The organism is Stenotrophomonas maltophilia, from assembly GCF_023518235.1.
Classification (GTDB): domain Bacteria; phylum Pseudomonadota; class Gammaproteobacteria; order Xanthomonadales; family Xanthomonadaceae; genus Stenotrophomonas.
The window spans coordinates 1371254-1601283 of record NZ_CP090423.1 but is presented as its reverse complement, the minus strand read 5'-3'; the positions used below and the strand labels follow the sequence as shown (position 1 = coordinate 1601283).

Sequence of the window (230030 nt, the reverse complement as noted above, 5' to 3'; positions counted from 1 at the left end):
GCGGTGATCCTGATCGTGCCGATGACCCTGCTGTCCGCGCTGTTCGGTGTGTGGCTGACCGGTGGCGACAACAACGTGTTCGTGCAGGTCGGTCTGGTGGTGCTGATGGGCCTGGCGTGCAAGAACGCGATCCTGATCGTCGAGTTCGCCAGAGAGCTGGAGATGGGCGGCAAGGGCATCGTCGAAGCCGCGCTGGAAGCCTGCCGCCTGCGTCTGCGCCCGATCGTGATGACCTCCATCGCGTTCATCGCCGGCACCGTGCCGCTGGTGCTGTCGCACGGTGCAGGCGCCGAAGTGCGCTCGGTGACCGGTATCACCGTGTTCGCCGGCATGCTGGGCGTGACCCTGTTCGGCCTGTTCCTCACCCCGGTGTTCTACGTGGCCCTGCGCAAGTTCGTCACCCGCAACGGCGGTGGCCAGCTGGTGCAGCACGGCGAGCCGACCATCCACCACTGACATGGAACCCCGTCGCCGCCGGTCACTGGCCGGCGGCGGCCTCCCCCTCACAAGGCATGAATCCATGAATACCCATCAGAACAAGATCGCGCTGGTCACCGGCGCCACCCGCGGTATCGGTGCCGAGACCGTGCGCCAGCTGGCCCAGGCCGGCGTGCACACGCTGCTGGCCGGCCGCAAGCGCGAGACCGCCGTGGAGCAGGCGCTGAAGCTGCAGGCTGAAGGCCTGCCGGTGGAAGCCATCCAGCTGGACGTGACCGATGCGGCCAGCATCGCCGAAGCGGTCGAGCAGGTGCGCCAGCGCCATGGCCGCCTCGACATCCTGGTCAACAACGCCGGCATCATGATCGAGAACCCGGCGCAGGCGCCGTCGGAACAGTCGCTCGATACCTGGAAGCGCACCTTCGACACCAACGTGTATGCGCTGGTGGCGGTCACCCAGGCCTTCCTGCCGCTGGTCAAGCAGGCCAAGTCCGGCCGCATCGTCAACGTCTCGAGCATGCTCGGCTCGCAGACCCTGCATGCCGACCCGGCCTCGGGCATCTACGATTTCAAGGTCCCGGCCTACAACGCCTCCAAGGCGGCGGTGAACAGCTGGACCCTGAGCCTGGCCTACGAACTGCGCAACACCCCGATCAAGGTCAACACCGTGCATCCCGGGTACGTGAAGACCGACATGAACGGTGGCAACGGGGAGATCGAGATCAGCGAAGGCGCACGTTCCAGCGTGGAAATGGCGCTGATCGGTGAATCCGGCGCCAGCGGCAGCTTCACCTACCTGGGCGAGGTGCTGCCATGGTGATCCGCACGTTGGCGATGGCCGTCTCCAGCCTGGTGCTGGCAGGCTGTGTCAGCGTCGGCCCGAACTACAAGGCGCCGGTGCAGGAACCGGTGGTTCTGCAGGGTGCCCAGCAGCCGGTGTTCAGCACCGCCTCGCCGGTGGCCAGCTGGTGGGCGCAGTTCGATGATCCGGTGCTGGAGCAGCTGGTGCACGGTGCGCTGTCGGACAACCTCGACCTGCGCGTGGCCGTGGCCCGCGTCAGCCAGGCCCGCGCGGTGTTCGTCGAAAGCCGTTTCGACCAGGCCCCGCACGTCACCGCAGGCGGCAGCTACGACCGCCGCAAGCAACCCGATCCGCAGCTGGGTGGGCAGCGGGTGTTCAGTGAAAGCTACCAGCTCGGCTTCGACGCCGGCTGGGAGCTGGATCTGTTCGGCCGCAAGCGCCGTGCTGCCGAAGCCGCGCGCGCCGACCTCGACGCCGAGCAGGCCAATCTGGCCGACGCGCAGGTGCTGGTCGCCGCCGAAGTGGCACGCAACTACTTCGAGCTGCGCGGTACGCAGAAGCGCATCGCCGTGGCCCAGCACACCCTGGTAAACCTGCGCGATACGCAGAAGCTGACCGAGGCACGCTGGGAACTGGGTGCCGGCAGCGAGCTGGATGTGCAGAGCAGCCGTGCCCGCTTGAAGGCGATCGAGGCCGACATCCCGCTGCTGGAAGTGGCCGAGACGCAGTCGCGCAACCGCCTGGCCGTGCTGCTGGGCCAACGCCCGGAAGTGCTGGCCGACATGCTGGCACCGCATGAGGTGCCCGCTTTCGCCAAGGCACTGCCGTTGGGTGATACCCGCGAACTGCTGCGCCAGCGTGCCGACGTGCGTGTGGCCGAGCGTCGCCTGGCCGCTGCCACGGCACGCGTAGGTGTGGCCACCGCCGATCTGTTCCCGCGGCTGTCGCTGTCCGGTTTTGTCGGCTTCCTCGGCGGTGATGCCAGCGGCCTGGTCAACGGCAACAACAAGGCGTGGTCGCTGACGCCGTCGCTGAGCTGGGCGGCATTCGATTTCGGCACCGTGCGCGCACGCCTGCGGGCCAGCAAGGCCGAGGCCGAAGGCGTTGCCGCCCAGTACGAGCAGGCGGTGCTGCTGGCCCTGGAAGACACCGAGAATGCACTGACCCGCTATTCCAAGCAGCAGGCGCGGTTGGGCATCGTGGTCGAACAGGCGCAGGCGGCGCGGCGGGCCGAGTCGCTGGCGCAGATCCGCTACCGCGAGGGTTCGGAAGATTTCCTGACCCTGCTGGATGCGCAGCGCACGCAGTTGGCCGCTGACGATGCGTTGGCGGCGGCCGAAGCCGAAGTCAACGTCAGCGTGGTGGGCGTGTACAAGGCGCTGGGCGGCTGGGGGCAGTCGCCGCAGCCGCCCCGCGTGGCGCAGGCGCAGTAAGCCGGAAGGGGCGATGGCCCAGGCCGTCGCCCCTTTCGTGCCCGACCCGATGTCTCAGGTCGTGGTGCAGTTCACAGTCATGTCGCTTCTGACTCTGCCGGAATGCCGCCGCCCCGTGTAACTAGTGGGGTGGCCCTTGGGAGGAACGGCAATGACAGACGAAAAGCGAGACACCCAGCGCATGTTGTTCGGCGATCCCGGGCTACCCGGCGCCGGGCTGTCGGTGGCGGTCGTGGCGTTGATGGTGCTGGCGACGTTGGCCGCAGCAGTCGGTTTCCTGCGGCTGGTCGATTCGATGCTGGGCCTGGGGCTGATCGGGATCGCGGTGTTCCTGGCCATCGGCGCCCGGATCTGCCAGGCACGCGATCAGCACCAGGCACTGTACCGGCTCTTGTCGCGGCGGGCATCGCTGTAGCCGCCGCGACAGCTGGTTCAACGCTTCGGCCAGTCCAGTTCCACCACCAGCGGGAAGTGGTCCGAAGGCAGCACGCCCTTGATGCGGCGATCATCGGTGAGGAAGCTGCGTGCGTGGAATCCGCGCACCAGTACCCAGTCAAGCTGCACGGTGGGTGTGCCGGTGAAATCATGGAAGGTCAGGCGCGGACCCTGTGGCGCTGCCACCTGGGGCCGCGTGTCCTGCAGCACGCGGGTAAACGCCTTGTAGGTCTCACCTCCCGGTTCGCTGTTGAAGTCGCCGGTCAGTACCACCGGCAGATCGGGCGGCAGCGTCGCCAGACGCGTGGCGATCAGCTCGGCCCCCTTCACCCGGCGGGGCTCGTCCTCGTCGCGGTAGGGCAGGTGGGTATTCATGAAGTAGAAGCGGCGACCGTCGTCAAGGCGACGGAACACCGCCCAGGTGACCATGCGCGGATACAGGTTGCCCCAGGTGATGCTGCCGGCAACCTCGGGTGTATCGGACAGCCAGAAATCGCCTGACGATTCCACGCTCAGGCGCGTGCTGTCGTAGAACACGCCCATGTGTTCATCGCCATTGCCGCCGCGGCGACCTTCGCCGAACCAGCGATAGCCCGGCAGATGCTGGACAAGGTAGTCGGCCTGTTCCTGCACCAGTTCCTGGGTACCGATCACTGCAGGATGGGCATCGAGAATGACCTTGACCATCGCATCGCGGCGGTCCGGCCAGCGCTTGCCCGGCTCGGTATCGGCCGGCGTGCGGACGTTGAACGACATCACCTTCAGCGGCGCCGCGGCTGCGGCCCAGCTGACGGCAGGTAGAGCAATGGCCAGCAACGCGACCAGTGCCGGGCAACGGAAACGCGACAACATCGTGGAATCCCTCCATTCCATGAAAACGGTTTCATGCAGCATCGCACGAATCGAGCGGGGCCGGATGTGCCTGCGCTGGCGGTAACGGCAGCGATGCCTCCTGCGTATTCAGGCCGTTCTTCATCGTGCCTTGACCCGGGCGCGCGCGGCTGCGTGCTAGAACGGCGGTGCCCAGGCCTTCGCCCGGGCAGTTGCAACCGTCAACCCATGATGGAACCACAAGGAGCTGTGCCATGACACGACTGATTCGTGCGTTGCAGGTGTCACTGAACCTGCGTTCGGACAATTCGACGCAGTGCATCCGTTCCAGGTATCGCTATTGGAATCTGTTCTGAGCAGCAGGACGCGACGTATTCGATGACATCGCCAGGGAGGGCCGATGCCCTCCCTGGCGTCAGGAGCTGGGCATGGATGAGCGTGCAGCGGATGCGGAGGTGATGTCCATCGACGACCTGCTTGAGCGGGTACGTCGTGAAGGGCCGGTGCTGCGGTTCCAGAATGATGTGGTGGGTATTTTCGATCCGGCGCTGGCGGTCAGGATCGACAAGGCCAACACCGACCGGCATACGGTGCCCGACTCGTTGATCGATTTTCTGGGCCTGCGTGGCAAGCAGGACCCGGTGGCGTGGCGCGAGGTACGCACACTGTTGAGCGAGCAGGCTGGGCGCCTGGCCGCGCCCGCGCAGATGCGCGCGCTGTATGAACGCATGCATGCGTTTCTTCTGCAGCGTGCGGCGCGTCCGCAGGATCTGGGTGGGTTGAGCTGGTGGGCGATATCGCAGTCGTTGTTGCCGCTGCTGATCGACGGGCTGAGTCGTGCCGATGTTGCAGCGCTCATCGGCGAGCAGAAGACCCGCTACAACGCCATCGTGCTGCAGAACTTCTCGTGGTGGCGCCGGATCATCGATTTCCATCTCTCCCGCCGTGCCGCACGCACCGTCTCGCGGCACATCCGGCGCCGGGCGCGCGAGCCGCAGCCGCGCGAGGATTTCCTGCACTCCCTGCTGCCCCTGGTGCCACGGGTGGGGGCGGATCGGGTCGCCTACCTGGTATCGATGGTGCTGGCCGGCATGTCGGGCCTGCCGGGCATCACTGCGGCCAGTCTGCTGTACGCCATGCATCGTTTCCCGCAGTGGCACGCCCGCATCCGCGAGGAAACCTCGGCGCTCAGCCTGGATGAACTGTACGCGCTGCCGATCAGATCGCTGCCGTGCACCTCGCGCTTCGTCAAGGAAACGCTCAGGCTCTGGCCGGGTCTGTTCGCCCTGCATCGTCCGGCGTCGCATGACATCGATATCGAGGGCGTCTGCATCCGCAAGGGCGGTGCGTACGAGTTGTCGTCCTACTTCCAGCATCACTCCCCCGACTTCTGGGAGGCGCCGGACAGCTTCGACCCGGACCGCTGGTTGCCGGAGCGTCGCCAGTCCAACAAGGGCGCCTATGTCCCGTTCGGATTCTCCTCCCGCGCCTGCATCGGAAGCGCGGTCGGGCACGCCCAGCTGCTGCTGTTCTGCGCGCTGGTCACGCGTGATTTCGAGTTGCAGGTGCAGGCACAGCCCACGCCGTGGATGCAGCTGGAAGGCTTTGCGTATCCGGTCGATTTCGTCGGCCGGTTGATCCCGCGCGGCTGAGCCGCGCCCACCGCGTGCAGCACGTCGGTGGGCGCCGGCGTGCGCAGCGTGGGCGGCCGTGCTCAGCGTCCGGCCAATGTGTCCAGCAGCGTACGTGCGGCCAGTTTGCCCAGTGCATTGCCGGCCAGCGGGCTGTCACCGGTCAGCAGCAGACGGTCCTGCAACACACTGCCATCGATGCCAGCGTTGACGATCTGCACCCCCTGCTGCGCCAGGCGCTCGCCGAAGAACCAGCGCAGCTGGCCCGGCATGTAGCCGATCTCCGGTGTCTGCCGGTCCATGGCGTCGGGGAAGGCACAGATGCGATAGCCACGGAACAGTGAACCGCCGTCGGCCTCGTCGACGCCTGCCGCCAGCAGCGCGGCGGGGCCATGACACAGCGTGATGATGTGCCGCTGCTGGGCCATCGCCCAGTGCAGGGTGGCTTTCACTGCGCGGCTGTCGGGCAGACCGAGCAGCGCGCCATGGCCGCCGGGAATGAACACCGCGGCATAGTCCGAGTCCGCGCCGAGGGCCGCCACCACGTCATCCAGGCGCAGCGGTTGGCGGAACCGTGTCTGGTAGCGTTCGTACAGCCCGCCGATCTCGCGGTCCTCGCGCGGAAACGCCCACCACTCGAACTTGACGGGGTTGCCGGACAGCGTCGCCACATCGATGTCCAGCCCGGCCTTGTCCAGGTGGTACATGGGCAGCAGGGTTTCCACCGGATGATTGCCGGTGGAGAACAGGTGACCATCGGCCGTGGGCAGGTAGCGCTCATCGGCGCCGATCATCAGCACTTTCCAGCGGCCATCGCGGCGCGCGTCGGGATAATCGGCGCCGGACAGATCGCTCAGTGCCGAGGTGAACTGCGACAGCGAATAGGGCGAGGGGAAAAAGGCATCGCGCTCGGCCGGATCGGGACGGGGCTGGCGGCTGGAATCGTGCGTATTCATGGCAATCTCCGCGGGGGAATGTGCGGCCAGCATAGAGGCGTGCCTGCGCACGCAGGATGAGGGTTTACCCGCGACATTCACGCCACGGCATGCTGCACTGCGCCACCCGCATGGATTGGACAGCGCGATTATGTCGTGTTATCTAACCGGGGCCGGATAATCCCGGCATAACCACACAGCAAGCACAATCAAAGGAGTGATCATGAAAAGATTCGCCCGAGCATTGCGCGTCAGCCTCAACATCCATCCGACCGAAAAGAGCAGTGTGTGGACGGTCTGGCAGATCTGGGTAGAGTTCTGATTCCCCGGGTTTCGGCCCGGATCTGATCTGCAGCAGGACGAAGGGACTCGTCTTCGAGTCCCTTCTTGCCGGAGGCGTACTTCATGCAAGGGACGTCGAACGAAGGCAGCACCGTCGCTGCCGAGCGCCTGGCCGCACGCGTGGAGCGCGAGGGACCGGTGCTGAAGCTGGACACGGGCGGGGTCGGGGTGTTCTGCCCGGAGTTGGCCGGAAAGATCGACAAGGAAAATTCCGAGCATCTGTTCGTGATCGAATCGCTGGCGGACCTGTTCCGGCGGCATGAGCGCGTGCGCTGGACCGAAGTGCGCAGCCTGATCGCCACGCGCAGTGCCGAACTCACCGGCGCGGAGACATTGAAGGTGCTGCAGTCGCGCATGCGGCGGGCGCTGGACGCGCTCTGTGATGTCGAACAGGACGCAACGCCGGCCATCTGGAAGGTGATGGCTCATCCGTTGATTCCACTGGTTATCGATGGATTGGACGCGCGGGGCGTGGCCGCCATCGAACGCGCGCTGCATCTTCGCTACAGCATCCAGGTTGAGCAGGTCATCCATCGTCGCGACCTGTTGCGCAATTTCCTCATCAACCGCGCCGAGTCGCGCGTGATCCACGCCGAACTGAAACGACGCGTGCGTGCGGGTCATTCCCATCTGGATTACGCACAGTCGCTGCTGTCGCTGCACGAACGCATCGGCCTGGACAAGGTCACCTATCTGGTCACCGTGCAGCTGATCGCCATCTCCGGCGTGCCGGGCATGATGGCCGCCTGCCTGTTGCTGGCGTTGCAGATGCATCCGCAATGGCAGCAGCGCATCGAAGAGGAGTTCGCGGCGCTGTCCGATGCTGAGATCCACGCATTGCCGATGGGGCGCATTCCGGCCACCATGCGCTTCCTGAAAGAGGTGATGCGGCTGTACTCCACGCCATTCAACAACCGCCGGGTGGCCGCCTGTGATCTTGAAGTGGAAGGGCAGGCGATCGCCGAAGGCACCGTGTTCGAACTGAGCTCGTTCATCCAGCACCGTTCGGCCAAGTACTGGGATGATCCGCTACGGTTCGACCCGGACCGCTGGCTCCCCGAACGGCGCAAGCGCACCGCCGGCATCTACGTGCCCTACGGGTTTCCCACCCGTTCGTGTGTGGGTTCGGCGGTGGGCAATGCGCAGCTGGTGCTGCTGTGCGCGTTGTTGGCGCGCGAGTACCGCTTCACGCCAGGCAGTGGCTACCGGCCGGAGGTGCGCATGGAGGGCTTTGCGATTCCCGCTGCATTGCACGGCACGTTCTCGCGACGCGCACCGGCCGCCTGAGCGCAGGGGCAGGGGGCGGCTAGTTGCTGCCCCGCCCATGCGCCTGCATGTCCTCATGCAGGATGCGGCGCAGCTCGACGATGGCCGGCGTGGCTTCCTGCACGCTGTGGCCGGACACGATCACCTTTTCCGAATCCGCACGCGGCAGGTGCGAGCTCCAGTACGGCACCAGCCCATCATCGGTTTTCTCCAGCGGGCCCTCGGCCTTGGCGCGGGCGATGATGGAGTGGTAGCGCACCTTCGGTGACATCTGCAGATCGGCCACCGCGCGCACGAACGGGTCATCCTTGTCCAGGTTCTGGATGCTGTTCATCTGGTAGCCGTGCTTGCCATCGTTGCGATCGATCTGGCCATCGTTGGCCAGCGTGGTGACGTCCTCCAGCACGGTCAACGGCAGCCGGACCAGACGCCCGATCCAGCGCCCGAGGCGGGTGCCGGCCACGTCGGTGCCACGATGCGGAGTGGCGATGAACACCACCCGCGATACTTCCGGCTCCGGCACGAACGTCAGCACCGGAGCGCCCTTGGTGCGCAGCAGTTCGCGCTGGGCCGGCGTCATCTGTGCAGTGGCAAGCAGGGTATCGACCAGATGGTCGCCGGAGGAAGAAACCATCAGCCGCGCGATCACCCCGCCCATGCTGTGGCCGACCAGCACCATGTCGTGGGACGCCTGCGCCTTGGCACCCGGGTCGAAGTGCTGGAACACTTCGGCCAACGTGTGGCGCATCGCATCGTGGCTCATCGCGATGGGCATGTTGGTCGGGTAGTAGAACTGCCAGACCTGGAAGTCGCGGCGGATCTCATCATCGCGCATCAGTTCGTTGGCAACGTTCACCCAGGCTTCCGGGCTGCTGGCCAGGCCATGGATCATCAACAGCACGCGGCGGTTCGGGTCGTACGGCTGCATCATGTACAGATGCGGCGTGTCGATGCCGCCCTTGCCGCCGAACAGCGAGCGCAGCGACTGGTGGCTGAAGTTCGAGCGCGCCAGCCACAGTGCGTAGCCTGCGGTGAAGTTGGCTGCCAGCGGCACCTGCTGGCCGTGCAGGGTGACTTCGGAGACCTGGTAAGGATCGTGGATCTCCAGTTCCGGCGAATCATCATGCAGCACTTCCCAGAGATTCTTCCCCGAGAAGCGCAGCAGCACGCTCATCGATGGCGAGGGCATCTCGCTCCAGCTGCGCAGTGCCGGCGCCGTTGAAGCCCCGGCGGCGGCAGGCGCGATGCTGGCATCGGAATCGTCCATCACCGCCACCAGCTCGGCACCGAAGCCGTCGCGGCGGTGCACGCTGCGCAGGGTGCCGGTGAAAGACAGCGACGCGGCCGGTACCAGCTCTGTCGGGGTGCGGGTATCCAGCGGTGAGGCTTCATCGGCCGGCGCCAGTACGAAGGTCCAGCGGCCCAGCTGGAAATGGCTAGTATCGTTGCGCACGCGTCCGGTGGCGTAGGCGTTGTACAACTGCACCGAGGCTTCCTGCACGGCCAGATTGTAGTAGTCGCGTACCTGGGTCTGGCGGTCTTCGAAGCCGCGCTGGTTGGCGGTGCGCTCGGTGAAGAACAGGTACGCGTAGGCCTGCCGCGCAACCTGCATCCAGGCATCCAGGCGCGGCTGGAATTCAGCATCCAGTTCAGTGACGGCAGTCTTGGCGCGGCCTGAGGCCGAGTATTCGCGCTTCGGCGCCGGCAGGGTCATGGCGTACTGCAGCCACAGCTCGGCCAGGCTGGAGCGCTTGTCTTCCTCGCGCACCACGATGCTGCCTTCCATCGCCTCGATGCAGGGCAGGCCAGGCTTGGCACAGACACCTTCGTCGAGCCCGGCCACGCGCAGCGTTTCCATCGTTGCCGAGCTGAGCTTGCCGGTGGTGAGGATGTCGCCGCGCTTGAGCGCGATGTACTGGCCCGGCGTGACCGAGGCGACCTGCACCGATGGCCCGAACTGGCGCAGCGTCGCGCAACCGCCCAGGCCGAGCAGCACGGTAATGATGAGGGTCGTGCGGCCGATGAAGCCCAAGCCCGTGGTAGCCATACGATCCTCCTGCGCGGTGGCGCCACTTTAGCGGCCGGCCTGTCAAAGCGGAATATCCCGGGCGGTCGGTTTGGGGCACGAGACTGTCGCCAGAAGGGCGATTCAGGTGCTTCCGTGTGACACTGGGTGAATGGGGGGCTCTGCCGTGGTCGTCACACCGGGGCCACGCGACGATTCCGCGGAGCTGTCTGCCCTGATAATGTGCTCCACCGTTAGGGGGATATCCATGCGCAGCATCTTGCTCACCATCGCCATCGCCGCTGCGTTCACGTGCTCTGCGGCCGACAACAGATCGCGGGAAACATGTGACCTGCAGCTCGAGGGTGTTGGTTCGATACGGTTACGGGGAAATGTCCTGTCTGTCACCGATATGCTTGCAGCGTCACTGGGGCCCAAGGATGAGTTCGAGAGCAGTGCCGCCTACCAGCAGCGCGCGGACAAGGTGCTGCAGGCGAGCCCGATTGCCAACGGCATGATCTGTTTCAGGCAGGATTCGGCGGTCACCACGTTATACGATGCGGACCGGCAGCGCCTGACCGTGTATCTCATCAACAAGTCGTTGAATCTCACTGGTGCCAAAAACGACAGCAAGATCTACTATGCAATGCCGCTTACTCGGAAAATTCTGAAGCGCGAGAAGTATCGGGCCGAAAACGCATTCGGGGCCGGGGCGATGGTGGATAAAACGGTACTCCAGACGGTGAACGTCGCGTTCTCCAAGAAGGATATAGACGCATTAGCCTCCAGTGAAGAAGTCATCAATACTGGCGTCGCGTTACGGTTGGAGCTCGATGCCAGCCCGGAGCTGGCGCGATCGCTTAATAACAACACCTCGTTGGTCTACCAGATCGAGCTGATCGAACCTTTCGTGCTTGCCTCCCGCCGCTGGACACCGCCCTTGCTCAGCAGCCCATTCGAAAGTGTAGATCAACAGACGCTGTTCCCTGCGCGGTTGATTGCTGTTTCGGTGCAGAACGAGAAGACTGGTGCCATCGTAGCCACCGTGCCGATGGCTCACTAGAGTCAGCGTTGCTGGCTGTAGTTCAGGTCACCCCATTACCGGCTGAACTGGCACTTCACCGCAGCCGAATAGCCCTCGTAGTCGTCGCCTGCGATCACGCGCAGAGTGTGGTGCTTGTCGATGTGCTCCACGTGCCAAGGCTCTTCGGTGTTGGCATGCTCGTTGTCCTCGGTCACCGACCAAGCCTTGGCCAGGCGCTTGGAATCGACACCGTTCAAGTACACGAAGAGGCTCGAACGTGCCGCCTGGCTTCTTGGCCGGGTTGGCCGCCTGCAGCGCATCGATGGCTTCGGCCGCACTGAAATTCGTCCCGGCCTTCTGATGGGAGCAGGAATCAGAACGCCGGTTCGATTACCGGGAACTCTTCAGCGGAGGAGTAGAGGCGATACGCCTGCGTGGCGCCGGCGCGGACGTTGATTTCGGTCGATCGCCGGCGGGTATTGTTGGTCTTCTCCGATTGCAGCACGCCACACAGGCCCCGCCCCTGGACAGGCGTGGCGGTCAGTACGTGGCGCCCCTCGGCCAGAGCCAGGGACAGGCGCTCAGCGGGGTCGAGATGTGCGGCCATCTTCCCGTCGACCATGACGCCCAAGTAGCAGCCGCTGCCCACGAATCCGACGTCGCGGGTGACCGTGACGGTACCCGTGGGTTCACCCTGGGCATCGATCGGGAAAATGCGCGCGGCCGGTGCGTCCTTGATCTGCTCAGGCGACGCCTGCTTGGTGGGCATGCAGCCGGATAGTGCGGCAATCAGCAGGGCAGGGACGAGCAGTGGCTTCATCACAGTTCTTCCTTGGCGGAGATCGGGGTCTCGATGGCCGGAATGATGCAATGAAAAGGGCCTGGAGTTAAAGCTTCCAGGCGTGCAGGCACAAAAAAGCCGAAGCCCCTGATTGAAGAGGAGATCCGGCTTCTTGCGGCCTCGACAGGCCATACAGATGGTGGAGGTGGGCGGAATTGAACCGCCGTCCGAAGGCACTCCATCCCCAGCACTACATGCTTAGCTCGCCGTTGGATCTCGTCCCCGAACAGCACGGCGCGCAAAGCGCATCCGGGAACCAGCCTGTTGTGTTCTAGTGCCGGACTGACAGGCAGCCGTCCAGCGCGATTCCATGATAGTGACTCTACACCGCGAGCATGGACACAAGCGGTTTCGAGGCTTAGGCCTTAAGCGGCCAGAGCGTAGTTGTCGTCGTTGGCAACTAGAGTTTTGCAGCTGGATTTACGAGGAAAGCTACCCCCTCGGCATGCGCCAGGCGACTTCACAACCCCCGTCGAAACCAATGCACCCCCGGTTTCTACAGTGCTGCAAGGTACAGGGCCGATTCCGTGTCGCCACGGGCAGGGCCTGCCCAACGCTGCGAATGTTACGGCAATCTTGCTGAACAGTCACGTGCGGGCGTCGGGCTTGGGCCTGGCAGGGCCGGCTTGCGGAAATGGGGGCCAGCGCCACGCGCCTCCGCCCCTGCCGCTTGGCACGTTGTGGAAGCACCGGTGGCGTGATCGAATCGGCCAACGCCCTTTGCCGCTGAACCCTTCCATGCGCTTCAGCTTCCGCACTCTGCGATTCCGTGGCGCGCTCGCCGTGCTCGCCTGCCTGCTGGCGATGCCGTGGTGCGCGCTCCAGGCTGCCGAACGCCCTTACTCGGTGGAGGTCGGTTACAGCCCGGCGCTGGATCTGTTCAATCTGCTGGACAACCTGCCGGACTGGCTGCCCGGATACACCTCGTCGGTGTACCAGAAGGAGTGGCAGCGACGCTTCGGGCTGGATGATCAGGATCGGGCGCTGCTGGCCGGCTATGCAGCCTTCCGGTTGCGTACCTCGCCGCTCGCGCGCGATGAGGTGAAATCGGCTACACCGGCTGACCGCCTGTTCGCGGGGGCCGACACCCGCACCGGCGATCCCTATTCGCGCCATTTCCTTGCCGCTCGGACCTTCGATGCCGGCGTAGTCGCGGCCCTTGCCGGGCTGGACGGGAAAGACCAGCGGCTGCTGCGGCAGTACTACGCGCACTTCGCACCGCGTGCGGCACAGCTGCTGGCGGCGCAGGCACCCTTCGCGGCGCAGCAGGCCGCGCTGGTCCGGCAACTGGCCGCGCCTGCGGTCGTGGACCTGGCCGAACAGATGAAGGCGTTCTTCCACGTGGATGACTCGCCTGCCTTCCAGGTCCGCTTCGTCTGGTGGCCGGAGGCGGGGCGGACCCAGGCCAAGCTGCGCGGCGGCTACATCCTGCTGTTTTCGACCTTCGAGACCGAAGACGACTGGGCACCCATCGTGATGCACGAGTACAGCCACTACCTTTCGGCAGGACAGCCGCTGACGCAGCGGCGGGCGCTGGCCGACGCATTCGTTGCGGCATGTCCGGCTGCGCTGGCGTTGCCCAATCCGCTCAATGCACTGGAGGAGCCGTTGGCCATCTACTGGGGCCAGTACCGGTTCGAGCAGCAGGTGCGGGGACAGGCGCTGCCAGTGGCGTCGGCCTGGTACGTGCAGCCACACGCCGATCGCGCCGCCAAGGCGCTGGCCGCAGCCTTTCCCGCCACCGAATCCGCCCCGTCGCTGAAGGCCGGGCGCCTGTTGCAGGCGGCGGCGTCTGCCTGCGGCGCGAGCAAGGACGGGGCGCCTTGAGTGGCGGGTCCGACATGGGTATCCGCAGGCCGGATGGCTTTTGACAATCCGCAACTCGTTGTAGAGCCACGGTCATAGCGGATTGCTAACCTCCCTGGCACGAATTTGCGACACACTGGCCATCACCATCCAGGCTAGGACAGACACGGAGAGTGTGGGTGATCGAGGCAAGCCAACAACGCAGCCTGCGACAGCTGGTCGGCCCGGTCGGCGCTGACTACCAGCGGCGGGCGCTGCCCCCCGGCTGGGTGTGGGCCGTGCTGGGCGTGCTGCTGGCGGCCACCGCGTTGACCGAATTGCCGGCAACGGCGGCGGCGGCCCTGGTGGCCAGCGCGGTGGTGGTGCATTGGCCGCAGCGAGGCCGCACGCACTGGCTGGGCTGGCGCCTGCCGGCACTGGCGGTGATGGCCGCACTGTTGTGGGGGCCGGAGGTGCTGGCGCAGTGGTTCGAACACGGGCTGGCCGTGGTCCTGATGTCGTTGGCCAGCCTCAGCATCGGCGTGCACGTGCTGCAATCGCGCCAGTTGGCGCGGCAGCTGCAGGGCGCTGCCGATGCGCTGGATGACGCCCAGTTGCTGGCGCTGTTGCCGGCCGACGCAGCGCACCTGGCACAGCAGTGGCGGTCCGGCGATGACCGCCATGCGCCGGAGCTGGCGGTGGTCATGCACCTGGCGGTGATGCATGCCGCGCTGGCGCCGCGCCTGCGCGGGCAGGGCATGCTGGCGGGGTGACCGGCCCGTAGAGTCGAGCTTGCTCGACTGCTGCTTCGCCGAAGCCGAGCATGGCTCGGCTCTACAGAAGGCCAGGGCAGCCGAGCATCGCTCGGCTCTACAGAAGGCCAGGGCAGTCGAGCGAGCTCGACTCCACCGGGGGGATGCGAAGCTGCTTACGCGTCGCGGTTGCCGCGACGCATCACGCGCTGCTTCTCGATCGCCCAGTCGCGGTCCTTGGCGGCATCGCGCTTGTCGTGGTTCTGCTTGCCCTTGGCCAGCGCGATCTCGAGCTTGATCTTGTTCTTGCTCCAGTACATCGCGGTGGGCACGATCGTGTAGCCATCGCGCTCGACCTTGCCGATCAGCTTGTCGATCTCGTTCCGGTGCAGCAGCAGCTTGCGCTCGCGGCGGTCTTCGGCCACCACGTGGGTGGAGGCCTGGATCAACGGGGTGATCTGGGCGCCGATCAGGTAGATCTCGCCGCGCTTCACGTAGGCGTAGGCGTCGATGATGTTGCCGCGGCCGGCACGGATCGATTTCACCTCCCAGCCCTGCAGGGCCAGGCCGGCCTCGAACCGCTCTTCGATGTGGTACTCGTGGCGGGCACGCTTGTTCAACGCGATGGTCTTGGTGGCCGTCGCGCTCTTTGCTTTATCCTTGCCGCTGTTCTTGCTCATTTCCGTATTGTCTCCGATTCGGGCCCGCCCGGTCGATTGCCGAAACGTCCTGTATTCATGCCTACTATCCGCCGCAGCGCCCTGGTCGAACATTCGGCCGCGCGCATGTTCGACCTGGTCAACGACGTCCAGGCCTATCCGCACCGCTTCCGCTGGTGCTCGGCTGCCCAGATCCTGGAGCAGGGCGAGGACCGGCTGGTGGCGCGCCTGGACCTGGGCCTGGGCTCGTTCAGTACCTGGTTCCAGACCGAAAACACCCTGCAGCGCCCGCACAGCATCGATATGCAGCTGCGCGATGGCCCGTTCAAGCAGCTGCACGGCCGCTGGGAATTCCATGCTCTGGCCGAAGATGCCTGCAAGGTCACCCTGACCCTGGAGTTCGAACCCAGCTCACGGCTGCTGGGGCCGGCGCTGGCGATCGGTTTCCAGGGGCTGGCCGATCGCATGGTCAACGATTTCGTCCGCGTCGCCGACGAAGGCTGAGCGATGATCGAGGTCGAGGTGGTGCTGGCGTGGCCAACCCAGGTGCTGTCGCGCCGTCTGCAGCTGGGTGAGGGCGCGACCGTGGCCGATGCCATTGCGGCGGCTGGGCTGGAAGGCAGTGCCGATTGCCCGGCGGTGGCTGTACATGGCGTGCTGGCACGTCCGCAGCAGCCGCTGCTGGATGGTGATCGCATCGAGCTGCTGCGCCCGTTGCTGGCCGATCCCAAGGACAACCGCCGGCGTCGCGCGCTCGGCGGTTGATTGGCGCAGCCCGTCCTTGCCGACGGACAGGGGCCTCAGCGGCCCTTCTTCTTCTTGTCTTTCGGCAGGTTGCGGCCGAACTGGCGCACGGTCTGCCCGGCCAGGGCCTTGTCGTTGCCCGGGAAGTAGTCACCTTCCCAGCGGGTGACGCTGTCGTTCTCGAAGAACACCACGAAGTTCTTCACTTCGGTACGGCCCAGGCGGTTCACGCGCTGGCTGGCGGTGTAGTCCCAGCGCTGGGCGTGGAACGGATCGGGAATGGACGGGGTACCCAGCAGCGCGGTGACCTGCTGCTTGCTCTGCCCGACCTGCAGCTTGGCCACGGCATCTTCCCGGATCAGGTTGCCCTGATAGATGGGTTGCTTGTAGATGATGCCGCACCCGGTGGTGGACAGGGCGACGGCGGCGACCAGCAGAAGATTGCGCATCGGGAATGGCGGTTGGGGAAATCGAACCGATGATACACTCCCGGCGTGCCACCGCGACCCAATCCGAGGCAGCTGGCGCTAAATCGCCAATGAACGGAGACCTATGGAAACCCACGACCTGCGCAAAGTCGGCCTGAAGGTGACCCATCCGCGGATGCGGATCCTGGCGCTGCTCGAGCAGCGCAATGCCCAGCACCACATGACCGCCGAAGACATCTACCGCCAGCTGCTGGAGCACGGCGACGAGATCGGGCTGGCGACGGTCTACCGCGTGCTGACCCAGTTCGAGGCCGCCGGCCTCGTGCTCAAGCACAACTTCGAAGGCGGTCAGGCCGTCTATGAGCTGGACCGCGGCGGCCACCACGACCACATGGTCGACGTCGACAGCGGCAAGATCATCGAGTTCGAAAGCCACGAGATCGAGGAGCTGCAGCGCAAGATCGCCGCAGATCACGGCTACGAGCTGGAAGAACACTCGCTGGTGCTGTACGTGCGCAAGAAGCGCAAGTAGGCCGTTCCGGCCAGCCAGATGCGACGAAACCCCGGGCTTGCCCGGGGTTTTTGTTGGTGGGGTCAGAGCTCTTTGCTGGCGCAAAGGGATCTGACCCCGGCCGACCCCTGACCTCCAAGCAGGGCGTCCAGATCCACCGCCTCGGCCATCGCCCGGTTGCCGGCGTCGCCTGGGTGCAGGTGGTCGCCGGCGTCATGGGCGGCGGCCATCCGCGATGGATCGGCCGGGTCGTGCAGGGCAGCGTCGAGGTCGATCACCGCATCGAACGGGCTGCTCGCGCGCAGCCAGGCATTGAGCTGCCGGCGCAGCGCGTCCTTGTCCGGGTGGTAGTAGTCGTCCAGCGGCGTGCCGGGCAGGGCGCCGGCGAACGGTGGCAGGGTCGCCCCCAGAATGCGCAGGCCCCGTCGATGTGCCTGCGCGGCGAGGGCACGGTAGCCGGCCTGCAGCTGCGCCAGCGTGGGCCGGGCCTGCCGCCGGGCGAAGGCCGTGCCAGGCCAGCTGATGTCGTTGATGCCGATCAGCACGATCACGCTGGCCACCCCGCGCTGATCCAGCACATCGCGCTGGAAGCGGGCCCGTGCGGATTCCCCCATGCCGTCGCTCAGCAGGCGGCCGCCGGAGATTCCGGCATTGACCACCGCCACGCCACGCGGCGCCAGCCGTACGGCCAGGTGGTCGGTCCAGCGCTGGTCCTGGTCCAGGCTGGCGGTCGCGCCGTCGGTGATCGAATCGCCGATGACCACGACGCTGCGTGCGCTGGCCGGCGCTTCGACATCGATGCCGGTCAGGAACAGCCGGGCCGTGGTGGCGGTGGCATCGCTGAGGTCGCGTGCCCGGCTCTGGTCGCCGGGGGCGATCCAACTGGTCTGGCGGCCGTCCCAGTGGAAGGTGCGAACCGCTGTCGGCCCAGGCACAAAGACGCTCACCTGCAATGCCTGGCGGTTGTCCGTGACCAGTGCCAGCGGGTCGCTCAACCGTTCCTGGCCGGGGCCGATCAACGCCCCGGGCTGGCCGTCGAAACTGAGCGGCTGCGGTGTTGCACCTGGCTGCGACGCCACGCTGGCGCCACCGATTCGCAGCGGCTGCGTGCCATAGGCATTGCTCAGCCGGATGCGTAGGCGCGTGCCGCCCAGGCTGATGCGCGCGGTCTGGCGGAAGGTCTGGTCCTGCAGTGTCTCCGGCACCAGGGTCGGGAACAGGAAATCGGCGTCCCACACCGGTTGCGGGCTGGCCTGCCAGCTGGCGACCCAGTGTGGGGCGGGGGCGGCGCTGGTGGCGCCGGACAGGGGGAGCAGGGTGGTGGCAGTGAACTGGCGGAGGCGGTTCATTGGGCGATCCCGTGTGGAATGGCGGCATGGTGATTCCAGACTCATCTGTGAACTAGACTGCGCAGGGATAATCATCTGTGAATTTATTTCATCGCCATGGCACGCTCCGACATCAACCGATCCGGCGAACTGGAAGTGTTCGTGCGGGTGATCGAGACCGGTGGCTTCTCCGCCGCCGCCCGAACGCTGGACATGACACCGTCGGCGGTCAGCAAGCTGGTGGCGCGGCTGGAGCAGCGGCTGGGTACGCGCCTGCTGCAGCGGTCCACCCGGCAACTGCAGCTGACCCCGGAAGGCTGCGCGTTCTACGAGCGCGGCCTGCGCGTGCTGGCCGACCTGGACGAGGCCGAGCGCTGCGCCAGCGCCCATGCCGAGCCGCGTGGGCGGCTGCGGGTCAATTCCAACGTGCCGTTTGGCCAGCATTTTCTGCTGCCGCTGCTACCGCGCTTCCTTGACGGCAACCCGCAGGTGGGCGTGGACCTGACCCTCAATGACGAGGTGATCGATCTGCTGGAGCAGCGTACCGACGTGGCGGTGCGGGCCGGGCCGCTGAAGAGCTCCAGCCTGGTGGCGCGGCGGCTTGGGGCGACGCGGATGATGATCGTGGCCGCACCGGCCTATGCGCAGCGCCACGGCCTGCCGGCCGACGTCGAGGCGCTGCAGTCGCACAACCGGCTGGATATCGGCCATGCGCGCGCGATGCAGGGCTGGCCGCTGCTGCAGGACGGTCGCGAGAGGATGCTGCTGCCCAGTGGCAACGCCCGCGCCAGCAATGGCGATGCGCTGCGCCAGCTGGTGCTGGGCGGTCTGGGGCTGGCACGGCTGGCGGCGTTCCAGGTGCAGGCCGACATCGCTGCCGGGCGCCTGCTGCCGGTGTTGGAAGCGGCCAACCCCGGCGACCTGGAAGAGGTGCACGCGGTGTTCCTGGGGCAGGGCGGCTATCTGCCGCTGCGGGTGCGCGCGTTCCTGGATTTCCTGGTGGAGCACGTCGACCTGGCGCGGCCGTTGGGGTGATATGCGCCGCGCCGGTGCGCGTAGCCGAGCGTGGGCTCGGCTCTACATGTCGGTTTCGTTTGGGGGGGGGCGGTTGTAGAGCCGAGCCTATGCTCGGCTCGGCCGGCGTTACACCTGCAGCAGCTTGCGGGCGGCGGCGCGTGCTTCCTTGCTCACTTCCACCCCGCCGAGCATGCGCGCCAGTTCTTCCTCGCGGGCCTTGTTGTCCAGCTTCTCCACCGCGCTCTGGGTCATGCCTTCCACCGGCGCCTTGCTGACCCGGTAATGTGCATGGCCCTTGGAGGCGACCTGCGGCAGGTGGGTCACGCACAGTACCTGGCGCTTCTCGCCCAGTGCGCGCAGCTTCTGGCCGACGATGTCGGCCACCGCGCCACCGATGCCCGAATCCACTTCGTCAAACACCATGGTCGGTACCGCATCCAGATCCAGCGCGGCCACTTCGATGGCCAGCGAAATGCGTGACAGCTCACCGCCCGAGGCCACCTTGCGCAGGGCGCGCGGCGGCTGGCCGGCGTTGGCAGCGACCAGAAACTCCACGCGCTCCGCACCCTGTGGATCGGGCTTGCCAGAATCCTGCGGCTCCAGTTCGATCAGGAACTGGCCGCCGCCCATGCCCAGCTCGGCAATGATGCCGGTGGTGGTGGCAGACAGCTCGGCGGCGGCCTTGCGCCGGCTGGTGGTCAGCAGCTCGGCCTGCACCCGCCAGGCGGCCACGGCCTTGTCGATCTCGCCGGCCAGCCGCTGCAGGCGCTCATCGGCGCCGCGCAGCTGTTCCACTTCGGCGTGCATGCGTTCGCGCTGCGCGCACAGCTCGTCCATCGGCACGCGGTGCTTGCGGGCCAGGTCGTGCAGGCGACCGAGGCGGCGCTCGTTCTCCTCGAACTGCTCCGGGTCGGCGTCGAGGTCGTCGTGCACCCGGTCCAGCAGCGACAGGGCTTCGTGCAGCTGGATCGAGGCGTTCTCGATCAGGCCGTCCACCTCGCCCAGGCGCGGGTCGTGTTCGATCAGCCGCGACAGCTCGTGGCGCACCTGCTGCAGCAGGTCCAGCGCGGAGTTGCCGTCGTCGCCGTTGAGCTGGTTGCTGGCTGCCTGGCAGGCGCTCAGCAGGGCGCTGGCATGCGCCTGGCGGCGATGGCTGGCGCCCAGCGCGGCAATCGACTCCGGTTCCAGGTCCTCGCGGTCCAGCTCACGCAGCTGATGCTCCAGGAAGCCGATCCGGTCACTGACGTCGCCCTGTTGCGACAGCGCCAGCGATTCGTCGACCAGCGCCTGCCAGGCCGCGGCGGCACGGCGTACCTGACGGCGATCCGCCTCGTTGCCGGCATAGGCGTCGAGCAGGGCCAGCTGCGACGGACGGGTCAGCAGTGCCTGTTGCTCATGCTGGCCGTGGATTTCCACCAGCAACCCGGCCAGGTCGGCCAGCTGTGCGAGGGTGACCGGACGGCCGTTGATCCAGGACCGCGAGCCGCCGTCGGCGTGGATCACCCGGCGCAGCTGGCATTGCTCCTCATCGTCCAGCTCGTTGTCGGCCAACCACTGGCGCGCGCCCTGCAGCTGGTCCAGCGCGAACTCGGCCGAGAGCTCGGCACGGGCCGCGCCGTGGCGGACCACGCCGCTGTCGGCGCGCAGGCCGGACAGGAAGCCCAGTGCGTCGACCATCAGCGACTTGCCGGCGCCGGTCTCGCCTGAAACGACGGTCATGCCGGGCCCGAACTCCAGTTCGGTGGCGCGGACGACGGCGAAATCCTTGATCGAAAGATGTCTGAGCATGGGTAAGGGGGTATCAGCAGCCGCGCAACGCTAGCACGCGGGCGAGGGAGGTCCAATGACTTGCCAAGGTGAGGCGCCGCCATTATCTAGTGTCCGTGTCTCACAGGTTGATTCCATGCACGGTTCTCCCGACCAGCTTGCCCCGCGTGCGCGCCATCTGCTGCGCACGCTGATCGCGCGCTACATCCAGGACGGTGAGCCGGTCGGCTCGCAGACGCTGGCGCGCGTGGCCGGGCTGGAGGTCAGCCCGGCCACCATCCGCAACATCCTCGGCGACCTGGAGGACCTGGGCCTGCTGGCCTCGCCGCACACCTCCGCCGGGCGCGTCCCGACCGCGCATGGCTACCGGGTGTTCGTCGACAGCCTGCTGCAGATGCAGCCGCCGGGCGAGGGCGAACTGGCCCGGTTGCGCCAGGAGCTGGCCGGCGGCGGCAGCACCCAGGCCCTGCTCGGCAGCGCCTCGGAGCTGCTGTCGGCGATGAGCCACTTCGTCGGCGTGGTCAGCGCGCCGCGACGCGAGCAGTTCGCCTTCCGCCAGATCGATTTCGTGGCGCTGGACGGGCGCCGGGTGCTGGCGATCCTGGTGTTCGCCGACAACGAGGTGCAGAACCGGGTCATCGAGACCCGCCAGGAGTTCGCGCCGGGCCAGCTGGAGCAGGTCGCCAACTACCTCAATGCCCATTTCGCCGGCCTGCCGATGGCCGAGATCCGCACCCGCCTGCTGCTGGAGCTGCGCGATGCCCGTTCCGAGCTGGAACAGCTGCTGGCGCACAGCATCGAGCTGGCCGAGCAGGCCCTGCAGCCGCCGGCCGACGACATGCTGGTGGCTGGGCAGACCCGGCTGATGGGGGTGCAGGACCTGTCCGACCTGGAGCGCCTGCGCGAGCTGTTCGAACTGTTCTCCAGCAAGCGCGAGATCCTGCAGCTGCTGGAGCGGACCATCCAGGCGCCGGGCGTGCGCATCTTCATCGGCGAGGAGACCGGGATGATGCCGCTGCAGGGGGTCTCGCTGGTCACCGCGCCGTACACCGCCAACGGCCAGGTGCTGGGCGTGCTGGGGGTGATCGGCCCCAAGCGCATGGCCTACGACCGCGTGATCCCGCTGGTCCAGGCCACCGCCGATGTGCTCGGCGCGGCCTTTTCGCCGGCCGGGCGCACTCCCGGAACTTCCGACGCTTGAAACGCAGTATCCCGCCCATACTAGGGTGGGTGGAGGCGGAGATTGACCGCCAGGGACCCAGACATGAACCACGAACATCCAGATATCGAATCCCAGCAGAGTGCCGCCGATGCGGCCGCCGCCACTGGCGTCAATGACGAAGTGGAGCGCCTGCGCGCCGAAGTCGAGCAGATCAAGGCCGATGCGCTGCGTGAGCGCGCCGACCTGGAGAACCAGCGCAAGCGCGTGGCCCGTGACATCGAGCAGGCCCGCAAGTTCGCCAACGAGAAGCTGCTGGGCGAGCTGCTGCCGGTGTTCGACAGCCTGGATGCCGGCCTGAAGGCCGCCGGTGATGACCCGCACCCGCTGCGCGAGGGCCTGGAGCTGACCTACAAGCAGCTGCTGAAGGTCGCCGCCGACAATGGGCTGGTCCTGCTCGACCCGACCGGCCAGCCGTTCAACCCGGAACACCACCAGGCGATCAGCCAGGTGCCGGCCCCGGGCGCCGCCCCCGGCACCGTGGTGACCGTGTTCCAGAAGGGCTACCTGCTCAACGAGCGCCTGCTGCGGCCGGCGCTGGTGGTGGTGGCCGCCGACTGACCCCCGCCGGGCCGGGCGGCGGGAAGAACCCGCGACCCGGCCCGACGCTGAACGCGCCGGGCGACCGGAAACACAGCGTTCGGGAGATGGCTTGAATGTTCCACGAACCTCCCCCACATCGTATTCATCCACCGGCCGAACGGCCGGACTGACCCCAACAAGCATCCTCAGGAGTCTCCCCCCATGGGCAAGATCATTGGTATCGACCTCGGCACCACCAACTCGTGCGTGGCGATCATGGACGGCGGCAAGGCCCGCGTCATCGAGAATTCGGAAGGCGATCGCACCACCCCGTCGATCGTCGCCTACACCAAGGACGGCGAAGTCCTGGTCGGCGCCTCGGCCAAGCGCCAGGCCGTGACCAACCCGAAGAACACCTTCTACGCGGTGAAGCGCCTGATCGGCCGCAAGTTCACCGACGCCGAAGTGCAGAAGGACATCGCACACGTCCCGTACAGCATCCTGGCCCATGACAATGGCGACGCCTGGGTGGCCACCAGCGACGGCAAGAAGATGGCGCCGCAGGAAATCTCGGCCAAGGTGCTGGAGAAGATGAAGAAGACCGCCGAGGACTTCCTCGGTGAGAAGGTCACCGAAGCGGTCATCACCGTGCCGGCCTACTTCAACGACAGCCAGCGCCAGGCCACCAAGGACGCCGGCCGCATCGCCGGCCTGGACGTCAAGCGCATCATCAACGAGCCGACCGCGGCCGCGCTGGCCTATGGCCTGGACAAGGGTGACAACAAGGATCGCAAGATCGTGGTGTACGACCTGGGCGGCGGCACCTTCGACGTCTCGGTGATCGAGATCGCCAACGTCGATGGTGAGAAGCAGTTCGAAGTGCTGGCCACCAACGGCGACACCTTCCTGGGCGGCGAAGACTTCGACAACCGCGTCATCGAGTACCTGGTTGAAGAGTTCAACAAGGACCAGGGCATCGACCTGCGCAAGGATCCGCTGGCCCTGCAGCGCCTGAAGGATGCTGCCGAGCGTGCCAAGATCGAGCTGTCCAGCGCCCAGCAGACCGAAGTGAACCTGCCGTACGTCACCGCTGACGCTTCCGGTCCGAAGCACCTGAACATCAAGCTGACCCGCGCCAAGCTGGAAGCGCTGGTGGAAGACCTGATCAAGAAGTCGATCGAGCCGTGCCGCGTGGCCCTGAACGATGCCGGCCTGCGTTCGAGCGACATCAGCGAAGTGATCCTGGTCGGTGGCCAGACCCGCATGCCGAAGGTGCAGCAGGCGGTGACCGAGTTCTTCGGCAAGGAACCGCGCAAGGACGTCAATCCGGACGAAGCGGTGGCACTGGGTGCGGCGATCCAGGGCGGCGTGCTGGGCGGCGACGTCAAGGACGTGCTGCTGCTGGACGTGACCCCGCTGTCGCTGGGTATCGAAACCATGGGCGGCGTGTTCACCAAGATCATCGAAAAGAACACCACCATCCCGACCAAGGCTTCGCAGGTGTTCTCCACCGCCGAAGACAACCAGTCGGCCGTGACCGTGCACGTGCTGCAGGGTGAGCGCGAACAGGCCCGCTTCAACAAGTCGCTGGCCAAGTTCGACCTGTCCGGCATCGAGCCGGCCCCGCGCGGCCTGCCGCAGGTGGAAGTGTCCTTCGACATCGACGCCAACGGCATCCTGCACGTGTCGGCCAAGGACAAGAAGACCAACAAGGAACAGAAGGTCGAGATCAAGGCCGGTTCGGGTCTGTCCGAGGAAGAAATCGCGCGCATGGTGGCGGACGCCGAAGCCAACCGCGAAGAAGACAAGAAGTTCCAGGAACTGGTGCAGGCCCGCAACCAGGCCGACGCCCTGATCCACGGCACCCGCAGCGCCATCACCGAGCACGGCAGCAAGGTCGGCGGCGATGTCATCGGCAAGGTCGAAGCGGCGCTGGCCGATCTGGAAACCGCGATGAAGGGTGACGACAAGGCACAGATCGAAGCCAAGTCGAAGGTGCTGGAAGAAGCCGGCCAGTCGCTGTTCGCTGCCGCCTCGGCCGACCAGGGCGGTGCCCCGGGCGCCGACGCCGGCAACGCTGGCAAGGGCAACGACGACGTGGTGGATGCCGAGTTCACCGAAGTCAAGGACGACAAGAAGTCCTGATCCGGACCGACACGGGACGCTGCCTGGCAGCGTCCCGTTGTCGCATCAGGGTCCTGACCGCCACCCGGCGTGTCGGGGCGCCCGACGCAAGAGCGGACCTGGTTCCGCTCTTCCGCTTTGACGAATCCCGACTTTCCGGAATGCGATCCACGATATGAGCAAGCGCGATTACTACGAAGTGCTGGGCGTTGCCCGCACCGCCAACGATGAAGAACTGAAGAAGGCCTACCGTCGCTGCGCGATGAAGTTCCACCCGGACCGCAACCCGGGCGATACGGCTGCCGAAGCCTCCTTCAAGGAGTGCAAGGAAGCCTACGAAGTACTGTCCGACGGCAACAAGCGCCGCATGTACGACAGCCATGGCCACGCCGCGTTCGAGCACGGCATGGGCGGTGGTGGTCCGGGCGGCCCGGACATGAACGATATCTTCGGCGATATCTTCGGCAACATCTTTGGCGGTGCCGGCGGCGGTCCGCGCCAGGCGCGCCGTGGTGCCGACATCGGCTACGTGATGGAGCTGGACCTGGAAGAAGCGGTGCGTGGCGTCGAGCGCCGCATCGAGATTCCGACCCTGGCCGAGTGCGGCGACTGCGATGGCAGTGGCTCGGAAGACGGCAAGGTCGAAACCTGCAACGTGTGCCATGGCCGTGGCCAGGTGCGCATCCAGCGTGGCATCTTCGCCATGCAGCAGGCCTGCCACAACTGCGGCGGCCGTGGCCAGATCATCGCCAAGCCCTGCAAGACCTGCCACGGCAATGGCCGTGTCGAGGAAGACAAGGTGCTGTCGGTGAAGGTGCCGGCCGGCGTCGATACCGGCGACCGCATCCGCCTGCAGGGCGAGGGCGAGGCCGGTCCGGCCGGTACCCCGCCGGGTGACCTGTACGTGGAAGTGCGCGTGCGCGAGCATGCCATCTTCCAGCGCGATGGCGACGACCTGCACTGCGAAGTGCCGATCCGCATCTCGCAGGCCGCGCTGGGCGACACCGTGCGCGTGGCGACCCTCGGCGGCGAAGCGGAGATCCGCATCCCGGCCGAGACCCAGACCGGCAAGCTGTTCCGCCTGCGCGGCAAGGGTGTGCGCTCGGTGCGCAGCCGCAGCGAAGGCGACCTGTACTGCCGCGTCGTGGTGGAGACCCCGGTCAACCTCACCAACGAGCAGCGCAAGCTGCTGGAACAGTTCGAAGCCACCTTCGTCGGCGAGGAAGCGCGCAAGCATTCGCCGAAGTCGGCCACCTTCATGGATGGCGTGAAGGGCTTCTGGGACCGGATGACGTCCTGAGTTTTCAACGCAAGCGTTGAACGGTAGCGCCGGGCCATGCCCGGCGTTTTCGTATGCGGGCGCGGCTGCATTCCGCCGGGCATGGCCCGGCGCTACCGGGTAATGCTCACCGGAAAAACGCCGCCGGCGTCTGCCCCAGCTGCCGCTTGAACATGCTGGTGAACGCGCTAGGGCTGTCATAACCCATCGCCAACGCGACATCGATGACCTTGTCGCCGACCGCCAGCCGTTCCAGCGCGGCCAGCAACCGTGCCTGCTGCCGCCACTGCCCGAAGGTCATGCCCAGTTCGCTGCCGAAATGCCGCTGGATGGTCTTCACGTCCACCTCCAGTGCCTGCGCCCAGTCCTGCAGCGTGGCGTCATCGCCAGGGTGCTTCTGGATGTGCTGGCAGATCCGCTGCAGGCGCGGGTCGGTCGCGGCAGGCAGATGCAACGGCAGCACATCCATGCGATGCAGCTCGTCCAGCAGCAGCCGCACCACGCGGCCATCGCGGCTGTCTTCGATGTGCTCGCCCTTGATCAGCGTGGCCGCCTGCAGCAGCTCGCGCAGCAAGGGGGCCACCTGCACCGCGAACGGCTCGGCCGGCAACTGCGGCGCGAACAACGGATCGATGTACAGGCTGCGCATGTGCACGGCGGCGATGCAGTCCACCGCGTGCACCATGCCGGCCGGCATCCAGATTGCACGGGTCGAGGGCACCACCCAGCGCCCGACTTCCGAGCGCACCACCATCAGCCCCGAGATGGCATAGACCAGTTGGTGGCGCTGATGCTTGTGGCCTGCGATGTGGGTGCCGGCCGGGTATTGGGTAACCCGGTAGGTGACCGGGCGGTGCAGCGGCACCTCCCGCCACGGTGCGGCCGGGTCGACATCGCTGGCAATGTCCTTTTTGCGATAGGCCATGACCCGAACGCGGCAGAAGGGAGGGGAGGGCAACCGTAGCATGCGGGGCTCGCCCCCAACCTGACTGCGTCCATGTCCGCCCTGGCTTCTCCCGCAACGACCTCGCGCCCGGTGGCTCCCGGCGTGCTGGCTGCCATTTCCACCTCGCACGTGGTCAACGACATGATGCAGTCGTTGATCCTGGCCATCTATCCGGTGATCAAGGGTGGCTTCAATCTCAGCTTCACCCAGATCGGCCTGATCACGCTGACCTACCAGCTCACCGCCTCGATCTTCCAGCCGTTGGTCGGCATGGCAACCGACCGGCGCCCGGCGCCGTATTCGCTGCCGATCGGCATGGCTTCGACCCTGTGCGGCATGCTGTTGCTCGGCTTCGCGTCGAGTTATGCCGTGGTGCTTCTGGCCGCAGCGATGGTCGGCATTGGTTCGGCGATCTTCCACCCGGAGGCCTCGCGCATCGCGCGGCTGGCCTCGGGTGGCCGTCATGGCTTCGCGCAGTCGGTGTTCCAGGTCGGCGGCAACTTCGGTACCGCGCTCGGCCCGCTGATTGCTGCGGCGGTGATCGTGCCGTATGGCCAGCATGCCGCGTCATGGTTCGCCGGTGCCGCCCTGATCGGCATCGCGTTGCTGACCTATGTCGGTCGCTGGTATGCGCTGCACCTGGGTGCGCCGCGTCCGGCCGGCACCGCGTCGATGGCGCCGCGCCATCCGCCGCGCACCGTCGCCAAGGTACTGGCGATCCTGCTGGTGCTGATCTTCAGCAAGTACTTCTACATGGCCAGCATCGGCAGCTACTTCACCTTCTACCTGATCCACCACTTTGGCATTCCGGTGGCGCAGGCGCAGCTGCACCTGTTCGCGTTCCTGGTGGCGTCCGCTGCCGGCGGCTTCCTGGGTGGCCCGTTGGGCGATCGCATCGGCCGCAAGCCGATCATCTGGACTTCGATCCTGGGTGTGGCGCCATTCGCGCTGATGCTGCCGCATGCCGATCTGCTGTGGACCACGGTGCTGGCGGTGCTGATCGGCTTCGTGTTGTCCTCGGCGTTCTCGGCCATCGTGGTGTATGCGCAGGAAATGATGCCGCACCGCATCGGCATGGTCTCCGGTCTGTTCTTCGGCTTTGCCTTCGGCATGGGCGGGTTGGGTGCAGTCGTGCTCGGCCTGCTGGCGGACAAGACCAGCATCGAATACGTCTACCAGCTGACCGCGTTCCTGCCGTTGCTGGGCATCGTGGCGGCGTGGCTGCCGCCGTCGCGGCCTGCGCACTGAGGGTGTGGGTTTGCAGGGCTTGCAGCCCTGCACCTGCTGCAAGCCAGAGCCGAAGCAACAGCGGAAGCTGGCTATCCGTGAGTGGGCGAGGTGGGTCCGGTTGCGGGGGACGCCGTGAATACGTCCCTGTAGGCTCGGTCGCGCCATCCATGGCGCTCACGCCCCCGCAACCGGACCCACCTCGCCTTCGACAGTTTTCGCGATCTGTTGGAACAACTCGTGGGATCAGATCGGTTTTCCGAAGGAAAACGGATCTGACCCCCTTTTGTGTATCGATATCTGACAGATGTGTCGACCAAGGTCGACACCTACCAACAGCTGAGTGAACCTGTCGAAGGTGGGGCGGTGTCGGAGTGCGGGGTGTCAGCGGCATGGATGCCGCTGCCAAGCCTACAGGGACGTACTTGCGGCGTCCCCGCACTCCGACACCGCCCCGCCATCCCACGGGATGCCGCTCCGGCTTTGGCTTTTGCCGTTGCATTGAGCAGGTGCAGGGCTGCAAGCCCTGCCGAAAACCCCCTTGGGCGTAGAATGCGGCCATGAGCGAATCCCTTGATAACCACCTGGTCCACGGCCGCCGCCAGCGGCCGGATGGCCCATCGCCGATCGATGTCATTTCGGTCCAGTCGCAACTGGTCTACGGCCACGCCGGCAACAGCGCCGCCGTGCCGCCGATGCGCGCGCTCGGCGTGCGCGTGGCGGAAGTTCCGACCGTCCTGCTCAGCAACGCGCCGTTCTACGACACCACTCGCGGCCGCGTGCTGCCCGCAGACTGGTTCGCCGACCTGCTGCTCGGCACCCGCGAACGTGGCCTGCCGCAGCGGGCGAAGATGCTGGTGTCCGGCTATTTCGGCAGTACCGCCAACGGTGCCGCCTTCGCCGACTGGCTGGACGGGATCCTGCCGGCCTGCCCGCAGCTGCGTTATTGCCTGGACCCGGTGATCGGCGATACCCATACCGGCCCCTACGTGGAGCCGGGCCTGGAAGCGATCTTTGCGCAGCGCCTGCTGCCGCATGCGTGGCTGGTCACGCCGAACGCCTTCGAACTCAATCGCCTCACCGGCATGCCGGCGTTGGCTGAAGCCGATGCCATTGCCGCCGCACGCACGCTGCTCGATCGTGGCCCGCACTGGGTGATCGCGCACAGCGTCGGCGGCAATCCGGGCGAACTGGTGACGCTGGCGGTCGGTCGCGAGGAAACCTGGCGCTGGACCTCGCCGCTGCTGCCGGTGGACGTGGCCGGTACCGGCGATGTGCTGATGTCGCTGGTGGTGTCGTTCCTGCTGCGCGGCGAATCGATGCAGCAAGCGATCTCGCGCGCCATTGCCGGCACCCATGCGGCCCTGGAGGCGACCCTGGAAAGCGGCTTCGAGGAATTTGATGTGATCGCCGCCGCGCCCGCTGCGCTGGCCGAGGGGACGCGCTTCCGCGCCGAACGCGTGGCATGACCGGCCTCAACGCACGCACGCCGCGCACGGTCGGCATCGTCGGTAGTGCCGGCGCCTATGGGCGTTGGCTGACCCGCTTCTTCCAGCAGCACATGCAGCTGCAGGTGATCGGTCACGATCCGGCGGATCCGGAATCGCATACGCCGGAACAGCTGCTGGCGCAGGCCGACGTGCTGGTGTTCTCGGCACCGATCCGGCACACGCCGGCGCTGATTGCCGGGTACGTACGGCAGTCGGCTGGCCGTGAACGCGACCGGCTGTGGCTGGACGTGACCTCGGTGAAGGAGGCGCCGGTGCACGCCATGCTGGACTCGCAGGCCGAGGTGGTCGGCCTGCACCCGATGACCGCACCGCCGAAGGCACCCACGCTGAAGGGCCGGGTGATGGTGGTCTGCGAAGCGCGACTGCAGCACTGGCAGCCGTGGGTCGATACGCTGTGCACGACGTTACAGGCCGAATGCGTGCGGGCCACGCCGCAGCACCACGACCAGATGATGGCGCTGGTGCAGGCGATGGTGCACGCCACCCATCTGGCCCAGGCCGGCGTGCTGCGCCAGTACCAGCCACACCTGGGGGATCTGGCCGCGATGATGCCGTACCGCTCGGCGTCGTTCGAGCTGGACACCGCGATCATCTCGCGCATCCTGTCGCTGAACCCGGCGATCTACGAGGACATCCAGTTCGGCAACCCGTATGTGGCACCGATGCTGGAGCGTCTGGTCGGCCAGCTGCAGGCGTTGCAGGCCCAGGTCGGGCAGGGCGACGACAGCGCGCGCGACGCATTCCGTGAGCAGCTGTTGTCGGCCAACCGCAGAGCCTTCGGCGAACAGGCACTGGCCGAAGGCAACTACACCTTCGAGCGGGTGGGGTACCTGCTGGCCGACCTGACCGAGCGCAACGCGTTGTCGGTGCATCTGCCGGAAGACCGGCCGGGTTCGCTACGCGAGCTGCTGAACGTGTTCGAGCAGCATCGCATCAGCCTGGCCTCGATCCATTCTTCGCGCACGCCGGGCGGCGAAGTGCATTTCCGTATCGGTTTCGTCGCCGGCAGCGACCGGGCAGCGATTGCGCTGGCGGCGGCCGAGGTCGATGCCAGCGGCATCGGGCGTGTGCTTGGCTGAGAACATTCATCCACAGGTGGTGTGGATGGCTTCTGCGCAAACATGTGGATAACCGCGCGCAGGCCTTGGCAGCCAAGGCTGTCAAGATGGTTGGTCAAAAATTGGCCACACCTTTTTTGTAGAGCCGAGCCATGCTCGGCTGCTTTCGGCCAAAGCGTGTGTCGACCAAGGTCGACACCAGACAGAGCGGGGCGATAAGCGATCCGGTAGCGCCGGGGCATGCCCGGCAAGCCTCAGATCGTCAGCCTCAGTTCGCCACCGCTGGTGGTGAACTCGCGGCCATTGCGCACCAGCAGGCGCCCATCGTCCAGCTCGTAGCGCGGGGTGGCTTCGGAATGATGCCCGCTGCCATTCGCCTCGGGCTTGAACTCGATGATGATGTGGCTTTCGCCCTGACTGTCGACGGCGGGGAACTGACGGAACGACATCGTGCACCTCCTCCAATGGATGCTGTTGATGCGCCGCCAGCTTCGCCCCACCGATGTTAGGTGGCCGTCATCAATCGATGAACTGCAGTCGTGCCAGTTCAGCGTACAGACCGCCTTCGGCCAGCAGCTGCGCATGCGTGCCTTCGGCGACGATGCGGCCCTGGTCCATCACCACGATACGGTCGGCCTTGAGCACGGTGGCCAAGCGGTGGGCGATGACCAGCGTGGTGCGGCCGGCCATCAGCCGCTCCAGCGCCTGCTGCACGCCGTATTCGCTCTGCGCATCCAGGGCACTGGTGGCTTCGTCCAGCAGCAGGATCGGAGCGTCCTTCAGCAGGGCACGGGCAATCGCTACGCGCTGCTGCTGGCCGCCGGACAGGCGCGCGCCGCGTTCGCCCAGTTCGCTGTCATAGCCGTGCGGCAACGCGCGCAGGAAGCCATCGGCCTCGGCCGCGCGCGCGGCGTCCTCGACCTCGGCGTCGCTGGCCTGCAGGCGGCCGTAGCGAATGTTGTCGCGTGCACTGGCCGCGAACAGCGTCGGCTGCTGTGGCACCAGCGCCAGCTGCGCGCGCAGTTCGGCCGGATCGACCTGGCGCACGTCGATACCATCCACGCAGATGCGGCCGGCGGCCGGGTCATGGAAGCGCAGCAGCATCGACAGCACCGTGCTCTTGCCAGCGCCCGACGGTCCGACCAGGGCCACGGTCTCGCCCGGGCGCACGTGCAGGTTGAAGTGGTCCAGTGCGGCCTGGTCCGGCCGCTGTGGATAGTGGAACACCACATCCTCGAACTGGATCTGCCCACGCAGCGGCTGCGGCAGCACGTGTGGCTGCGCCGGAGCGCGGATCTCGATGTCTTCCTGCAGCAGTTCGCCGATACGGCCCATGCCGCCGGCCGCGCGCTGCAGTTCGTTCCAGACCTCGGCCAGTGCACCGACCGAGCCGCCGCCGATGAGCGCGTACAGCACGAACTGGCCCAGGGTGCCGGCGCTGAGGCGGCCATCGATGACATCGTGCGCGCCCAGCCACAGCACGCCGACGATGGCGCCGAACACCAGCAGGATGGCGCTGGCGGTGACCAGCGACTGCGCGCCGATGCGGCGGCGGGCGGCCTTGATCGCATCGCCCAGCGCGTGGTCGAAGCGGCCACGCTCGTAGGGCTCGCGTGCGTGGGCCTGCACCGTGCGCACCGCGCCCAGGGTCTCGCTGGCCAGGCTGTTGGCGTCGGCGATGCGGTCCTGGCTGCTGCGCGCAACGGTGCGCAGCTTGCGTGCGCCGATGATGATCGGCAGCACCGCAAGCGGAATGCCCAGCAGTGACCACGCGGCCAGGCGCGGACTGGTGACGAACAGCATCGCCAGGCTGCCGACCACGGTGACGCTGCTGCGCAGCGCAACCGACATGGTGGAGCCGACCACGCTGCGCAGCAGCTCGCTGTCGGCGGTCAGGCGCGAGACCAGCTCGCCGCTGCGGCTGCGGTCATGAAAGCCGGCACCCAGCTGGATCAGGTGCGCGTACAGGCGGCTGCGCAGGTCGGCCACGACCTTCTCGCCCAGCAGCGACACGAAGTAGAAGCGCGCGGCGGTGGCCAGCGCCAGCACCACGGCGACCAGCATCAACAGGGCAAAGGCACGGTTGATCTGGCCGCCGCTGCTGAAGCCGTGATCGATCATCTGCTTCACCGCCGGCGGCAGGCTCAGCGTGGCTGCCGAAGACACCGCCAGGGCCAGCAGCCAGGCACTGAACAGGCCGCTGTGGCGGCGCACGAACGGCCACAACGTGCGCAGGCTGCCGAGGCGGCGCAATGGCGGGGTCGAGGCGGGGGCGCCGTCCTTGTCAGTCATCCTGGTCGTCGTCTTGTATGCGGATACGGTCACGGGTGGCGTCGCGCAGACGGATTTTCAATGCGTCGGCCTGATCGGCGGGCAATTCGACCCGCAGGCACACGCCGTTGGCATCGAACTGTTCATCGCGTTTTTCGGCGCCGAAGGCGGGCAGGGCGGCATGCAGGGTGCCCAGGTCCTCGAAACCGGCCAGCAGCTGCAATCGGGTCATGGCCACCAGCGGCAGCCGCGGCGCGGTACGCAGGCACTCGGCGGCGGCGCCCCCATAGGCGCGCACCAGGCCGCCGGCACCGAGCTTGATGCCGCCGTACCAGCGCGTCACCACCACCATCACCCGGTCGAAGCCCTGGCCGTCGATCGCGGCCAGGATCGGCCGCCCGGCGGTGCCCGCAGGCTCGCCGTCATCGCTGGAGCGATAGTCCTGGCCGTGCCGGTAGGCCCAGCAGTTGTGCGTGGCATCGGCCACTGCCACCTGCTGCAGGAACGCCAGTGCCGCCGTGGCACCGTCGATTGCCGTGGCGTGGGCGATGAAGCGGCTGTGCTTGACGTCCAGTGTGTGGCTGGCCGGCTGGGCGAGAGTATCGGGCATCCCGCTCATTCTACGGGGTTGCCGGCCGTGGCCGCTGCTTTCACTCGTCCAGCAGCGGGCGCAGGTCACGCGGCAGGCGTGCTTCCGGATACTGCTGCACGTAGCGCTCCAGGCTGGCGCGGGCAAGATCGCGCTGGCCCTGGTCGCGGCGTTCGCGGATCTTCTGCAGCCATTGCCGGCGCGGCAGGCGGGCGTCGGCGTTCACTTCAGCCTGTACTGCGTCCGCGCTGAGGCTCGCATTGCCGCTGCGGCGCATGACGCCGGGCGCCGAACGGGGGGGGGCCACGTGCTTGCTCGCAGTGACCTCGACGCGATCCAGTGCCGGCGCCTGTTCGGCGCTCGCCGCGCTGGCCATGGGTGCCGCATCGTTGTCTGCCTTCATGGCCGCGGCCGCAGCCGGTGCGGAGGCCGGCACCGGCGCCGAATAGGCAACAGGTGCAGGAGGCGCGGGCGACGCCGGCGGCGGCAGCGCTGCGAAAGACGTGTCGGCGGCCGGTTCCGCGATGCGTGCGCGGGCGGCCTCTGCCTTCGCCGGTGCCGGTGGTGGCGCTGGCCTGGCTGTGCGGGCGATGGCAGGGGCCGGAGCCGCCATGGGCGCCGCCTGCGGGGCTGCCGGTGCTGCAGCGGCCGGTTCGGGGGGCGCCATCGCTGCGTCCGCCGCACGGTTTTCAGTGGCCTGATCGGTGGTAGCCGGTGCCGCCGCCACTGCGGCTTCGCTGGCCGGGATCGGCGGTGGCTCGGGACGCAGCTGCCAGGCGATGCCGATGGCAAAGACCATCGAGGCGGCAATGCCGAACACCGCTGGCCAGCGTGGCCGCCTGCGCGGCGCGCGTGGCGCCGCAGCGGTATCGACGACCGGCGCGTCCACCGCTGCACGGGCAGCGGCCAGGATGGCGGCATCCAGCGCGGCCGGCGGTGCCTGCTCAGCACGACGGCCGAGCAGGCGTGCCAGTTCGCGTTCTTCCGGCGTCAGCGGTTCGTCTCGGTTCATGCGTTCAATCCCGCACGCAGCTTGTCCATCGCATAGCGCAGCCGCGATTTCACGGTTTCCCGGCCCACGCCGGTGATCTGGCCGATCTCCTCCAGGCTCAGTTCCTGATCCAGCCGCAGCTGCAGCACTTCGCGCTGCTCGGGCGGCAGTTCTTCCATCGCCCGTTGGATGCGGCGACGCTGTTCGAATTCGGACAGTTCAGCTTCCGGGGTCTGCCCGTCTTCGAGCGCGGCCAGGCGCAGGTCGGCGTCGGCCGGTGCTGCCGGGCGATGGCGGGCGGCGCGCCAGTGGTCGTTCAGGCGGTTGTGCGCGATACGGAACAGCCAGGTGCTGAACGCGGCCTCAGGTTGCCAGCCGGCGCGGGCACTGATGACCCGTTGCCACACATCCTGGAAGATCTCCTCGGCCAGCGCGTTGTCGCGCAGGTGCCGCAGCAGGAAGCCGAACAGGCGTTTGCGGTGGCGCGCATACAGGCTCTCGAACGCACGCAGATCGCCACCGGCCCAGGCCAGCATCAAGGCTTCATCGGTTGGCAGTGCGCTGGCTTCCACGGCATACAGGGTAAGGCCTGGAGGCGATGGCGCATAGCCGTTGGGGAGGGCGGCAAGAGCGAGGGTCATGGCGGCGAAGGGGAGATGGGCAACAGGAAAAACGTACGGGCGCACGATTCGGGGTTCGCGGGCTTCCATTGCCCCCCCGGTGGCGCGCTATGCTCGTCGGCTCAGGGGAGGTGCCGCTCAGACGGTGCCAAGAGATTGTCATTTGTCCACGCATGTTGAACCGGCGGAAGAGCCACCACACGAGGCCGTGCTGAGCACGGCGCTGGTGCGCGCATTGCATGGGCTGCTGCCCGATCCGGCCGTGGTCCGCGTGGGCTGGGACGATCCGCAGCTGGGCAGCGGCCAAGCCGGCTGGCCGCCCGTTGCCGTAACCGCAGGCGCCGCGATCCAGGGCGGCGACGACGGCAGCCACGGCTGGGTGCACGATGGCGCGCGCCTGCGTTTGTCGGTGGAGGGCGCGGTACCCTCCGCGGCATGGTGGGGGCTGGCCCGGCAGGCCATGGAGCTGGCCCTGCAGCGCGGCCGCCAGGCCGGCCAGATCAAGGCGCTGGAAGAAGCCGAGCGGCTGCAGCAGGCACTGTTCCAGATCGCCGACCTGGCCGGCGCCGACCTGGAAATGGCCGAGATGCTGCGCCATGTGCACGGCGTGCTGGGCACGCTGATGTACGCGGAGAACTGCTACATCGTCGAGTACGACGATGTACGCGACCAGATCCGCTTCCTGTATTTCGCAGACCAGGTGGATGACTTCGTAGCTGATCCATCGCAGAGCCACGACGCCAGCGAGATGCCGCGCAGCCTGACCGTGGCACTGTTGCGCCATGGCAAGCCGCTCAGTGGCCCCTCGCGAGAGCTCCTGGCGCGCGTGGTCGAGCAGGAGCACGATCCGCAGCGGGGGCCGGAAAGCCTGGACTGGCTGGGCGTACCGATGCTGCGCGATGGCCGGGTGTGCGGCGCCATCGTGGTGCAGAGCTATGAACGGGCGGCCCGCTATGGTGAAGCCGAGCGTGCCCTGCTGGGCTTCGTTGCCCAGCACGTGCAGACCGCGATGGACCGGCGCCAGGCCCAGGTGCGGCTGGAGCAGCAGGTGGAGCGGCGCACGCAGGAGCTGCAGCGCGCCAACCGCAGCCTGCAGGACGAAGTGGCCGAGCGGCGTCGCGCCGAGCAGCTGCAGACCGCGCTGTACAACATCGCCGAAATGGCGATGTCGGCCGACAGCCTGGCCCAATTCTACGGCCAGGTGCATGGCGTGGTCGGGCGCCTGCTCGACGCCCGCAACTTCTACATCGCGCTGGTCAATGCCGCCGGCAATGGGCTGGACTTCGTCTACTCGGTGGATGAACACAACGCCAGCCGCGCACCCCGGCCGTTCAGTCGCGGGCTGACCGAGTACGTGGTGCGCAACCGGCGGCCGTTGCTGGCCTCGCGTGCGCAGATCGATGCGCTGCTGGCCGCCGGCGAGGTGCGTGAACACGGCGCCCGCTCGCACTGCTGGCTGGGCGTGCCGCTGCTGCGCGACGACGAGGTGGTGGGTGCGATCGTGGTGCAGAGCTACAGCCAGAACAGCACGTTCAGCGTGCATGACCAGCGCCTGCTGACATTCGTCGCGCAGAACATTGGTACCGGTCTGGCCCGCCAGCGCGACCAGCAGCGGCTGCGTTCTGCGCACGCCGAACTTGAAAAGCGCGTGGAAGAGCGCACCCGCGAGCTGGCCGAGGTCAACGAGAAGCTGCTCGGCCAGATTGGCGAGCGCCTGCGCGCCGAACAGCGCTTGACCCACCAGGCGATGCATGACGCGTTGACCGGCCTGCCCAATCGCCTGCATCTGCTTGATCGGCTGCAGGACGCGCTGGCGCTGGCCCGGCGCGAGGGCGGCCCGGTGTTCGCCGTGCTGTTCCTCGACCTGGATCGGTTCAAGCTGGTCAACGACAGCATCGGCCACGCTGCGGGCGACCGCATGCTGGTGGAGGTGGCCAAGCGCATCGTATCGATGGCCGGCTCCGATGATGTGGTGGCGCGGCTGGGCGGCGACGAGTTCGCGGTGCTGCTGCAATGCCCGCAGGGGCTGGCACAGGCACTGGACTTCGGCCAGCGGTTGCTGCTGGCCCTGCAGGAATCGATGTGGATCGCCGGGCGCGAGCTGTTCCCGTCCGGAAGCCTGGGCATTGCCTTGTGGAACCCGCGCTATCGCACCGGCGAAGAGCTGCTGCGCGATGCGGACGCGGCCATGTACCGGGCCAAGGCGCAGGGCCATGATCGTTGCGCGATCTTCGATGAGGACATGCGCGAGCAGGCCATGCGCAGCCTCGATCTGGAGGCCGATCTGCGCCGTGCCATCAATAACCGCGACTTCGTGCCGTTCTACCAGCCGATCGTGCGCCTGTGCAATGGCGAGGTGGTCGGCCACGAAGCGCTGCTGCGCTGGCAGCATGAGCGCCGCGGCCTGCTGCTGCCCGGCGCATTCCTCGAGCTGGGCGAGGAGAGTGGCCTGATCGAGCAGGTTGACTGGCTGATCTACGAACAGGTCATCGCTGGCCTGGCCGAGGGCGGGCAGGGCTACGTCTCGGTGAACGTATCGCCGCGCCATTTCCGCTCGGCCGGCTTCAGCACCCGCCTGTTCGGCCTGCTCGATGCCTGCGGCGCCGACCCGCGCCGGCTGCGGCTGGAGATCACCGAGGTGGCGCTGCTGGACGATGGCCCGCACACGCTGCGCATCCTGCAAGGCCTGCGCGAGCGTGGCATCCAGGTGCAGCTGGACGATTTCGGTACCGGCTTCTCGGCGCTGTCCTACCTGCACCGTTTCCCGATCAGCACGTTGAAGATCGACCAGAGCTTCATTGCCGGGCTGCACGGTCCGGAAGTGCACAGCACGCGCGCGCTGGTGGAAGGTGTGCTGTCACTGGCGCGCACGCTGGGCATTGAAACCATCGGTGAAGGCATCGAAACCGAGGCGCAGCGGCAGACCCTGCGCGAACTCGGCTGTGACTACGGGCAGGGCTACCTGTTGGGCCGGCCCGCACCGTGGGCGCACGCGGCAGCCTGAGCGGCCGCGTGTTGCCGTCTCAACGCAGGGCGGCGCGGCGCTTCTCGTCGATCCACTTCGACGCCTGGGCCGGCTGGTAATTGCGCATCCAGGCCAGCATCGCGTCGATGTCCGAGCCGTACCACAGATCCTGGCGCTGGTCCGGGTGCAGGAAACGCTCTTCCACCATGCGATCGATCATGCCGATCAGCGGCGCGTAGAAGCCGTCCACATCGAGGAAGGCGCATGGCTTGTTGCCGATGCCCAGCTGGCGCCAGGTCAGCATCTCGAAGATCTCTTCCAGGGTGCCGAAGCCGCCGGGCAGGGCGACGAAGCCATCGGCCAGATCGAACATGCGCGACTTGCGCTCATGCATCGAGCCGACGATCTCCAGTTCGGTCAGGCCGCGATGGGCCACTTCCCAGTCGGCCAGCTGGCGCGGAATCACGCCGGTCACTTCGCCGCCGGCAGCCAGCACGGCATTGGCCACGGTGCCCATCAGGCCGACGTTGCCGCCGCCGTACACCAGGCGCAGGCCATCGCGGGCGATGCGGTCACCCAGCGCGATGGCGCGTTCGGTATAGGCCGGCTTGCTGCCGGCGTTGGAGCCACAGTAGACGCAGATGGACTTCATGGGGGTTCCTGTCTCTTGGTGCGGAAACGAAAACGCCCCGCCAGCGACCGGGTCAGCGGTCGCGGGCGGGGTGCTGGTGGAGTATGAGGCTTTCCGTAGCGTCGAGCTTGCTCGACTGCCCTTCATTCAGATCCCGGCAACGGCCCGGTCGAGCAAGCTCAACTCTACAAAGGCCGGCCCAGTCGAGCATGGGCTATGCCGGTCGTCCTGCCCGGCACCCTCCGGGCCGTCGCCAGCGACGTTGGCAGCGGCTCCTGCCGCTTCCTTCGGCGCTACGGAGGCGGGGGCTTACGCTGCTGCGGCCTGCTCCCGGCGCGGGCCTTCACGCAGGGCGCGGCCGACCATGCCCACCAGCAGGTCCAGCTCCTCGCTGTCCATGCCGAAGTGCGGGGTGAAGCGCAGCGAGTTCTCGCCACCGTGGATCACGTTGATGCCGTGCTGGCGCAGCCATTCCTCGGTGGAGTGGGTGCCGTAGCACTTGAACTGCGGGGCCAGCTCACAGGAGAACAGCAGGCCGGTGCCCTGCACCTTGGTGATCAGCCCGCCCAGCTCGCCCTTGAGCTGCTCCAGCTTGCGCACCGCTTCGGCGCCGCGCTCGGCGATGTTGGCGCGCACCTGAGGGGTCAGCTGCGCCAGCGTGGCGCAGGCCACGTCCAGCGCGCGCGGGTTGCTGGTCATGGTGTTGCCGTAGATGCCCTTGCGGTACAGCTGCGCGGCATGGTCGGTCACCGCCAGCACCGACAGCGGGAACTGCGCGGCGTTGAGTGCCTTGGAGTAGGTCTCCATGTCCGGCGGGTCCAGGTCTTCAAAGCCCGGATAGTCGACCACCGACAGCACGCCATGCGCACGCAGGCCGGCCTGGATCGAGTCGAGCAGCAGCAGGCTGCCGTGCGCACGGGTCAGCTCGCGGGCAACGGCATAGAACGACGGCGGCACCGAACGGCCCGGGTCGCCTTCGCCCATCACTGGCTCCAGGAACACCGCTTCGATGAACCACTGGTTGCGCGCGGCATCCTCGAACACCTTGCGCAGGCCGGCCTCGTCGTACGGCGCCACGGTGATCACCGAGTCCTCGCCACGGTAGCTGGCCAGGTGCTGCAGGTAGCTCTTGCGGCTGGAATCGGAGTACAGCGCCGGCCGATCGGTGCGGCCATGGAAGCTGCCCTTGACCACCACGCGCTTGATCGCGGCGCCGGCGTGGCGTGCGCCCGGGTCGGTCTGCAGCTTGGCGTTGACGTCGGCGATGCGCGCGGCCAGGCCGACCGCCTCGGAGCCGGAGTTCAGGCACATGAAGCGGGTGAACGGGCAGCCGCCACGGCGGTGGCCGATCTCCGCGCGCAGGGCACTGATGAAGCGCTGCTGCGACAGGCTGGGGGTCATGATGTTGGCCATCACCTGCGGACGCGCCATCGCCTCCAGCACCACGTCCGGAGTGTGCCCGAAGCCGAGCATGCCGTAGCCACCGGCGTCGTACAGCACCGCGCCCTTCAAGGTGACCACCCACGGGCCGCGCGCGGCCAGCGCCACGTACGGGGTCACCGCGTCATCGGCATAGAAGTTGACGAAGCCGTCCTGCATGGCATCGATCTGCGCCTGTTCGTCCTGCGCCAGCAGCGGCCCCAGGTCGGCCTGCACGCGCGCGAATTCCTCGGCGGCGGCGTCCACGGCGGCGATCAGCTGCGGGTGGTTGGCGGACAGGGCGGTCAGGGTCGCGTCGTCCAGGCCGGTGGTGAGACGAGTGCCGGGCTGGCTGCGCAGGGGGGCGAGGCGTTCGATGAAGCTCATTGCAGATCTCCTGAAACGTTGGGTCGCACGGGCCTTCAAAAGCAAAACGCGCGTCATCACGCGCGCTTCGGGGCAGGCTCGTGCAGCGGACTTCCAACTCGATGCTAGCACTTGTTTTTTTGCGCGATAACCCCGCAGAAACCTGCTGCATAGCAGCATTTTGCGCGACGTTCGCCGCGAAGCGCGCCGGCTCGCAGACGCTGGCCGTACAATGCGCGCCATTGTCGACCTGTTGCCGCCCACTGCCTTGAAGAAGTCCGATTTCCATTACGACCTGCCGGCTGAACTGATTGCGCAGGCGCCCCTGGCCGAACGCTCGGCCAGCCGTCTGATGCTGGTGCCCGCAGCGCCGGCCGCCTTCACCGACCTGCAGGTGCGCGACCTGCCGTCGCTGCTGCAGCCGGGCGACCTGCTGGTGTTCAACGATACCCGGGTGATCCCGGCGCGCCTGTTCGGGCAGAAGGCCAGTGGTGGCCGCGTGGAGATCCTGATCGAGCGCCTGCTCGGCGGCCAGCAGGCGCGTGCGCAGGTCGGGGCCAGCAAGTCGCCGAAGGCCGGCAGCCGTATCGCGCTGGACGCGGGCGGCGAGGCCGAGGTGCTGGGCCGCGACGGCGAGTTCTACGTGCTGCAGTTCCACGTGCCCGAAGCGCTGGAGCAGTGGCTGTTGCATGCCGGGCGCCTGCCGCTGCCGCCCTACATCCAGCGCGAGCCGGGCGTGGACGACCGCGAGCGCTACCAGACCGTGTTCGCGCGCGAAGTGGGCGCGGTGGCCGCGCCAACGGCCGGCCTGCACTTCGACGAACCGCTGCTGGCCGCGCTGAAGGACAAGGGCGTGGAGTTCGGCCATGTCACCCTGCATGTGGGTGCGGGTACCTTCCAGCCGGTGCGCGCAGATGACCTGAAGGACCACGTGATGCACCGCGAGTGGCTGAACGTCGGCGCTGAACTGGTCCAGCAGGTGCGGCGCACGCGCGCGGCCGGCGGCCGGGTGATCGGCGTGGGCACCACCGTGGTGCGCGCGCTGGAAAGTGCGATGCGTGGCGGTGAGCTGCTGCCGTTCGCCGGCGAGACCCAGATCTTCATCACCCCGGGCTACCGCATCCGCAGCGTCGACGCGATGGTGACCAACTTCCACCTGCCGGAAAGCACGCTGCTGATGATGATCTCCGCGTTTGCCGGCAAGGAGCGCGTGTTCGAGGCCTACCAGCACGCGATCGAGCAGCGCTACCGCTTCTTCAGCTACGGCGACGCGATGCTGCTGTTCCCGCAGGAACAGTAACGGTAGCGCCGGGCCATGCCCGGCGGGGAGGGAGGGCCCAAGGGGCGCCGGGCATGGCCCGGCGCTACCGGCATCGGCCGCTTTGGGAGACAATAGGCGACTATTTGCCTGAACGACCGCTCCATGTCCCGACTGCAGTTCCAGCTCAAGACCCGCGATGGCCGTGCCCGTCGTGGCCGCCTGACCTTCCCGCGTGGCACGGTGGAAACGCCGGCTTTCATGCCGGTGGGAACGTATGGCTCGGTCAAGGGCATCCTGCCGGACCAGGTGCGTGCGCTGGGCGCCGAGATCATCCTCGGCAACACCTTCCACCTGTACCTGCGCCCGGGCCTGGACATCATCGCCGACCACGGTGGCCTGCATGGCTTCTGCCGCTGGGACGGCCCGATCCTGACCGACTCCGGCGGTTTCCAGGTGTTCTCGCTGGCCCACCGCCGCAAGATCACCGAGCAGGGCGTGACCTTTGCCTCGCCCACCGACGGTGCCCGCGTGTTCCTGGGCCCGGAGGAGAGCATGAAGATCCAGAAGGTGCTCGATTCGGACGTGGTGATGATCTTCGACGAGTGCACCCCGTACCCGGCCACCGAGGATGTTGCCCGCCGTTCGATGGAGCTGAGCCTGCGCTGGGCCCAGCGAAGCCGCAACGCGCATGACGAGCTGGGCAACGACGCAGCCCTGTTCGGCATCGTGCAGGGCGGGGTGCATACCGACCTGCGCAGCCGCTCGGCCGAGGCCCTGCAGGCGATCGGCTTCGATGGCTATGCCATCGGCGGCCTGGCCGTGGGCGAGCCGGAGCACGAGCGCAACGCCATGCTCGACCACCTGGACCCGGAGCTGCCCGGCGACCGCCCGCGCTACCTGATGGGCGTGGGCCGGCCGGAAGACCTGGTGGAAGGCGTGGCCCGCGGCGTGGATATGTTCGATTGCGTGATGCCGACCCGCAATGCGCGCAACGGCCACTATTTCACCTCGTTCGGCACCGTTCGCATCCGCAATTCCCAGTACGCGCGCGACATGGATCCGATCGAGCCGGGCTGCGGCTGCGTGGCCTGCACCGGCGGCTATACCCGCTCCTACCTGCGTCACCTGGACCGCTGCAACGAGATGCTGGCGCCGATGCTGGGCACCCTGCACAACCTGTTCTATTACGAAAAACTGATGGCCGACATCCGGGCCGCGATCGAGGCGGGAACCTTCCTGGCCTTCCGCGAGTCCTTCTACGCGGCACGTGGGGCGGTGGCCCCGCCCCTGTAACTCCGGATGCCCCCTGCCGAACGGCCCAAGGACGAACGCCTGGGGCCGTGGCATACTTCAAGGCTGACCCAGATCCGCGGTCGACACCCCCGCCCCTGAAGGGACGGGAGCGCCGCCCAACCAAAGGACCAACGATGAACCTGCTTGCCTTCCTGATTCCCGCCGCCCACGCCCAGGCCGCCGGCGGCCAACCGCAGGGCATGGGCCTGACCACGCTGCTGTTCCCGATCATCCTGATCGCCATCATGTACTTCCTGATGATCCGCCCGCAGATGAAGCGGCAGAAGGAGCACAAGGCCATGCTGGAGAAGATCAAGCGTGGCGACGAAGTGCTGACCAACGGTGGCATCGCCGGCATCGTCACCGACATCGGCGACAACTTCATCACCATCGAAGTGGCCGACAACGTGCGCATCCGCGTGCAGAAGGGCGCCGTCGGCAACGTGCTGCCGGCCGGCACCCTGAAGTCGGCCCAGTAAGCCACTCCCTTTCCGATGCACAACCGCGGCGCCGGGGATGGCGCCGCGCGGGACCCAAGCAATGCTCGAATTTCCACGCTGGAAGTACGTCGTCATCCTGATCGTACTGGCGCTCAGCGCGCTGTACGCGCTGCCCAACATCTACCAGAAGGACCCGGCCATCCAGATCACCGCCAACCGTGGCGGGCAGATCGACGATGCGCTGCGCGACCGTGTGCTGGCCGACCTGAAGACGGCCGGTGTCACCACCCTCGGTGCCGAGAAGGAAGGGGAAAGCCTGATCGTCCGCCTGCCGGACCTGAAGGCGCAGTCCGCGGCCAGCGATGCGCTGCGTGACACCGTCGGTGAAAAGTACACCGTGGCCCTGAACCTGGCCTCGACCGTGCCGGACTGGCTGTCCAAGCTCGGCGGCCGCCCGATGGTGCTGGGCCTGGACCTGCAGGGTGGCGTGCACTTCGTGCTGCAGGTCGACCAGAAGGCTGCGCTGGACAAGCGCCTGGATGCCTATACCGAAGACGTGCGCAGCACCCTGCGTGACGCCCGCATCGCCTACCAGTCGGTGGAGCGCCGTGCGGACAACAGCATCGTGGCCAACCTGAGCCCGTCCGCCGGCGATGACGCCGCGCAGCGTGCCCGCGCCGCCCTGGTCAAGGCGCAGCCGACCCTCGGCTATGACGTCAGTGGCAGCCGCATCACGGTGACCGTGCCGGAAGCCGAGATCGCACAGATCGCCAACGGTGCCATCGAGCAGAACATCAATACCCTGCGCAACCGCGTCAACCAGCTCGGCGTGGCCGAGCCGATCATCCAGCGCCAGGGTGCCGACCGCGTGGTCGTGCAGCTGCCGGGCGTGCAGGACACCGCCGAAGCCAAGCGCATGATCGGCGCCACCGCCACCCTGGAATATCGCGCGGTGGTGGAAGGCAACGCACAGGACGCGATCAGCTCCGGCCGCATCCCGCCGGAAGCCAAGGTCTACCAGCGCCGTGACGGCGGCGGTCCGATCCTGCTGAACAAGCGCGTGATCGTCACCGGCGACCAGATGGTCGGCGCGCAGGCGGTGACCGACTCCAACAGCGGCTCGCCGGCGGTCAGCGTGACGCTGAACAATGTCGGCGGCCAGCGCATGTTCGACTTCACCAGCGCCAACGTGAACAAGCCGATGGCGGTGGTCTACACCGAACGCGTGCCGACCGTGACCGTCGTTGACGGCCAGGAAGTGCGTGGCTTCAAGGTCAACGAGGAAGTGATCTCGGTGGCCAACATCAACGGCGTGTTCGGCAAGAACTTCCAGACCACCGGCCTGCAGAAGAAGGAAGCCGAAGACCTGGCCAAGCTGCTGAAGTCCGGTTCGCTGGCCGCGCCGATGGACTTCGTCGAAGAGCGTGTGGTCGGCCCGAGCCTCGGTGCCGAGAATGTCAAGAACGGCATGCGCGCGGTGGTGTTCGCATTCCTGTTCACTCTGGTGTTTTTCAGCGTGTACTACCGCATGTTCGGCGTGATCACCTCGGCGGCGATGCTGTTCAACCTGCTGATCGTGGTGGCGGTGATGTCGCTGTTCGGCGCGACCATGACCCTGCCGGGCTTCGCCGGCCTGGCGTTGTCGGTTGGCCTGTCGGTGGACGCCAACGTGCTGATCAACGAGCGTATCCGTGAAGAGCTGCGTGCCGGCGTGCCGGGCAAGACCGCGATCGTGACCGGTTACGAGCGAGCCTCGGGCACCATCCTCGACGCCAACCTGACCGGCCTGATCGTCGGTGTGGCGTTGTTCGCATTCGGTACCGGTCCGCTGAAGGGCTTCGCGCTGACCATGATCATCGGTATTTTCGCCTCCATGTTCACCGCGATCACCGTGTCGCGTGCGCTGGCGACGCTGATCTACGGCCGCCGCAAGAAGCTCCAGAACGTGGCCATCTGACGGGAGGACACGCACAATGAAACTGTTTCCGCTGCATATCCTCCCGAACGACACCAAGATCGACTTCATGCGTTGGCGCCATGTCGCCATGGCAGTCACCATCGTGGTGTTCCTGGCGTCGATCAGCATCATCGCGTTCAAGGGTTTCAACTACGCGCTGGACTTCACCGGCGGCACCCTGATCGAAGCCCGCTTCGACAAGCCGGTGGACGTCGAGCAGGTCCGTACCAAGCTCGAGCAGAATGGCTTTGATGGCGCCCAGGTGCAGAGTGTCGGTGGCAACACCGACCTGCTGATCCGCCTGGCTCCGCACGGCGAGCACGCCCCGGGTACCGGCGCTGCCGCCACCGAAGACAAGGCGACCGCTGCGGCTGTGGTGAAGGCGCTGTCGTCGGCCGACAACCAGGCCACGGTGTTGCGTAACGAGTTCGTGGGTCCGCAGATCGGCAAGGACCTGGCGATGAATGGCCTGTATGCCACCATCTTCATGCTGGCCGGCTTCCTGATCTACATCGCGGTGCGCTTCGAATGGAAGTTCGCGGTCACCGCCAGCATCGTGGCGATGTTCGACCTGATCGTGACGGTGGCTTACGTGTCCCTGCTGGGCCGTGAGTTCGACCTGACCGTGCTGGCCGGCCTGCTGTCGGTGATGGGCTTTGCGATCAACGACATCATCGTGGTCTTCGACCGCGTCCGCGAGAACTTCCGCAGCCTGCGCGTGGACTCGATGGAAGTGCTGAACCGTTCGATCAACCAGACGCTGTCGCGTACGGTGATCACCGCGGTGATGTTCTTCCTGTCGGCGCTGGCCCTGTACCTGTACGGCGGCAGCTCGATGGAAGGCCTGGCCGAGACGCACATGATTGGTGCGGTGATCGTGGTGCTGTCCTCGATCCTGGTGGCGGTGCCGATGCTGACGATCGGTTTCCTGCGCGTCAGCAAGCAGGACCTGCTGCCCAAGGCAAAGGACGTCGAGGCCCTGGCCCGTCGCCCGTAATCACCTGCGGCATGCAACACACAGAGAACCCCGCGCAAGCGGGGTTTTTTGTGTTGCAGGGCTGGTACGCGTCATCGCATGCGCGCTGTCGCTCCCACGCTTCGCTGCGCGAACCGTGGGCCCCACTTACCAGCTCCCAGACCCCCGCCGCTTCGCGGCCGCCCCCTGACTCAGGGGGCTCTGCCCCAGATCATTCCTGCGGCTGTTGGTAGGTGTCGACCAAGGTCGACACCCACCAGAGCAGAATGCGGTTCCGACAGATCGCAGAGAACTGTCGAAGGCGGGGTGGGTCCGGTTGCGGGGGTGTCCGCGGCATGGATGCCGCGGCCAAGCCCCCAAGGATGGGTTTACGGTGTCCCCCGCAACCGGACCCGCCCCGCCATCCCACAGGTAGCTCGCTTTTGACGTTGACGTTGACGTTGACGTTGATTCGGCGGGTGCAGGGTGCAACCCTGCAGAACAAACCCCACCCTACGCCAGCGTCGGTTGTGCAATCGGCCCCCGCGCACTACGATCCTGCGGTTCGCGCGCGCAGGCGCCCGCCCGTACTCCTGCTGAGCGCCCCGCGCGCCGCATCTGCCAACCCGAGGTATCCATGGTCATCAAACCGCGCGTCCGCGGCTTCATCTGCGTCACCACCCACCCGACCGGCTGCGAGGCCGCGGTCAAGCAGCAGATCGATTACATCCGCGCGCGTCCGCCGATCCAGAATGGCCCCAAGCGCGTGCTGGTGATCGGCGCCTCCACCGGCTACGGCCTGGCCGCGCGCATCACCGCTGCCTTCGGCAGTGGCGCGGCGACCCTGGGCATCTTCTTCGAGCGCCCGGGCAGCGAGACCAAGCCGGGCACGGCGGGCTGGTACAACTCGGCGGCGTTCCACAAGTACGCCGACGAAGCCGGCCTGTACGCCAAGAGCATCAATGGCGATGCCTTCTCCGATGAAGTGAAGGCCAGGACCATCGAGATGATCAAGGCCGATCTCGGCCAGGTCGACCAGGTCGTCTACAGCCTGGCCGCGCCGCGCCGCAAGCATCCCAAGACCGGCGAGGTCATCAGCTCCACGCTGAAGCCGATCGGCGAGCCGATCACGCTGCGTGGCCTGGATACCGACAAGGAAGTGCTGACCGAGACCCACCTGCAGCCGGCCACCCCGGAAGAAATCGCCGGTACCGTTGCGGTGATGGGCGGTGAAGACTGGCAGATGTGGATCGACGCGCTGGCCGATGCCGGCGTGCTGGCCAACGGCTGCACCACCACCGCCTTCACCTACGTGGGCGAGGAGATCACCCAGGCCATCTACTGGAACGGTTCGATCGGCGCTGCCAAGAAGGACCTGGACAACAAGGTGCTGGGCCTGCGCGAGAAGCTGGCGAAAATCGGCGGCGATGCGCGTGTATCGGTGCTCAAGGCCGTGGTCACCCAGGCCAGCTCGGCCATTCCGACCATGCCGCTGTACCTGTCGCTGCTGTTCAAGGTGATGAAGGAAAAGGGCACCCACGAAGGCTGCATCGAGCAGCTGGACGTGCTCTACGACATCCTCTACGGCGGCAAGGCCGACGGCGTGGCGATCGATCGCCTGCGCCACGCCCTGGTCGATGGCGACGGCCATAGCGTCGCGTTGATCGATGAGGAAGGCCGCCTGCGCGCCGACTACAAGGAGATGGCCGCCGATGTGCAGGGCAAGGTCGTCGCGCTGTGGCCGCAGGTGACCAACGAGAATCTGTACGAGATCAGCGATCTGGCCGGCTACAAGGCCGACTTCCTGCGCCTGTTCGGCTTTGGCGTGGAGGGCGTGGACTACGAGGCCGACGTCAATCCGGACGTGAAGATCGACAACCTGGTCGACATGACCTGATCAACGAAAAGGCCGGCGAACGCCGGCCTTTTTTTTGTTTCTGTAGAGCCGAGCCATGCTCGGCTACGTTTTGCCTGGGCCTGGCAGCCGAGCATGGCTCGGCTCTACAGGCAGGGATCACCCGAATTCGAAGCCCATCTCCGGCAGCGCCGGGCCGACAAAATCGCCCTGCACGTAATCCACGCCGGCACTGAACAGCAGCGTCATGGAATTGGCATCGCTGACGAACTCGGCGATGGTGCGGATGCCGGCTTCCTGCGCGCGCGCGGTGATCTGGCTGATGCGGTCGATGTTCTCGCGGGTAGCCGCCAGATCACTGGTGAAGCCGCGGTCCAGCTTCAGGAACTGCGGCTGGAAGTGCGCCAGCAGCTGGAACGAATCCAGTCCCGAACCGAACTGCTCCAGGCCGATGCGGCAGCCCAGCGGCGCTACGTCGGCCAGGAACTGCTGGGCGCTGCGCAGGTGGGTGAACACCTTGGCTTCCGGCGCATGCAGCCACAGCCGTTCGCCGGGCACGCCGCGTGCCTGCAGTTCACGGCGCAGGGTGGCCACCATCTGCGGGTCGTCAAACGACTCCGGCGTCACCTTCACCAGGACCTGGGTGGCATGGCCCTCGGCTGCGCGCTGGCCCAGTACCGAAATGGCCTGGGAGACCACCCAGCGATTGATGTCGGCCAGCAGCCCATGCTCCTCGGCAATGCCAAGGAAAGCGGTCGGACTCAACAGCTCGCCGTTGTGTTCCAGACGCAGATAGGCCTCGTACAGTTCCAGCGGCTCGCCCTGCAGGTTCAGCACCGGCTGGTAGTGCAGCTGGAAGCCGTCGCCGGCCAGCGCCTCGCGGATGCGCGCTACCCAGCGCAGCACGCGCTCCTGCTCGACACGGTCGACCGCGGCCGGATCGAAGATGCGGCAGGTGTTGCCCAGTTCGGCCGCGGCCTGTGTGCACTCGCTGGCACGTGCCAGCACCTGGCCGATGCTGGCGATCTTCTCGCCCACCTGCACGCCGCCGATGCTGACGGTAACTGTGGCCGAGCGCGCGCCGATGCTGAACACATGCGCGGCATAGGCCTCGCGGATACGCTCGGCCAGTGCGACGGTCTGCGCGTATGGGCCGGCCTGCAGCACGGCGAAGCTGTGCTCGCCAAAGCGCGCCAGCTGTGCCTGTTCGCCCACCACCTCGGTGAGCAGGGCGGCCAGGGCGCCAATCAGCGTGTCGGCCGAGGCCAGGCCGATGTCCGGCAGCAGGCGTGCGTAATGGTCCGGCTCGATCAGCAGCAGGCCGAACTGGCCTTCGCTGCGGCCGGCCTGGGCCACCGCGCTTTCCAGCTGCAGCATGAAGGTGGGACGGTTGAGCAGGCCGGTGACCTGGTCGCGCTGGCGCAGGTCCTCGACCTCGCGCGCCAGCTCCGGATCGAACTCCATGCGGCGGCGGAGCACGACCTGGAGGCAGGATTCACCTTCGTAGGTGGCGGCGGTGAACTCCATCGTCGCCGGGAACGCGCTGCCGTCCTCGTGGCGCGCGTCGAGCTGGTACTGCGGCGGCGGCGCCTCGCCACGGCTCAGGCCCTTCAGCAGCTGCTTGAAGCCCTCCACATGCTGGGCCGCGACCATGTCCAGCAGCGAGATGCCTTCGATGTCGTCGAACTGCTCATAGCCGAACATCTCCAGGTAGGCGTCGTTGGCGCGGATGTGCATGCCTTCATGCACATAGGCGATGGGGTCGCGCGAGGAGGCGATCAGTGCATCGCAGCGGCGCTCGGTCTCGCGCATCTGTGCCTCGATCCGGCGCAGGCCGCGGCGGGCCTGCAGATCGACCCACTGGTCGCGGACCACGGCCAGCAGGTGCTCGGCACGCTGGCGCAGGGCGAGGGCGCGGATGCCGTGGCTGCTGGCCTGCACCAGTTCGTCCTCGTCGATGCGTTCGGCCAGCAGCACCAGCGGGATGTCCTTGCCGCTGGCGGCAATGTGCTGGGCGACCAAGGGCAGCGGAATACCCTGCGACGGCGAGGCCAGGACCAGATCGATGGCCTGGCTGGCCAGCACCTGGGCCAGCTCGGCGGCATCCTGCGGGCGCCAGGGGCGCACCGCGATGCCGCTGTTGCGCAGGGTGCTGACGATGGCTTCGGCATTCTCGCCGCTGTCATCGATGATCAGCAGGCGGATGGTGATGTCGTTCGCGTTCTGCATGCACTGCTCCCCAATCTGCGAACCTAGATACACGATGCGCGGCGAACCGTCCATGCGCGGCCCCCTTGCGCGCGCCGAACGGCGAAGTGGTTCACACCACGCCGCCGGCCGCGTGGCCGCTGGCCCAGGCCCACTGGAAGTTGTATCCGCCCAGCCAGCCGGTCACATCCAGCACCTCGCCGACAAAATGCAGGCCGGGCACGCGCTTGGACTCCATCGTCGAGGACGACACTTCTGCAGTATCGACGCCGCCCAGGGTAACCTCGGCGGTGCGATAGCCTTCGGTTCCGCTGGCCACCAGCGGGAACGCGCCCAGCAGCTGCGCGGCCTGGCGCAGCACCGGCTCATCCAGCTGGCGCACCGGGCGGTCGGGCAACCAGTGTTCGCACAGGCGCTGTGCAAAGCGCTTGGGCAGCACCTCGCCCAGTACCGTGCGCAGCTCGGCAGCGGGGCGCTCGCGCTTCATCTGGCGCAGCCACTCGCCGGCATCCTGACCGGGCAGCAGGTCCAGCTCCAGCGCGTCGCCGGGTTGCCAGAACGAAGAGATCTGCAGGATCGCCGGGCCACTCACGCCACGGTGGGTCAGCAGCATGAAGTTCTGGAAACGCTTGCCGTTGCAACGCGCCTCGATCGGCAGCGCCACGCCGCTGAGGTCGGCCAACCGCTCCTGGTGCGTGCCGCTGAGCGTGAGCGGCACCAGGCCGGCACGGGTCGGCAGCACCTGGTGGCCGAACTGGCGCGCGATCTCGTAGCCGAAGCCGGTGGCGCCCATGCTCGGAATCGACAGGCCGCCGGTGGCCACCACCAGCGAAGCACAATGGAACAGCCCCTGAGTGGTGTGTACGCGGAAGCCGTCACTGCCGTGCTCGATGCGCTGCACGCTGCACCCGGTGCGGATCTGCGCCCCGACGGCCTGGCACTCATCCACCAGCATCTTCACGATCTGCTTGGACGACTCGTCGCAGAACAGCTGGCCCAGCTCTTTTTCGTGATACGCGATGCCATGCTTGTGCACCAGCTCGATGAAGTGCCAGGGCGTGTAGCGCGCCAGTGCCGATTTGCAGAAGTGCGGGTTGGCCGACAGGAAGTTGGCCGGGGTGGTGCCGGTGTTGGTGAAGTTGCAGCGGCCGCCGCCGGACATCAGGATCTTCTTGCCGACCTTGTTGGCATGGTCGATCACCTGCACCTGGCGGCCGCGCTGGCCGGCGGTGATTGCGGTCATCAGCCCGGCCGCGCCGGCGCCGATGACCACCACGTCGCAACGGATGGTGCTCATGCCTTGGCGCGCTTGCGCCAGTTCGGGATCACGTCGAGCTGCATCTGATCGTTGAGCAGCTGTACCTCGCCGTCCTGGATCAGCACGCTCCAGCGCATGGCGCGCTGGATCTGCTGGCCCCACTGTTCAACGAAGGCACCGTCCAGATCGATCACCGACAGGTTGTCGAAGCGCGCCAGGCCCTTGCCCTGCTTGCTCCACCAGATCTCCGAGGCGTTGCCACCGTAGTTGATCACCTGCACCTGGCGGCTGCGGTTGCTGGCCTTGCGGATGCGCGATTCGTCCGGGTGGCCCAGGTCGATCCACTGCAGGATGTCGCCGGTGTAATCGTGTTCCCACAGGTCCGGCTCGTCATCGGTGCTCAGGCCGCGGCCGAACTCGAGGCGGTCGCCGGCATTGAGGGCGAAGGCCAGCAGGCGCACCATCAGGCGCTCGTCGGTCTCGGACGGGTGCTGGGCCAGCGTCAGGTTGTGGGTCGCGTAGTAGCCGCGATCCATGTCGCTGATCTGCAATTCGGCCTTGCGTATGGTGGCGGTGAGGGCCATGGAGGATCCGTCGACTAAAGACGACAATGATAGAGGTTTGCTTGAGGGGTGTCCGTGGCCGTGCTGTGTGCGTGCCGTCGACGATGCTCCCCTTGTGCTCATTTCCAGCAGCGGAGCCGATGCGATGACGATGCCCAGCCGATTGCAGCTGCCGCCGGGGCGCTGGCCCAGCCTGCTTGACGGCCTGTGCGCGCGCTTTCCGCGCATCGACCGCGCGCAGTGGCTGGACCGCTTCGCCCGTGGCCGCGTGCAGGATGCGCAGGGCAGGGCGCTGGCGCCGGACCAGCCGTGGCAGGTCGGGCTGGAAATCCGCTACTTCCGCGAAGTGGCCGACGAAGCGGTGATTCCGCATGCCGAGCACATCCTGCATCTGGATGACGATCTGCTGGTGGCCGACAAGCCGCACTTCCTGCCGGTGACCCCGGCCGGCGGGCATGTGCGGCAGACCCTGCTGGCGCGGCTGGTGGCGCGCACCGGCAATAGGGAACTGGTGCCGCTGCACCGGCTGGATCGGCTCACCGCCGGGCTGGTGCTGTTTTCGACCCGGCCGGCCACCCGCGATGCCTATCAGCGGCTGTTTCGCGAGCGTCGTATCGAAAAGACCTATGAGGCGCTGGCACCAGCACTGCCGGGCGTGGCCTTCCCCCTGCAGCGACACAGCCGCCTGGTGCCGGGCGAGCCGTTCTTCCGCATGGCTGAAGTGCCCGGTGAGCCCAATGCGCGCAGCCGCATCGAACTGATCGAAGCCGGCGGGCCGGTCTGGCGCTATCGGCTGCTGCCGGACACCGGGCGCAAGCACCAGTTGCGCGTACATATGGCAATGCTGGGGGCGCCGATCATCGGCGATGACCTGTACCCGCAGTTGCAGGCGCGGAGACAGGGGGCGGTTGAGCCCTCGCTGCAGCTGCTGGCGCAGGGGTTGGCCTTCGACGATCCGTTGAGCGGGGAGCCGCGGCGGTTCAGCAGCCAGCGCGGCCTGTGCCTGCCCGGCCAGGGCGGATAAGGCCGTTCAGCGAACCGGGCGCCGCGCCAGCCAGCGGTCCAGCTCGGCGGCGAACAGTTGCCGGTCGCGCGGCCCAAGCGGCGGCGGGCCACCGGTCTGGACCCCGGCACCGCGCAGCTCTTCCATGAAATTGCGCATCGACAGCCGCTCGGCCATGTTGTTGGGGGTGTACAGCTGGCCGCGCGGGTTCAGCGCCACCGCCTTCTTTTCCAGCACCAGGGCCGCCAGCGGGATGTCCTGGGTCACCACCAGGTCGCCGGCCGCGACCCGCTCGACGATCGCACTGTCGGCCACGTCCAGCCCCTGGGGTACCTGGATCGAGCGCAGCCAGCGCGAGGGCGGGGTGCGGATCCACTGGTTGGCGACCAGGGTCAGCTCGATCCCGACCCGTTCGGCGGCGCGGAACAGGATGTCGCGGATGACGGTGGGGCAGGCGTCCGCATCCACCCAGATACGGGGGAGGGCCGGTTCAGCGTGGGTTTCAGCTTCAGTCATTTACCCAGTGTAGGGTAGGAAAAACCTGAATGGGGACTCGGAGTTAGCCCCGACGAGCTGCCAGCCCTTGTCACGCCTAGGGGCCGGCCTGTTGTCATGAACGTGCGGGCTATCGCTTTTTGCAGAAAACACGCGTATCGTGCGACCCACTGTGTTTGCTAGGGTCACCGTGAATCGTGGCCTGGTGCAGTTGATCTCACGATCCGCTCATCGATCCGCTTTACCAACGCCTGCAACTCAGTCTCGGCCCCGATACCCGGCGGCTGCGATTTTTTTCAACATGTGTTTCAGGAGTTAGTAAAATGTCGGAACGTCAGACCGGTACCGTCAAGTGGTTCAACGATGCCAAGGGCTTCGGCTTCATCACCCCGGAAAGCGGCCCGGACCTGTTCGTGCACTTCCGTGCCATCCAGGGCACCGGCTTCAAGACCCTGCAGGAAGGCCAGAAGGTTACCTTCATCGCCGTCCAGGGTCAGAAGGGCATGCAGGCTGATCAGGTGCAGGCGGTCTAATCCGTCTGCTACCGCTTGGTAGCCAGAACGCCGGAAGCGAAAGCTTCCGGCGTTTTTTATTGCCCGCTGTTCTGTGGAGTCGAGCCATGCTCGACTGCTCTCAAAGGCAGTCGAGCATGGCTCGACTCTACAAAGGGCATGCAGCGGGCACGGTACGATGTGGGCCTCCCCGAGGATCATCCCCATGCGCATCGTCCACCACCTGGAAAACTCCCGCTCACTGCGTGTGCTGTGGATGCTGGAGGAGCTGGGCCTGGACTACGAGCTTCGCCGCTACCCGCGCGATCCGAAGACGTTGCTGGCGCCGCCAGCGCTGCGCACGGTGCATCCGCTGGGCAAGTCGCCGGTGTTGCAGGACGGTGTACAGGTGCTGGCGGAATCCGGTGCGATTCTTGATTACCTGGCCGACCGCTACGACACCCAGCGCCAGTTGTCGCCGCCGCCGATGCCGGCCGACGGGGCCGAACGCATGGCCTACCGTTACTGGCTGCACTACGCCGAAGGCTCGGCGATGCCGCCGTTGCTGCTGACCCTGGTGATGGGGCGCATCCGCAGCGCGCCGATGCCGTTCTTCGCACGCCCGATCGCACGCAGCATCGCCGACAAGGCCGAGCGCGGCTTCATCGGCCCGCAGCGCCGCCTGCACCTGGACTGGATGGAGCGGCGCCTGGCTGAAAGCCCGTGGTTTGCCGGCGAGCGCTTCAGCGCTGCCGATATCCAGATGAGTTTCCCGATCCAGGCCGCGGCTGCACGTGGCGGTGGCCTGGACGACAAGCCTGCATTGCGTGGTTTCCTCAAGCGCATCGGCGAGCGCCCGGCGTACCAGCGCGCCGAGGCCCACGGTGGCCACCTGCAGGCGCTCAGCGGCAATTGAGGCGTGCGGCAGTCGCCCCCATTTCAAGCCCATGGATACCGACAGCCCCCGTTTCGACAACCGCCTGCTGAGCGTACTGCCGGGCGACCCTGAATCCGGACCGCGCCGCCGTGAGGTCCGCGGTGCCGCGTGGTCGCCGGTCATGCCGACCCCGGTGGCCACGCCAACGCTGCTGGCCTGGTCGCCGGAGCTGGCCGCGATGCTCGGCTTCGATGCCGATGAGGTGGCAAGCGAAGGCTTCGCCGATGTGTTCGGCGGCAATGCGCTGTACGCCGGCATGCAGCCGTGGGCGGCCAACTACGGGGGGCATCAGTTCGGCCATTGGGCCGGGCAGTTGGGCGATGGCCGCGCGATCTCGCTGGGTGAACTGCTGGCCCCGGATGGCCGTCACTGGGAACTGCAGCTGAAGGGCGCCGGCCCGACCCCGTACTCGCGTGGCGCCGATGGGCGCGCAGTGCTGCGTTCGTCGATCCGTGAGTTCCTGTGCAGCGAGGCGATGCATCACCTGGGTGTGCCGACCACGCGTGCGCTGTCGCTGGTCGGGACCGGCGAAGAGGTGGTGCGCGACATGTTCTATGACGGCCATCCGCGCGCCGAGCCTGGCGCCATCGTGTGCCGGGTGTCGCCCTCGTTCCTGCGTTTCGGCTCGTTCGAGCTGCCGGCATCGCGGGGTGAAACCGCCCTGCTGCAGCAACTGGTGGACGCCTGTATCGCTCGTGATTTTCCCCAACTCGAAGGGCAGGGCGAGGCGCTGTATGGCGACTGGTTCGCGCAGATCGCGGTGCGCACCGCCGAGATGATCGCGCACTGGATGCGTGTCGGCTTCGTGCACGGGGTGATGAACACCGACAACCTGTCCGTGCTTGGCCTCACGCTGGATTACGGCCCCTACGGCTGGGTCGAGGACTTCGATCCAGACTGGACACCGAACACCACCGACGCGCAGGGGCGGCGCTACCGCTTCGGTACCCAGCCGCAGGTGGCGTACTGGAACCTGGGGCGGCTGGCACAGGCGCTGTCACCGCTGTTCGCCGATGTGGCACCGTTGCAGGCGGGGCTGGCGGCATACCAGTCCACCTTCGTGGCCTGCACACGTCGCGATGCCGCCGCCAAGCTGGGCCTGGCCGCCGCCGACGATGGCGACCTGCAGCTCTACCAGCGTTGGCAGCAGCTGATGCAGGAGGGCGCGATGGACATGACCCTGGCCTGGCGCGCGTTGATGCGCATCGATCCGGCCGCGCCGGATCTGGCCGTGCTGGACGCGGTGTACTACGACGACGCACGCAGGCAGGCGGTGCAGGCGCCGCTGCAGCAGTGGCTGCAGGACTACGCTACGCGGCTGCGCGCCGACCCGCTGTCGGCCAGCGAACGCACCGCGAAGATGGCGGCGGCCAACCCGCTGTACGTGCTGCGCAACTGGCTGGCACAGGAGGCCATCGACCGCGCCGAGCAGGGCGACCTCGGCGGTGTTCATGCATTGCAGGACGTACTGCGCGACCCGTACACCGAGCGCCCGGGGCTGGAGCATTACGCCGGTAAGCGCCCGGCCTGGGCCGACAACCGCGCCGGCTGCTCGATGCTGTCCTGCAGTTCCTGAGGGTGGGGTTCGGCAGGGCTGCGCTCTGCACCCGCAGAGGCCAGGTCAACAGCCAGAGCAAAAGCTGGATTCCGTGGTTTGGCGGGGCGGTGTCGGAGTGCGGGGACGCCGCAAGTACGTCCGTGTAGGCTTGGCAGCCGCATCCATGCGGCTGACACCCCGCACTCCGACACCGCCCCACCTCCGACAGACTCCCGCTGCTGTGGGTAGGTGTCGACCTTGGTCGACACGGTAGATCCACGCCATGCGTGGATGCTCTTCGTTCAATTCTCGAAATATTCGATTTCGATGGAGATTCATCCACGCATGGCGTGGATCTACGACAGATCGCAGGAAACTGTCGAAGGCGGGGTGGGTCCGGTGGCGGGAGTGTCCGCGGCATGGATGCCGCGGCCAAGCCCCCATGGACGGGTTTACGGCGTCTCCCGCCATCGGACCCACCCCGCCATCCCACAGGAAACCAGCTTCTGCCGTTGCCGTTGCCGTTGCTTGAAGCCTCAGCAGGTGCCGGGCGCAGCCCGGCCGAACACCCCCAACAGGCAGGCGGCGCCCGGAACGGGTACCCTATGCCGCCATCAGATAGCCAACCTGACATGACCGACGCCATCGTCGCTCCGCAGTGGGCCTCGCGCCTGCGCGACATCGCCGACTTCCCCAAGCCCGGCATCCTGTTCAAGGACATCATGCCGCTGCTCGCTCACGGCGAGGACTTCCGCGGCGCGATCAGCGCGATGGCCGACCGTTGGCGCGACCAGAAGCTGGACGCGGTGGTGGGCATCGAATCGCGCGGTTTCATCCTCGGTGCCGCAATGGCACTGGAACTGGGCGTGGGCTTCGTGCCGGTGCGCAAGCCGGGCAAACTGCCGGGCCAGGTGCTGCGCGAGGAATACACGCTGGAATACCGCAGCGACTGCATCGAAGTGCACGCCGATGCGCTGCCGGCCGGTGCGCGCGTGGCGATCATCGACGACGTGCTGGCCACCGGCGGCACGCTGGGCGCCGCGCTGTCGCTGGTGCGCCGCCTGGGCGTTGAGGTGGTCGGCGCCGGTGTACTGGTCGAGCTGGATGGCCTGGGTGGCCGTGCGCGCTGGGAAGCGGGCCTGCCGCTGCACACCGAACTGGTGTTCTGAGTCTGTCGCCGGGCGTGGCCCGGCGCTACACACCGCATGCAGGTAGCGCCGGGCCATGCCCGGCGACCACCTTGCCGATCACATCATCCTCACGCGGAAGCGACGGCCCTTGATCTTGCCGGCTTCCAGCTTGGCCACGGCCTTGTTGGCCTGCTCGCGGGCGATTGCCACGTAGGATCGAGTCGGGAAGATCGCGATCTTGCCGATGAACTTGCTCGACAGGCCGGCGTCGCCGGTCAGTGCGCCGAGGATGTCACCCGGGCGCAGCTTGTCGGTCTTGCCACCGTCGATGCGAAGCGTACGCATCGCCGCCTGCGGCAGCTCGGCCGGACGCGAGGTCGCCAGCGGCGTCTTCTGCCAGTCCAGCGGCTGCCCCATCTGCGCTTCGATCGCTTCGGCACGGGTCTTTTCGCGGCCGGCCACCAGGCTGATCGCCAGGCCGCTGGCGCCGGCACGGCCGGTGCGGCCCACGCGGTGCTGGTAGCTCTCCACGTCGGTCGGCAGCTCGTAGTTGATCACCGCCGCCAGTTCTTCCACGTCAAGGCCACGCGCGGCCACGTCGCTGGCCACCAGCACGTTGCAGCTGCGGTTGGCCAGCAGCAGCAACACTTCCTCGCGGTCGCGCTGCTCCATGTCGCCATGCAGGGCCAGCGCCGAGAAGCCAAACTGCTGCAGCGAATTGGCAACCTCGTCCACGTCCTTGCGGGTATTGCAGAACACCACCGCCGATTCCGGCGTGTACTTCAGCAGCAGGCCGGCCAGCGCCTTCTGCCGGTGTGCCGGTTCCACCTCGCAGAACATATGGCGGATCGCCGGTGCCTGGTCGGCGCCCTCCACGGTCACTTCCACCGCCTCGCGCAGCAGGTCACGCGCCATGGAGCGGATGCTGTCGGGGAAGGTGGCCGAGAACAGCAGGCTCTGGCGGTCCTTGTGGGTGCGGCCGGCAATCTCGCGGATCGGCTCCTCGAAGCCCATGTCGAGCATGCGGTCGGCTTCGTCCAGCACCAGCGTGCGCACCGCGCCCAGGTTCAGCGCGCGCTTGCGCGCCAGTTCCTGCACGCGGCCGGGCGTGCCCACCACCACATGCGGGTCGTGGCCTTCCAGCGAGGCCAGCTGCGGACCCAGCGGCACGCCACCGACCAGCAGCAACAGCTTCAGGTTCGGAATGCCGGTAGCCAGCTTGCGGATCTGCTTGCCGACCTGGTCGGCCAGCTCACGGGTCGGGCACAGCACCAGCGCCTGCACGCGGATCAGGCTGGGGTCGATGGACTGCAGCAGGCCCAGGCCGAAGGCGGCGGTCTTGCCGCTGCCGGTGGGGGCCTGTGCGATCACATCGCGGCCATCGAGGATGGCCGGCAGGCTCTGCGCCTGCACAGGGGTGAGGGTGGTGTAGCCGAGGGCATCCAGGCCGGGCTGCAGGGCCGGGCTCAGCGGCAGGGTCGAGAAGTCAGTCATGGCGCATTGTACCTGCCCGCGCGGCCGGTCCCGTCCAATGGGGCGGGGTCGGAGCCCTTTCCGCAGGAAAGGGCTCCGACCCCCAATGGGAGCCGCCATCCACTGGTGGGTGCCGGCCGTTGGTCGGCACTGCCCTCAGCCCAGCACCGCCAGCACGCCCTGATGAATCGCCAGGCCACCGAACAACAGCCAGGCAAACAGGATCGACGCCAGCAGCAGCGGCTTCAGGCCGGCCTGGCGCAGCGCCGAGACATGGGTGGTCAGGCCCAGCGCGGCCATCGCCATCGCCAGCAGCACCGTGTCCAGCTGCACCAGCCCGGCCTGCAGGCCAGCCGGCAGCAGATGCAGCGAGTTGAAACCGGCCACCGCCACGAAACCGAACGCGAACCACGGCACCACGATGCGTGCCTTGCCGCCGTCGGCGCTGGGCTTGCCGCCCCGCGCCAGCCACAGCGACAGCGCGACCAGGAACGGTGCCAGCAGCATCACCCGCACCATCTTGGTGATCACTGCGGTATCAGCCGCCGCTTCGTTGACCGCACGGCCGGCCGCCACCACCTGCGCCACTTCATGCACCGTCGCACCGGTGAACAGGCCGTACTGCCGTGCGTCCATCGCCAGCCAGCCGTGCGATTGCACCAGCGCATACAGCGCCGGGTACAGGAACATCGCCAGCGTGCCGAACACCACCACCGTCGACACGGCCACCGTGACCTGTGCCGCGCGGCCGCGCACCACTGGTTCAGCGGCCATCACCGCCGCCGCGCCGCAGATCGCGCTGCCGGCACCGATCAGCATCGCGGCCTCGCGTTCCATCCGGAACACGCGTACGCCCAGCCAACAGGCCAGGCCGAAGGTGCTGGCGACCACCAGCACGTCCATCAGCACACCGGCCACGCCGACATGGCCGATGTCCTGGAAGGTCAGGCGCAGGCCGTACAGCACGATGCCGGCGCGCAGCAGCCAATGCTTGGAGAACCCGACGCCGGCCGCACTGCTTGGCGCCAACCGCGGATAGACGGTATTGCCAACCACGATGCCGGCCACGATCGCCACGGTCAGCGCGCTCAGGCCATGTGCCTGCAACCAGGGCAGCTCGGCCAGGTACAGCGACGCGGCCGCCACCAGGCCGACCAGCAGCAGGCCGGGCAGGCGCAACTGCCAGCGTTGGCGCAGGGCGGGCAGGGACCAGGGTGACAAGGCAGGGGCGTTCATGGCGAGGGCAGGGCTGAAGTGAGGGTGCAAGCGTGCGCCCGCACCATTGACCTGTAAAACGAATAATATGGGTGAAACCTACCTATCAAGCGGGTAATTACCATGCGCCTGACCTTGCGCCAGCTGCAGGTGTTCGTCGCCATCGCTGACCACGGCAGCACCACCGCTGCGGGCCAGGCCATCGCGCTCTCGCAGTCGGCCAGCAGCGCTGCCCTGCAGGAACTGGAGGCACACTTCGGCACGCCGCTGTTCGACCGCATCGGCCGTCGCCTGGCCCTGAACGGGCACGGCCGCGCGCTGCTGGAGCCGGCGCGTACGCTGCTGGTCAACGCTGCCGACCTCGAACGGCAGCTGGCTGCGGGCGGCGACCCGGCCCAGGGCGCCCCCCTGCGGCTGGTACTGGCCGCCAGTACCACCATCGGCAACTACCTGTTGCCGCCGCGCATCGCCGAGCTGCTGCGCCAGGCACCGCAGGCCGAGGTCGATCTGCGCATCGACAACAGCGCCGGCGTGGTCGCGGCCGTGCAGCGCCTGGATGTGGACGCCGGGCTGATCGAAGGCCCCTGCCACGAGCGCGGCCTGCAGGTGACCGCCTGGCAGCAGGACCCGCTGGTGATCGTGGCTGCCGCCGATGCCGCGGCGCGCTGGTCGCTGGAGCAGCTGCGCGGCGCACGTTGGCTGCTGCGTGAGCCCGGCTCGGGCACCCGCGAGGCGGTGGAGCAGGCGTTGCTGCCGCATCTGCGTGGCTTCGCCCAGACGCTGCAGCTGGGCAATACCGAAGCGATCAAGCAGGCCGCCATCGCCGGCCTCGGCCTGGCCTGCCTCTCGCGCCATGCGCTGGAAGAGCCGCTGGCCCTGGGCCGCCTGCGCGTGCTCGAGACCCCGCTGCCCGCCCTGCAGCGCACCTTGTGGCTGGTACGCCACCCGGGCAAACAATGGCTGCCGGGTTTGCAGGCGTTGTTGGGGGACGTGGGGTAATCCATCAGATTCCCATGTGTCGACCAAGGTCGACACCCACCAGAGCAGAATGCCGTTCCGACAGATCGCGGGAAACTGTCAGGGGCGGGGCGGTGTGGGTCTGCAGGACCGTTGGCGCCATGGATGGCGCCATCGAGCCCCCATGGATGGGTTTACGGCGTGTCCTGCAGACCCACACCGCCTCGCCATCCCACACGGAACCTGCGTTTGACGTTGCCGTTGAGGTTGCCGGCCAGCGGCCGGCACTACTGCGGGTGCCGGGTGCAACCCGGCCGACGCCCCCAACCCGTACAATATCCGGATGCCTCTGATTACCCTACAGAACGTCGACTTCAGCGTTGGCGGCCCGTTGTTGCTGGAAAAGGCCGAACTGTCGATCGAGCCGGGCGAACGCATCGCCCTGATCGGCCGCAACGGCGCCGGCAAATCCACCCTGCTCAAGCTGCTGTCCGGCGACCACAAGCCCGATGACGGCGAAGTGCGCGTGCAGCAGGGCGTGCGCGTCACCCGCCTGGAGCAGGAGGTGCCGCACGGCGCCGCCGGTACGGTGTTCGACGTCGTCGCCGACGGCCTGGGCGAACTGGGCCAGTGGCTGGCCGAATTCCATCACCTCAGCCACGCCGAGGAATTCGACGGCGAAGCGCTGGGCAACGTGCAGGCCAAGATCGACGCCGCCAACGGCTGGGGCCTGGACCAGCGCGTCAGCGAAACCCTGACCAAGCTCGACCTGGACGGCGAGGCCGAGTTCGGCCGCCTGTCCGGCGGCATGAAGCGCCGCGTGCTGCTGGCCCGCGCGCTGGTATCCAGCCCGGACGTGTTGCTGCTGGACGAGCCGACCAACCACCTCGACATCGAAGCCATCGACTGGCTCGAAGCGTTCCTGAAGGGCTGGAGCGGCAGCGTGGTGTTCGTCACCCATGACCGCCGCTTCCTGCGTGCGCTGGCCACCCGCATCGTTGAGATCGATCGCGGCCAGGTCACCAGCTGGCCGGGCGACTGGGCCAACTACGAGCGCCGCCGCGAGGAACGCCTGAACGCGCAGGCGCAGGAAAACGCACGCTTCGACAAGCTGCTTGCGCAGGAAGAAGTCTGGATCCGGCAGGGCATCAAGGCGCGCCGCACCCGCGACGAGGGCCGCGTGCGCCGACTGAAGGCGATGCGCGTGGAGCGGTCGCAGCGCCGCGACCTCAGCGGCAACGTCAAGATGGAAGCCGCGCAGGGCGTCAGCTCCGGCAAGAAAGTCATCGACGTCAAGGACATTTCGTTCGCCTTCGGCGAGCGCACCATGGTCCGCGACTTCACCACCACCATCCTGCGTGGCGACCGCATCGGCCTGATCGGCCCCAATGGCAGTGGCAAGACCACGCTGCTGAAGCTGCTGCTGGGCGAACTGCAGCCGGCCAAGGGCGAAGTCAACGCCGGCACCAATCTGCAGATCGCCTATTTCGATCAGTATCGTGCGGTGCTGCGCGAGGACTGGAGCGCGATCGAGAATGTGGCCGAAGGCCGCGATTTCCTCGAGTTCAACGGCAAGCGCAAGCACGTGCATGCCTACCTGCAGGACTTCATGTTCACCCCGGAACGCGCGCGCGCGCCGATCACCCGCCTGTCCGGTGGTGAGCGCAACCGACTGCTGCTGGCCAAGCTGTTCGCACAGCCGTCCAACCTGCTGGTGATGGACGAACCGACCAACGATCTGGACGTGGAAACCCTGGAGCTGCTGGAAGAGCTGCTGGGCGAATACACCGGCACGCTGCTGCTGGTCAGCCATGACCGTGACTTCATCGACAACGTGGTGACCTCCACGCTGGTGATGGAAGGCGACGGCGTGATCGGCGAGTACGTGGGCGGTTACAGCGACTGGCAGCGCTATGCGGCCAGTGTGGTGCCGGCGCCGACGGTAGTGGCTGCTGCCAAGCCGGCGGCGGCCGCACCGGTTGCTGCAGGGGCCGCGCCTGCCGCGCCCAAGCGCAAGCTGGCCTACAAGGAAGCGCGCGAGCTGGAGCAGCTGCCGAAGACCATCGAGAAGCTGGAAGGTGATGTCGAAGCATTGACCTCGGCGATGAACGACCCATCGTTCTACACCCGCAGCAGCGCCGAAGTGACCGCGCACACCCAGCAGCTGGCCAAGGTGCAGGCCGAGCTGGATGCCGCCTACGCGCGCTGGGAAGAGCTGGAAGGCTGAGCGCTGGTCGGCGCCAGCGGCGAGCCTATTGATGTAGAGCCGAGCCCATGCTCGGCTCATCGTGACCTGGCCGGAGAGCAGCCAAGCGTAGGCTCGGCTCTACCGAGGTTGCCAGCAGGCGCGGTAGAGCCGAGCCCATGCTCGGCTGGTAGATCCACGCCATGCGTGGATATCCGGATCCGTGCGGACCAACGGTCCGCACCCACCCATCAACGGTCCGCACCCACCGGGGGCGTCATTTGACCCCGTGCAGATCCCGCAGCTGGCTCGGCCGGCTGCCGAAATACGCGGCCAGATCGGCGATGTCCTGATCACTCAGGTCCTTCGCCTGTGGCGTCATCAGCATGTGCTGGCGGTCACCGGCGCGGTAGGCCTGCAGGGCGTGCGCCAGGTAGTCACCGTACTGCCCACCCAGCTTGGGGTAGGTCGGGTCGATCGGCGCGTTGCCGTCGGCGCCGTGGCAATCGATGCAGCTCTGGTTGGTGGCCTTGCCCTTCACCTTGGCGCGGGCTTCGCCGGCGGCCTCGCGGCCGGCAGGCAGGCCGGCCGATGAAGAAGAGCCATGTTCGCCGCTGGCATGGCCCGGGTCGGCGGCGGATTTCTCGCTGTCTTCCACCTGCGACTGCGAACAGGCGGCCAGCAGCAGGGCAACGGACAGGGCGATGGCATGACGCATCGGATGCGCGGCTTTCGACATGGGCGGGCCTTACTTGACGGTGGACAGGTAAACAGAGAGATCGGCGATCTCCTGTTCGCTGAAACTCATCGACTGCGCCTGCATCGTCGGATGCCGGCGCTTGCCCTGGCGGTACTCGGTCAGGGCCTGGGCCAGGTACTGCTGGGTCTGGCCGCCGATCTTCGGCACCCGGTAACTGGGGTAGGCGTTCTTGTAGCCGGTGATGCCGTGGCACCCCTGGCAGGTGTAAGCCAGCACGCGGCCATTGTCGAAATTGCCGGTGGGGGCGGTGGCCGGTGGCGCAGCGGCGGGAGCCGCGGCCGGGGCCGGTGTGGCAGGAGCAGAAGCGGGCTGTGCGGCGGCCCCAAGGGGCAGGAGGACGGCCAGAGCGAGACAAGCGGCGAGCGGCTGCGGGCGCATGGTGTCGTTTCCGGGGATTCGGGTCTGGTCGTTCCGGCGTGGGGTACGGAACGACCCGAGTATAGCCTCAGGTTTCATCTAGCTGAAATGGGGTCGCGCCGACCAGCGGCGTGAAGACACCATGACCTTTGGGATATGGTGTTGCCGTGAAGTGGTGCATTACTTTGCTACCACACCTGCCCACGCATCCTCCAGGGATCTGACGATGTCGCACCCAACCTTCCTGTCCGGCCGCCGCAGCGGAATCTGCGCTGCCGCACTGCTGATCTCCACCTCCCTGCTGCTGGGCGGTTGCGCCGCAGGGCCCAATTCCGAAGCCAAGGCCGCCGAAAGCAAAGACGAGAAGAAGGTCGATGCGGTGCCGGTGGAAGTGGCCGTGGCCAGCCATCGCGCGGTTGCGGCCAGCTACACCGGTACCGCCGCACTGGAGCCGCGCGCCGAATCGCAGGTGGTCGCCAAGACCTCCGGCGTGGCGCTGGCGGTGCTGGTAGAGGAGGGCCAGCGGGTCAGCGCCGGCCAGCCGCTGGTGCGCCTGGACCCGGACCGCGCACGCCTGGCCGTGGCGCAGAGCGAGGCGCAGATGCGCAAGCTGGAAAACGACTATCAGCGTGCACAGAAACTGGTTGTGCAGCAGCTGGTCAGTGCGGCCAGCGTCGACCAGCTGCGCTACGACCTGGAAAACGTCCGCGCGCAGTACCGCCTGGCCACGCTGGAACTGTCCTACACCACGGTGGTGGCGCCGATTTCCGGCGTGATCGCGTCGCGTTCGATCAAGACCGGCAACTTCGTGCAGATCAACACGCCAATCTTCCGCATCGTCGACAACTCGCGGCTGGAAGCCACGCTCAACGTGCCCGAGCGCGAACTGGCCACCCTGCGCGCCGGCCAGCCGGTGACGCTGGCGGCCGACGCGCTGCCCGGGCAGAGCTTCACCGGCACCGTCGATCGCATCGCACCGGTGGTCGATTCGGGCAGCGGCACGTTTCGCGTGGTCAGCGCCTTCGACGGCGCTGCGCATGCGTTGCAGCCGGGCATGTTCGGGCGCATCCGCATTGATTACGACCAGCGCGCAGATGCCCTGGTGGTGCCACGCCTGGCACTGCTCGACGACGGCGAACCTGCCGTGTTCCGGGTGCGCGCAGGCAAGGTCGCACGCGTGGCGGTCAAGCTGGGTTACGCCGAAGGGCCGTGGGTGGAGATCCGTGAGGGCCTGGCGGCCGGTGATCAGGTGGTCACCGCCGGCAAGGTCGCGCTGCGCGATGGCACCACGGTGCAGGTGATCGCTGATCCGAAGGCGAAGACGGTGGCAGCGGCAGGTGCGCCGGCGGCCAAGCAGGCAGACAAGGCCGGGAGCACGGAATGACCACCCCGGGCCACGACCACGGTGCCTCGCCGGCGAGCGAGCGCGCCGCCTCCGGCATGCGCGGCGGCCTGGTGGAGTTCGCCACCCGCCGCCGCGTCACCATCGCCATGTGCACCGTCACGCTGCTGCTGTTCGGCTTGATTGCGCTGGGCAACCTCAAGGTCAATCTGCTGCCGGACCTGAGCTATCCGACGCTGACCGTGCGTACCGAATACACCGGTGCCGCACCAACCGAAATCGAAACCCTGATCAGCCAGCCGGTGGAAGAAGCGGTGGGCGTGGTCAAGAACCTGCGCAAGCTGAAGTCGGTCTCGCGTACCGGCCAGAGCGACGTGGTGCTGGAGTTTGCCTGGGGCACCAACATGGACCAGGCCAGCCTGGAGGTGCGCGACAAGATGGAGGCGCTGAACCTGCCGCTGGAGGCCAAGGCGCCGGTGCTGCTGCGCTTCAATCCGTCCACCGAGCCGATCATGCGCCTGGTGCTGTCGAACAAGACCGCGGCGGCCACCGACGCCGATGCGATCCGCGAGCTGACCGGCCTGCGCCGCTACGCCGATGAAGACCTGAAGAAGAAGCTCGAGCCGGTCACCGGCGTGGCTGCGGTCAAGGTCGGCGGCGGCCTGGAAGACGAAATCCAGGTCGACATCGACCAGCAGAAGCTGGCGCAGCTGAACCTGCCGATCGATACCATCATCAAGCGCCTGAAGGACGAGAACATCAACATCTCCGGCGGCCGCCTGGAGGAAGGTTCGCAGCGCTTCCTGGTACGCACCGTCAACCAGTTTGCCGACCTGGAGGAGATCCGCAACCTGCTGGTCACCACCCAGTCGTCCAACGGCAGTGCAGCCGATTCGGCCCTGCAGCAGATGTTCACCATTGCCGCGTCCACCGGTTCGGCCGCTGCGGTTGCCGCTGCGTCGGCGGCGCAGAGCGCGTCGTCCGGCAACTCCAGCGTGGTCGCCAACGGTGTGCCGGTGCGCCTGAAGGACGTGGCCAGCGTGCGCCAGGGCTACAAGGAACGCGAAGCGATCATCCGCCTGGGCGGCAAGGAATCGGTCGAGCTGGCCATCTACAAGGAAGGCGACGCCAACACGGTTGCCACCGCCGAGGCATTGCGCAAGCGGCTGGAGCAGATCAAGACCACCTTCCCCTCCGATGTCGAGCTGACCACCATCGAGGACCAGTCACGCTTCATCGAGCACGCCATCGCCGACGTCAAGAAGGATGCAGTGATCGGCGGCCTGCTGGCGATCCTGATCATCTTCCTGTTCCTGCGGGATGGCTGGAGCACGTTCGTGATCAGCCTGTCGCTGCCGGTCTCGATCATCGCCACGTTCTTCTTCATGGGCCAGCTCGGCCTGAGCTTGAACGTGATGTCGCTGGGCGGCCTGGCGCTGGCCACCGGCCTGGTGGTGGACGACTCGATCGTGGTGCTGGAAAGCATTGCCAAGGCCCGCGAGCGAGGGCTGGGGATTCTGCAGGCAGCCATTGCCGGCACCCGCGAGGTCAGCATGGCGGTGGTTGCCTCCACGTTGACCACCATCGCGGTGTTCCTGCCGCTGGTGTTCGTCGACGGCATCGCCGGCCAGCTGTTCCGCGACCAGGCACTGACCGTGGCGATCGCCATCGCGATCTCGCTGCTGGTGTCGATGACGCTGATCCCGATGCTGAGCTCGCTGAAAGGACAGCCGCCGCTGGCGTTCCCCGAGGAAGCGCCGAATGCAGCGTGGCAGCCGCAGAACCGCTGGCAGAAGCCGGTCGCGCTGGGCCGTCGTGGCGTGGTCGCGACCGCGCGCTGGGGGTTCTACGCGCTGGCCTGGCTGGTGGTGCGGCTGTGGCGCGGCGTGGTGGCGGTGATCGGCCCGGTAATGCGCAAGGCCAGCGACCTGGCGATGAAGCCCTATGCCGGCGCCGAGCGCGGTTACCTGCGCCTGCTGCCGAGCGCGCTGGCGCATCCGGGCAAGGTGCTGGGCGTGGCCACCGTGATCTTCGTGGCGACCATGGCGCTGGTGCCGATGCTCGGTGCCGACCTGATTCCGCAGCTGGCGCAGGATCGCTTCGAGATGACCGTGAAGCTGCCGGCCGGCACCCCGCTGAAGCAGACCGACGCGCTGGTGCGTGAGCTGCAGCTGGCGCATGGCAAGGGCGAAGGCGTGGCCTCGCTGTACGGTGTCAGCGGCAGTGGCACCCGCCTGGATGCCAGTCCGACCGAAAGCGGCGAGAACATCGGCAAGCTGACCGTGGTGATGGAAGGTGGCGGCAACCCGCGTACCGAGGCGGCGATCACCGAGCGCCTGCGCGACACCATGGCCCAGCATCCCGGTGCTCAGGTCGACTTCGCCCGGCCGGCACTGTTCAGCTTCTCTACGCCGCTGGAAATCGAACTGCGCGGGCAGGACATGGCCACCCTGGAAGTGGCCGGCCAGCGCCTGGCGGCGATGCTGCGTGGCAACGCGCACTACGCCGACGTCAAGTCGACGGTGGAAGAAGGCTTCCCGGAAATCCAGATCCGTTTCGATCAGGAGCGCGCCGGCGCGCTGGGCCTGACCACGCGCCAGATCGCCGATGTGGTGGTGAAGAAGGTGCGTGGCGATGTGGCCACCCGCTACAGCTTCCGTGACCGCAAGATCGACGTGCTGGTGCGGGCGCAGGAAGGCGACCGCGCCAGCGTGGAGAGCATCCGCCGGCTGATCGTCAATCCGGGCAGCAGCCGCCCGGTCACCCTGGACGCGGTGGCCGATGTGGTCGCCACCACCGGCCCCAGCGAGATCCATCGTGCAGACCAGACCCGCGTGGCGGTGGTGTCGGCCAACCTGCGCGACATCGATCTGGGCGCGGCCATGCGCGAAGTCCAGCAGATGGTGGCCGAGCAGCCGCTGGGCGCGGGCGTCGGCCTGCACATCGGCGGCCAGGGCGAGGAACTGGCGCAGGCCGCCAAGTCACTGATCTTCGCCTTCGGCCTGGCGATCTTCCTGGTCTACCTGGTGATGGCTTCGCAGTTCGAATCGCTGCTGCACCCGTTCGTGATCCTGTTCACCATCCCGCTGGCGCTGGTCGGTGCGATCCTGGCGCTGATGCTGACCGGCAAACCCATTTCGGTGGTGGTGTTCATCGGCCTGATCCTGCTGGTCGGCCTGGTCACCAAGAACGCGATCATCCTGATCGACAAGGTCAACCAGCTGCGCGAAGCCGGCGTGGCCAAGCATGAGGCGCTGGTGGAAGGTGCGCGCTCGCGCCTGCGGCCGATCATCATGACCACCCTGTGCACGCTGTTCGGCTTCCTGCCGCTGGCGGTGGCGATGGGCGAGGGCGCCGAAGTGCGCGCGCCGATGGCGATCACCGTGATCGGCGGCCTGCTGGTGTCGACCCTGCTGACCCTGCTGGTGATCCCGGTGGTGTACGACCTGATGGACCGCCGCGGCGATGCCTACTACCGCGAGCGCGGCCGCAAGCACGCCGGAGAGATCGAGCCGGGTGCGGCGGGCAGTGCGGCGGGCGCGGAGGAACCGGCATGAGTGTTGCCGAGTTCTCCATCCGTCGTCCGGTCACCACCATCATGTGTTTCGTGTCACTGGTGGTGATCGGCCTGATCGCCTCGTTCCGGCTGCCGCTGGAGGCGCTGCCGGACATTTCCGCGCCGTTCCTGTTCGTGCAGATTCCCTATACCGGTTCGACCCCGGAAGAAGTGGAGCGCACCATCATCCGACCGGTCGAGGAATCGCTGGCGACGATGACCGGCATCAAGCGCATGCGCTCGTCGGCCACCTCCGAGGCGGCGCTGATCTATATCGAGTTCAGCGACTGGGATCGCGATATCGCCATCGCCGCCTCCGATGCGCGCGAACGCATCGACGCAATCCGCAGCGACCTGCCTGACGACCTGCAGCGCTACAACGTGTTCAAGTGGTCCAGCAGCGACCAGCCGGTGCTGAAGGTGCGCCTGGCCAGCACCACCGACCTGACCACCGCCTATGACATGCTCGACCGCGAGTTCAAGCGCCGGATCGAGCGCATTCCCGGCGTGGCACGGGTCGACATCACTGGCGCGCCGCCGAACGAGGTGGAGATCGCCATCGATCCCAACCGCCTCAACGCGCACGGGCTGAGCATCAACGAGCTCAGCGAACGCCTGCGCACGCTGAACTTCTCGATCTCGGCCGGGCAGATCGACGACAACGGCCAGCGCGTGCGCGTGCAGCCGGTGGGCGAGATCACCGACCTGCAGGAGATGCGCGACCTGGTGATCAACGCCAAAGGGCTGCGCCTGGGCGACATCGCCGACGTGCGCCTGAAGCCGGCACGCATGAACTATGGGCGCCGCCTGGACGGCAACCCGGCCGTCGGCCTGGACATCTTCAAGGAGCGCAGCGCCAACCTGGTGGACGTCTCGCGCGCGGCGCTGGCCGAAGTCGAAGCGATCCGTGCGCAGCCGTCGATGCGCGACGTGCAGATCAAGGTCATCGACAACCAGGGCAAGGCAGTGACCTCCTCGCTGCTGGAACTGGCCGAGGCCGGCGCGGTCGGCCTGATCCTGTCGGTGACAGTGCTGTTCTTCTTCCTGCGCCACTGGCCATCGACGCTGATGGTGACCCTGGCCATTCCGATCTGCTTCACCATCACCCTGGGCTTCATGTACTTCGTCGGGGTGACGCTGAACATCCTGACCATGATGGGCCTGCTGCTTGCGGTGGGCATGCTGGTGGACAACGCCGTGGTGGTGGTGGAGAGCATCTACCAGGAACGCGAACGCATGCCGGATCAGCCGCGCCTGGCCTCGATCATCGGCACCCGCAATGTGGCCATCGCCCTCAGTGCGGGCACCCTGTGCCACTGCATCGTGTTCGTGCCTAACCTGTTCGGCGAGACCAACAACATCAGCATCTTCATGGCGCAGATCGCCATCACCATCTCAGTCTCGCTGCTGGCATCCTGGCTGGTGGCGGTCAGCCTGATTCCGATGCTGTCCGCACGCATGGCCACGCCCAAGCTGGTGCACTCGCAGACCGGCGTGATCGCACGGTTGCAGCGCCGCTATGCCCACCTGCTGGACTGGTCGCTGCGCCATCGTGGCTGGAGCCTTCTGGGCATCGTGCTGGTGGTGCTGGTCAGCCTGGTGCCGATGAAGCTGACCAAGGTCGATATGTTCGGCGGTGAGGGCGGCAAGGACATCTTCATCGGCTACATGTGGAAGGGCGCCTACACCTACCGGCAGATGTCGGAGGAAGTGGCGCGGGTGGAGAACTGGATCGATGCCAATCGCGAGCGCCTGCACGTCAAGCAGGTGTACTCCTGGTACAGCGAGCAGGAAGGCAGCTCGACCGTGGTCACCCTGGACGAGAAGTACGCCAAGGACATCAAGGCGCTGCAGGAGGAACTGCGCAAGGGCCTGCCGAAGTCGGCGCGTACCGACTACTTCGTCGGCAACCAGGGCGGTGACGGCGGCGGTGGCGGCAACCAGGGTGTGCAGGTGCAGCTGGTCGGCGACTCCAGCAGCATGCTGCAGGAGATCGGCCAGGAGGTGGTGCCGCTGCTGGCGCAGCGCACCGAGCTGCGCGATGTGCGCATCGACAACGGTGAAAAGGGCGGCGAGCTGAAGGTGCGCGTCGACCGCGAGCGTGCTGCGGCGTTCGGCTTCAACGCCGAACAGGTCGCCAGCTTCGTCGGCCTGGCCCTGCGCGGTGCACCAATGCGCGAGTTCCGCCGTGGTGACAACGAGGTGCCGGTGTGGGTGCGCTTCGCCGGTGCCGAGCAGAGCAGTCCGGAAGACCTGGCCGGCTTCAGCGTGCGCACCGGCGATGGCCGCAGCGTGCCGCTGCTGAGCCTGGTCACCGTGGACGTCGGCTCGTCGGCCACCCAGATCGGCCGCACCAACCGCCAGACCACGCTGACCATCAAGGCCAACCTGGCCGAGAAGATCACCGCGCCGGATGGCCGCAAGGCGATCGAGGCGGTGCTCAAGCCGATGAACTTCCCGGCCGGCTATGGCTACACCTTTGATGGCGGCGATTACGGCAACGACGACGAGGCCATGCAGCAGATGGTGTTCAACCTGCTGATCGCGCTGGTGATGATCTACGTGGTGATGGCCGCGGTGTTCGAGTCGCTGCTGTTCCCGGCAGCGATCATGAGCGGTGTGCTGTTCTCGATCTTCGGCGTGTTCTGGCTGTTCTGGATCACCGGCACCTCGTTCGGGATCATGTCCTTCATCGGCATCCTGGTGCTGATGGGCGTGGTGGTGAACAACGGCATCGTGATGATCGAGCACATCAACAACCTGCGGCGCAGCGGCATGGGCCGCACCCAGGCACTGGTGGAAGGCTCACGCGAACGCCTGCGCCCGATCATGATGACCATGGGCACGGCGATCCTGGCGATGGTGCCGATCTCGCTGACCAACACGCAGATGTTCGGCGATGGCCCGGAGTACGCACCGATGGCGCGCGCCATTGCCGGTGGCCTGGCGTTCTCCACCGTGGTCAGCCTGCTGTTCCTGCCGACCATCTATGCGGTGCTGGATGACCTGCGCAATGCCGTGACGCGGCTGATCCGCCGTGCGCGCGGCCTGGAGATGGTAGAGCCGGGCGCTGCCCGGCTGTAAGGATCGAGCCTGCTCGACTGACGGGAACGACAACGTGTTGTGGTGTGGGGGAGGCCGGTCGTAGTGGGGCGGCCTCCCCCTTTTTTCAGGCGCGCCGCAGGAACCAGGTACGCCGTGTGTATTCATGACCAAAATCGACCTGGCCGAAGCGGGCGATCTCGCGCTCGCCGCGCCGGTAGTAGCGCCAGGGGGCCTTGCTCTGTGCGGGCTTGGCGCCGTAGAACACGTCCATGTGCCCGACCGGCATCGATTTCGGAGTGACGTGCATGACCACGCTGCGACGGGTGCCGGCAGAAGGATGCGGCGCACCGCCATGGAACAGCTGCGGGTGCCACACGATCACATCGCCTGGCTGCACATGTACCGGCTGCGCCTGCAGCCCGGCCTCCTCGCATTGGCGCGCGACCGCATCCTGGTAAGCGGCCCAGCCTTCGCCGGACATCGGGCTGACCGGCCCATCACCGAACACCTGCTGGCGCAGCGCCTGGACGTCGATGGCGGGCAGCAGATGGCTGCCCGGCACCACACGCAACGGGCCGTTGCTGTCGTCCACCGTATCCAGCGCGGTCCAGACGCCCAGGTAGCGTTCGCCGGGCGAGGTGCAGAACACCGGTGTGTCACGGTGCAGCGGCTGTTCCGAGCCGCGTTCGTAGTAGAGGCTGGTGTAGAGCGTGGTGGGCTCGCCGAGGAAACGGTCGCAGACATCGATGGCTGCGTTGTCGGTCAGCAGGCCGCTGATCGCATCGACCACCAGATGCAGATTGACCACCCGGTACAAGCGCTGGTGCGCATCGAGATTGCGGCTGACCGCCTTCGGATTGCGCTGCTTGAAGCGATCGATGCGCTGGTTGATGTCCTGCACCAGGGCCGGTGCAATGGCCTGGCGGACCACCACGAAACCGTCGCGCATCAGCGCGTCATATGCATCCATTGCAGGCATCCATCAGGGGAAGGACCGCAGTATAGCGAGGGCGCCGCCGGGCTGAACCGGGCGGCGCCGTGGGTCGGCTGCAGCCGGCTCAGCCGGCGACCTTGCCCCACACGCGGCCGGCGGTCAGCCACAGGCCCAGCATGCTGCCCAGGTTGGTCAGCATGAAGGTCAGCACCACGCGCGTGACCCGGTTGCGGTACCAGCCCTTCAGGCTCTGCGCATCGTCACGCAGCTTGAGGAAGTCTTCGTAGGCCGGCTTGCGCAGGCGAGCTTCGACCAGCGCCGAGAACGCACCGGTGGGAATGCTCAGGCGGAACGGCTTGAACGGTGCCACCGCAATCGCGGTGAGGATGCTCAGCGGATGGCTGCCGGCCAGCAGGCAACCGAGGCCGGCCAGGCCGCCGGTGTACATCGCCCAGGTCGCCAGCAGTTCGGTGCCCACACCCAGCCCGCCGCGGTAGAAGCCGACCGCGATGCCGGTGATCACGATGGCCAGGATGCCCAGCGTGAACCAGGGAATGTTGCGCTTCTTCGGCACCGCTTCCAGCTCGGCGCGCAGCGGCGCCGGGGCGTCGGTGTCGGTTTCCAGGTAGCGCGCCAGCCCGGCCAGGTGGCCGGCACCGACCACGGCCAGCACTTCGCGCTGGTCCGGATCCTGCGCTTCGCGCAGGCGCGTGGCCATGTAGCGGTCGCGTTCGCCGATGATGGTTTCGTACAGCGCCGGGCTTTCACTGGCGAACTCACCAAAGCTCGACTCCAGCATGTCGCCCTGCTTGAGCTTCTCGATCTCGTTCTCGCCCACTTCTTCGGAGGAGAACAGGCCGGCGCCGAGCCCGGCCACCAGCTTCAGCTTGCCGAAGAAGCCCAGCCGCTGAGAGGCGCGGCGGAAGGTCAGGCCCACTTCGCGGTCGATCAGGTGCACCGGCAGGTTGCGCTCGCGGGCCAGTTCCACCGCGCGCTTGAGCTCGGCACCCGGCTCGATGCCCAGCTGCTCGGCCAGGCGGCGCTGGTAGGCCGACAATGCCAGGTTGGCGGCGAACAGGGCGACGCGGCCCTTGCGGATCACCTCGACCAGATCGAGTTTGGCCAACGTGTCCGGATCGCTCAGTGCCTGCAGGCGCTGCGGGTCCAGTTCCACCGCCACCGCATCGAAGCGGCCGCTGTCGATGGCCTTTTCCACGGCTTCCACGCTGGCGTGTGAGACGTGGGCGGTGCCCAGCAGGGTGTAGCGCACACCGTCGCGTTCAACGACGCGCACCGGCTGCCCGGCGAACAGGTCGTCGTTGGTTTCGGGAAGGTTTTCGGTCATGGGTTCATTCATTGGAAGGTGCGGTGTCGGCGCCATCGCCGAGCGCGCGCTGCATCTGCACGGTATCCAGCCAGCGGCCATGCTTGCGGCCCAGGCCCTGGAACACGCCCACCAGGTGGAAGCCGAAGCGTTCGTGCAGCTTGATGGAGGCGGTGTTGGTGGGCTCGCCGATCACCGCCACCATCTGCCGGTAGCCGCGTGCGGTGCAGGCGTCGATCAATGCCTGCAGCAGGGCCGTACCCACGCCCTTGCCCTGGAACGTGGCATCGACATAGACCGAGTTCTCCACGGTCCACTGGTAGGCGATGCGGGTGCGGTAGGTGTTGGCGTAGGCATAGCCGGCCACCTGGCCATCGATCTCGGCGACCAGGTAGGGGAAGCCACGGTCGATGATGTCGCGCATGCGGCGCAGCATCTCGGTCGCGTCCGGGATGTCGTACTCGTAGGTGTTGACGAAGTCGGTCACTTCCACCGCATAGATCGCGGTGATCGCGTCGATGTCGGCCGGGCCGGCATCACGGATGAGGACGGCCATGCGCGGGCTCCGGCTCAGTCGATGTAGCGCTTGAGCAGGTCGCCGTAGGCATCGATGCGGCGATCACGCAGGAACGGCCAGATCCGGCGCACGTGCTCGCTGCGCTGCAGGTCCACGTCGCACAGCAGCACGGTGGCATCGGTACCGGCTTCGGCCAGGAATTCGCCCTGCGGGCCGAGCACGTGGCTGTTGCCCCAGAACTGGATGCCCGACGCGCCCAGCGGCGAGGCTTCGTGGCCGACGCGGTTGCAGCTCAGCACCGGCAGACCGTTGGCCACCGCATGGCCACGGTGGCTCAGTACCCACGCGTCGCGCTGGCGGGTCTTCTCGTCCTGCACGTCGTCCGGGTCCCAGCCGATCGCGGTCGGGTAGAGCAGCAGTTCGGCACCGGCCAGCGCCATCAGGCGCGCCGCTTCCGGATACCACTGGTCCCAGCACACCAGCACGCCCAGACGGCCCACCGAAGTATCGATCGGCGTGAAGCCGATGTCGCCCGGGGTAAAGTAGAACTTCTCGTAGAAGCCCGGGTCATCGGGGATGTGCATCTTGCGGTACTTGCCGAGCAGGGTGCCGTCCTTTTCGAACACCACCGCGGTGTTGTGGTACAGGCCGGCGGCGCGGCGTTCGAACAGCGAGCCGACCAGCACCACGCCATGCTTCCTGGCCAGTGCGCCCAGGCGCTCGGTACTCGGGCCCGGAATCGGCTCGGCCAGGTCGAACTCGTCCACCGATTCGTGCTGGCAGAAGTACGGACCGTTGTGCAGTTCCTGCAACAGCACCAGCTTGGCACCCTGGGCAGCCGCCTCGGCCACGCGTGCTTCGATCACCGCCAGGTTGGCGGCGGCATCACCGTGGTTGCGCTCCTGGATCAGGGCGACGGTAAGGGGGCTGCGCGAGTTCATGCGGGGCGTTCCTGCGGGGGAAAACCAGCATGTTAGCGCGGATGACGGGCGCCAGCGTGTCGCGCGCTGAATGGGCCCGCTGCGTGCGCCTTGCGAACGGCCGTCGGGCAAGCTCGACTCTGCCAGGGAGGGGCCGGGCGCGGGGCCCGGCGATGTTGCATTCAAGGCGGTGCCGGGCGGAGCCCGGCGCCAGGCCCTCAGGCCTTCAACAGCCCTGCCGGCAGCTGCATGGTGATGCAGTGCAGGCTGCCGTTCTGCCAGATCAGCGAGCGGCAAGGCACCTGCACGATCTCGCGGCCCGGGTGGGCCTTCGCCAGCACGTCGCGGGCCAGGTCATCGGCCGGGTCGCCATAGGCCGGCATCAGCACCGCGCCGTTGACGATCAGGTAATTGGCGTACGACGCGGCCAGGCGGCGGCCTTCGTCGATCACCGGCTGCGCCCACGGCAGCGGGAACAGGCGGTACGGCTTGCCGTCCCTGGTGCGCAGCGCGGCCAGCTCGTTGCCCATCGCCTGCAGTTCGGCGTAGTGCGAATCGCTCTGGTCGTCGCAGGCCTGGTAGACGATGCTGTCGGGCGAGGCGAAGCGGGCCAGGGTGTCGATGTGGGCGTCGGTGTCGTCGCCTTCCAGGTAACCGTGGTCCAGCCACAGCACGCGGTCCTGCTGCAGCCAGTCGGCCAGGTCGGCGCTCAGGCTGGCGCGGTCGCGGTCCGGGTGGCGCTCGTGCAGGCACTTCCAGGTGGTCAGCAGGGTGCCTTCGCCGTCGGTCTCGATGCCGCCGCCTTCCAGTGCGAACGGGATGCTGCGCACCGGCGCGTCGTTGAACACGCCGGCCTGGTCGAGCACGCCCACCAGCTGGTCATCCAGGGTGGCCTCGAACTTGCCGCCCCAGCCGGTGAAGCGGAAGTCCAGCAGCTGGAAACCGCCGTCGGCGCGGCGCAGGGTGATCGGGCCCGAATCGCGCAGCCAGGTATCGTCGTAGGCGGCCGTGGTGAAGTGCACCTTGTCCATGTCGATGCGGTTGGAGCGCAGCCGCATTTCGGCATAGGTCTCCACATCGTCGTCGGCCACGCAGATCAGCACCGGCTGGAAGCGGGTGATGGCCGCAACCAGGGCGATGTAGGTCTCTTCCACCTGGCCCAGGCGGTCGGCCCAGTCGGTGTCGGCGGTGGGCCAGGCAATCAGGACGCCGCTCTGGGCTTCCCATTCGGCAGGAAAACGAAGGGTCTGGTTCATGGTCTCGCTACACAGGCCCGCCCAGGGCGGGTAAGGGGATCAACGGATCGGCGGCTTCGGGCCGATTTCGTTCGGGTCCGCCTGGTTGGCCACCACGTCGATCACCTTCTGCTTCTCGAAGTAGACGGTGAACTGCGGGTACACCCAGCGGTTGATGGTCGGCCATTGCCGCTTCTGCCCGCCGCGCGGCTGCAGCTGTTCGCTCGGCGCGCCGAACTGTGCCTGCACCTGCTGCATGCTCTGGCCGCGCACGGGCAGGGCACCGGCCGGCTTTTCGCGGGCGCGGTCGACAAGCAGGGTATCGGCCAGCGCCGGCGTGGCGGTGGCCAGGGTGGCCAGGACGGCCAATGCAGACAGGTAACGCTTCATCTCGATCTACTCCCCAGTGGTCAAGAAAGGCGATTACAGCAAAAACGGCAGGAAAAAGCCGCATAAACAAAAAACCGCCCGAAGGCGGTTTCTTGCATCGGGTCGGCCCCGCGCAGGGCCAGCCGCAGCCGGAAGGCTGTGAGGCTTAGCGCTGACGCGCCTTGAAACGCGGGTTCGACTTGCAGATGACGAAGATCTTGCCACGACGACGCACGACCTTGCAGTCACGGTGACGGGCCTTCGCCGACTTCAGGGAGGACAGGACTTTCATGGCATACCTCGGCGTAAACAGTAGTTGTTCGGGTGGAGCGTGGCCGCGATATGCGAAAGACAATCGGCAGTTGACGCTCGTTCAAGCCCGCCATTCTACCGGGCTTTTCCTCGTGGTTTCAAGTGGTTGCACAAAAGATCCCGCTGGGGGCGTCTGGCAGGGGCTAGAATGACCCCTTCACACGCTCTGGGACCCCCATGAATCCACTCGCTCCCGTCCTGACCATCGACGGCCCATCCGGGGCCGGCAAGGGTACCATCAGCCGCATCGTCGCGCGCCGGATGGGCTGGCATTACCTGGATTCGGGCGCGCTGTACCGGGCGGTGGGCGTGGCCGCCAGCTGGGCCGACATCGATACCTCCGACGCCTCGGCGCTGGTCCGCTGCACCTTCGACACCCACGTTCAGTTTGTCGAGCAGGGCGAGGCCATGCGGGTCATGGTCAACGGCTCCGATGCCACCGACGAACTGCGCCTGGAGACCACCGGCGCCCTGGCCTCGGCCATTGCCGCCATTCCGGAGGTCCGGGCCGCCCTGAAAGAGCGCCAGCGCGTATTCAGGGAGATGCCGGGCCTGGTCGCCGACGGCCGTGACATGGGTACGGTGATCTTCCCGGACGCCCCCTACAAGGTGTTCCTGACCGCCAGTGCCGAGGAGCGCGCCGAGCGCCGGCATAAGCAGTTGAAAGACAAGGGGGTTTCTGTTAACTTTGATGACCTCCTGCGCGAGATCATGGCCCGCGACGCCCGTGATGCTCAGCGTACCGTGGCGCCCCTGAAGCCGGCAGACGATGCTGTCCTCATCGACACCACAGGCATCGGCATCGCAGATGTCGTTGCCAGAGTGATGGATCTGCTTCCGGTTCCGGCTGCCTGATCCGTTCGCGCAGGAGCACTGCCAGCAACACCGGTGGTGGTCGCGCACTGCAGTGCTGTACAAGCTCCGTCGCGCAATGATGCGTGGCGGTTTTCCTACTACACACGACCTGCGTTTCCGGGGTCGACCAACAGGCGGGCGGTCGCCATTCCCCTGAAGGGGACGCCACCGACCCATGTGTCCAACAGAGTAAATCTAATGACCGAATCATTTGCCGAACTGTTTGAAGCCAGCCAGGCCAATCTGGCCAAGCTGAAGCCGGGCGCCATCGTCAGCGGTACCGTTGTTGAAGTCCGCGGCGACGTCGTGGTGATCAACGCTGGCCTGAAGTCCGAAGGCATCGTGCCGATCGAACAGTTCCGTAACGACGCTGGCGAAATCGACGTCGCCGAAGGCGACATCGTCAAGGTCGCCCTCGACTCGATCGAGAACGGCTTCGGCGAAACCGTCCTGTCGCGCGAGAAGGCCAAGCGCGCGATGGTGTGGGACGAGCTGGAAGAAGCGTTGGAAAAGAACGAAACCATCACCGGCCGCATCAGCGGCAAGGTCAAGGGTGGTTTCACCGTGGACATCAAGGATGTCCGCGCCTTCCTGCCGGGTTCCCTGGTCGATGTGCGCCCGGTGCGCGATCCGGCCTACCTGGAAGGCAAGGAGCTCGAGTTCAAGCTCATCAAGCTGGACCGCAAGCGTAACAACGTCGTGGTCTCGCGCCGCGCTGTCGTCGAAAGCGAGCACTCGGAAGAGCGCGAGCAGCTGATGGACAAGCTGCAGGAAGGCGCGATCCTGAAGGGTGTCGTCAAGAACCTGACCGACTACGGCGCGTTCGTGGACCTGGGCGGTATCGACGGCCTGCTGCACATCACCGACATGGCATGGAAGCGCGTGCGCCATCCGTCCGAAGTCGTCAACGTCGGCGACGAGCTGGACGTGCGCGTGCTGAAGTTCGACCGCGAGCGCAACCGCGTTTCGCTGGGTCTGAAGCAGCTGGGCGAAGATCCGTGGGATAACATCGCCCGTCGTTACCCGGCCAACAGCCGCGTCTTCGGCAAGGTCTCCAACGTCACCGATTACGGCGCGTTCGTTGAGATCGAGCCGGGCGTCGAAGGCCTGGTGCACGTCTCCGAGATGGATTGGACCAACAAGAACGTCAACCCGTCCAAGGTTGTGCAGGTGGGTGACGAAGTCGAAGTGATGGTGCTGGACGTCGATGAAGAGCGTCGCCGTATCTCGCTGGGCATGAAGCAGGTTGCCGCCAATCCGTGGGAAACCTTCGCTGCCACCCACAAGAAGGGTGACAAGGTGTCGGGCCAGATCAAGTCGATCACCGACTTCGGCATCTTCATCGGCCTGGACGGCGGCATCGACGGCCTGGTCCACCTGTCCGACATCAGCTGGAACACCACCGGCGAAGACGTCGTTCGCAACTTCAAGAAGGGCGACACCCTGGACGCCGTTGTCCTGGCCGTCGATCCGGAACGCGAGCGCATCTCCCTGGGCGTGAAGCAGCTGGAGCAGGATCCGTTCGGCCAGTACATGGCTGCCAATCCGAAGGGCTCCAAGGTCGAAGGCGTGGTGAAGGAAGTCGACGCCAAGGGCGCGATCATCGAGCTGGCTGACGGCATCGAAGGTTACGTCTCGGCACGCGACATCGCCAACGAGCGCGTTGACGACGCCACCCAGCACCTGAAGGTCGGCGACAAGGTCGAAGCCAAGTTCGTGGGCATGGACCGCAAGGGCCGCACCCTGCAGCTGTCGATCAAGGCCAAGGACGACGCTGAAATGCGCGAAGTGCTGGAGGAATACCAGTCCTCTTCGGCTTCCAGCGGCACCACCCAGCTGGGCGCGCTGCTGCGTGCACAGCTGAACGGCAACAAGTCCGAGTAATATCGGCCTGTAGCTGTTCGTTGTTTCCTGGACGGCCCGGGCATTGCCCGGGCCGTTTCAGGCTGAGTGACCCCTGATGTGAGCCGGCGATGACCAAATCCGAACTGATCGAAATCCTCGCGCGCCGCCAGGCGCACCTGAAGGCCGATGATGTCGATCTGGCGGTAAAGTCGTTGCTGGAAATGATGGGCGGTTCGCTGTCCGCCGGGGATCGCATCGAAATCCGTGGTTTTGGCAGCTTCTCGCTGCACTACCGGCCGCCGCGCCTGGGTCGCAACCCGAAGACCGGCGAATCGGTCGCCCTGCCGGGCAAGCACGTTCCCCATTTCAAGCCGGGCAAGGAACTGCGCGAGCGGGTCAGCAGCGTGCTCCCGCTGGACGCCGATCCGGCCTGAGCCCCGTCGCGCCACCGCGTGCGAATCCAGCCGCGAGTCGGATAAGCTACGGACTCCTGCCACTGGAGCTCTCGCATGAAGGTCTTTCGTCTGCTGGTCCTGCTGGCGGTGCTGATCCTTGGATTGATCATCGGTGCGGTCAACATGACCGCGATGTCGATCAACCTGCTGTTTACCCAATTGAATACCTCCGTTGGTGTGGCGCTGATTGCGGCCCTGCTGATCGGTGTCATCGTCGGTGCCGGCCTGGTGCTGGTGAGCGTGGTCATTCCGCTGTACAGCCAGCTGCGCCGCGCCAACAAGTCCGCTGCCGCCTCGCCGGCACCGGTTGCCTCCCCCCAATCCTTTGATGGACGCTGATCGAAGATGGATTTCGTCACCGAGTGGTTCTGGTTCTTCCTGTTCGTCCCGCTGGCCGCTCTGGCCGGATGGGTGATCGGACGGCGTGGCGGTCAGCGCCACGGTGACAACCAGGTCAGCCGCCTGTCCAGCACCTACTTCCGCGGCCTGAACTACCTGCTCAACGAGCAACCGGACAAGGCCATCGAGCTGTTCCTGCATATCGCCGAGCTGGACAAGGAAACCTTCGAGACCCAGGTCGCGCTGGGCCATCTGTTCCGCCGCCGCGGCGAAGTCGATCGTGCCATCCGCCTGCACCAGGGCCTGGTCAACCGCAGCGACCTCAGTGACGCGCAGCGTGTGCAGGCCCTGCTGGCGCTGGGCGAGGACTACATGAAGTCCGGTCTGCTGGATCGGGCCGAGACGGTCTTCACCGAACTGGCCCAGCTCGACCAGCGCGCACCGCAGGCGCTCAAGCATCTGATCGGCATCTACCAGGCCGAGCGTGACTGGGAAAAGGCGATCGACAACGCCACCCGTTTCGAAGACGTCACCGGCGAGCCGATGGGCAAGCTGATCGGGCAGTTCGAGTGCGAGCTGGCCGAGCGCTTCCGTGGCGCCGGCAAGCTGGAAGAGGCGAGGGCGGCCATCGCCCGCGCCTACCAGGCCGATGCGATGTCGGTGCGTGCCGGCATCATCGAAGGCCGCCTGGAAACCGATGCCGGTAATTCCGAAGCGGCCGTGCGCGCGTTCGAGCGTGCCGCCCGCAACGACCCTGAATACCTGCCCGAGCTGCTGCCGGCGCTGATGCAGAACTACCGCAAGGTGGGCGACCTGGCGGGCGCGCGTGCGTTCCTGTCGGAAATGACCGAGCACTACCGTGGCATCGCCCCGGTGCTGGCACTCACCCGCCTGATGGAAGAGCAGGAGGGCGTGGCGCCGGCACGGGCCTATCTCGGCCGCCAGTTGAAGGACCGCCCCTCGGTGCGCGGCGAGTCGGCGCTGATCGACCTGACCCTGGCCGAAGGTGCCGATTCCACGGCCACCCTGCACGACCTCAAGCACATCACCGACCAGCTGCTGGTACGCAACCCGGCTTACCGTTGCACGCGCTGCGGCTTCGGTGCGCGCACCCATCACTGGCAGTGCCCAAGCTGCAAGGAATGGGGTACGGTCAAGCCGCTGCTGAACTACGCGGTGCTCTGATCCATGCCGTGGCTTGTGATGGCGGCGCTGCTGGCGCTTGCGCTGCTCAGCGCGGCGCTGACCTGGGCGGCGCGCGGTTACGCCCTGCGCCGACAGTTGCTGGACCAGCCCGGCGAGCGCCGCAGCCATAGCGTTGCCACGCCCCGCGGTGGCGGCATTGCCATTGTCATCAGCCTGCTGGTGGCCGCGGGCGCGGCCATGTGGGCCTGGCCGCAGGCCACGCCCAGCCTGCTGGTGGCCAGCCTCGGGCTGGTGCTGGTGGCCGGCATTGGTTGGTGGGACGACCACAGGCCGCTGCCGGCGATGCGCCGGCTGATGGTGCACTTCATCGCCGCCGCGCTGCTGGCGGGGCTGGTCAAGGTGCACGGCGGCAGCTGGCTGCTGGCGGTGCTGGTGCTGCTGTTCACCGCCTCGCTGATCAACATCTGGAACTTCATGGATGGCATCAACGGTATCGCCGCCAGCCAGGCCGTGGTGGCCGCGCTGGGGCTGGCGCCGGTGCTGCCGTGGCCGTACTCGCTGGCGGCCATCGCTCTGGGCCTGGCCTGCCTGGGTTTCCTGCCGTTCAACTTCCCCCGGGCCCGGATCTTCATGGGCGATGTCGGTAGTGGCGCGCTCGGCTATGCGGTCGCCGTGGTGCTGGCCATCGCCAGCGTGCGTACCGACATCCACTGGATCCTGCTGCTGGTGCCCATTTCGCCGTTCCTCGTGGACGCAGGCTTCACACTGCTGGCGCGCATCATTTCCGGACAACGCTGGATGGAACCCCATACCCAGCACGTCTACCAGCGCGCGGTGCAGGCAGGAGCCAGTCACCCCCAGGTGACAGGGATGTACTTTGCTTTGGGCCTATTCAGTATTACAGTGTTCAATGTCTGCTCGAATCTGCAGCCGAGGTGGGAGGCTGTCGTGGCGGTCGCGTGGTTCATCGCGCTGACTGTCCTTTGGCTCCTCCTGCGCAATGGAATGCGCCATCGACAAGGAACTACCTGACTTATGGCTTCACCCTGGCGGGACAGAATTCTCGGCCTGATGCCGCGTTCGGCCATCGTCTGCCATGACCTGTTCATGGTCTGGGCATGCTGGCAGTTGCTCCATGCAGGTCGCTACTCGATCCTGCCCAACGCGCCTGCGTTGCCGCTCTGGAATGTCGATACCACCCTGGTGCTGCTGCTGCAGGGCCTGGTGTTCTGGCGGGTGGGCCTGTATCGCGGGCTGTGGCGTTTCGCCAGCGTCAGCGACCTGCTGAACATCTTCAAGGCCAGCTTCATCGGCATGGTCGCCATCGTCCTGGTGCTGATGTGGAAGCGCTTCGACGGCGTGCCGATGTCGGTGCTGGTGATCTATCCGTTCGCGCTGTCGGCGCTGCTGGGCGCACCGCGCCTGTTGTACCGGGCCTGGAAGGATTACCAGGCACTGCAGTCCGATTCCAGCGCGCGCCGGGTACTGATCCTGGGCGCCGGCCAGGCGGCCGAGACCCTGGTACGCGACCTGCGCCGCTCCGGCAATTTCGAGCCGGTCGGCCTGCTCGACGACGCCCCGCACCTGCGTGGGGCCAAGCTGCAGGGTCTGCCGATCCTGGGCACGCTGGACGATGCGCCGACCGTGGTGCGCGAAACCGCGGCCAAGCTGCTGGTCATCGCCATTCCATCGCTGGATGCCGCTGGCATGCAGCGGGTGGTCGCCATCTGTGAAAGCACCGGCGTGCCGTTCCGCACCGTGCCCAAGCTCAGCGACATCCTGCAGGGCCAGTCGTTGCCGGGCCAGCTGAAGGAAGTGGCGATCGAAGACCTGCTGGGGCGCAAGCCGATCATGCCGGACTGGAACCTGATCCGGGGCTGGCTGGGCGGACGCACCGTGATGGTGACCGGCGCCGGTGGCTCGATCGGCTCCGAGCTGTGCCGGCAGTGCGCACGACATGGTGCCGGCCGCATCATCCTGCTGGAAATCAGCGAGCTGCTGCTGTTGACCATCGAAGGCGAGCTGCGCCGCAGCTTTCCCGATGTCGAGATCGAGGCCGTACTCGGCGATTGCGGCGACCCGGCGGTGATCCGCCACGCGTTGTCGCTGCATCCGGTCGATACCGCCTTCCACGCCGCCGCCTACAAGCACGTGCCCGTGCTGGAGCGGCAGCTGCGCGAAGCGGTGCGCAACAACATCCTGGCGACCGAGAACGTGGCCCGCGCGTGCCTGGAGGCACGGGTGGAGCATTTCGTGTTCATCTCCACCGACAAGGCGGTCGATCCGGTCAATGCGCTGGGTGCGAGCAAGCGCTACGCCGAGATGATCTGCCAGAGCCTGGACCAGAAGTCCACGCACACCCGTTTCGTCACGGTCCGCTTCGGCAACGTGCTGGCCTCGGCCGGCAGCGTGGTGCCGCTGTTCCGCGAACAGATCCTGCGGGGTGGTCCGATCACCGTCACCGACCCGGAAGTCAGCCGGTACTTCATGACCATCCCCGAGGCCTGCCAGCTGATCCTGCAGGCAGCCGCCTCGGCGTCGCATGGCGCCATCTATACGCTGGACATGGGCGAGCCGGTGCCGATCCGCGTGCTGGCCGAGCAGATGATCCGCCTGACCGGCAAGCAGCCTTACAAGGACATCCAGATCATCTACACCGGCCTGCGCCCCGGCGAGAAGCTGCACGAGACGCTGTTCTATTCGGACGAGGATTATCGTTCGACCGCGCATCCGAAGATTCTCGAGGCCGGCGTGCGCGCGTTCTCGCGCGACCTGGTGCTGGGCAACGTGCCGCGTCTGCGCGAGGCGATCGCCAGCTACGACACCGCCAGCATCCAGGAAATTCTGTTCACGACGATGCCGGAATTCTCGCCGATCGAACAGGACGCTTACATTTCATCCGCTAAAGTCGTGCCTTTCCCGGCACGTGAGGCCAACAGGCACCAATGAGCAAGCGAATTCGCAAGGCGGTATTTCCCGTGGCAGGGCTGGGCACGCGTTTTCTGCCCGCAACCAAGACCGTGCCGAAGGAGATGCTGCCCATCATTGATCGTCCGCTGATCCAGTACGCGGTGGACGAAGCGATTGAAGCGGGCTGCGACACGCTGGTGTTCATCACCAACCGCTACAAGCACGCGGTGGCCGACTATTTCGACAAGGCCTACGAGCTGGAGCAGAAGCTCGAGCGCGCTGGCAAGCAGGAACAGCTGGAGATGATCCGCCACGTGCTGCCCAACGGCGTGCGCGCGATCTTCGTCACCCAGGCCGAAGCCCTGGGCCTGGGCCATGCGGTGCTCTGCGCCAAGGCGGTCATCGGCGACGAGCCCTTTGCCGTGCTGCTGCCGGACGACCTGATCTGGAACCGTGGCGACGGCGCGTTGAAGCAGATGGCCGATCTCAACGAAGCCAGTGGCGCCAGCGTGATCGCGGTGGAAGACGTGCCGCATGACAAGACCGCCAGCTATGGCATCGTCGCCACCGAGGCGTTCGATGGCCGCAAGGGACGTATCTCGCAGATCGTGGAGAAGCCCAAGCCGGAGGACGCGCCGAGTGATCTGGCCGTGGTCGGCCGCTATGTGCTGAGCCCGAAGATCTTCGAACTGCTGGAGCAGACCGGCAGCGGTGCCGGTGGCGAGATTCAGCTGACCGATGCGATCGCGCAGCTGCTGAAGACCGAACAGGTCGACGCCTATCGGTTCGAGGGCACCCGTTTCGACTGCGGTACGCACCTGGGTCTGGTCGAAGCGACGATCCGCTTCGCGCTGGACAACCCGAAGCTGGCCGGTCCGGCGCGGGAGAAGCTGGCGGCGATGCTGGCGGAATAAGGGTTCTATCAAGCGCTCCGTGCAGCGCCTTGATTGATACGTGATGGGCGGGACGGGTGGGCCTTTGCAGGACACGCCGTAAACCCGTCCATGGGGGCTCGATGGCGCCATCCATGGCGCCAACGGTCCTGCAAAGGCCCACCCGTCCCGCCTGTCAGATTTCCCGTGGGCGCGGACGGGAAGGGCGGAATCAAGGGCAGAAGCAAAAGCAAAAAAGGCAGCCATTGGCTGCCTTTTTCGTGGATCGGGGTCAGATCTCTTTGCGCAGCAAAGGGCTCTGACCCCAGCGTTTGACCCTGCCTTTGCTCATCCCTCCGCCGCGCGGAATGTTGGGTGGCGCGGGCGGGTGAGGCTGACCGGGACTGTCAGCGGCATGGGCCAGGCGCATGCGCCTGGCGGGTTGGGCAGGACGCCCAACCCCGGCCTTGCTGCGTGCGCAGGATTGCGCACGCTAGCAAGCCGCTGCCAAGCCCCCAAGGACGGGTTTACGGCGTGTCCCGGGCAGCCTCACCCACCCGGGCCCCACAGCAAACCGATATCCCGACCGGCAGCGCTTTGAACCTTACAGCGCCTCGAAAATACCCGCCGCGCCCATGCCGGTGCCGATGCACATGGTCACCATGCCGTACTTCTGCTGGCGACGACGCAGGCCGTGCAGCAGGGTGGCGGTACGGATCGCGCCGGTCGCACCCAGCGGGTGGCCCAGGGCGATCGCGCCGCCCAGCGGGTTGACCTTGCTCGGGTCCAGGCCGCAATCGCGGATCACCGCCAGCGACTGCGCGGCGAACGCTTCGTTCAATTCAATCCAGTCCAGCTGATCCTGAGTCAGGCCGGCCTGCTTCAGGGCCTTCGGAATGGCGGCGATCGGGCCGATGCCCATCACTTCCGGACGCACGCCGGCCACCGAGAAGCTGACGAAACGGGCCAGCGGGGTCAGGCCGTAATCCTTGATCGCCTGTTCCGAGGCCAGCAGCACCGCACCGGCACCATCGCTCATCTGCGAGGAGTTGCCGGCGGTGACGGTGCCGCCGAACTGGCCGTTGCGGAACACCGGGCGCAGCTTGGCCAGGCCTTCAGCCGAAGAATCCGGGCGCGGGCCTTCGTCGGTGTCGGCGATCTTGTTGCGGGTGATGATGCGCTGGCCATCGGCCAGGTCCGGCAGGTGCGAGACGATTTCGTACGGGCTGATCTCGTCCTTGAACTCGCCGTTCTGGATCGCGGCCATGGCCTTCTGGTGCGAGGCGAGGGCAAAGGCGTCCTGGTCTTCGCGCGAGACCTTCCACTCTTCGGCCACCTTCTCGGCGGTGATGCCCATGCCGTAGGCGATGGCCACGTGGTCGTTGTCGAACACGCTCGGTGCCATCGCGATCTTGTTGCCCATCATCGGCACCATCGACATCGACTCGGTGCCGCCGGCCAGCATCAGGTCGGCGTTGCCCAGGCGGATCGCATCGGCAGCCTGCGCCACCGCCTGCAGGCCGGAGGAGCAGAAGCGGTTCACGGTCTGTGCGGCGATGGTGTTGGGCAGGCCGGCCAGCAGCACGCCGATGCGCGCCACGTTCATGCCCTGCTCGGCTTCCGGCATGGCGCAGCCGATGATCGCGTCATCGATGCGGTTGACGTCCACGCCCGGCGCCTGTGCGACGACGCTGCGCAGCACGTGCGCAAGCATGTCGTCGGGGCGGGTGTTGCGGAACATGCCCTTGGGCGCCTTGCCAACCGGGGTACGGGTGGCGGCGACGATGTAGGCGTCCTGGATTTGCTTGGTCATTGCAGTGATCTCTTGAATAGGGTTTGGAAGAGGTTGCCGGCCAGCGGCCGGCACTACCGATGTCTTCCGTCAGTTCCGCAGCGGCTTGCCGGTCTTGAGCATGTGCGCGATGCGGGCCTGGGTCTTTTCCTGCTGGGCCAGTTCAACGAAATGCTTGCGCTCCAGGGTCAGCAGCCACTCTTCGTCCACCAGAGTGCCGCGATCGACCTTGCCGCCGCACAGCACGGTGGCGATGCGCTCGGCGATCTCGTAGTCGTACGGGCTGATGAAACGGCCTTCCAGCATGTTGACCAGCATCATCTTGAAGGTGGCGATACCCACGTCACCGGCCACCTGGATGCGGCGTGCCGGCAGCGGCGGGCGGTAACCGGCTTCGGCCAGTGCACGCGCTTCGGCCTTGGCGATGTACAGCGCCTCGTAGCTGTTGAACACCACCTTGTCGGTGCTGCGCAGCAGGCCCAGTTCCTGGGCATTGACTGCCGAGTTGGACACCTTGGCCATGGCCACGGTCTCGAAGGTCTTCTTCAGTTCGGCAAACACATCACCGCCCGGACCGGCCGCCTGCGAGGCACGCACGGCCAGTTCCTTCAGGCCACCACCGGCCGGCAGCAGGCCGACGCCGGCCTCGACCAGGCCGATGTAGCTTTCCAGGAAGGCCACGGTCTTGGCGCTGTGCATCTGGAACTCGCAGCCGCCACCCAGGGCCAGGCCACGCACCGCGGCCACCACCGGCACCAGCGAGTACTTGATGCGCTGGCTGGTGCGCTGGAAGTTGGCGACCATTTCTTCGAACTGGTCGACCTTGCCGGCCTGCAGCAGGCCCAGCGCACCGGCCAGGTCGGCACCAGCGGAGAAGGGTTCCTTCTGTTGCCAGATCACCAGGCCCTGGAAGTCCTTCTCGGCGCGGCTGACGCATTCCTGCAGGCCGTCCAGCACCTGGTCGGACACAGTGTTCATCTTGGTCTTGAAGCTGACCACGGCGATGCCATCGCCGTCATGCCACATGCGCAGGCCGTCGTTCTCGAACACCGTCTCGCCCGGCGCGAACTTCTCGCCCAGCAGCGGATCGGGGAAACGCTGGCGCTGGTACACCGGCAGCGACGAGCGCGGCAGCTTGGCGTTGCGCGACGGGCTGTAGCTGCCCTCGGCGGCGTGCACGCCGTCGCGGCCATCGAACACCCAGTCCGGCAGCGGGGCGTTGCTCATGCTCTTGCCGGCGACGATGTCATCGGCAATCCACTGCGCGACCTGCTTCCAGCCGGCAGCCTGCCAGGTTTCGAACGGGCCCAGCGACCAGCCGTAGCCCCAGCGGATGGCCAGGTCGACGTCACGCGCGGTCTCGGCGATATCGGCCAGGTGGTAGGCGCTGTAGTGGAACAGGTCGCGGAAGGTCGCCCACAGGAACTGCGCCTGCGGGTGCTGGCTCTCGCGCAGCTTGGCGAACTTCTCGGCCGGGTTCCTGATCTTCAGGATCTCGACCACTTCCGGTGCAGCGGTGCGGTCAGCCGGACGGTAGTCCTGCTTCTCCAGGTCCAGCACCACGATGTCCTTGCCGACCTTGCGGAAGATGCCGGCGCCGGTCTTCTGGCCCAGCGCGCCCTTGGCGATCAGCGCGTCCAGCCACTTCGGCGACTTGAAGAACTCGTGCCACGGGTCGTTCGGCAGGGTGTCGCCCATGGTCTTGATGACGTGGGCCATGGTGTCCAGGCCGACCACATCGGAGGTCCGGTAGGTGGCCGACTTCGGGCGACCGACCAGCGGGCCGGTCAGGCCGTCCACTTCATCAAAGCCCAGGCCGAACTGCTGGGTGTGATGGATGGTGGACAGGATCGAGAACACGCCGATGCGGTTGCCGATGAAGTTCGGGGTGTCCTTGGCGTACACCACGCCCTTGCCCAGGGTGGTGACCAGGAACGCTTCCAGGCCTTCCAGCACGGCCTTGTCGGTGGTGGTGGCCGGAATCAGTTCGGCCAGGTGCATGTAGCGCGGCGGGTTGAAGAAGTGCACGCCGCAGAAGCGGTGGCGCAGCTGCTCGGGCAGCACGTCGGCCAGCTTGTTGATGCCCAGGCCGGAGGTGTTGGAGGCCAGCACCGCGTGATCGGCCACGAACGGGGCGATCTTCTTGTACAGGTCCTGCTTCCAGTCCATGCGCTCGGCGATGGCCTCGATGATCAGGTCGCAGTCCTTCAGCTGCTCCAGGCCGGACTCGTAGTTGGCCGGGGTGATGGCTTCGGCCAGCGACTTGCTGGCCAGCGGCGCCGGGCTCAGCTTGCCCAGGTTGGCGATCGCCTTCAGCACGATGCCGTCGGCCGGACCTTCCTTGGCGGGCAGGTCGAACAGCACGGTGTCGACGCCAGCGTTGGTGAGGTGGGCGGCGATCTGGGCACCCATGACGCCGGCACCCAGCACGGCGGCGCGGCGGACTAGCAGGGAATTGGACATGGTGTAGGGCCTTTGTTGGTCAGCAGTTACGGGGTGGGTCGCACCCGATGGAATTACGGAGAAGCGGGCAGGGCGCTGGCGCGTGCGGCGGCGCGGAACCCGGCTTCGGCGAAATGGATCAGTTCGTGGGCGGCATGGGCACGATGCGCCGCTTCGGTGACACCGGCGGGACGCTTGATCAGCCCGAAGTCGGCCATCGCATAGGTCAGCGAGCCGGCCAGGAAGTCCAGGCGCCAGTACAGCTCTTCCTTGCTCAGGTCGGGAATGCACTCGCCGATGGCCTTGCCGAACGCACGCAGCACATGGCCGTAGTGGTCGGACAGGAACTTGCGCAGGTTGTCGTTCTTCTCGGCGTAGGCGCGGGCGATCACGCGCACGAAGGCGCCGCCGTTCTGGCGGTCCTGGGCCAGTGCCAGCGCCGGCTCGACGAAGGCGGCCAGCACCGGGCGCAGCTGGCCGGGGTGTTCGGCACGGGCGCGCTCGAGCTGTGACAGGCGGGCACCGGTCATCTCGTCCATGCGACGGCGGAACACCTCGTTGACCAGGTTTTCCTTGGAGCCGAAGTGGTAGTTGACCGCCGCGATGTTGACGTCGGCCTGGCTGGTGACCTGGCGCAGCGAGGTGCCGGCGAAGCCGTGCTGGGCGAACAGCTCCTCGGCGGCACCGAGGATCCGGTCCTTGGTCGAGAAGTGGGCGGGCTTGGCCATCGGCGGGCGGACCTTAATCAAACGATTGTTTGATACTAGAACCAGACGGTAGCGTATGGCATTTTGCAGTGCAGCAAAAATGCCCGGGGCGGTCAGAATCCGCTCAGGTGGGTGAATGGGCGCGGTGGGGTCGGATCCGCGCAGGGGCTCCGCCCCCCTGGCGGCCACGGGTTGCCGGCCAGCGGCCGGCACTACCACGGCGCCGCTTTATCTTTTACAATTCGCCTACGTTTATCAGGCTAAGCCCGCGTCCCGACGCGGGTTTTTTTCATGTTACCCTTCGGGCCATCAGCGGCCCGATTCCATTGGAGACATCCCATGGCGCTGGAGCGCACCCTTTCGATCATCAAGCCGGACGCCGTTGCCAAGAACGTCATCGGCGAAATCTACGCCCGCTTCGAGAAGGCCGGCCTGAAGGTCGTGGCCGCCAAGTACAAGCAGCTGTCGCGCCGCGAAGCCGAAGGCTTCTACGCCGTGCACCGCGAGCGTCCGTTCTTCAACGCGCTGGTCGAGTTCATGATCTCCGGCCCGGTGATGATCCAGGCCCTGGAAGGCGAGAACGCCGTCCTGGCCCACCGCGACCTGCTGGGCGCCACCAACCCGAAGGAAGCCGCCGCCGGTACCATCCGCGCCGACTTCGCCGAATCCATCGATGCCAACGCCGCCCACGGCTCGGACTCGGTCGAGAATGCAGCGATTGAAATCGCCTACTTCTTCGCCGCCACCGAAGTCGTTTCGCGCTGAGAGTAATGCCGTGAACGAGGTCGTACAGTCCCCCGCCATCCAGCCGCTGCCCAAGTCGGCACCCACGGCTGGCAAGCAGAACCTGCTCGACCTCGATCGCGCGGGCCTGGAACAGTTTTTCGTCGAAAAACTCGGCGAAAAGAAGTTCCGTGCCCATCAGGTGATGAAGTGGATCCACCATCGCTACGTCACCGATTTCGATGAAATGACCGATCTCGGCAAGGTCCTGCGCGCCAAGCTGCAGGCCCATGCCGAGGTCGTTGTCCCCAACATCGTGTTCGACAAGCCCTCCGCCGACGGCACCCACAAGTGGCTGCTGGCGATGGGCGTGGATGGCAAGAACGCCATCGAGACCGTGTACATCCCGGACAAGACCCGCGGCACGCTGTGCGTGTCCTCGCAGGTCGGCTGCGGCCTGAACTGCACGTTCTGCTCCACCGCCACCCAGGGCTTCAACCGCAACCTGACCACCGCCGAGATCATCGGCCAGGTGTGGGTCGCGGCGCGCCACCTGGGCAACGTGCCGCACCAGATGCGCCGCCTCACCAACGTGGTGATGATGGGCATGGGCGAGCCGCTGATGAATTTCGACAACGTCGTGCGCGCCATGAGCGTGATGCGCGACGATCTGGGCTACGGCCTGGCCAACAAGCGCGTGACCCTGTCGACCTCCGGCCTGGTGCCGCAGATCGATCGCCTGTCCGCCGAAAGCGACGTGTCGCTGGCCGTTTCCCTGCATGCGCCGAATGACGCGCTGCGCGAAACGCTGGTGCCGTTGAACAAGAAGTACCCGATCGCCGAGCTGATGGCCTCGTGCGCACGCTACCTGCGCGCCAACAAGCGCCGCGAATCGGTCACCTTCGAGTACACCCTGATGAAGGGCATCAACGACAAGCCCGAGCATGCCCGCGAGCTGGCCCGGCTGATGCACCAGTTCGACAACGCGGTACAGGCCAGGGACTCGGGCAAGGTCAACCTGATTCCGTTCAACCCGTTCCCGGGCACCCGCTACGAGCGCTCCGAAGAGGCGCATATCCGCGCCTTCCAGAAGATCCTGCTGGACAGCAACGTGCTGACCATGGTCCGCCGCACCCGTGGCGACGACATCGACGCCGCCTGTGGCCAGCTCAAGGGCCAGGTGATGGACCGCACCCGCCGCCAGGCCGAGTTCAACAAGACGCTGCAGGCGGGGAAGGGGAGCGATGCCGCGGCCTGACCGCCTCTGGCTGGTCCTGTTCGCAGGCACGCTGGCCCTCGCGGTCGGCGGCTGCAAATCCCATCCCAAGGCCAGGCTCGGACCGAGCGAGGCGCCGGTGTATTCGGTGCGCGACCCGGACGGGGTGCGCCGCCAGGTGCGCCTGAACGACCTGCTCACGCTGGCGGCCCGCGACATGCAGGTCGGCAATCTCGACGGTGCCGAACGCAAGGCACGCGAAGCCATGAAACTGGCCCCGGGCGAACCGGACGCGCTGGTGCTGCTGGCCGGCATCGATGAGCGTCGTGGCCGTACCCTGCAGGCCGGCGAGGGCTTCCGTCGGGCCGCCGAGCTGGCCCCGACCCGGGGTGACGTGCTCAACAACTATGGCGCCTGGCTTTGCCAGCAGGGACGCCCGGCCGAATCGCTGGCGTGGTTCGACCGCGCCCTGCAGGCACCGGGCTATCCCACGCCGGCCGAAGCCCAGGCCAACGCCGGGGGCTGTGCGCTGGATGCCGGGCAGTTCGAGCGTGCCGAACGCGACCTGCGCGCCGCGCTGGCGACGGTGCCCGGCAACCCGGTTGCACTGGAGGCGATGGCGCAACTGAGCTTCCGCCAGGGCCGCTACATGGAGGCTCGCGCCTTCGCCGAGCGCCGTATGGCGGCTGCACCGGCAACACGTTCCGTGTTACAACTTGCCTCTCAAATCGAAGCGCGGCTGGGCGATCGGGCGGCATCTGATCGCTATCTGCAGCGGATTCGACAGGAATTTCCGCAGGATGCGGGCTCCTAACTCCAGGGTTGATGCATTGTGATTGATGACCAGACTGTGAGCGCTCTCGAGACTGCGGCCGGCTGTGGCACCCGCCTTCGCCAGGCCCGTGAGGCGGCCGGACTGACCCTTGAAGACGTTGGCTCGCGCCTGCGCATGCCCGTCCAGGTGGTGAAGTCCCTGGAAGAAGAACAATGGCAGAAGCTGGGGGCGCCGGTGTTCGTGCGCGGCCAGCTGCGCAGCTATGCGCGCCTGCTGAACGTGGATATCAGCCAGCTGCTCGAGCAGGCCCAGGTCGGGCCGGTAGTGCCGCCGACGCTGGTCAGCCATACCCATACCCCGCGCGCGCGCCGCATTGCCGAGAATCTTGGCCGGCGCGTGCTGTATGTCGGCATCACCGCGGTGCTGGCGGTGCCGGTGTGGTTCGCCACCCGCGGCCATTTCGATGGCAGTGCCAGCTCCTCGCCGAGCACCGCATCGCTGGATGCGATTCCGGCGGCGGTGCCAGTGGCCCCGTCCGCGGCCGGTGTCGAGCCTGCCGCGCCGGCCGATGCCGGCAGCGCGCCGGCCAGCAAGCCGGCAGCCACCCCGTACGTGGCCTCGCTGGCGCCGGTGCCGCGTCCTGCGCCGGCCCCGGCGGCAGCCGGCAACACGCTGGAGATGCAGTTCAGCGGCGACAGCTGGGTCGATATCGGTGGCCCGGACGGTGGCACCGTCGAGAAGGCACTGATCAAGTCCGGCGAGAGCCGCAGCTTCACCCCCGGCCAGGTGGCCCGGGTGACCCTGGGCAATGCCTCGGCGGTCCAGGTTCAGCAGAATGGCGCTATCGTCGATCTGACCCCCTACCAGCGAGCCAACGTGGCACGCTTTCAGGTATCCTCTGAAGGCTCCGTAGTCCCGGTTTCGCACTGAGGCGCGGTTTCACCACCTTCGATTAAACCCAATGGTCCCTCCCGATGGGCGGGGCGAGAGTACGCATGGCGATCGACGATCTGCTCGACGAGCACGAACAAAGTGAACGCGTCCGCAGCTGGCTGCGGAAGAATGGCGCCAGCATCCTCGGTGGCGTGGTCATCGCCATCGGTGCCATTGCCGGCTGGCAGTGGTACCAGAAGGATCAGGGCGGCAAGCTGGCCTCGGCCAATGTCGAGTACCAGAAGGCGCTCGAAGGCCTGCAGCAGAACAAGCTCGACGATGCCGCCAAGGCGGTCAAGGCGCTTGAGGCCGGCCCGTCCAGCATCTACGGCGACCTCGCGGCGCTGCAGCTGGCCAAGGCCCAGGTCGATGCCGGCAAGAACGAAGAAGCCCTGGCGACCCTGCGCGCGGTGAAGGTTGAAGGCGACCTGCAGCGCGTGGTCGACCAGCGCGTGGCGCGCCTGCTGGTGGCCACCGGCAAGAGCGACGAGGCGATCAAGCTGCTGGGCAGCGCCACCGACAGCAGCAGCCTGGAAATCCATGGCGATGCGCTGCTGGCGCAGGGCAAGCGTGATGACGCCCGTGCACAGTACGAAAAGGCGCTGAAGTCGCTGGACGTGGCAGCGCCGCAGCGGCGTCTGCTGGAAACCAAGGTTATGGACGCCGGCGGCACCGTCGCCGCCCCTGCGGAGTCGGTTTGATGAGTCAGAAGGTCATGATCACCCGCGTCGCCACCGTGCTCCTGATGGGCATGGCCCTGACCGGCTGCAGCACCATGAAGGGCTGGTTCGCCGGCAAGGACGCGGCAGCGAAGAAGGCGCAGGAGCCGGCTGAACTGGTCAAGTTCGAGCCGACCGTGAAGGTCAACAAGATCTGGTCGGTCAACCTGGGCAAGGGCGAGCGCCGTATCGGCGTGCGCCAGGGCCCGGCGGTGGCCAACGGCCACGTGTTCGCTGCGGCGATCACCGGTGGCGTGCATGCCATCGACCTGGAGACCGGCAAGAAGGCCTGGACCTGGGAGCCGAAGAAGGAAAAGAAGAAGGCCAAGCTGCGCCTGTCCGGCGGCCCGGGTGTCGGTGAGAACCTGGTCGTGGTCGGTACCCTCGATGGCCAGGTCATCGCCCTGGACATCAACGACGGCAGCGAGAAGTGGCGCGCCCGTGTTCCGGGTGAAGTCATTGCCGCACCGGCCGTGGCCCAGGGCTTGGTCTACGTGCGCAGCAACGATGGCCGCGTGACTGCCTTCGACGCCGGCAACGGCACCCAGAAGTGGTTCAACCCCAGCGAGCTGCCGGCGCTGACCGTGCGTGGCAACGCGCCGGTGGTGACCGGCCCGGGCGTGCTGTTCATCGGCAAGGACGAGGGTTCGGTTGCAGCCCTGGCCCAACAGGATGGGCGTACCCTGTGGGAGCAGAACCTCGGCAACGGCGAAGGCCGTACCGAGCTGGAGCGCATGGCCGACGTCGACGGCGCGCCGGTGCTCGAGGGCAACACCCTGTATGTGAGCAGCTTCAAGAACCAGACCATGGCCATCGAAGGCCCGACCGGTCGCCCGCTGTGGGCGCGCGACCATGGCGGTGCCGGTGGTGTGGCGGTGTCGTCGGGCAATGTGTTCGTCACCGACAACAAGGGCGGCGTGTTCGGCCTAGACAAGGCGAGCGGCGCGGCCATGTGGTCGCAGACCGAGCTGGCGCGTCGTTCGCTGACCGGTCCGGCGCTGCACGGTGACTACGTGGTGGTCGGCGACTACAAGGGATACGTGCACTGGCTGCGCACCTCCGATGGTGCCATGGCGGCACGGGCCAAGAGCGGTGGCGATGCCCTGCTGGCCCAGCCGGTCGTGGCGGATGGGGTGCTGCTGGTGCAGAACGTGGATGGCAAGCTGACCGCCTTCCGGTTGGCAAATTAAAAATTGGAGTAATCGCGATGCTGCCTTTGGTCGCCCTGGTTGGACGGCCGAATGTCGGCAAGTCGACTATTTTCAATGCGCTTACGCGCACCCGTGACGCGCTGGTCCATGACCAGCCCGGCGTCACCCGTGACCGCAACTACGGCGTCTGCCGCCTCGACGAGGACAACCATTTCCTCGTCGTGGATACCGGCGGTATTGCCGGTGAGGACGAAGGCCTGGCGGGTGCCACCACGCGCCAGGCGCGGGCGGCTGCCGCCGAAGCCGATCTGATCCTGTTCGTCGTCGATGCCCGTGAGGGCACCTCGGCGCTGGACGACGAGATCCTGGCCTGGCTGCGCAAGCTGTCGCGCCCGACGCTGCTGCTGATCAACAAGATCGACGGCACCGACGAGGACAGCGTGCGTTCGGAGTTTGCCCGTTACGGCTTCGGCGAAATGCTGACCGTCTCGGCCGCGCATCGCCAGGGCCTGGACGACCTGCTGGACGAGGTGATCCAGCGCCTGCCGGAAGAAGGCAGCGGCGAAGAGCTGGACAACGATCCGAACCGCATCCGCATCGCCTTCGTCGGCCGCCCGAACGTGGGCAAGTCGACGCTGGTCAACCGCATCCTCGGCGAGGAGCGCATGATCGCCTCCGACGTGCCGGGCACCACCCGCGACTCGATCGCGGTGGACCTGGAGCGCGACGGCCGCGAGTACCGCCTGATCGATACCGCCGGCCTGCGCCGCCGTTCGCGCGTGGACGAGGTCGTCGAGAAGTTCTCGGTGGTCAAGACCATGCAGTCGATCGAGCAGTGCCAGGTGGCCGTGCTGATGCTGGACGCCACCGAAGGCGTGACCGACCAGGACGCCACCGTGCTCGGTGCCGTGCTCGACGCCGGCCGCGCGCTGGTGATCGCCATCAACAAGTGGGATGGCCTGACCGAGTACCAGCGCGAGCAGGCCGAAACCATGCTGTCGCTGAAGCTCGGCTTCGTGCCGTGGGCCGAATCGGTGCGCATCTCGGCCAAGCATGGCTCGGGCCTGCGTGAGCTGTTCCGTGCCGTGCACCGCGCGCACGAATCGGCGAACAAGACCTTCACCACCAGCGAAGTGAACAAGGCGCTGGAAGTGGCGTACGAGACCAACCCGCCGCCGACCATCCGCGGCCATGTCTCCAAGCTGCGTTACGTGCACCCGGCCGGCGCCAACCCGCCGACCTTCATCGTGCACGGCACGCGCCTGAAGGAGCTGCAGGAATCGTACAAGCGCTACCTGGAGAACTTCTTCCGCAAGCGCTTCAAGCTGATCGGCACGCCGGTAAGCTTCATCTTCCGCGAGGGTGCCAACCCGTACGAGGGCAAGAAGAACGTCCTCACCGAGCGGCAGGTCAAGGCCAAGCGGCGCTTGATGAAGCACGTCAAGGGCAAGTGATTCACGAAACGGCGGCCGCAGGGCCGCCTTTTTCGTTTGTGGTAGTGCCGGCCGCTGGCCGGCAACCTCGCATCGTCTGATGTGTTGATGGCGTTGCCGGCCAGCGGCCGGCACTACCCCTCGGAAACCCCGGGGCGGTCCCGCGCACAGCGTCTGCGCGATAATGCGGCCCATGAGCATCCAAGAGCTTTCCCCCGCGCGGGCACGCGAGCGCCTGGCCCACGGCGCGGTGCTGATCGATGTGCGCGAGGCGCACGAGCGGGCCGGTGGCATGGCCGAGGGCGCGCGCGGCGTGGCCAAGGGCGAACTGCAGGCCGACCCGGCCGCGCATCTGCCGCGGCACGACCAGGAAATCCTGCTGATCTGCCAGAGCGGCAAGCGCTCGGCCGATGCCGCGCAGTTCCTGCTGGAGGCCGGCTACACAAACGTCGCTTCCGTGACGGGCGGTACCGTGGCCTGGCGCGAGCAGTCGCTGCCCTTGGTGCAGCCGCTGGCCAGCGCCGCCGACCGCGATTTCTTTGATCGCTATTCGCGGCATCTGCTGCTGCCACAGGTGGGCGAGGCCGGCCAGCGCCGGCTGCAGCAATCACGCGTGCTGGTGCTGGGCGCGGGCGGGTTGGGCGCACCGGCTGGCTTCTATCTGGCGGCCGCTGGGGTAGGGCACCTGCGCTTTGCCGACCATGACCGCGTCGAGCGGAGCAACCTGCACCGGCAGATCGTGCATACCGAGGCCAGCGTCGGCCAGCTCAAGGTCGATTCCGCGCGTGAGCGGTTGCTGGCGCTGAACCCCTCCATCGACGTCGAGGCGGTGCCCGAGCGGGTCACTTCCGAGAACGTGGATGCGCTGCTTGAGGGCGTGGACGTGGTGCTGGATGGCTCGGACAACTTCCCGCTGCGCTACCTGCTCAACGACGCCTGCATCAAGCACGCCAAGCCGCTGGTGTATGCCGCCATCGAGCGCTTTGACGGCCAGGTAAGCGTGTTTGACGCTGGCCGCCAGCGTGGCGTGGCGCCGTGCTACCGCTGCCTGTTCCCCGAGCCGCCGCCGCCGGAGTTCGCGCCGAACTGTTCCGAAGCGGGCGTGCTGGGGGTGCTGCCCGGGTTGGCCGGGGTGCTGCAGGCCACCGAGGTGCTGAAGCTGCTGCTGGGCATCGGTGAGCCGCTGGTGGGGCGTCTGCTGCGCTTCGATGCGCTGGGCATGCGCTTCCGCGAGACCGGCATCCGGCCCGACCCGCAGTGTCCGGTGTGCGCGCCGGGCGTGCCGTTCCCGGGGTATATCGATTACGCCGCGTTTTGCCGGGGCGGGTGAACCCGATCGGGGTGCGCATTGGTAGATGCCGAGCTTGGTCGGCGCTCTTGTGCCAACCAAGGTTGGCGCCTACCGGGGCGGGTGCATGGTTGGAACCCGCCGAAGCGGATGCATGGTTTCGGGATGATGCTCGGGGTCACTACGGGCATCGTTCCACTTCCAAGACAATCCGGCGCAACATGCGTGCTATTGCCGTCATCGGCATTGCTCTATTGTTGAACCCGATTCTGGATCTTGGGGAAAACACCGCATGGCGGTAGAAGCAGCGACCAGCGAGCTGGTCAAGGTCGTGGCCCTGCTGGGCGCGGCGGTGGTGATGGTGCCCCTGTTCCGCCGGGCCGGCCTGGGCTCGGTGCTGGGCTACTTCGCCGCCGGCCTGGCGATCGGGCCGTTCGGGCTGGGCTGGTTCTCCGACCCGCAGGCGATCCTGCATACCGCCGAGCTCGGCGTGGTGATGTTCCTGTTCGTGATCGGCCTGGAAATGCGGCCCTCGCACCTGTGGAGCCTGCGCAAGGAAATCTTCGGGCTGGGCACGCTGCAGATCGTCACCTGTGCGCTGGTGCTGACCAGCATCGCCAAGCTGTTCGGCCTGCCATGGCAGGTGGCCTTCATCGGCGCCACCGGTTTCGTGCTCACCTCCACTGCGGTGGTGATGCAGCTGCTGGCCGAGCGCGGCGACATCGCGCTGCCGTCGGGGCAGAAGATCGTCTCCATCCTGCTGTTTGAAGACCTGCTGATCGTGCCGTTGCTGGCGCTGGTGGCGTGGATGGGCCCGAGCGCGGGCAGCGCTGATGGCGAGGGCTCGCGCTGGCTGTCGGTGGCAATCGGCGTGGGTGCCATCGTCGGCCTGGTGCTGGTCGGCCGCTTCCTGCTCAATCCGTTGTTCCGCGTGCTGGCCGAATCGAAGGCGCGCGAAGTGATGACCGCCGCCGCACTGCTGGTGGTGCTGGGCGCGGCGCTGCTGATGCAGCTGTCCGGCCTGTCGATGGCGATGGGCGCGTTCCTGGCCGGCGTGCTGCTGAGCGAATCGACCTTCCGCCACCAGATCGAAGCGGACATCGAACCGTTCCGCGGCATCCTGCTCGGCCTGTTCTTCCTCAGCGTGGGCATGGCGCTGGACCTGGGCGTGGTGGCCGGCAACTGGCAGCTGATCCTCGGCCTGGTGCTGGCGCTGATGGCGGCCAAGGCGCTGTGCATCTACGTGGTCGCGCGCATCATGGGCAGCGACCACGCGCAGGCGCTGGATCGCGGTGTGCTGATGGCGCAGGGCGGCGAGTTCGCCTTCGTACTGTTCTCCGCTGCGGCATCGGCCGGCGTGATCAACCTGGAGATCAATGCCAACTTCACCGCGGTGGTGGTGCTGTCGATGGCGCTGACCCCGCTGGTGGTGCTGCTCTACAAGCGCGTGGCACCGAAGCCGACGGTGAACATGGACGGCGTGGACGAGGCCGATGGACTGTCCGGCAGCGTGCTGCTGATCGGCTTCGGCCGCTTCGGCCAGGTTGCCAGCCAGTCGCTGCTGGCGCGCGACGTGGACGTGACCATCATCGACAACGATGTGGAGATGATCCAGAGCGCGGCGCGGTTCGGTTTCAAGATCTACTACGGCGACGGCACGCGGTTGGATGTGCTGCATGCCTCCGGCGCAGCCACTGCGCGCGCGATTGCGGTGTGCGTGGACAAGGCCGAGGCCGCCGACCGCATCGTTGAACTGGTGGCGCACGAGTTCCCGCAGGCCAAGCTGATGGTGCGTTCGTTCGACCGTGAGCATTCGCTGCGGTTGATCCATGCCGGCGTCGATTTCCAGATCCGCGAGACGTTTGAATCGGCAGTGCTGTTCGGTCAGGCCGCGCTGGTGGAGCTGGGTGCTGATGAGGATGACGCGGTGGAGATTGCCGAGCAGATCCGTCGTCGCGATGCCGAGCGCTTCGAGCTGGAGATTGCCGGTGGGGGTTTGAATGCCGGCGCGCGGATGATTTACGGCAACAGCCCGCAGGGGGTACCGACGCCGACGCCGTTCACCGCGCCGAAGCGGGAGAGCAAGACGCTGAACCCGCAGGATGTGCCGGAAGAGGAATAGCGCCCGGTAGTGCCGGCCGCTGGCCGGCAGATACGGAAACGTTCCGACGTCATGAGGTTGCCGGCCAGCGGCCGGCACTACCGTGTGGGGAATTACCGAAGCCGGCGGTTGGTAGTGCCGGCCGCTGGCCGGCAGATACGGAAACGCTCCGACGTCATGAGGTTGCCGGCCAGCGGCCGGCACTACCGGGTGAAGTTGGCGGTGGGCGAGGGCGCGTGAATCGGGGACAATAGCGTCCCCGCCGCCCCACGCCTGCCCCCGATGACCGATTCCGCCCCCCAGCATCCTGCCCGCATCCTTGATGGCCGCCGTATCGCCGAGGACCTGCTCGACAGCCTGAAGGTGCGCGTCGACGCCCGCGTGGCCGCCGGCGGCAGCCGTCCGGGCCTGGCCGTGGTGCTGGTCGGCGGCGACCCGGCCTCGACCGTGTACGTGCGCAACAAGCGCCGTGCCGCCGAGAAGGTCGGCATCGAGGCGCACGACTACGATCTGCCGGCCGGTACCACCGAGGCCGAGCTGCTTGACCTGATCGACCAGCTCAATGCCGACCCCAAGATCAACGGCATCCTGATCCAGCTGCCGCTGCCGGGCATTCCGGATGCTCGCCGGCTGATCCAGCGCATCGACCCGCGCAAGGACGTGGACGGCTTCCATCCGGAAAACGTCGGCCACCTGGCCCTGCGCGAGTTCGGCCTGCGCCCGTGCACCCCGCGCGGCATCACCACGCTGCTGGGCCACACCGACCAGCCGGTGCGTGGCCGCAACGCCACCATCGTGGGCGTCAGCAACCACGTCGGCCGCCCGATGGGCCTGGAGCTGCTGATTGCCGGCTGCACCGTGACCAGCTGCCACAAGTTCACCCCCAAGGACGTGCTGGAACAGGCCGTGCGCAACGCCGACATCCTGGTGGTGGCGGTTGGCCGCCCGGGCATCGTGCCGGGCGAATGGGTGAAGCCGGGCGCGGTGGTGATCGACGTGGGTATCAACCGCTTGGATGACGGCCGGCTGGTGGGCGATGTTGGGTTTGAGGCCGCCGCCCAGCGGGCGAGCTGGATCACCCCGGTGCCGGGTGGCGTGGGCCCGATGACCGTGGCCACGTTGATGCAGAACACCCTGGAAGCGGCGGAAGCGCTGAGCTGACCTATTGGGGTGGGTGCCGACCGTTGGCCTGCTCCTGGTAGGTGCCAACCTTGGTTGGCACGATCCGTCCGGCACCGGTACCCCAGATGGGCCGATGGCCCTGATGGATGCGTGCCAACCAAGGTTGGCACCTACCAAAGGCGGTTCCGTGGTGGTTCCATGTCCGTGGGGGTTCCGTGGCGGTGCGGCGGCCCCGGTCCATCGCCCTGAACCAATCACCGCCCGCGCGACACTGCGTCGCATTTACCCCCTGCCACGCGGCGCGAAAACAGGGTAAAATGTCGCGCTTCCCCACATCTCGGGTATGCCGATGCTGCGCATCCAGGCTGAAGCACTCACTTACGACGACGTCTCGCTCGTCCCCGCCCACTCGACCATCCTGCCCAAGGACGTCAACCTCGAAACGCGGTTGACGCGCGACCTGAAGCTGAAGCTTCCGATCCTGTCCGCAGCCATGGATACCGTCACCGAAGCCCGCCTGGCCATCGCCATGGCCCAGCTCGGCGGCATGGGCATCATCCACAAGAATCTCAGCCTGGAACAGCAGGCCGCGGAAGTGGCCAAGGTCAAGAAGTTCGAGGCCGGTGTCATCCGCGACCCGATCACCGTCGGCCCGGAAACCACCATCCGCGACGTGCTGGCCCTGACCCAGGCGCACAACATCTCCGGCGTGCCGGTGGTGGGCAGCGACGGCCAGCTGGCCGGCATCGTGACCCACCGCGACATGCGCTTCGAGACCGAGCTGGACGATCCGGTCCGCCACATCATGACCAAGAAGGATCGCCTGATCACGGTCAAGGAAGGCGCCGCCTCCGACGAAGTGCTGCAGCTGCTGCACCGCAACCGCATCGAGAAGGTGCTGGTGGTCAACGACTCGTTCGAACTGCGTGGCCTGATCACCGTCAAGGACATCCAGAAGAACACCGACTTCCCGAATGCTGCCAAGGATCTGTCGACCCGCCTGCTGGTCGGCGCTGCCGTCGGCGTGGGTGGCGATACCGATCGCCGCGTGGAAGCGCTGGTCGCCGCCGGCGTGGACGTGATCGTGGTCGATACCGCGCACGGCCACTCGCAGGGCGTGCTGGACCGCGTCAGCTGGGTCAAGAAGAACTTCCCGAACGTGCAGGTCATCGGTGGCAACATCTGCACCGGCGAAGCCGCACTGGCGCTGCTGGACAGCGGCGCGGACGCAGTGAAGGTCGGCATCGGCCCGGGCTCGATCTGCACCACCCGCGTCGTCGCTGGCGTCGGCGTGCCGCAGGTGACCGCAATCGACCTGGTGGCCGAAGCGCTGCAGGACCGCATCCCGCTGATCGCCGACGGTGGCATCCGCTACTCGGGCGACATCGGCAAGGCGCTGGCCGCCGGTGCCTCGACCATCATGGTCGGCGGCCTGCTGGCCGGTACCGAGGAATCGCCGGGCGAGACCGAGCTGTACCAGGGCCGCTCGTACAAGAGCTACCGCGGCATGGGTTCGCTGGCTGCGATGGAGAAGGGGTCGAAGGATCGCTACTTCCAGGACGCCGCCACCGCCGACAAGCTGGTGCCGGAAGGCATCGAAGGCCGCGTGCCGTACCGCGGCCCGGTGGGCGGCATCATCCACCAGCTGATGGGCGGCCTGCGCGCCACCATGGGCTACGTGGGCTGCGCCACCATCGAAGACATGCGCAGCAAGCCCAAGTTCGTGAAGATCAGCGGCGCCGGCCAGCGTGAGAGCCACGTCCACGACGTGACCATCACCAAAGAGCCGCCGAACTACCGCGCCTGATGCGCTTTCGAACTGCTCTTGCGATTACGGGCAGCCTGCTGATGGCAGGCTGTTCGTTGTCCGAACCGCCGCCGCGCTCCGGGTCTCCGGGCGCGGCGGTTTCGCAAGTGAAGGACGTGCAGGCGTGCCAGAACGCGTTCTCGCTGCCGAAGGGCTGGCAGATGCAGGCCGCTGGCGAGCAGCGCTGGCTGCTGAAGGGAACCGGCGAGCGCCCGCTGCAGGTCACGCTGCAATGCATCACCGAGCTGCTGCACGGGCCGGATGATCCGGTGCTGACGCCGGTACTGGGCGCGCTCGAGCCCGCACGGATGAGCGTGCGCTGGGCGTCCTGGGGCGCTGCGGAGTCGGGCTTCTCGATGGCGGCGCTGCAACGGCGCATCATGCCTGGCACCGAAGTGCAGGAAATCGCCGAGCTGCCGCGCGCCGACCGCGCCAACCCCAACGCACCGCACGGCCTGCTGATGCTGCGCTGGGATGAGGAAGACCCCTCACATATTCAACAACGCGAGGCGTTCATCGCCACGCTGACGCAGAGCCTTGAAGCGCCGGGCGCTGCGAAAAACACCACTGGAACGGCACCATGACCAATATCCATAACGACAAGATCCTCATCCTCGATTTCGGCGCGCAGTACACGCAGCTGATCGCCCGCCGCATCCGCGAGCTGGGCGTCTACTGCGAAATCTGGGCCTGGGACCACAACCCGGCCGAGATCGCAGCGTTCGGCGCCAAGGGCATCATCCTGTCCGGTGGCCCGGAATCGACCACGCTGCCGGGTGCGCCGGCCGCGCCGCAGGAAGTGTTCGACAGCGGTCTGCCGATCTTCGGCATCTGCTACGGCATGCAGACCCTGGCCGCGCAGCTGGGCGGTGCCACCGAAGCGGCTGACCAGCGCGAGTTCGGCCACGCCGAAGTGAACGTCATCAACCCCGATGCACTGTTCAAGGGCCTGAGCGACCACGGCGGCGAGCCGAAGCTGAATGTCTGGATGAGCCACGGCGACCACGTCTCCGTTGCGCCGCCGGGCTTCACCATCACCGCCACCACCGACCGCATTCCGGTGGCCGCCATGGCCAACGAAGAAAAGCGCTGGTACGGCGTGCAGTTCCACCCGGAAGTGACCCACACCCTGCAGGGCCAGGCGCTGCTGCGCCGCTTCGTGGTGGACGTGTGCGGCTGCCAGACCCTGTGGACCGCCGCCAACATCATCGACGACCAGATCGCCCGCGTGCGCGAACAGGTGGGCGATGACGAGGTGATCCTGGGCCTGTCCGGCGGCGTCGATTCGTCGGTTGTGGCCGCGCTGCTGCACAAGGCCATCGGCGAGAAGCTGACCTGCGTGTTCGTGGATACCGGCCTGCTGCGCTGGCAGGAAGGCGACCAGGTGATGGCGATGTTCGCCGAGCACATGGGCGTGAAGGTCGTGCGCGTGAATGCCGCCGACCGTTACTTCGCCGCGCTGGAAGGCGTGAGCGACCCGGAAGCCAAGCGCAAGATCATCGGCAACCTGTTCGTTGAGATCTTCGACGAAGAGTCGAACAAGCTGAAGAACGCCAAGTGGCTGGCGCAGGGCACCATCTACCCGGACGTGATCGAGTCGGCCGGCAGCAAGACCGGCAAGGCGCATGTGATCAAGAGCCACCACAACGTGGGCGGCCTGCCGGAGCACATGAAGCTGGGCCTGGTGGAGCCGCTGCGCGAACTGTTCAAGGACGAAGTGCGCCGCCTGGGCGTTGAGCTGGGCCTGCCGCGCACCATGGTTTACCGCCATCCGTTCCCGGGCCCGGGCCTGGGCGTGCGTATCCTGGGTGAAGTGAAGCGCGAATACGCCGAACTGCTGGCCAAGGCCGATGCCATCTTCATTGATGAGCTGCGCAAGGCGGATCTGTACGACAAGACCAGCCAGGCGTTTGCCGTGTTCCTGCCGGTGAAGTCGGTGGGCGTGGTGGGGGATGCGCGCGCTTATGAGTGGGTGATTGCGCTAAGGGCCGTGGAGACGATCGACTTCATGACGGCGCATTGGGCGCACCTGCCGTATGAGTTCCTGGGTACGGTGAGCAACCGGATCATCAATGAGTTGCGGGGGGTGTCGCGGGTTGTTTATGACATCTCGGGGAAGCCTCCGGCTACTATTGAGTGGGAGTGAAATTGCGGGTGTGATGCAGTTAGAGAAAAGGCGCTGCGGCGCCTTTTCTCTTTGCAGCAGTGATATCTTCGTGTCCGCAGAATTCATAGCATTGGGCGGGTGTCGGGCTCCGAACGACTTAGCCAGCCTGAGGCTGAATTCCTTAAGTTTCCACCCGGGCGGGAAGGGGGCAGGGTATTGCGCAGTTGAGGTAAAGCTTGGCAGGCGCATGGAATAGGATGCGGGATTGATTGCTGGGCGGCGGGCGATGGGTAGAAGCAACGGGCAATGCCGACATGGAAGGAGCAACATCCTATGAATAAGCAGGCGCTCAGCGAACGTGACATCTGCACCAAGTTCATCACGCCAGCGCTAGAAGGGGCTGGATGGGACGTCCTGACCCAGGTACGCGAAGAGTTTCTGCTGACCAAGGGGCGCATTATCGTGCGCGGCAAACTGCACACACGTGGTCAGCACAAGCGCGCCGACTACGTGCTGTTCCACAAGCCCAACCTGCCCATTGCCGTCATCGAAGCCAAGGACAACAAGCATGCCATCGGCTCGGGTATGCAACAGGCCCTCGGCTATGCCGAAATGCTGCAAGTGCCTTTCGTATTCAGCAGCAATGGAGATGGCTTCCTGTTCCACAACAAGATCGCCAAGGACGGTGTGATCGAGCGCGAACTGAGCCTGGATGAGTTCCCCAGTGCCGATACGCTGTGGCAATGGTGGGCAGAGCATCAAGGGCTGAGCACACAGCAACAGGCCCTGGTAGCCCAGGACTACTACAGCGACGGTAGCAACAAGACGCCCCGTTACTACCAATTGCTCGCCATCAACAAGACCATCGAGGCGATTGCCAAAGAGCAGAAGCGCATTCTGCTGGTGATGGCCACGGGCACAGGCAAGACCTATACCGCCTTCCAGATCATCTGGCGGTTGTGGAAGTCGCGTGCCAAGAAACGCATCCTGTTCCTGGCTGACCGCAACATCCTGGTCGATCAGACCATGACCAACGACTTCAAGCCGTTCGGCGCAGCGATGACAAAGATCCAGAAGCGGCAGGCCAAAAAGTCGTATGAGATCTACCTGTCGCTTTACCAGGCCGTTACCGGTAACGAAGAAGAACGGAACATCTACAAGCAGTTCAGCCCGGAATTCTTCGATCTGATCGTGATCGACGAATGCCACCGAGGCAGCGCCGCCGAAGATTCGGCCTGGCGCGAGATCCTGACGTATTTCCATTCCGCCACACAGATTGGCCTGACCGCTACGCCCAAGGAAACCAAGGACGTATCCAACATCGACTACTTCGGTGAGCCCATCTATACCTACTCGCTACGCCAGGGCATCGACGATGGCTTTCTCGCGCCCTACAAGGTGGTGCGCATCGACCTGGACAAAGACCTGACCGGCTGGCGTCCCGACAAGGGCATGCTCGACAAGCACGGCAACGAGATCGAAGACCGAATCTATAACCAGCGTGATTTTGACAAGACGCTTGTGCTGGAACAGCGCACGCACGTGGTGGCGCGCAAGATCAGCGAATACCTGAAAGCCAGCAACCGCTTCGACAAGACCATCGTCTTCTGCGACAACATCGACCATGCCGAACGCATGCGCCAGGCGCTGGTCAACGAAAACGCCGACCTTGTGGCGCAGAACCACCGCTATGTCGTGCGCATCACCGGCGACAACGAAGAAGGCAAGATGGAGTTGGACAACTTCATCTTCCCGGAAAGCAAATACCCCGTCATCGCGACCACTTCTAAGCTGATGACCACGGGCGTCGATGCTCAGACCTGCAAGCTCATCGTGCTGGATCAGCGCATCCAGTCGATGACCGAATTCAAGCAGATCATCGGTCGCGGAACGCGTATCAACGAGGACTTCGACAAGTACTGGTTCACCATCCTTGATTTCAAGAAGGCGACCGAGCTGTTCGCCGATCCGGCTTTCGATGGCGATCCCGTGCAGATTTATGAGCCAGGCCCAGGCGAGTCACCACTTCCTCCAGATGAAGAAGATGGGGAGGCGTCGCCTGACGATGAATTCACCTATCCCACGCCGGATGATAACCCCACGTACCCCGGGGGCGTAGCCGAACCGCTGCCAGGTGAGGAAGGCAGCAACGTGCGCCGTTACGTTGTCGCCAACGTCGAGGTCAAGGTGGTGGCCGAGCGGGTGCAGTATTTCGACGCCAACGGCAAACTGATCACCGAGTCCCTGAAGGATTACACCCGCAATGCCCTGGCCAAGGAGTTCGCGTCGCTCGACGATTTCCTGCGCCATTGGAGCAAGGCCGAGAAGAAGCAGGCCATCATCGATGAGCTGGCTCATCAGGGCATCTTCTTCGAGGCTTTGGCCGAGGAGGTAGACAAGCAATCAGGCAAGGATTTCGACCCTTTCGATCTGCTATGCCACGTGGCCTGGGATCAACCCCCTCTCACGCGCAAGGAGCGGGCTGAGCAGGTCAAGAAGCGCCATTACTTCGCCAAGTACGGCGAGCAAGCGCAGAAGGTACTCGAAGCCCTGCTCGACAAGTATGCCGACGAAGGCGTGGCCGCCATCGAGGAAACGCAGATCCTCGCCATCGCCCCCTTCAACCGCCTGGGCACACCGATCGAACTGGTGCGTGCCTTTGGTGGCAAGACCCAATACCAGCAGGCCGTTGGCGAGCTCGAGCGTGAGCTCTACCGCGCCTGATCAGAACTAGACCCAGGAAGTATTCATGTCACTTGCAACTCTCATCAAAGCTATCCAGGACATCATGCGCAAGGATGTCGGCGTCGATGGCGATGCCCAGCGCATCAGCCAGATCTGCTGGTTGTTGTTCCTGAAGATCTTTGACGACAAGGAACAGGAGTGGGAACTCACCCAGTCCAGCTACCGCTCACCGCTACAAAGCCGCTTTCGCTGGAGCAACTGGGCCAAGGATCCGGAAGGTATGACCGGTGAAGAGCTGATCGACTTCGTCAACAACGATCTCTTCCCGTCCTTGAAACAGCTTGCCACCAAGGCGGGCGTGTCCGCGCAAGGCCGGGTGATCGGCTCGGTGTTCGAGGATGCCTACAACTACATGAAGTCCGGCACGCTGCTGCGCCAGGTGATCAACACCATCGAAGACGACGTGGATTTCAACTCGTCCAGCGACCGGCACTTGTTCAACGACATCTACGAGAAAATCCTCGCCGACCTGCAGTCGGCTGGCAACGCGGGCGAATACTACACCCCGCGTGCGGTCACGCAGTTCATGGTCGATATCCTCGACCCGAAACTCGGCGAAAGCATCCTCGACCCGGCCTGCGGCACGGGCGGCTTCCTGACCTGCGCCATCGAACACCTCAAGAAGCAGGTCAAGACGCCAGATGACAACCGGCTGCTGCAAGAGAACATCCATGGCGTCGAGAAGAAACCCCTGCCGCACATGCTGGCCATGACCAACATGATGCTGCATGGCATCGACGTGCCTACCCGTATCCGCCACGACAACACACTCTCTCGCCCCTTCAAGGACTATAGCCCACGCGATCGGGTGGACATCATCATCACCAACCCACCATTCGGTGGCATGGAAGAGGATGGTATTGAGAAGAACTTCCTCGCCAAGCACCAGACCCGCGAGACCGCCGACCTTTTCATGGCGCTGATCATGCACCTGCTCAAGCACGACACGGGCCGCGCTGCGGTGGTGTTGCCGGATGGCTTCCTGTTCGGCGAGGGGGTGAAAACCACGCTCAAGCGCGAATTGCTGGAAGAGTTCAACCTGCACACCGTCGTGCGCTTGCCCAAGGGCGTGTTCGCCCCTTACACCAGCATCGCTACCAACATCCTGTTCTTCGAGAAGGGCGGTCCCACAAAGGACGTATGGTTCTTCGAGCACCCCTACCCGGCAGGCTACAAGAGCTATTCCCGCTCCAAGCCGTTGACGATTGAGGAGTTCGACCTTGAGAAGTCCTGGTGGGGCGGCCCGCAGCGTAAGGGACGCAAGATTACCGAGCATGCCTGGAAGGTACCTGCCAAGGATCTGGCTGCTCGCAGCTACAACCTGGCCTGCAAGAACCCGCATGAGGTGGCCGTCGAACTGGTGGATCCGGACGAGCTGATGGCCGAATACCAGGACATCACCCGCCAGTTGCACGCTGCCCAGCAAGCGCTGAAAACCGAACTGCTGGCCGCGCTCAAGGCCACCAGCGGAGAGGCGGAATGAGCGACAAGCCCGTGTCTCTCGTGTCGGCCCCGGAAGGCTACGCCAACTGGTTGGGCGAGCTGAAGAACCGCATCCACAGTGCCCAGCAGCGGGCCGCGCTGGCCGTTAACCGCGAGCTGGTACATCTCTACTGGCAGATCGGTCGTGACATCCTGCAACGGCAGGCCGAGCAGGGCTGGGGAGCCAAGGTCATCGAGCGGCTTGCGCACGACCTCAGGACAGCCTTTCCCGAGATGAAGGGCTTTTCCCGCGCCAACCTGATGTACATGCGTTCCTTCGCCGACGCCTGGCCGGACGCGGCAGTTGTCCAACAGGCTGTTGGACAATTGCCCTGGGGCCACAACCTGGTGTTGCTGGCCAGACTGAAGCAACCCGAACAGCGCCTGGCCTATGCCCAGCGCGCCGTGGAACAGGGCTGGTCACGCGCCACATTGGAAATTCATATCGAATCCCATTTGCTGGAGCGGGAAGGCCAGGCGATCACCAACTTCGCCGAGCGTCTCCCCGCGCAGGGAACCGATCTGGCCCGGCAAGTCCTCAAAGATCCCTACCTGTTCGACTTCCTGCACGTTGGCCAGGAAGCGAACGAACGGGATATCGAGTCAGCGCTGATCAAACACATAACCCAGTTCTTGCTGGAGCTGGGTGCGGGCTTCGCTTTCGTCGGCCGCCAGGTTCATCTGGAAGTAGGCGGTGACGACTTCTTTATCGACCTGTTGTTCTACCACCTAAAGCTGCGCTGCTACGTGGTCATCGAGCTGAAAGCCGAGAAGTTCAAACCGCAGCACCTTGGCCATTTGAGCTTTTACCTCACCGCCGTGGATATGCAGGTAAAGGCCGAACAGGACAACCCCACCATCGGCTTATTGCTGTGCAAGAGCAAGAACACCGTGGTGGCCGAATACGCATTGCGCGACAAGACCCAGCCTATAGGCGGGGCGGAATACCAATTGATTGAATCCCTTCCTGAAGAACTGAAAACCAGCCTGCCCAGCATCGAACAGATCGAACGTGAACTGGGAGGCGATCATGAATAAGCACACGGCCGAATTGCTGGAAAAGCACTTCGATACCGCCTTTTCCGCACCAGATGGCATCAAGAAACTGCGCGAGCTGATCCTGACGCTGGCCATGCAGGGCAAGCTGGTGCCGCAGGATCCGAACGATCAGCCTGCCAATGAACTGTTGGAGCGCAGCCGTGCTCGAATGGTAGAAGCAATGAATGGAGGAGGTGTCAAGAGAGAAAAGGCCGCCGCTTCTATCGAAGAAAGTGAGAAACGCTTTCACCCACCAAGTACGTGGGCGTGGTGCAGGCTTGTTGATTTAGGGCAGTTCATCAATGGCGCGGCATTTAAACAAAGTGACTGGGATAAGACTGGCCGGCCTATCATTAGAATTCAGAATCTTTCGGGTCGAAGTTCAGTATTTAATCGAACCCGAAAAGATTTTGATCAATCCATTTTGGTGAAAAAAGGCGATATTCTCGTTTCCTGGTCGGCAACACTTGATGCCTACATTTGGCATGGAGAAGAAGGTGTACTTAATCAACATATTTTCCGAGTGCTGCCAGCTTCGCTTGTAAACAAAAAGTATTTGTTCTGGCTTCTGAAATGGGTAATACGCCAATTGGCTGAAAGTGATCATGCGCATGGACTAGTTATGACGCATATCAATAGAGGTCCTTTCTTGGCGTATCCGATTGCTATTCCTCCTATGGAAGAGCAAGCCCGTATCGTTAATAAATTTGATGAACTGATTGCACGCTGTGACGAACTAGAAAGGATCCGCAATGCACAGCAGGAAAAACGCCTGATCGTCCATAACGCGGCCATCAAGCAACTGCTGAACATCGCCGAACCCGACCAGCACCAGCGCGCTCTGGCCTTCCTCGCCGAAAACTTCGGCGAGCTCTACACCGTCAAGGAAAACGTCGCCGAACTCCGCAAGGCCATCCTGCAACTGGCGGTGATGGGCAAACTCGTCCCGCAAAACTCGGACGAGCAGCCCGCCAGCGAATTGTTGAAAGAGATCGAGGTTGAGAAACAGCGTCTGGTGAAGGAAGGTAAGATCAAAAAGCCCAAGCCTTTGCCACCAGTGACAGAGGAAGAAAAACCGTATACGTTGCCGCGGGGGTGGGAGTGGGTGCGTGTTATCGATATAGTTGATGTTGGAACTGGTTCAACTCCTGCTACAACAAATAGAGATTATTATGGTGGGGACGTGCCCTGGTACACTAGCTCTGCAACGAATAAGTCGTTTGCTGGCAAGCCAGAAACCTTTATTACAGAAAAGGCAATAAAAGAAACCAACTGCAAGGTTTTTCCTTCGGGCTCTTTAATTATTGCACTATATGGTCAAGGAAAAACAAGGGGCCAAATAAGCGAATTGACAATTGCTGGGGCCACAAACCAGGCGATTGCCGCCATGGTATTTTTTGACTCTTCCATCGGCGTGAAGAAGTACCTGAAGTATTTCTTTATAAAGATCTATGAGGAAATACGAAAAATGGCGGAAGGGGCTGCGCAGCCTAATCTGAATGTTCGTAAGGTGAAGGAAACATTAGTCCCACTCCCGCCACTTTCCGAACAGCACCGCATCGTTGAGAAAATAGACGCAATTATGGCTCTATGTGACTCGCTAGAGCAGCAGATCGACGCCAACACCAGCAAGCAGACAGAATTGCTGAGTGCTCTGGTTCGTGCGCAATCGCAAGGTGGCGCAGTTGAAGATACCCAGCGATCATCACGTTCAACAGCCCAAGTTATTGACCTCGCCACCTACCGCGCGTGCATCGGCTGCTATACGATCAACAAGCTCGCCACTGCCCAATACTTCGGTCGCACTGCCGCCGCCAAGGTAATGTACTTGGCGCAAGCGCACGTCGGCTTGGAACTGAATCTGAAACCCGAACGTGAAGCTGCTGGGCCACTGGATACCTGGATTTATGATTTCGAGCGGCAAGGTCAAGACAAGCGCTGGTTCGAAGTCAATGAAAAGACCTTGGCTAACGGCGGGAAAAAGACGGAATACCGCTGTTTGTCGGCGTTGTCGGAGCCAGCAGCGAAAGCCGAAGCACTGATGTCGCCCGGCCAGAAGACTGAATTTGACCGTCTGATCTACGCCCTGGCAGACAAGAAGACCGAAGAAGTCGAGATCATCGCCACACTTTTCGCGGTATGGAACGATTTTCTGATCGATGGTGTTCAACCGACGGATGCGCAGATCATCTCCGATGTTCGCGAAAACTGGCACGAGCGCAAAGCACGCTTCACACCGGCCGAACTTGGGCGATGGCTTGATTGGCTACGCAGAGAGAACATCATTCCTCTCGGACTGCCACCGAGAACCGTGCAGCAATCAAGATTGGGCTTTGATTAACGGTGAAATTTGCATGGCAGCGAGAGGCACGTTCGCAGGACTGGGAGGTGCCAGAAGAGGACTAGAGCTAGTAATGAGATAATAAAATGACCAACCTGCAAGATCTGGGCCTCGCCTATCGCAAGGCGAAAGTTGATCTCTATTATTCGTCCCATGCCTCTCTGGATGATATTGCAAACTATGAAGAAAATTTGCATTCCAACCTTTCCTTGCTGCAGGAAAAGATCAATGGCGAAGACGAAGCCTGGGTGACATCACCGGAATTCATAGGCACTTGGACACTGGTCACCAAGTCCGTCGAGATGGATTGCTGGGCGAAGTACAAGAAAGAGAATGGCGGTGGATTGATTTTCTCCTCGCCCATTGATGAGTGGCAGCATGCGTTGAAAGCCTTGGCTGAGAAGGAAGTGCCAGAAAAGCCAAAAGCCGAATTCCGAATAATGGCCCGATGCAGCCTGGACTTTCATGTGCTCTCCACCTTATGGATGCTGGAAGTCGGGCAGTTATTCGATGCAAGATTGAGCGAGTGCGCATATGGCAACCGCTTGCGCCGCACTCAAGATGGAAAAGGCATCAATAAGCTGTCGCTTGGTTCGTTCCAGCCTTATCTGAAGCCCTTTCGCGACTGGCGTGACAAGGGTATTGCCGCCATGCGTGCCGCGCTGGATGCCGACAAAAAGATTGTGGCATTAACTGCGGATGTCAGCTCTTTCTATCACGAGCTGAATCCTGGCTTCATGTTGAATCCAAGTTTTAGAAAGGAAATACTTGGCATAAAGCTGAATAGGAGAAAGAAAAAACTACACCGCTTGTTCATTCATGCATTGCAGGCCTGGGCAGCAGCAACCCCGTTGAAGAAAGGCTTACCCGTGGGGCTGCCGGCATCGGCTATTGTCGCCAACATGGCGCTGGTCGAGCTGGATCGCTGCATCGAACATCAGGTTGCTCCCATCTATTACGGGCGATACGTCGATGACATTTTGCTAGTCATGGAGAACGGGGCTGGCTTCGATTCGACGCTGGATTTATGGGAATGGCTGTTTGACCGGTCAAACGAAATGCTGGGCTGGGTGGATCAAAGTAAAAAGCAAGTTCGCTTCAGGCCCGCTTACCTTAGCAAAGGTAGGAGTAAAAGCCGGGTGCGTTTTGCCAATGGCAAGAACAAGGTATTCATTCTGGCCGGTGAGCCGGGCAAGACCTTGGCGGACGCCATTGCTCATCAGATTTACGAACGCGCCAGCGAGTGGCGAGCCATGCCGCGGTTGCCTCGATCCGCTACGCATGTTGGCACCGATCTGTTGGCCGCCACACAAAGCGACGGCGAGGCCGCCGACAACCTGCGCAATGCGGATGCGCTGACCATGCGTCGGGCAGGCTTCGCCATAAAACTTCGCGACTTCGAAGCCTATGAACGCGATCTTTTGCCCGAAGCCTGGGCAGCACATCGTCGCGCGTTCTTCCGCGCCTTCACCCAGCACGTGTTGGTGTTACCGCAGTTTTTCGACTTGGCTGTCTATCTGCCCCGAGTCATTCGCCTCGCCACGGCCTGTGAAGACTTTGCCGATCTACGCCGAATTATCGAAGCGCTGCAAAGACTCTGCCAGCAGGTACAGGAGCAATGCGACATCAGTGTCAAAGCGTGGCATGAGAAAAAGAGTAAGCCGAACGCTACGGAGATGCTGGATCGCTGGAAAGGGCAGCTTTTTTCCAGTGTTCGGGAAAGCATAACGGCCGCATTTCCTCCCCGCTTGTCCAAAGCAGGCAAACAGGCGTGGAAGACCTATATGGCCGACTGTCATCCCGTCATTGACCTTGATGCTTTTCTGTCCTGGCCGTTATCCGTAAAAAGCTTTCAAGCACAGCAGGCCCGCCTGTTCTCGCTTGACCTTGCACATCTGCCATTCCGCTTCATCGGGCTGCCGAAGGAAATGGTGGCGCAGCGCGGTATCCCCGCCAAAAAGACCATTGTAGGCTGCGACAAAGCTGCCGAGTTGTTGTCTAGCGCTGTATTCGAGGGCGCGCAGACAGTTACCCAGTGGATCGGCTTCAAGCAATTGCCGCAGGGGCTGCCGTTCGCGACTCGGCCCTTCAATCTGCCGGAGCTATTTATTCTTAATCGCCATGCTTATTTAGAGGCGACGCAGGACGATATGCGGGCGGTAGTATTGTCTGTGCGTGGCTTTGAGTTGGGAGAGAAAACGCCTCTCTTCGATAAAAACAACGTACTGCAAGTACCAGATGGTGTAACTCCAAGGAAATGCAGTATTGCCGTATCCAGTTGGCAAACAAGTCTGGATAGCTGGACAGCTAGTGTGATGCGCATGCCGGATCCCGACGCCGAACGCTATGTGCGCCTTTGTCGCCTGCTGGATGGCGTAATCGCCCAGCCCAGGGACAGCCGCTATCTGATCTTGCCGGAATTGGCACTGCCCGCGCACTGGTTCATTCGTATCGCTCGAAAGCTGCAAGGCCGGGGAATTTCGCTAGTTACGGGCATCGAATATCTGCACGCCAGCAAGTCGCGGGTCCGCAATCAGGTTTGGGCAGCGCTCTCCCATGACGGTCTGGGCTTTCCCTCGCTTATGATCTACCGTCAGGACAAGCAGCGGCCCGCCCTCCATGAAGAGCAAGAATTGCAGCGGCTGGCCGGATTGGAGATGAAGCCGGACAAGGCCTGGAAAACACCGCCCATCATTCAGCACGGCGACTTTCGCTTCACCATGTTGATCTGCAGCGAACTGACCAACATTCGCTATCGCGCTGATCTGCGTGGCAAAGTGGATGCGCTGTTCGTTCCGGAATGGAATCCAGATACCGAAACCTTCAATGCATTGGTTGAGTCCGCAGCATTGGATATCCATGCCTACATCATCCAATGCAATGATAGGCAGTACGGCGACAGCCGCATCCGCGCCCCTTACAAGGACAGTTGGAAGCGTGATGTGCTGCGGGTCAAAGGCGGGGTCACCGATTACTGCGTGATTGGCGAAATCGATGTGCAAGCGTTGCGTCAATTCCAAAGCAGCCACCGCTCACCAGCAAAACCATTCAAGCCGGTGCCGGATGGGTTCAATGATGCGATGGATCATCGGCGAAAGATATTGCCTTTGGGGGAGTGATATGTGAGTCCTGCTTCATCTGGTGCCCCGCGCTAGTTTGCACGAACTCGACTCTGTAGCGTCAAATGCAGTCGTTCAGAGCGACTTCAACTCGCGATCCTGTCGCGAAACGATGCGTGCTTCTGGCGGTGGAAGTGACGGGGATGTCTCATTTTCGATCACTCAACATAACGTTCAAGCTGATGGCCGGTTGACCTTGATTTGAGAATTGAGGGCACTTAGAGGTGCCCTCGGTATCTATAGAAGACCGGTGGATATCACTCCGGCCTGACCTCCCGACAAGCCCACTCAACCAACCCACGGCAAGCCAGAAACAACCCATCAACCACCCCCTCATCAAGATGCCGCTCCGGGTCCGCTGCCACCCGGCAGCGGTCTGCCGCGTGCAGCAGCTCCAGCACAGTCAGCGCCCCGACCATCGCGCGCTCACTCCTGGCCAGACTCACGCGGCGGCCGGGCGACACATCGGTTTCCGGCCACGGGTGCCCATCTGCCCCTTCGCAGCCGCGCATGCGCTTGAGGATGCCCAAGAGGTAGTTCAAGTCGGGCAGGGAGGCGTCGTCGTTGATGGGTTCAACAACGGTGTACGAGGAGAAGGTGTCGGATTCGTTCATGGCGTCGGCTTCCGTGGCTGTGCTTAACAGCGCCACCGTGAAGAGGTGGCGGACGATGCATGGCTGCAAACCGGGATGATGTAGCGTCATAGAACCGGTGGATCCGAAGATCCCCACGCACCGCCCGCCAGAAAGGCCGACGGATTGCCCGCCGGCACCGGTTAAGGACGGTGCCGACGGGCAAGCGCAAACTACAGACGCGTACATCAATGCGGGTTTGCAGACCCGGCCACCCCTTGTCGGTGGCGCGCCATGTTGTTTATGCGCTCGCTCCGAATGCCAATAGAAATTCGCGAAGGAATCGCGGAATTCGAGAGCGAAGAACTATTGTGGCACGCACCATGCGTGCAGCACGCGACACCGCCAGACGCATTCGCGCAGCTGCTCTGTTGATTGCGATTCTGAATGACGCAATCGCCCGCGCCATAAGCGAATAGCGCGACGGCCTTCTTTGCAACAGTTCTTAGTCCGCCTCGCCAAGCAACGGCGTCGAATCAGCCGCAGACCCCGAAAAGCGGTTCAAACCCGACACCGTTAACAAGCCCCCGGCTTCAACCGGCGCCACTCTCACCCGCATTCCCCACCAGCAACTCAATCATTGCCCGCGCCGCCGCCGACTGCCGCCGATGCGGCGCATAGATCACCGAGAACGGCCGCGACCGTCCCCGCAGCTGCGGCAACACTTCCACCAGTTCCCCACGCATCAACCGCTCGCGCACGATGAACGCATAGCTCTGGCAGATGCCGATGCCCTGTTCGGCCAGTGACACCACGCCCAGCACATCGTCGGAGGTCTCGATGGACGAACGCGGCAGCCAGTCCACGTCGCGCCCGCCGTCGCGGAAGATCCACGGGGCAAGTCGCCCGGTGCGCGGCATCACGAAGGGCAGGCACAGGTGCTGCTGCAGATCCTCCAGCGTCTGCGGCGTGCCCCGACGCTGCAGGTACTCCGGCGAAGCCACCAGCACCAAAGGCGCATCCTCCAGCTTCCGCCCCACCAGCCCGCTGTCCGGCAGCTGCCCCAATCGGATGGCCAGGTCGAAGCCTTCGGCCACCAGGTCCACGTTGCGGTTGGTGATGTTCAGTTCCACCTGCACCTGCGGGTACTGCTGCGCAAAGCGCGCCAGCACGGGCGGCAGCCGGTAGTGGCCATAGGTGGTGGGCACGCTCAGGCGCACGCGGCCGGCCAGCGCACCGTCCTGGGCCAGCACGTCGCGCTCGGCGTCGTCCAGCAGGCTGAAGGCGGTGCGCACCTGTTCCAGATAGAGCCGCCCGGCGTCGGTCAGGCCCACGCGGCGGGTGGTCCGCTGCAGCAGCTGTCGGCCCAGCCGCGCTTCCAGGCGGGTGACCGCGCGGCTCAGCACCGAGGGCGTGGTGGACAGCGCCACCGCGCCAGCGGTGAACGAGCCGTGCTCGACCACTGCCAGGAACACCTCCACATCGCCCAGGTAGTCGAACTTGCGGCTCATTTGGCTCTCCGGCGAACAAATGTTTTGCGAGGGGGCCAATTTATCGCCGCTGGGGCGATGAATAAAGTGGCGGCCATTCCCCGATAGGAGCTCCCCATGAACCTGATGACCCGACTGGCCGCAGCGCTGGCCCTGACCCTGGCCGCCAGCGGCGCGCAGGCCGCTAACGTGCTGGTGGTGCTGTCCGACGAAGACCACCTGGACCTGAAGGACGGCAAGGTGCTGTCCACCGGCTTCTATCTCAACGAGCTGATGCAGCCGGTCAAGCTGCTGCTGGACGCGGGCCACGAGGTGACCTTCGCCACGCCGCAGGGGCGGGCACCGACGGTGGATGCGTCCTCGGTGACGCCGGCGTACTTCGGCAACGATGCCGCGCAGCTGACGCTGCACAAGGACCTGCTGGAGAAACTGGCGCTGACCTCGCCGACGGCCTCGCCGGTGGTCAGCTTGGCGCGCATCGAGCAGCAGGGCTACGCGCGTTTCGATGCGGTCTACATTCCCGGTGGCCACGCGCCGATGCAGGACCTGCTGAAGAGCCCGGCGCTGGGCCGGCTGCTGGCTGACTTCCACCAGCGCAACAAGACCACCGCGCTGGTCTGCCACGGGCCGATCGCGCTGCTGTCCACGCTGCCGGATGCGGCGGGTTTCGTGGCGAAGCTGGAAGCGGGTGCGACGCCGGCCATGCCGAAGTGGATCTACAGCGGCTACCAGATGACGGTGATCAGCAACCAGGAAGAAGAGCAGGCCAAGCCGCTGCTGGGCGGCGGTGAGATGAAGTTCTACCCGCAGACGGCGTTGCAGCGGGCGGGTGCGAAGTTCAGTAGCAACGCCACGCCGTGGACGGGGCATGTGGTGGTGGATCGTGAGCTGATTACCGGGCAGAACCCGGCGTCGGCGCTGGAGGTGGGGCAGCGGTTGGTGGAGCGGTTGAAGTAAGGCAGGCTCTGCATCGCATGCAGTGCCGTGGCACCATGGCGGACTGGCCTCGACCTTATGGGCGGGGCCGGTTTTCCAGGGAAGCCCTTCACTACGACATGCGAACGTCCATCTTCTTCATTCTCTCCGCACTGTGCCTTGGCCTGCTGTCTGGTTGCGCCAGTGGTCCGGACTACCACCATTCCAATCGCGAGATCACCGGCGCGTTCGTGGCCGACGACGGCAAGCTGTACCTGTTGCCGGTCTATGACGAACCGATGCGCTTCGACGCCGCGCCGTTCCGTGATTACCGCGCCCTGATGGACAGCCCGCTGCGCGAGGCTGTGGTCTGCGCGCAGCTGTACTTCCGTGAGGACTGGCGCGTGCCGGCCGACAGGACCAAGGTGCATGGCAGCTACGCGCTGCTGCTGCGGCCGGAGCAGGTGACACCGGAGCAGGCGGCGCAGTTCAAGCTGGAGCGGTTGGAGATCAGCCCGCGGGTGGCCAAGGCCATCGCTGCGTTGACGCGCCAGCCGTACATCCTTGAAGCCCGGAGCCGCTACGAGCTGGCGGCCAACCCGGACTGCAATCTTTCCAGGCAGGGCGGCAGCTACTACAGCGCGCTGTTCGAGAGTGATGGCGAGCGGGTGAAACTGCCTGACGCTGCTTCGTTGGCCGCGAAGGCGAAGCTGGCGCAGCCGATTACCGCGCGGGCTGAGCGGATCCGGCCGGACGATACGGACAAGCCGGGTGCTGGGACGGCGGCAGGCAAAGTGCTGGGCGCGGCGTTGGCGCCTGTGGCGGTTCCGGTGTTTGTGTTGAGCCTGCCGTTCCTGGGGCCGGATCATTGGAAGTGAAAGGGCGTTGAGGGAGAGTCATCCACGCATGGCGTGGATCTACTCGGGCATCGCCTGAAAGTTCATCCTGGAGATCTGTGTGCCAAGCACGCTGGAAACTGTTTTGAAGACCGTAGGTTTCATTGTCCTTGCCGCACTTCCGTTGGTGATCCTCTGGTTTACCCTTCGGCGAATGTCGGCAACTGCTCGCTCGTCCGTGAAATCGGGGCTGCGTTTGGATCCTCCTCGCCGGATCTCCGGTACATCCATGACCTTGGTGATGGTGGATGGCAAAGAGGATCGCGAGCACTATTTCTTTGATACAGAATCCTTCTACCTGCGGCGGGGCCCGGTACCCACGGCGGTTCCGCTTTCGCAGATCACCTCAGTCACGCGAACGTCCGACAGGATCTACGGACGCTATGTCTGGCAGGTGTGCTTCAGCAAAGCTTCGGGCAGAAAGTGCGTGACGTTTACCAACAACCTGACCCTGTTAAACCGCGATTTCCTGCTGTTCCTGGAGGCGGTACGGAAGGCCAATCGGCTCGCGACCGTTGAGCGAGCGGGTCTGTTCTTCTGATTGTGCGGCGATATCAGCGGCGCTGATTGGCAAATAGAGGGGCTAGGAGGGCGGGTTGCCTTGGACACAGTGCTGGATGATTCAGATATGCGGATGTTGAGGCAGTGAATCCACGCATGGCGTGGATCTACTGGCATCTCTGCCTGCCGTCAGCCACACAGCTTGCCCGCCAATGCTCCAAGGCCTTGGCATCGATGCCAGCCTTCAGTGCGACGGCCTGCAGCTCCGCCCAGCTCTTCGGCGAAGGCGCAGCCAGCAGCCCGCGCATGAAGGCCTGCATCTTCGCCTCACCCACCTGCTTTTCCAGCGAGAGCAGCAGCAACGGGCCATAGACGTAGCGATACATCTCACCCAGGTCCGCGCTGCCGTCGACGGCATCGAATGGCGGCAGCGGCGTGCTCTGCTTGTCGACGGCCGCCTGTAACCCGGCGATATAGCGGTCGGCCGCCGCATCGCCACTGATCTCGCGCAGGGCTTTGATCGACAGGAACTCGGCGCTGGATTCCAGCAGCACCCAGAAGTAGGGGCCCTGCGGACGGTTCAGCGTACCGAAGTAGTAGTGGCCCATTTCGTGCGCGATGTACTGCACGCGGCGGTCGGCGTTCTCGCCACCGGCCAGCAGTGAATCGGCCACGTTGCCGATGCTGCCGCTCATGGCGATGGTCGGCCAGGTAGCAAAGCCCCATTCGCTGCCTTCGCGGTCGCGCTCGATCTGGTTGAGCGTGACCATGCGCAGGAAAGTGGGGCGGTCGGCCAGCGGCACGCCCATGTAGCGGCTGTGCACGTCGGCCACTTTCTGCACCGTATTGGACAGTGCATCGACCTTGGCGGCGGGCAGGGTCTCACTGAGGATGGTGACCTGCGCGGTGCGGGTGATCGGGCCGCTGCCGCCGAACAGCAGGATGGGCCGCGCGTTGTCGCTGCGGAATCGCCCCTGCGCGCCTTCGATGGCCGGGCTGCCGTTGAGATACAGGAAGCGGCAGCCGGCGCAATCCACCTGCAGGTCGTAGCGGCTTTGGTTGCTGCGCACGCGGGCCTTGGGATCGAACGCCTGCGGCAGCCACGCGGACTGCTCGGTGAAGCGCGCGCTGTCGCCGTTGAAGGCCATCATGCCTTTGAAGTCGCCCAGGGCATCGTGCTTCGGGTACAGCGGGAACGCGCCGACGTACTGCACGCAGATCTTGGTGGTGGGTTCGGCCAGGGTGTAGACGCGCGCTTCGCCATCCACGCCCGGGTCGTACCAGCCATCGAACCCGACCGGCCTGCCTTCGCCATCGGTGACCCGAGCGACGTTCAGGCCGGCGTTGAGCACGAAGTGGGCTTGGGCGTTGGCGGGGGCATTGGATACGCACACATCGCCCTCTACGCGGCCGGTCGCGATATCCACGCGCACGCTACCGGTGGTGAGCGGTGTGGCTGGCTGCGCGGGCAAGGCGGCCTGGCTGATGGCAGGGGCGAGCAGTGCGGCGACAACGGCGGGCAGCAGGGCCTTGCAGGGGTTCATCGAGCCATCCTTGGGTGGATGGTGGTGACTATAGGGGGAATGTGGATTTATGCCGAGGGGGAGCATCCACGCGTGGCGTGGAGGCACGGGGCTACACTGGTGGCCCATGCCCGATGGAAGCTCACCCATGTTCTCTGGAAAGGTTGCGGTGGTTACCGGTTCCACCAGCGGTATTGGTCTTGGTATTGCCACCGCGCTGGCGCGGCAAGGTGCCGATATCGTGCTGAACGGCTTCGGCGATGCGGCGGAGATCGAACGCATCCGTACCGGACTGGAAGCCGAGTTCGGGGTGCGGGTGGCGCATGACGGCGCGGACCTGTCGCGCGGCGAGGCGGTGCGCGGACTGATCGACCACGCCGTGGCGAAGATGGGCCGCATCGACATCCTGGTGAACAACGCCGGCATCCAGCACATCGCATCGATCGAGGAATTCCCGGTCGAAAAATGGGATGCGATCCTGGCGCTGAACCTGTCGGCGGTGTTCCATGCAACGGCGGCCGCCTTGCCGCACATGAAGCAGCAGGGCGCCGGCCGCATCATCAACATCGCGTCGGTACACGGACTGGTGGGCTCGGTGAACAAGTCCGCCTATGTGGCGGCCAAGCATGGCGTGGTGGGCTTCACCAAGGTGACCGCTCTGGAGAATGCAGGTACGGGCATCACCGCCAACGCCATCTGCCCGGGCTGGGTGCGAACCGCGCTGGTCGAGCAACAGATCACCGCGTTGGCGGAGAAGGACGGCACGGATCAGGAAACCGCCGCCCGCGCGCTGCTGGCCGAAAAGCAGCCTTCGTTGCAGTTCGTGACGCCCGAGCAGCTGGGCGAGATGGTGGTGTTCCTGGCCTCGGACGCCGCGGCGCAGATCACCGGTACGGCGCTGCCGGTGGATGGGGGCTGGACGGCCCGTTAGTGTGCCGGTTGCGTGCGCCGCTGCAGCATCGGCAGTGCCACCAGCGTTACCAGGATGGTGAACAGCACCAGCGACGAGCCGACCGTGCCGAAGCCCAGCCCGCCCTTTTCCAGCGGCTTGGTGAGCAGGTCGCCGAAGGTGGCGCCGAACGGGCGGGTGAGTACAAAGGCGATCCAGAACAGGATGACCCGGTTGATGCCCTTGATGCGGCTGGCCAGCGCGGTGAGCGCGATGAGGCTGCCGATCAGCAGCGCGCCGCCGGTGAAGCCGAGCCCGGAATCGTCGGCGAGGAAATCACCCAGCGCGGTGCCGAGCGTGTTGGAGACCAACACGGCGGTCCAGTAGAAGCCTTCGGCGCGGCGCGATGCGATGTTGCTGACCGAGATCGACTTTTCCGACACCCGCCAGACCAGCAGCACCAGCGCCAGGCAACCGGCCAGCAGGCTGGCACCGGTGGCGTAACCCAGGCCGAGCGTGCGGTCGAGCAGGTCGGACATCGTCGTGCCGGCGGTGCTGGTGGCCAGCACCACCGACCAGAACAGCACCGGGTGGAAGCGCCGTGCCGACAACTGCATGCCCAGCAGGCCGGCGAAGATGGTCAGCAGAATGGCCGAGCTGGCCACGTAACCCAGGTTGAGCGTCATCGACAGCAGGTCGCCGGCGGTCTCGCCGAGGGTGGTGGCGGCGATCTTCATCACCCAGAAGCCGAGGGTGACCGCGGCCACTTTGCTGTGCAGGGAGTCTGCGTCTGAAGCACTCATCGAACGTCGCCTGGGGAGCCTGCCGGTGATGCTGTGGCGGGCGGCGTCGGAGTGCAGTCGGAACCGGGTTCGGTGAGGGTGGGCGTGGGGTTGGCGTTCAGCCCGCGCTGGCGGGGGCCGAAAGGCGAGCCAGCAGGGCATCCCAGTCGGCAACGAAGCAGCCGTTGTGGCCGTGGTTGCACTCAATGATCCACGCGTCCAGCGATTCGCTCTGTGCGCGGTAGTCGCTGACATCGCCCAGCACGGCGAAGTGCAGGCGGTAGTTCACCAGCATCTGCAGCCACTGACCGGCCATGCCGGAGCGCAGCTCGAAGAAGTCTGCCGAAAGGCGCTGCACCGGCACGGCAATCCACTCGGCCTGATGCCCAAGGGCGTCGCCGACCAGATCGCGCAGGCCGTTGGCATCGAGTGCGGGGCCCTGCGGCGCGATGCGCAGGAGGCGGGTGGTGCCGATGTGTTCAATGGAATCATTCATGCTGGAGGTTCTGCAGTTGACGCAGCCGGGCGAGGATGTCTTCGCGCAGGCCGGGGATGTAGTTATAGGTGTCTGCGAGCAGGGTGACGTCCGCCGTCGGGACGAGCCGTTTCATGCGTTCGGCGGCGGCAGGGGTGTCGATGAGGGCATCACGCGCGCCCATGACAAGAGCTACCGGCGGATGCAACGCAGCCAGCCGCTCGTCGCTGATGGGGGGAATGCGCAGCGGACGTGGCCGAACCTCGGTACGGATCAATGCCAACAGGTCGAGCAGCGGCTGCGCACGTGCAGGTGCATGTAGTGGCGCGGGACCCATGACCGCACGGCGAAGGCGCTCGCGTCCCCATCGGCCAAGCAGCAACAGTGGCAGCGCCTTGAGCAGGAATGCACGCTGGCGCCCGATACCCGAGGGGCTGACCAGGACCAGTGCGTTGACCCGGGCAGGCCTTCGCAGCGCGTAGTCCAGTGCCAGGAAGCCGCCGAACGACAGGCCCACGAATGCTGCACTTTCCATGCCGAGTGCGTCGAAGACATCATCAAGCCATTGCGCATGCGCATCGCTGTCCAGCGCAGGTTGCGTGCCTTCGCTGAGGCCCGGTTCGCCAATGATGTCGACGGCATGCACGCGGTAGTGCTCGCTCCAACGTTCGGCATCGAACATCCAGCTGGCGGCATTGCTGAGGGTGCCATGCAACAGCACCAGGGCAGGGCCGTGTTCCGGGCCGCAGCTGACCACAAATGTCGAACCGGCGCGGGTGGCGAGATGCTGCGATTCGTGTGGTACCGGCCAGTCCGAAAGCACCTGGCGGTAGGCGGCAAGTACGTGCTGCGTGGGAATGCCGGGGCGCTGCCGCTTCATGCGCTGCGGTCCTGCAGCAGACGCTGCAGGCTGACCAGCAGCGCCGTGGAACCTGCCAGGCCACCGATCACGATCAGCTTGAGCACATCGTGCTCAGGCGAATAGATCGTCTCCATGCGCAGCGGCTCATCCTCGGCCTCGCGGCCGGTGACGCGCGCATGCAGGGCACGGGCCAGGTCGGCGGCACGTGTCGCACCGCATCCGGGAATGTCCACCACGGTGGTGAGCTGTGGGCGCGCAGCGGAGGGCTCACGCACGGTGCCGGTGAACATGTCGAGGTCTTCAGCGGTGATGCGATAGGACTTGCCGATGCGTGTCGCGCGCAGTTGGCCGTTACGGATATGCCGCAGGACGGTTTTGGGGTGCAGGCTGAGCTGCTGGGCAGCCTGATCGACGGTTAGCAACGCGGGAGACATATCGGAACTCGAGAAGCATGTGCTCCCTATTGTTCCATGAAATACAATTATTGGGAGCGATTTGGTGTTTAGCAGAGGCGGCGACAAGGGGAGGCTCTCCTCCCCCCCTGTGCCGCTCGCGCGGGCCAACCCTCCCGACGACTACGCCGGCTTCGCAAACACATCCAGCCCTTTGCCCGTCTCCAACAAGGACTTCAGGCTCGACAGCACGATCGGCCAGCCCTGGCGGATGCCGGTATCCATGCCGCTGCCGGGTTCCAGCTCGTCGTGGGTAACGGTCAGCCGCACCATGTCCTGGTAGGGCACGATTTCGAAGGTCACCCGGCTGTAGGCATCCGGGTTGTCGGCCTGCGAGGCGGCGGCCCAGGTGATGACCAGACGCGAGGGCGGGGCGCTTTCCACCACTTCGCCGACCAGCTCGACCGAGCGGGTTTCGTTGGCGCGCACATGCTGCCAGCGTGAGCCGGGCTTCCAGTCCGAGACGTTCTCATGGCCCCAGTAGCGGCTGGCGATCTCGGGGCGGGTGATGGCCTCGAACACCTTCTGTGGCGTGGAGGCGATGTAGATCACGTGGATGAAGCGGGTGGTCTCTGCGGACATCGTCATTCTCCTTCCAGTTCTCGTTTCAGGTCATGCAGCAGGCTCAGGCGCTGCTGCTCGAACTTGCGTACCCAGCGCTCGTAGACTTCATGCAGCGGCACCGGGTTGATGAAGTGCAGCTTCTCGCGGCCACGGCGCACGGTGCTGATCAGGTTGGCGTCTTCCAGCAGGCCCAGATGCTGGGTGACCGATTGCCGGGCCATGTCCAGGTGCTCGCAGAGCTGGCCCAGGGTCTGGCCGTTGTCCGCGCAGAGCAGGTCCAGCAGGGTTCTGCGCGTGGGGTCGGCCAGGGCCTTGAACACCTTGTCTGCATTCATGCGGGGCGTCTTCAGTTCCAGTTGTCGATCCTGATGTCGTGCGGGTTGGGCTGGCCCTTGCCGGTTTCCAGCAGGGCCTTGAGGCTCAACAGGAACACCGCCCACTTGGTGCTGCAGTGGGAGGTGAACTCGACGCGTTCCTTCCAGCCTTCGTGGGTGAACAGCACGATGCAGTAGTCGCCTTCCTGTTTCAGCACGAAGCGCGCATGCGTGCCGATCCATTCGGCGGGGCCGGCCAGGAACTGCCAGAGCACGAGTTCGTCAGGAACCAGTTGTTCCAGCTTCATCTGCATGGCGCCGATTTCCTGGCCGTTGTTGGTGAAACGGACCTTGACCGTGCCGCCGACGTTACGGTCGCCGTGGGTGTCTTCTGCCCACCAGGCGGCGACGCCTTCGGGGGTGGCCAATGCCTGATACACCTGGATTGCGGGGGCCTTGATGCCGACCCGATGTGCGATATCCACCATTGCAGGTTCCTCGCGATGGGCGGGCAGGTGCCGTCCTTGGGGGTGACTATATGCAGGTAAATGCCTACATGTCAAACTCCGCTACGAACCCCCGGGCGTGGTAGTGTCGGCCGCTGGCCGGCTTCCCGGTGGCCTTGGGTGCGTGCAGTTGCCGGCCAGCGGCCGGCACTACCAGATGCTGCCCACCCGGCAGCGGGGAGTTGACAGGGGGTCAACCTACTAGTAGGTTGGCAGCATGAAAGAGTCGCTCTCGCCCAAGGCCCAGGAGATCCTGGCCCACGCCCGTTCGCTGTTGGAGGCCGGTGGCTACAACGGTTTCAGCTACGCCGACGTGTCGGCGCGGGTGAACATCAGCAAGGCCAGCATCCACCACCACTTCCCCAGCAAGGCGGACCTGGTGCGCACGGTGGTGGTGCTGTACCGGGCCGAGGCGCGTGAGGGACTGGCGCTGCTGGATCGGCAGCTGGACGATCCGCTGCGCGAACTCCAGGCCTATGTGGACTACTGGTCCAGCTGCATTGCCGGTGGCACCTCGTCGTTCTGCATCTGCGCGATGCTGGCGGCCGAGGCGCCGATGATTCCGCCGGAAATCGCCGAGGAAGTGCGCGGGCATTTCGAGGACCTGAGCGGCTGGCTGGCGCTCACCCTGGAAAAGGGCGCGGCGGCCGGCCAGCTGCGGTTGCAGGGTTCGGCGGCCGATGAGGCCAAGGCGTTCATGTCCGCGGTCCACGGGGCGATGCTGGCTGCGCGGGGGCTGGGCGATGCGGCGACGTTCGCGGCATTGGCGCGGTTGGCGATCGCGCGGGTGGCCGTGGCTGCCTGAGCGGTGATGTGTGGGGCCTGCCCGAGCGCAGGCCTTTTCTTTGTCCTTTAGATCTACCTACTAGTAGGTTTAATTATCCAATGGAGATCTCCATGTCGCACCCACTTTCGACCCTCGGCGTTGTGCATACCGCCGTCAGCTTGGTTCCAGTGCTCGCCGGGGCGTATGGCTTCATCCGCCATCGCGCGATCGATCCTGCCACGCGCTCAGGCAAGCTCTACCTGTGGGGCCTGCTGTTGTCGGTGGCCACATCGTTCACGGTCTCCAGTACGGGCGGGTTGAACCCCGGCCATGCGTTCGGGGTGATCGTGCTGCTGGTGGCGTTCGGCGGTGTGGTACTGGCACGGCTGCGCTGGCTTGGGCGTGCGGCGCGCTATCTGTCCACATTCGCGCTGTCTTTCAGCTTCCTGCTGTCGCTGGTGCCGGGCGTGAATGAAACGCTGACGCGGCTGCCGGTGGGCCATCCTGTTGCTGCTGCGCCGCTGGCGCCGGTGATCCAGCAGACGCTGCTCGGGTGCTTGGCCGTGTTCGTGATTGGGTTTGCCGCGCAGTGCTGGCGGATTCATCGACGCGTCCCCCGTTCCTGATCGCTGCCGGCCGGCGGCCGGCACTACCGCAGGAATTCAGCAGCCGACCAGGCGGTCGGCACCGATGCCATTGCGATGCTGGCTGCGGTATTCGGTTGGGCTGGCCTCGGCCTGGCTGCGGAAATGGCGGCGGAACGATTCCTGCGAACCGAAGCCGGCCTGCTCGGCGATCCACTGCAGCGGACGGTCGGTGGTTTCCAGCAGTTCGCGGGCGTAGGCCACGCGCTCGCGGATCAGCCAATCGATGGGCGACAGGCCGGTGGCTTCCAGAAACTGCCGCTGTAACGTGCGCTGGCTCAAGGCCGCCTGCTCGGCGAGGCTGCCCAGCGAGTGCGGTTCACGCAGGTTGCGGCGCATCCACTCCATCAGCTTCGCCAACCGCGTGGGCTCGCCATTGGGGATGGCCCGGCTGACGCGTTGGCTGCGGCCGGCATCACGCCACGGTGCCAGCACCAGCCGTTCGGCCACCAGATTGGCCACGCGCGCGCCGTAATCCTTGCGCACCATGTGCAGCATCATGTCCATGCCGGTGGCCGAGCCGGCCGAGGTGATGATGCTGCCGGAATCCACATACAGCACATCCTCGCGCACATCGATGCGCGGGAACGCATGCGCCAGCGCTTCGGTGAGGCGCCAGTGGGTGGTGGCCTGGCGGCCATCGAGCAGGCCGGCCCAGGCCAGCACGAAGGCACCGGAGCAGATTGAAGCAATGCGCGCGCCACGTGCGTGGGCGCGGATGAGGGCATCGAGCAGCGCCTGCGGCGGACGCTCGCTGGGTTCGCGCCAGCCGGGGATGACGATGATGTCGGCGTCTTCGAGGGCATCGAGCGCGTAGGGCAGTTGTACCTGCGTGCCGCCGAGCATGCGCAATGCGCCGGGCTCGCCTGCGCAGAGCTGGGTGCGGTACCAGGCCACGCCAAGTTCCGGCCGCACGGGCGCGAACAGGCCGACCGCACAGCCGAACTCGAACAGCCCCTGGCCGTGGCAGGCGACGATGGCGACGAGCGGCGCGGCGGGATCGGCGGATGGGCTGGTCATGGATTGATGCTACGGGCGGCGGTGCACCGCGCGCAGTGGTGTACGGGCATGAGGTGATGCCGGTGAAGCATGTGCGGCCCCGGGGGCGGATCCCTTCCTGTAGAGCCGAGCCCACGCTCGGCTCAAAAATGGCAGGAGTGGATGCATCTGACGCCGTCGCGAAGAGCAGCCGAGCGTGGGCTCGGCTCTACAGACAGCAGTGCACCGGCGCGGGCTGCCTAACCTCATTACCAGCAGTCATGTGAGTGGCCGGATGTTACGGCTGGGTGACGCGATTCCGCCTGTCGCGGTGCGTGAACAGGCCCTTGAATGGAAGCGTGTCTCCGGCCCATCCCCACGAGCCCCCATGCCTGCCGCCCACACTCCTGTCCTGAGCTCTCTTGCCGTCCTGATTGCAGCCACGCTTGCTGCGTCGCCCAGCCATGCTGCTGAAGCCGATGCGGATCCTGCCAGCACTGCGGCCACCGCCAGTGTTGCCGCCTCTACGCTGGATGCGGTGGTGGTGACCGGGTCGCGCACCAGTACGCGCACGGTGAAAAACAGCTCCACGCCGATCGATGTGATCTCTGCGGAAGACCTCACCGCCACCGGCCAGGCCAACCTGCTCGAAGCGCTGCAGCGTGCGCTGCCCTCGCTCAGCCAGATTGGCGGCTACCAGAGTGATCAGGAGAGCCTGATCCGTGGTTACCAGCTGCGCAACCTGTCGCCCGGCTACACGCTGGTGCTGGTGAACGGCAAGCGCCGCAATGCCAGCGCCTACGTGAGTGGGGCAAACGGCGGTGGCTTCCCCGGCCATGCCTGGGCCGACCTGGCGCTGATTCCGGTCTCGGCCATCGACCATGTGGAAGTGCTGCGTGATGGTGCATCGGCCATCTATGGCTCGGATGCGATCACTGGTGTGGTCAATGTGATCTTGAAGTCGCAGGCGCACGGCGGCGAGTTCGCCGTGGAAAGCGGGCAGAGCGTGGATGGCGATGGTTCGCGCACCAGCGTGCGAGCGAATGTGGGCCTGCCGTGGGGCGCTGATGGCTTCGTCAATCTGTCCGGCGAGACCACGCGTCAGCATCATGCGATCCGCACTCGGCGCTATGTCGATGGCTACCTGAGCTATCCAGCGGTGGATGCCAGCGGCAACCGGGTGGCCTTGCGCCCGAACAACCGGCTGCCGGCCGGCGCGTCGCCGAACCCGGCCGAGGCCACGCGTGATGCTGAGGCCAACACCATCCTCAGCTCGCCCTCGTATGCGCTGAAGGCGTTCGCGGTGAATGTCGGCCATGGCCTGGGTGAGAGTGCGCAGTTCTACGCCAATGCCACGGCCAGCGACCGCACCGCGCAGGCGATCCAGAACTTCCGCCTGCCGGCGACCATCTTCACCACCTACAGGGCTGCCGGCGTACTGAGTGTGTTCCCCGATGGCTTCCTGCCGGTGCTGGAAACCAAGGAGAAACAGTACACCGGTACCGCGGGGGTGAAAGGCCAGATCGCGGGCTGGGATTACGACGCCAGCCTGACCGGTAACCGCAGCACGGTGCGCACCTACACGCGCAACTCGGTGAACTACTCGCTGCCGTATCCCGGTTCGCCCACCGATTTCTACGACGGCAAGCTGGACTACCAGCAGGGCATCGCCAATCTGGATCTGCACCGTGGTTTCGAGGTGGCCGCGTTCGCCTCGCCGCTGGAAGTGAGCGCCGGTGCGGAATACCAGCATGAACAATACGAGCGCGGGGCCGGGCAGTGGGAGTCGTATACCGGATTCGGTGCGGCCGCCTTCGTGGGCTACTCCACCGCCGATGCGGTGAAGGCCACCCGCAACAGCAAGGCGGTCTATGCGGGCGCGGCTACCAACATCACCTCGCGCTGGTACCTGGATGCGGCCGCGCGCTGGGAAGACCATTCCGACTTCGGCAGCGTGTCCACCGGCCGCCTGACCACGCGCTTGGACTTCACCGATGCGCTGGGTTTGCGCGCCACGGTCAGCAACGGTTTCCACGCACCGAGCCTGGGCGCGCAGTTCTACCAGGCCACCGGTAGCTGCCCCTGCGGTACTACGCTGGTGGCGCAGGTGTCTTCACCGGCGGCGATCGCGCTGGGGGCAACACCACTGAAGCCCGAGAAAGCCACCAACTACAGCCTGGGCGTGACCTGGGACCCCAGCCCGGCCTTCCACCTGGCGGTGGACGCGTACCAGATCGACATCCGAGGCCAGCTTGGCCAGTCCAGCCAGATCGGCTACAACGCGCAGGACCCGGCGCGCATCACCGACAACAGTGGCACCGTGCTGAGCGCGGCGCAGAAGAACACCATCGATGCGCTGCTGGGCTCGGCCGGCATCAGCATCCTGCCCGGTGATGCGTTCTACGCCAGCTACTTCACCAACGTGGGCAATACCCGCACGCGCGGGGTCGAGCTGACCCTGGAAGCGAACCAGGAAACGGCGTGGGGCAAGCTGCGCTGGAGCTATGCGGCCAACGTCGGTCGCACCACCATCCAGAAGGTCAGCGACATTCCGGCGGCGCTGCAGGGGCTGCCGAACATCAACCTGTTGACCAAGAGCAGCGAGTACGCGCTGCGCTTCCGCACACCGAGCTACACGCAGGTGGCCGGGCTGGGCTGGCAGAACGGGCGTTGGCGTTCGAACATCGATTTCACCTATTACGGCCCGATCAAACGCCTGAACAACGGCGTGGAGTACAAGCAGCCGCCGGTGCTGGTGACCAACCTTTCAGGTGCGGTGGAACTGGGAGCGGGCTGGAGCGCTGCGCTGGGCATCAACAACGTGTTCGACAAGCGCACGCGCAAGGTGCCGCAGTACGCGCGCAGCGCCACCGATGTGGCCAGCATCGAGACTACCTGGGATTCGGGCGATGTGCTGAGCCGGATCGGGGCGTTCTGGTATGGGCGGGTCAATTACCGGTTTTGAGGTTCAGGCCAACGGCAGCCGAGCATGGCTCGGCTCTACAGAGGAGCAGGTCAATGTCAGGTGCATTGAAGGTGGTTGCGCTGGTGGGGTCGCCGACCAGTTCGGCGACGTCGCGCACGCTGTTGCTGGTGCGGCATCTGCTGGAGTCGCTGCAGCAGCGGGTGCACGCCAGCGTGGAGCTGGTGGAGCTGGCGCCGATCGCGCGCTCGCTGGGGCAGGCGCTGTCGCGCGATGAGGCGGAGCCTGCGGTGGAGCAGGCGCTGCAGACGATCGAGGCGGCCGAGCTGCTGGTAGTGGCCGCGCCTGTGTATCGCGGCTCCTATCCCGGCCTGTTCAAGCATCTGGTCGATTTCATCGGGCTGGAGGCGCTGGTGGATACGCCGGTACTGCTGGCGGCAACTGGCGGCAGCGAACGCCACGCGCTGGTGATCGATCACCAGTTGCGGCCGTTGTTCAGCTTCCTGCAGGCGCACACGCTGCCAATCGGGGTGTATGCAACGCCAACGGACTTCGAAGGCGAGCGTATCCACAGCGTGGCCTTGCAGGCGCGGATTGCGCTGGCGACCGAGCGCGCGGTCGGGCATCTGGCCACGCAGGCACGGGCGCTGCCGGTGCCGCTGCGACGCATTGCCTGACGCCATAACCGGCGGCGCTTTGCTTATGGCCAAGGCGCATCTGCATGGCCGGATATGACCGCCGATTGTCGCCTGGAATCGCTGCCGCAGCCGCTGGCATCTCTAGCATCGAAGTTGAAGCGGCATCGCATTGCCGACCCTTGTGAGGAGATCCCCGTGGCGTTGGACGCAGCAAGCAAACCCATCCTGTTCCTGCTCGACCGTGAGTTCGAGGACGGCCAGATTCCCGGCCAGCGCTTCTTCTGCCGGCACAGTCTGCTGCTGGAAGGCGCGCTGTCGAGTATCGAGGGCTTGGACACTCAGCTGGACGTGCGCCGCATCGGCTTCGCGCGGCCACGCCACGAGGTGATCGCCGAGATCGGCGAGCAGGACCAGTCGCTGCCGAAGCTGGTGTTGCCGCAGGGCGTGCGCAGCGAATTGGCCAGTGGTGCCCACCAGGACCGCCAGTACATCTCCGGTGCCGAGCCGATCCTGGCCGCGCTGAACGGCCTGCTTGGCATTCCCGTGGCCCATCCCTGAGCGAGGACGCGAGCATGAGCTATCTGATCAGCGTATTGGACAAGAGCCCGGTGCCCGAGGGTGCGTCAGCGGAGCAGGCGCTGCGCAACAGCCTGCAGCTGGCGCAGCGTGCCGAGCAGCTGGGTTACCACCGCTACTGGTTTGCCGAGCACCACGCGGCGCCGGCCCTGGCCAGTCCCGCACCGGAGGTGCTGGCGGCCTGGGTGCTGGCGCAGACCCGACGGATCCGCATCGGTAGTGGCGGGGTGATGCTGCGCCACTACGCGCCCTACAAGGTGGCGGAGAACTTCAACCTGCTGGCCGCGCTGGCACCGGGCCGCGTTGATCTGGGCGTGGGCAAGGCCCCCGGTGGGTTGCCGGCCTCGACGGCCGCGCTGGCGGCAGGGCGACCGGCGTTCGCTGACTTCGATCAGCAACTGCGGGACCTGGAAGGCTATTTGACGGGCGCTGACACCGAGGCGCTGGCGCGCCCGATTCCGCAGCAGGCCCCGGAGCGCTTCCTGCTCGGGGCCAGCCCGCAGAGTGCGCGGCTGGCGGCCGAGCTGGGCTGGCGTTTCGTCTACGCCGCGCACTTCGACGGCGATCCGAAGCACATCGAGGCGGCGTTCGACGCCTACCGTAGTGTCTCCACGCAGGCACCGCTGCTGGCCACGGTGGCGTTCGCCGCACCTACCGCCGAAGCGGCCGCACGCCATATCGGCGCACTTCGGGTTTACAAGCTGCACCTCGGTCCCGGGCAGACGGTGAACCTGCCCAGCCCCGAGGCTGCTGCCGAGTACGCACGGCAGGTGGGTGTGGCCGACTTCCGCATTGAGGAAACACGCCCGAGTGTGCTCTCCGGCGATGCACAGCACGTGCGTGACGAGCTGGACGCGCTGCACCGGCGCTTCGGCGTGGGTGAATTCGTTCTCGACGCGCCGGTGGCCGACCTCGACGCACGCCTGACATCCCTTGAACTGCTGTCGCCCGCGCCGCGCGCGGCGGTGGCCTGACCTGCAGGAGCGATTCCCATGAGCACGACCCCGCGCCACATCCCGTTCGGCATCATGCTGCAGGGCCCCGGCAGCCATATGCATGCCTGGAAGCACCCGTCGAACCCGGCCGATGCCAGCGTCAACCTGCAGTTCTACATCGACATCGCGCGCATCGCCGAGGACAACGGCATCGCCTTTGGCTTCGTGGCCGATGGCCTGTACATCAACGAGAAGTCGATCCCGCACTTCCTCAACCGCTTCGAGCCGATCTCGCTGCTGTCGGCGCTTGCCACGGCAACCAGGAAGATCGGCCTGGCCGGCACGCTGTCGACCTCCTACAGCGACCCGTTCACCGTGGCCCGCCAGTTCGCTTCACTGGACCTGCTCAGTGGCGGCCGGGCCGGCTGGAACGTGGTGACTTCACCGCTGGAAGGCTCCGGCCGCAACTATGGCCGGCCGCATCCGGAACACGCGCTGCGCTACCAGATCGCCGACGAGTACCTGGACGTCGTGCAGGGGTTGTGGGATTCGTGGGATGACGATGCCTTCGTGCGTGAGCGCGACAGCGGCACCTTCTTCGCGCCGGAGAAGTTCCGCCGCCTCGACCACAAGGGTCGCTTCTTCCAGGTGGAAGGGCCGCTCAACATCCAGCGTTCGCCGCAGGGCCAGCCGGTGATCTTCCAGGCCGGTTCATCTGACGATGGCATCGCGCTGGCCGGCAAGTACGCCGATGCGGTGTTTACCCATTCGCCGTCGCTGGAAGAAACCCGCGCGTTCACCCAGAAGGTGAAGAACTCGGCAATCGCGCACGGCCGCAGCGGCAACGACGTGAAGATCTTCCCGGGCATCGGCCCGATTGTCGGCCGCACTGCCGAGGAGGCCGAAGCCAAATACCAGGCGATTGCCGCGTTGGCGACGCTGGAAGATGCGCTGGCGTACCTGGGGCGGTTCTTCGATCACCACGACTTCAGCCAGTACGACCCGGATGCACCCTTCCCGGAGCTGGGCGACATCGGCAGCAATTCGTTCCGTTCCACCACCGACCGCATCAAGCAGGACGCGCGCGAGAAGGGCCTGAACCTGCGCCAGGTGGCACTGGAAGCGGTGAGCCCGCGGCCCAACTTCATCGGCACACCGGAGCATGTGGCCGATGAGCTGATCCGCTGGTTCGATGCCGGTGCCAGCGATGGCTTCATCCTCGGCTTCGCCGCGCAGCGCGAAGGCCTGGACGATTTCGTGACCCAGGTGCTGCCGATCCTGCGGGCGCGCGGCTACCACCAGCGCGAGCTGACAGGGCAGACCCTGCGCGAGCATCTGGGCCTGCCGTACAAGGCCAGCCGCTATGCGGCCGATGCCGAACCGGCGCGGAAGGTGGGGTAAGGCGATGAGCGGAGAAACCGCGCTAGCACCGGGCGACGTCCGGCAGAATCACCCAACAACCGGCGTGCTGGCCGAAATCGCCGCGCGTGCCGAGGCGGCCATCGCGATCCGCCATGATCTGCACCGGCACCCGGAACTGGCCTTCGAAGAGCATCGCACCAGCGCCCGCGTGGCCGAACTGCTGCAGCAGTGGGGCTATGAGGTGACCACTGGCCTCGGCGGCACCGGCGTGGTCGGCACGCTGCAACGCGGGCAGGGCAGCCGTCGCCTGGGCCTGCGTGCGGACATCGATGCGTTGCCGATCCAGGAAGACTCCGGGCTGGCCTACGCCAGCCAGACCGATGGCCTGATGCACGCCTGCGGCCACGATGGCCATACCGCGATCCTGCTGTCGGCGGCGCACTACCTGGCCCATCACGGGCGCATCGATGGCACCCTGCAGTTGGTGTTCCAGCCCGCAGAGGAAACCGGTTCGGGTGCGTCGAAGATGATTGCCGATGGCCTGTTCGAGCGCTTCCCGGTGGATGCGATCTATGGGCTGCACAACTGGCCGGGCGTGCCGGTGGGCCATTTCGGTTTCGTCGACGGGCCGGCGATGGCCTCGGTGGACTGGGCGCGACTGAAGGTGATCGGCAAGGGCGGCCATGGCGCCGAGCCGCAGGGCAGTGTCGACCCGATTTTGGTGGCGGCACACATCATCACCGCGCTGCAGAGCGTGGTCTCGCGCAATGTCGATCCGCGGCAGATGGGCGTGGTCACTGTCGGCTCGATCCATGGCGGGCAGGCGGCCAATGTGATTCCGGACGTGGTGGAGCTGAAGCTGACGGTGCGCGCCTACCTGCCCCAAGTGCGCGATACGCTGCGGCGCCGGGTTACCGAACTTGCCGAGCAGACCGCTGCTGCGTTCGGTGCGCGTGCCGAGATCGAGTTTCCGCGCGGCTTCCCCAGCGTGATCAACCACCCACAGCAGACCGCCTATATCCGCGAAGTCGCCGAGCGCGGATTCGGCGCTGGACAGGTGGTGCCCGATTTCGCGCCGCGCACGGCCAGCGAGGACTTTGCGTTCCTGCTGCAGGCGCGGCCCGGCAGCTTCGTGTTCGTCGGCAACGGCGACAGCGCGCCGCTGCACAGCCCGCGCTATGTGTTCAATGACGCGGCGATCGCACCCGCGGCCAGCCTGTGGGCGCGGCTGGCCGAAGACTATCTGGTGAAGGACGTAGCATGAGCAGCAACGAACGCTTCCTCTACACCTCGGTGGATGACCCGTTGGCGCGTCCGCTGTTTGACGGCCTGGAGCAGGAGTACGACAGCCGCTATGCCGACGTGCGCCGTCGCATCGGCGGCAGCGCCCGCGAAGAACTGCAACGCTATCCAGCGCAGGCCTTTGCCGCGCCGGTGGGGGCGTTCGTGCTGCTGCTGCGCGATGGTCTTGCCATCTCCGGTGGCGCCTTCATGCCACACCGGGACCCGGATACCGCCGAGTTCAAGCGCATCTGGACACTGCCCGGACTGCGCCGCCAAGGCATCGCGCGGCGCGTGCTGCAGGAACTGGAAGACCAGGCGCTGCGCCAGGGGTACCGCCGCGTGTTCCTGACCACCGGCTTCCGCCAGCCCGAAGCGGTGGGCCTGTACCTCAGCCATGGCTACACCGCGTTGTTCGACCTCCAGGCCGATCCGGAAACCGTCGCGCATCTGCCCTTCGAGAAGCACCTGCTCGCGCCGGCGGCGGTGATCGCACCTGCACCCGCCGCGGTGCACGGAGCCCACGCATGAGTACGCCCTCGACGGCACTGGGGGGCATCGCTGCACGGCCGGCACCGGCACCTGCGCTGAAGATCGTGCCGGCCCGGCATCCATTGCAGGTGTTCGGCACCGTGTTGGCGCTGGCCTTGATCCTGATCGGGCTGCAATCGGTGCTGGGCAACCCGCGTTGGGGTTGGGGCACCTTCGCCGAATGGTTCTTCGCGCGCCCGGTGCTGGAAGGGCTGGGCCGTACGCTGCTGCTGACCGCACTTGGCACTGGGCTGGGGTTTGCGCTGGGCACGCTGCTTGCGCTGGCGCGCGTGTCCGGTTCGCCGTTGCTGTCGGCGGTGTCCTGGGGCTATGTGTGGTTGTTCCGCTCGATTCCGCTGCTGGTGCTGTTGCTGCTGCTGAACAACCTGGGCTATCTGTACAGCACCATCGAGCTGGGCGTGCCGTTCACCGGCATCAGCCTGTTCTCGTACCCGACCACGCAACTGATCGGCGTGTTCACCGCGGCCGTACTGGGCCTGACCCTGAACCAGGCCGCGTTCTCGGCCGAGGTGATCCGTGGCGGCATCCTCTCGGTAGACCACGGCCAGTATGAAGCAGCGGCCGCGCTGGGCCTGCCGCGTGGCCGCCAGGTGCGCCGCATCATCCTGCCGCAGGCGATGCGCTCGATCCTGCCGGCCGCGTTCAACGATGTGATCGGCCTGGCCAAGAGCACCTCGGTGGTCTACGTGCTGGCGTTGCCGGAGCTTTTCTACACCGTGCAGGTGATCTACCGCCGCAATCTGGAGGTGGTGCCGCTGCTGATGGTGGCCACGGTCTGGTACCTGGTGATCCTGACCGTGCTGTCGCTGTTGCAGCGACGCGTGGAGCAGCGCTTCGCGCGCGGCCAGCTGCAGCGCGAGCGCTCGGTGTCGCGCGTGTCATCGTCCCCGCGCGTGCAGAGCGATGCCGCACCGCGCGAGGCCAACCGCCCGCGCATCGCCACCCAGGTCGAAGCGGGCGAGGGTGCGGCGGTATCGCTGCATGACGTGGGCAAGGCATTCGGCGAGCAGCCGGTGCTGGAAGACGTGAATCTGGACCTGCGCGCCGGCAGCGTGACCGTGCTGATCGGCCCCTCGGGTGCAGGGAAGTCCACGCTGCTGCGGCTGATCAACCACCTGGAACGTGCCGACAGCGGGTACGTGACCGTGGGCGGCCAGCTGATCGGCTACCGCCGCGACGGTGACACCCTGTACGAACGCCCCGAGCGCGAGATCCGCCGCCGTCGTGCCGAGGTGGGCATGGTGTTCCAGGGCTTCAACCTGTTCCCGCACCTGACCGCGCTGGAGAACATCATCGAGGCGCCGATCGCGGTGCGTGGCGTGCCACGCGCGCAGGCCGAGCAGCAGGCACGCACGCTGCTGGAACGTGTCGGCCTAGCCGACAAGGCCGATGCATTCCCGCGCCAGTTGTCCGGCGGCCAGCAACAGCGCATCGCGATCGCCCGTGCGCTGGCGCTGCAGCCGAAGGTGCTGCTGTTTGACGAACCCACCTCGGCGCTGGACCCGGAACTGGTGGCCGAAGTGCTCAGCGTGATTGAAGAGCTGGCCCGCTCCGGCACCACGCTGGTGATCGTCACCCATGAACTGGGCTTTGCCCGCCGCGTGGCCGACCACGTGGTGATGATGGACCAGGGCCGGGTGATCGAGCAGGGCACGCCCGACGCCGTGTTCGAGCGACCGCGCCAGCAACGTACCGCCGACTTCCTGGCCAAGACTCTGTAACCCTCAAGGAATGCCATGAGCCCTGCAGCCCCCCGTCGCCCCTGGCGCAGCACCCTGTTGATCGTGGGCGTGCTGGTTATCGGCACCGCCGGTATTGTCTATTCGCGCGTGCGCCAGGCCCCGGAGCCTGCAGCCGTGGCCGCGACCAGCCTGGCCGGCGCCAACACCGCCGTGCTGAAAGGCACGCTCGATCCCAAGGCGCAGGCCTTGATTCCTGCGGGCTACCGCTTCGTCACGCCAGGCGCGCTCACCGTCGCCACCCACCCGGGGCAGCTGCCGCTGGCCGACTATGGTGCCGACAGCAGGGAGGTGGTCGGCATCGAGCCGGATATCGCCCGCCTGATCGCCGATGGCCTGGGCCTGAAGCTGGTGATCGTGCCGGTGGCCTGGGCCGACTGGCCACTGGGGCTGGAATCGGGCAAGTACGATGCGGTGCTGTCGAACGTGACGGTCACTGAAGAACGCAAGAAGAAGTTCGATTTCTCCAGTTACCGTTACGACCTGCTGGGCATCTACACGCGCAGCGATGGGCCGATCCAGAAGATCGAAAAGCCCGCCGATGTGGCCGGGCTGAAGGTGGTGGTCGGTGCCAGCACCAACCAGGACCAGATCCTGCGCCAGTGGGACCAGCAGAACATCGCCGCCGGCCTGAAGCCGGTGGAGTACCAGTACTTCGATGACGCGGTGGTTGGTCGGTTGGCGGTGATCACCGGGCGTGCCGATGTTTCATTCGAGCCCAATGCCACCGGCGCCTATTCGGCGCGCGACGGCAAGGTACGGCGCGTGGGCCTGTTCCCGGGTGGCTGGCCGAATGCCGCGGCGATCTCGGTGACCACACGCAAGGGCAGTGGCCTGGCTGATGCAGTCACGCAGGCACTGAACACGCAAATTGGCAGTGGCACCTATGCGCAGGCGTTGGCGCGCTGGAACGTGGCAGAGGAAGCCGTGCCGCAGTCGCAGACCAACCCACCGGGGTTGCCGACGCTGCAATGACGCCGGGCGTGGCCTGGCGCTACCTCCGCTTCTGTAGAGCCGAGCCATGCTCGGCTGCTCTACCAACGTGCCTCCAGCTTCTTGAATGGCTTTGCCAGGCGCACACCCTCGGCATCGAAGTTGGAAACGCTACGTCCATCCACACGCACCGTCTTCGGCATCGTGCGCGCCGGCCACCAGACCTTCACCGCTGTCCCGTTGCGCAGCCCCTCGCCAAGCGCCACCGTCAACACGCCGTCGCGCTGCCGCGCCTGCATCTGCAACGTGCCATACGCAGTGGGCAAGCGTTCCACTGCCAACCCATCCTCCGCCACCCACGACGGCGGCGTACCCGGCAGCAGCGACAGCGCATCATCGTCTTCACGCATCAGCATGCCGAACAGCGTGCGGCCGTACTCGGCGCCGATCCAGGTGTGCGGCATGTCGCCGAGATAGCGCGGGAACCGCAGCCGCGAATGCACCACTTCGGCCAGCACCTGCCACTCAAGCGGGCGCCGATCATGCAGCAGGCCCTGCAGCAGCTCGTCGGCCACCTGTGGTTGACCGAGGTGCACATAGCTCAGCACGTTGCGGATTTCGTACGGTGTGTACGCGTACAACGCGCCAGGCTGGCCGCGCTTGCGCACATCGTCCAGGTAACGGGCGAAGGTGGTCTTCAACGCCTCGGCAGGCAGCACGCTCTGCGCCCCGGTCGGGTCCAGCGCGATCGATACTCCGGTGGGGTCACCATCGCCCAGATCGGCAGAGGAGGGGATGAAGTCGATGCCCTTCCACGCCATCGTCGCCCGGATCGATGCATGCAGCGCGTCGTACAACGCCTTGTACTGTTGGCGCGCCCACGCCGCAGTCTCGTGGTCGCCCAGTGACTCGGCCAGCCACGCGCCGTCGTGCCAGCCCTTCAGGCCCCAGTAGTCATCCCAGTAGCTGTGGGTGGGCGAGGGGTAGCCTTCGTGGCTTATCGACGGCGCGAGAATGCCGGCGAAGCGTTCCGGTGCTGGCTGGTCGGCCTTGTAACCTTTCACCAGCGTGCGCTCGCGCAGTTCCTGCAGGAAGCGCAGGGCCGCTTTCACCTTCGGCAGATACGCGCGTACCGATTCGGGCCCGCCATCGAGGCGCGCCACATCGGCCACCAGTGCGACGTACTGGCCCTGGCTGTCGTACTCGATGTCCGAACCGAAGCCGGTGTTGACGCTGCCATCGTCGTTGAGGATGGGTGAGACCAGGCCGTTGGCGTGCACGCCGTGCTCGCTGTACCAGGCCAGGTAGTCGCGCGCGACCTTCGCCTCACCCATGCGCAGCAGCACCGCCGAGGTGGCCATGCCGTCGCGGATGAAGGAACGGTTGTAGTTGCGCGGGCCGGGCTGCATGGCTGGGCCGGTCTGGTTGATCAGCATGTAGGCGGCCTGTGCGCGCAGCATGTCCACCAGTGAGGGATCGGGCAGGCGCAGGCCAACCTGGCCGAGTCGTGCCTGCCAGTCCGCCGAGGCCTGCGTGGCCAGTGTGTCGAAGGCGCTGCTGGCGTCGTCTGGCAGCGAGGCCAGATCGAGCGGTGGCGCTTCGGGCAAGCTGCCGTCGGTGTCTGCCGCGGCGGTGCCCAGCGGGAAGGCGACCACGACCGATTGGCTGGCACCTGGCGCCAGCGAGATGGGATAGTCCAGCGCCGCTGCTGCAAGACCCTGGTCGTCGCGCGCCTGCTGTGCGGAAGGCAGTTGTCCGGCGGCAATGCCGGCGGTGATTTCCTTTGCACCGTCCTGGCCGAACGGCGCCGCGCCGGACGCAGCCACCGGCGTGAGTGACTGCAGCAGCGTGCGACCGTTGATGCGCACAGCCTGTCCGTTGATGACCACCTCGCGGATCGGCGACAGCCCGCCGTTCTGCCACGGTGGATTCATCTGCATCGGGCGCACGACAAGGCTGAGCGTGCCTTCGATCCTGGTGCTGCCGGTGTTGTGCAGGCGGTGGCGCAGGAAGGTCACCGGCTGGCCATCACGTTCGATGGCGAACACTTCGCTGCGCAGTTCCAGCCCGGGCTGCGGCGACCAGGTGGCGGAGGGCATCGGCTTCCAGCCATCACGCAATGCATGCTGCACGTTCTGCCCGGCGGCACCTGCAGTGCCCCCATTGGCGCTGCGCCAGATCGGCTGCACCAGCGGCGCGCCCTTGAACGCTTCCAGGTTGCCGTACTCGTCGAAGATCGATTTTTGTCGCCCGGCATGCACACCAACAGCGGTCCAGTAGGTCTGCTGCATCTGCAGCGAGGCCGGGAACAACGCGCGTTGCGCACCGCTGGCGGCAATCTGGTACTGCTTCATCGGCGTCATCACCGCCTTCGGCCCGAGCAGGCGCAGGCGCGCGATCTGTGGGGCGCTGCCGTCCACACTCAGACGAAACGCACGCAGCGGCTGCGCGGTATCGGCGGCGAGCCAGCTCTGTCGATGAGTGGCCGCCTGCGCATCATGCGCGAGCGCGTGCCATCGGCCCTGTGCATCCTGCGCCTGCAGGCGGGCCGCGCCACGCGCGCCATTGGCCCAGTCCACTACCAGGCCGGCGGTCGGCTGGGCCCGGGGCAGGGTGAGCTCAAGCGTATGGGCACCCCCTTCTGCGTGCGGAATCGCGACAGCGCTCCCGCCTTGCCAGAGCGAGGCCGCCTGCGCTGCATCGAGACCCTTCACGCGTGCGCTGAGCGCGCTGTCCAACGGCTCCATTTCGAAGATCGATACCCCCCAGTCGGAGGTGCGCTGCGGGCTGGCCAGCCGCAGGTAGCGCGCCTGGCGCGGTGCGAAGTACAGCGTTTCCACATCGCCCAGCGAATCAGCCATGGTGTAGGCGGTCTGCCACTGCGTTCCGTCCAGCGAGGTCTGCAGCGAATAGCCTTCCGGATTGGAGACGTCCCAGGTGAGGCGGGCGCCGGCCAGCTCTGCCGGTGCGCCCAGATCGATCTGGAACCAGTGGCCGGGACTGAAGGCGCCGCCGGTGACGGTTTTCGCATCGCCGTCGATCAGGCGGCTGATCGCCATGGCCGGCACCTGCTGCGAGGAACTGCTGGCCTGCCACTGGCTGCGCGGGGGAAGGGTCTGTGCGTGCGCGGTGACGGCCAGGGCGGTGAGCAGCAGGGCCGCAGCAGGCCGCATCGGAGGGGAGAGGGGAGTGAGCCTGGAACGTTCAGCGCGCAACGTCATTACGGACAGCCTCGCAGGTTCGGCCGGAATCTGGCGAGCGCTACGCTAGCAAGGGATGTAATCGTTTACATGACGCACTGCAGTAACGTCGATGCCGTTGCGGGCACGAACCGGGCCGGCCGGCTGACGGGTATGGCTCTGGACGCGTTGGCACGATCGGCTAGGTTCGACGCACGCCACGGAGCTCGGGCTGGTTGTCATTTGACAATGTACCCGAACAGGTACAGACTTCGGAGAACAGCGGATGTCTCGAGTGCGTCACCCTGACAAGGACATAGAAGCCGCGTTGCGTTTTGCCGAAACGCGGGGCTGGAGATTGCGCGTCGGCGGGAGCCATGCCTGGGGCCGGATGTACTGCCCCTACAACGACAGCGAATGCCGGTGCGGGGAGTTCTGCGTTGTGAGCATCTGGAGCACGCCACGTAGTGGACGTAATCACGCCCGGGCGCTGCGTCGCGTTGTCGAGAACTGCAGCCGCGAGCAATAAGTAGCGGTCGAAGCCGAAACGAGGTGGGCAATGACGGAATTCAATTTCACCCTGAAGTACCGCGTGCCGGACGTGTACGACGATACCGATATCCTGGAGCAGCGCCTGGCGGCATCGGGCTGCGACGATGCGCTGTTGGGCATCGGGCGTCCGGGCAGGATGGCGCTGGCGTTCTGCCGTGAGGCGTCGCGTGCCGATCAAGCGCTGCAGTCGGCGCTGGAGGACGTGCAGCAGGCGGTGCCGGGCGCCGAACTGGTTGAAGTAAGCCCCGATCTGGTGGGGTTGACCGATGTGGCCGACCTGCTGGGGATGTCGCGGCAGAACATGCGCCAGCTGATGCTGGCCCACCCGCAGTCGTTTCCATCGCCGGTGCACGAAGGCAGTACGTCAATCTGGCACCTGGCCGACATCCTCGGCTGGTTGCAGGCGCGTGGCAGCGGCAAGGTCAGCTCGGAACTGGCCGAGCTGGCCGCCGTTGCATTGCAGCTGAATCTGGCCCGCGAAGGGCGCAGGCTGCAGCCCAAGGCATAGTGCCGGGCAGGACCGGCACCCCCCGCAGCGGGCTGCGTTACAGCTGCACCTTTTCCCACCAGCGTGTGCCGGCCTGCGGCGCCTGCATGTCCAGGACCTCGCCCATCATCGGCGTCGCTACCGGCACGTTGCTGGCGGCGGCCAGCGCGGTGATGCGCTCAAACGGCTGCTGCCATTCGTGCAGGGCCAGATCGAAGGTGCCGTTGTGGATCGGCAGCAGCCACTTGCCGCGCAGGTCCAGATGCGCCTGCAGGGTCTGTTCGGGCTGCATGTGCACGAAGGCCCAACGCGGGTCGTAGGCACCGGTTTCGATCATGGTCAGGTCGAACGGGCCGTACTTCTCGCCGATGGCCTTGAAGCCGTCGAAGTAGCCGGTGTCTCCGCTGAAGAAGATGCGGAAGTCACCGTCCTGGATCACCCACGACGCCCACAGGCTGCGGTCACTGTCGCCCAGCCCGCGGCCGGAGAAGTGCTGGCCTGGCGTGGCGGTCAGGCGCAGGCCGTTGGCCTCGGTCGATTGCCACCAGTCCAGCTGTTCCACCTTGCCCGCGTCGATGCCCCAGGCGATCAACTGGTCACCCACGCCAAGCGGGGCGATGAAGCGCGCGGTCTTGCGATCCAGCTGCATCACTGCCGCGTGGTCGAGGTGGTCGTAATGGTTGTGCGAGAGAATCACGCCGGCGATCGGCGGCAATTCATCGATGCTGATCGGCGGGGCATGGAAGCGCGCCGGGCCCATCCACTGCACCGGCGAGGCGCGCTCGGAGAACACCGGGTCGGTCAGCCAGTACTGGCCGCGCAGCTTCAGCAGGATCGTGGAATGGCCGATGCGGAACAGGCTACGGTCGGGCGCGGCATCCAGCGTGGCGCGGTCCAGAGGCTGCACCGGGATGGGGTGGGCGGGCACGGTGCCCTTGGGCTTGTTGAACAGGAACGTCCACCAGATCTCCAGGCCGTCGCGCAGGCCCATCGCCGGCTTCGGCAGGGCATTGCGGAACTTGCCGTCGCGGTACTGCGGCGAGGCCGGGAAGTCGGGGAGGGACCAGGACTTGCAGAAGGTGTAGGCGGTCACGGCAAGGATTCCAAGCAGGAGGACAAGGAGCAGGCGCTTCATGGGTGACGTCCGCTGAGTACACTGCACAGTGTAGTTTCCTGTTTTTCAAAAGTACACTGCCGGGTGTAAAATGTGGGCATCCGTTCAGATTCCTGGTGCTCTGCCATGCCCCGTGCCCCGCAACGCCTGACCGACCGCAAACGCGAGGCCATCGTGCGCGCGGCGGTCGAGGAGTTCCGTGCAGCGGGCTACGAGGCCACCAGCATGGATCGCATTGCCGAAGTGGCGGGGGTGTCCAAGCGCACCGTCTACAACCACTTCCCGAGCAAGGAAGCGCTGTTCTCGATGATCCTGGAGGAGTTGTGGGAGCGCAGCGTTGCCAGCGACACACTGCCGTACCGCGCCGACCAGCCATTGGAGGCGCAGTTGCTGCAACTGCTGGGCCAGAAGCTGGAGCTGCTCAGCGACGCCAACTTCATCGACCTGGCGCGGGTGGCAATGGCCGAGATCATCCATTCCCCCGAGCGCGCGCAGGCCATCGTCTGCCGCATGGGCGAGAAGGAGAGCGGCGAGAGTGCCTGGATCCGCGCCGCGATGGCCGATGGCCGGCTGCGCGCGGTCGATCCGGAGTTTGCCGGCCACCAGCTGCACGGGCTGGTGAAGAGCTTTGCGTTCTGGCCGCAGGTGACGATGGGGCAGGCGCCGTTGAGTGCGGCCGAACGCACGCGCGTGGCCGAGTCGGCGGTGGCGATGTTCCTGGGCTTCTACGCGATCTGAACCCTGCCGGCTAGCGTGCCGCAAGCTGGCGGAACTCGGCGGCCGGCAGCGCCGCCGAGTACAGGTAGCCCTGTCCGACATCCACCCCCAACGCACGCAGCTGCTGTTCCTGCGCCAGTGTTTCGGTGCCCTCGGCCACCACGATCGCGCCGCAGCGATGAGCAACCTCGACGATGAAGCGGACAATGGACTGCGATTTCGCATCGGCCAGTGTGGCGATCAGCGACTGCTCGATCTTGACCTCGGCGATGGCCAGCTGCGAAAGCAGGATGAGCGTGGAGTAGCCGGCACCGAAATCATCCAGCGACAACGTCACGCCGGCAGCGAGCAACTGGGCGATGTTGGCGTCGACGACGTCGCGCTCGACGATCTCCGTCCACTCGACGATCTCCAGGCGCAGCCTCGCACCGGCCACGGCATGCAGCTGCAGCAGCTCCTGCAGGCGCAGGCCGAAGTCGGGCAGGCGCAGTGATTCGGCCGAGACGTTGACGGCGATGGTCAGCGCGGCGACGTCCTGCTGGCTGTGCTGCAGGAAACGCACCGCCGAACGCAGCGTGGCCCACTCCAGGTCCGCCAGCCGGCCGTGCCGACGCACCAGCGCGATTACCCGCATCGGTGCGATGGCGCGCCCTTCACCATCGCGCATGCGCAGCAGCGCCTCGGCACCCACCAGCTGCCGATCATGCAGGCGATGCTTGGGCTGGTAGCACAGCGGGGCGTCACCCTGCTGCAGCCAATGATCGAGCGCGCTCTCGATCAGGGCGTCGATCTCGCTGTCGCGCTGGATCGGATCATCGAAAAACACCACGCCTGATTCGATCGCACTCAGTGCCAGGGTGATCGCGCGGAACGGCAGATGGCCATCGTCGGCATCACCTGGAGGCTTCAGTTCCACCACCGCGCAACGGAACAGCGGCCGGAAGCCCGGCCAGTCCTGCGCAACCCGGTCGGCCAGGTTGGAGGCCAGTTCGGCAATCTGCGGCTGCACGCGCAGTTCGGGCAGCGACAGGCCATGGATCAGGATCGCCAGCGCGGCGTCGCCAAACTGGTAGATCTCCACCCGCTCTGCGGGTAGCGGCGGCAGCAGCCGACGCACGTCGTCGCTGCTGTCGCGTCGCCACAGCCCGTTGTCCTGCAAGGGCCCATAGCGAAGGCGCAGGTCGCGCAGGTTGCCCATCTCGGCCACGATCAGGCAGGCCTTGCCGACGCCGTCGTTGTCGCGCCAGACCTGCTGCAGGCGTTCGCCCAGTGCACGCATGTTCGGCAGCCCACTGATCGGATCGACGCGCAGCCAGGCCTGTTCGCGCTGACGCTGCGCATCGATCTGCGCGTCGTTGTAGACCAGCGCGAACACCGCGCCGAGCATCAGCAGCGAAAGCGGCAACGCCAGCAAACGCTGGATTGCCAGTTCTTCCACCGGCAGGTGGGCGGCGCCGATGATCGCCACGCCCAGCGCCAGGCCGAGGGCGGTGACCACGATGCGCACCCCCCACGCCTGCAGGAGGATGCGCAGCGAGAGTTCGCCGAGCATGCGCGGGTGCAGGCGACGACGCAGCCAGATGCCGGCCAGCATCTGCAGGGTGGACTCGAGGCTGGCAGGCAGGAAGAACTGCGTACCCGAAAACTGGTAGCGCGCCATCAGGCTGCCGGCGAGACAGGCCAGGCCGCCGCGCCAGCCGCCGAGCAGACCACTGATCAACAGGATATCGAAGCCGAGGTGGAGCTTGACCACCCCCTGGGTATAGCGGGCCACGAACCAGGAATTGAACAGGTAGATCAGGCCCAGCGCCACGCCCACGTACAGCCGGCGGCCTTCGATGGCATGGCCGGCACGGCGGGTGGCGATCAGCAGCACGCCGATCATGCCGATCACCGCGGTGGCCTGCAGCAGGTACAGCGGCAGGCTGGGCAGGGCGCTGTCCAGGACCTGGGCCGCAACCCGTGAAAGCGCATCCATAGCAGGTTCCCGCCTGTGACCGACGGCCAGTGAGGAGCAGGGTAAACCACGGCCGCGCGCGCGGCCACTGAGGCCGCACGGCGCTGGCTGTCATGGTCAGTAGCGAGGGTCGGCGATGGCCGGCAGCACCAGTTCGCGTACGAAGCCGGACGGCGACAGCTGCAGCAGTGCACGCACCATGGCCACCACGTCGTGCACCGGCACCAGTTCACCTTGGCCACGTGCCGCCGCGTCGGCCACCGGTACCGACAGCGCATCGTCGGTATTGAGATAACCCAGCTGCAGGCTGGTCACCGCCAGGCGTCGATCACGGAAGCCTTCGCGCAATGCGTCGGCGATGCCATTGAGTGCGAATTTCGAGGCGCCGAACGCTACTTCCGGACGGCCGCTGCGCGGCAATGCCGAGGTCGAGCCGGTCAGCACCAGCTGCGGTCGCGGCGCGTTCAGTACGCGCGGCAACAGGCGCTGCAGCAGCACCAGCGTGGCGGTGATGTTGACGTCGACCAGCTGCGTGAGCGCCGCATCGCTTTCATCGAGGAAGGCGTACTCTTCGCTGAAAGCCTTCTCTTCCCAGATGCCCAGGTTGTGGATCAGCACGTCCAGATCGGCCGGTGCCTGCGCGGCAATGTGGTCGGCGGCAGTGGAGGGCTGGGCCAGGTCGGCCTCGATCCATTGCAGGGTGATTCCATCCGGGCATTGCAGGTCGCGCGGGCGGCTGCGGGAAACGCCGATAACCGTATCGCCGGGGCAGCACAGGCCTTCCACGAACGCCCGACCGAGGCCCCTGCTGGCGCCGATGACCATCAACTTCATGTTGCTTCCTTGTATGGGAGAGTTGCAGCGAACGCCACTGCACACCGCCTGCGCGGCGCTGGCCACTGTGGACGTCAAGCCGGATCTCGTCCATCTCCCGGCGCCCCGACGTACGGATCCGGTTCAGCGCGGCCGAGCGCCTGCTGGAAGTGCGCGACAATCGCCCGCGTCACCGACTGAGGCAGGACTTCGCATGCGCATGGATGAAACCGGACCCACCCCGAGCGGGATGCCGTTGCCGCAGGCGTGGCGGCAGACTCTGGCCGAGGCCCGCATCGAACGGCAATCGATCGGCGCTTCGCGCGCGGAGGTTGCCCGCGTGCATCGGCACGGGCAGGCCGATGCTTTCCTGAAATCGGAAGTGATCGACGCCTTCAGCGAACTTGGCGATGAGATCGCACGCCTGCGCTGGTTGCAGGCACAGGGGCAGCCCGCGCCGACGGTGATCGCCACCATCGAGGAAGCAGGGCGCCGCTGGTTGCTGATGAGCGCGTTGCCTGGGCGAGATCTGGCGTCGTCGCCGGAGCTCGCGCCGCAGGCGTTGGTTGAGGTGCTGGCCGATGCCCTGCGTGGCCTGCACGCGCTGCCGGTTGCCGCCTGTCCCTTCGACCAGCGCATTGCTTTGCGTCTGCAGGCTGCGGCAGCGCGGGTGCAGGGTGGCCTGGTCGACGCCGACGATTTCGATGACGAACGCCTCGGCCAGAGCCCGCAGCAGGTGTTCGCCGACCTTCAGGCCACCCGGCCGGAACACGAAGACCTGGTGGTGAGCCATGGCGACGCCTGCCTGCCCAATCTGATGGCGGTCAATGGTCGCTTCAGCGGGTTCATCGACTGCGGGCGGCTCGGCGTGGCGGATCGTTACCAGGACCTGGCGTTGGCCGCGCGCAGTCTGGTCGACAATTTCGAAGGCACCCGTTGGGTGGCGCCCTTGTTCCAGCGCTATGGCCTGGTTGCCGATGAGCGGCGGCTGGCGTTCTACCGGTTGCTTGATGAGTTCTTCTGAGGCGGCAGGGGGCTGAACAATGGCCTGCCGGCGTGCGCTGGATCCCTTGCAATGTACGAACGTTCGTTCAGTATCTGCGCCATGAACCGCATCGACCGCAACCAGCAACGCATCGCCCAGATCCTGCAGGCGGCCCTGCAGTGCTTTCTGACCAAGGGCTTCCACCAGACCAGCATGCGTGACATCGCGCAGGCGGCCGGGGTCAGTCTGGGCAATCTCTACAACCACTTCCCGGGCAAGCAGGCGATCATCCTTGCGGTGGCGGTGGCCGAGAGCGAAGAGCTGGCGCCGCTGCTGGCCCGGTTGGCGGCAGCCGACGGTGAGCGCACGCAGGTAGTGGCCTTCCTTGAGGCGTTCCACGCGCTGTGCCGGCAGCCGGAGTGGGCGACGCTCGCCGTCGAGGTCCTTGCCGAATGTGCGCGGACCCCGGAAGTCGCCGCCGCGTTCAACGCCAATCGACGGCAGGTGCAGCAGGCGCTGGCCGATGCACTGCTGCGCATGGCACAGCGCGAACGCCGGCGGCCTGCGCTGACACCGGCGCTGCAGGCGCAGGTGGTGCTGGATGCCATCGAGAGCGATGCACTGCGCCAGGGCCTTTTCCAGGCCGGTGGTACGCAGGGTGACGCGCTTGATCCTGGCCCGTTGCTGGCACTGCTGGGCGCACGCGGGTGAGTGGCGTCGACCGGCGCATGCATGGCCTGGATCTGGCGCGCTATCTGGCTCTGGCCGGCATGGTGCTGGTCAACTTCCGGCTGGCCATGGCCGTTCCTGCGGAAGGTGACGGTTGGCTGGCCGGTTTCTTCCACCTGCTGGAGGGCAAGGCCTCGGCGACCTTCGTCACGCTGGCAGGGCTGGGCCTGGTGCTGGCCACGCAGCGCGAGCGATGGGGGCCGGCAACGCTGCAGACCTGGCGGCGCGCGATGGTCCTGCTGGTGTTGGGCCTGCTCAACCTGACCCTGTTTCCGGCCGACATCCTGCACTATTACGCGGCGTACTTCGTGCTTGCAGTGCTGTGGCTGCACGCGTCGGCGAAGGTGTTGCTGGCCAGCATCGTCGGCCTGGCGGCGTGCTCGTTCTGGGCGCTGCTGCGCTGGGATTACAGTGAAGGCTGGAATTGGCAGACACTGGAGTACGCGGGCCTCTGGCAATGGCCTGGCGCGGTGCGCAACCTGCTGTTCAACGGTTTCCATCCAGTGCTGCCGTGGCTGTGCTTCTTCCTGCTGGGGATGCTGTTGGCGCGCCTGCCGCTGTCGGTACCCCGGGTGCAGCGGGCAGTGCTGATGCTGGGGCTTTTGCTGATCGTTGCCGGCCACGGTGTGCAGCATCTGGCGCAGGCAACGCCCTGGCAGGTGTGGCTGGGAACGCAGCCGATGCCACCCGGTCCGGCCTACCTGCTGACCGGCGCTGGTGCGGCGTGTTCGCTGATCGCCACCTGCCTGCTGCTCACGCGTCGATGCCCGGGTGACTGGATGGAACCGTTCACCGCCGCAGGGCGCATGACCCTGACCCTGTATGCAGGCCACATCCTGCTGGGCATGGGCACACTGGAAAGCCTGGGCCTGCTGGACGGCAGCGCTTCGTTGGGGGCGGTGCTGTTGTGGGCGCTGCTGTTCCTGATGCTGGCGACGGGCGCAGCGTGGCTGTGGTCGTGGCGGTTTGCGCGTGGCCCGCTGGAAGCGTTGATGCGTCGCGTCGCGGGCCAGCCCTCAGCGCGCCCCGGCACGACGTTGTGACGGACATGTCTGTGTCTCGGCGAGGGCATCTGCGATAGTGGGCGCAGGTAATACTTTCCCCTTCCATTCATGTCATTCGCGTCGGCGCAGCATCTCGGCGAAGTTCTACAACAGTCCTACGGCATTACGGCGACCGCGGTGGTGCCACGCGCAGTGGGCGCCGACGCGGGCGCCAGCGTGTACCGCGTCGATGCGCGGCATGGCCAGTGGTGGCTGAAATGCCGTACCTACCAGGTCGATCCCACGGTGTGGGACAGCCTGCATTGGTTGCGCGGCACCTCCGGCATCGACGAGATCGTGGCGCCCTGGCCGGCACTCACCGGCGGCGCATCGGTTCAGCGCTGGGGCCTGCAGTTCACCCTGTTTCCCTATATCGAAGGTCAGTCCGGTTTCGAGGCCCCCTTGAGCCGCGCCCAGTGGAACCGGTTGGGCCAGGTGCTGCGGCGTCTGCACGAGGTGCAGCTGCCTGCGGAACTGCAGGGCGCATTGCCGCGGGTGCAGCTGGAGCCCGCAGCGCTGGAAACGGTGGGCCGCTGGCTGGCGGAGGGCGGCCTGCCGGCTGCTCAGGACGGGCTCAGTCGTGCGTTCGTCTCCATATGGCAGCAGCAACACGCGCGCATCGCCGCGCTGCACGCACACGCGTTGCAGCTGTACGGCGCACTGCAGGGCGTTGCGGTGGACCTGCACCTGTGCCACACCGACCTGCACGCCGGCAACCTGCTGATGGGCAACGATGGCGGCCTGCACCTGATCGACTGGGACGGCCTGTCACTGGCACCGCGCGAACGTGACCTGATGTTTGTCGGTGCCGCCGTTGGCGGGCGTTGGGGCCGTGAGAACCCGGCGGGTTTCGGCGAAGGTTATGGCAGCGACCTGGGCGATCCTCGCTGGATCGCCTGGTATCGTCACTGGCGCATCCTGCAGGACCTGATTGAATTCCAGCAGGTGCTGCTGGCGCCAGGCGCGCTGGATCGTTCGCCCCAGCTGCGTCGGCAGTCGCTGCATTTCCTCAGCGAGCAGTTCGCTCCGGGCAACGTGTTTGATGCCGCCGAGCGCGCGTATCGCGCGCTGTAGATCCACGCCATGCGTGGATGGCGTGATCAGGCGGGAAGGTTGTTATCCACGCTTGGCGCGGATCTACTCGGCCGGTTTGGCTGCGGCTGAGGCGGCAGCGCTGGCCGCACGCCGCGACAGCACGGCTTCGCGATGGGCGATATAGGCATTGGCGGCGAGGATGATGCCGGCACCGAGGATCGTCCAGCGATCGACGGTTTCATTGAACAGCAGCCAGCCACACAGGGTCACCAGCGGAAGCTGCAGGAAGCTGATCGGGGTCAGCGCTGACACCTCGCCCAGGCGCAGTGCGCGCGTCCACAACAGCTGGCCCAGGGTGCCAAGCACGCCGGTGGCCAGCAGCCACAACCAGGCCATGCCGGTGGGCCAGACCCAGACGAACAGCGCCGGGACCAGCGACAGCGGCACCCAGAACACATAGGTGTAGAGCACCACGGTGTCGGCACTGTCGATGCGGGTCAGCTGCTTGATCTGGATTGCCACCAGCGAGCTGAGCACGGCCGCGCAGACCGCGACCAGGCTGCCAGCGGTGAAGCCGGCGGTGCCAGGGCGCACGATCACCAGCACGCCGATGAAGCCGACCACCACCGCCGCCCAGCGGCGTACGCGCACGGTTTCGCCCAGCCAAAGTACCGCGGCAATGGTGACGAACAGCGGCGTGGAGTATGAGAGCGAGACCGCCTGGGCCAACGGCAGGTGTCCCAGCGCCCAGAACGCACACAGCATCGACGCCAGCCCGATCGCACTGCGCACGAAATAGCGGGGCAGCTGCTGGGTCTTCAATGGCGCGCGGCCCGGCCGCAGCAGCATCGGCAGCAGTGCAAGCAGGCCGAAGGCGTTGCGGAAGAACGCCACTTCCTGGGTCGGCACGTAGCGCGTGGCGTAGCGGATGGCGACCGCCATCAGGCCAAAGGCCATCGTGCTGCCGAGCATCAGCAGCGCCGCCCGCATCGGAGTGGCGCCGGGGGAGAGGGTGGGGCTGTTCACCACTGTGCGCCGAGCAGGCGGGGCTCCGGTTCGATCGGTACGCCGAATTTCTCCAGCACTGAGGCCGAGATGCGGCGCGCCAGTGCCAGCAGTTCGGCGCCGGTAGCGTTGCCGTGGTTGACCAGCACCAGCGCATGGCTCGGCGCCACGCCCGCATCGCCTTCGCGGAAGCCCTTCCATCCGCAGGACTCGATCATCCAGGCCGCCGAGACCTTGCGCTTGTCCTCCTGCTCGGCCGGAAACACCGGCAGCTCGGGAAAGTGCTGCAGCAACACGTCGACCTGCTCCAGCGGCAGCACCGGGTTCTTGAAGAAACTGCCGGCATTGCCCAGCACATCCGGGTCGGGCAGCTTGCGGCGGCGGATGGCGATCACTGCATTGGCCACGTCCACCGCGCCCGGTAGTTCCACGCCCTGAGCGTGCAGCTCCTCGCGGATCCCGGCGTAGTCCATGCGCAGGTCGTGCAGCAGCGGCAGCTTCAGCTCGATGGCGGTGATCAGGTAACGGTCCATCTGCTGCTTGAACACGCTGTCGCGGTAAGCGAAGCCGCACTGCTCGTTGTCCAGGCGGACCCAGGCCTGCTGCTGGCAGTCCCAGGCTTCGACGGCCTGGATGAACTCGCCGACCTGCACGCCATAGGCGCCGATGTTCTGGATGGGCGCGGCACCGGCGGTGCCGGGAATCAGTGCCAGATTTTCCAGCCCGGACAGGCCTTCCTGCAGCGACCACATCACCAGACCATGCCACGGTACACCGGCGCCGGCGCGGATCACCGCATGGTCGGCGCGGTGTTCGAGGAAGCTGATGTCGCGGTTGCCGAACACCAGCACGGTGCCGGGCAGGTCCTCGGCGATCAGCACATTGCTACCGCTGCCCAGTACCAGCAACGGGCCCTCAGCCACTTCGGGCAGCGCCAGTACCTCCGGCAACAGCGCCGGGTCGTGCAGTTCCAGCAGCTGTGCCGCGCTGGCCCGCACATGGAAGGTGTTCAGCGCCTGCAGCGGCGCATTGCGGGTGAGCGTCCAGCGCAGTGGTGCGGCGGCGTCGGTGGTGTCCATGGGCGCGCTCACAGCGGTGCCACCGCGCCACGGCTCGGCGCTTCGCGGCGGCGACGGATCGCCTCCACGCATTCGGAAACCAGCGCCGGGCCACGGAAGATCAGTCCGCTGTAGCACTGCACCAGTGCGGCACCGGCAGCCATCTTGGCCACCGCGTCAGCACCGGACAGGATGCCGCCGACACCGACCAGCGGCACCGATTCGGGCAGGCGCGCGCGCAACCGGCGCAGCACCAGCGTGGACTGTTCCAGCACCGGTGCGCCGGACAGGCCGCCGGCTTCGTTGGCCAGCGGATCGCCGGCCACCTTGCTGTGGTCGATGGTGGTATTGGTGGCGATCACGCCGTCCACCTGAAGTTCGCCCAGCACACGCGCGGCGGCATCGATGTCGCGCTCGCTCAGGTCCGGTGCCACCTTCACCAGCATCGGCACGCGACGACCGTGTTGCGCGGCGAGGGTTTCCTGGCGGTCACGCAGCTGGCTGACCAGCTGGCGCAGCGCGGTCTCTTCCTGCAGTTCGCGCAGGCCGGCGGTGTTGGGCGAGGAAATGTTGACGGTGATGTAGTCGGCCAGCGGGTACACCTTGTCCATGCAGGCGATGTAGTCATCGGCCGCCTGTTCGTTGGCGGTGTCCTTGTTCTTGCCGATGTTGATGCCGAGCAGGCCACGGCGGTTGCGCGCGCGTTCGACATTGCGCACCAGCACGTCCACGCCGGCATTGTTGAAGCCCATGCGGTTGATGATGGCGTTGTGTTCCGGCAGGCGGAACAGGCGCGGCTGCGGGTTGCCGGCCTGCGGGCGCGGGGTGATGGTGCCGATCTCGACGAAGCCGAAGCCCAGCGCGAACAGGGCATCGATGTGCTCGCCGTTCTTGTCCAGCCCCGCGGCCAGGCCGACCGGGTTGGGGAAGTTCAGCCCGAACACGGTGCTCGGCATCGGCGCGATGCGGGCGGCCAGCAGCGGCGTGGTGCCGGTGCGCCAGGCCAGGTCCAGTGCGGACAGGCCGAGGCCGTGGGCGCGCTCGGCGTCGAGCGAGAACAGGAAGGGGCGGGCAAGCGAATACATGCGTCGGTTCAGTCCAGCGTGCCGAGGAAGGCTCGGGTTTGATATTCAAAGGCGACCTGGCCGTCGACCGCGTGGGCGGCGAACAGGTCCTGCAGCGCGGCGATCATCGGCGCGTGCCGCGGATGACCGGCCTGCGGTGCGTAGGACGAGGACAGCAGCCGCCCGCGCAGGGCGTCCAGATCCAGGTACTGCACGTTCGGCAGCTGCACCATGCCGCGCAGCCCCGTCCCGAACCATGCCCGCATCATGGCGTCATCCTGGTAGCGCTCGGCCACCGCGCTGTAGTCGGTACCGAAATCAAGCAGCAGCTGCTCGTAGCCCACCAGGAAGGGGCTGGCATCGAGCAGGCGCGAATTCCAGTAGATCAGCGCCTGGCCACCAGGACGCAGGATGCGCTGCCACTCGGCGCGCACGGCCACGGTGTCGAACCAGTGGAAGGCTTGGGCGACGCTGACCAGATCGATGCTGGCATCATCCAGGCCAGTGGCTTCGGCGCGGCCATCGGCGGCCCGGAACTGCGGGTACTGCGGGCCCAGCCATTGCTCGGCGGCGGCGCGCATGGCCGCATTGGGTTCAACGGCAACAACGGGATGGCCGGTGGCCAGGAACAAGCGGCTGGAGATGCCAGTGCCGGCGCCGATGTCGGCGACCTGGACCTGATGGCCGACGCCCATCGGGCCATGCAGCCACTCCAGCAGGGCGGATGGGTAGTCAGGCCGGTAACGGACGTAGTCGGCGACGCGGCTGCTGAAGCGTTCAGTGCTGTCGGAGGTCGTCATGGCGGGCTCAGTTCGACATCGCGGCGAGCCAGGCCAGGCCGCCGAAGAACAGGATGAAGACCACGATCGCAGCGATCACGGCGCCGACCATCAGCCAGCCCAGTACCAGCCCAGTGACGGCCAGACCGTCACCGTCAAGGTCGTGCGGGCGGCGGCGGATCTCGGCGCGGGCCATGTGCCCGGTGACGATGGCCACGATGCTGGCCACGAACGGCAGGACGGTCCAGCTGGCGATGCCGGCGACCAGGCTCACTACGGCCAGGGCACTTGTCTGTCGGGGTGCCACGCTCATCGGGGTCCTCCTTGCAGTGTGCACATGATAGTGCCTCTGCCCGGGCAATCCCATGCCCGGAGGAAACGATGGCAGGCGTCGACCTTGGTCGACGAAAGGCATGCCAACCAAGGTTGGCCGCTACCGGAGCGCCGGCGTCAGCCCATCAACACCTGGCCGCCATCGACATTGAGCACATGGCCGGTGATCCAGCGCGCCAGCGGCGAGCACAGGAACAGGGCGGCATCGGCGATCTCGCGCGGATGACCGAAGCGCCCGAACGGAATCTTCGCCAGGGTGCCGTGGTACAACGCAGGATCTTCGGTGCGGCGACGGTCCCACAGGCCATCGTCGAACGCGATCGAGCCCGGTGCGATGGCGTTGACCCGGATGCGGTGCGGGGCCAACGCCAGCGCCTGCGAGGTGGTGTAGTGCGAAAGCGCGGCCTTGGCCGCGGCGTAGGGCGCGCCACCGGGGCGCGGCTGCTGCGCGGCGATCGAAGAGAGGTTGAGGATGCAGGCATCGCCGGACGCGCGCAGCCAGGGCAGTGCCAGGCGCGAGGCACGCACGGCCGCCATCAGGTCGATCTGCAGGCTGGCGGCCCAGCCATCCTCGTCATCGACCATGCCGTACCCGGTAGCATTGTTGACCAGCACGTCGACCCCGCCGAGTGCGTCGGCAGCGGCGTCCAGCCACGCCTGGATCTGGCCGATGTCGGCCAGATCGGTGGCAAACGTGTGCAGCGGCGTGCCCTGGGCGCGGGCGTCGGCCTGCAGGGCATCCAGCCCGGCCTGGCCGCGGGCGCAGGCCGAAACCTGTGCACCGGCGGCGGCGAACGCCAGCGCCATTTCACGGCCAATGCCCTTGCTGCCGCCGGCGATCAATACCCGGCGGCCACTGAAGTCGAGGGTCGGAGCCCCTGCGGGGATCCGACCCTGGGCAGGGGTCAGAGCCCCGGAGGGGCTCTGACCCGCAGGCATGGCCGAATCGTTCGCCATTACAGATCGAACTTGATGCCCTGGGCCAGCGGCAGCGAATCCGAATAGTTGATGGTGTTGGTCTGGCGACGCATGTAGACCTTCCACGCATCCGAGCCGGACTCGCGGCCACCGCCGGTGTCCTTCTCGCCACCGAAGGCGCCACCAATCTCCGCACCGGAGGTGCCGATGTTGATGTTGGCGATGCCGCAGTCGCTGCCGGCGGCCGACAGGAACTTCTCGGCGGTCTTCAGGTTCTGGGTGAAGATCGACGAGGACAGGCCCTGCGGCACGCCGTTCTGCATGTCGATGGCTTCGTCGAGGCTGTCGTACGGCATCACGTACAGGATCGGCGCGAAGGTCTCGTGCTGGACCACGGCATCGCTGTTCTTCAGGCCGGAGACGATTGCCGGCAGCACGAAGTTGCCGGCGCGCTCGATGCGGGTGCCACCGGTTTCAATGGTGCCGCCGGCGGCCTTGGCCTGGGCGATGGCATCGAGGAACTGCTGCACGGCGCCGTCGCTGTTGAGCGGGCCCATCAGGTTGGCGGCATCGGTCGGGTCGCCGATCTTGCCTTCCACCTGCTTGTAGGCCTTGACCAGGGTGGCCAGCACGTCGGCGTAGATCGAGCGGTGCACGATCAGGCGGCGAGTGGTGGTGCAGCGCTGGCCGGCGGTACCGACCGCACCGAACACGATGCCCGGCACGGCCAGCTTCAGGTCGGCGGTTTCGTCCAGGATGATGGCGTTGTTGCCGCCGAGTTCGAGCAGGCAGCGGCCCAGGCGGCGTGCGACCTTCTCGTTGACGGTGCGGCCGACCTGGGTGGAGCCGGTGAAGCTGATCAGCGGCACACGGCGGTCATCGACCATCTTTTCCGACAGCGCGGTGCCGGCGTCGTTGATCAGGAAGAAGATGTCCGGGAAGCCGGCTTCGCGCAGGGCGTCGTTGCAGATCTTCAGCGAGGCGATGGCGGTCAGCGGGGTCTTGTTGGACGGCTTCCAGATGCAGACGTCACCACAGATGGCGGCCAGGAACGAGTTCCAGCTCCACACCGCCACCGGGAAGTTGAAGGCCGAGATGATGCCGACCAGGCCCAGCGGGTGGTACTGCTCGTACATGCGGTGGCCGGGGCGCTCGGAGTGCATGGTGTAGCCGTACAGCATGCGGCTCTGGCCCACGGCGAAATCGGCGATGTCGATCATCTCCTGCACTTCGCCGTCGCCTTCGGGCTTGCTCTTGCCCATCTCCAGCGCGACCAGCGAGCCGAGGGCGTCCTTGTGCTTGCGCAGTGCTTCACCGCACAGGCGCACGGCTTCGCCGCGGCGCGGCGCCGGCGTGGTGCGCCAGACCTTGAAGGCTTCCTGGGCCCGGGCGACGACGATGTCGTATTCGGCCTCGGTGGTCGCGCGGACCTGCGCGATCGGCTCGCCGGTGGTCGGGTTGACCGGGGTGATCAGCTCACCGCTGGTCGCGCTCGACCACTCCCCGTTGCCCAGGTACGTGCCAGCGTTGATCGCGTCCAGGCCAAGGGACTTGAGCAGCTCGGAAGACATGCAGACTCCTGTGTTTCGTTACGTTGTTTGGCGCCATCGCGGGCAGGTGGGGGGCGCGATGAACGGAACCGCCGATGGTAGCAGAGGCCGGTTGCGCGGCTTTGATGCGGTGCGGGGTAGGGGGCGGCGGCGCGGGGTGTCAAGCGCTTGGCACCCTGTGAAGGCTTGTTGACGGTTTGTGACGCAAGGTGACGCATATCGACACCCTCCGAAACAAGCAAAAATAGGATTAGTTCTAATGACTTAGCTCGGTTCGACGCGGAAGGTGGGCGCCATTGAGTGACCGGGTTCCTATCTTTTGCGCGTGACATCATTCACAATCTCTGCACATTTAATTGACACAACACTCGACACTTCCGCGCGGGCTGGGGAGTCCCGCGCGCGACAGCGAGCCGCTCGCTGTCAAGTCGAGTAGACATGGAGAAGTGCTTTGCTACATGGATCCGTAGAAGACCTTCCCGCCGAGCGGGCCCGGGCTGGCCGCCGCCGGGTCGAGGCCCGGGCTGCCCTGGAGCTGGGGCTGCGCCTGGGTGATCTGTTGCTGCTGCCTGGCATGGCGGTGCTCTCGCACGTGCTGTGCTACGCCACTGGGGCGCCCAGTCCCTCGCAGCGCATCGTGTTCGGCGCGGTGATTCTCAGCGCCATCGTCTGTTTCTCCATTGCCCCGGTCTATCGCAACTGGCGCGTGCGCGGCCTGCTCGCCGACCTGTGGCTGCTGCTGCTGGCCTGGTCCGGCACGTTCGCCCTGTTCTCGCTGTACGCCGTGCTGGTCGGCCTGGGTGACGCGGTGCCAGCGCAGTGGCTGGTGGGTTGGTACTTTACCGGCCTGGCCTCGATGGCGACGGTACGCGTGCTGCTGCGGGTGCAGCTGCATCGGCTGCGTTCGCGTGGCCTGGACCGGGAGCGGGTGTTGCTGGTCGGCCTGCGGGCGCCGGCGCTCAGGTTGCACCGCCTGCTGCGCGGCAAGCCGGAACTGGGCAAGGAAGTGGTCGGCTATTTCAGCAGTGCCGGCGACATCGCCACCCGCCGTGGCGGCGATGCGCCGCGCCGCCTGGGCGCTCTGGGCGACGTTCCGCAGTACATGGACCTGCATCGGGGCGAGTTCGACCAGGTCTGGGTCTCGATGCCGATGGGCGACACCGCGCCGATCAAGGACATGCTCAAGCAGATCGAGCGCTTTCCCGTGCCTGTGCGTCTGATTCCCGATACCACCGGCCTGGGTGCATTGAATCCCGGAGTGCACCAGGTGGGCGATGTGCCGATGATCGGCGTTCGCCAGGGCCTGGCCGACCATCGCTTCCGGTTGTTCAAGCGTGTCGAGGACATCCTGGTGGCCGGCGTGGCGGTGGTGCTGCTGTCGCCGCTGTTGGTGGTGCTGGCGCTGGGGGTGAAGCTCAGTTCGCCGGGCCCGGTGCTGTTCCGGCAGCGGCGTCATGGGCTGGGTGGCAAGGAATTCTGGATGCTCAAGTTCCGCTCCATGCGCGTGCATGAAGAGGGTGCGGGGCAGCTGACCCAGGCCACGCGCGGCGATCCGCGGGTTACCCGGTTCGGTGCGTTCCTGCGCCGCAGCAGCCTGGATGAGCTGCCGCAGTTCTTCAACGTGCTGGGCGGCAACATGTCGGTGGTGGGGCCGCGGCCGCACGCGATCCAGCACAACAACCACTACGAGCGGGTGATCGAGCGCTACATGCATCGTCACTACGTCAAGCCGGGCATCACGGGCTGGGCACAGGTGCACGGGCTGCGTGGCGAGACCCCCGAGCTGCGCTCGATGAAGAAACGAGTGCAGTACGACATCGACTACATCCGCCGCTGGAGCCCGACGCTGGACGTGCGGATCATCGCGCTGACCGTGCTGAAGGTGCTGGGCCAGAAGTCGGCGTATTGAGTTGGCCGATGTGCGGAACTGCGACGTAATTCCATGAATCTGTTGGCGATTTCATCGCCAGTAATGCGCTTGTAAGGTATCCTGTGCGGCTGCCGCCGACCCATGCTTGTTCTGGTCGCGCGCGCCGCAAGGAATGCCACAGGATCCAGGTCAGTGTTCAAGAACGTTCTTTTTGTATGTGTAGGCAATATCTGCCGCAGCCCTTCGGCTGAAGTCATGCTCAGGCAGGCCGTGGCCGGCAGGGGCATCCAGGTGTCTTCGGCGGGCCTGGGCGCGCTGGTGGGGCACGGCATCGACGCCACCGCGCAGGAGCTGCTGGTGGAGCAGGGCATGGATGGGTTGGCCCACCGCGCCCGCCAGATCGATGACGCCATCCTCGGCGCCGCCGATCTGGTGCTGACCATGGAGCGCAAGCACGTGCGCCGCATCGCCGAGATCGCGCCGCAGGCGTCCGGCAAGACCTTCCTGCTGGGCAAGTGGCAGCAGGATCGGGAGATTCCCGATCCCTACCGCCAGCAGCGTCCCGCGTTCGAGCATGTCTACACGCTGATGGCCGAGGGCGTGGCGAGTTGGGCGCGTCATCTCTGATTGCTGCCCGCTTCGCCGGATCGACCGACACTTCTTTCAATTTGAATCCAAGCGCACATGACCACTGATTCACGTTCCATCACTCAGGATGATGCAGAAGAGATCGATCTTCGCCAGCTGCTCGGTACCCTGGTCGATCACAAGTGGTGGATCCTGCTCATCACCGGCGCGTTCCTGGTCGCATCGGTCGCCTATGTTCTTCTGGCCACGCCGATCTATCGCGCCGACGCGATTGTGCAGGTTGAGCCGAAGACGCCCTCGCTGCCAGGCTTGACGGACTTGAGCCAATCGCTGGGCATCAATGCCGGCACCGCAGAAGCGGCAACAGAGATTGCATTGATCAAGTCCCGTGCGGTTGTCGGCAGTGCTGTGGATGCGCTGCGACTGGACATTGAGATCGTTCCCAGGCACCTCCCTTTGATGGGCGGGTACTTCGTGCGCCGCGCCGAGAAGCGCGCTCCAGGTGAGCTGGCGGACCCGCTGCTGGGTCTGTCGAGTTTCGGTTGGGGTGGTGAGCAGCTTCGGATCTTCCAGCTGGACGTTCCCACCGCTTTGCTGACCACCGACCTGGAGTTGGTGGCTGGAGAGGGCGGGCGCTACGACCTGTATGACGAAGATGGTCAGCGCCTGCTGTCGGGTGAAGTGGGCAAGGCTGCCAGTGGCAAGGGCGTGACGATTCAGGTCGAGACGCTGAATGCTCATCCCGGCATGCGGTTCAAGGTGGTGCGTCATCGCCACCTCAGTGTCGTCAGCGACCTTCAGAAGGAAATTGGAGTGGGTGAGGCCGGAAAAGACTCCGGCATTCTCACGCTGACCTACGAGAATGCGGATTCCGACCTCGCCAGGAACTTCCTGCAGCAGGTGGCGCAGGCCTATGTTCGGCAGAACGTCGAGCGCAACTCTGCTGAAGCGTCTGCGCAGCTGACTTTCGTCAAGGAACAGTTGCCGAACGTCCGTAACCAGGTCGACTCCGCCCAGAAGGCACTGAGTGCGTATCAGATGCGCGCAAACTCCGTGGACCTGAGCCTGCAGACCAAGGGGCTGCTTGATCAGGAGGTGGCCGTTGAAACCAGCATCCAGCAGTTGCGCCTGCAACAGGCGGAAATGGACCGCAAGTTCACTAGGGACCATCCCGCGTACCAGGCTTTGATGCGTCAGATCGGCGATCTTGAGTCGCGCAAGCACGGCTTCCAGGGCCAGGTGAAACAGCTTCCGGAAGCCCAGCAGGAACTTCTGCGCTTGACCCGTGACCTGCAGGTCAGCAACGAGATGTACACCGCGATGCTGAATCAGGCGCAGCAGCTGGATGTTGCGCGTGCCGGCACGGTGGGCAACGTGCGCATCGTGGACGCTGCGGAGGTCGATGCCACCGAGCCGGTGAAGCCGCGAAAGGGCATGGTCGTGCTGGTAGGGGCGCTGTTGGGCGCCTTCCTCTCCATCGGTCTGGTTCTTCTGCGCCAGCTGCTCAACCGTGGCGTCGAAGACCCTTCCCAGATCGAAGAGATCGGCCTGCCGGTCTATGCCTCCATTCCTGTCAGCCCGGGGCAGCAGTCCGACTCGGTGCGCGGCAAGTTCCGCGCCGATGGCAAGCTGCACCTGCTGGCCATGAAGGATCCGGCAGACCTCGCGATCGAGGCGGTGCGCAGCCTGCGTACGAGCCTGCACTTCGCTCGGTTGGAGGCGAAGAACAACATCGTGCTGATCTCCGGCTCAAGCCCCAACGCCGGCAAGACCTTTGTCTCCTCGAACCTGGCGGCGGTCATCGCGCAGGCCGGCCAGCGTGTGCTGATCATCGATGCGGACATGCGAAAGGGCACGCTGCACAAGGCGCTGGGTGCAACCCAGACGCCGGGCCTGTCTGACGTGCTGGTTGGCAAGGCGACGCTGGAGGAGGCCATCCGCACCGTTGACGGCTTGGGGAATCTGAGCTTCATCTCGCGCGGTGACGTTCCGCCGAACCCTTCCGAACTTCTGATGCACCGCAACTTCACGGAACTGCTTGAGCAGGTCGAGAAGCAGTTTGATCTGGTCATCATCGATACGCCGCCGATCCTGGCGGTGACCGACGCGGCGATCATTGCCCACCACGCCGGCACCTGTCTGCTGGTGGCGCGTTTCGGCCTGAATCAGCCCAAGGAGCTGACACTTGCCCGCAAGCGCTTCGAGCAGAACAACGTCCAGTTGAAGGGCGCGATCTTCAATGCGGTCGAGCGCCGTGCGACCGGCTATTACAGCTACGGCTACTACGAGTACAAGTCGACCCGGTGAGCGGGAACTGAGGCAGGGTGCCCTGTGGCGCCCTGGGTGACACGGAAGTCACGGCTGCTGCAGAACGCGGGACCGCGACGCAATTCGAGAGGCTGCGGAGATACACATGAAAGTACTGATTACCGGTGGTGCAGGGTTCATTGGCAGTGCCTTGGCGCGCGCGCTGGTTGCGCGCGGCGACCAGGTAACCATCCTGGACAACCTTTCGCCGCAGATCCACGGCGACAGCCCGGAAGATTCGGCGCTGCTGGCTTCGCTGCCGCCTGAGGCCGTCGTGGTCAAGGGCGACGTGCGCCTGCGCGAAGATTGGCTGAAAGTGCTTCCCGGCCAGGACGTAGTCGTCCACCTGGCGGCAGAAACGGGAACCGGTCAGTCCATGTACGAGATCGATCGCTACGTTGATGTCAACGTGCGCGGTACCTCGCTGTTCCTCGATCTGATCGGCAACAAGGTGCAGGGCTGCGGGTCGGTCAAGCGGGTCGTTGTCGCGTCTTCGCGCTCGATCTACGGCGAAGGCAAGTACAAGGGTGCCAACGGTCCGGTCTATCCGGGGGCGCGCATCGACGCGGACCTGCAGGAGGGCATCTTTGAATGCCGCGATCCGGCAACGGGCGATCTGGTGGAGCCGCTGGCAACCGATGAAGAATCGCGCATCCATCCGAGCTCGATCTATGGCATCACCAAGCAGGTTCAGGAACAACTGGTGCTGGTGGGTGCTGCCGCCATTGGTATCCAGGGAATCGCCCTGCGCTATCAGAATGTCTACGGCCCGGGCCAGTCGCTGAAGAACCCCTACACCGGCATCCTGTCGATCTTCTCCACCCTGTTGCTGCAGGGCAAGGACGTGAACATCTTCGAGGACGGCAAGGAAACCCGCGATTTCGTCTTCATTGATGACGTGGTGGCGGCGACGGTGTCGGCCATCGATGCAGATGTCAGTGGGCAGGCCTTCAATGTGGGTACCGGCGAAGCGACCGATGTGATCACCGTTGCCAGTGCGCTGAAGGACGCATACGGCAAGGGCGGAGAGATCCGCATCTCCGGCAACTACCGCATTGGTGACATCCGGCACAACTTCGCCGATCTCAGTCGCGCTGAAGCTGCCATCGGCTATCGCCCGCGCGTGACCTTCGCCGAAGGCGTGAAGCGCTTTGCCGCGTGGGTACTGACCCAGCAGATTGAAGACTCCGGTTACCAGCGCTCGGTCGACGAGATGCGGGCAAAGGGACTGCTCAAGTGAAGGTTGAAGGGCGATCAGAGGAGCAGGTTGTGAGCGAATCCCTTGAAGGGAAGCGTGTGCTCTTCATCGCCCCGATGTTCTTCGGCTATGAGAAGCTCATCAAGGCCGAGCTGGAGCAGCAGGGCGCGCACGTTGATTTCCACCCTGATCGCCCGGGTGTGGATTTCCTCACCAAGGCCTTGATCCGTATTGATCGGCGCCTGCTTGCCCGGCGAATCGCCAAGCATTACCGGGGCATCCTCGAGGCTGCGGCTGGTGCGCAGTACGATCATGTCCTGGTCATCCGTGGTGAAGCCATCTCGCCGCAGATCATTGCGCAGCTCCGTGCCACCCAGCCGGCCGCGAAGCTGACGCTGTATCTCTGGGACTCGATGCATTACAACCCGAACGCGCGTCTGATCAAGCCGTACTTCGATTCCGTCTTGTCGTTCGACCGGGTTGATGTGTCCGAGAACCCGGAGATCGAGTTCCTGCCGCTGTTCTTCGCCAACGAGTATGGCCGTGCGGCAGAGTGGCGCGGCGAGTACGAGTACGACGCCTGCTTCATCGGCACGATCCATACCGACCGTTACCGGATTCTGGAGAAACTGCTGGACGCTCTGGAGCGGGATGGGCGCCGGGTATTCGTGTACTGCTATTACCCCTCCAGGATTCTGCATCGCCTGCGCTCGCTGGTGGATCCTGGCTTCCGCAGATTCTCGAAGAAGTACGTGAACTTCGTTGGGTTGCCGTTGCCGAAGGTTGTTGATTACATCAGCGTGTCGCGTTGCGTGATCGACATCAATCGGCCTGATCAGAAGGGCCTGACGATGCGAACGATCGAGGCATTGGGTGCGCAGCGGAAGCTGATCACCACCAATGAGGATGTCAGCTCCTATGACATCTACACCAGTTCCGGGGTGAAAATCGTGGATCGCGATGCGCCGCGAGTGGCGGAGGAGTTCCTGGATTCCGAAGGAGTGCCGTACGACGAGGCGGTCAGGGCGCGCTACACGGTCGGGAATTGGGTAGAGCAGGTGCTGCAGGTGCGCGCTTCCGTGGAAGTCGTCTGAGAGTACGCAAAGAATGAGTATTTCAGTCGCTACGACGTCGATTCAAGGAGTGCGGAGGCTGGAGGGGGGCTGGCTTTCCGTGCTGGCCCTTTCGACGATCTTCATATCGGGAATCTACGTTCCAACGCCACTGGGAAACCTGTACTTTTCATACATCTGTATGATCGCAACCTATGCTCTGCTTGTTCTCAAGACCAGGAGCCTCGGTCTTCGGCGGGAGTATCTGGGCTTTGCCGCGGCTTTGGCCTGTCTGTCCCTCATGGGTGCGTTGTTCAACGATGCCGCAGCGGGTTCGCGGGCATCCGTGTTTCTGGTTTCCCTTGCGAAGATCATGCTTTTCATGTTCTTCGTTGTGTTCTTCACGTCCATCTATAATCTGCTGGGAAGATCCGTCAACAAGGTCTTCTCGATCTATCTGAAGGTTGCATACTTCTTTGCTGCATTAGGGGTGCTGCAGGAGCTGGTCTTCGTCATGCTTGACGTCGACATGCTTGCTTTCCTGTCACCTGGATCGAAGAGGCTGGGCTCACATCTCGGAATCGCAGGCCTAAGTGTCGAGCCGGCGTTCTATGCATGTGCCCTCCTGCCCGCGGGTGCGTACCACGTTTCGCGATTCGTGCAGAGATTCCGAATCTCGTTCAAGGGCGCGATCACCGTGCTGGCCATCGTGCTCTCGACCTCAGCGCTCGGATACATCGGTCTGTTCGTTTCGGCCGCGGCGACGTTCATTGTGGGCTTTCATATTCGCCGATTCTGGATTCTGTTTCTCTCGGTTCCGCTCGTTCTTGTTCTGGCCATCAAGGTAAGCAGCCTTGACTTCTTTCAGTTGAGGTGGAACGACACTGTCTCAGTGCTGCAAGGCGGCGAGCTTACGATGGAGGACGGAATGAACCTCAGCACGTACTCGAATGCCGTCAATTCGCTGATATCCCTTCGTTCCTTCGCTGACAACTACGGCATAGGTGTCGGTATGGGCATGTACAGCGCCGTCTTTGATGAGTACATCTCTGGCTACGAACTCCCGGCCTATCGAGACGACATTCCCGGTAGAGGCTCGGCAACTTCGCTGTTCGCACGTGTAACTGCGGAGCTCGGGCTGGCGGGCTGGCTGCTCCTGTTGACGGTGCTTTACTGGGCGTGGAAGAACATGCGGGCGGCGGATGACAAAGCGATGGCAATCGCCTATATCGCCACACTCTCGATCATTCTGCTCCGGATGGGGGAGTACTACGCCAACGGTGTTGTACTGGTGTTGGTGATGATCTACCTCTCCCGGGCTGCGGATCGGCGAGTGCCACGGCTTCAGGGGAAGGGAACGGAACTGTCCCGATGAATCCTGGGCGTTTGATCTCGGTTCTGCGGACTCTGCTTCTGCGAGGGCTCGGTTCGGGCGTCTCGGTGCTCTTCACTGTGCTGGTTTCCCGCTATCTGGAGACCCCGGATGCTGCGTTGTTCTTCGTTCTCTTCAATGCCAGCGTCATTGCGGCGGTCTGCTTTCGTTGGGGTGTCGATGAAGTTGTCATTCGACGGGTCGCCGCCGCTCCTGTGGACAAGCGAAACGCTATCGCGGTCGGCTTGGTAATCCAGGCGCATCGCCGGGTTCTGATCTGGGTGATAGCCGCCTTTCTGCTGGGTCTTGCCCTCCTGCTGCCTTCGGTGCGGCATCACTTTGGTGGAGTCGGCTACCTGGACTTCGCCTTGATGGTGACGGCCTCTGGATTGATTGCGTGTGCTTCAGCTGCTGCTCGAGTTCTACAGGGCGAAGGCCGTACAGATGCTGCGACCTTCTATCTGAATATATGCACGCCGTCCTTGACATTGATCGGGCTGTTGTGCCTGCTTCTGCTCGATAACGCAGTCGGTGCCCGGCAGCTGCTCTGGTGCTACCTGCTGGCTGCTGTTGTCATGTATGGCGCGGTCGTGCCCATGCGTTTCGGTCGGAACGTTCTGCTTGGCCTGCTGCCGGGAGGGGCGAAGGTAGTTGCTGACGCCTCTGATCGCGCTGGCGCCAACCGCTTGGGCGCCGTTGTGTTGGCCCAGCAGGCGTTGGGTTGGAGTGCCGTTGCGATCATTCCGATCTTCTACGGTGATTCGGCTTATGCCGGCTTCGTGGTCTCGCAGAAGCTTGCAACGCTGATCAGCCTGCTGATGCTGGCGATCAATTTCACCTTCTCTTCCCGATTCGCGGCCCTGCATGCGCAAGGCAACCTGCAGGAGCTGTGGAAACTCGTCCGCCTTTCCTCCTGGGCGATTCTGATCGCCAGCGCCGCGATCCTCACGGGGGCTTGGTTGTTCATGGGGCCTATCCTGGATTACGCCCGGGTCTCAACGGACTTCGGCGGCATCGTCATCATCATGATGATTGGACAGATGGCGTTCTCCATGGCTGCGCTGTACGCCGTTGTGCTGAGCATGTGCCATCAGGAGAAGTTCCTGCTTTGGATGCAGCTCGGCATGACCATGCTCTTTGTTCCGCTGCTCGTTGCCGTGTGCGCGACGGGAACTCTGGTTGCCGCATCGTGGGTGTTCGTCGTGGCGTACTCCGCTCTGGCGTGTGCGCTCTTCTTCAATGTCCGACGGCTGACGGATGCCGGGGTGAGGCATTCATGAGCGAGTGTCGCAAGGGCGATAGCTTGTATGCAGATATCCAGGCCTTCAAGAGTTCGGGCGTCGCAACCGAGAATGGCCTGAACTATGCGCGGGTGGTGGCACCATACTTGTACGACCCTACTTTGAAGGGGGCGTTGAAGCTCCTGGCACTGTCTTATGGCTTTGGAATCAAGACGTGCGCTGCAGGTGTCAGTGCGCCGACGCATCTTGTCTTCTACGCTTCGCGGGCCAAGAAACGTCGTGACTATGACTTCATTATCGACTCGATCAGACTGAATCTGGGTGAGCGTGCGTCCTACGCCGAGGCGCGAGACGCTGTCTCGCCGCTGCAGTGGCTCCGAACACTCCGTAACCTGCGTCGTGGCCTTCAGATGGCCCGTGGGCTCTCTGCGTCTTTCTCCAGGCGATGGGTCGTTGGCTCTCTCATCGCCAGAATGAAGAGTATTGCGCCGCGCCTTCTCGCTTCCCTTCCTTCCGGGCACCACACTCTGGTGACTTTCTGCGATGCGCATGCAATCGAGAATCTTGTGACTCAGGCAGAGAGGACGCGCGGGTCGCGAACGATCACCAACCAGCATGGGCAGTATCGCGTGTTGGACGCGACAAACATGAGTGCGGATGCAGAGGCCTACGCGAACTTCATCAGTGATCGAATGATTGCCTGGGGAGAGGCGACCGTCGGTGAGTTTCAGAAGATGGGGTACTCCAGGGATCGCCTGAGCATCGCGGGATGGATTCGGCCTCAGAGCGTGCTTCGGCTGGAACGAGGTCGGAAGAATGCTTTTGGCGTAATGCTGAACGGGCAGAATGGAAAGGAGTCGAATCGTGCACTTCTTTCGGCTGCATCTGTCATCGCCGAGGCTTTGGATCTTGCTTATGTCGTCAGGCTTCATCCGTGGACTGCGCTGAGCGAGTACCGCGATGCTGTCGATTCGCGTTGCCAGAAACTGATTCATGCTTCGCTTGAGGAGTACGCAGGACTCGTGGATTTCAGTCTCGCCCATATGTCGGGCGCGGTCGTTGAACTGTTGAATCAGGGCCAGGCGGTCTACCTGCTGGATGATGGAAGACTGGCTGATGTGTTTCGAAGGCCTGGTCTCGCATGGGGTTCGGGGCTGGCCATCAGTGAAGCCGTTATCCAGGACCGTCAGAGTCCGGATCTCCTCCTGCGCAGGATCGATGAGCTTGCCCGTTGGTACAATGATGACTCTGAGCAGCTGGAGAGGCTTGCCAGAGTATTGAGGAGCTGATGTCAGTGCATCGATTCTGGAAGATCTGCTGGGGAGTCCGGGCGCTTTGCTACTCCTTCATACTCGGCGCATTCCGCTTCCCAGGTTATCTCGGGCCCCCAATGTTTCTGCTTGGACCTCGCAAGATGACTTTCGGTCGCAAAGTCCGAGTCTTCCCGGGGCTCCGTGCCGAATGTCATGGCGATGGCCGCCTGCTGGTCGGCGACAACGTGGCCATCGGGCAGGGGTTTCATGTAACCGCGATGGGGCCGATCAGTATTGGATCAGGAACTCTGATTACAGGGTACGTCTCGGTTACGGACATTGAACACGCGTACCACGCAATCGACGTTCCCATCCTCGAGCAACCCTCGGTATGGAAAGAAACGCGTATTGGCCGGAACTGCTTTCTGGGTATGGGGGCGCGGGTTCAGGCGGGTACAATCCTGGGAGATGGTTGCATTGTCGGAGCCAACGCCGTCGTCAGGGGTGAGTTCCCTCCCTATTCAGTAATCGTCGGCGCGCCGGGCAGGGTGGTTAAGCGATACACGCCCGAAAGTGGAACCTGGCAGCGCGTGGCCTCAACCCATTCAATCGAGAGCAGCTCATGAACGTTTCCATCAACGATACTGTTGCCGTCGGCAACGACCTCCCCTTCGTCCTGTTCGGTGGTCTGAACGTCCTTGAGGACCTCGACTCCACGCTGTTTGCGGCGGAGAAGTACGTCGAGGTCACCGGCAAGCTCGGTATTCCCTACGTCTTCAAGGCTTCGTTCGACAAGGCCAATCGCTCGTCGATCAAGTCCTTTCGTGGCGTGGGCCTGGAAGAGGGTATCCGCATCTTCCAGGAAGTGAAGAACCGCTTCGGCGTGCCGGTGATCACCGACGTCCATGAAGTGGACCAGGCGGCTCCGGTGGCCGAAGTGGTCGACGTGCTGCAGATCCCCGCGTTCCTGGCGCGCCAGACCGATCTGGTCACCGCCATCGCGCGCACTGACCGGGCGATCAACATCAAGAAGCCGCAGTTCCTCAGCCCGTCGCAGATGAAGAACATCGCCAGCAAGATCCGCGAGGCTGGCAACGAGCGGATCATCCTGTGCGAGCGTGGCGCGCAGTTCGGCTACGACAACCTGGTCGTGGACATGCTGGGCTTCCGCGAGATGATCGAGGCCACCGGTGGCCTGCCGGCCATCTTCGATGTGACCCACAGTCTGCAGCGCCGCGACTCCGGCAGTGAGGCCTCCGGTGGCCGCCGCCGCCAGGTGGTGGAGCTGGCGCGTGCGGGCATGGCGGTTGGCCTGGCCGGGCTGTTCCTGGAGGCGCATCCGGACCCGGACAACGCGCGTTGCGATGGTCCGAGCGCGTTGCCGCTGAGCGCCCTTGAGCCCTTCCTGGCACAGATCAAGGCAGTCGATGATCTGGTCAAGTCGTTCCCGAAGCTCGACATCGCCTGACATGGAATCGGCGAAGTACCAGGGGCCGATCAAGCTGGTCCTGTTCGACGTGGACGGCGTACTGACGGATGGTGGCCTGCACATCGATGGCAAGGGCGAGCAGTTCAAGACGTTCAACGTCCGCGATGGCCTGGCTGTCGCGTTGCTGCGTGTGCATGGCATCCGGTGTGGCGTGTTGTCGGGCAAGGCGAGCCCCTCGCTGGACTTCCGGATCCATCAGCTGGGCATGGACGTGGCAGTGACCGGTCGGCTCGAGAAGCTCGATGCGTTGGCCGCCATCTGTGGCGACCTTGGCATCGCTGAAGGCGAGATCGCCTATGTCGGTGACGATGTCGTTGACCTGCCATTGGCGGGCAGGGTGGGGCGCTTCTACGCGCCCGCCGATGCGCATCCGCTGGTATTGGCTGCCGCTGATGTGGTTGCCGATACCTGTGGCGGGCGTGGCGTCGGGCGGGAAGTGGCCGAGCGCGTTCTTGCCGAAGGTGGCATTGGCCTGCAGGAAGCGTACGCACCGCTGGTTGCAGGTTGGAGCGCCGCGGGAGCGGTGCAGTAACCGGCGCAGGGTTGCGCGGGTAAGCGTGGCGCACGCAGGTGCGCCGCGAATGATCATCAGAAGGAAGCACGTATGTCCTCCGTGGTATCAGTCGCCGATCACATCGCATCGGCCAAACGCGTCCTGCAGATCGAGGCGTCGGCCGTCGCCGCGCTTGCCGACAGGCTCGATGGGCAGTTCACCGAGGCGGTAGAGCAGGTGCTGGGCTCACAGGGCCGGGTCATCATCTGCGGCATGGGCAAGTCGGGCATCATCGGGCGCAAGATCGCCGCCACGTTGGCCAGCACGGGCACGCCCAGCTTCTTCATGCATCCAGGCGAGGCATTCCATGGCGATCTGGGCATGGTCACCGCCACCGATGTGTTCGTTGCGATCTCCTACTCCGGCGAAACCGAAGAGGTGGTGAAACTGCTGCCGTTCCTGAAGGACAACGGCAATTTCCTGGTGGCGATCACCGGCCGTGTGACCTCGACGCTGGCGCAGGCGGCCGATTGCCATCTGGATGCCGGTGTTGCGCAGGAAGCCTGTCCGCTGGCGCTGGCACCGACCGCATCGACGACCGCGACGCTGGCGATGGGCGATGCGCTGGCCGTTGCATTGATGGAGGCGCGGGGCTTCCAGCCGGAGAATTTCGCGCGTTTCCACCCGGGTGGCTCGCTGGGTCGGCGCCTGCTGTCGCGCGTGGAACACGAGATGATCGTTGGCGATCTGCCGGTGGTGGAGGCGGCAGCAACGATGATGGACGTTCTCCAGGCCATCACCCGCTCCAGCCTGGGCTTGGCGATTGTACGGGCCGACTCGGGCTACGCGATCATTACCGATGGTGACGTGCGCCGTGCGCTCGAACGCCATGGTCGCGAGGTGTTCGACAGGTCTGCGGCCGAGCTGATGACCGCCTCACCTGCGCAGGTGAGCGTAGGGACGCGGGTTGAGGATGCGCTGGTACTGATGGAGCGGCGGCGGATCTCGTCGTTGCTGGTATTCGATGGTGACGTGCTGGCCGGCGTTTTCAAGAAGTAGAAAGAGGAAGGCGCCCTTGCAGGGCGCCTTCTTCATGTTCCGGCACTATTTCGCGATCGCATCGAAGTTCCGGTAGAAGATCTCCGAATCGCGCTCGGAGGTCAGCTGGTAAAGGCTGTGCGAGTGCGAGAGACGGGCGCCACCGTCCCGGTACAGGGGGTTCCACATGAAGTCGGCGCGGGCACGGGTCGAGCGCGGCAGCATGAAGTCGAAAGGTACCGAGAAGTAGATGCCCTTGTCGAAACTGCCTTCGCCGAAGTCCCGCGATGAAACGTCGGTCTTGGTGGCGTAGGCGCCCATGGTCACGCCGTTGTCGAACAGGCGGGCCACCGATACCGTCGCGCCCCAGTCCTTGGCCAGGTAGCGACCCGCGCTGACCGCGCTGATGAGACGGCGCTGGTCACCCCACAGGTAATAGAGCGTGGCGTGGCCGGTGGTGACGCTGTAGTCGCGGAAGCTGAAACGCTGATCGAAATCGCGCTGCTTGACCCAGTTCAGTTCGGCACCCAGCGCCCAGCGTTCGTCCATCGGGCGATACAGGAGCTCACCGCCGACGCCGCCATACATGTACTCCAGCATGCCGGCATAGGCCATGCCGTACAGGTCGCGGCCGAGCTGCTTGGTGCCGGTCAGCTGCAGGTTGGGCAGGGTGAAGTCCGAGGTGGTCAGATACTGGCGCACGTAGGTGCGCACGCGCGGCAGCCTGCTGGGGGCGTCGTACTTGAACTTGTCGTAGTTGTTGTAGGCGTTGTAGCTGGCGGTGCCGCTCAGCCAGAGGTTCTCGTTGAAGCGGAGGGTCGCGCCGTACATCGCCGCAACCTGGAACAGGATGAAGCCGTCGGGACCGCCCACGCTCTGCCGATAGCCGACGTTGAACGCGCCGTCGAAGCGCTTCAGTGGTGCTTCGTACAGCGTTTCCGAGCGCCTCGCATAGGGGGCATTCATCTCGACGTGGCGGCTGACGGTTGCCAGATCGGTCCGGTCGTCCAGGTACTGGTTGAAGGTCTTCCGTTCCAGGCTGGTCTCGACCACCGGCAGGCCGAGGCGGACGTTGCGCAATGTCCACCAGCTGACATCCTGTGGCGTCTGCGGATCAAGAATGCGCGCCGCGCGACCAATGCCCTGTGCCGGGTAGATGAAGCGGCGCTGCTCGGCACTGACGATCAGTTCCTGGCCGCTTCGATCAATGCGCTTCACGCGCAGGCCGGCATTTTCCTCCAGCTCGTGGGCAATGGATGACCAATCGGTGGGGGTTGCCGCCTCGGTTGCAGCGACGGTCTGCGGCTCATTCTGTGCGGTAGGCTTCCTGGCAACCGGCGGTGGGTCCATCAGCTTGGCCATGGGCTTGGTCTGGGCCAGGTTGGAATGCAGCGTGATGCCGACCATGGCCGTGTTCCCGCGCTCCCAGCCCAGGTGCAGCAGCACGCTGTTGTTCACTGCGAACACGGCACCCAGATTGATGGGCGAGGACTGCTTCTGGTTGTTCCGTTGCGGCTCGTGGCGGTAGTCGTTGCCGTCATACTCGAGCTTCAGCTGCAGGCGGTCCCAGGGCGTCTGGTAGCTGACGCCGCCAAACACACCGAGCCGGCCGCGGAACATCGCGCTGGTATTGAAGTCGCCGGGCGTGTTGACGCCGGGGCGCTCCTTGAAGCGGTCGTCGATCGCGCCCAGGGGATTGTCGAGGTCGCCACGGTTGCCGATATAGCCGGTCGCCACGCCAAGGCTTGCGTCAAACGCGCCGAAGCGCTTGCTGGCAACGACGTACTCGCTTGAGAACAGACCGGTACCGCCGAGATCGCGCGCGCCGACCGACACTTCCGGAAGCCAGCGACCTTCCTGCCACAGGCGCAGCTTGAGGTCGATCGACTTGTCCTTGTAGTTCTGGTTGCCGCTGAGCCACTCCGAGCCATAACGGCGGTTGGCCACCGAGATGTAACGGAATGATCCTTCCACCCACGGCAGGGGTTGCATCACCACCGTGTACCGGCTGTAGGGCGAGGTGTGGCTGGCGGTGAGGCTGAGCTCGCCTTCCTCGCTCATGCGGGCGCTGGGTGTCTGCAGCAGGCCGATGCCACCCCAGTCGCTGGCGGTGGGAGCTGGACCTTCCTGGGCGTACAGGGCTGCGCTGATGCTGAGGCTCAACAGGGCGATGCCGGCGCGAGCCAGCGGCAATCGGTTACGGCACATCACTCTGGAACTCCGGGCGCATCCAGCACCTGGGTGGCGAGGAAGCGCGCGGCTTCTTCGTTGATATCGGGGGTGGTGGAGCGCACGGCGGATCCGGCAATGGGGACGTAGACGACTGCCCCCGGCGCCAAGGGGGTCCGTGCACTGCGGTTCCACAACGCAATGCCGATCTTCGTGACCCGGCCGTCGGGTTGGATCACATAGAGATCGTCAGGGCTGGCGGCGGGCAACAGTTCACACTGGTTGCGGTAGATGCGCGCGTCCTGCATCGCCGCATGCGGCACCGCGCATGGCTGGGTAACCGCACCGGTGACAGTCACGGTCTGTGGTCGCGACGGGTAGACCAGCCGGTCGCCGGGTCGTGCCGATCGATCCTGTGGGCGGTCGGCCTCCAGCGAGCGCGGTTGGAGCAGTTGCGGTTCGCGGCCGGTGACCGGAAGTGCGCCGAACTCGCGGGCCATCCGGGCGGCGGCGTCGGCGATGTCGGGCGCGTCGTCAAGGGCGGCCAGTGTCTCAAGGTCGAACAGCACGCCAGCCTTCAGGCGCGTCTGTTGTGCCGTGTTGTCCGCGCGCAGCAGGGCGGCGCCTGCAAAGTAGGCGTGCTCGTCGGGGGCGGCGGCAAGGGCGGCGGCGCTGAGGCGCGCGTTGCCTGCCAGGGTATGTGGGCCTGGGCCGCGTACCTGGCCATAGGCCTCAACCACGATCGGAGAGGCCGCCTGGACAGTGCCGGCGAGTACGGCGCCAAGGGCCATGACGATAAGGTGCGGCGTCATCGGGGCTGCAGGTCCGGCGAATAGGGTTTGAGCTGGATGATGTCCAGATGGGTGTCCGGCGCGATGGCCTGGCGGCTTTTCCAGATGAAGCCGTTGGCCGGGTCCACCCAGAAGTGGTTGTCCTGCTTCCAGCCCTCACCGCGCAGCTGCTCGCGGATGTGCAGCAGCTCGAGCGTGCGGCCCAGGATATCGACGCGCTCGGTGCCCAGCGGGTACAGGGTGCCGGTCACCTCGATGCCGAAGCGATAGCCGGGCATGAGGTCATAGCGTCGTTGCACGACCTGGCCCTCGTGCACCTTGCGCAGGTCGAGGAACGGGTTCGGCCCGATGATCTGCATCTGCTGCAGCTCGGGCGCACCGCCGTGGGTGGCTTCGATCAGCCCGTTGCGCAGGAACACGATGCTGCGTTCGCTGCTGTACCAGGCCTGGCGACCGTCATCCACTGCACCAAGCACCAGCACGGCGCCGCCTGCCGGTCCATTGACCTTGATCTGCGGGTAGCGGTTGCGGGCAACGTCCTGGGCAGTGGGCTGAACATCCGGTGCGCCCTGCACGGCCAGTTGCACGGCCTTGACGCTGCTGCGGCTGACGACGCCGCAGCCGGCTGCCGAGACCGCGATGGCAGCCAGCAGGCCCAGGCGGAAACTCCGGAGCATGAGGCCGGAGCGAGCGTTCCTGCTCATCTGAAGCCTCGTCAATTGTCCAGATCGTTGCGCGCGCTGGCCGCGTTGCTGATGATGGCGGTGAAGGGCAGCAGCTGGTTCACGAAGCGGCTCCAGCGCGTCACGCCGGCTGCACCGACGAACACGACATCACCCGGCTGCAGGTTGAACTGGCTGGCAACGGCGAACGCGGAGGGTGACTTCGCTTCCAGGTGGAACACCTGCGACGGCGCATCCTGCAGGTCGTTCGAACCGCGGATCACATACACCGCGTTGCCATTGGAGGTGGTCTGCAGCAGGCCACGGGCGCGGCCCAGCGCCTGGCTCAATGAAATCTCGCCGGTCTTGAAGCTCATGGCGCCAGGCTGATTCACTTCGCCGACAACAAAGACTTCCTTGCGGTCCAGGTACGGCACATACAGATGATCGCCGGCCTTCAGGAAGACGTTCGTATCGCCGCCGCCATTACGGCCCAGCGCGTCAAGGTCGATGGTATAGGTGGTGCCGTCACGGGTGAGGCGAACGCCGGACAGGTCGGCCTGTGCCGGGTCCAGGCCGGCCTGGCTGACGGCATCGCCCAGGGTGAGCGGGGTGACCGTCAGTGGCACCGTGGCCGGCTGGCGTGAGGCGCCGGTGACCCACACGCGCTGGCTGGCGTAGGTCAGCATCGAGACATCCACCTGCGGCGCTTCGATGTAGCGGGCCAGGCGGGTGGTGATCTCATCACGCAGCTCGGCCGGCGTCTTGCCGGCGGCGGTGACCTTGCCGATGTAGGGGTAGAACAGCGTGCCGTCGGACTGCACCAGGCGGCCGGCAGCGCTGAGCTGCTGCTGCGGGCCAGCCGGAACGGTCAGTTCGGGGTGGTCCCAGACCGTGATGTACAGGATGTCGCCTGCGCCGATCTGGTAAGGACCCGGCTGGTACTGCATCAACGAGGCCGGAATGCCGGGCGCGCTCTTTTCGGCGCGTTCCATGGCGATGAGCTTGGGCGTGATCGGAATCAGCTCGATCTGATCGTTGCCAACCTGCTGGCTGCTACCCATCAGGGAATTGGAGCGCATGTGCTGGCCCGGGGCCCACATGCAACCTGACATGGTAAGGGTGAACGCCATGGCGGCGACGAGACGCTTGCAGTCCATCGTTAATCATTCCTGGCCCGAACGGGCATGAAAAAGCCCTCGCCGAACTGCCGCCCGGCGAGGGCGTGGGTACTACAACGGCGTCCCGATCAGCGGGTGCCGGTGGTGCCAGTGGTGCCGGTGGTACCGGTGGTGCCGCCCGGCGGGTTGGTGGTGCCGCCATTGTTGTTGCCGGCATCGTCGCTGCTGCTGTCGGCGGCGACGCTGTAAACGACCGCGGCCGCTGCGACGCCGAGACCGATGGTCGCAGCCGTGGTCAGGGTGCCAGCGGCAGTGGCGCCGGCGGCTTCAGCGCCTGCAATTTCAGCGCTGGTTTCGGCGGCTACAGGAGCTTCCTGAGCGAACACCGGCGAGGACAGGCCCAGCAGGGCCAGGGCGGCAATCATCTTCTTCATCTACGGGGTCTCCTACTCCGTGAGGGAAATTTTTCCGCTGCTATGGTGGTGTCTGTTCATTTGCCCTGTCAAGGTATGTGAAGGAAATGTGGAGTCGTCTTCGCGGTTTTCAGGGGTGCTGGAAGATTTCAGCCTTCCCCGAGATGAGCTTTGCCAGTGCGATGACCAGCTGATGCGTCTGGATGTCGGGCAGGGTGAGGGGCAGGATCAGTCCGGCAAGCACGGCGGCTGTGGCCGTCACGGCAGTCGGTCGGCGGGCGGGCAGTGCGCCGCGCAGCACGTATGCACTGCAGCCCAGCCCGAGCATCAGCCCTGCGATGACTTCAGACAGACTGTGCGCGTGCAGGGGGATGCGCGACCAGGCGATGGCGATCGCCAGCAGCACGCCAGTCATCAGGCCGATTGCGCGCGCGGGTCTGCCGGGGCCGGCCAGCAGCACGCCCACCAGCGGGTACACAACGCTGGACAGTGCCGCATGACCGGAAAACCCGGTGAAGTGCAGGCGGCTGATGCCGATGCCCCAGCCCATGAAGGCCAGCTTTGAGGCGAGTGTCACGCCGGCGGCAACTGCGACGGCGCTCAACCATCGCCCTTTCAGGTCGCTGTCGGTGCGCGGCAGGGTGAGCAGCAACACCAGTGCCATCGGCAGGAGCCAGCGGCTGTCACCGAGGGCGGAGAGGGACAACCAGAGGTTCTGCATCGATCGGTCATGCGCGAGCGGGAAGCCCTCAGCTTAGGCGTGATTGCCTGTCCGCGGCCTTTCAATGGCTTGGTCCATTCAGCTGGACGCGGTATGCTTCGCAGCTGCCAATGGCCCCGTAGCTCAGCTGGATAGAGCGTCCCCCTCCTAAGGGGAAGGTCGCCCGTTCGAATCGGGCCGGGGTCACCAGTGGCACTGCCGGTGGTGCGTCCACATTGCCCAGCTGGCGCGGCCCGAGCCTTTGCAGTTCGTCCGCCACAAGCGCCTTGTCATCTCCGCGAAGTCCCAGCAGTGGTCGTGGCAGGCAGTCATCCCTGCACAGTCCATCAGCGCCTGCACACGCCATCACACGGATACCGCCGAAGCGGTCAACAGGGCTGATAGCGGCGCCAGTTCCTGGATAACGCCTGTTCCGTCTCGATCTCACCGCCAAGCGCTGTGTGCGCGATCTGCGGCGATACCTGGGGAAACAGTCCGCTGACGCCACGGGGACCTGCATCTGCTGCCGGCGCGCTGGGCGCCGCTGGGCGAGCGTTTCGAAGCTTTTTTCCTGCGTGGACAGACCGCAGGCGTGTTCAACGTCGGCTTCTCCGCCGTGTGGCTGGCCGACTTCTACTGGACCTGCTTCTACCGCATCACCTGGTCGCTGACCCGCGGCCGGCTGGCCCCGGCCACCGCGGCATCCACGTTGCTGGCGTCGTTCCAGCATGGGGCGATGAAGCCCTGAGCCGCAGCCAGGTCTGTCGCTGCTGCCGAATCTGCGTGGCGTTTTGCCGGAAAGTGGGGGAGGGGTGCCGGATTCGTGCCGAGACGGTCCATCCCCGGTGGCTATAACTGTGGCCGTGGGGCTTGCCGCCAAAGTCCGCAAACTTGAATGTGACGGGCATCACATAATTGTTTGTAATGTGTTATCTTGGTCACAGAATTAGGTGCCTGACCAACGGGGTCCAGGGACGAAAGTGATTGCCATGGAGCCCGGCAGGACACGCAATCGGGTGTGCCGCCGTCCCGCGGAATTCGTCGCTGGCCGCCCACTGACCATCGGCCCGGCAAGGGCCGACGACGGGGAAATCAACCATGTGGCAGTCGACGACGTCGCGCGCAAGCGCGGGCGGTGAACGCGTTCATCCCGAAAATGATGCCCGGTCGGGCCGACCCAGCCGCTGGCTGGTGGCGGGCCTGCTGGCCCTGGTGTCGCTGCTGGCGCCCTCGCTGGCCTGGGCGGCGGCCTACGCCACCGGCGGCAGCAGCCCCTACCGCAATACGGTGCTGTGGCTGACCTGGGGGGGCGGCGCCAACGGGGTGAACAACGTCGTGCTCAACGACGGCGCGACCTCGTCGATCGACATGCCGGTCGCAGCCGGAGTGAACCTGCGCGTCGATTGCCGCCTGAACACGGCCGAGACCAACGTGCTGCGCAGCTATCGTCCCGGCAACTTCGGCGGCGACAGCCTCGACGATCTGTACAACATCGGCGGCACCGGTACCAGCAACCAGCTGATTGCCGGCATCGCGCGCGCCAGTGGCACCTCCAGCTTCAGCATCACCTGTACCTCGACCCTCGGTGGTGCGCCGTACCGCCTGCGCGGCGTGGTGATGGCCGACGCCGAGTCGATCAACAACAGCGGTGAATTCGTCGAGGCCAGCGCGCAGGGCACCTGGAACGTGGTCGAGGTCCGCAAGAACCTGGCCAACGCCACGCCCTATCTGGTGAACAAGTCGACCAGCGGCGCCAACCAGGTGATCCGTTTCGGCCCCGGCAACGACGACAACACTGCTGCGGTCACCTTCCTGAGTTTCGACAATGCCGCACACGCGCCGGGCAACCTGGCGGTGAACATGGGCTTCTCGATGCGCGGCGGCGGCACCACTGCCATTGCCATCGGCCTGCTGGTGCCGTATGCCGACTTTGGCGATGCGCCGGCCAGCTATGGCGACGCCATGCACGTGGTGGACGATCTGCAGTTCCGCTCCGACGGCATTCCGGCCGGCGCCAGCAACTTCAACATCAACACCGCCGGCTACACACCCGGCGGCCTGGCGCCGCCGCTGACCGATTTCCTCGGCAGCCTGGGCCCTGATACCGAGCAGCGCAGCAGCTACAGCGCCGATGCACTGGGCGACGACAACTCGCCACAGGCCGGCAGCCGCGAGGAAGACGGGTGGCCAACGAGCTACCGCCTGACCGTGATGCAGGCCGGTACGCTGATCAACCAGCCGGTGGCCTGCGTGGGCAACGGCAGCGTGGCCGGCTGGATCGACTTCAACCGTAATGGCCAGTTCGACGCCAACGAGCGCAGCAACACCGCGCTGTGCAGTGGCGGCCAGGCCAACCTGAGCTGGACCGTGCCGGCGGCGGTCAGTGCCGGCACCAGCTACGTGCGCCTGCGTTACGCCAGCCTGGCCACGCAGATCCAGAACCCGACCGGTGTGGCCGATGATGGTGAGGTGGAAGACCACCGGGTCACCATCACCGCGCCGTCGCTGAAGGTGGTCAAGGGCAACAACGCCACCGGCGGCGTCTGGAACTATGGCCAGGCCGGTACCACCTACACGCTGACCGTGAGCAACACCACCGATGTGCCGACCGGCAATCCGCCGAATGTGCCGGCCGCGGCCATCGTGGTGCGCGACCAGCTGCCGGCCGGCATCGTGCCGAACTGGACGGGCACCCATGTGAGCGGCAGCTGGAGTTGTACCGCCAGCGGCCAGGATGTGACCTGTACCAGCAGCCAGGTGCTGGCCGCCGCGGGCAGCCCCGGCTCCAGCTCGGCCTTCACCCTGCCGGTGACCGTCACCGCCGCTGCCACCGGTGCGCTGACCAACCATGCCAGCGTGGGCGGAGGCCACGACCCGTTCAACAACGGCACGCCGCCGGCGCCGGGTGTGGGTTGCACCGATGCCGATCACTGCACGCGCAGTGACGTTACCGTGCCGGTGACGCGCGTGAGCTACGCCAAGCGTTCGAACACTGCCGGCCCGGTCGCGGTGGGGGCGACGGTCAGCTACACGGTGGATGTGACCGTGGCCGACGGCAACACCCGCGATGTGCTGACCCTGACCGACACCCTGGGCACCGGCCTGGATTTCGCCAGCGTCAGCAGCCCCGGTGCATTCACCTGCAATGCCGCCAATCCGCTGGTGTGTACGCTGCCGGCTGGCACCGCACCGGGCACCTACAGCCTGGGCTACACAGCCACGGTCAATGCGCAGGCCAGCGGGCAGGTGGTCAACACCGTGGTCGGCACCGGTACCGATACGCCCACCTGCAGCGGCAGCTGCACCACCACCACGCCGGTGGCGGTGCCGCGCATCTCGGTGTCCAAGGCCAGCAGCACCGCCGGTCCGGTTGCCATCGGTGACAGCGTGGCCTACACGGTGACCGTGCTGGTGGCCGATTCGCGCACCACGGCGGTGACCACGCTGACCGATACGCTGGGCACCGGCCTGGACTTCGGCAGCATCACCAGCGCCGGCAGCTTCAGCTGCGTGCCGGGCAATCCGCTGGTCTGCACGCTGCCGGCCGGTACCGTGCCGGGCAGCTATGCGTTCTCCTACACCGGCGTGGTCAACGTGCAGGCCAGCGGCCAAGTGCGCAACGCGGTGGTGCCCAGCGGCACCGACAACCCGTCCTGCGTGGGCGCTTGCGATACCACCACGCCGATGGCCAGCGCGCAGGTGGTCTACGCCAAACAGGCCTCCACCGGCGGCCCGGTGCGCGTGGGTGACCGCATCGACTACACCCTGACGGCAACGGTGACGCGCGCGCGCACCAGCGCCGTGGTCACGCTGACCGATACCCTGGGCAGTGGCCTGGACTTCGCTGGTGTCAGCAGCGCGGGCAACTTCACCTGCAACGCCGCCAATCCACTGGTGTGCACGCTGCCGGCCGGCACCGTGCCGGGCACCTACAGCCTCACCTATGGCGCCACCGTCAACGCACAGGCCAGCGGCAGCGTGCGCAACGCCGTACTCGGCAGTGGCACCGACAACCCGTCGTGCAGCGTGAACTGCGATACCACCACGCCGGTGGCGACGCCGGGCGTGAGCTATGCCAAGTCGGTGAACAGCACCGGCCCGGTCGCCGTGGGTGATCGGCTGACCTATACCCTGACCACGGTGGTGACCAACTCGCGCACTACCGACGTGGTGACCCTGACCGATACCCTGGGCACCGGCCTGGACTTCGGTGCGGTGACCAGCGCGGGCGCCTACACCTGCAATGCCGCCAATCCGCTGGTGTGCACCCTGCCGGCCGGGACCGTGCCGGGTAGCTACAGCCTGTCCTACACCGCCGTGGTGAACGCGCAGGCCACCGGCCAGGTCACCAACGCCGTGCTTGGCAGCGGTGGCGACAACCCCTCGTGTACCGCCAACTGCGGTACCACCACGCCGGTGACCGGCAGCGCCATCGATTACCGCAAGACCTCGGCGGCAGCCGGTGCGGTGAAGGTGGGCGACAGCATCGCCTACACGCTCACCGCAGTGGTCAGCAACTCGCGCACCACGGCAGTGTTCACCCTGACCGACACCATGGGCACCGGCCTGGACTTCGGTGCGGTGACCGCCAGCCAGGGCTTCAGCTGCAATGCGGCCAACCCGCTGGTGTGCACGCTGCCGGCCGGCACCGTGCCGGGCACCTACACGGTGAACTACACCGCCACGGTGAACGCCCAGGCCAAGGGCAGCGTCAGCAATGCGGTCCTGGGTGGCGGCACGGGCGTCACCACCTGCACCAGCAACTGCGGCACCACCACGCCGGTGCTGGCGGCCGTGGTGACCTACCGCAAGCAGTCGGCCACCGTGGCCCCGGTCGATATCGGCGATGCGGTGGACTACACGGTGGAAGTGACCGTGGCCAATTCGCAGACCGCCGATGTGGTCACCCTGACCGATACGCTCGGCCGTGGCCTGGACCTGCAGGCGGTCACCCAGCCCGGTCCGTTCACCTGCAACGGCGCCAACCCGCTGGTATGCACGCTGCCGGCCGCAACGGCCCCGGGCACCTACACGCTGGGGTATCGCGCGGTGGTCAATGCGCAGGCCAGCGGCAGTGTCCGCAATGCGGTGCTGGGCAGTGGCGGTGACACGCCGACCTGCAGCGGCGACTGCAGCACCGAGCACGCACTGGCCGACCCGCGTGTCGTGCTGGAGAAGCTGTCCGGTCCGGCCAGCGGTGCCGAAGTACGGCCGGGCGATCGCCTGCGCTACACGCTGGTGGCCACCGTCGAGCGGGCAGCGCTGCGCCAGCCGCTGCAGCTGGTGGATACCCCGGACGCAGGCCTGAGCATCGAGAGCCTGCCGGCGGGCTGTGCACAGCAGGGCGCGGACATCGTCTGCACCGTGCCCAGCGGAACCCCGGTGGGTCGCTACGAATACGTCTATCAGGCCATCGTCAACCAGGAAGCCCGCACCGAAGTGCTGAACCGGCTGCGGGGCCAGTATCCGGACGGCTCGCCGCCGCCGGAATGCACCACCTGCGAGACGCGCCACAAGGTGGTGTCCGACTTTGCGCTGCGCATCACCAAGACGGCCAGCCCACGCCGGGTGAAGGTGGGCGACCTAGTGCGCTACCAGCTGGTGGTGGAGAACGTGGGCGGCAGCCACTGGCGCGATGGCGTGGTGGTGGACACGCCGCCGCCGGGCTTCAGCTACGTGGATGGCTCGATGCGGGTGGCCGACGATGACGGGGCGTTCGCCCTGGCCAGCAGCCAGTCGCCGTTGCGCATCGGCGCGGTGGATATTGCTGTGGGCCGCAGCGCGACCATCACCTACCTGCTGCGGGTGGGCGCTGGCGTGCGTGCCGGTACCCATGTGAACCAGGCCGTGGCGACGGCGGAAGATGGAAGCCCCGTGTCGAACGTGGCCACCGCCGAAGTGGCGATGGACGCCGATCCGTTGCTGGAAGACAGCCTGGTGTTCGGCACCGTGTTCGATGATCGCGACGGCGACGGCTGGCAGGACAGCGCCGAGCTGACCGGGGTGCGCGTGCAGGGTGGCTTCGCCGCGTCGGCCTATGTGCCGGGCTCGACCACGCTGGATCGCGGCGAAGGTCCGCAGCCGGTGGCCGACGCCAGTGCGCCGTTGCTGCATGGCGTGCAGATCGGCGTGGTGCATGGCCGCGCGTCGACCTCCGACACGGCCGAAATGCATCAGGTAGTGCTGCGCCAGCGTTTGCGCGAGCTGACGTTTACCGATGACTTCGTGCTGGAAAGCGCACAGGGCCATCGCCTGCGGATGGATGCACAGGGCGTCACGCGTGTGGAGCGCAGTGGCGAGGCCGGCAAGGGCCTGACCGCAGCCGAACCGAGCGTGCGCCGCGAGATCGCCCGCGTCGCCGAGGGCTACGAGGTGGCCTATGTGATCGGCAACGACGGTATCCAGGAGCAGGGCATCCCCGGCGTGCGCCTGGCTACGGTGGAAGGCCTGCTGGTGGAGACCGATCCGTTCGGCCGCTATCACCTGGCCGATGTACACGGAGGTGACGCGCGCCTGGGCCGCAACTTCATCATCAAGCTGGATCCGGCGACGTTGCCGGGCGGTGCCGAGCTGACCACCGAAAACCCGCTGCTGCGTCGGGTGACGCAGGGCGTGCCGACCCGCTTCAGCTTCGGCGTGCGCCTGCCGCCGTCGCCGCAGGCCGGCGCCGAGCGCATGGAGATTGCGCTGGGCGAGGTGCTGTTCGCACCGGGCAGCAGCGAGCTGCAGTCCAGCTATCGCCCGGTGCTGAAGAAGATGGCCGAGGTGGTGGACCGCTACCAGGGCGGCGATGTGGTGATCGCTGCCAATGGCGAGAGCCAGGCACTGGCCTTTGCCCGCGCCGTAGCGGTACGCGATGCGCTGCAGGACGAGGTGGCCGAGAGCGCACGCGCCGGCCTGACCGTGCAGCTGCGCACCGACGTGCGGGATCCGCACTCGCTGCTGGCCGGCGTGGATGCCGGTGGCGCACTGCTCGGCAACGTGCTGTTCGACACCGACAAGGCCACCGTGCGTGAGGAGTTCAAGCCATTGCTGGCCGCCATCGCCGCACGCCTGGAGGCGCTGGGCGGTGGCCAGGTCAGCCTGGTCGGTCACACCGATGTGCGCGGCAGCCACGCCTACAACCAGGCGCTGGGCCTGCGTCGTGCCAACGCCGTGTTCGAGGCGCTGCGCAGCCAGCTCAGTCCCGCCGTGCAGCAACGCCTGCGCGTACGCAACGAGGAGAGCGCCGCCACCCGCGCGGCCGCCCGCCAACAGGAGGCCCGCCGATGAGCGCGCATCACTCTGCCGCCCGCCGTGCGGCCCGCCTGCCGCGCGCCGCCCTGTACCAGGCGCTGTTACTGGGCCTGGCCGCAACGGCCCAGGCGGCCCCGCCGGCTGCCGAACCGACGCCGATTCGTTGTGACGGCACCCAGTGCAACGCCGAGGGCGAGCTGTTGTTCAGCCTGCGCTCGCGCAGCTATGACGAACCGGTCACCGAGGGCACCTCGGCGCGTTCCGGCTCGCAGGCACTGCAGCCGGATCGCCGGGTCAGCTTGGCCATCGATGAGCCGGGCAAGGCCACCGTGCGCGGTGAGTTCATGATCCGCCTGCCGGAAGGTGGCGCGATCTGGGCCACCGAGGATCCGGCGATGGGCCAGCCCGAGCTGTCGGTGTCGGCGCCGGGCATGGTCGCCTTCGATGAAGGCCGCATCGTGCGGCCGGTCGAGTTCTACGTGCGCGGCAACTACACCGCCTTCATCCAGCGCCTGGAAGTCAGCGTCTACCGCGGCAGCGACACGGATCGTGTGGCAGCACTGGCGACCTTCGAGCTGCCGGTGGCGGCGGTGTCGCAGGGATACTGGGACGGGACGATGCCAGCGTCTACGCCGCTGCGCCGGGGCGATCGCCTGGTCTATGTGCTGCGCGCCTTCGACGCTGATGGCAACGTGGATGAAACCACCGCGCAGTCGATGCAGCTGGTGACGCCGGCGGAGTTCGAGCGTGGCAACCAGCAGTTGCGTGACGCGCTGGAAGACCGTCGCGGCACCTCGGTGGACGCCAGCCAGGCCGCGTCGCTGTCGTTGCTGCAGCAGGTGTTCGACGGCAATGGCCTGCGCCAGCAGAACATTCCGGTGTACGGCTCGCGGGTCCGCCTGCGTGGCCGCGACCTTCCGCTGGGTGCCGCACTGAAGATCAACGGCGACAGCTACCCACTGGACCAGGACCGCAAGTTCGCCGCCGAGTACCTGATGCCGATCGGCCACCACGCCTTCGACGTGCGTGTGGAGCGGCCGGATGCCCCGGCCATCGCGCGTACGCTGGAGGTTGATGTCAGTGGCCAGTACCTGTTCGGTGTCGGCCTGGCCGACATCACCGTGTACCAGAACAAGGCCAGCGGGGCAGGGCAGGACCTGGCCCGTGGCGAGCGCAATGACGATGTGCTCAGCGATGGCCGCCTGGCGTTCTACCTGAAGGCCAAGACGCGCGGCCGCTACCTGTTGACCGCGCAGGCCGACACCCAGAACCGTCCGCTGGACGAGCTGTTCACCGGCTTCACCACTGCCGACCCGCGCGACCTGTTCCGCAGCCTGGACCCGGACCTGTATTACCCGACCTATGGCGATGACTCGCTGACCCAGCGCGACGTGGACAGCATGGGCCGCTTCTACCTGCGCATGGACTGGGACAAGAACCAGGCGCTGTGGGGCAACTACAACACCGGCCTGACCGGCACCGAGTACGCGCAGTACGTGCGTTCGCTGTACGGTGCGGCACTGTCGTGGCGTTCGCGTGGTGCCAACGCCTGGGGCGATGCGCGCAGCGAGCTGCGCCTGTTCGGCTCGCAGGCCGAGACGGCGCCGGGCCACAGCGAGTTCATCGGTACCGGCGGCAGCCTGTACTACCTGCGCCACGCCAGCATTCTCAGTGGCTCGGACCAGGTGGTGCTGGAAATCCGTGACCGCACCACCGGCCGCGTGGAGCAGCGCGTGCCGATGGTGCGTGGCGCCGACTACGAGATCGACGCCCTGCAGGGCCGCATCCTGTTGACCCGGCCGCTGGCCCAGGTCAGTCGCGAGAACCTGCGCCGGATCAGCCGCGACGTGCCGCTGGACGGCTATGAGCAGCGCTTGATCGTGGACTACGAGTGGGTGCCGACCGGCTTCGACAGCGACGACATCACCGCCGGCGTGCGCGGCAAGCACTGGTTCGGCGATCACGTGGCCCTCGGCGCTACCTACGTGGACGAGCAGCGCGCCGGTCAGGACTATTCGCTGAAGGGCGCGGACCTGACCCTGCAGGCCGGCCGTGGCACCTACCTGAAGGTGGAACACAGCCGCAGCGAAGCCACCAGTGCGCCGGTGTTCTTCTCCGACAACGGCGGCCTGAGCTTCAGCCGCCTCAATCCGGAAGGGCCGCGCGAAGGCGAGGCGACAGCTGTGGAAGCGCGCATCAACCTGCGCGAGCTTGGCTGGACCCGGCGCGACTGGAGTGCCGGGGCCTGGTGGCGCCAGGTCGACGGCGGCTACTCGGTGGGGCGCTTCGATACCGGCCAGCGCGTGCGCGAACAGGGTGCCGAGCTGCTGGGTTACGTGACCGACGACTTCAGCCTGTACGCCCGCTACAGCGAGGCGCGCCGTGGCAGCGAGTCGCTGATCCAGGCACAGGCCACCGCCGAGTGGCGGATCGGCGAGAACGATCGCCTGTCGGCCGAGCTGCGTCGCGTGCAGGAAGACCGTGGTACCGGCGGCAACGTAGCCGGTGTGCTGGCCGCCGCCCGCTATACGCACCGCATCGGCACCTCGCTGGATGTGTACGGAGGCGGCCAGCTGACCGTGGATGATGACCATGGCCGCTACGCCGACAACGATGCGGTGGTGGCCGGTGGTACCTGGACCTTCGCCAACCTGTCCACCGTTGGTGCCGAGGTGAGCGATGGCGACCGTGGCACCGCCGCGCAGGTCAACGCCGAGTACCGGCTGACCCCGCAGCACAGCTTCTATGGCGCCTTTACCCAGTCCACTGATCGCAGCGAGTACGACCCGTTGTTCAGCCCGAACGCGCAGGATGGCTGGACGCTGGGCCAGCGCTGGCGCCTGTCCGACCAGGTCAATGTGTTCAATGAAAGCCAGTTCCTCAAATCCGGGCAGGACTCCGGGCTGGCGCATACTTTCGGCATGGATTTCTACCCGGCGGTAGGGTGGAATGCCGGCTTCACTCTCAGCGACGGCAAGCTCGATTCCAGCAGTGGCCAGGTGGACCGCAAGGCGGTGAGCCTGTCAGGCGGGCGGACCTCGCCCGGCACCGAATGGCAGAGCAAGCTGGAATGGCGCCGCGATACCGGTGCCGAGCGACGCACGCAATGGGTCAGCACCAACCGCCTGAGCCATCGTCTCAACGACAGCTGGCGGATCGCGGCGCGCTTCAACTACGCCGACACCGATGATGCGATCAACCCGGTGGCAGGCGCGCGCTTCATCGAAGGCAACCTGGGCTTCGCCTACCGCCCTTGGGACAACGACCGCTGGGCGCTGTTCGGCCGCTACAGCTACCTGTATGACCTGTCCACGATGGGTCAGGTCAATGGTGTGGATTACGACCAGCGCACCCAGGTGCTGTCGCTGGAAGGTGTCTACCGCATCGACCAGCGCTGGGAAGTGGCGGCCAAGGCGGCGCGCCGCGAGGGCGAGGTGCGCTATGGGCGCGGCACCGGGCCGTGGTTCGATTCGGCCACCAACTTTGCTTCGGGCCAGCTGCGCTACGACCTGTACTACCAGTGGCATGGCCTGCTGGAGTATCGCCTGCTGGACGTGCGCGATGGCGGTCGCCGGCAGGGCTGGCTGGCCGGTGTCGATCGCGATATCGGGCGCAACTTCCGCGTCGGTGTGGGCTACAACTTCACCGACTTCAGCGATGACCTGACCCGGTTCGACTACACCCACCGCGGGTGGTACCTGAACCTGGTGGGGCGCTATTGATGAGGGCAGCCGAGCGTGGGCTCGGCGCTACAGGAGCGGATACGCCGGGCCATGCCCGGCGGAGAGGGGCTGGTAGCGCCGGGCCATGCCCGGCGACTACTCACTCCTGCTTCAGCAGCTGCACCAACTGGCGCAGGCGGTAGGGCTTGGGCAGGAATTCCACCTGCTCGGGCAGCGGGGGCAGCTGCGAACGCGCATAGCCGGACGACAGGATCATCCGCGCCTGTGGCTGTTCGCGGGCGACGTGTTCACTCAGCTCGATGCCGGACATGCCGTTGGGCATGCTGATGTCACTGAACACCACATCGAAACGCGCTTCGCCCTTCAGCAGCGCGGCCGCTTCTTGGGCATCGGCGGTCGTGGACACGTCGATGCCGAAGTCGCGCAGGGCCAGGCCGATCATCTCGCGCAGATCGGTCTGGTCCTCCACCATCAGTACGCGGATCGGGTCATCGGTCATCGGCAGGGTCCTCTATTGCAGGGAGCAGCAGGCTGACCGTGGTGCCGACACCGGGCGTGGTGGACACGTCGACGAAGCCGCCGCTCTGGGTGGTGAATCCGAACACCTGGCTCAGGCCCAGACCGCTGCCCTTGCCGATGTCCTTGGTGGTGAAGAAGGGTTCGGTTGCGCGCTCGGCGATGTCGGCAGCCATGCCATGGCCCTCGTCACAGACGCTGAGGGTGACATAGCCACGTTGCAACGTGCTGTCCGCATCCGGGTCGAGCCGATGCTCCAGTGCGGTGGCCACCAGGACGCGGCCGCCATCGAGGGTAGCTTCCACGGCATTGGCCACCAGATTGCTCAGCGCGGTCTGCAGCTGCATCGCGTCGGTGCTCACCGCGGGCAGGCCGGGCGTCAGCCGCAGGTCCAGCACCACCGTGGGCGGGCAGGCGCGCTGCAGGTCCGGCAGCCAGTGCTGCAGCTGTGCGTTGATGTCCAGTGGCTCGCGGATCAGGGTCTGCCCGGTGCTGAAGGCCAGCAGCTGGCGGGTCAGCAGCGCGCCGCGGTCGGTGGCGGCCTGGGCCGCATCCAGCAGTTCGACCGCGCGCCTGTCGTCGCTGCCTACGCGCATGGCCAGCAGATCCAGCGCATTGCCGATGGTGGTCAGCAGGTTGTTGAACTCGTGCGACAGCCCCCGGCTGAGCCGGCCCACCGTCTCGAACTGCTGGGTGTTGCGCAGCGCACGCTGGGCATCGCGCAGCAGCCGTTGTGCCTGCCACTGCTCGGTGATGTCGCGGGTGATCTTGACGAAGCCGAGCAGTTCGCCGGCTTCGACCACCGGCTCGATGACCACGCTGGCGCGGAACGAAGACCCATCACGGCGTACCCGCCAGCCTTCGCTGGCGACATGGCCCTGCTGCGCGGCGACGCGAAGCAGGCGTTGCGGCTCGCCGGCCTCGCGGTCGGTGGCCAGATAGAAGCGTCCGAAGTGCGTTCCAACCACTTCAGCGGCTGAATAGCCCTTGATGCGCTCTGCGCCCGGGTTCCAGCTGCACACGATGCCTTCGGGATCAAGCAGGTACAGCGCATGGTCGCGCACGCTGTCGATCAGCAGTCGCAATTGGCGGGAAGGGTCCGTCAGCACGGACGTCGTAGAAGCGGCTGCGTCCACGTGGAAATGAGCATTACCCCAGGGAGGGACGTGAAGCTAGGCAGTGCAGTGTGAAGGGTGTGTGGAGGTCTGGCACGTGCCAATGGTCCTGTGCGGCTGAATGCGACACGGAGTACCATCTCCCACCCTTTGTCTTCTGGAACCGACCTGCATGCGTCCTGGTGCGACTACGCGTGACCGCTGGATCTGGATGGCCTCCGCTGTGCTGTTGGCCGCGACCATCGCGTTGGAACTCGTGGTCCCGCTTGGCTATGCCGTGTGGCTGGCCTATTTCCTGGCCGTGGGCGTCACGGTGTTCCAGCGCAGTGCGCGCGCCCCGTTCATCGTGGCTGCGGTCGCCTGTGTCCTGCTGGTCATAGGATTCAACATCGCGCCCGCCAGTTCCAATTCGGCGTTCTCGTTCGTCAACCGCAGCATCGGCGGCTGTGCGTTCCTGATGATCGCGCTGATCGTCTCGCGGGCCATCCAGGCGCGGCGGGAGGCAATGCGGGCACTGTGGCTGCAGGAGGCCGAGAACGCGGTGGCAATGAGCCTGCGCGGCGACCTCGGTCCGGAGCAGATCGCCGAGGCGGCAGCCACCAGCCTGGGCGCGCAGCTGGAGGCCGAGGTCGGTGCCGTATACCGGCTGGATGGAGGGAGGTTGCAGCTGACCGGTGGCCTGGCGCTGCCGTCCGGCATGCCTGCGTCGCTGGCATTGCAGGAGGGCGTGGCCGGGCAGGTGGCGCGGGACGAGCGCATCCGTCACCTGCTGGGTGGCGACGACGCCCTACTTGAACTGCAGACCAGCCTGGGGCGCCTGCCGGTGCGCGAGCGCATCCTGGCGCCGATCAGCAGTGATGGCAGCGTGGTCGGCATCATCGAGCTGGGACGCGCCCGGATGGGCGGGCAGCGCGATCTGGATCGCGAGCTGCTGGCGCGTTGTGGCGAGACGATCGGCATGGCCCTGCGCGCTTCGCTGCTGCGCGCACAGCTGGTCGTGCTGCTGGAAGAATCACAGCGCCAGGGCGAGGAACTGCAGGCGCAGCAGGAAGAGCTGCGGGTGGCCAACGAAGAGCTGGAAGAGCAGAGCCGCAGCCTGCAGCAGTCGCAGAGCCATCTGGAAGAGCAGCAGGCCGAGCTGGAACAGAGCAACGTGCAGCTGGAAGAGCGCACCCACGAGCTGGAAGCGCAGAAGCAGGCGCTGCTGGTTGCACAGTCACAGCTGGTGCGCAACAGCAACGAGCTGGCGGCTACGTCGCGCTACAAGTCCGAATTCCTGGCCAACATGTCGCACGAGCTGCGCACGCCGCTGAACAGCTCGCTGATCCTGGCCAAGCTGCTGGCCGACAACAAGGACGGCACGCTCACCGAGGAGCAGGTGAAGTACGCCCGCGCGATCCTGTCGTCCAACAACGACCTGCTGGCCCTGATCAACGACATCCTCGACCTGTCCCGCATCGAGGCCGGCCATGTCGAGCTGGCCGATGAGGTGGTGGTGGTGGACAGCGTGCTGCAGCGCCTGCGCGAGACGTTCGAGCCGATGGCGCGGCAGAAGGGCCTGGCCCTGCAGATCGAGGCCGACGCGCTGGCACCGAGCCAGCTGATGGCCGACAGCCAGCGCCTGCAGCAGATCCTGAAGAATCTGCTGGCCAATGCACTGAAGTTCACCGAGCACGGCAGGGTCAGCCTGCATGTGCGTGCCGGTGGCAACGGTCGCATCCGCTTCGAGGTCAGCGACAGTGGCATCGGCATCGCGCGCGAACAGCTGCAGGTCATCTTCGAAGCGTTCCGCCAGGCCGATGGCAGCACCCGTCGCCGCTATGGCGGCACAGGCCTGGGCCTGTCGATATCGCGGGACCTGGCCGAGCGCATGGGCGGCAGCATCCAGGTCGACAGCGAACCGGGTCGAGGCAGCTGCTTCATTCTGGAACTGCCGTTGCAGGGCGCTCCGGTGTCTGTGCCCGGTGACACCCCCGTTGCCGCATCTGCGTTGCCCCAGCCTGCGGTAGCGGTGGTCGATGCACGCAGCACGACCGCGCCTGTGGTTGCGCCATCACCTGCGCCTGGCGCGGCCAGCGTGGCCGATGACCGCGGCCGCCGCCAGCGTGCAGGCCGCCTGATCCTGGCGGTGGAGGACGACGCGACGTTTGCCGAAGCCCTGGTGGCACTGGCCCACGAGCTGGACTTCGACTGCGTGGTGGCCGGAACAGCCGAAGAGGCCCTGGCCCTGGCCAGTGAACTGCGACCGAACGGCATTCTGCTTGATATCGGTCTGCCGGACGTGTCCGGCCTGAGCGTGCTGGAACGCCTGAAGCGCAACCCCGATACCCGCCACATCCCGGTGCACGTGGTCTCGGCGATGGACCGCAGCCAGGTCGCGCGCGAACTCGGTGCGATTGGTTTCGCGATCAAGCCGACCACGCGCGAACGCCTTGTGTCGGCCATCGAGCAGCTGGAGCAGACCAGTCAGCGTGACGTGCGGCGCCTGCTGATCGTCGAGGACGACAACGAGCTGCGCCACAACCTGGAACTGCTGCTGGGTCGCGAGCAGTTGCAGATTGTCGCGGTGGGCACCCTGGCCGGTGCGCTGGAGCAGCTCAGCACGGTCACCTTCGACTGCATGGTGATGGACCTGTCGCTGCCCGACGGCAGCGGCTACGACCTGCTCGAGCACATGGCCGGCAACGACGATGTCGGCTTCCCGCCGGTAATCGTCTACACCGGCCGCGCGCTCAGCCGCGAGGAAGAACAGCGTCTGCGCCGCTACTCGAAGAGCATCATCATCAAGGGCGCACGTTCGCCCGAGCGCCTGCTGGACGAGGTCACCCTGTTCCTGCACAGCGTGGAAGCCAGCCTGCCCACCGACCAGCAGCGCCTGCTGCGCGAGGCCCGCCGTCGCGACACCGTGCTTGATGGCCGTACCGTGCTGCTGGCCGAAGACGATGTGCGCAACATTTTCGCGCTGTCCAGCGTGCTTGAACCGCTGGGGGTGACTCTGGAAATCGCCCGCAATGGCCAGGAGGCGGTGGATCGCCTGGCCGAGCGTGAGGTCGACCTGGTGCTGATGGACATCATGATGCCGGAGAAGGACGGGCTGGCCGCGATGCGAGAGATCCGCGCGCAGCGCCATCTGCAGGACCTGCCGATCATCGCGCTGACCGCCAAGGCCATGCCGGACGATCGCGAACGCTGCCTGCAGGCCGGCGCCAACGATTACATCGCCAAACCAATCGACGTGGACAAGCTGGTTTCGCTGTGCCGGGTCTGGTGCTCGCGGCAATGAACGATCAGGCGCTGTTCGACCTGGAACTGAAGGTCCTGCTGGAGGCGATCTACCAGCGCTACCACTACGACTTCCGCAGCTACGCGGTGTCATCGCTGCGGCGGCGCATGCGCCAGGCCATGCAGCGCTACGAGTGCGAACGCCTGGCCGACCTGCAGCATCGCCTGCTGCACGAGCCGGAGCTGTTCGCCCAGGCGATGCAGTTCTTCACCGTGCAGGTGTCGGAGATGTTCCGAGATCCGGCCTACTTCCGCGAATTGCGCGAGCAGGTGGTGCCGGTGCTGCGCACCTATCCCTCGGTGAAGTTGTGGGTAGCCGGTTGCAGCACGGGTGAGGAGGTCTGGTCGCTGGCGATCCTGTTGCACGAGGAAGGCCTGCTCGAGCGCAGCATTGTCTACGCCACCGACATCAACCCGTCGGCGCTGGCCACGGCCGAGGCCGGCGCCTATGGCATCGACCGGATGGCCCAGTTCAGCCGCAACTACCTGGCCGCCGGTGGCACCGCGTCGTTGTCGGACTACTACGCCACCGCGTACGACGGCGCCGTGTTCGACCGCCAGCTGCGCCGCAACGTAGTGTTCGCCGATCACAGCCTGGCCACCGATACCGTGTTCTCCGAAGTGCACCTGGTGTCGTGCCGCAATGTGCTGATCTATTTCAACCGCGATCTGCAGGACCGCGCCGTAGGCCTGTTCCGCGAGGCGCTGGTGCATCGTGGCTTCCTCGGCCTGGGCAGCAAGGAGTCGCTGCAGTTCGGGCGTCACCATGATGCCTTCGAGGTCTGTTCGCGCGAACATCGCCTGTACCGGAAGGTTGCGTGATGGCCATGAGCACGCGGCCTGGGTTGCTGGTGATCGGCGCATCCGCAGGCGGGGTTGCTGCCCTGCAATCGGTGCTCGGTGCGCTGCCCGCAACGTTTCCCGCGCCGGTGCTGGCGGTGCTGCATCTGCCACGCGATCGCACCAGCCGCATTGCCGAAGTGCTGACGCCCTGCTGTGCGCTGCCGGTGCGCGAGGCGGAGGACAAGCAGCCGCTGCAGCCGGGAACCGTCACCTTCGCCCCGCCGGACTATCATCTGCTGGTGGAAGACGCGGCCTCGGTAGCGCTGTCGGTTGACGCGCCGGTGCTGTATTCGCGCCCGGCCATCGACCCGTTGTTCGAATCGGCTGCTGCGGTGTTTGGCCCGCAGGTACTGGCCCTGTTGCTGACCGGGGCCAGCAGCGACGGCAGCGAAGGGGTGGCTGCGGTTCGCGCTGCTGGTGGCCACGCCTGGCTGCAATGTCCCGAGGAGGCCGAGGCATCGATGATGCCGGCCTCCGCCCTGCAGCACGCTGGCGCCGATGCCGTGCTGCCCCTTGAACTGATGTGCCGTCGCCTGAAGGAGTTCTCCGCATGAACCTGCTGCCACCGGACCCTGCGCAATCGCAGACCCCGGTCAACCTGCTGATCGTCGATGACGTGCCGCAGAACCTGGTAGCCATGCAGGCGCTGCTGCAGCGCGAGGGCGTGAATCTGCTGCTGGCCGGCTCGGGCGCACAGGCGCTGGAGCTTCTGCTGGAACATGAGGTGGCGTTGGCGTTGCTGGACGTGCACATGCCGGAGATCGACGGCTTCACCCTGGCCGAACTGATGCGGGGTTCGCACCGCAGCCGCACCATCCCGATCATCTTCCTGACCGCCTCGCCGGATGACCCGGTGCGCGCCTTCAAGGGCTATGAGACCGGCGCGGTGGATTTCCTGCACAAGCCGGTGGCGCCGCAGGTGATCCTGAGCAAGGTCAATGTCTTCATCGAGCTGTACCAGCAGCGGCAGCTGCTGAAGGCGCGCAACGAGGCATTGGAGCGCGCCCTCAAGCTCAACGAGACCATGGCGGCGGTGCTGACCCACGACCTGCGCACGCCGTTGTCGGCGATCCTGTTGTGCGCCGACAAGCTGGCGCTGGACCTGCCTGCCGACAACATCGGCGCCCGCCAGACGCTGGCCCACCTGGAGGCCAGTACGCTGCGCATGGCGCGGATGGTGGAGCAGCTGCTGGACTTCTCGCGGATCCGCAGCGGCGGCCTGCGCCTGCAGGCGAGCAGCTGCGATCTGGGCGATGTGGCGCGTGCGGTGGTGGCCGAAGCCGGCAGCGCGCATGGCCACTCGCGGATCAGCCTGGACATGCACGGTGACACCGCGCTGCAGGGCGATTTCGATCGCCTCGGCCAGGTCGCGGCCAACCTGATCGGCAATGCGCTGACTCATGGCAACGAGGCGAGGGTGGAGGTGGATGGCCGCGATGCGCGCAACGTGCTGCTGCGGGTGAGCAATGCCGGGCACATCGATGAAGCCCTGCTGCCGCGCCTGTTCGAACCGTTCAAGGCCAGCTTCCATCCCAGCAACGGGTTGGGCCTGGGCCTGTACATCGTCGATCAGTTCGTACGTGCCCACGGCGGGCGCATCCAGGCCAGCAACGAGGCCGGGCAGGTGGTGTTCGAGGCGCGACTGCCCCGACGCTGCGACGGCCCGGGCGTGACCGCAAACTGAACTCTTCAGCAAGCGTGAACCGCTTCTGAGACGGGCTCGTCCGCAACTGTTACCGTGGCTTCACCTCCTGCCAGGGAAGCGCCATGCCTCTGCGCGCCATTGCCTACGTCAGCCAGGCGTCACCGGACCTGTCACCCGAAAGGCTGGATGCATTGGTCGAAGACGCCGCGCGCTTCAACAAGCTGGCCGGGGTGACAGGCGTACTGCTGCATGACGGCGGTCGCTTCCTGCAGTACATCGAAGGGCCGCCGGATGGCATCGATTCGGTGTACGAACGCATCCTGCAGGCGGGCAGCCATGTCGACATCGTGGAGCTGGCGCGCGGGCGTCTGGGCCAGCGCCAGTTTCCCTACTGGGCGATGCGTGCACTGGCGGTGGACGCGATGCTGCTGCGCCAGCTCTCATCCGGCGACTGGTCCGGGTTTACCCGCGCCCTGCAGGGCGACCGTTCCGCGCCCACGCCGGTGGACCTGCTCGACACCGTCGTGCAGCCGGTGCTGCACGCCGTTTGAGTGCCCCCCCTCGGTTCAGCGTGCCGGGCCGCCGCAGTAGGCGGCGTGCAATGCCTGCAGTACGCCCAGTGCCGGGCCTTCGATCATCCGGTAGTGGATCGATTGTGCCTGGCGCCGCGTCGCCACGATGTCCAGTGCGCGCAGCACCGCCAGATGCTGCGACAGCGCCGATGCGCTCAGCCCGGTCAACGCCTGCAGTTCCGGTACCGGCGCTTCGCCTTCCACCAGCCGGCACAGCACCTGCAGACGCGCCGGGTGGGCCAGGCTCTTGAGCAGGGCGGCCGCATGCGCGGCATGTTCGGCCATCGCGGTGGCGTCGAGCGGGGCGCGGGCCATGGTTGACCTTGTGGTTTGGATGGCGCTAATTTAGCGAAATCTAAATTACGTGGCAATCGAATGCGCGCAACATGCGAGGGCAGGGCATGAACGTGCCATGGGCGGCACTGGCCGGTGGCGGGCTGATCGGGCTGGCTGCGGTGCTGTTGCTGGCGACCACCGGCCGCGTGGCCGGCATCAGCGGGATCGCGGCCGGCACGCTGCGCCCCGCGCAGGGCGAGCGCGGTTGGCGCTGGGCCTTCCTGCTCGGTCTGCTGCTGGCAGCGGGCGCAGTGCTGTGGTGGCAAGCGGCGCCCGGGCAGCCGGCGCGCGCGCTGATCCGCGATGCGCTGCCAGCCTGGCAGCTGGTCGGCGCGGGCCTTCTGGTCGGCTTCGGAACCCGGCTGGGCAATGGCTGCACCAGTGGACACGGCGTGTGCGGCATGGCGCGTGGTTCGCGCCGGTCATTGGCCGCGGTGCTGGTGTTCATGGGCTGCGCGATGCTGACCACCTTCGTGATCCGTCACGGCGGAGCCATCGCATGAGCCGCGCGATCTGGGCCGCAGGCCTGTCCGGCGCGCTGTTCGGCGCGGGGCTGGCACTGGCCGGCATGACCGACCCGCGCCGGGTGCTCGGCTTCCTCGACGTGGCCGGCGACTTCGATCCGACCCTGGCCTGGGTGCTGGGCGCGGCCGTGCTGGTCAGCGCGCTGGGCCAGCGCTGGGTGCTGCGGCGCACGCAGCCGCTGTTCGCCACGGGTTTCCAGCGGCCCGCGCTGACCGGCGTCGATGCGCGTCTGCTGCTGGGCGCGGCCCTGTTCGGCATCGGCTGGGGCTGGGCGGGCTACTGCCCGGGACCGGCCCTTGCCGGGCTGGCTGTGGGGTCGCGTGAAGCGCTGTGGTTCGTGCCCGCCATGCTGGCAGGCTTCTGGCTGCACGCGCGGGTCACGCGCTGAGCTTTCACCATTGTGTCACCGCACGTGCGGTGAGATCCGCTGATCACGGGGAACGGAGCGCAGCGACATGGCACGGATGACGTGGAAGCAGAAGGCGATGCTGGCAGTGGCACTGGTGGCGGCCGGCGCCCCCGCACTGGCCTGCACGCGTGCGGTGTACCTGGGTGACAACGGCGATGTGATCACCGCGCGGTCGATGGACTGGAAGGTCGATGTGGCGACCAATCTCTACGTGCTGCCGCGTGGCATGGCACGCACCGGCCAGGCCGGGCCGAAATCGCTGGCGTGGACGGCGCGCTACGGCAGCGTGGTGGCCACCGGCTACGACGTGTCGACCACCGACGGCATGAACGAGAAGGGTCTGGTTGCCAACCTGCTGTGGCTGGTCGAGTCGGAGTACCCGCAGCAGCGTGGCAACAAGCCCGGCCTGGCCATCTCACTGTGGGCCCAGTACGTGCTGGACAACTTCGCCACGGTGGACGAAGCGGTGGCGGCGTTGCGGCGCGAGCCGTACTCGATCATCACCGACAAGGTGCCGGGCGAGGATCGCCAGGCGACGCTGCACCTGTCTCTGTCCGATGCCAGCGGTGACAGCGCCATCGTCGAGTACATCGGCGGTCGCCAGGTGATCCATCATGACCGGCGCTACCAGGTGATGACCAACTCGCCGATCTTCGAGCAGCAGCTGGCGCTCAACACTTACTGGCAGCAGATCGGTGGCACGGTGATGCTGCCGGGCACCAACCGCTCGGCCGACCGCTTCGCGCGGGCGTCCTTCTACATCAATGCCATCCCCAAGGCCGAAGATCCAGTGGTGGCGCTGGCCAGTGTGTTCAGCGTCATCCGCAATACGTCGGTGCCCTATGGCATCACCACGCCTGGCGAGCCGAACATCTCGTCCACGCGCTGGCGCACCGTGGCTGACCACAAGCGCCGGCTGTACTTTTTCGAATCGGCGTTGACCCCGAACACGTTCTGGGTCGATCTGAACAAGGTCGATTTTGCTGGCAAGGTGCTCAAGCTCGACCTCGGCCCGGACCAGCGCAATACCTTCGCAGGTGATGCACTGGGCCAGTTCGTGCCCAGCGCACCGTTTACTTTCCTGGGGGTCGACGGCTAGCGCGAGGCCTGGTCGGGGACGTCCTTCGGACACACCGCCAGCACCGGGCAGGCCGGTCGCATGAAGCGTGGGGTGAACGAGCGCAGGTCACCTGGAATGTCCGACGGCGTCTCCACCATGCGGTCGCCGGGATTGCCGCAGATCAGGCCATTCTGGAAGCCGGACTGGAAATACACCGAGGTGGCGCCGGCCAGGATCGGGCAGCTGCCGGCCAGTTCGACCCGGTAGAAACGGTGCCCGCCGCTGCGGCGTGGGTTGGTTTCGACCACCACGCCCTGTGCATCCTCGCTCCAGCTGCGTACATGGCGGCTGGCGAAGCAGAACGCCGGCGACGCCTGGAAGGTCTGGCGGGTGCGGCTGCGCGGCTGCCGCGCCTCGCCCTTGGCGGTTACCGTGACACTGGGGAGCGTGGCGGCATATTGCCGTCCACTGGCCCGCGCCGTACTGGCGAATTCACGGTTGTCGATCGGAGTGACGCCGGCCACGGCGCAGCGGCGTCCATCGACCACCACCTGCTCGCTGGGGCGTCCACAGGCCCAGCCCGACGGTGCCTCCAGCCGCAGCGTGCCGGCATCATTGATGCCGGGACAGGCGGCGCTGAAATCGATGCGATACGCCTGGCCCTGGCCATTGCGAACGGCAATGGCCGTTGCGGTCTCCTGCTCGACCTGCTGTACGTCACGTGCGTCCAGGCAGTGTGGTGCAGGAGCAACGCGCTCGGTCGGCAACTGGCCAGCGGCGGCCATCGGCAGCAGGCCAGCAAGCACCAGCGGAAGCGTGCGGATCGTGGTGTTCATCCTGCCATCCCTGCGGTCGGAGCCGGCTGCACCATAGCATGGCCCCTCCGCGCCCGCGTTGCAGGCAGATGTCGGCGCGCGCACACTCGTCACATGGGCGCGATCTTCCACCTTCGGCACTATGGACAGGCCACCGGCCTGGACCGCCATGACTATGCGCAGTGGGTGCTGCCGCTGCAGGGTGAGCTTCAGTTCGAGATGGAAGGCCAGGGTGGCCGGTTGGATCTGCTGCAGGGAGCCTTCGTTGCCGCTGGCGAGGCACACGACCAGATGGCCGATGGTCCCAATGGCTTCGTGATCGTGGATTGCCCTCCTGGCGTGCTGGATGACGATACCCAGGAGCACCTGCGCCGCCAGCGTTGGCTGTACCTGCCATTGTCAGTGCGCCAGCGGCTGGCACAGGTGCGCGAGGATCAGCCATTGCCGGCGCTGTTGCCGCAGCTGCTGCAGATGTTCGCGCCTGCCGGCAGCGGTGCACGGCTGCAGAGCCTGTGCGCGCAGGTGCAGGCCGATCCCGGAAGGGCGTGGCCAGTGGCGCGCATGGCGGTTGTCGTAGGCGTCAGCGAAAGCCGCCTGCATGCGCTGTTCCAGCGTGAGTTCGGGCTCAGTCCGCAGGCCTGGCTCAGTGCCTGCCGGCTGCGTTGGGCCAAGCACCAGCTGCGCACCAGCGCTGCGCCGATCAGCGATATCGCCCTGGCCGCAGGTTATTCGGAGCAGAGTGCACTGACCCGGGCACTGCGCCGCGAATATGGGCAAACGCCCGCCGCCTGGCGCCGGGGCGCCATCTGATCTGTAGAGCCGAGCATGGGCTCGGCTCTACAGATCAGCGACAGCGACGGGCAGTAGCCTGGGTCAAGCGCGCTCGCCGCGCCGCCGCTTACACTGCGCGGCCTGTGCTCTCCCCCTGACAATTCCAATGCGCAACAACCCGATGGCCCTGGGCATCGCCAATGGCGTTGCCGCCGGCGCGCTGTGGGGCGTGGTCTTCCTCGCGCCCGCCGTGCTGCAGTCATTCAATGCCCTGCAGTTGTCTGCTGGCCGCTATCTGGTCTATGGGCTGATTGCGGTGCTGCTGCTGTTGCCGCGCTGGAAGCGGTTGGCGCCGCAGCTGGGGCGCGCCGAGTGGTTCGGCCTGCTGTGGCTGAGCCTGGCCGGCAACCTGGTGTATTTCCTGCTGCTGGCCACCGCTGTGCAGTGGGCCGGTGGTGCGGCCGCATCGCTGATCGTCGGCTTGATTCCGGTGGTGGTGACCGTGGTCGGTGTGCGCGAGCAGGGCGCGGTGCCGCTGAAACAGCTGATGCCTGCGTTGGGCCTGTGCGTGGCGGGTGTGGCGCTGGTCGGCTGGGAAGCATTGATGTCCGAGCATCTGGCAACACCGTGGCGGCAGCGCCTGATCGGCCTGCTGTGCGCGTTCGGCGCGTTGTTCTCCTGGGCGCTGTATTCGATCGGCAACAGCCGCTGGCTGGCCCGACGCCCGGACCTGTCCAGCCACGACTGGTCACTGCTGACCGGCGTCACCACCGGCGGGCTGGCCCTGCTGCTGGTGCCGATGGCGTTCATCGGCCACACCGGCAGCCATACCCCGGCACAGTGGAGCGGCTTCTGGGCGATCAGCGCCGGCGTGGCCGTGGTGGCCTCGATCCTCGGCAACGCGTTCTGGAACCGCGCCAGCCGGCTGCTGCCACTGACCCTCACCGGGCAGATGATCGTGTTCGAAACCCTGTTCGCGCTGTTGTACGCGTTTGTCTGGCAGCAGCGCTGGCCAACCCTGCTGGAAGCTTTGGCCATCGTGTTCCTGGTCGCCGGGGTGATGCTGTGCGCGCATGCCCATCGTGCGCCGCGGGCGATCGCCGAACATGCAGGCTAGTTGCAGGCGTCAAGCGCGCTGATGCTCGCTTTGTCTCAGATGCAACCAAATGCCGGCACGTTGAGCGATGATCACGGCAGTCGATTTTTGCATCGCAGCACTTGACAGCCGCCCGGCGCGCAGTGTTTTCTGTACGCCATGGTCCTTGATGCCGCCCACGCCAGCCTGATCGCTCCCGCCACCGCGGGCCGTTCGACTGCGCCGGTCGCCATTACCACCATTACCACCACCACCGTCACCACTGCCCTGGTGCGGCCCGTCGTCTTCGTGTAACTCCCGAAAACCACGGCCCCGCACCATCCAGGTGGCGGGGAAACTCGACACCTGCATGCGACGGGGCCTCCTGCCGAGGTCTGCATGTCTCTCCACGCCCCCGCCCATCCCGTAGCCCCGGCCGATCTGGCTGCGCCGACCACTGTCGTGCACAAGTTCGGTGGCACCTCCGTGGCCGATGCCGAGCGCTACCGCCATGTCGCCGGCCTGCTGCTGGCCCGCCCCGAAACCCTGCAGGTCACCGTTGTCTCGGCGATGAAGGGCGTCACCGACGCACTGATCGAGCTGGCGCAGCTGGCGGCCAAGGGCGATGCAGGCTGGCGCGAGGCCTGGCATGCGCTGCGCGCCCGTCATCGCGGCGCTGCCGTGGCCCTGCTCGGCGAGCAGGTGGGCGACACCGTGGAGTGGATCGATGCGCGCTTCGATCAACTGGCAGAGGTGCTGGCGGCGCTGGCGGTGATCGGCGAGCTGCCGCGCGAGGTGCTCGACCGCGTGCAGGGCCTGGGCGAAGTGTTCTCCGCACAGTTGTTGGGTACCCATCTGCGCGCGCTGGGCGAAGACTGCGCGGTGCTCGATGCGCGCGACGTGCTGGTGGTGGGGCATGGTGAGCTGGGCGTGGACGTCGACTGGGAAGCCAGTGCGGACCGCCTGGCCAAATGGCGCCTGCAGCATCAGCAGTCGCGGCTGGTCGCCACCGGCTTCGTCGCCCGTGACCGCCACGACCGCATCACTACGCTCGGCCGCAATGGCAGCGATTACTCCGGTGCGATCTTCGCCGCGCTGTTCAATGCGGATGAGCTGCACATCTGGACCGATGTCGATGGCGTGCTGTCGGCCGACCCACGGCTGGTGCCCGAGGCGGTGCAGCTGGAGTCGCTGAGCTACGACGAAGCCTGCGAGCTGGCCTATTTCGGCGCCAAGGTAGTGCACCCGCAGACGATGTCGCCGGCGATCCGCCTCGGCCTGCCGATCTTCATCCGCAATACCTTCCAGCCGGCACATCCGGGTACGCGCATCAGCGCCGAGCGCTCGCCGCGCGGGCCGGTGAAAGGGTTGACCCTGAGCCCTGGGCTGGCCCTGCTGAATCTGGAAGGCACCGGCCTGATCGGCGTGCCCGGTACGGCCGAGCGAGTGTTCGCTGCGCTGCGCCAGGCACAGGTGTCGGTGGTGATGATCTCGCAGGGCTCGTCGGAACATTCGATCTGCTGCGTGGTACGCGCCGCCGAAGCCGCGCGCGGTCGCGAAGCACTGCTGCACGCGTTCGCGCATGAACTGTCGGTCGGCCAGGTGCAGCGCGTGCAGGTCAGCGAGGGAGTGAGTGTGCTGGCGGCGGTCGGCGACGGCATGGCCGGCCAGCCGGGTGTGGCGGCGCGCCTGTTCGAGGCGCTGGGCCGTGCGCAGGTGAACATCCTGGCCATCGCCCAGGGCTCGTCCGAGCGCAACATTTCGGTGGCGGTGGACAGCGCCGATGCCACCCGCGCGCTGCGCGCTGCACATGCCGGGTTCTGGCTGTCGCCGCAGACCTTCGCGGTGGGTGTGATCGGGCCGGGCAATGTGGGCGCCGCGCTGCTGGACCAGTTGCTGGTGGCGCGGCCGCAGCTGCTGGCCAAGGCCAACGTCGACCTGCGCCTGCGCGCGCTGGCCTCGCGTTCGCGCATGCGCCTGGAAGACGACGGCCTGCACGCCGACTGGCGGCAGGCGTTGCAGCAGGCCGGTGAGGCCAGTGACCTGGATCGTTTCACCGAGCATCTGCTGGGCGCACACCTGCCGCATGCGGTGGTGATCGACTGCAGTGGCAGTGCCGAGGTGGCCGAACGCTACGAGGGCTGGCTGGCAGCTGGCATCCATGTGGTCACGCCGAACAAGCAGGCTGGGGCCGGCCCGTTGCCGCGCTACCAGCGCATCCGTGCGGCCGCCGCCGCCAGCGGGGCGCGCTTCCGCTACGAAGCCACGGTAGGTGCGGGCCTGCCGGTGATCACTACGCTGCGCGATCTGGTCGATACCGGTGACGAGGTGCTGGCCATCGACGGCATTTTCTCCGGCACGCTGGCCTGGCTGTTCAACCGCTTCGATGGCAGCCAGCCGTTCTCGGCGCTGGTGGCGCAGGCGCGCTCGATGGGCTACACCGAACCGGACCCGCGCGATGATCTGTCCGGTGTGGACGTGGCGCGCAAGCTGGTGATCCTGGCGCGCGAGGCTGGGCACGCGCTGAGCCTGGAACAGGTACAGGTCGAAAGCCTGGTGCCAGCGCTGCTGCGCGAGGGCAGCGTGGACGACTTCATGGCGCGCCTGGGCGAGTCCGATGCCAGCCTGCTGCAGCGGCTGCAGGAGTCGCGCAAGCGCGGTGCGGTACTGCGCTACGTGGCGCGGCTCGGTGCCGATGGCGCTTCGGTCGGCCTGCAGGAGCTGCCGGCCGACCACGCCTTCGCCAACCTGCGGCTGACCGACAACGTGGTGCAGTTCCGTACCCGTCGCTACTGCGACAACCCGCTGGTGGTGCAGGGCCCCGGTGCCGGACCGGAAGTGACCGCCGCCGGTGTGTTCGCCGACCTGCTGCGGGTGGCCGCCGGTGAAGGAGCACGCCTGTGATCGCACGTGCGTTCGCGCCTGCTTCGGTGGCCAACGTTGCGGTCGGCTTTGACATTCTTGGCCACGCGATTGCGGGCATCGGCGATACCGTGAGCGTGCGTCGCATCGATGAACCGGTGGTGCGCATCGATGCCATCCGCGGCAGCGCGGTCGAGTTGCCGCTGGAGGCGGCCGGCAATACCGCCGGCGCCGCGTTGATATCGCTGCGCGAGCGGCTGGGGCTGGCATTCGGCTTCGCCATCGAGATCGACAAGGGCATTCCATTCGGCTCGGGCATGGGTGGTTCGGCAGCCTCCTGCGTGGCGGCACTGGTCGCCGCCAACGCGCTGTTGGAGCTGCCGCTGTCGCGTGAGGCGTTGTATCCATTCGCGCTGGAGGGCGAGGCGGTGGCCAGTGGCGGCCGCCACGGCGATAACGTGGGCCCGCTGCTGCTGGGCGGGCTGGCGTTGTGCACGGCCGATCGGCTGCTGCCGATTCCGGTGCCGGCGCAGTGGCACAGCCTGCTGGTACATCCGCACGCGGTGCTGGAAACGCGACGCGCACGACAGGCGTTGCAGGGCAGTTATGCCTTGGGCGAGTTCGTGGCGCAGAGCGCGAATCTGGCGCTGGTGCTCAGTGGCTGCCACCGCAGCGATGCCGGACTGGTGCGGTCCGGGCTGCGCGATGTGCTGGTCGAGCCGCGGCGGGCTGGCCTGATCGCGGGCTTTGACGCGGCGCGCGACGCAGCGCTGGCGGCGCAGGCGATGGGTGCGGGCATCTCCGGTGCCGGTCCCAGCGTATTCGCCTGGTTTGAAGATGCCGGGCAGGCCCACGCCGCCGCCGCGCCGGTGCAGGCGGCCTTTGCTGCCGCCGGCTTCGACAGTGACGCCTGGGTGTCGCCGCTGGACGCGCCGGGAGCCCGGCTGTGCTGAATCCTTCCCCTTTACTGGATACCGAACCCATGCACTTTGTTTCGACCCGTGGCCAATCGCCGGCCGTCGGCCTCAGCGCGGCCATCGCTGCTGGATTGGCGCCCGATGGCGGCCTGTATGTGCCCGGGACGCTGCAGGCTGCGCGTGAACTGCACGCCGGCGCGACACTGGCCGAGACCGCAGCTGATCTGCTGGTGCCGTTCTTTGCCGGCGATGCGCTGGCGTCCGCGTTGCCGTCGATCTGCCATGAGGCCTTCGACTTCCCGGTGCCGCTGCGTCCGCTTGGCGACGGCGATCATGTGCTGGAGCTGTTCCATGGGCCGACCGCCGCGTTCAAGGACATCGGTGCGCGCTTCCTGGCCGGCACGCTGTCGCGGCTGCAGGCCGGCCAGGATCGCGACCTGACGATTGTCGTCGCCACCTCCGGCGATACCGGTGCCGCGGTGGCGGCGGCGTTCCATCGCCAGCCTGGTGTGCGCGTGGTGGTGCTGTATCCGGATGGCCGCGTGTCGCCCCGGCAGGCGCATCAGCTTGGCTGCTTCGGCGACAACATCGTGGCCCTGCGCGTGGCCGGTGCGTTCGACGACTGCCAGGCAATGGTCAAGCAGGCGCTGGCCGACCGCGAACTACAGGCCCAGGTGCCGTTGAGTTCGGCCAACAGCATCAGCCTGGGGCGCCTGCTGCCGCAGATGAGCTACTATGCGCATGCGGCACTGACCCATCATGCTCAGACCCGGCGTCGGCTCAACCTGGTGGTACCGACCGGCAACCTCGGCAATGCGATGGCCGCGGTGCTGGCGCGCGCGCTGGGCGTGCCGATCGGCCAGATCGTGCTGGCGACCAACGCCAATGCCGTACTGCCGGCGTACTTCAATGGCGGCGACTACCAGCCGCAGGCCAGCGTGGCGACCGTGGCCAATGCGATGGACGTGGGCGCGCCGAGCAACTTCGAGCGGCTGCGCTGGCTCTACCACGGCGATGATGCCGAATTGCGCGCGGCGTTCCGTGCATTCGCGGTGGATGATGTGACCATCCGTGCCACGATTGCCAGTGCGCATGCCAGCCGCGGCGAGCTGTTCTGCCCGCACACGGCGACGGCGGTGAAGGTACTGCAGGACCTGCGTGCGCGTGGCGCCAAGGGCGACTGGGCGGTGGTGGCTACCGCGCATCCGGCCAAGTTCGAGGCGGTGGTGGAGCCGTTGATCGGCGAAACGGTGGCGGTGCCGCCGGCGCTGGAGGCGCTGCTGCAGCGGCCGGCGCATGCTGAACCGTTGGCGGCAGACTACGCGGCGCTGCGTGGGGTGTTGTTGCGTTGATCGAGGATGTCCGGGGTTGCCGGCCAGCGGCCGGCACTACCGGAAGGATGCAACGCGGGTTGGGCACGACCGGAGGGGTGCCGACCGGTAGTGCCGGCCGCTGGCCGGCAACCCCATGAACTACATAACCCTCAGATCAACCCTTCACCGGCCAGCCCGCGCAATCCATCCTCGTCGAGGATCTCCACCACGTTCAGGTGGGGCAGGGCGATCAGCCCCTGCTGGCGCAGCTTGGTGAACGTACGGCTGACCGTTTCCATGGTCAGGCCCAGATGGTCGGCGATGTCACCACGCCCCATCGGCAGCGACACCCGCAGGCCGTTGCCGCCAAGCCGGGCTTCGCGTGCGGCCAGGCGCAGCAGGAAATCGGCCACCTTCTCCGCCGGCTGCAGCCGGGCCAGCGCCAGCGCGGCGTCCTGCGCCGCATCCAGTTCCTGGCAGGCACGTTGCAGCAGCTTGCGCTCCAGGTGCGGGAAGCGGCTGCGCAGCGCTTTCATCTGCGGCAGCGCGACGCGGCACACGCGGCTGTCGGCGATGGCTTCGATATCGTAGCGATGGTGGTCGCTGCCACTCAGGCCCAGATAATCGCCCGGCAACACGAATCCACTGATCTGGCGGCGGCCATCGGCCAGAGTGCGCACCAGGCGCAGCGCCCCGGCGGTCAATGTATAGACATGCTGGCGTTCTTCGCCGGTGCGGGCCAGCGTACTGCCCAGGGTGATCTGCTGCGAATGGGTGACCTGTTCCAGCGCCTGCACTTCATCGGGCGACAGCGCCGAGCACACCGCAAGGTGGCGGACCGAGCAATGCAGGCAGTCCAGCGTGCTGCAGGACGGCGAGGCGGGATCGGGGGTGGCGGGCGGAGCGCCGGAAGGCCGGGACATGTTGCGGGGGCGTATCACGGGCGGGGAGGCCTTTATGATACTTCATGCGGCCTTGCGGCCCCCTATCGGCGGCTGAGCGCTGCGGGGCGCTAGAATGTCGCCCCCTCCCACGTCCCGTTCCAGCAGGAGTTCCGCCCGTGATCAAGCCCCGTACCCCGCCCGGCACCCTTGAACTGCTGCCGCGCGAGCAGATTGCGTTCCAGCGCATGCTGGACGTGATCCGTCGCAACTACGAGCGCTTCGGGTTCCTGCCGGTGGAGACGCCGGTGTTCGAGCTGTCCGACGTGTTGCTGACCAAGTCCGGCGGTGAGACCGAGCGCCAGGTGTATTTCGTGCAGTCCACCGGTGCGCTTGCCAACGCCGCCGAGTCCGGTGACCGCTCGCTGCCGGAAATGGCACTGCGCTTCGACCTGACCGTGCCGCTGGCCCGCTACGTGGCCGAGCACGAGCACGAGCTGACCTTCCCGTTCCGCCGCTACCAGATGCAGCGCGTGTACCGCGGTGAGCGTGCCCAGCGCGGGCGCTTCCGCGAGTTCTACCAGTGCGACATCGATGTGATCGGCAAGGACAGCCTGAGCGTGCGCTATGACGCCGAAGTGCTGGCGGTGATCCATGCGGTGTTCTCGGAACTGCGCATCGGTGACTTCAGCATCCAGTTGAACAACCGCAAGCTGATGCGAGGCTTCTTCGAAAGCCTGGGCGTGGCCGAAGGCGAGCGCCAGCTGGCGGTGCTGCGTGAGGTGGACAAGCTGGACAAGCGTGGCGCCGATTACGTGCGCGAGACGCTGGTGGGCGAGGGCTTCGAGATCCCGGCCGCACAGGTCGAGAAGATCCTGGCCTTCGTCGCCGTGCGTTCGCAGGGGCACGACGATGCACTGGCCCAGCTGGCCGCACTTGAAGCGGGTGCGGCATCGTCGGAGACGTTGCGTACCGGGGTGGCCGAGCTGCGGGAAGTGCTGCAGCTGGTGCAGGCGCTGGGTGTGCCGGAGAGCGCGTATTGCCTTAATTTCTCGATCGCGCGCGGCCTGGATTACTACACCGGCACCGTGTACGAGACCACGCTGACCGACCACCCGCAGATCGGCTCGATCTGCTCGGGCGGTCGTTATGAAGACCTCGCCAGCCACTACAGCAAGTCGAAGCTGCCGGGCGTGGGCATTTCCATCGGCCTGTCGCGCCTGTTCTGGCAGCTGCGCGAAGCCGGCCTGATCGACGGCATCGAGGCCAGCAGCGTGCAGGCGCTGGTGGCGCTGATGGACGAGCAGGGCATGGCGCAGTCGCTGGACATCGCCCGCCGCCTGCGCAGCGGTGGCATCAACACCGAAGTGCAGATGGAGCCGAAGAAGATCGGCAAGCAGTTCCAGTACGCGGCCAAGGCCGGTATCCGCTTCGTGGTGCTGGCCGGTGAGGATGAGCTGGCCCGTGGCGTGGTGGCGGTGAAGGATCTGCTGCGCGAACAGCAGTTCGAGGTGTCGCGCGAGGAGCTGGCCAGCACCCTTCAGGTGGAACTGGAGCAGTCGAAGGCGATGGCGTGATGCGCACCGCCGCAGGAGTGCTTCTCGTGCTCCTGCTGGCGGGCTGCCAGAGCGATCCGGCACTGCATGCGTCGCGGATCGGCCCGACACAGTACCGGTTGCAGGTCGATCGCTGCCACGTGATCGACCGCGCGCAACTCGAAGGTGACCTGCGGGTCCTGGCCGCGCGGAAGTGCCCGGCGGGCGCGGGTGCGCTGGAAAACATCCAGTCCCTGCCGAGCCGGCAGGGCAGCCTGTTTGGCGAGTGCCTGCGCCGCGCTGCGCTGCAGGCCGAGGTGCGCTGCCTGACGCCTTGAGGTGATCCAGGTTAATGATTTAAAAGAAAAAACGCCCGCCATTGGTGGGCGTTTGTCGTTTCCGGAGCCCCGTTCGAGGGGTCAGATCCGTTTTGCGCAGGAAAACGGATCCGGCCCCCTGTCGTCCGGGTTTGACGCACTGCGCAAGAATGCGTTAATGTACTAACGCGCTATTACATTGATGCATGAACACGACTCCATGAAAGCCCGCCCCGAGATTGCCGCCAAAGACCCGAAGGCCGACCTGCATGCCCTGGCCCAGGCCTTTGCCGCCCTGCGCGAGCCGGAGCAGGTCGAGGCATTCCTGCGTGACCTGTGCACGCCGGCCGAGCTGGAAGCCATGGCCGACCGCTGGAAGGTGGTGCCGCTGCTGCAGCAGGGTGTGCCGTACCGCGAGATCCACGAGCGCACCGGCGTCAGCGTGACCACCACCGGACGGGTGGCACGCACACTCGAGCATGGCCATCGAGGCTATGCCGCCGCCATCGACCGCCTTGCTGCGCGCTGACCCGCGCCCCGTTCCGAACTTCGAGATCTCCCCCATGAGTGCAACCCAGGCAGCGCCGGCACGAGACCGGCTGCGTATCGCCATCCAGAAGAGTGGCCGGCTGGCCGAGCCCGCCCGCAACCTGCTCAGCGCCTGTGGCCTGAGCTGGCGCGAAAGCCGCGACAAGCTGTTCTGCTATGGCGAGTCGCTGCCGGTGGATCTGTTGCTGGTACGCGACGACGATATCCCCGGGCTGATTGCCGACGGCGTCTGCGACCTCGGCATCGTCGGCCGCAACGAACTGGACGAGCAGGCCGCCGCACGTCGCCAGATTGGCCTGCCGGATGCTTACCAGGCGCTGCGCGGGCTGGGCTTCGGCCAGTGCCGGCTGATGCTGGCGGTGCCCGAGGAATGGCAGTGGCAGGGGCCGGCGCAGCTGGCCGGCACCCGCATTGCCACCAGCTACCCGGCCATCCTCAAGCAGTGGCTGGCCGAACAGGGCGTGGACGCACAGGTGGTGGAGCTGTCCGGTTCGGTGGAGATCGCTCCGCGGCTGGGCACCGCCGACCTGATCTGCGATCTGGTGTCCAGCGGCGCCACGCTGCGCGCCAACCAGTTGACTCCGGTGCACAACCTGCTTGAGAGCGAGGCGGTGCTGGCCGGTGCGGTACGCGTGCCGGACGATGCGCGTGCGTCGCTGCGCGCGATGCTGTTGCGCCGCCTCGACGGTGTGGTGCAGCGCCAGGACCGCAAGCTGCTGATGTTCCGCGCCAGCGAGGACCGCGTGGATGCGTTGGCGCAGCTGCTGACCGATGCCGAGCCGCTGGTGCGGCTGCCGGCCGATGGCGGCGCGCTGCGCCTGCAGACCATGTGCCCCGGCCCGTTGAGCTGGCAGCGCATGGAAGAACTCGAGCGCGCCGGCGCGCAGGGCCTGATGGTATTGAGCGTGGAGCGGTCGCTGGCATGAATCGTCTGATCTGGTCGCAACTTGATGACGCCGCGCGCACCGAGGCCTTGACCCGCCCGGTGCAGACCGTGGCCCAGCAGACCCGCGATGCGGTGGCGGCGCTGATATCGCAGGTGCGCGCGCAGGGCGACGACGCGCTGCGTGCGATCACCGCGCGCTTCGATGGCGTGTCGCTGGCGTCTTTCGAAGTGTCGAACGCCGAATTCGTGGCCGCCGAAGCGGCGGTACCCACCGAACTGCGCCAGGCGATGGTCGAAGCTGCCGATCGCATCACGCGCTTCCACAAGGCCGGCATGGGCCAGGGCTACGCGGTGGAAACGGCGCCGGGTGTGGTCTGCGAACGCATGCTGCGGCCGATCGGCCGGGTCGGCCTGTACGTGCCGGCGGGCAGCGCGCCGCTGCCGTCCACGGCGCTGATGCTGGGCGTGCCGGCGCAGCTGGCCGGCTGCCCGCAGGTGGTGCTGTGCACGCCGCCGCGTGCCGATGGCACGGCCGATCCGGCGGTACTGGTGGCCGCGCGGCTGACTGGTGTGCAGCGGGTGTTCAAGCTCGGCGGTGCGCAGGCCATTGCCGCGATGGCCTATGGCACCGACAGCATTCCCGCCTGCGACAAGCTGTTCGGGCCGGGCAACAGCTTCGTCACCGAAGCCAAGCAGCAGGTCGCACAGGACGGCGCCGCCGCCATCGATATGCCGGCTGGTCCCTCCGAAGTGCTGGTGATTGCCGATGCCGGCGCGAACCCGGCGTTCGTTGCGGCCGACCTGCTGTCGCAGGCCGAGCACGGCCCGGATTCGCAGGTGCTGCTGTTGACCGACGATGCCGCGATGCTGGCGGCGGTCGAGGCGGAAGTAGAGCGCCAGGTCGCGCTGCTGCCGCGCCAGCAGATCGCGCGCCAGGCATTGTCGGCGTCTCGGTTGATCCAGGTGGAGACACTGGGTGAAGCCTTCGCCATCAGCAACCGCTATGCACCTGAGCACCTGATCCTGGCGCTGCGCGAGCCGCGCGACTGGTTGCCGCAGGTGCAGGCTGCGGGCTCGGTGTTCCTCGGCGATTACACGCCTGAAGCACTTGGCGACTATTGCAGCGGCACCAACCACGTGCTGCCCACCGCCGGCGCCGCGCGTGCCTACAGCGGTGTCAGCGTCGCCAGCTTCCAGAACCTGATCAGCGTGCAGAGCGCCAGTGCTGCCGGGCTGACCGCGATCGGCGGCTGCGCGCGCATCATCGCCCGCGCCGAGGGCCTGGATGCGCACGAGCGTGCGGTGGCACTGCGCATGGAGGTGGCCGCATGAGCACTGCCATTGATGATGTGCTGGCATTGGTACGCCCCGATCTGCAGGCCTTCGCCGGCTACAGTTCGGCGCGCAGTGCGGCGGTGCAGGGTGAGGTCTGGTTGAACGCCAACGAATCGGCCTGGGCCAATCCCGCTGATGCCGCAGGCAGCAGCCGGCGCTATCCGGAGCCGCAACCGCTCGCGCTGCGCGAAGGACTGGCGGCGCTGTACGGCGTGACGCCACAGCAGCTGCTGATCGGTCGCGGTAGCGACGAAGCGATTGACCTGCTGGTACGCGCGCTGTGCGTGCCGGGTCGTGATGGCGTGCTGGTCACGCCGCCGGTGTTCGGCATGTACGCGGTCTGCGCACGCCTGCAGGGGGCCGCATTGATTGAAGTGCCGCTGGTGGACAGCGAGGACGGCCTGCGCGCCGATCTGGATGCGGTGATCGACACCGCCAAGGCACGCCATGCCACGCTGGTGTTCCTGTGCGCACCGTCCAACCCGGGCGGAAGCGATATCAGCCTGGACGAGATCGGGCGTGTGGCCACCGCGTTGCGCGGGCAGGCACTGGTGGTGGTGGACGAGGCCTACGTCGAGTACACGCAGCGTGCTTCGGCGACCACGCTGCTGGCCGCGCACGCCAATCTGGCGGTACTGCGCACGCTGTCGAAGGCGCACGCGCTGGCGGCCGCCCGTATCGGAACCCTGATTGCAGCCCCCGAGCTGATTGCCGTGCTGCGCCGCTGCCAGGCACCCTATCCAGTGCCGACCCCGTGCGCCGATCTGGCTGTGCAGGCACTGCAACCGGCCGCGCTGGCACGCACTGCCGAGCGCGTGGCCACGGTCATCGCCGAGCGCGAACGCCTGTTCGCGGCGCTGCCGGGCCTGCCCGGTGTTCGTCGCGTGTACCGCTCGTCCGGCAACTACCTGCTGGTCCGCTTCGCCGATGCCCAGGTCGCGTTCGATGCGCTGCTGGATGCAGGCGTGGTGGTGCGCGACCAGCGCGCCGCACCGCAGCTGGGTGATGCGCTGCGCATCAGTATCGGCAGCCCCGAAGAGAATGACCGCGTACTCGCGGCCCTGTCGGCGCGGAGGGCCGCAGCATGACCCCGATCCTGTTCATCGACCGCGACGGCACCCTCATCGAGGAGCCGTCCGATTTCCAGATCGACGCCTACGAGAAGCTGCGCTTCGTCCCGCAGGTGATCCCGGCGCTGCTGAAGCTGCGTGATGCCGGCTACCAGTTCGTGATCGTCACCAACCAGGATGGCCTGGGCAGCGACAGTTACCCGCGTGCCAGCTTCGATGGCCCCAACGAGCTGATGCTGCAGATCTTCGAGAGCCAGGGCATCACTTTCCGTGACGTACTGATCGATTGCAGCTGGCCGCAGGACAACGCGCCGACCCGCAAGCCGGGCATCGGCCTGATGACCGCCTACCTGCAGGACCGCAGCATCGACTGGTCGCGTTCGGGCATGGTGGGGGACCGCATCACCGACCTGCAGTTCGCCGACAACCTCAACATCCGAGGTTTCCAGCTGCGCACCGAGCAGTTTGGTGGCGAGTGGGACTGGCCGGGCATCGCCCACGCGCTGGCCGATGCGCCGCGCACCGCCGTGGTCCAGCGCAATACGAAAGAGACGAAGATCCGCGTCGAACTGGACCTGGATCGCGCAGGCGATGCGCGCATCTCCACCGGCCTGCCATTCTTCGACCACATGCTGGAGCAGATCGGCAAGCACGGCGGCTTCGCCCTGGACATCCAGACAGAGGGTGACCTGCACATCGACGAGCACCACACCATCGAGGATACCGGCCTGGCGCTGGGTCAGGCGCTGCGCGAGGCGCTGGGCGACAAGCGCGGCATTGGTCGCTATGGCTTCACCCTGCCGATGGATGAAACCCTGGCCAGCGCTGCGCTGGATTTCAGTGGTCGGCCGTACTTCGTGTTCGAAGGTGAATTCAAGCGCGAACGGGTGGGCGACATGCCAACCGAGCTGGTGCCGCACTTCTTCCGTTCGCTGTGCGATGCCAGCGGCCTGAACCTGAACCTGCAGGTGCGCGGTGACAACGATCACCACAAGGTGGAGGCCTGCTTCAAGGCGCTGGCGCGCGCGCTGCGGCCGGCGTTGGCGCGGCAGGGCACGGCGTTGCCGACCACCAAGGGGGCCCTGTGAGCGACGTCGCGCTGATCGATGCCGGCGGTGCCAATCTGGGCTCGGTGCGCTATGCGCTTGAACGACTCGGCGCCAGCGTTCGGCTGGTGCGCGATGCCGATGGCCTGGTCGATGCGCGGCGGGTGATCCTGCCCGGCGTCGGCGCCGCAGGCCCGGGTATGCAGCGCCTGCACGCGCAGGGCCTGGTGGAACCGCTGCAGCGACTGGAGGTGCCGCTGATGGGCATCTGCCTGGGCATGCAGCTGCTGTTCGAACGCTCCGAGGAAGCGGGCGTGGAGACGCTGGGGCTGATTCCCGGCGTGGTACGCAAGCTGGTGCCGGCCTGCGGCATCCGCGTGCCGCACATGGGCTGGAACCGGCTGCTGCCGCTGCGCGAGTCATTGCTGCTGCGCGGCGTGCCGGAGCGCGCCAGTGCCTACTTCGTGCACAGCTATGCGGCCCCCCTGAACAGCCACACCGTGGCCGCCTGCGATCACGGTGGCCTGTTCACTGCCGTGGTGGAGCAGGGCCGCTACTACGGCGCGCAGTTCCATCCCGAGCGTTCCGGCGACACCGGTTCGCTGATGCTGCGAAATTTTCTCGAGGGCACCGTTGCATGAGTTTCATCGTCTACCCCGCACTGGATATCCGCGATGGCCGTGTGGTACGGCTGCGGCAGGGCGACTACGGGCAGGAAACCTCCTATGGCGACGATCCGTTGCCGCGCGCGCAGGCGTTCGCCGCACAGGGTGCGCAGTGGATGCATCTGGTCGACCTGGATGCCGCGCGTGCCGGCGGCTATACGCTGGCGCCGCTGCTGGCGGCGATCCGCGCGAACACGCCGCTGCAGGTGCAGACCGGTGGCGGCGTGCGCGGCCGCGATGATCTGGCGCGTATCCTCGATGCCGGCGCACACCGCGTCGTGGTCGGTTCGCTGGCGGTGCGCCGCCCCGACGAAGTCGTCGGCTGGCTGGAGGAATTCGGCGCCGAACGCATCACCCTTGCACTCGATGCACGCCAGGACGCGCAGGGACAATGGCAGCTGCCGGTGCACGGCTGGACCGAGAACGCCGGGGTGACTCTGGATGATCTGGCCCAGCGCTACGCGCGCGCCGGGATGCGTCATCTGTTGTGCACCGACATCGCCCGTGACGGCATGCTGGCCGGGCCCAACATCAGCCTCTACCAGCACCTGTCGGCACTGCTGCCGGGTGTGGCGGTGCAGGCCTCCGGTGGCATCCGTGACGTGGCCGACGTCGCCGAGGCGCGCGCGGCGGGCTGCGGCGGTGCGGTCCTCGGCAAGGCGCTGCTGGAGCAGCGCATGGACCTGGGCGAGGCGCTGGCATGTTGAGCCGCCGCATCATTCCCTGCCTGGATGTACGCGATGGCCGCGTGGTCAAGGGCGTGCGCTTCCGGGATCACGTCGACATGGGCGACATCGCCGAACTGGCACAGCGCTACCGCGACCAGGGCGCCGACGAGCTGGTGTTCTATGACATCGGCGCCAGTCCCGAGGCACGTTCGGTGGATGTGGCCTGGATCGAGCGCATCGCGCGGCTGATCGACATTCCGTTCTGCGTGGCCGGTGGCATCGACAGTGTCGAGACGGCGCGTCGCGTGTTGTTTGCCGGTGCCGACAAGGTCTCGATCAATTCACCGGCGTTGGGGCGCCCCGAACTGATCACCGAGCTGGCCGACGAGTTCGGCGTGCAGTGCGTGGTGGTGGGTGTCGATTCGGTGCGCGAGGCCGACGGGCAATGGCGGGTGCGCCGCTTCAGTGGCGATCCGGACAAGACCCAGGCGGTGCCATTGCGCACCCTGGACTGGATCGTCGAGGCACAGCGCCGTGGCGCCGGCGAGATCGTGTTGAACTGCATGGACAGCGACGGCGTGCGCCGCGGCTACGATATCGCGCAGCTGCAGCAGGCGCGGGCACTGTGCCTGGTGCCGCTGATCGCCTCCGGTGGCGCCGGCACGATGGACCACTTTGCTGAAGCGTTCGACCAGGCCGATGTCGATGGCGCACTGGCCGCCAGCGTGTTCCACAGCGGCGCGATTGCCATTGCGGACTTGAAGCGCTACCTGCGCGAGCAGCAGATCGAGGTGCGGGATGTCTATTGAAATCAAGCCGTCATTGGACGCACTGCAGAAACTGGACTGGGGCAAGGGCGAAGGCCTGCTGCCGGCGGTGGTGCAGGACGTCGATACATTGCAGGTGCTGATGCTGGGCTACGTGAGCGCCGAATCGCTGGCGGCGACCCTGGCGATCGGCCACATGACCTTCTTCAGCCGTAGCAAGCAGCGGTTGTGGACCAAGGGCGAGCAGTCCGGAAACGTGCTGGAGGTGCAGTCGATCAGTGTCGACTGCGACGCCGATACGCTGCTGGTGATGGCGCGCCCGGCGGGGCCGACCTGCCACACCGGCGCCGATAGCTGTTTCGATGGCGCGCCGAAGGACTTCCTCGGCGGGCTGGGCCAGCTGGTGGCGATGCGCGACGCGCAGCGGCCACCGGGCAGCTACACCACGAGCCTGTTCGAAGGCGGCATCCGCCGCATCGCGCAGAAGGTGGGCGAGGAGGGCGTGGAGACCGCGCTGGCGGCGGTGGCGCAGGATGACGACGCGCTGCTGGGCGAGGCCTCGGACCTGCTGTATCACCTGCTGGTGCTGCTGCGCGCGCGCGGGTTGTCGCTGGATGATGCGCGGGCGATGCTGGAAAGGCGCCATCGTTGAGGAAGGCGTGCGGACCAACGGTCCGCACCCACCTTTGCGATGCAGCCGAGCATGGCTCGGCTCTACAATAGGCGGTCTTTCTTTCCCGGACCGCCCCCATGAAACTGCCTGCCGCCTGGCTGTGCTGCCTGTTGCTGACCTCGCCGGCCTGGGCCGCCGATACCCTGGTCAGCGGCAAGGTCTATCTGGAGCGCGACGGCAGGCCGGGGCGGGGCGCGACCGATCCGGGCCTGGCCGGGGTGCAGGTCTCCAACGGCGAGGCCATCGTCAAGACCGCCGCCGACGGCAGCTACAGCCTGCCGGTGCGCGATGGCCAGACCGTGTTCGTGATCAAGCCCGATGCGTATTCGTTCCCGAAGGCGGTCGATGGCCTGCCCTCGTTCTGGCGCCATTACCGCCCGAACGGCTCGCCGGCGCTGAAGTACGGTGGCATCGCCGCCACCAGCGATGTCACCCGCAACTGGGATTTCGCCCTGCAGCCGGATCGCCATGACAGCCGCCGCGGTTTCCAGATGCTGGTGTTCACCGATTCGCAGACCGCCAGCCTGAAGGACATCGGCTACTACCAGCAGTCGATCGTGGCACCGCTGGTTGGCCAGACCAAGGCGCGCATGGGCACCACCCTGGGCGACATCGTCAACGACGATCTGACCCTGTATCCGGCGATCAACACGGTCACCACCTCCCTGGGCGTGCCGTGGTTCCATGTGCCGGGCAACCACGACCTCGACTTCGATGCGGCCAGCGACGAGCATTCGCTGGACAGCTGGCGCAACATCTATGGCCCGGATACCTACGCAGTGGAAGAGGGCGGTGCCAGCTTCGTGTTCCTTGATGATGTGGTGTATGACCCGAAGGCCAAGCCGAAGTATGTCGGTGGCCTGCGCGAAGATCAGTTCGCGTTCCTCGCCAACTACCTGAAGGGCCTGCACAAGGACCGCCTGCTGGTACTGGGCATGCACATCCCGCTGTTCGATGCGGCGCCGGGGCGCGAGACGTTCCGCCACGCCGATCGCCAGCGCCTGTTCGATCTGCTCAAGGACTTCCGCAATGTGCTGGTGCTCAGCGGCCACAGCCACACCCAGCAGCACGTCTACCATGGCAAGGCCGACGGCTGGAAGGGCGACAAGCCGCTGCACGAGTACAACGTCGGTGCCAACTGCGGCGCGTTCTGGTCGGGCGTGAAGAATGCCGCTGGGGTGCCGGACAGCACCATGAGCGATGGCACACCCAAGGGCTACGCGCTGCTGGATGTGGCCGGCAACGGCAGCTACACGCTGCACTACCGGGTGGCGGGCAAGCCGGCCAGCGAACAGATCGGCCTGCATGCACCCAAGGTGCTGCGCCAGGGTGCCTACCCGGCGTGGGGCATCTATGCCAACGTCTACATGGGCGAGGACGCCAGCGTGGTCGAGTACCGCGTCGATGGCGGCGCCTGGCAGCCGATGAAGCAGGTCAGCCAGCCCGATCCGCGCCTGATGGTGGAGAACGTGGCCGATGATCTGGCCAGCACCCTGCGCGGCTACGACCGCTCGCCGGAAGCCACCGCGTCGCCGCACCTGTGGCGTGGCGCGCTGCCGACTGATCTGGCGGTAGGCAGCCACAAGGTTGAAGTACGCTCGACCCAGCCGGACGGCGCAGTGTTCACCGCCACCACCAGCTACAGCCTGCAGACGGCCCAGCCCTGAGCCCGGCACTTCAGGCCCACGGTTCCCATCACGAAAGGACGCAGCATGGATATCCGTTTCATGGCCGGCACCACGCCGGTCACTCTCAGCCGTCACTGGTTCACCGGCGCGATGCTGCTGCAGAGCGCCACCGAGAGGGTCTGGGTGCAGCATCCCTGGCACCCGGGCACGCATTTCTCGTTCTCGCTGGTACAGTCGTGGCTGCGCCACATCGCCGGCCACGAAGTGCTGGTCGAGCGCACCCGGCCGCTGCTGTTCGCCGGCTTCCGCCCGCAACGCCTGCGCGTGCTGGTGGATGGCGTACAGGTGGCCGAACAGGAAGGCATGTAGGCCCACCTGAACCACCGGCGCGCTAGGCAAAGCCGCCCCGATGCCTGAGAATCGGGGCGATTCAATCGATCCAAGCAGGCCAGCGTGACCATCGCAGCAGCGTCTCCGGTTTCTTCCGACTCCGCCCGCGGCGGGCTTCCACGCAGCCTGGTTGTCGCCGATGTCGGCGGCACCTTCGCGCGTCTGGCGCTGGCCGAAGCGCAGCCCGGCCAAGCCCCGCGCCTGGGCGGCTACCGCACCTACGCCTGCGCCGACCATCCCAGCCTGGCCGCGATCCTGGCCGACTTCACCGCCGGCCTCGGCCAGCCGGTGCAGACCGCGGTGGTCGCCATCGCCGGCCTGCTCGATGGCGATGTACTGATCAACGCCAACCTGCCGTGGACGGTGTCGCTGTCGGCCACCCGCGCGCAGTCCGGGCTGCGCGAGCTGCAGCTGATCAATGATTTCGAGGCGGTGGCGCTGGCCATTCCCTACCTGCAGCCTGACACGCTGGTACCGCTGAACGGCGATGCCGATCCGGCGCACGCGTTTCCGGCCCTGGTGCTGGGCGCCGGCACCGGCCTGGGCGCCGCACTGCGCTTTGCCGACGGCGAGCGCCCGGTGCTGGCCAGCGAAATCGGCCATGCCGCGCTCGGCGCCGGCAATGCGCTGGAACTGCAGGTGCTGGGCAAGCTGCTGCAGCGCTGGGCGCACGTGGACAACGAGCGCGTGCTGTCCGGTAGCGGCCTGATGAACCTGTATCCGTGCCTGTGTGAACTGCGCGGCGTCGCCCCGGTGTGGACCAGTACCGAAGCGCTGATCGGCGCCGCCCGCAGCGGTGAGGATGCGCTGGCGGTCGAGACGCTGCAGGTGTTCTGCGCCTGGCTGGGCAGCCTGGCTGGTGACGCGGCAATCGCCGTCGGCGCGCGCTCGGTGTACCTGGCCGGCGGCATCTCCGCGCATGTGCAGCATTTCCTGGCCGATGGGCGCTTCCGTGAGCGTTTCCTCAACAAGGGCGTGCTGACCGAGGTGCTGCGCCAGGTGCCGGTGTGGCGGGTGGAGCATGGCCAGCTGGGCGTGCTCGGCGCGGCGGTCTGGCATGCCGCGCGGCAACCCACGCACGACTGATCGTTGCGACCGGCATCGGGCCGGCCGCGCATTGCAGACTGGGAGGGGAAGATGGTGGATCGCAGGCAGTTCCTGCAGGCCAGCGCACTGGCCGCAGGCATCGCAGCATTACCGGGCGTGCAGGCGCGCAGCCAGGGCGGGGCGAAGGTCGTTTCAACCTGGGATTTCGGCGTGCCGGCCAACCAGGCGGCGTGGAAGGTGCTGGCCGGCGGCGGCAGCGCGCTGGATGCGGTCGAAGCCGGCGCACGCTGGGCCGAGAGCGAACTGTGCAACCCCACCGTCGGCCATTGCGGCAACCCCGATCGCGACGGCGTGCTGAGCCTGGACGCGAGCATCATGGATGGCGATGGCCGTTGTGGAGCGGTGGCCGCGCTGGTCGACATCCTGCATCCGGTGTCGGTGGCCCGCAAAGTGATGGAGAACAGCCCGCATGTGCTGCTGGTGGGCGAGGGCGCGCAGCAGTTCGCGGTGCAGCAGGGCTTCGAACGCAAGCACCTGCTGACGCCACAGGCCGAGGCCGCATGGCGTGAGTGGCTGAAGACCGAGAAGTACCAGCCGCAGATCAACGCCGAGCGCCGCGGCATCCCCGGCAACAGCGACAACCACGACACCATCGGCATGCTGGCACTGGATGCGCGCGGCAACCTGGCCGGCGCCTGCACCACCAGCGGCATGGCCTGGAAGCTGCACGGCCGGGTCGGCGACAGCCCGATCATCGGTGCCGGCCTGTATGTCGATAACGAGGTGGGTGCGGCGACTGCTTCGGGCGTGGGTGAGGAGATGATCCGCAACGCCGCCTCGTTCCTGGTGGTCGAGCTGATGCGCCAGGGGCGCTCGCCGGCGCAGGCCTGCCGCGAGGCGATCGACCGCGTCGTGCGCAAGCGCCCCGAAGCGAGCAGGACCCTGCAGGTGTGCTTCCTGGCCATGAACAAGCAGGGCGAGGTGGGCGCGTATGCGCTGCATCGTGGCTTCGTCTATGCGGTGTGCGATGCGCAACGCCAGGACGACCTGCGCGATTCGCCGTCTATCTACACGAGCACGCAGGCGTGAGCACGCGGCTCACCCTGGAGATCGCCAGCAACTCGCTGGCCTCGGCGTTGGCCGCGCAGGCCGGCGGCGCCGACCGCATCGAGCTGTTCGACAACCTGGCCGAGGGTGGCACCACGCCGTCGTTCGCCAGCATCGCCATCGCCCGCGAACGCCTGTCGATTCCGCTGTTCGTGCTGGTGCGCCCGCGCCCGGGCGACTTCCACTACGACGCGCTGGAAACCGAACTGATGCTGCGTGACATCGCGCAGTGCCGTGCGCTCGGTTGCGATGGCGTGGTGATCGGCGCGCTGGATGTGCAGGGCAACATCGACCTCGCGTTGTGCCGTGAACTGGTGCAGGCCGCCGGGCCGCTGCAGGTGACCTTCCATCGCGCCTTCGACGCCGCGCGTGATCTGCCGGCCGCGCTGGAGCAGGTGATCGCACTCGGCTGCCAGCGCGTGCTGACCTCCGGTGGCCAGGTCAGCGCCGAGGCCGGTGCCAGCCTGTTGGCCGGCCTGGTTGCCCAGGCGGCAGGGCGCATCTCGGTGATGGCCGGCGCTGGATTGGCTCCGGGCAATATCGCCGCTGTCGCGCGGCAGAGCGGCTGCACCGAGCTGCACGCCTCGGCCAAGGGTCTGCGCCGCTCGGCCATGCAGTTCCAGAATACGGCCCTGCGCGGGCTGGACCCGGACTGGAGCCAGACCGCCACCGCCACCGTGGCCGCACTACGGCAGGCGCTGGACGATTGACCAATCCGCCGGGCCATGCCCGGCGAACGCGCATCCGGATCCCGGACAAAACCGTTCCGCGCGTGATTGTCGCGTTCGTGTCATGCGTTCCTGCGCCGCTCTCTAGGCGATAGTCCGCAACCTATTGATTACTCTCGATACCGGCAGCCAATAGCAGCATTCCGCCGCCGCTTGCTGCGTCGCCGCATGCCCGGCATGGTTCAGCTGTGCTTTAGTTTGGATCGATCCACAGGGGAGGGTGCCGGGACGGTGTTGAACCGATCCAGGCGCCCGGATCAGCCGTCGTGCCACGCCACCACCCGTCTGTGCGTCCACACTTTCCAAGAGCAACCACCCATGGCTCAGTCCGTCCGCAAGCGCCGTCACCTGCTGTCCCAGGCTCTGGTCCTGGCCCTGTTGCCCCTGGCTGCCAGCGCGCAGGAGGCGGCCAGTTCCTCCACCAAGGATCTCGACGCGGTCACCGTGACCGGCTCGCGCATCAAGCGCGCCAGCGTCGAGGGCCCGGCGCCGGTCAATGTGATCACCGCCCAGCAGATCCAGAAGGAAGGCTTCGTCAGCGTGTACGACGCGCTGAAGACCCTCACCGAGGCCACCGGCACCGTCGAGGCGGCTTCGCAGTGGGGCTCGCACACGCCCAACGCCAGTGGCCTGAACCTGCGCGGGATGGGCCCGAACCGTTCGCTGCTGCTGGTCAACGGTCGCCGTGTGGCGGACTACCCGCTGCCTTACGGCGGTGAAACCAACTTCTCCAACTACGGCAACATTCCCGCTGCCGCGGTCGAGCGCATCGAAGTGCTGACCGGCGGCGCCTCGGCCATCTATGGTTCCGACGCGATTGCCGGCGTGGTCAACGTCATCCTGAAAACCAATTACGACGGCGACGAAGTGCGCGTACGCGGAGGCACTTCCACCGAAGGCGGCCGCGATACCTGGGACCTGTCCTGGGCTGGCGGCAAGACCGGCGACCACTGGAGCGTGACCTACGCGCTGCAGTACACCAAGCGCGACCCGCTGTTCGGCCGCGACCGCCCGCAGATGGACGATGCCGACGATGCGCCGTACCCGTCCTGGAACATGGAACAGCGCAAGGTCGGCTTCCGTCCCACCGCGGGCCTGGCGCTGATCGATCCGAGCAACGGCCAGCGCCTGGCGCCACCGGCTGGCACCTGCGAGAAGTTCGACGGCGAGTACTACACCGCCGACCGCCTGGTCTACAACTACGCCGCCAACACCGTCAGCAACACCGGCCGCCTGTGCGGCATGAGCGCCGACTACGCCAACTGGCTGCTCACCGGCGGTGCCGAGAACGTGTCCGGCAACCTGTACGCCACCTTCGATTTCAGCAACGACCTGCAGGCCTGGACCAACCTCGCGGTCTACCGCTCCGAAGCGATCTGGGGCACCAACCCGCCCGGCGTGTCGCTGATCGACGATGCCAACGGCTACTACTGGGATGCCAACCGCAACCGCCCGATCCTCGGCGTGCGCCAGTTCACCCCGAACGAGGTGGGTGGCCTGGATACCCTGCGCAACACCAACCGCGAACTCTCCTGGGACTGGAGCGCCGGCCTGCGCGGACGCCTGGCCGAGCGCTTCGACTGGAGCGCGTCGGTGGGGCGCTCGTACTACCGGGTGGAGGAGCGGCAGAACGTGGTGGACGAGCAGAAGTCCTATGATTTCTTCCTCGGCCCGCGCCTGGGCACCACCGCCGATGGCGAGGCGATCTACGCACTGAACGAATCGCGCTGGTGGAACCCGATCACGCCGGACCAGTACTGGCAGATGGGCACGGTGGCCAAGAACCGCGCCGCCTCGTGGGTCAACCAGGCCTCGGCGGACATCACCGGAGAGCTGTTCCAGGGCTGGGCCGGCCCGATCTCGTTCGCAGCGGTGGCTGAAGTCGCACAGCAGGGCTATCACCTCAGCCCCGACCCGCGCGCGGGCATCGACTTCGACCTGCAGAACGTCGATCGCGGTGGCGGCGAGCGCACCCGCTATTCGGCCGGTGTCGAATTCAAGATTCCGCTGCTGGAAAGCGTGACCGCCACTGCGGCCGCGCGTTATGACCGCTATGGCAACTACAAGGCCGACGACAGCAGCGAAGCGCTGAACATCGGCAGCCAGAAGGAAACCACCTGGAACGTCGGCCTGGAGTGGCGGCCGGTCGAAGCGCTGCTGGTGCGGGGTTCGTACGCCACCAGCTTCCACGCACCGGACATGCATTACCTGCTGGGCCAGCCGAGCAGTTCGGAGGTGCTGACCTACGATCGGCTGCGCTGCATCCAGAGTGGCGCCTACCTGGTCAACAACTGCGGTGTGGGCAACACCGATGTCTGGTACGCGTTCGACGTGAACCGTCGTGGCACACCGCTGCTGCGCTCGGAGACCGGCGATTCGTGGACGGTGGGCTTCGTGTGGGACGTGATGCCGAACCTGTCGGTCAGCGCTGATTACTGGGCGATCAAGCTGGAAGACATGATCGTCGATGTGGGGGCCGACGAAGTGCTGGCCAGCGAGGCGGGCTGCCTGACCGGCAAGAACATGGACGGTACGCCGTGGGCCAATCCGGCCGGTGGCGAGTACTGCGCCGGCATCCTGGCCCGTGTGAACCGCGACAGCAACGGGCGCCTGGTGTCGATCGAGCGTGGCCCGTTCAACCTGGCCAGCCGTGAAGTGCGTGGCATCGACCTGACCGCGCGTTATCGGCTGGACACCGCGCAATGGGGCAGCTTCCAGCTGGGCCTGAACTACACCAACCAGATTTCCACCAAGGAGCAGCGTTACGCCGCCGACCCCAACCCGGAACGCCGTGACCGCGACCTGCGCAGCAAGCTGCGTGCGAGCCTGGCCTGGCAGCGGGGCAACTGGAACGCCAATGTCTATGCCGACCGTGTGGGCTCGGTGCCGGGCGTGCGCTACCACTGGGGCACCGACCGCCTCGACAACCCGGGTGGCTGCCTGCCGTTCGCCGATGGCTACGTGCCCAGTGACAGCCCCTCGCTGAACTGCCTGGAGCCGTCGACGCGTCCGGATGGCTCGCCCAATCCGAACCCGAATGCAGGCCAGCGGACCGCGCGCTACTTCGGCCGGGTCGGGCCGTTCATCACCTGGAATTTCAACGTGGGCTACCAGGTGACCGAGCACGCCAAGGTCAACGTGTACGTCAACAACGCGTTCAACTCGGCCAGCTGGAACCACAAAGACCCGTACAAGCTGGACTACGACTTCGCGCCGACCCGCCTGTTGAGCGCGGTGGGCCGCGAGTTCGCGCTGGAGTACGTGTTCACCTTCTGAGGTGGATTGCGGGCGGTACGCCGGGCCTGGCCCGGCGCTACCGGTCGTTCCCGGGGCGGCTGGATTTGACCTTCCCACGATGGCAAGGTTTAGCCTGTGCGCATCCACAAGCAAGCCCGGGAATCCGATCATGAGTACGCCTCGCGCCACTGCCGTCCCTGCTACGATCAGCCTGCCCATCGAGGGCATGACCTGTGCCAGCTGCGTGGGCCGCGTCGAAGCGGCGCTGTCAAAGGTGGAGGGCGTGGGCAGCGTAGCGGTGAACCTGGCCACCGAGCGTGCGGACATCCGCCCCTCTGGCCCGGTTGATCGCGCAGCGCTGATCCAGGCCGTGGAGCGGGTGGGCTATGACGTACCGGCCGCCACCACCGAACTGGCCGTGGAAGGCATGACCTGTGCCTCCTGCGTGGGCCGTGTCGAGCGCGCGCTGCTGGCGGTTCCCGGCGTCAGCCAGGCCAACGTGAACCTGGCCACCGAACGTGCCACCGTGCGTGGCGTGGCCGATGCGGCTGCGCTGATTGCAGCCATCGACAAGGCCGGCTATGACGCACGTGTGATCGAGGACGGCGCGGCCGCCGAGGATGAAGCGGCCGAAAGGAAGGACGTCGAGCGCGCCGAACTCAAGCGCGACCTGATCGTGGCCACCGCGCTGGCACTGCCGGTGTTCGTGCTGGAGATGGGCTCACACCTGGTTCCCGGCATGCATCACTGGGTGATGTCCACGATCGGCCTGCAGGCCAGCTGGTACCTGCAGTTCGTGCTGACCACCCTGGTGCTGGCGATCCCGGGCCGCCGCTTCCACCTGAAGGGCTTCCCGGCACTGCTGCGGCTGGCACCGGACATGAACTCGCTGGTGGCGGTAGGTACCGCCGCAGCCTTCGGCTACTCGGTGGTGGCCACCTTCCTGCCGCGGCTGCTGCCGACGGGCACGGTGAACGTCTACTACGAAGCGGCGGCGGTGATCGTCGCCCTGATCCTGCTGGGGCGCTTCCTCGAAGCGCGTGCCAAGGGCCGGACCTCGGAGGCGATCAAGCGCCTGGTCAAGCTGCAGGCGAAAGTCGCCCATGTCATCCGTGACGGGCGCGCGGTCGATATTCCGGTCGGCCAGGTGCTGGCCGGTGACGTGGTGGAGGTGCGCCCGGGCGAGCGGGTGCCGGTGGATGGCGAGGTGATCGAAGGCCGCAGCTACATCGACGAATCGATGATCAGTGGCGAGCCGGTTCCAGTCGAGAAGCAGCCCGGCAGCAACGCGGTGGGAGGCACGATCAACCAGACCGGCGCATTG

197 protein-coding genes, 1 tRNA gene, 1 other RNA gene and 2 pseudogenes (2 of these 201 running past the window's edge) are annotated in these 230030 nt (G+C 66.2%); 131 read left to right on the top strand and 70 right to left on the bottom strand.

Translation table 11 applies throughout. The features are described from left to right. The 4 genes from LZ605_RS07400 to LZ605_RS07385 form a co-directional block, all read left to right on the top strand. Positions 1–456: the end of an efflux RND transporter permease subunit gene (locus tag LZ605_RS07400; RefSeq protein WP_249844318.1), read on the top strand. 2715 nt of this gene lie to the left of the window's left edge; 456 of the gene's 3171 nt are visible here — the last part of the coding sequence; its start codon lies beyond the left edge, outside the window; its stop codon occupies positions 454–456. Positions 457–520: 64 nt separating this feature from the next. Further along, positions 521–1258: an SDR family oxidoreductase gene (locus tag LZ605_RS07395; protein WP_106549383.1), complete on the top strand. Its 738-nt coding sequence runs from the start codon at positions 521–523 to the stop codon at positions 1256–1258. Beyond that, positions 1252–2673 carry an efflux transporter outer membrane subunit gene (locus tag LZ605_RS07390; protein WP_249844317.1) on the top strand — a complete coding sequence of 474 codons (1422 nt, stop codon included), beginning with the start codon at positions 1252–1254 and terminating at the stop codon, positions 2671–2673. The genes LZ605_RS07395 and LZ605_RS07390 overlap by 7 nt, the downstream gene beginning before the upstream one ends. A gap of 151 nt (positions 2674–2824) precedes the next feature. Continuing rightward, a complete protein-coding gene (locus tag LZ605_RS07385) occupies positions 2825–3088 on the top strand; it encodes a hypothetical protein (RefSeq protein ID WP_107232747.1) in 264 nt (87 codons plus the stop codon). 17 nt (positions 3089–3105) lie between these two features. Here LZ605_RS07385 and LZ605_RS07380 read toward each other — a convergent pair whose 3' ends face one another. Further along, the gene (locus tag LZ605_RS07380) at positions 3106–3960 is read right to left on the bottom strand and encodes an endonuclease/exonuclease/phosphatase family protein (protein ID WP_249844316.1); all 855 of its coding nucleotides are present in this window, start codon (positions 3958–3960) and stop codon (positions 3106–3108) included. A gap of 407 nt (positions 3961–4367) precedes the next feature. On the opposite strand from LZ605_RS07380, the gene LZ605_RS07375 reads away from it, so the two are divergent. Beyond that, positions 4368–5591, top strand: a complete 1224-nt coding sequence (locus LZ605_RS07375; protein WP_249844315.1) for a cytochrome P450 — start codon at positions 4368–4370, stop codon at positions 5589–5591. Positions 5592–5653: 62 nt separating this feature from the next. On the opposite strand, the gene hchA is transcribed toward LZ605_RS07375, so the two are convergent. Next, positions 5654–6526: a glyoxalase III HchA gene (gene hchA / locus LZ605_RS07370; RefSeq protein ID WP_249844314.1), complete on the bottom strand. Its 873-nt coding sequence runs from the start codon at positions 6524–6526 to the stop codon at positions 5654–5656. A 384-nt stretch (positions 6527–6910) separates the two neighbouring features. On the opposite strand from hchA, the gene LZ605_RS07365 reads away from it, so the two are divergent. After that, positions 6911–8134 carry a cytochrome P450 gene (locus LZ605_RS07365; protein ID WP_249844313.1) on the top strand — a complete coding sequence of 408 codons (1224 nt, stop codon included), beginning with the start codon at positions 6911–6913 and terminating at the stop codon, positions 8132–8134. 19 nt (positions 8135–8153) lie between these two features. Here LZ605_RS07365 and LZ605_RS07360 read toward each other — a convergent pair whose 3' ends face one another. Continuing rightward, positions 8154–10160, bottom strand: a complete 2007-nt coding sequence (locus LZ605_RS07360; RefSeq protein ID WP_249844312.1) for an esterase/lipase family protein — start codon at positions 10158–10160, stop codon at positions 8154–8156. Positions 10161–10386: 226 nt separating this feature from the next. On the opposite strand from LZ605_RS07360, the gene LZ605_RS07355 reads away from it, so the two are divergent. After that, entirely contained in the window at positions 10387–11181 is a 795-nt protein-coding gene (locus LZ605_RS07355; protein WP_249844311.1) for a hypothetical protein, read from the top strand. 35 nt (positions 11182–11216) lie between these two features. On the opposite strand, the pseudogene LZ605_RS07350 reads toward LZ605_RS07355, so the two are convergent. The 3 genes and pseudogenes from LZ605_RS07350 to ssrA all read right to left on the bottom strand — a co-directional run. Then, positions 11217–11499 (bottom strand): annotated as a pseudogene (locus tag LZ605_RS07350) (hypothetical protein); the annotation flags it as partial. A 16-nt stretch (positions 11500–11515) separates the two neighbouring features. Then, entirely contained in the window at positions 11516–11962 is a 447-nt protein-coding gene (locus LZ605_RS07345; RefSeq protein ID WP_249844310.1) for a hypothetical protein, read from the bottom strand. A 158-nt stretch (positions 11963–12120) separates the two neighbouring features. Then, positions 12121–12474, bottom strand: a transfer-messenger RNA (tmRNA) gene (gene ssrA, locus LZ605_RS07340). Positions 12475–12721: 247 nt separating this feature from the next. On the opposite strand from ssrA, the gene LZ605_RS07335 reads away from it, so the two are divergent. Next, entirely contained in the window at positions 12722–13810 is a 1089-nt protein-coding gene (locus LZ605_RS07335) for a hypothetical protein (RefSeq protein WP_249844309.1), read from the top strand. Positions 13811–13968: 158 nt separating this feature from the next. Further along, positions 13969–14541 carry a hypothetical protein gene (locus tag LZ605_RS07330; RefSeq protein WP_249844308.1) on the top strand — a complete coding sequence of 191 codons (573 nt, stop codon included), beginning with the start codon at positions 13969–13971 and terminating at the stop codon, positions 14539–14541. A gap of 155 nt (positions 14542–14696) precedes the next feature. Here the strand turns inward: LZ605_RS07330 and smpB are convergent, their stop codons facing one another. Continuing rightward, on the bottom strand, positions 14697–15200 hold the full coding sequence (gene smpB, locus LZ605_RS07325; RefSeq protein ID WP_249844307.1) for an SsrA-binding protein SmpB: 504 nt from the start codon (positions 15198–15200) through the stop codon (positions 14697–14699). Positions 15201–15257: 57 nt separating this feature from the next. Between smpB and LZ605_RS07320 the strand changes: the two genes are divergently transcribed. Beyond that, positions 15258–15683 (top strand): type II toxin-antitoxin system RatA family toxin, encoded by a 426-nt coding sequence (locus tag LZ605_RS07320; protein ID WP_107232724.1) that lies wholly within the window; start codon positions 15258–15260, stop codon positions 15681–15683. Positions 15684–15686: 3 nt separating this feature from the next. Next, a complete protein-coding gene (locus LZ605_RS07315) occupies positions 15687–15944 on the top strand; it encodes an RnfH family protein (RefSeq protein ID WP_249844306.1) in 258 nt (85 codons plus the stop codon). A 35-nt stretch (positions 15945–15979) separates the two neighbouring features. On the opposite strand, the gene LZ605_RS07310 is transcribed toward LZ605_RS07315, so the two are convergent. After that, a complete protein-coding gene (locus tag LZ605_RS07310; RefSeq protein WP_249844305.1) occupies positions 15980–16372 on the bottom strand; it encodes an outer membrane protein assembly factor BamE in 393 nt (130 codons plus the stop codon). 103 nt (positions 16373–16475) lie between these two features. On the opposite strand from LZ605_RS07310, the gene fur reads away from it, so the two are divergent. Further along, positions 16476–16883 carry a ferric iron uptake transcriptional regulator gene (fur, locus tag LZ605_RS07305; protein WP_005409235.1) on the top strand — a complete coding sequence of 136 codons (408 nt, stop codon included), beginning with the start codon at positions 16476–16478 and terminating at the stop codon, positions 16881–16883. Between the two features lie 62 nt (positions 16884–16945). On the opposite strand, the gene LZ605_RS07300 is transcribed toward fur, so the two are convergent. Beyond that, positions 16946–18211 (bottom strand): SGNH/GDSL hydrolase family protein, encoded by a 1266-nt coding sequence (locus LZ605_RS07300; RefSeq protein WP_249844304.1) that lies wholly within the window; start codon positions 18209–18211, stop codon positions 16946–16948. A 96-nt stretch (positions 18212–18307) separates the two neighbouring features. Here LZ605_RS07300 and LZ605_RS07295 point away from each other — a divergent pair, with 96 nt between their 5' ends. Further along, entirely contained in the window at positions 18308–19225 is a 918-nt protein-coding gene (locus tag LZ605_RS07295) for a LysR family transcriptional regulator (RefSeq protein ID WP_249844303.1), read from the top strand. 108 nt (positions 19226–19333) lie between these two features. On the opposite strand, the gene recN is transcribed toward LZ605_RS07295, so the two are convergent. Next, positions 19334–20995, bottom strand: coding sequence for a DNA repair protein RecN (recN, locus tag LZ605_RS07290; protein WP_249844302.1), 1662 nt, complete (start codon positions 20993–20995; stop codon positions 19334–19336). A 115-nt stretch (positions 20996–21110) separates the two neighbouring features. Between recN and hrcA the strand changes: the two genes are divergently transcribed. The 4 genes from hrcA (at position 21111) to dnaJ (ending at position 26139) form a co-directional block, all read left to right on the top strand. Then, positions 21111–22175 carry a heat-inducible transcriptional repressor HrcA gene (hrcA, locus tag LZ605_RS07285; protein ID WP_249844301.1) on the top strand — a complete coding sequence of 355 codons (1065 nt, stop codon included), beginning with the start codon at positions 21111–21113 and terminating at the stop codon, positions 22173–22175. 63 nt (positions 22176–22238) lie between these two features. Next, positions 22239–22754 (top strand): nucleotide exchange factor GrpE, encoded by a 516-nt coding sequence (gene grpE / locus LZ605_RS07280; protein WP_249844300.1) that lies wholly within the window; start codon positions 22239–22241, stop codon positions 22752–22754. Positions 22755–22937: 183 nt separating this feature from the next. Then, the gene (gene dnaK / locus LZ605_RS07275) at positions 22938–24860 is read left to right on the top strand and encodes a molecular chaperone DnaK (RefSeq protein WP_107232718.1); all 1923 of its coding nucleotides are present in this window, start codon (positions 22938–22940) and stop codon (positions 24858–24860) included. 154 nt (positions 24861–25014) lie between these two features. Beyond that, positions 25015–26139 carry a molecular chaperone DnaJ gene (gene dnaJ, locus LZ605_RS07270; protein WP_249844299.1) on the top strand — a complete coding sequence of 375 codons (1125 nt, stop codon included), beginning with the start codon at positions 25015–25017 and terminating at the stop codon, positions 26137–26139. Between the two features lie 106 nt (positions 26140–26245). Here dnaJ and LZ605_RS07265 read toward each other — a convergent pair whose 3' ends face one another. Then, positions 26246–27043 (bottom strand): AraC family transcriptional regulator, encoded by a 798-nt coding sequence (locus LZ605_RS07265; RefSeq protein ID WP_249844298.1) that lies wholly within the window; start codon positions 27041–27043, stop codon positions 26246–26248. Positions 27044–27115: 72 nt separating this feature from the next. Between LZ605_RS07265 and LZ605_RS07260 the strand changes: the two genes are divergently transcribed. The 3 genes from LZ605_RS07260 to LZ605_RS07250 all read left to right on the top strand — a co-directional run bounded on the left by LZ605_RS07260 (position 27116) and on the right by LZ605_RS07250 (position 30881). Continuing rightward, the gene (locus LZ605_RS07260; protein WP_249844297.1) at positions 27116–28312 is read left to right on the top strand and encodes an MFS transporter; all 1197 of its coding nucleotides are present in this window, start codon (positions 27116–27118) and stop codon (positions 28310–28312) included. Positions 28313–28851: 539 nt separating this feature from the next. Beyond that, a complete protein-coding gene (gene pdxY / locus LZ605_RS07255; protein WP_249844296.1) occupies positions 28852–29760 on the top strand; it encodes a pyridoxal kinase in 909 nt (302 codons plus the stop codon). Beyond that, a complete protein-coding gene (locus LZ605_RS07250; protein WP_249844295.1) occupies positions 29757–30881 on the top strand; it encodes a prephenate dehydrogenase in 1125 nt (374 codons plus the stop codon). The genes pdxY and LZ605_RS07250 overlap by 4 nt, the downstream gene beginning before the upstream one ends. A 233-nt stretch (positions 30882–31114) precedes the next feature. Here LZ605_RS07250 and LZ605_RS07245 read toward each other — a convergent pair whose 3' ends face one another. The 5 genes from LZ605_RS07245 to LZ605_RS07225 form a co-directional block, all read right to left on the bottom strand. Continuing rightward, positions 31115–31309, bottom strand: a complete 195-nt coding sequence (locus LZ605_RS07245; RefSeq protein ID WP_100441541.1) for a hypothetical protein — start codon at positions 31307–31309, stop codon at positions 31115–31117. A gap of 70 nt (positions 31310–31379) precedes the next feature. After that, positions 31380–33152: an ABC transporter transmembrane domain-containing protein gene (locus LZ605_RS07240; RefSeq protein ID WP_249844294.1), complete on the bottom strand. Its 1773-nt coding sequence runs from the start codon at positions 33150–33152 to the stop codon at positions 31380–31382. Continuing rightward, the gene (locus LZ605_RS07235) at positions 33145–33741 is read right to left on the bottom strand and encodes an IMPACT family protein (RefSeq protein WP_249844293.1); all 597 of its coding nucleotides are present in this window, start codon (positions 33739–33741) and stop codon (positions 33145–33147) included. The genes LZ605_RS07240 and LZ605_RS07235 overlap by 8 nt, the downstream gene beginning before the upstream one ends. Positions 33742–33781: 40 nt before the next feature. After that, the gene (locus LZ605_RS07230) at positions 33782–34732 is read right to left on the bottom strand and encodes a hypothetical protein (protein ID WP_249844292.1); all 951 of its coding nucleotides are present in this window, start codon (positions 34730–34732) and stop codon (positions 33782–33784) included. After that, on the bottom strand, positions 34729–35247 hold the full coding sequence (locus tag LZ605_RS07225; protein WP_249845006.1) for an RNA polymerase sigma factor: 519 nt from the start codon (positions 35245–35247) through the stop codon (positions 34729–34731). Before LZ605_RS07225 ends, LZ605_RS07230 begins: the two co-directional genes overlap by 4 nt. Before the next feature lie 247 nt (positions 35248–35494). On the opposite strand from LZ605_RS07225, the gene LZ605_RS07220 reads away from it, so the two are divergent. Then, positions 35495–38335 (top strand): bifunctional diguanylate cyclase/phosphodiesterase, encoded by a 2841-nt coding sequence (locus LZ605_RS07220; protein ID WP_249844291.1) that lies wholly within the window; start codon positions 35495–35497, stop codon positions 38333–38335. A gap of 19 nt (positions 38336–38354) precedes the next feature. On the opposite strand, the gene LZ605_RS07215 is transcribed toward LZ605_RS07220, so the two are convergent. Both LZ605_RS07215 and LZ605_RS07210 read right to left on the bottom strand, forming a co-directional pair. Continuing rightward, entirely contained in the window at positions 38355–38948 is a 594-nt protein-coding gene (locus tag LZ605_RS07215; protein ID WP_057498086.1) for a TIGR00730 family Rossman fold protein, read from the bottom strand. Positions 38949–39236: 288 nt separating this feature from the next. Then, positions 39237–40733 carry an aminotransferase class III-fold pyridoxal phosphate-dependent enzyme gene (locus LZ605_RS07210; RefSeq protein ID WP_249844290.1) on the bottom strand — a complete coding sequence of 499 codons (1497 nt, stop codon included), beginning with the start codon at positions 40731–40733 and terminating at the stop codon, positions 39237–39239. A gap of 211 nt (positions 40734–40944) precedes the next feature. Between LZ605_RS07210 and queA the strand changes: the two genes are divergently transcribed. The 6 genes from queA (at position 40945) to fabV (ending at position 48515) form a co-directional block, all read left to right on the top strand. Further along, a complete protein-coding gene (gene queA / locus LZ605_RS07205) occupies positions 40945–42012 on the top strand; it encodes a tRNA preQ1(34) S-adenosylmethionine ribosyltransferase-isomerase QueA (RefSeq protein ID WP_249844289.1) in 1068 nt (355 codons plus the stop codon). A gap of 123 nt (positions 42013–42135) precedes the next feature. Continuing rightward, on the top strand, positions 42136–43266 hold the full coding sequence (tgt, locus tag LZ605_RS07200) for a tRNA guanosine(34) transglycosylase Tgt (protein WP_006434331.1): 1131 nt from the start codon (positions 42136–42138) through the stop codon (positions 43264–43266). 134 nt (positions 43267–43400) lie between these two features. Further along, on the top strand, positions 43401–43745 hold the full coding sequence (gene yajC, locus LZ605_RS07195) for a preprotein translocase subunit YajC (RefSeq protein WP_006434333.1): 345 nt from the start codon (positions 43401–43403) through the stop codon (positions 43743–43745). 61 nt (positions 43746–43806) lie between these two features. Next, the gene (gene secD, locus LZ605_RS07190) at positions 43807–45663 is read left to right on the top strand and encodes a protein translocase subunit SecD (protein WP_249844288.1); all 1857 of its coding nucleotides are present in this window, start codon (positions 43807–43809) and stop codon (positions 45661–45663) included. 16 nt (positions 45664–45679) lie between these two features. Beyond that, positions 45680–46660, top strand: a complete 981-nt coding sequence (secF, locus tag LZ605_RS07185; RefSeq protein ID WP_249844287.1) for a protein translocase subunit SecF — start codon at positions 45680–45682, stop codon at positions 46658–46660. A gap of 595 nt (positions 46661–47255) precedes the next feature. After that, positions 47256–48515: an enoyl-ACP reductase FabV gene (fabV, locus tag LZ605_RS07180; RefSeq protein ID WP_249844286.1), complete on the top strand. Its 1260-nt coding sequence runs from the start codon at positions 47256–47258 to the stop codon at positions 48513–48515. A 117-nt stretch (positions 48516–48632) separates the two neighbouring features. Here fabV and LZ605_RS07175 read toward each other — a convergent pair whose 3' ends face one another. The 3 genes from LZ605_RS07175 to LZ605_RS07165 form a co-directional block, all read right to left on the bottom strand. Further along, complete coding sequence (locus LZ605_RS07175) at positions 48633–50702, bottom strand: GGDEF/EAL domain-containing response regulator (RefSeq protein WP_249844285.1); 2070 nt, start codon at positions 50700–50702, stop codon at positions 48633–48635. 91 nt (positions 50703–50793) lie between these two features. Next, positions 50794–51978, bottom strand: coding sequence for an NAD(P)/FAD-dependent oxidoreductase (locus LZ605_RS07170; protein ID WP_249844284.1), 1185 nt, complete (start codon positions 51976–51978; stop codon positions 50794–50796). After that, positions 51975–52523, bottom strand: a complete 549-nt coding sequence (locus tag LZ605_RS07165; RefSeq protein WP_249844283.1) for a YaeQ family protein — start codon at positions 52521–52523, stop codon at positions 51975–51977. The genes LZ605_RS07170 and LZ605_RS07165 overlap by 4 nt, the downstream gene beginning before the upstream one ends. 124 nt (positions 52524–52647) lie before the next feature. On the opposite strand from LZ605_RS07165, the gene LZ605_RS07160 reads away from it, so the two are divergent. Next, positions 52648–53526, top strand: coding sequence for a pseudouridine synthase (locus LZ605_RS07160; RefSeq protein ID WP_249844282.1), 879 nt, complete (start codon positions 52648–52650; stop codon positions 53524–53526). 6 nt (positions 53527–53532) lie between these two features. Here LZ605_RS07160 and LZ605_RS07155 read toward each other — a convergent pair whose 3' ends face one another. After that, positions 53533–54021, bottom strand: a complete 489-nt coding sequence (locus tag LZ605_RS07155; protein WP_107232697.1) for a YaiI/YqxD family protein — start codon at positions 54019–54021, stop codon at positions 53533–53535. 302 nt (positions 54022–54323) lie between these two features. Between LZ605_RS07155 and LZ605_RS07150 the strand changes: the two genes are divergently transcribed. From LZ605_RS07150 to LZ605_RS07135, 4 genes are all read left to right on the top strand, one after another. Further along, a complete protein-coding gene (locus LZ605_RS07150; protein WP_005416210.1) occupies positions 54324–54533 on the top strand; it encodes a cold-shock protein in 210 nt (69 codons plus the stop codon). A gap of 184 nt (positions 54534–54717) precedes the next feature. Continuing rightward, positions 54718–55407, top strand: coding sequence for a glutathione S-transferase (locus LZ605_RS07145; protein ID WP_249844281.1), 690 nt, complete (start codon positions 54718–54720; stop codon positions 55405–55407). Between the two features lie 31 nt (positions 55408–55438). Further along, positions 55439–57004: a protein adenylyltransferase SelO gene (locus LZ605_RS07140; RefSeq protein ID WP_249844280.1), complete on the top strand. Its 1566-nt coding sequence runs from the start codon at positions 55439–55441 to the stop codon at positions 57002–57004. Between the two features lie 593 nt (positions 57005–57597). Continuing rightward, positions 57598–58134: an adenine phosphoribosyltransferase gene (locus LZ605_RS07135; protein WP_107232694.1), complete on the top strand. Its 537-nt coding sequence runs from the start codon at positions 57598–57600 to the stop codon at positions 58132–58134. 78 nt (positions 58135–58212) lie between these two features. Here the strand turns inward: LZ605_RS07135 and dbpA are convergent, their stop codons facing one another. Continuing rightward, a complete protein-coding gene (dbpA, locus tag LZ605_RS07130; RefSeq protein WP_249844279.1) occupies positions 58213–59589 on the bottom strand; it encodes an ATP-dependent RNA helicase DbpA in 1377 nt (458 codons plus the stop codon). A 135-nt stretch (positions 59590–59724) separates the two neighbouring features. After that, positions 59725–60804, bottom strand: a complete 1080-nt coding sequence (locus LZ605_RS07125) for a YeiH family protein (protein WP_249844278.1) — start codon at positions 60802–60804, stop codon at positions 59725–59727. Between the two features lie 102 nt (positions 60805–60906). On the opposite strand from LZ605_RS07125, the gene LZ605_RS07120 reads away from it, so the two are divergent. Continuing rightward, entirely contained in the window at positions 60907–61782 is an 876-nt protein-coding gene (locus LZ605_RS07120; RefSeq protein ID WP_249844277.1) for a LysR family transcriptional regulator, read from the top strand. A gap of 301 nt (positions 61783–62083) precedes the next feature. Beyond that, positions 62084–63967: an ATP-binding cassette domain-containing protein gene (locus tag LZ605_RS07115; RefSeq protein ID WP_249844276.1), complete on the top strand. Its 1884-nt coding sequence runs from the start codon at positions 62084–62086 to the stop codon at positions 63965–63967. A 235-nt stretch (positions 63968–64202) separates the two neighbouring features. On the opposite strand, the gene LZ605_RS07110 is transcribed toward LZ605_RS07115, so the two are convergent. Then, the gene (locus LZ605_RS07110) at positions 64203–64664 is read right to left on the bottom strand and encodes a c-type cytochrome (protein WP_249844275.1); all 462 of its coding nucleotides are present in this window, start codon (positions 64662–64664) and stop codon (positions 64203–64205) included. Between the two features lie 9 nt (positions 64665–64673). After that, a complete protein-coding gene (locus LZ605_RS07105; protein WP_249844274.1) occupies positions 64674–65063 on the bottom strand; it encodes a c-type cytochrome in 390 nt (129 codons plus the stop codon). A 205-nt stretch (positions 65064–65268) separates the two neighbouring features. Between LZ605_RS07105 and LZ605_RS07100 the strand changes: the two genes are divergently transcribed. Genes LZ605_RS07100 through LZ605_RS07090 form a run of 3 tightly spaced genes read left to right on the top strand, consistent with a single transcriptional unit; the run spans position 65269 to position 73024 of the window. Continuing rightward, a complete protein-coding gene (locus LZ605_RS07100; protein WP_249844273.1) occupies positions 65269–66426 on the top strand; it encodes an efflux RND transporter periplasmic adaptor subunit in 1158 nt (385 codons plus the stop codon). Positions 66427–66482: 56 nt separating this feature from the next. Then, positions 66483–69941: an efflux RND transporter permease subunit gene (locus tag LZ605_RS07095; protein ID WP_249845005.1), complete on the top strand. Its 3459-nt coding sequence runs from the start codon at positions 66483–66485 to the stop codon at positions 69939–69941. Beyond that, positions 69938–73024: an efflux RND transporter permease subunit gene (locus LZ605_RS07090; RefSeq protein WP_249844272.1), complete on the top strand. Its 3087-nt coding sequence runs from the start codon at positions 69938–69940 to the stop codon at positions 73022–73024. Before LZ605_RS07095 ends, LZ605_RS07090 begins: the two co-directional genes overlap by 4 nt. 85 nt (positions 73025–73109) lie before the next feature. Here the strand turns inward: LZ605_RS07090 and LZ605_RS07085 are convergent, their stop codons facing one another. The 7 genes from LZ605_RS07085 to ykgO all read right to left on the bottom strand — a co-directional run bounded on the left by LZ605_RS07085 (position 73110) and on the right by ykgO (position 78576). Continuing rightward, a complete protein-coding gene (locus tag LZ605_RS07085) occupies positions 73110–73955 on the bottom strand; it encodes a phytanoyl-CoA dioxygenase family protein (RefSeq protein ID WP_249844271.1) in 846 nt (281 codons plus the stop codon). An 88-nt stretch (positions 73956–74043) separates the two neighbouring features. Further along, on the bottom strand, positions 74044–75264 hold the full coding sequence (locus LZ605_RS07080; protein ID WP_423172516.1) for a TraB/GumN family protein: 1221 nt from the start codon (positions 75262–75264) through the stop codon (positions 74044–74046). Between the two features lie 4 nt (positions 75265–75268). Further along, positions 75269–75799, bottom strand: coding sequence for a GNAT family N-acetyltransferase (locus LZ605_RS07075; RefSeq protein ID WP_249844269.1), 531 nt, complete (start codon positions 75797–75799; stop codon positions 75269–75271). A gap of 14 nt (positions 75800–75813) precedes the next feature. Next, the gene (locus tag LZ605_RS07070) at positions 75814–76701 is read right to left on the bottom strand and encodes a carbon-nitrogen hydrolase (protein ID WP_249844268.1); all 888 of its coding nucleotides are present in this window, start codon (positions 76699–76701) and stop codon (positions 75814–75816) included. Positions 76702–76898: 197 nt separating this feature from the next. Next, complete coding sequence (locus LZ605_RS07065) at positions 76899–77936, bottom strand: agmatine deiminase family protein (RefSeq protein ID WP_249844267.1); 1038 nt, start codon at positions 77934–77936, stop codon at positions 76899–76901. 39 nt (positions 77937–77975) lie between these two features. Then, positions 77976–78305: a hypothetical protein gene (locus LZ605_RS07060; protein ID WP_249844266.1), complete on the bottom strand. Its 330-nt coding sequence runs from the start codon at positions 78303–78305 to the stop codon at positions 77976–77978. A 145-nt stretch (positions 78306–78450) separates the two neighbouring features. Continuing rightward, positions 78451–78576 (bottom strand): type B 50S ribosomal protein L36, encoded by a 126-nt coding sequence (gene ykgO, locus LZ605_RS07055; RefSeq protein ID WP_005409283.1) that lies wholly within the window; start codon positions 78574–78576, stop codon positions 78451–78453. Positions 78577–78773: 197 nt separating this feature from the next. On the opposite strand from ykgO, the gene cmk reads away from it, so the two are divergent. The 8 genes from cmk to galU all read left to right on the top strand — a co-directional run bounded on the left by cmk (position 78774) and on the right by galU (position 87060). After that, a complete protein-coding gene (gene cmk / locus LZ605_RS07050) occupies positions 78774–79451 on the top strand; it encodes a (d)CMP kinase (protein WP_249844265.1) in 678 nt (225 codons plus the stop codon). Between the two features lie 198 nt (positions 79452–79649). Further along, complete coding sequence (gene rpsA / locus LZ605_RS07045; RefSeq protein ID WP_057498113.1) at positions 79650–81335, top strand: 30S ribosomal protein S1; 1686 nt, start codon at positions 79650–79652, stop codon at positions 81333–81335. A gap of 89 nt (positions 81336–81424) precedes the next feature. Next, entirely contained in the window at positions 81425–81730 is a 306-nt protein-coding gene (locus LZ605_RS07040) for an integration host factor subunit beta (RefSeq protein ID WP_005409286.1), read from the top strand. 75 nt (positions 81731–81805) lie between these two features. Further along, positions 81806–82090, top strand: coding sequence for a LapA family protein (locus LZ605_RS07035; RefSeq protein ID WP_249844264.1), 285 nt, complete (start codon positions 81806–81808; stop codon positions 82088–82090). A gap of 6 nt (positions 82091–82096) precedes the next feature. After that, positions 82097–83275 carry a lipopolysaccharide assembly protein LapB gene (gene lapB / locus LZ605_RS07030; protein WP_057498115.1) on the top strand — a complete coding sequence of 393 codons (1179 nt, stop codon included), beginning with the start codon at positions 82097–82099 and terminating at the stop codon, positions 83273–83275. A gap of 3 nt (positions 83276–83278) precedes the next feature. Next, complete coding sequence (locus LZ605_RS07025; protein WP_249844263.1) at positions 83279–84268, top strand: MraY family glycosyltransferase; 990 nt, start codon at positions 83279–83281, stop codon at positions 84266–84268. A gap of 3 nt (positions 84269–84271) precedes the next feature. Then, positions 84272–86185 carry a polysaccharide biosynthesis protein gene (locus LZ605_RS07020; protein WP_249844262.1) on the top strand — a complete coding sequence of 638 codons (1914 nt, stop codon included), beginning with the start codon at positions 84272–84274 and terminating at the stop codon, positions 86183–86185. Further along, the gene (galU, locus tag LZ605_RS07015; protein WP_249844261.1) at positions 86182–87060 is read left to right on the top strand and encodes a UTP--glucose-1-phosphate uridylyltransferase GalU; all 879 of its coding nucleotides are present in this window, start codon (positions 86182–86184) and stop codon (positions 87058–87060) included. Before LZ605_RS07020 ends, galU begins: the two co-directional genes overlap by 4 nt. Positions 87061–87622: 562 nt before the next feature. Here galU and LZ605_RS07010 read toward each other — a convergent pair. From LZ605_RS07010 to LZ605_RS07000, 3 genes are all read right to left on the bottom strand, one after another. After that, a complete protein-coding gene (locus LZ605_RS07010; RefSeq protein ID WP_005409292.1) occupies positions 87623–88831 on the bottom strand; it encodes an acetyl-CoA C-acyltransferase in 1209 nt (402 codons plus the stop codon). Between the two features lie 69 nt (positions 88832–88900). After that, the gene (locus LZ605_RS07005) at positions 88901–91273 is read right to left on the bottom strand and encodes a 3-hydroxyacyl-CoA dehydrogenase/enoyl-CoA hydratase family protein (protein WP_249844260.1); all 2373 of its coding nucleotides are present in this window, start codon (positions 91271–91273) and stop codon (positions 88901–88903) included. A 53-nt stretch (positions 91274–91326) separates the two neighbouring features. Then, on the bottom strand, positions 91327–91980 hold the full coding sequence (locus LZ605_RS07000; protein ID WP_107232306.1) for a TetR/AcrR family transcriptional regulator: 654 nt from the start codon (positions 91978–91980) through the stop codon (positions 91327–91329). Positions 91981–92298: 318 nt separating this feature from the next. On the opposite strand from LZ605_RS07000, the gene ndk reads away from it, so the two are divergent. From ndk to LZ605_RS06910, 18 genes are all read left to right on the top strand, one after another. Further along, positions 92299–92724 carry a nucleoside-diphosphate kinase gene (ndk, locus tag LZ605_RS06995; protein WP_008265389.1) on the top strand — a complete coding sequence of 142 codons (426 nt, stop codon included), beginning with the start codon at positions 92299–92301 and terminating at the stop codon, positions 92722–92724. Positions 92725–92734: 10 nt separating this feature from the next. Then, positions 92735–93940: a 23S rRNA (adenine(2503)-C(2))-methyltransferase RlmN gene (gene rlmN, locus LZ605_RS06990; RefSeq protein WP_107232307.1), complete on the top strand. Its 1206-nt coding sequence runs from the start codon at positions 92735–92737 to the stop codon at positions 93938–93940. Beyond that, a complete protein-coding gene (gene pilW / locus LZ605_RS06985; RefSeq protein WP_249844259.1) occupies positions 93927–94712 on the top strand; it encodes a type IV pilus biogenesis/stability protein PilW in 786 nt (261 codons plus the stop codon). The genes rlmN and pilW overlap by 14 nt, the downstream gene beginning before the upstream one ends. An 18-nt stretch (positions 94713–94730) precedes the next feature. Continuing rightward, positions 94731–95603 (top strand): RodZ domain-containing protein, encoded by an 873-nt coding sequence (locus tag LZ605_RS06980; protein ID WP_249844258.1) that lies wholly within the window; start codon positions 94731–94733, stop codon positions 95601–95603. A gap of 65 nt (positions 95604–95668) precedes the next feature. Then, the gene (locus LZ605_RS06975; protein ID WP_107232310.1) at positions 95669–96307 is read left to right on the top strand and encodes a YfgM family protein; all 639 of its coding nucleotides are present in this window, start codon (positions 95669–95671) and stop codon (positions 96305–96307) included. Beyond that, the gene (bamB, locus tag LZ605_RS06970) at positions 96307–97515 is read left to right on the top strand and encodes an outer membrane protein assembly factor BamB (RefSeq protein ID WP_249844257.1); all 1209 of its coding nucleotides are present in this window, start codon (positions 96307–96309) and stop codon (positions 97513–97515) included. Before LZ605_RS06975 ends, bamB begins: the two co-directional genes overlap by 1 nt. Positions 97516–97532: 17 nt before the next feature. Then, positions 97533–98930, top strand: a complete 1398-nt coding sequence (der, locus tag LZ605_RS06965) for a ribosome biogenesis GTPase Der (RefSeq protein ID WP_107232312.1) — start codon at positions 97533–97535, stop codon at positions 98928–98930. Positions 98931–99102: 172 nt separating this feature from the next. Next, complete coding sequence (gene moeB, locus LZ605_RS06960) at positions 99103–100239, top strand: molybdopterin-synthase adenylyltransferase MoeB (RefSeq protein WP_249844256.1); 1137 nt, start codon at positions 99103–99105, stop codon at positions 100237–100239. A gap of 250 nt (positions 100240–100489) precedes the next feature. Further along, positions 100490–102319 (top strand): monovalent cation:proton antiporter-2 (CPA2) family protein, encoded by a 1830-nt coding sequence (locus tag LZ605_RS06955; RefSeq protein WP_249844255.1) that lies wholly within the window; start codon positions 100490–100492, stop codon positions 102317–102319. 261 nt (positions 102320–102580) lie between these two features. Then, positions 102581–103459, top strand: a complete 879-nt coding sequence (gene folD, locus LZ605_RS06950; protein WP_049402332.1) for a bifunctional methylenetetrahydrofolate dehydrogenase/methenyltetrahydrofolate cyclohydrolase FolD — start codon at positions 102581–102583, stop codon at positions 103457–103459. A 310-nt stretch (positions 103460–103769) separates the two neighbouring features. Continuing rightward, positions 103770–105227 (top strand): IMP dehydrogenase, encoded by a 1458-nt coding sequence (gene guaB / locus LZ605_RS06945; RefSeq protein ID WP_005416248.1) that lies wholly within the window; start codon positions 103770–103772, stop codon positions 105225–105227. 107 nt (positions 105228–105334) lie between these two features. Continuing rightward, entirely contained in the window at positions 105335–105811 is a 477-nt protein-coding gene (locus LZ605_RS06940; protein WP_306803904.1) for a hypothetical protein, read from the top strand. Continuing rightward, entirely contained in the window at positions 105808–107373 is a 1566-nt protein-coding gene (gene guaA, locus LZ605_RS06935; RefSeq protein ID WP_005413109.1) for a glutamine-hydrolyzing GMP synthase, read from the top strand. The genes LZ605_RS06940 and guaA overlap by 4 nt, the downstream gene beginning before the upstream one ends. Before the next feature lie 294 nt (positions 107374–107667). Further along, positions 107668–110058: an EcoAI/FtnUII family type I restriction enzme subunit R gene (hsdR, locus tag LZ605_RS06930; RefSeq protein ID WP_235651666.1), complete on the top strand. Its 2391-nt coding sequence runs from the start codon at positions 107668–107670 to the stop codon at positions 110056–110058. Positions 110059–110083: 25 nt separating this feature from the next. Next, on the top strand, positions 110084–111562 hold the full coding sequence (locus LZ605_RS06925; RefSeq protein ID WP_235651667.1) for a type I restriction-modification system subunit M: 1479 nt from the start codon (positions 110084–110086) through the stop codon (positions 111560–111562). Continuing rightward, on the top strand, positions 111559–112599 hold the full coding sequence (locus tag LZ605_RS06920; RefSeq protein WP_249844253.1) for a PDDEXK nuclease domain-containing protein: 1041 nt from the start codon (positions 111559–111561) through the stop codon (positions 112597–112599). Before LZ605_RS06925 ends, LZ605_RS06920 begins: the two co-directional genes overlap by 4 nt. Continuing rightward, positions 112592–114940: a restriction endonuclease subunit S gene (locus tag LZ605_RS06915; protein ID WP_164222243.1), complete on the top strand. Its 2349-nt coding sequence runs from the start codon at positions 112592–112594 to the stop codon at positions 114938–114940. The genes LZ605_RS06920 and LZ605_RS06915 overlap by 8 nt, the downstream gene beginning before the upstream one ends. Positions 114941–115026: 86 nt before the next feature. Further along, on the top strand, positions 115027–118059 hold the full coding sequence (locus LZ605_RS06910; protein ID WP_249844252.1) for an RNA-directed DNA polymerase: 3033 nt from the start codon (positions 115027–115029) through the stop codon (positions 118057–118059). A 257-nt stretch (positions 118060–118316) separates the two neighbouring features. On the opposite strand, the gene LZ605_RS06905 is transcribed toward LZ605_RS06910, so the two are convergent. Continuing rightward, positions 118317–118673, bottom strand: a complete 357-nt coding sequence (locus LZ605_RS06905; protein ID WP_049452720.1) for a hypothetical protein — start codon at positions 118671–118673, stop codon at positions 118317–118319. A gap of 551 nt (positions 118674–119224) precedes the next feature. Continuing rightward, positions 119225–120142: a LysR family transcriptional regulator gene (locus tag LZ605_RS06900; protein ID WP_249844251.1), complete on the bottom strand. Its 918-nt coding sequence runs from the start codon at positions 120140–120142 to the stop codon at positions 119225–119227. A gap of 96 nt (positions 120143–120238) precedes the next feature. Here LZ605_RS06900 and LZ605_RS06895 point away from each other — a divergent pair, with 96 nt between their 5' ends. The 3 genes from LZ605_RS06895 to LZ605_RS06885 all read left to right on the top strand — a co-directional run bounded on the left by LZ605_RS06895 (position 120239) and on the right by LZ605_RS06885 (position 122473). Continuing rightward, positions 120239–121078, top strand: a complete 840-nt coding sequence (locus tag LZ605_RS06895; protein WP_249844250.1) for a type 1 glutamine amidotransferase domain-containing protein — start codon at positions 120239–120241, stop codon at positions 121076–121078. 98 nt (positions 121079–121176) lie between these two features. After that, entirely contained in the window at positions 121177–121914 is a 738-nt protein-coding gene (locus tag LZ605_RS06890; protein ID WP_249844249.1) for a hypothetical protein, read from the top strand. Positions 121915–121993: 79 nt separating this feature from the next. Beyond that, positions 121994–122473 carry a hypothetical protein gene (locus LZ605_RS06885; protein ID WP_249844248.1) on the top strand — a complete coding sequence of 160 codons (480 nt, stop codon included), beginning with the start codon at positions 121994–121996 and terminating at the stop codon, positions 122471–122473. Positions 122474–122600: 127 nt separating this feature from the next. On the opposite strand, the gene LZ605_RS06880 is transcribed toward LZ605_RS06885, so the two are convergent. After that, positions 122601–123977 carry a hypothetical protein gene (locus LZ605_RS06880; RefSeq protein ID WP_249844247.1) on the bottom strand — a complete coding sequence of 459 codons (1377 nt, stop codon included), beginning with the start codon at positions 123975–123977 and terminating at the stop codon, positions 122601–122603. A 127-nt stretch (positions 123978–124104) separates the two neighbouring features. On the opposite strand from LZ605_RS06880, the gene LZ605_RS06875 reads away from it, so the two are divergent. After that, complete coding sequence (locus tag LZ605_RS06875; protein WP_249844246.1) at positions 124105–124887, top strand: 3-hydroxybutyrate dehydrogenase; 783 nt, start codon at positions 124105–124107, stop codon at positions 124885–124887. Here the strand turns inward: LZ605_RS06875 and LZ605_RS06870 are convergent. The 7 genes from LZ605_RS06870 to LZ605_RS06840 all read right to left on the bottom strand — a co-directional run bounded on the left by LZ605_RS06870 (position 124884) and on the right by LZ605_RS06840 (position 128782). Beyond that, the gene (locus tag LZ605_RS06870) at positions 124884–125648 is read right to left on the bottom strand and encodes a COG4705 family protein (protein WP_249844245.1); all 765 of its coding nucleotides are present in this window, start codon (positions 125646–125648) and stop codon (positions 124884–124886) included. The two genes, LZ605_RS06875 and LZ605_RS06870, sit on opposite strands and share 4 nt — an antisense overlap. A 97-nt stretch (positions 125649–125745) precedes the next feature. After that, a complete protein-coding gene (locus tag LZ605_RS06865; protein ID WP_249844244.1) occupies positions 125746–126123 on the bottom strand; it encodes a DUF4180 domain-containing protein in 378 nt (125 codons plus the stop codon). After that, the gene (locus LZ605_RS06860; RefSeq protein ID WP_249844243.1) at positions 126116–126982 is read right to left on the bottom strand and encodes an alpha/beta fold hydrolase; all 867 of its coding nucleotides are present in this window, start codon (positions 126980–126982) and stop codon (positions 126116–126118) included. The genes LZ605_RS06865 and LZ605_RS06860 overlap by 8 nt, the downstream gene beginning before the upstream one ends. Beyond that, entirely contained in the window at positions 126979–127398 is a 420-nt protein-coding gene (locus LZ605_RS06855) for a helix-turn-helix domain-containing protein (protein ID WP_249844242.1), read from the bottom strand. The genes LZ605_RS06860 and LZ605_RS06855 overlap by 4 nt, the downstream gene beginning before the upstream one ends. A gap of 141 nt (positions 127399–127539) precedes the next feature. After that, positions 127540–127998 carry an SRPBCC family protein gene (locus LZ605_RS06850; protein ID WP_249844241.1) on the bottom strand — a complete coding sequence of 153 codons (459 nt, stop codon included), beginning with the start codon at positions 127996–127998 and terminating at the stop codon, positions 127540–127542. A 2-nt stretch (positions 127999–128000) separates the two neighbouring features. Continuing rightward, the gene (locus LZ605_RS06845) at positions 128001–128315 is read right to left on the bottom strand and encodes an ArsR/SmtB family transcription factor (RefSeq protein ID WP_010484635.1); all 315 of its coding nucleotides are present in this window, start codon (positions 128313–128315) and stop codon (positions 128001–128003) included. An 11-nt stretch (positions 128316–128326) separates the two neighbouring features. Further along, the gene (locus tag LZ605_RS06840; protein ID WP_249844240.1) at positions 128327–128782 is read right to left on the bottom strand and encodes an SRPBCC family protein; all 456 of its coding nucleotides are present in this window, start codon (positions 128780–128782) and stop codon (positions 128327–128329) included. A 235-nt stretch (positions 128783–129017) separates the two neighbouring features. On the opposite strand from LZ605_RS06840, the gene LZ605_RS06835 reads away from it, so the two are divergent. Beyond that, entirely contained in the window at positions 129018–129605 is a 588-nt protein-coding gene (locus LZ605_RS06835; RefSeq protein WP_249844239.1) for a TetR/AcrR family transcriptional regulator, read from the top strand. 92 nt (positions 129606–129697) lie between these two features. Beyond that, positions 129698–130192 carry a hypothetical protein gene (locus LZ605_RS06830; protein ID WP_306803903.1) on the top strand — a complete coding sequence of 165 codons (495 nt, stop codon included), beginning with the start codon at positions 129698–129700 and terminating at the stop codon, positions 130190–130192. 36 nt (positions 130193–130228) lie between these two features. Here the strand turns inward: LZ605_RS06830 and ftrA are convergent, their stop codons facing one another. Further along, positions 130229–131230, bottom strand: coding sequence for a transcriptional regulator FtrA (gene ftrA / locus LZ605_RS06825; protein WP_249844237.1), 1002 nt, complete (start codon positions 131228–131230; stop codon positions 130229–130231). A gap of 346 nt (positions 131231–131576) precedes the next feature. Here ftrA and LZ605_RS06820 point away from each other — a divergent pair, with 346 nt between their 5' ends. The 9 genes from LZ605_RS06820 (at position 131577) to LZ605_RS06775 (ending at position 142169) form a co-directional block, all read left to right on the top strand. Next, positions 131577–134153 carry a TonB-dependent receptor plug domain-containing protein gene (locus tag LZ605_RS06820; protein ID WP_249844236.1) on the top strand — a complete coding sequence of 859 codons (2577 nt, stop codon included), beginning with the start codon at positions 131577–131579 and terminating at the stop codon, positions 134151–134153. A 53-nt stretch (positions 134154–134206) separates the two neighbouring features. Next, positions 134207–134788, top strand: coding sequence for an FMN reductase (gene msuE, locus LZ605_RS06815; protein WP_249844235.1), 582 nt, complete (start codon positions 134207–134209; stop codon positions 134786–134788). Positions 134789–134944: 156 nt separating this feature from the next. Continuing rightward, positions 134945–135307 (top strand): DUF3088 family protein, encoded by a 363-nt coding sequence (locus LZ605_RS06810; RefSeq protein ID WP_107232341.1) that lies wholly within the window; start codon positions 134945–134947, stop codon positions 135305–135307. 14 nt (positions 135308–135321) lie between these two features. Continuing rightward, positions 135322–136299 carry an MsnO8 family LLM class oxidoreductase gene (locus tag LZ605_RS06805; protein ID WP_249844234.1) on the top strand — a complete coding sequence of 326 codons (978 nt, stop codon included), beginning with the start codon at positions 135322–135324 and terminating at the stop codon, positions 136297–136299. Between the two features lie 18 nt (positions 136300–136317). Then, complete coding sequence (locus LZ605_RS06800) at positions 136318–137661, top strand: LLM class flavin-dependent oxidoreductase (protein ID WP_249844233.1); 1344 nt, start codon at positions 136318–136320, stop codon at positions 137659–137661. A gap of 4 nt (positions 137662–137665) precedes the next feature. Then, entirely contained in the window at positions 137666–138886 is a 1221-nt protein-coding gene (locus LZ605_RS06795) for a M20 aminoacylase family protein (protein WP_249844232.1), read from the top strand. After that, a complete protein-coding gene (locus LZ605_RS06790) occupies positions 138883–139434 on the top strand; it encodes a GNAT family N-acetyltransferase (protein WP_107232345.1) in 552 nt (183 codons plus the stop codon). The genes LZ605_RS06795 and LZ605_RS06790 overlap by 4 nt, the downstream gene beginning before the upstream one ends. Next, positions 139431–141176, top strand: a complete 1746-nt coding sequence (locus tag LZ605_RS23105) for an amino acid ABC transporter permease/ATP-binding protein (RefSeq protein ID WP_279920299.1) — start codon at positions 139431–139433, stop codon at positions 141174–141176. Before LZ605_RS06790 ends, LZ605_RS23105 begins: the two co-directional genes overlap by 4 nt. 15 nt (positions 141177–141191) lie before the next feature. Then, positions 141192–142169 carry an ABC transporter substrate-binding protein gene (locus LZ605_RS06775; RefSeq protein ID WP_229557925.1) on the top strand — a complete coding sequence of 326 codons (978 nt, stop codon included), beginning with the start codon at positions 141192–141194 and terminating at the stop codon, positions 142167–142169. A gap of 59 nt (positions 142170–142228) precedes the next feature. Here the strand turns inward: LZ605_RS06775 and LZ605_RS06770 are convergent, their stop codons facing one another. Beyond that, the gene (locus LZ605_RS06770; protein WP_229557924.1) at positions 142229–145348 is read right to left on the bottom strand and encodes a discoidin domain-containing protein; all 3120 of its coding nucleotides are present in this window, start codon (positions 145346–145348) and stop codon (positions 142229–142231) included. 517 nt (positions 145349–145865) lie between these two features. On the opposite strand from LZ605_RS06770, the gene LZ605_RS06765 reads away from it, so the two are divergent. Then, complete coding sequence (locus LZ605_RS06765; protein WP_229557923.1) at positions 145866–146366, top strand: helix-turn-helix transcriptional regulator; 501 nt, start codon at positions 145866–145868, stop codon at positions 146364–146366. A gap of 37 nt (positions 146367–146403) precedes the next feature. Here LZ605_RS06765 and LZ605_RS06760 read toward each other — a convergent pair whose 3' ends face one another. Continuing rightward, the gene (locus LZ605_RS06760) at positions 146404–147480 is read right to left on the bottom strand and encodes an MBL fold metallo-hydrolase (protein WP_229557922.1); all 1077 of its coding nucleotides are present in this window, start codon (positions 147478–147480) and stop codon (positions 146404–146406) included. 105 nt (positions 147481–147585) lie between these two features. On the opposite strand from LZ605_RS06760, the gene LZ605_RS06755 reads away from it, so the two are divergent. Further along, complete coding sequence (locus LZ605_RS06755; RefSeq protein WP_229557921.1) at positions 147586–148197, top strand: TetR/AcrR family transcriptional regulator; 612 nt, start codon at positions 147586–147588, stop codon at positions 148195–148197. A gap of 10 nt (positions 148198–148207) precedes the next feature. On the opposite strand, the gene LZ605_RS06750 is transcribed toward LZ605_RS06755, so the two are convergent. Continuing rightward, positions 148208–150154 (bottom strand): EAL domain-containing protein, encoded by a 1947-nt coding sequence (locus tag LZ605_RS06750; protein ID WP_229557920.1) that lies wholly within the window; start codon positions 150152–150154, stop codon positions 148208–148210. 96 nt (positions 150155–150250) lie between these two features. Next, positions 150251–150967 carry an SDR family NAD(P)-dependent oxidoreductase gene (locus LZ605_RS06745; protein WP_249844231.1) on the bottom strand — a complete coding sequence of 239 codons (717 nt, stop codon included), beginning with the start codon at positions 150965–150967 and terminating at the stop codon, positions 150251–150253. Between the two features lie 229 nt (positions 150968–151196). Between LZ605_RS06745 and LZ605_RS06740 the strand changes: the two genes are divergently transcribed. The 4 genes from LZ605_RS06740 to LZ605_RS06725 all read left to right on the top strand — a co-directional run bounded on the left by LZ605_RS06740 (position 151197) and on the right by LZ605_RS06725 (position 154777). Continuing rightward, complete coding sequence (locus LZ605_RS06740; protein WP_409461437.1) at positions 151197–151970, top strand: APH(3')-II family aminoglycoside O-phosphotransferase; 774 nt, start codon at positions 151197–151199, stop codon at positions 151968–151970. Positions 151971–152051: 81 nt separating this feature from the next. Beyond that, positions 152052–152642, top strand: coding sequence for a TetR/AcrR family transcriptional regulator (locus LZ605_RS06735; RefSeq protein ID WP_306803901.1), 591 nt, complete (start codon positions 152052–152054; stop codon positions 152640–152642). Next, positions 152639–153703, top strand: coding sequence for a DUF418 domain-containing protein (locus tag LZ605_RS06730; RefSeq protein WP_306803879.1), 1065 nt, complete (start codon positions 152639–152641; stop codon positions 153701–153703). The genes LZ605_RS06735 and LZ605_RS06730 overlap by 4 nt, the downstream gene beginning before the upstream one ends. Positions 153704–153772: 69 nt before the next feature. Continuing rightward, positions 153773–154777: an aminoglycoside phosphotransferase family protein gene (locus LZ605_RS06725; protein ID WP_249844227.1), complete on the top strand. Its 1005-nt coding sequence runs from the start codon at positions 153773–153775 to the stop codon at positions 154775–154777. 63 nt (positions 154778–154840) lie between these two features. On the opposite strand, the gene LZ605_RS06720 is transcribed toward LZ605_RS06725, so the two are convergent. The 7 genes from LZ605_RS06720 to amaB all read right to left on the bottom strand — a co-directional run bounded on the left by LZ605_RS06720 (position 154841) and on the right by amaB (position 161466). Next, positions 154841–155728: a DMT family transporter gene (locus LZ605_RS06720; RefSeq protein ID WP_249845003.1), complete on the bottom strand. Its 888-nt coding sequence runs from the start codon at positions 155726–155728 to the stop codon at positions 154841–154843. Positions 155729–155760: 32 nt separating this feature from the next. Further along, a complete protein-coding gene (gene murB / locus LZ605_RS06715; RefSeq protein WP_249844226.1) occupies positions 155761–156822 on the bottom strand; it encodes a UDP-N-acetylmuramate dehydrogenase in 1062 nt (353 codons plus the stop codon). An 8-nt stretch (positions 156823–156830) separates the two neighbouring features. Further along, positions 156831–157886 carry a quinone-dependent dihydroorotate dehydrogenase gene (locus LZ605_RS06710; RefSeq protein WP_249844225.1) on the bottom strand — a complete coding sequence of 352 codons (1056 nt, stop codon included), beginning with the start codon at positions 157884–157886 and terminating at the stop codon, positions 156831–156833. Positions 157887–157894: 8 nt separating this feature from the next. Next, positions 157895–158665 (bottom strand): class I SAM-dependent methyltransferase, encoded by a 771-nt coding sequence (locus LZ605_RS06705; RefSeq protein ID WP_249844224.1) that lies wholly within the window; start codon positions 158663–158665, stop codon positions 157895–157897. Positions 158666–158672: 7 nt separating this feature from the next. Beyond that, positions 158673–158957, bottom strand: a complete 285-nt coding sequence (locus LZ605_RS06700; protein WP_107232363.1) for a DUF4190 domain-containing protein — start codon at positions 158955–158957, stop codon at positions 158673–158675. A 137-nt stretch (positions 158958–159094) separates the two neighbouring features. Next, the gene (locus tag LZ605_RS06695) at positions 159095–159934 is read right to left on the bottom strand and encodes an SDR family NAD(P)-dependent oxidoreductase (protein ID WP_249844223.1); all 840 of its coding nucleotides are present in this window, start codon (positions 159932–159934) and stop codon (positions 159095–159097) included. Next, positions 159934–161466: an L-piperidine-6-carboxylate dehydrogenase gene (gene amaB / locus LZ605_RS06690; protein ID WP_249844222.1), complete on the bottom strand. Its 1533-nt coding sequence runs from the start codon at positions 161464–161466 to the stop codon at positions 159934–159936. Before amaB ends, LZ605_RS06695 begins: the two co-directional genes overlap by 1 nt. Positions 161467–161896: 430 nt before the next feature. Here amaB and LZ605_RS06685 point away from each other — a divergent pair, with 430 nt between their 5' ends. The 12 genes from LZ605_RS06685 to LZ605_RS06635 all read left to right on the top strand — a co-directional run bounded on the left by LZ605_RS06685 (position 161897) and on the right by LZ605_RS06635 (position 175367). Then, positions 161897–163354, top strand: a complete 1458-nt coding sequence (locus tag LZ605_RS06685) for an undecaprenyl-phosphate glucose phosphotransferase (RefSeq protein WP_249844221.1) — start codon at positions 161897–161899, stop codon at positions 163352–163354. Between the two features lie 216 nt (positions 163355–163570). Next, positions 163571–163942, top strand: a complete 372-nt coding sequence (locus LZ605_RS06680; RefSeq protein WP_249844220.1) for a low molecular weight phosphotyrosine protein phosphatase — start codon at positions 163571–163573, stop codon at positions 163940–163942. 57 nt (positions 163943–163999) lie between these two features. Continuing rightward, the gene (locus LZ605_RS06675; protein WP_249844219.1) at positions 164000–166210 is read left to right on the top strand and encodes a polysaccharide biosynthesis tyrosine autokinase; all 2211 of its coding nucleotides are present in this window, start codon (positions 164000–164002) and stop codon (positions 166208–166210) included. 106 nt (positions 166211–166316) lie between these two features. Continuing rightward, positions 166317–167450 carry an NAD-dependent epimerase/dehydratase family protein gene (locus tag LZ605_RS06670; protein WP_249844218.1) on the top strand — a complete coding sequence of 378 codons (1134 nt, stop codon included), beginning with the start codon at positions 166317–166319 and terminating at the stop codon, positions 167448–167450. Between the two features lie 29 nt (positions 167451–167479). Then, positions 167480–168502 (top strand): hypothetical protein, encoded by a 1023-nt coding sequence (locus LZ605_RS06665; RefSeq protein WP_249844217.1) that lies wholly within the window; start codon positions 167480–167482, stop codon positions 168500–168502. A 13-nt stretch (positions 168503–168515) separates the two neighbouring features. Continuing rightward, the gene (locus tag LZ605_RS06660) at positions 168516–169835 is read left to right on the top strand and encodes a hypothetical protein (RefSeq protein ID WP_249844216.1); all 1320 of its coding nucleotides are present in this window, start codon (positions 168516–168518) and stop codon (positions 169833–169835) included. Next, positions 169832–171112: a lipopolysaccharide biosynthesis protein gene (locus LZ605_RS06655; protein ID WP_249844215.1), complete on the top strand. Its 1281-nt coding sequence runs from the start codon at positions 169832–169834 to the stop codon at positions 171110–171112. Before LZ605_RS06660 ends, LZ605_RS06655 begins: the two co-directional genes overlap by 4 nt. Further along, positions 171109–172362 carry a hypothetical protein gene (locus LZ605_RS06650; RefSeq protein WP_249844214.1) on the top strand — a complete coding sequence of 418 codons (1254 nt, stop codon included), beginning with the start codon at positions 171109–171111 and terminating at the stop codon, positions 172360–172362. Before LZ605_RS06655 ends, LZ605_RS06650 begins: the two co-directional genes overlap by 4 nt. Further along, positions 172362–172952: an acyltransferase gene (locus LZ605_RS23190; protein WP_429001138.1), complete on the top strand. Its 591-nt coding sequence runs from the start codon at positions 172362–172364 to the stop codon at positions 172950–172952. Before LZ605_RS06650 ends, LZ605_RS23190 begins: the two co-directional genes overlap by 1 nt. Further along, positions 172949–173794, top strand: coding sequence for a 3-deoxy-8-phosphooctulonate synthase (gene kdsA / locus LZ605_RS06645; protein WP_249844213.1), 846 nt, complete (start codon positions 172949–172951; stop codon positions 173792–173794). Before LZ605_RS23190 ends, kdsA begins: the two co-directional genes overlap by 4 nt. A 1-nt stretch (position 173795) precedes the next feature. Continuing rightward, positions 173796–174347, top strand: coding sequence for a KdsC family phosphatase (locus LZ605_RS06640; RefSeq protein ID WP_249844212.1), 552 nt, complete (start codon positions 173796–173798; stop codon positions 174345–174347). 72 nt (positions 174348–174419) lie between these two features. Continuing rightward, the gene (locus tag LZ605_RS06635) at positions 174420–175367 is read left to right on the top strand and encodes a KpsF/GutQ family sugar-phosphate isomerase (protein ID WP_249844211.1); all 948 of its coding nucleotides are present in this window, start codon (positions 174420–174422) and stop codon (positions 175365–175367) included. A 45-nt stretch (positions 175368–175412) separates the two neighbouring features. Here the strand turns inward: LZ605_RS06635 and LZ605_RS06630 are convergent, their stop codons facing one another. The 6 genes from LZ605_RS06630 to LZ605_RS06605 form a co-directional block, all read right to left on the bottom strand. Continuing rightward, positions 175413–177554 (bottom strand): YjbH domain-containing protein, encoded by a 2142-nt coding sequence (locus LZ605_RS06630; RefSeq protein ID WP_249844210.1) that lies wholly within the window; start codon positions 177552–177554, stop codon positions 175413–175415. Next, positions 177554–178327, bottom strand: a complete 774-nt coding sequence (locus LZ605_RS06625) for a capsule biosynthesis GfcC family protein (RefSeq protein WP_249844209.1) — start codon at positions 178325–178327, stop codon at positions 177554–177556. Before LZ605_RS06625 ends, LZ605_RS06630 begins: the two co-directional genes overlap by 1 nt. Continuing rightward, positions 178324–179010, bottom strand: coding sequence for a YjbF family lipoprotein (locus tag LZ605_RS06620; RefSeq protein WP_249844208.1), 687 nt, complete (start codon positions 179008–179010; stop codon positions 178324–178326). Before LZ605_RS06620 ends, LZ605_RS06625 begins: the two co-directional genes overlap by 4 nt. A gap of 11 nt (positions 179011–179021) precedes the next feature. Next, a complete protein-coding gene (locus LZ605_RS06615) occupies positions 179022–180128 on the bottom strand; it encodes a polysaccharide biosynthesis/export family protein (protein WP_249844207.1) in 1107 nt (368 codons plus the stop codon). Between the two features lie 89 nt (positions 180129–180217). Beyond that, positions 180218–180523: a hypothetical protein gene (locus LZ605_RS06610; RefSeq protein WP_249844206.1), complete on the bottom strand. Its 306-nt coding sequence runs from the start codon at positions 180521–180523 to the stop codon at positions 180218–180220. A gap of 109 nt (positions 180524–180632) precedes the next feature. Continuing rightward, on the bottom strand, positions 180633–181223 hold the full coding sequence (locus tag LZ605_RS06605) for a phosphatase PAP2 family protein (protein ID WP_249844205.1): 591 nt from the start codon (positions 181221–181223) through the stop codon (positions 180633–180635). 112 nt (positions 181224–181335) lie between these two features. Between LZ605_RS06605 and LZ605_RS06600 the strand changes: the two genes are divergently transcribed. From LZ605_RS06600 to LZ605_RS06585, 4 genes and pseudogenes are all read left to right on the top strand, one after another. Further along, positions 181336–181412: transfer RNA gene (locus LZ605_RS06600), tRNA-Arg, on the top strand. A 292-nt stretch (positions 181413–181704) separates the two neighbouring features. Beyond that, positions 181705–181950: pseudogene (locus LZ605_RS06595) on the top strand (TetR/AcrR family transcriptional regulator); the annotation flags it as partial. Between the two features lie 443 nt (positions 181951–182393). Continuing rightward, a complete protein-coding gene (locus LZ605_RS06590) occupies positions 182394–188474 on the top strand; it encodes a CshA/CshB family fibrillar adhesin-related protein (RefSeq protein ID WP_249844203.1) in 6081 nt (2026 codons plus the stop codon). Further along, positions 188471–192160, top strand: coding sequence for a hypothetical protein (locus LZ605_RS06585; protein ID WP_249844202.1), 3690 nt, complete (start codon positions 188471–188473; stop codon positions 192158–192160). Before LZ605_RS06590 ends, LZ605_RS06585 begins: the two co-directional genes overlap by 4 nt. Before the next feature lie 100 nt (positions 192161–192260). Here the strand turns inward: LZ605_RS06585 and LZ605_RS06580 are convergent, their stop codons facing one another. Together LZ605_RS06580 and LZ605_RS06575 are read right to left on the bottom strand one after the other, a co-directional pair. After that, positions 192261–192620, bottom strand: coding sequence for a response regulator (locus LZ605_RS06580; RefSeq protein ID WP_249844201.1), 360 nt, complete (start codon positions 192618–192620; stop codon positions 192261–192263). Beyond that, complete coding sequence (locus LZ605_RS06575) at positions 192610–193773, bottom strand: two-component system sensor histidine kinase NtrB (RefSeq protein ID WP_423172519.1); 1164 nt, start codon at positions 193771–193773, stop codon at positions 192610–192612. The genes LZ605_RS06580 and LZ605_RS06575 overlap by 11 nt, the downstream gene beginning before the upstream one ends. Before the next feature lie 151 nt (positions 193774–193924). On the opposite strand from LZ605_RS06575, the gene LZ605_RS06570 reads away from it, so the two are divergent. The 5 genes from LZ605_RS06570 to LZ605_RS06550 all read left to right on the top strand — a co-directional run bounded on the left by LZ605_RS06570 (position 193925) and on the right by LZ605_RS06550 (position 200073). Then, complete coding sequence (locus LZ605_RS06570) at positions 193925–197035, top strand: response regulator (RefSeq protein ID WP_249844199.1); 3111 nt, start codon at positions 193925–193927, stop codon at positions 197033–197035. Beyond that, the gene (locus LZ605_RS06565; RefSeq protein WP_249844198.1) at positions 197032–197856 is read left to right on the top strand and encodes a CheR family methyltransferase; all 825 of its coding nucleotides are present in this window, start codon (positions 197032–197034) and stop codon (positions 197854–197856) included. Before LZ605_RS06570 ends, LZ605_RS06565 begins: the two co-directional genes overlap by 4 nt. Next, positions 197856–198431: a chemotaxis protein CheB gene (locus LZ605_RS06560; protein ID WP_249844197.1), complete on the top strand. Its 576-nt coding sequence runs from the start codon at positions 197856–197858 to the stop codon at positions 198429–198431. Before LZ605_RS06565 ends, LZ605_RS06560 begins: the two co-directional genes overlap by 1 nt. After that, on the top strand, positions 198428–199561 hold the full coding sequence (locus LZ605_RS06555) for a hybrid sensor histidine kinase/response regulator (RefSeq protein ID WP_249844196.1): 1134 nt from the start codon (positions 198428–198430) through the stop codon (positions 199559–199561). The genes LZ605_RS06560 and LZ605_RS06555 overlap by 4 nt, the downstream gene beginning before the upstream one ends. An 83-nt stretch (positions 199562–199644) precedes the next feature. Further along, the gene (locus tag LZ605_RS06550; RefSeq protein WP_249844195.1) at positions 199645–200073 is read left to right on the top strand and encodes a BLUF domain-containing protein; all 429 of its coding nucleotides are present in this window, start codon (positions 199645–199647) and stop codon (positions 200071–200073) included. Between the two features lie 15 nt (positions 200074–200088). Here the strand turns inward: LZ605_RS06550 and LZ605_RS06545 are convergent, their stop codons facing one another. Then, positions 200089–200409, bottom strand: coding sequence for an ArsR/SmtB family transcription factor (locus tag LZ605_RS06545; RefSeq protein WP_249844194.1), 321 nt, complete (start codon positions 200407–200409; stop codon positions 200089–200091). Positions 200410–200495: 86 nt separating this feature from the next. Here LZ605_RS06545 and LZ605_RS06540 point away from each other — a divergent pair, with 86 nt between their 5' ends. The 3 genes from LZ605_RS06540 (at position 200496) to LZ605_RS06530 (ending at position 202463) form a co-directional block, all read left to right on the top strand. Next, positions 200496–200933 carry a YeeE/YedE family protein gene (locus LZ605_RS06540; protein ID WP_249844193.1) on the top strand — a complete coding sequence of 146 codons (438 nt, stop codon included), beginning with the start codon at positions 200496–200498 and terminating at the stop codon, positions 200931–200933. Next, positions 200930–201343: a DUF6691 family protein gene (locus tag LZ605_RS06535; RefSeq protein ID WP_249844192.1), complete on the top strand. Its 414-nt coding sequence runs from the start codon at positions 200930–200932 to the stop codon at positions 201341–201343. Before LZ605_RS06540 ends, LZ605_RS06535 begins: the two co-directional genes overlap by 4 nt. A 67-nt stretch (positions 201344–201410) precedes the next feature. After that, complete coding sequence (locus LZ605_RS06530) at positions 201411–202463, top strand: linear amide C-N hydrolase (RefSeq protein WP_249844191.1); 1053 nt, start codon at positions 201411–201413, stop codon at positions 202461–202463. Here LZ605_RS06530 and LZ605_RS06525 read toward each other — a convergent pair. Then, positions 202460–203260 (bottom strand): DUF6491 family protein, encoded by an 801-nt coding sequence (locus LZ605_RS06525; RefSeq protein ID WP_249844190.1) that lies wholly within the window; start codon positions 203258–203260, stop codon positions 202460–202462. The genes LZ605_RS06530 and LZ605_RS06525 overlap by 4 nt on opposite strands. 93 nt (positions 203261–203353) lie before the next feature. On the opposite strand from LZ605_RS06525, the gene LZ605_RS06520 reads away from it, so the two are divergent. Both LZ605_RS06520 and LZ605_RS06515 read left to right on the top strand, forming a co-directional pair. Next, on the top strand, positions 203354–204049 hold the full coding sequence (locus tag LZ605_RS06520; protein WP_249844189.1) for a helix-turn-helix transcriptional regulator: 696 nt from the start codon (positions 203354–203356) through the stop codon (positions 204047–204049). Positions 204050–204176: 127 nt separating this feature from the next. Beyond that, positions 204177–205127 carry a DMT family transporter gene (locus LZ605_RS06515; RefSeq protein WP_249844188.1) on the top strand — a complete coding sequence of 317 codons (951 nt, stop codon included), beginning with the start codon at positions 204177–204179 and terminating at the stop codon, positions 205125–205127. A gap of 9 nt (positions 205128–205136) precedes the next feature. Here the strand turns inward: LZ605_RS06515 and LZ605_RS06510 are convergent, their stop codons facing one another. Continuing rightward, complete coding sequence (locus LZ605_RS06510; RefSeq protein WP_249844187.1) at positions 205137–205457, bottom strand: hypothetical protein; 321 nt, start codon at positions 205455–205457, stop codon at positions 205137–205139. 27 nt (positions 205458–205484) lie between these two features. Here LZ605_RS06510 and thrA point away from each other — a divergent pair, with 27 nt between their 5' ends. Genes thrA through thrC form a run of 3 tightly spaced genes read left to right on the top strand, consistent with a single transcriptional unit; the run spans position 205485 to position 210216 of the window. Next, positions 205485–207989: a bifunctional aspartate kinase/homoserine dehydrogenase I gene (thrA, locus tag LZ605_RS06505; RefSeq protein WP_249844186.1), complete on the top strand. Its 2505-nt coding sequence runs from the start codon at positions 205485–205487 to the stop codon at positions 207987–207989. Next, a complete protein-coding gene (locus LZ605_RS06500) occupies positions 207986–208900 on the top strand; it encodes a homoserine kinase (RefSeq protein WP_249844185.1) in 915 nt (304 codons plus the stop codon). Before thrA ends, LZ605_RS06500 begins: the two co-directional genes overlap by 4 nt. A gap of 29 nt (positions 208901–208929) precedes the next feature. Beyond that, positions 208930–210216 (top strand): threonine synthase, encoded by a 1287-nt coding sequence (gene thrC, locus LZ605_RS06495; protein WP_249844184.1) that lies wholly within the window; start codon positions 208930–208932, stop codon positions 210214–210216. Between the two features lie 131 nt (positions 210217–210347). Here thrC and LZ605_RS06490 read toward each other — a convergent pair whose 3' ends face one another. Then, positions 210348–211100, bottom strand: a complete 753-nt coding sequence (locus tag LZ605_RS06490; protein ID WP_249844183.1) for a Crp/Fnr family transcriptional regulator — start codon at positions 211098–211100, stop codon at positions 210348–210350. A 137-nt stretch (positions 211101–211237) separates the two neighbouring features. Here LZ605_RS06490 and hisS point away from each other — a divergent pair, with 137 nt between their 5' ends. The 18 genes from hisS to LZ605_RS06400 form a co-directional block, all read left to right on the top strand. After that, positions 211238–212635 carry a histidine--tRNA ligase gene (hisS, locus tag LZ605_RS06485; RefSeq protein WP_249844182.1) on the top strand — a complete coding sequence of 466 codons (1398 nt, stop codon included), beginning with the start codon at positions 211238–211240 and terminating at the stop codon, positions 212633–212635. Further along, a complete protein-coding gene (locus LZ605_RS06480; RefSeq protein WP_249844181.1) occupies positions 212635–212931 on the top strand; it encodes a hypothetical protein in 297 nt (98 codons plus the stop codon). Before hisS ends, LZ605_RS06480 begins: the two co-directional genes overlap by 1 nt. A gap of 199 nt (positions 212932–213130) precedes the next feature. Continuing rightward, complete coding sequence (locus LZ605_RS06475) at positions 213131–213439, top strand: YerC/YecD family TrpR-related protein (protein ID WP_249844180.1); 309 nt, start codon at positions 213131–213133, stop codon at positions 213437–213439. Positions 213440–213473: 34 nt separating this feature from the next. After that, entirely contained in the window at positions 213474–214385 is a 912-nt protein-coding gene (gene hisG / locus LZ605_RS06470) for an ATP phosphoribosyltransferase (RefSeq protein ID WP_249844179.1), read from the top strand. Continuing rightward, positions 214382–215677 carry a histidinol dehydrogenase gene (hisD, locus tag LZ605_RS06465; RefSeq protein WP_249844178.1) on the top strand — a complete coding sequence of 432 codons (1296 nt, stop codon included), beginning with the start codon at positions 214382–214384 and terminating at the stop codon, positions 215675–215677. Before hisG ends, hisD begins: the two co-directional genes overlap by 4 nt. Beyond that, positions 215674–216768: a histidinol-phosphate transaminase gene (gene hisC / locus LZ605_RS06460; RefSeq protein WP_249844177.1), complete on the top strand. Its 1095-nt coding sequence runs from the start codon at positions 215674–215676 to the stop codon at positions 216766–216768. The genes hisD and hisC overlap by 4 nt, the downstream gene beginning before the upstream one ends. Next, positions 216765–217838: a bifunctional histidinol-phosphatase/imidazoleglycerol-phosphate dehydratase HisB gene (gene hisB, locus LZ605_RS06455; RefSeq protein WP_249844176.1), complete on the top strand. Its 1074-nt coding sequence runs from the start codon at positions 216765–216767 to the stop codon at positions 217836–217838. The genes hisC and hisB overlap by 4 nt, the downstream gene beginning before the upstream one ends. After that, positions 217835–218437: an imidazole glycerol phosphate synthase subunit HisH gene (gene hisH / locus LZ605_RS06450; protein WP_249844175.1), complete on the top strand. Its 603-nt coding sequence runs from the start codon at positions 217835–217837 to the stop codon at positions 218435–218437. The genes hisB and hisH overlap by 4 nt, the downstream gene beginning before the upstream one ends. Further along, positions 218434–219168: a 1-(5-phosphoribosyl)-5-[(5-phosphoribosylamino)methylideneamino]imidazole-4-carboxamide isomerase gene (gene hisA, locus LZ605_RS06445; protein WP_249844174.1), complete on the top strand. Its 735-nt coding sequence runs from the start codon at positions 218434–218436 to the stop codon at positions 219166–219168. The genes hisH and hisA overlap by 4 nt, the downstream gene beginning before the upstream one ends. Beyond that, a complete protein-coding gene (gene hisF, locus LZ605_RS06440) occupies positions 219162–219938 on the top strand; it encodes an imidazole glycerol phosphate synthase subunit HisF (protein WP_249844173.1) in 777 nt (258 codons plus the stop codon). The genes hisA and hisF overlap by 7 nt, the downstream gene beginning before the upstream one ends. After that, on the top strand, positions 219928–220548 hold the full coding sequence (hisIE, locus tag LZ605_RS06435; protein ID WP_249844172.1) for a bifunctional phosphoribosyl-AMP cyclohydrolase/phosphoribosyl-ATP diphosphatase HisIE: 621 nt from the start codon (positions 219928–219930) through the stop codon (positions 220546–220548). Before hisF ends, hisIE begins: the two co-directional genes overlap by 11 nt. Before the next feature lie 98 nt (positions 220549–220646). After that, positions 220647–222236 (top strand): calcineurin-like phosphoesterase C-terminal domain-containing protein, encoded by a 1590-nt coding sequence (locus tag LZ605_RS06430; RefSeq protein WP_249844171.1) that lies wholly within the window; start codon positions 220647–220649, stop codon positions 222234–222236. 45 nt (positions 222237–222281) lie between these two features. Beyond that, positions 222282–222566 (top strand): hypothetical protein, encoded by a 285-nt coding sequence (locus LZ605_RS06425; RefSeq protein WP_249844170.1) that lies wholly within the window; start codon positions 222282–222284, stop codon positions 222564–222566. An 84-nt stretch (positions 222567–222650) separates the two neighbouring features. Further along, positions 222651–223673 (top strand): glucokinase, encoded by a 1023-nt coding sequence (locus LZ605_RS06420; protein WP_249844169.1) that lies wholly within the window; start codon positions 222651–222653, stop codon positions 223671–223673. Between the two features lie 51 nt (positions 223674–223724). Then, positions 223725–224723 (top strand): N(4)-(beta-N-acetylglucosaminyl)-L-asparaginase, encoded by a 999-nt coding sequence (locus LZ605_RS06415; RefSeq protein WP_249844168.1) that lies wholly within the window; start codon positions 223725–223727, stop codon positions 224721–224723. After that, the gene (locus tag LZ605_RS06410) at positions 224720–225451 is read left to right on the top strand and encodes a copper homeostasis protein CutC (RefSeq protein ID WP_249844167.1); all 732 of its coding nucleotides are present in this window, start codon (positions 224720–224722) and stop codon (positions 225449–225451) included. Before LZ605_RS06415 ends, LZ605_RS06410 begins: the two co-directional genes overlap by 4 nt. Before the next feature lie 336 nt (positions 225452–225787). Next, positions 225788–228745 carry a TonB-dependent receptor plug domain-containing protein gene (locus tag LZ605_RS06405; RefSeq protein ID WP_249844166.1) on the top strand — a complete coding sequence of 986 codons (2958 nt, stop codon included), beginning with the start codon at positions 225788–225790 and terminating at the stop codon, positions 228743–228745. 130 nt (positions 228746–228875) lie between these two features. Beyond that, positions 228876–230030, top strand: the beginning of a protein-coding gene (locus LZ605_RS06400) for a heavy metal translocating P-type ATPase (protein WP_249844165.1). 1338 nt of this gene lie beyond the right edge of the window; only the first 1155 of its 2493 coding nucleotides appear in the window; it begins with the start codon at positions 228876–228878; its stop codon lies beyond the right edge, outside the window.

Bases quoted from the DNA above. Each gene is read 5' to 3' on its own strand.
- LZ605_RS07315 (WP_249844306.1), top strand. From the start codon at position 15,687: ATGATCGAGGTCGAGGTGGTGCTGGCGTGGCCAACCCAGGTGCTGTCG.
- thrA (WP_249844186.1), top strand. From the start codon at position 205,485: ATGTCTCTCCACGCCCCCGCCCATCCCGTAGCCCCGGCCGATCTGGCT.
- LZ605_RS07110 (WP_249844275.1), bottom strand. From the start codon at position 64,664: ATGTCGAAAGCCGCGCATCCGATGCGTCATGCCATCGCCCTGTCCGTT.
- LZ605_RS07085 (WP_249844271.1), bottom strand. From the start codon at position 73,955: ATGGATGCATATGACGCGCTGATGCGCGACGGTTTCGTGGTGGTCCGC.
- LZ605_RS06475 (WP_249844180.1), top strand. From the start codon at position 213,131: ATGAAAGCCCGCCCCGAGATTGCCGCCAAAGACCCGAAGGCCGACCTG.
- LZ605_RS06910 (WP_249844252.1), top strand. From the start codon at position 115,027: ATGACCAACCTGCAAGATCTGGGCCTCGCCTATCGCAAGGCGAAAGTT.
- LZ605_RS06830 (WP_306803903.1), top strand. From the start codon at position 129,698: ATGTCGCACCCACTTTCGACCCTCGGCGTTGTGCATACCGCCGTCAGC.
- LZ605_RS07365 (WP_249844313.1), top strand. From the start codon at position 6,911: ATGCAAGGGACGTCGAACGAAGGCAGCACCGTCGCTGCCGAGCGCCTG.
- hisIE (WP_249844172.1), top strand. From the start codon at position 219,928: ATGTCTATTGAAATCAAGCCGTCATTGGACGCACTGCAGAAACTGGAC.
- LZ605_RS06555 (WP_249844196.1), top strand. From the start codon at position 198,428: ATGAACCTGCTGCCACCGGACCCTGCGCAATCGCAGACCCCGGTCAAC.
- LZ605_RS07145 (WP_249844281.1), top strand. From the start codon at position 54,718: ATGCGCATCGTCCACCACCTGGAAAACTCCCGCTCACTGCGTGTGCTG.
- LZ605_RS06845 (WP_010484635.1), bottom strand. From the start codon at position 128,315: ATGAATGCAGACAAGGTGTTCAAGGCCCTGGCCGACCCCACGCGCAGA.
- LZ605_RS07310 (WP_249844305.1), bottom strand. From the start codon at position 16,372: ATGCGCAATCTTCTGCTGGTCGCCGCCGTCGCCCTGTCCACCACCGGG.
- LZ605_RS06540 (WP_249844193.1), top strand. From the start codon at position 200,496: ATGAACGTGCCATGGGCGGCACTGGCCGGTGGCGGGCTGATCGGGCTG.
- LZ605_RS06570 (WP_249844199.1), top strand. From the start codon at position 193,925: ATGCGTCCTGGTGCGACTACGCGTGACCGCTGGATCTGGATGGCCTCC.
- LZ605_RS07355 (WP_249844311.1), top strand. From the start codon at position 10,387: ATGCGCAGCATCTTGCTCACCATCGCCATCGCCGCTGCGTTCACGTGC.
- hisB (WP_249844176.1), top strand. From the start codon at position 216,765: ATGACCCCGATCCTGTTCATCGACCGCGACGGCACCCTCATCGAGGAG.
- LZ605_RS06560 (WP_249844197.1), top strand. From the start codon at position 197,856: ATGGCCATGAGCACGCGGCCTGGGTTGCTGGTGATCGGCGCATCCGCA.
- der (WP_107232312.1), top strand. From the start codon at position 97,533: ATGCTGCCTTTGGTCGCCCTGGTTGGACGGCCGAATGTCGGCAAGTCG.
- LZ605_RS06735 (WP_306803901.1), top strand. From the start codon at position 152,052: ATGAACCGCATCGACCGCAACCAGCAACGCATCGCCCAGATCCTGCAG.
- moeB (WP_249844256.1), top strand. From the start codon at position 99,103: ATGAGCATCCAAGAGCTTTCCCCCGCGCGGGCACGCGAGCGCCTGGCC.
- LZ605_RS07000 (WP_107232306.1), bottom strand. From the start codon at position 91,980: ATGGCCAAGCCCGCCCACTTCTCGACCAAGGACCGGATCCTCGGTGCC.
- LZ605_RS06415 (WP_249844168.1), top strand. From the start codon at position 223,725: ATGGTGGATCGCAGGCAGTTCCTGCAGGCCAGCGCACTGGCCGCAGGC.
- LZ605_RS07210 (WP_249844290.1), bottom strand. From the start codon at position 40,733: ATGAGCTTCATCGAACGCCTCGCCCCCCTGCGCAGCCAGCCCGGCACT.
- ftrA (WP_249844237.1), bottom strand. From the start codon at position 131,230: ATGACCAGCCCATCCGCCGATCCCGCCGCGCCGCTCGTCGCCATCGTC.
- LZ605_RS07390 (WP_249844317.1), top strand. From the start codon at position 1,252: ATGGTGATCCGCACGTTGGCGATGGCCGTCTCCAGCCTGGTGCTGGCA.
- hisF (WP_249844173.1), top strand. From the start codon at position 219,162: ATGTTGAGCCGCCGCATCATTCCCTGCCTGGATGTACGCGATGGCCGC.
- LZ605_RS06915 (WP_164222243.1), top strand. From the start codon at position 112,592: ATGAATAAGCACACGGCCGAATTGCTGGAAAAGCACTTCGATACCGCC.
- LZ605_RS07225 (WP_249845006.1), bottom strand. From the start codon at position 35,247: ATGCTGGCCTGGGCCGGTGGCGATCTGCGTGCGTTCGAGAGCCTGTAT.
- LZ605_RS06480 (WP_249844181.1), top strand. From the start codon at position 212,635: ATGCGCACCGCCGCAGGAGTGCTTCTCGTGCTCCTGCTGGCGGGCTGC.
- LZ605_RS07230 (WP_249844292.1), bottom strand. From the start codon at position 34,732: ATGAACCGAGACGAACCGCTGACGCCGGAAGAACGCGAACTGGCACGC.
- dbpA (WP_249844279.1), bottom strand. From the start codon at position 59,589: ATGACTGACTTCTCGACCCTGCCGCTGAGCCCGGCCCTGCAGCCCGGC.
- LZ605_RS07250 (WP_249844295.1), top strand. From the start codon at position 29,757: ATGACCGGCCTCAACGCACGCACGCCGCGCACGGTCGGCATCGTCGGT.
- LZ605_RS07120 (WP_249844277.1), top strand. From the start codon at position 60,907: ATGCGCCTGACCTTGCGCCAGCTGCAGGTGTTCGTCGCCATCGCTGAC.
- LZ605_RS06755 (WP_229557921.1), top strand. From the start codon at position 147,586: ATGCCCCGTGCCCCGCAACGCCTGACCGACCGCAAACGCGAGGCCATC.
- ykgO (WP_005409283.1), bottom strand. From the start codon at position 78,576: ATGAAAGTCCTGTCCTCCCTGAAGTCGGCGAAGGCCCGTCACCGTGAC.
- msuE (WP_249844235.1), top strand. From the start codon at position 134,207: ATGTCAGGTGCATTGAAGGTGGTTGCGCTGGTGGGGTCGCCGACCAGT.
- LZ605_RS07335 (WP_249844309.1), top strand. From the start codon at position 12,722: ATGCGCTTCAGCTTCCGCACTCTGCGATTCCGTGGCGCGCTCGCCGTG.
- LZ605_RS06765 (WP_229557923.1), top strand. From the start codon at position 145,866: ATGACGGAATTCAATTTCACCCTGAAGTACCGCGTGCCGGACGTGTAC.
- dnaJ (WP_249844299.1), top strand. From the start codon at position 25,015: ATGAGCAAGCGCGATTACTACGAAGTGCTGGGCGTTGCCCGCACCGCC.
- fabV (WP_249844286.1), top strand. From the start codon at position 47,256: ATGGTCATCAAACCGCGCGTCCGCGGCTTCATCTGCGTCACCACCCAC.
- queA (WP_249844289.1), top strand. From the start codon at position 40,945: ATGCGCGCCATTGTCGACCTGTTGCCGCCCACTGCCTTGAAGAAGTCC.
- LZ605_RS07140 (WP_249844280.1), top strand. From the start codon at position 55,439: ATGGATACCGACAGCCCCCGTTTCGACAACCGCCTGCTGAGCGTACTG.
- LZ605_RS06820 (WP_249844236.1), top strand. From the start codon at position 131,577: ATGCCTGCCGCCCACACTCCTGTCCTGAGCTCTCTTGCCGTCCTGATT.
- LZ605_RS06630 (WP_249844210.1), bottom strand. From the start codon at position 177,554: ATGTGCCGTAACCGATTGCCGCTGGCTCGCGCCGGCATCGCCCTGTTG.
- LZ605_RS07025 (WP_249844263.1), top strand. From the start codon at position 83,279: ATGCCGTGGCTTGTGATGGCGGCGCTGCTGGCGCTTGCGCTGCTCAGC.
- LZ605_RS06620 (WP_249844208.1), bottom strand. From the start codon at position 179,010: ATGAGCAGGAACGCTCGCTCCGGCCTCATGCTCCGGAGTTTCCGCCTG.
- LZ605_RS06865 (WP_249844244.1), bottom strand. From the start codon at position 126,123: ATGAATGATTCCATTGAACACATCGGCACCACCCGCCTCCTGCGCATC.
- LZ605_RS07105 (WP_249844274.1), bottom strand. From the start codon at position 65,063: ATGCGCCCGCAGCCGCTCGCCGCTTGTCTCGCTCTGGCCGTCCTCCTG.
- rpsA (WP_057498113.1), top strand. From the start codon at position 79,650: ATGACCGAATCATTTGCCGAACTGTTTGAAGCCAGCCAGGCCAATCTG.
- amaB (WP_249844222.1), bottom strand. From the start codon at position 161,466: ATGTCTTCCGAGCTGCTCAAGTCCCTTGGCCTGGACGCGATCAACGCT.
- LZ605_RS07125 (WP_249844278.1), bottom strand. From the start codon at position 60,804: ATGAACGCCCCTGCCTTGTCACCCTGGTCCCTGCCCGCCCTGCGCCAA.
- recN (WP_249844302.1), bottom strand. From the start codon at position 20,995: ATGCTCAGACATCTTTCGATCAAGGATTTCGCCGTCGTCCGCGCCACC.
- tgt (WP_006434331.1), top strand. From the start codon at position 42,136: ATGTCCCGACTGCAGTTCCAGCTCAAGACCCGCGATGGCCGTGCCCGT.
- LZ605_RS06760 (WP_229557922.1), bottom strand. From the start codon at position 147,480: ATGAAGCGCCTGCTCCTTGTCCTCCTGCTTGGAATCCTTGCCGTGACC.
- LZ605_RS07170 (WP_249844284.1), bottom strand. From the start codon at position 51,978: ATGAGCACCATCCGTTGCGACGTGGTGGTCATCGGCGCCGGCGCGGCC.
- LZ605_RS07020 (WP_249844262.1), top strand. From the start codon at position 84,272: ATGGCTTCACCCTGGCGGGACAGAATTCTCGGCCTGATGCCGCGTTCG.
- LZ605_RS06510 (WP_249844187.1), bottom strand. From the start codon at position 205,457: ATGCAGGTGTCGAGTTTCCCCGCCACCTGGATGGTGCGGGGCCGTGGT.
- LZ605_RS06550 (WP_249844195.1), top strand. From the start codon at position 199,645: ATGCCTCTGCGCGCCATTGCCTACGTCAGCCAGGCGTCACCGGACCTG.
- LZ605_RS07160 (WP_249844282.1), top strand. From the start codon at position 52,648: ATGACGATGCCCAGCCGATTGCAGCTGCCGCCGGGGCGCTGGCCCAGC.
- LZ605_RS06790 (WP_107232345.1), top strand. From the start codon at position 138,883: ATGAGCAGCAACGAACGCTTCCTCTACACCTCGGTGGATGACCCGTTG.
- LZ605_RS06675 (WP_249844219.1), top strand. From the start codon at position 164,000: ATGACCACTGATTCACGTTCCATCACTCAGGATGATGCAGAAGAGATC.
- LZ605_RS07075 (WP_249844269.1), bottom strand. From the start codon at position 75,799: ATGGCCGTCCTCATCCGTGATGCCGGCCCGGCCGACATCGACGCGATC.
- LZ605_RS06490 (WP_249844183.1), bottom strand. From the start codon at position 211,100: ATGTCCCGGCCTTCCGGCGCTCCGCCCGCCACCCCCGATCCCGCCTCG.
- LZ605_RS06615 (WP_249844207.1), bottom strand. From the start codon at position 180,128: ATGGACTGCAAGCGTCTCGTCGCCGCCATGGCGTTCACCCTTACCATG.
- pdxY (WP_249844296.1), top strand. From the start codon at position 28,852: ATGAGCGAATCCCTTGATAACCACCTGGTCCACGGCCGCCGCCAGCGG.
- pilW (WP_249844259.1), top strand. From the start codon at position 93,927: ATGCCGCGGCCTGACCGCCTCTGGCTGGTCCTGTTCGCAGGCACGCTG.
- LZ605_RS06855 (WP_249844242.1), bottom strand. From the start codon at position 127,398: ATGTCTCCCGCGTTGCTAACCGTCGATCAGGCTGCCCAGCAGCTCAGC.
- lapB (WP_057498115.1), top strand. From the start codon at position 82,097: ATGGATTTCGTCACCGAGTGGTTCTGGTTCTTCCTGTTCGTCCCGCTG.
- galU (WP_249844261.1), top strand. From the start codon at position 86,182: ATGAGCAAGCGAATTCGCAAGGCGGTATTTCCCGTGGCAGGGCTGGGC.
- LZ605_RS07260 (WP_249844297.1), top strand. From the start codon at position 27,116: ATGTCCGCCCTGGCTTCTCCCGCAACGACCTCGCGCCCGGTGGCTCCC.
- LZ605_RS06605 (WP_249844205.1), bottom strand. From the start codon at position 181,223: ATGCAGAACCTCTGGTTGTCCCTCTCCGCCCTCGGTGACAGCCGCTGG.
- LZ605_RS06655 (WP_249844215.1), top strand. From the start codon at position 169,832: ATGAATCCTGGGCGTTTGATCTCGGTTCTGCGGACTCTGCTTCTGCGA.
- ndk (WP_008265389.1), top strand. From the start codon at position 92,299: ATGGCGCTGGAGCGCACCCTTTCGATCATCAAGCCGGACGCCGTTGCC.
- LZ605_RS06430 (WP_249844171.1), top strand. From the start codon at position 220,647: ATGAAACTGCCTGCCGCCTGGCTGTGCTGCCTGTTGCTGACCTCGCCG.
- LZ605_RS06610 (WP_249844206.1), bottom strand. From the start codon at position 180,523: ATGAAGAAGATGATTGCCGCCCTGGCCCTGCTGGGCCTGTCCTCGCCG.
- LZ605_RS06405 (WP_249844166.1), top strand. From the start codon at position 225,788: ATGGCTCAGTCCGTCCGCAAGCGCCGTCACCTGCTGTCCCAGGCTCTG.
- LZ605_RS06920 (WP_249844253.1), top strand. From the start codon at position 111,559: ATGAGCGACAAGCCCGTGTCTCTCGTGTCGGCCCCGGAAGGCTACGCC.
- LZ605_RS06425 (WP_249844170.1), top strand. From the start codon at position 222,282: ATGGATATCCGTTTCATGGCCGGCACCACGCCGGTCACTCTCAGCCGT.
- LZ605_RS06535 (WP_249844192.1), top strand. From the start codon at position 200,930: ATGAGCCGCGCGATCTGGGCCGCAGGCCTGTCCGGCGCGCTGTTCGGC.
- LZ605_RS06775 (WP_229557925.1), top strand. From the start codon at position 141,192: ATGAGCCCTGCAGCCCCCCGTCGCCCCTGGCGCAGCACCCTGTTGATC.
- LZ605_RS06635 (WP_249844211.1), top strand. From the start codon at position 174,420: ATGTCCTCCGTGGTATCAGTCGCCGATCACATCGCATCGGCCAAACGC.
- yajC (WP_006434333.1), top strand. From the start codon at position 43,401: ATGAACCTGCTTGCCTTCCTGATTCCCGCCGCCCACGCCCAGGCCGCC.
- LZ605_RS06860 (WP_249844243.1), bottom strand. From the start codon at position 126,982: ATGAAGCGGCAGCGCCCCGGCATTCCCACGCAGCACGTACTTGCCGCC.
- grpE (WP_249844300.1), top strand. From the start codon at position 22,239: ATGAACCACGAACATCCAGATATCGAATCCCAGCAGAGTGCCGCCGAT.
- hisC (WP_249844177.1), top strand. From the start codon at position 215,674: ATGAGCACTGCCATTGATGATGTGCTGGCATTGGTACGCCCCGATCTG.
- LZ605_RS07165 (WP_249844283.1), bottom strand. From the start codon at position 52,523: ATGGCCCTCACCGCCACCATACGCAAGGCCGAATTGCAGATCAGCGAC.
- bamB (WP_249844257.1), top strand. From the start codon at position 96,307: ATGAGTCAGAAGGTCATGATCACCCGCGTCGCCACCGTGCTCCTGATG.
- LZ605_RS07070 (WP_249844268.1), bottom strand. From the start codon at position 76,701: ATGAACTCGCGCAGCCCCCTTACCGTCGCCCTGATCCAGGAGCGCAAC.
- hrcA (WP_249844301.1), top strand. From the start codon at position 21,111: ATGCACGGTTCTCCCGACCAGCTTGCCCCGCGTGCGCGCCATCTGCTG.
- LZ605_RS07060 (WP_249844266.1), bottom strand. From the start codon at position 78,305: ATGAAGCGTTACCTGTCTGCATTGGCCGTCCTGGCCACCCTGGCCACC.
- LZ605_RS06770 (WP_229557924.1), bottom strand. From the start codon at position 145,348: ATGACGTTGCGCGCTGAACGTTCCAGGCTCACTCCCCTCTCCCCTCCG.
- cmk (WP_249844265.1), top strand. From the start codon at position 78,774: ATGAATCCACTCGCTCCCGTCCTGACCATCGACGGCCCATCCGGGGCC.
- LZ605_RS06795 (WP_249844232.1), top strand. From the start codon at position 137,666: ATGAGCGGAGAAACCGCGCTAGCACCGGGCGACGTCCGGCAGAATCAC.
- LZ605_RS07080 (WP_423172516.1), bottom strand. From the start codon at position 75,264: ATGACCGAAAACCTTCCCGAAACCAACGACGACCTGTTCGCCGGGCAG.
- LZ605_RS07065 (WP_249844267.1), bottom strand. From the start codon at position 77,936: ATGAACCAGACCCTTCGTTTTCCTGCCGAATGGGAAGCCCAGAGCGGC.
- fur (WP_005409235.1), top strand. From the start codon at position 16,476: ATGGAAACCCACGACCTGCGCAAAGTCGGCCTGAAGGTGACCCATCCG.
- LZ605_RS06870 (WP_249844245.1), bottom strand. From the start codon at position 125,648: ATGAGTGCTTCAGACGCAGACTCCCTGCACAGCAAAGTGGCCGCGGTC.
- dnaK (WP_107232718.1), top strand. From the start codon at position 22,938: ATGGGCAAGATCATTGGTATCGACCTCGGCACCACCAACTCGTGCGTG.
- LZ605_RS06905 (WP_049452720.1), bottom strand. From the start codon at position 118,673: ATGAACGAATCCGACACCTTCTCCTCGTACACCGTTGTTGAACCCATC.
- LZ605_RS06745 (WP_249844231.1), bottom strand. From the start codon at position 150,967: ATGAAGTTGATGGTCATCGGCGCCAGCAGGGGCCTCGGTCGGGCGTTC.
- LZ605_RS06705 (WP_249844224.1), bottom strand. From the start codon at position 158,665: ATGACGACCTCCGACAGCACTGAACGCTTCAGCAGCCGCGTCGCCGAC.
- LZ605_RS06520 (WP_249844189.1), top strand. From the start codon at position 203,354: ATGGGCGCGATCTTCCACCTTCGGCACTATGGACAGGCCACCGGCCTG.
- LZ605_RS06565 (WP_249844198.1), top strand. From the start codon at position 197,032: ATGAACGATCAGGCGCTGTTCGACCTGGAACTGAAGGTCCTGCTGGAG.
- LZ605_RS07035 (WP_249844264.1), top strand. From the start codon at position 81,806: ATGAAGGTCTTTCGTCTGCTGGTCCTGCTGGCGGTGCTGATCCTTGGA.
- LZ605_RS06850 (WP_249844241.1), bottom strand. From the start codon at position 127,998: ATGTCCGCAGAGACCACCCGCTTCATCCACGTGATCTACATCGCCTCC.
- LZ605_RS06805 (WP_249844234.1), top strand. From the start codon at position 135,322: ATGAGCTATCTGATCAGCGTATTGGACAAGAGCCCGGTGCCCGAGGGT.
- LZ605_RS07005 (WP_249844260.1), bottom strand. From the start codon at position 91,273: ATGTCCAATTCCCTGCTAGTCCGCCGCGCCGCCGTGCTGGGTGCCGGC.
- LZ605_RS07040 (WP_005409286.1), top strand. From the start codon at position 81,425: ATGACCAAATCCGAACTGATCGAAATCCTCGCGCGCCGCCAGGCGCAC.
- kdsA (WP_249844213.1), top strand. From the start codon at position 172,949: ATGAACGTTTCCATCAACGATACTGTTGCCGTCGGCAACGACCTCCCC.
- LZ605_RS06680 (WP_249844220.1), top strand. From the start codon at position 163,571: ATGCTCAGGCAGGCCGTGGCCGGCAGGGGCATCCAGGTGTCTTCGGCG.
- guaA (WP_005413109.1), top strand. From the start codon at position 105,808: ATGACCAATATCCATAACGACAAGATCCTCATCCTCGATTTCGGCGCG.
- smpB (WP_249844307.1), bottom strand. From the start codon at position 15,200: ATGAGCAAGAACAGCGGCAAGGATAAAGCAAAGAGCGCGACGGCCACC.
- LZ605_RS07090 (WP_249844272.1), top strand. From the start codon at position 69,938: ATGAGTGTTGCCGAGTTCTCCATCCGTCGTCCGGTCACCACCATCATG.
- hisG (WP_249844179.1), top strand. From the start codon at position 213,474: ATGAGTGCAACCCAGGCAGCGCCGGCACGAGACCGGCTGCGTATCGCC.
- hisD (WP_249844178.1), top strand. From the start codon at position 214,382: ATGAATCGTCTGATCTGGTCGCAACTTGATGACGCCGCGCGCACCGAG.
- LZ605_RS07235 (WP_249844293.1), bottom strand. From the start codon at position 33,741: ATGCCCGATACTCTCGCCCAGCCGGCCAGCCACACACTGGACGTCAAG.
- LZ605_RS06660 (WP_249844216.1), top strand. From the start codon at position 168,516: ATGAGTATTTCAGTCGCTACGACGTCGATTCAAGGAGTGCGGAGGCTG.
- LZ605_RS06670 (WP_249844218.1), top strand. From the start codon at position 166,317: ATGAAAGTACTGATTACCGGTGGTGCAGGGTTCATTGGCAGTGCCTTG.
- LZ605_RS07295 (WP_249844303.1), top strand. From the start codon at position 18,308: ATGGCACGCTCCGACATCAACCGATCCGGCGAACTGGAAGTGTTCGTG.
- LZ605_RS06545 (WP_249844194.1), bottom strand. From the start codon at position 200,409: ATGGCCCGCGCCCCGCTCGACGCCACCGCGATGGCCGAACATGCCGCG.
- LZ605_RS07175 (WP_249844285.1), bottom strand. From the start codon at position 50,702: ATGCAGAACGCGAACGACATCACCATCCGCCTGCTGATCATCGATGAC.
- LZ605_RS06880 (WP_249844247.1), bottom strand. From the start codon at position 123,977: ATGAACCCCTGCAAGGCCCTGCTGCCCGCCGTTGTCGCCGCACTGCTC.
- LZ605_RS06720 (WP_249845003.1), bottom strand. From the start codon at position 155,728: ATGCGGGCGGCGCTGCTGATGCTCGGCAGCACGATGGCCTTTGGCCTG.
- LZ605_RS06650 (WP_249844214.1), top strand. From the start codon at position 171,109: ATGAGCGAGTGTCGCAAGGGCGATAGCTTGTATGCAGATATCCAGGCC.
- LZ605_RS06530 (WP_249844191.1), top strand. From the start codon at position 201,411: ATGGCACGGATGACGTGGAAGCAGAAGGCGATGCTGGCAGTGGCACTG.
- LZ605_RS07320 (WP_107232724.1), top strand. From the start codon at position 15,258: ATGCCTACTATCCGCCGCAGCGCCCTGGTCGAACATTCGGCCGCGCGC.
- LZ605_RS06725 (WP_249844227.1), top strand. From the start codon at position 153,773: ATGTCATTCGCGTCGGCGCAGCATCTCGGCGAAGTTCTACAACAGTCC.
- LZ605_RS06585 (WP_249844202.1), top strand. From the start codon at position 188,471: ATGAGCGCGCATCACTCTGCCGCCCGCCGTGCGGCCCGCCTGCCGCGC.
- LZ605_RS07385 (WP_107232747.1), top strand. From the start codon at position 2,825: ATGACAGACGAAAAGCGAGACACCCAGCGCATGTTGTTCGGCGATCCC.
- LZ605_RS06800 (WP_249844233.1), top strand. From the start codon at position 136,318: ATGAGCACGACCCCGCGCCACATCCCGTTCGGCATCATGCTGCAGGGC.
- LZ605_RS07155 (WP_107232697.1), bottom strand. From the start codon at position 54,021: ATGACTGAAGCTGAAACCCACGCTGAACCGGCCCTCCCCCGTATCTGG.
- LZ605_RS06580 (WP_249844201.1), bottom strand. From the start codon at position 192,620: ATGACCGATGACCCGATCCGCGTACTGATGGTGGAGGACCAGACCGAT.
- LZ605_RS06700 (WP_107232363.1), bottom strand. From the start codon at position 158,957: ATGAGCGTGGCACCCCGACAGACAAGTGCCCTGGCCGTAGTGAGCCTG.
- LZ605_RS06955 (WP_249844255.1), top strand. From the start codon at position 100,490: ATGGCGGTAGAAGCAGCGACCAGCGAGCTGGTCAAGGTCGTGGCCCTG.
- LZ605_RS07135 (WP_107232694.1), top strand. From the start codon at position 57,598: ATGACCGACGCCATCGTCGCTCCGCAGTGGGCCTCGCGCCTGCGCGAC.
- LZ605_RS07345 (WP_249844310.1), bottom strand. From the start codon at position 11,962: ATGAAGCCACTGCTCGTCCCTGCCCTGCTGATTGCCGCACTATCCGGC.
- LZ605_RS07245 (WP_100441541.1), bottom strand. From the start codon at position 31,309: ATGTCGTTCCGTCAGTTCCCCGCCGTCGACAGTCAGGGCGAAAGCCAC.
- LZ605_RS06625 (WP_249844209.1), bottom strand. From the start codon at position 178,327: ATGACGCCGCACCTTATCGTCATGGCCCTTGGCGCCGTACTCGCCGGC.
- LZ605_RS07150 (WP_005416210.1), top strand. From the start codon at position 54,324: ATGTCGGAACGTCAGACCGGTACCGTCAAGTGGTTCAACGATGCCAAG.
- LZ605_RS06875 (WP_249844246.1), top strand. From the start codon at position 124,105: ATGTTCTCTGGAAAGGTTGCGGTGGTTACCGGTTCCACCAGCGGTATT.
- LZ605_RS07115 (WP_249844276.1), top strand. From the start codon at position 62,084: ATGCCTCTGATTACCCTACAGAACGTCGACTTCAGCGTTGGCGGCCCG.
- LZ605_RS06900 (WP_249844251.1), bottom strand. From the start codon at position 120,142: ATGAGCCGCAAGTTCGACTACCTGGGCGATGTGGAGGTGTTCCTGGCA.
- LZ605_RS23190 (WP_429001138.1), top strand. From the start codon at position 172,362: ATGTCAGTGCATCGATTCTGGAAGATCTGCTGGGGAGTCCGGGCGCTT.
- LZ605_RS06975 (WP_107232310.1), top strand. From the start codon at position 95,669: ATGGCGATCGACGATCTGCTCGACGAGCACGAACAAAGTGAACGCGTC.
- LZ605_RS06840 (WP_249844240.1), bottom strand. From the start codon at position 128,782: ATGGTGGATATCGCACATCGGGTCGGCATCAAGGCCCCCGCAATCCAG.
- LZ605_RS23105 (WP_279920299.1), top strand. From the start codon at position 139,431: ATGAGTACGCCCTCGACGGCACTGGGGGGCATCGCTGCACGGCCGGCA.
- hchA (WP_249844314.1), bottom strand. From the start codon at position 6,526: ATGAATACGCACGATTCCAGCCGCCAGCCCCGTCCCGATCCGGCCGAG.
- thrC (WP_249844184.1), top strand. From the start codon at position 208,930: ATGCACTTTGTTTCGACCCGTGGCCAATCGCCGGCCGTCGGCCTCAGC.
- LZ605_RS07095 (WP_249845005.1), top strand. From the start codon at position 66,483: ATGCGCGGCGGCCTGGTGGAGTTCGCCACCCGCCGCCGCGTCACCATC.
- LZ605_RS07240 (WP_249844294.1), bottom strand. From the start codon at position 33,152: ATGACTGACAAGGACGGCGCCCCCGCCTCGACCCCGCCATTGCGCCGC.
- LZ605_RS07010 (WP_005409292.1), bottom strand. From the start codon at position 88,831: ATGACCAAGCAAATCCAGGACGCCTACATCGTCGCCGCCACCCGTACC.
- LZ605_RS07360 (WP_249844312.1), bottom strand. From the start codon at position 10,160: ATGGCTACCACGGGCTTGGGCTTCATCGGCCGCACGACCCTCATCATT.
- LZ605_RS06740 (WP_409461437.1), top strand. From the start codon at position 151,197: ATGCCGTTGCCGCAGGCGTGGCGGCAGACTCTGGCCGAGGCCCGCATC.
- guaB (WP_005416248.1), top strand. From the start codon at position 103,770: ATGCTGCGCATCCAGGCTGAAGCACTCACTTACGACGACGTCTCGCTC.
- murB (WP_249844226.1), bottom strand. From the start codon at position 156,822: ATGGACACCACCGACGCCGCCGCACCACTGCGCTGGACGCTCACCCGC.
- LZ605_RS06710 (WP_249844225.1), bottom strand. From the start codon at position 157,886: ATGTATTCGCTTGCCCGCCCCTTCCTGTTCTCGCTCGACGCCGAGCGC.
- LZ605_RS06695 (WP_249844223.1), bottom strand. From the start codon at position 159,934: ATGGCGAACGATTCGGCCATGCCTGCGGGTCAGAGCCCCTCCGGGGCT.
- LZ605_RS07215 (WP_057498086.1), bottom strand. From the start codon at position 38,948: ATGAAGTCCATCTGCGTCTACTGTGGCTCCAACGCCGGCAGCAAGCCG.
- folD (WP_049402332.1), top strand. From the start codon at position 102,581: ATGACCGATTCCGCCCCCCAGCATCCTGCCCGCATCCTTGATGGCCGC.
- LZ605_RS06890 (WP_249844249.1), top strand. From the start codon at position 121,177: ATGCGAACGTCCATCTTCTTCATTCTCTCCGCACTGTGCCTTGGCCTG.
- LZ605_RS07375 (WP_249844315.1), top strand. From the start codon at position 4,368: ATGGATGAGCGTGCAGCGGATGCGGAGGTGATGTCCATCGACGACCTG.
- LZ605_RS06925 (WP_235651667.1), top strand. From the start codon at position 110,084: ATGTCACTTGCAACTCTCATCAAAGCTATCCAGGACATCATGCGCAAG.
- secF (WP_249844287.1), top strand. From the start codon at position 45,680: ATGAAACTGTTTCCGCTGCATATCCTCCCGAACGACACCAAGATCGAC.
- secD (WP_249844288.1), top strand. From the start codon at position 43,807: ATGCTCGAATTTCCACGCTGGAAGTACGTCGTCATCCTGATCGTACTG.
- LZ605_RS07265 (WP_249844298.1), bottom strand. From the start codon at position 27,043: ATGGCCTATCGCAAAAAGGACATTGCCAGCGATGTCGACCCGGCCGCA.
- LZ605_RS06515 (WP_249844188.1), top strand. From the start codon at position 204,177: ATGCGCAACAACCCGATGGCCCTGGGCATCGCCAATGGCGTTGCCGCC.
- LZ605_RS06835 (WP_249844239.1), top strand. From the start codon at position 129,018: ATGAAAGAGTCGCTCTCGCCCAAGGCCCAGGAGATCCTGGCCCACGCC.
- hisA (WP_249844174.1), top strand. From the start codon at position 218,434: ATGAGTTTCATCGTCTACCCCGCACTGGATATCCGCGATGGCCGTGTG.
- LZ605_RS07300 (WP_249844304.1), bottom strand. From the start codon at position 18,211: ATGAACCGCCTCCGCCAGTTCACTGCCACCACCCTGCTCCCCCTGTCC.
- LZ605_RS06895 (WP_249844250.1), top strand. From the start codon at position 120,239: ATGAACCTGATGACCCGACTGGCCGCAGCGCTGGCCCTGACCCTGGCC.
- LZ605_RS07395 (WP_106549383.1), top strand. From the start codon at position 521: ATGAATACCCATCAGAACAAGATCGCGCTGGTCACCGGCGCCACCCGC.
- LZ605_RS07380 (WP_249844316.1), bottom strand. From the start codon at position 3,960: ATGTTGTCGCGTTTCCGTTGCCCGGCACTGGTCGCGTTGCTGGCCATT.
- LZ605_RS07100 (WP_249844273.1), top strand. From the start codon at position 65,269: ATGTCGCACCCAACCTTCCTGTCCGGCCGCCGCAGCGGAATCTGCGCT.
- LZ605_RS06750 (WP_229557920.1), bottom strand. From the start codon at position 150,154: ATGGATGCGCTTTCACGGGTTGCGGCCCAGGTCCTGGACAGCGCCCTG.
- LZ605_RS06640 (WP_249844212.1), top strand. From the start codon at position 173,796: ATGGAATCGGCGAAGTACCAGGGGCCGATCAAGCTGGTCCTGTTCGAC.
- hsdR (WP_235651666.1), top strand. From the start codon at position 107,668: ATGAATAAGCAGGCGCTCAGCGAACGTGACATCTGCACCAAGTTCATC.
- LZ605_RS06525 (WP_249844190.1), bottom strand. From the start codon at position 203,260: ATGAACACCACGATCCGCACGCTTCCGCTGGTGCTTGCTGGCCTGCTG.